Below are 161,984 nucleotides of genomic sequence, written 5' to 3' on the forward strand. Positions count from 1 at the left end.
TGGCTACACTCGCCGTGCGCCTTTTAGGAGTAGACCGCTCCTAAATGGCTTAAAACATTACGGCGGCTTCGCTCATCTTACTTGAGTTTTGCATGAAGTTAAGATATCTGTTTTTACATAACAGTGCGAACATGTTTGCGATGGCTACACTCGCCGTGCGCCTTTTAGGAGTAGACCGCTCCTAAATGGCTTAAAACATTACGGCGGCTTCGCTCATCGCTTCGAGTTTATACAAAAAGGAAAGGTCGCCCTTTTTGTATAAACTCTAAAATTCTATTCCTTTCACGGCTGGGATGCCTTCGTTGTAGTAGTGTTTTTCAGGTTCAATAACGGAGACGAGGTCCGCCAGCTCTTTAACTTCTTGCTTGGCACTTCTCCCTGTTATAACAAGGTGAACGTGTGAAGGTTTGTTTTCGATCAATTCAATCACTTCTTTAAAGGGTAAGACATCATCGATCGGAAACTTGTCAATGGCTAAAGCATTGTTTAATTCATCTAAAATAACTAAGTCATGCTCCCCGCTCATCACGGCTTCTTTTGCTTGGGGCCATGCTTTTTTTAAGGCTTCTCTATGTTCCTCTGGAGTTTTTGTCCATGTAAATCCTATCCCCAATTGAACCATTTCAACACCCAACTTTTTAAGGGCAATTTGTTCCCCATATGTCCTCTCTGGTGATTTAATAAATTGAAAGATTTTCACCTTAAACCCTCTACCAATTCCTCTTAAAGCTAACCCTAAAGCTGAAGTTGTTTTCCCTTTCCCGTTCCCAGTATATACAAGAGTTAAGCCTTGGCGTTTTTGTGATTCTTTACTCATGATAACCTCCTATTATTATAAGAGTAAGAAAGATTACTCTTTTTCTGAAATACCAGCTGAACTAAAAGTAGCCATTTCTTTTAGCATTAATGTGGCAGATTGAACAATGGGAAAGGCAATGGCTGCCCCAGTGCCTTCTCCTAATCTCAATCCTAAATTTAAAATTGGTTTCTTCCCTAATAATGTAATGGCTACCTCATGCCCTGGCTCTATTGATTGATGGCTAATGATCATATAATCAACCACTTGCTTTGAGATCGCTTTAGCAATTAATGCGGCAGTTGTACAAATAAACCCATCTACAAGAACCGGTATTCGATTCTCAGCTGCAGCAAGCATGGCACCTGTCATTCCAGCAATTTCAAGCCCTCCTACTTTGGCCAAAACATCTATAGGATCATCTGGATTTGGATCGCGCTGTTGTAATGCTTGTTTAATAACTTGAACTTTATGTATGTATTGTTCCGATGAGATACCTGTCCCATTACCAACTAATGAATTCACATCTTTGTTACTTAGTACAGCTAACACCGCACTACTAGCTGTTGTGTTTCCTATACCCATCTCACCAAGAATGAGACACTGTACTCCTCTTTTGACCATCTCTAACGCTTGAGAATAGCCTACTTCGATTGCCGCTTCTGCTTCTTCTCGACTCATGGCATCTTCCTGAGAAAAATTAGCTGTTCCGTACCGAATTTTTTTATTTACAAGACTGTTATGTTTAATGTCTGTAGTAACCCCTATGTCGATAATTTCAAGCATTGCGTCTATTTGTCTACTAAAGACATTAATAGCTGCACCACCACTTAGAAAATTGCGAACCATCTGTTCTGTAACAGCCTGCGGAAAAGCGGACACACCTTCAGCTGTAATCCCATGATCTGCAGCAAAAACGAGAACCCCTGGCTTAGTCACACTTGGAAAAACCTCATTCTTCATTTCTGCAAGTTGTATAACTAATTCTTCCAACCTTCCAAGACTTCCAACCGGTTTCGTTAAAGTGTTGATATATTCATAAACCCGTTTTCCCATATCTTTGTTTAGCTCTGGAATCCGATATTGCTTCATACTCTTTTCTCCTAATTAGCTTTATTTTCTAAACATTTTTCAATCCACTTCTCAACCATGTCTAGACACGATGCGAAATGAAAATGAGTGTAACCCGCCACTAGATTGTGTGTTACATAACCTTCCTTTTTTGACCCACGCATGCCTTTTGTTTCATAAGCATATGGGATATCTTCTTTTGCACTCTGAAAGGACGAATAATGAAATTCATGTCCTTTGGCTATCTGCTTTCCGAGTAGGTAATTATTGTTTTGTCCAGTGATCTCCCTGTAGCCGAGTGCAGCTAATTTGGATTGCATCTGTACATATCCTGGGATGACTCCTACCATTTCATGCTTCGTCTTTTCAGTCGTTTCAATGGCTTCTGTTAAATACATGAACCCCCCGCATTCAGCGAGTGTAGGCAAGCCATTTTCAATGGCAACTTTTATTGAACTTTTTGATTTAGAGCTTTTAGCTAGGTCCTGAGCAAATTCTTCAGGAAACCCTCCGCCAATATATAGCCCATCTACTTGTTCCGGTAGCGGTTCGTCGGCTAACGGAGAAAAATAAACAATTTCCACTCCATGAGCTTCCAAGATTTCTAGATTCTCAGGGTAATAGAAATTAAACGCTGCATCTTTTGCAACCGCAATCGTAACGAATGGCTTCCTCCTTCGTTCGAAAAGAGAAGAACTTTCCTTTCGTGTTATTGGCTCCGCTTTAGATAATTCAAGAAGTTTGTCCATATCAACCGTTTCAAGTATTAACTCTCCTAATTTATCAAAAAAAGGATCAAGTTCTCCTCTTTCAATAGAAGGAATGAGTCCTAGGTGACGCTCTGGGATTTCAATATCAAGTTCTCGTTTCAAGTAGCCGATGACAGGAACGTGACATTCTTGCTCTATTGCTGTCTTTACTAACTGAAAGTGACCTTCGCTACCCACTTTATTGGCGATAACCCCGACAATATTAGGCCCCTCTGCTAATAATTGAAACCCTTTTACAATAGCCGCTGCACTTCTGGCCATACTTGCACAATTTACTACTAGCAAGACCGGACTTTCCGTTATCATACTAATCTCAGCCGTACTACCTTCGTTTGTTTTTGGATTTTTTCCATCAAAAAAGCCCATAACGCCTTCTATGATGGAAATGTCAGCCCCTTGACTGCCATGAGAAAAAATGTCCAACACACTATTTTGCGAAAGCATCCAACTATCTAAGTTACGGGACGGGCGGTTCGTCACAGCTGTGTGGTAGGAAGGATCAATGTAATCTGGACCACACTTAAATCCCTGAACTATTAACCCTTGCTTTTTTAAAGCTGACATTAAACCAATTGTCAATGTTGTTTTACCAACCCCACTTCCGGTCCCCGCAATCACAATTCTTCGGTTTGATGACAAAGTCAATTCCTCCTTCTAAATTTCTTCTATTTGCAAAATCTGCATTAGTTTTTGACTCTTTCTAAATACTTTCTTATCGCTTTAAGTGTTGCATCATATACCATTTGCCCAATACCTTTTCCAACATCTGTACCAGACCCAGCATATGGTGTCTGCTTTCCATTCTGTGTTAGTGCTAACAATAGCGCATCGGTTGATGTTCCTGTAGCAATAGTATTAGAATCAGGGTCTTTTATTTGAAGTTCCTGCAAGGCCTTTACTTTTGCTTCTGTTGCAGACATATATCCATTTACAAGGGCACCGTCTGAGAAATTTGCATCGACAAAAACCATTGTATTAATTGTGCCGACTTTTGTCTTTCGGCTTTTCTTTGCTTCTGTCGTAATATCAACGGCATTTCCTACTCCAGCTGTAACGATAACTAGCATAGCAATTCCTTCTATTACTTTTTCTATCACAACCATATCCTTTAGCTTCACAGCCGTCATCATCCCAACAGCTTGTTCGTAAGGAATATCGTGAATTTCCATCCACATTCGTATATCCTGTTTAGGATTAGAGCAATCATAATTTTTCTTAACATGAAAATTACAAAAGTGGTTTACCCATTGTATACCTTCGCCTATCACACCATTTGATATCGTCCGTAGCGGCTTATCAAAACGAACATGAATGTACTGATCATTTTGCTCTATTTTATATAAATCTTTAAATAAGAAAGGTTCTTCGTGTAATGAGTGATTGGGTGTCATTAATAGCTGGGGTTTTGGTACAGTTGGGTGGGACTGCGTGTTCACCTCAACCTCATAAACTTTCTTTAATTGACCTTCTTTTCGTAATGTATTGACATCCCCGACATCAAGAAAAGCTCCATTATGAAGCAAAGCCATTCTGTCCGCGTAAAGTGAAGCTACATTTAAATCATGTAAAATAGCAAAGATTGTTAATCCCATTGATTGCTGACGCTCTTTTAAGAGATCGAGCATTTGAAACGTATGTTTAATATCTAGATGATTTGTAGGCTCATCTAAAAGTAAGAGTTCTGGTTCTTGTGCTAACGCTTTTGCTAATAAAACCCTTTGTTTTTCACCACCACTTATCATTCGAAATTGAGTTTTGCGATAATGGCTGACTTTCGTTATTTCCATTACTTCCTCAATGACTTGCCAATCCTTTTTTGATAATTGCTTTAATACCCCCTTCTGGTGCGGGTAACGGCCAAGACTGATAATCTCTTCAACTGTGAAATCAAAAGAGACATGAACTTCTTGTGATAGAACGGCTACTTTTTTTGCTTTTTCAAGCTTAGAGAGGGAGGAAATAGGTTTTCCGGATAATAGAATTTCTCCTTTTTTTATTGGCAGTTGTCCAGTTATTAATTTAAACAAGGTTGTTTTCCCACTACCATTTGGTCCGAGCAAAGCGAAAAACTCTCCCTTTTCAATCTCTAAATGTAACCCATTAATAATAGTGGTATTTGTGTAGCCTCCTACTAAATCTTCAATTTTAATCACTCCTATCCCCCCTCCCTATTCTTTCTCTGATTAATAATATTGCAAATACTGGTGCCCCTATTAGAGCTGTAATTACCCCAATTGGTAGTTCTTTTGGAGCTATTATGGTTCTAGCCACTAAGTCTGCAAGTATAAGAAATGATCCTCCTGCTAGAATGGATAACGGAAGTACATGCCTGTGATTAGGACCTGTTAAAAGACGAACTAAATGAGGGATGACAAGACCTACAAATCCTATAGATCCAGAAACGGCAACGGCTGCTCCCGTTAATAATGAAGCACCAATTAAAATATAGGTCTTTCCTTTTTTTACATCGACTCCGATGTGGTCTGCGGTGTTTTCTCCTAAAGCCAGTGCATTCAACTCCCTATAATGAATCAGCAGGATAAATGAGCCAATTAACATAAAAGGAACGATCAGTTGTACGTGGCTCCATCCCCTCATCCCAACACTGCCATATAACCAATAAATGATTTGTGTCATAGCATCTCTGTCGCCTAAGGAAATGATTAAAGAAGTAACAGCCCCAATAAAGGCACTAATAATAATTCCAGCAAGGATGATTGTTTCAATTGCCAAACCTCGGCTACTTAACCGAACGAGACCAAATACAACAAGCAATGTAACAAATCCACTGACTATTGCAACAACCGGCAAAGTAAAACTTCCTAAACCTACAATTGTCACTTGGAAGAACAAAACCGATACGGCTCCTAAAGCTGCTCCTGATGAGACACCAATTGTATATGGATCAGCAAGTGGATTACGCAAAAGCCCTTGAAAAGCTGCACCAGCTAGACCAAGTGAGGCACCTACGCAAAACGCAAGGAGAACCCTTGGCAAGCGAATATTCCAAATAATCATTTCCTCATTTCTTGGAACGTCCGCAAGCCATCCTAGATTCAAACTATTGTCTAACACAATATGTAAAATTGTGGGGATAGGAATGGTCACACTGCTTACTAATAAGCCAAGGAGGGTTGTACCAAGTACAAACCCTCCGCTTACTATATATAACCAAACAACTTTATTTCTTAAATACTTCTGGGTAAATGAGTTCTGCAAGTGTTTCCACTCCTTCGATTAAACGAGGACCAGGTCTGGTTACTGTATCATTATCAACATCAAATACTTGTTCATTTTGAACAGCAGGTACCTCAGCCCATCCATCACGTGCAAGAACGTCACCGCTAGGATTATCTACATAATAACCGTACGTAGTAATAATGACATCCGGATTTAACTGAACAATTTCTTCTTCTGTTAAACTAACCCAGCCTTCATGATCCTCCGCTGCATTCACTGCTTGGATAGACTCAAGCATCTCGTGCATAAATGTATTTTGTCCTGTTGTAAAAATATCAGGAGCTGGTGAAACTTCAACCCAAACTTTTTTCTTATCTGTAATAGATTCTTCTGCTTGTTCTTTAATAGCTTCATGACGCTCTTTCATATCAGAAATGATTTCTTCTGCTACAGTCTGACTTCCAGTTGCTGTAGCGATCATATCAATCTTGTTATATACATCCTCAAAAGATGAAGCACTTCCAACGACAACGACATTAATACCAGCTTCTTCAAATTGCTCAAGAATTTCTGGGTGCGTGTTGTAATGATAATCAGTTACGAGAGCAATATCCGGCAATAGAGTTAGAATAAGTTCTGCATTCATATCTTGAGCGCCAACTTTTTCAATGTCTAGAACTTCCGCAGGGTAATTACAATAATCAGACACTCCAATAACTTTATCTCCTAATCCTAATGCAAAAGAAACCTCTGTATTACTAGCTTGAATCGAAACAATCGTTTCAGGTTCTGATTCAATTGTTATTTCTCGGTCCGCATCATCAACAAACGTTACAGGAAAGAGCCCTTCACTCTCTTCTTCAGCCGCTTGCTCTTCTTGATCTGCATTCACCTCATCTTGAGTATTTTGCTCTGTTGTTCCACAGCCTGTAATAATAGCCATCGTAAACAATAGTACAAGACCTACAAGACCCCACTTTTTCAAAAATTCACTAATCATTTCTCTTTCCCCCTTTAATTTTGAGCACAAAAAAACGCTATTCCCAATGGAAAAAGCGTGAATGTAAAAGGCACGTATGTAGACTTCTTACTAATATATAACAGAGTAGAAACCTACTCTAATAAGTAAAATACCTGTGCTTTAAACATTCCTTTCCTCGAGGAAGCTTAATATTACAAATAGGCAGGTCTCCTGACTTACGAATCACCGTAGGTTATCCTTCCCATGTGATTACACACAGTGGATTTTAGTTAACCATCCTCATCGTTTACAGTGGCGGGACCGTGTTGGATTTACACCAACTTCCCTCTTAGTCTTGAATATCAGAAAACCTGAACATTCAAGAAACCTATTTTATCTAATATTCATTTTTTGCTCTAGAAGTTATTATAATAAAGTTCTCATGCCTTGTAAATTAATTATTTATTTTGTCGAAATTACTTCAAAGTCTTTCATTCTCTCCCCATTTATTTTGAAAAATGAGAGGATCCAAATTTTTTCTTTCTTCCCATTTTGACGTTTCAAGGATTGGTTTATCTGGATATTCATCGGTATATCCAATTGTTAAAAGTGCTATAGGATCAATATGTGGCGGAATTTCTAATATATCGCGTACATCTTGTTTTTTATAAAAACTAACCCAACCTAGTGCCAATCCTTCTACACACGCTGCTAACCACATATTTTGAATAGCACAAGCAGTAGACAGTTGATCTGTTTCAGGAATAGAATTGCGTCCTAAGACATGAGACCCTCCTCTGGTCGGGTCACACGTTACACAAATTGTTAAGGGCGATTCTTTTATCCCTTCAATTTTCAAATTTAAAAAATGAGATTGTTTCGCTTCTTGTTCTTCATAATGAATTGCAAGAGCCCGTCTTTCTTTATCTGCTGCCCAGGCAAGACGCTCTTTAACCGCTTGAGACGTAATCATAATAAAATTCCATGGTTGCATAAATCCAACTGATGGGGCATGGTGCGCCGCATTAAGAAGGTTATATATTGATTCTTCAGGAATAGGCGTTGGTTGAAATGTTCGAATATCTCGTCTTTTATAGATAACTTTATACAATGCTTTCTTTTCTTCTTCGGTAAACATTTGGCTCCTCCAGATCGTTTATTTCGTTAAAGCGCGCCTGTCTCACTGTTCAACTAGATTGTGTACCAATAACCGTGTATAAGGGTGTTTTACCTGTCGTAGATCCCAATCACTAAAAATTTCTATAATTTCACCTTGATACATAACAGCTACTCGATCACACAGCTTTTTTGTCGATTCAAGATCATGAGTAATAAATAAATACGATATCTGTTCTTTTTTTTGGATGTCCTTTAACATGTTTATTATAGATGCTTGAGATTCTCTATCTAAACTAGCAATCGATTCATCAAATATAATAAGATCAGGTTGTACTGCTAAAGCCTTTGCAATACACACGCGCTGTTTTTGTCCTCCACTTAATTGAGCTGGGTACCGTGATAAGTAAGAATGGTCAAGACCTACTAGGTTCAACAATTTTAACACTAATCTTTCCAACTCTGCTTTTTGTTCCTGAAAATAATTATGAATAGGTTCTTTCAGAATTTCTTCTACACGCATTTTTGGATGTAAGGAAGTAGATGAGTCTTGTAATACTAGTTGGATGCGTTTATAAATTGCTAAATCTGTCATCTGTTTTCCATATATAGATTGACCATCTAATAGAATTTGTCCTGTTGATACAGTTTCCAACTTCATAATTAATTTTGCTACTGTACTTTTTCCACTACCGCTTTCTCCAACAAGTGCCAGACTTTCTCCTTTATTTAAACTCAGATTAACTTCTTTAACAGCTTTAAATTTGGGATTAGCTCCAAACCACGTTTTTATATTTGCTCTAGATGGATATTCCTTTGTTACATAGCATAACTCAAGTAGACTCATGTCACAACTACTCCTTGACACATTTGTACGACTCGATCTGCGAATCTATTTACACTTTTATGATCATGTGAAATGAGTAAAATCGTCAACTCAAACTCATGCTGAATCTTCTTAAGTAAGGATAAAACTTTGTCTCTATTTATGACATCAAGAGCTGTTGTTGGTTCATCAGCAATTAAGATCTTTGGACGTAAACTTAACATCATGGCTAATAAAACCCTTTGACGCATCCCCCCGCTTAATTCAAATGGATAAGAGGATAGAATATGTTTAGGATCTGTAAATCCAACTTGACTTAAAAGATTATGTAAATAAAGCTCTATATCTTTTTTTAACCATTCCTTCTTTTGCTTTATTGTTTCTATCATCTGTTTCTTTACAGTACAGATTGGGTTTAAACCATTTAATGAATGTTGAATTAATAAAGCTATCTCTTCACGACGGAGCTGTTGCCAAGCTTTATTATCATAATGGAGGATATCTTCACCTTTGTAGACAATATGACCATTAGTTACTTTAAAATTTGTTTCCAACAAACCAACAATCGCTTGAGAAGTCAGACTTTTTCCACAGCCACTTGGACCCGTTAACGCAACCATTTCAGCTGGATACAATTGAAACGACACATCATAAATTACCGGACTACACTTACTAGCTTCATAATAGGATATTTCTAAGTTTTCAACGTTTAATAAAGGGGCTTTGTATGTAATCATCTTACACCTCTTTTCAGATTGATTCTTCCAACTTTCTATACCGATCACTGAGTAATTGACACGATAATACGAAGAACATAATGGCAAGACCTGGAAAGATCATAACATGTGGAGCAATTTGAAAATATGAGGTTGCATCGTGCAGCATTACACCCCATTCTGGAATTGGTGGCTGAGTTCCTAAACCTAAAAAAGATAGTCCTGCAATTAGCAGAACAATCCTCCCCATATCCAAAGCTCCAAAAACAAGGATTGGTGAAAGAATTTGAGGAAGGATGTAACGCTTCATAATTTGTATATGTGAATTCCCAGACATTCGGGCCGAGACAATATAATCTTCCTTAGTAATTTTTATAACTAGACTACGAATGAGACGAACATAGTCAGCCCAGCGCACCATAATGATCGCTACAACCATATTAAAAAACCCCGGTCCTAATAGACCCACAATAGCGATAATTAGTACAATGTCTGGGAACGCAAGAGTCCCATCAATCATCCTCATGAAAATATGGTCCGTACGACCACGCACATAACCAGTTAAAAGTCCTATAGGCAGACTAATCACCCCAGTGAAAATCATGATGAAAAATGATGCTGATACGGTTATTCTAATTCCATAAATAATCCGTGTTAATATACAACGCCCTAAATGATCTGTTCCAAACGGGTAATTCCAACTCGGAGGTGATAGTCTACTAGAAAGATTAATAGCCAATGGATCGTGAGGAGAAATCCACGGTGCAAAAAGACCGATTAGAATAATACTTATAAGAAATCCAATTCCAAAAAATAAGCGTAAATTTGTTTGCAGGTTCTCTTTCATTGGTTTTCCTCCTAACCGGCTCTTAAACGTGGGTCTAAGATTACATAAATCATATCGACAAGAATATGGATGGAAACAAATAAAAATGAAGCAAATATCACATACCCTTGAATGACTGGATAATCACGAAGGGAAATAGCTTCAATAATATATCTCCCTAAACCGGGCCAGGAAAAGATAGACTCTATAATGATGCTACCGCCTAACATAAAAGCAAAGCTCGTCCCTAGCATTGTTACAATGGGCAAGAAAGCATGTTTTAAAACTTGAAATAAGAGAATGCGACTCTTGGATATCCCCCTTGCCTTTGCTGCTTTTACAAAGGTTTGATTCATTAACTCAAGCATATTGGCACGTAATAAACGGGCATAGATGGTACCCATACCAAGGCCAAGTGTAATAGATGGCAAGACAAGATTCTGCCAGTTTCCCCTTCCCATAGAAGGGAACCAACCAAACTGTACAGAAAAAAAGTAAATTAATATAAAGGCTAACCAAAAGGAGGGAATGGCTGATCCTAATAAGGCCATAAATTGACCAATTCTATCAAAATATCCATTAGAATAAATTGCAGTACCAATACCTAAAATGAATGTGATAGATACCATAACAAGCAAACCAGCAATCGCTAACTCTAAGGTAGCAGGCAACCTTCTTAACAATTCATCAACCACAGGTTCTTTTGAAACATATGAGATCCCCCACTGTCCAGTAAAAACATCCATTAACCATTGAATATATTGAGTCCATAATGACTCCGTTAACCCTAGTTCTATTCGTAAGTCTGTCAAAGCTTTTTCAGTAACGGGTACATCATTCATTGAAAGTATAATAGAAGCTGGATCACCTGGGGACAACCTTAATAGAATAAAAGTAAAAGTAGATACACTAAACATGACCAATAATAATTGAAAGATCCGTTCAAAACAAAAGCGAATCATCTCAGCTTTCACCCATTATTCATTCACATCAATTTGTGAATGTATATAGTAATACTCAATAGGGTTAGGAGTAAACCCTTGTACTTCATTCTTCACACCAAAAATCGTCTTTGGATGAACGATAAATGATTGCGGAAGATCTGCATTAATCGTTTCTTGTGCTTGTACAGCTAATTGGTTTCGGCTTTCTATCTCCGTTGTCTCGTTTAATTGATCGAGCATAGTATCCAAAGAATTTGAAACATAGTGGCTAACATTTGATTGACTATCAGAACGATAGAAAACATTTAAAAAATATTGTGGGTCACCAGTATGTGCTGTTAACATGCTATACATTGATAAATCCCAATCTTCCTTACCTAAAGCATCATCAATATTTTCAACTTGACGAATGTTAACCTTAATTCCTTCAGTTGCTAATCTACTTTGTATAATTTCAGCCATTACAGAAAGTTCGGGTCGTTGCGGAAAAGATAACATCGTCACTTCAAACGGATTTCCCTCTTTTTCCCAAGTGCTATTACTATTTTTCTTCCAACCGTCTTGTGTCAGTAATTGTTCGATCGACTCCTCGCCTTCATTTCGTTCCACTTTCCCAAAAGGAAGTATATCTGAAAATGGACTGTTTGCTACTGTACCCTGTCCTAGCATGACCGAATTTACAATTTCTTCACGTGGAATAGCTTTATCAATCACTTTTCGATGATTTTCTTCCTTAAACAAAGGAGAATTCATATTATAAAGAAGCATATGCGTTCGTAGCGATGGAGCTGTTAACACTTTAATATTGTCGTCATGATCTAATAAGGAAATAGTATCAATCGGAATATCTGTTGTAGCGTCTACCTCCCCAGATTGCAACGCCATTAATCTCGTATTTCCATCAGATATATATTTGATTTTCACTTCTGATAATAGTGCTTGCTCTCCCCAGTAGTTGTCATAGCTCTCTACAAGGAGTGATTCATCTTTGTTAAATTGTTTTACCTTAAATGCCCCTGTGAGAGCAGGAAAGATATTAGCCTCTTCCATTGATGTTACATCAACAATCATAGTAGAAGGGTCAGCAAGATGAGCAATCAACGCTGAGTTAGGAATGCTAGTTACGATTTTTAATTCATCTGCTGCCAATACTTCAATTTCTTCTATTTGCAATAAATCATTTGCTCTTTGATTTTTCTCTAATGACCTTAACAATGACCCTTTAACACTATTTGCGTCCATCATATTGCCATTATGAAATCTCACTTGTTCCTCAAGCATAAATATCCATGTTGTTTCATTTTCTCGTTTCCATTCTTTTGCCAACCAAGGTGTTGGCTCTAATTGGTCGTTTAGCCTGATCAATGTTTCCCCCGTGCCTGAGCGCATTACTTCCCAACTATCACTGCCATGTGGATCAAGACTTGCCGGACTCCATGGGAAAGCAACTGTCATTGTTTTATAAGCAGCTGTATCTATAGATACATTTGACCCTGCACATCCAGTCACTCCAAAAATAAATAAAAATAGTGTTGCTATAGCTACTGTAATATGATTTTTACTACCTTTCATCCTATATCCTCCATGAAGTTAATAACACCTTACGTGATCACTATTTCGTTACAGCCATACTGTTTTTTCTTTAAAAGGTGTACGTTTTTTATTCTTTTCTTCTTCTAGCTCTTTCTTATCTGGGTAACCTATAAAGACCATCCCTATCATTTTCTTATTTTCAGGTGCACCTATAAACTTATGTAAACGGTTATCATGAACGAGACCAACTCCTCTCGTTCTCCAGACAAAGCCAAGATTTAACTCTTGTGCCGCTAGCCACATTGAATGAATAGCACAACATACGGCATATTCATTATCTTTTGAATCTGCTTCTTTCGGAAGGATGTCAGAGGTTACAGCGATCATAACGGGCGTTTGTTTCACAACTTTAATTGAACTCTCTACTAAATGAGGTTTCGTTGGAAAGCGCTCCTGTAAATATTCAAATGCTAGTTGTTCATATCTGGTTTTAGCCTCGCCTTGAATAACAAAGAAGCTCCAGGGTTCGCGCATTCGGTCATTTGGAGCCAATGTAGCCGCTTCTAGCAGCCTCTCTATTTTTTCACGCTCTACTTCTTTATTTTCATAATTTCGAATAGCTCGCCTTGATTGCAAAAGTTCAAATACGTTCATTTTTTACCACTCCTAATAAACCATTTCAATTCCTTCTTGTTTAATACGGAATAACAGCGACCGATATCGTTACATTGCCTGATTTCTTCTTAGTGAGAGAAAGAGACTCTGCCCCACTATATAAACGTGCAGCAGGTTCACTCACTCCGTAGGCTCCAGTAAATTTATACACTGTCTCTGATGGATCATCGATTTGCACACGATTTAGTTCTTCCGCTGAATAACAAGTAAAGTCCCAATTGTATTTTTGGGAAACCGCAAGTAACCCTTCCTCGTCCTTTTTCAGGTCAATCGAGCAAATGGCTTTCACACTTTTAATTGAAAAATTTAATTCATCTAGCGTTTCGTGTATAACCTGATCAACCTCCTCCATTGACGTACCTCTGTTACACCCCATACCAATCACGATTACCTTTGGACGATAGAGTACGCCATTATTTAATATTTCTTTTTCGTTATCACCCAAATTTCTATGAGTTACAACTAGAGCTGCGTTCGGTTTAGCTTCTATAGCTTCTTCAATCGTATTATATACTTTGATCGTCTCCGGGAGAGGTCGATCGTAATTCCACCATTCTTTTTCCCCAGATTCCTGAACCACAGCTACTTGTTCTTCATTTACGACTGATGCACTGACCGGAGTCAGTTTTTCTCCCGATTCCCAAACCCAACCAAATCTCTTGCCGAATAAGTCAACAGGGATTGTTTTTTGAACATCCGAAGCTGTTGTGATCACTGGTGTTGCACCGAGTAGCTGAGCGACTTCCTTTGTTAATTCATTCGCTCCACCTAGATGTCCAGACAACACACTAATCACATGCTCTCCTTTATCATCAATGACAACAACAGCAGGATCTGTTTTTTTATCTTTTAAAAGAGGGGCAATCATTCGAACAACTGCACCTAATGATACAATCATAATGATGCCTTTATAAGTCTGAAAAAGGGATGGCAAAAGAAGTCGTACATTTCCTTCAAAAAGGGTTATATTTCGGGGCTTTTCATCACCTCTTTCAAATTTGCTCATATAAAATAAATCCGTTTGATGAAAGTTCGCATGAAAGTCTCGTGCAAGCTCCACTCCATGCTTTGTAATAGCTACAACTGCATACGTACTATTTTGCTCCAGAGCAACTTGCTTTCCTTCTTCTAAAACGAGGGTCATTGTTTCACTCCTTTCCGAAATCCGTGAGTAAATTCTTTATCATAAAGTTTCGATTTAAAATCTTTTTGATGTATATCTTTATCTAGTGCCCATCCTGCTAGAATCATCGCTTGCTTTCTAATTCCATATGTACGCATATCTTCATCCAAATTCTCAAGGGTTGAACGCACGACTTTTTGATCTGGCCACGTGGCCTTATACACAACCCCAACTGGAGTTTCCTTACTCCAGCCTGCCGCCAAAAATTCTTTAACAATCTTCTTCGTTAACGTAGCACTTAAAAATAAAGCAACGGTACAATGATGTTTCGCTAAATCTCTTAGTTTTTCTCTTTCAGGTACAGGTGTACGCCCTTCTGCACGTGTTAATATCACCGTCTGAGTTAGTTCAGGAATGGTTAACTCAGCACCTAAAGCAGCGGCAGAAGCAAAAACAGAACTAACTCCTGGAATAATTTCCACATTCACGTCCCTTTTATTTAAAAGAGCGATTTGTTCCATAATCGCTCCGTAAACAGCAGGATCACCTGTGTGAACGCGAACGACTTTCTTCCCAACACTAGCACGCTCAACCATTACTTGTACCATTTCTTCAAGATGCATCCCTGCTGTTTTAATGATCTCAGATTCAGGCTTTGCTCGTTCTATTAATTCCTCGCTAACTAGTGAATCTGCATATAGGACAACATCAGCTTCTTGTAATAATTTCAAGCCTTTTACCGTAATGAGATCTGGATCTCCAGGACCTGCACCAATAATTGTAATATTCATTATTTTCTCACCACCATTAATGTTAAGTACTCCAGCTCGGCTCTTTCCAATTCTTGAATATCCCAAACAACCTCTTCATCAGACGTCACCTTAGTTACGACTGAAGCTTTATCCAGTAGATCAAGTTCACGTAATACCTTAAGCATCAATTCCATAACCTTTGCTACTTTAATAAAAACTACACATTCATGATCAATTATCGCTTTTTTCATAGCTTCATAGTCGTCTCTCGCTGGGATGATTGCAATATGGTCATCCCCTTCTGCCAGTGCAATCCCAAGTCGTGAAGCTGCACCATTTATTGACGAAATTCCTGGCACTGTCTTGATGGTAACTTCTGGATGTTTTTTTTTCATTAAGTTCATCATATGAATAAAAGTACTATATAGAAGTGGGTCACCTTCCGTCACAAAGGCAACGTCTTTACCTATTTTCAAATACTGCCAGACTTGCTCAACGGTATTGGACCATTCACGTTCTAAAATAGCTGGATCTTTTGTCATTGGGAACACAAGGCCTAACATCTCTTTTTCCCCTGGTGTTATGTATACATCAATAATACGATGAGCATAGCTTTTGCTCCCTTTTCTTTTTTTCGGATAAGCGATCACATCTGATTCTTTCAACTTACGAAAAGCTTTTATCGTCAATAGTTCTGGATCTCCTGGTCCTACTCCTAAACCATATAATGTTCCAATCATTATGACTCCCCTTCCTTATGCTTTGCTGTAATGATATAGATAGGATTTAACGCATCAAACCGTGTAAGATTTAAAATCGGTTTGCTTCTTGAAATTTGGGCAAGGGTAATATTTGTTTCAAAGCCATTGTTTTTAAACTGCTCAACTGCTTGCATTAAGTTTTCAATGGTGACAGCATTTAATACAATTCTTCCTCCCTTTTTTAACCGGGAACAACACGTTGCTATAATATCGTCCATACTACCAGCCGTTCCTCCAATAAAAATTGCATCAGGATCTGAGAACGAATCTAGATGGTCAGGAGCTTTTCCTTGGACCGCTGTGAAATCTGTTCTAAATTTCAGCTGATTTAGTCGACAATTTTCTAAATCATGTTCATTTTTTTCAATCGCAAACACTTGTCCTTCTTTAGCTATTAGACAAGCTTCAATCGCAACGGAGCCTGTGCACGTTCCAATATCCCAAACCGTACTAGTTTCACTAAGGTTTAAAGCCATTAAACTAAGTACCCTGATTTCTTTTTTTGTCAGCAAGCCTTTTTCAGGTTTTCTTTGATGAAATTCCTCATCGTCAATTCCCATACTCCACGTTTTTCCTTCAGCTTTCTTTTGAAGAATGACCACATTCAGAGAGGAGAACTCCTTTGTCTCCAGTTCCTCCAGTTCATAAAAAGCGCAACGTTCTGTTTCACTCCCGAGATTTTCGGCAACAAATACTCGGTATTCAGTCATACCAAATGAACGTAAATAACGAGCAATTGCTGCAGGATGATTCTTTTCATCCGTTAAAAGCGCTATTTTTTCACGGCCATTAATACGTTGAGCAAGTCCATTCATGCTTCTTCCATGAACGCTTGTCACATAAGCATCCTGCCAGCGTTCATTTATTCTACTAAAAGCAAGTTGAATCGAACTAAGATAAGGATAAATTTCAACATCTAACTTCTTAGCCATATAGCTTCCAACTCCATAGAACAAAGGGTCACCCGATGCTAACACCACGACTTTTTTTGTTTCTTCCTTTAAAAAGGTAACAAGATCTGATAAACGACCTTTAATGACTTTTTTCTCACCCGGATAATCCGGAAAGAAAGATAATTGCCTTTGACCACCTACTAATACTTCACTTTCATAAATCCATTTCTCATAAATGGGAAGAAGACTCTGTCTCCCCTCATCACCTATCCCAATAACCTTAATCTTTTCTATCATCAATACCTGCCTTCCCAAGAAACGCACCCTTCATTGAGTACAAACTTGTTTCAATGAAAATTCCTCCACCAACTTCTTTTAATCCTGCTCGGCAGCAATAGCTACAAAGAATCTCAAAAAATTTTTCACAACCATGTTCAAGCATTAGGTCCCCAACCTGCGATGCTGTGTTTGCATTAACAATCTTTCCAAGTAACTCCTCATCCGTTACACCCGCATCACGCGCAACACTCTCTAAGAAATTGAAATCAACTGGAGCGCTTTTAGAATGAACCATCATCACACCTTGTGCTACTTTTGAAAACTTCCCCATCATACCAACCAAGGATACTGTTTTCACACCTTGTTTCTTACATTGCTTCAAAGTAAATCCAACAAAATCCCCCATTTCGATAAAAGCTTCTTCCGGAAGGTTAGGATATTGCTGCATTCCATACTTCTCACTTCGTCCACCTGTTGATATGACGACATGGTCACAGTTGCTTGATTTTGCCACACTAATCGCTTGAACAATACTCGCCATATAAGCAGAACTAGAAAACGGGATCACTGTCCCCCTTGTCCCTAAAATAGAGATTCCGCCAATAATTCCAAGCCGCTTATTAAGTGTCTTTTCTGCTAGCTTTTCTCCCTCAGGTACAGAAATAATAATAGTAATGCCTTGTCGAATCCCATATGCATGTAGTATTTCTTTGGCCGTTTCATGAATCATTTTTCGCGGGACTGGATTGATAGCCGCCTCCCCAACCGGTACTGGAAGCCCGTCCTTTGTTACACGCCCAACTCCAATCCCTCCATCAAGTGTTATTCCAGGTTTGTCAGCCCAGCTCACCCTTGCTTTAATTAATGCACCATGAGTAGCATCCGGGTCATCACCTGCATCTTTAACCGTTCCAGCTTCCGCAAAATCAGACCCTACAATACAACTTTCCATTTCAAAGGTAGCAAATTTTCCAACCGGTAAGAAAATCTTTGCAGTAAGTTGCTCTTCACCAGTAATTAGAGCAACAAGTGCTGCCTTTGTTGTGGCAGTAGCACATGCGCCTGTTGTATAACCCGACCGCATTTGTTTTTTGTCTTTCTTTTTTGCTTTCGTGTCCATCTCTTATGCCTTTTCAGCTAAAAGTGAAATTGCGTTTAGTGCTGCAACTGTGATCGTACTACCGCCTTTTCTTCCGACATTTGTGATAAAAGGCACATCTAATTTGGCTAACTCTTCCTTTGATTCAGGAGCTGATACAAATCCAACCGGCAATCCAATTACTAAGCTTGGTTTGGCGATTCCTTCTTTAATTAAACGAATCAATTCTAGTAAGGCCGTTGGTGCATTCCCAATCGCAAAAATTCCACCCTCAAATTGTTGGATCGCTTTTCTCACGGAGATAATCGCTCGAGTCGTGTTTAAACGTTTCGCCTCTTCCATAACATCAGGGTCGGAAATATAGACATTCACACTTCCACCGTATTTTTCAATTCTTCCTTTGCTGACCCCACTTAGAATCATTTGTACGTCAGCATAAACTTGTTCGCCATTACGAATCGCTTCAATCCCTGCTTGTATTGCTTTATCATGAAACAACATACTGTGACCTAATTCAAAATCAGCTGATGCATGAACCACTCGTTGCACTACTTTGTATTCTTCTTGTGTAAAGTCGTGGTCCCCAAACTCTTCATCAATCATGTTAAAACTTTTCCCCTCAATTTCCTGAGGTTGTACCGTTAATGGTTTAAAATCCGTATGAAAATCCATTCTAACCGCCTCCATTTAACCGTTATTAGTTTTATTTGTAATAACAACTTTATTTATATACGCCAATACATCTGCAAAACTTGAATACTGATTCTCATAGTTTATTTTCGGTCTCTTGATTACAATCGTCTCAATACCAAGCTCTTTAGCCGCTTCTACCTTTTCATCAACAGACCCTACTTTTCCACTTTCCTTCGTAACCATCGTTGTCACACCATATTGATTATAAAGTGCTTTATTAAACTCCTTTGTAAAAGGACCTTGTATGGCTACGATGTCTCTTTGCGGAAATCCTAGCAACTCACATTTTTCCATATTATCTTTTCTAGGAAGCATCCGAGCAATGACACGAATATCGGGCTGATTAAGTAATTTCTCCGTAAAGACTTGAAGTGTTTTGCTTCCGGTTGTAAGCATGATTACGCCTTTTTTTTCAAAAGCCTTTTCTGCTGCTAAAGCATAACTATCAACTATCATTACTCCTTTGCCTTCATGTGTCTGTGATTCACGTTCATATCGAATATATGGAACCCTCACTTCTTTCGCCGCAGTTGATGCGTTTTTACTGGCTTCTTCTGCAAATGGATGACTCGCATCGATAACTGCCTGAAACCCCTGTTCTTTAATCATTCGGACAAAGTCTTCATTTGTAAGGCGCCCTACATACACTTTTAGTCCAGCCTTACGTAATTCCATCGCAGCATTTTCGGTGACAACGGTTGTTAGAAGCTCATGCCCAGCTTCCATAAGACTAATGGCCAAAGCTCTAGCATCACTTGTTCCTGCTAAAAATAGAATCATAGCTTTTAAACCTCGTGATGGTGGTGGTCATGGTCATGATGGTGGTGATGATCAATATGTTCCATTGCCGCAATACGATATTGACATACATCACAATTCATCTTCACGTCACCTTGTAAAGCTTCCTCAATTCGATCTTTTATTATCGTTTGTAACCTGGTGTGGAATCCAAAATAACCAGCAAGCTTGAATTCAATTCCGGGATTTTCTAGTTCAAACTCACCAACCATTGTTTCAAGACGCTTTATTAAGATACCAGTAAATAAAAAGTACGGTAAAATGACAATCTTCTTCGCACCAAGTTTAATACAGCGTTCTACCCCTTCTTTAATTAATGGATCCGTTACCCCCATAAAAGCTGGTTCCACTAACTGATAATTTAGCTTTTCCCATAATAAACGCGTTATTTTATAAAGGTCACTATTTGCATCAGGGTCACTACCGCCACGCCCTAACAAAAGAACAGCTGTATCATAGCCTGGCTCAATTAAATTTTCTCCCATATCTTCTAACCGACTTTTGCAAATTTCCATCGTTTCCTCATGGATCCCAAATGGTCTCCCATATGTGAATTGAACGTGGGGGTATTTCTTTTTCGCTTCGTCAATTGCTGCTGGAATATGAATTTTTGAATGACCAGCAGCTAGCAGCATAAGAGGAATAACATAAACGCTTGCTGCCCCCTTTTCTACACATGCTTGTATTCCTTGTTCGATCGTCGGCTTCTCAAATTCCAAAAAACAAGTTTCAACCAAAAGGGAAGAATCTAATTGGGAAGTTAATTCGTCAATCATTTTCCTTACTTGTTCATTTCCTTCAGGGTCTCTACTACCGTGTCCCACTAACAAAACAGCTTTCACTTAAATCTCCCCTAACCTAATTTAGTCTCCACATGGAGCTGGTTCAATTTCAATCTTCGGTGTCATATCCTTGTATATATAACCTTGAATACTCCCTACTCGTTTAAAATACTTAAAGAATCGTTCATTCGGATGACCCTTCTCTTTGTACTCATAGACAATTCTTTCAATGAGCTCAACAATATGATCGGGTTCAATTCCCTCTGCCACTGGCTGACCAGCATGGGCTGTTCTTCCAACCGTTTTCGCTCCTAAAAACAAATCGAACTTTCCTTTTCGGAAAATAATACCGATATCTTCATTAACCGCTCCATAACAAGCCATTCCACAGCCATTAAATCCAACTTTTAACTCTTTCGGTAGTTCAAGGCCACTTAACTTTTGATGCAACTCTTCTGCATAAGGAATGGAATCTTTTTTCTCGCCTTCACAGAAATCACATGCTTTTAACTGTGAGACATCACCAAGAGGTTCAAGAATAAATCCAGCGCTTTTTAACTTCTCAGTAATGTTTTCTGGACTAGTTGTTGGGATTCGAAGGTGAATTTGATGGTGTGTCGTATACTCCATCGTCCCTTCTCCAACCACTTCCGCAAGAGTCACCATCTGTTTAGGCGTAAATTGCTTATTTACAACACCCGGACTCACTGCTAATTCAAAAATAGAAACAACAGGATTATCTACCGTCTTCGTTCCTTTTATTTCAGTGGACCCATCTTTTACAATACTAAGAGCCTCTATAGCAAGTTCTAATGATGAAGCCTTAGGAATAACTTCTTTCTCTGCAGCAGCAGTAGCACTTGCTTCCACCTTCACAATTTCCATATCGTTTTTGCCTTGGTGCAGTGCCCAAGGTTCATTTTCATGTCGTAAACGCTCATGTGGCCTCAGCCGTTGTTCCGTTGTATTTAACGTATATTTTCGTTGATACCCCCTAGGTGTAATCATTTTTTTGTCATAAAGAAAAGTGGAGGAATTTCCAATCACAACTGTTGTAAGCATTCCGATATCGTAGTTCAACATATTTTCAAGATCTGTAATAACAATATGTTCTCTATCACGATAAGCACTTTTCACAAGACCAACTGGAGTTTTCGGTGATCGATATTCAAGCATTATTCTTTGAGCCTCCACTATCTGCCTCGTTCTCCGACCACTTTTAGGGTTATATAAACTAATCACAAAATCCGCTTGTGCCGCAGCTTCAATTCGCTTTTCAATAAGTTCCCATGGAGTTAAGTGGTCACTTAAACTAATCGTACATGCATCATGCATGATGGGAGCGCCTAGTAATGAGGCACATGAATTAATGGCGGATATACCTGGAATGACCTCAACACCTACTCCTGAATCTTCCGTCCAGCCTTTTTCTATTAATACTTCATAAACAAGTCCAGCCATACCATATACTCCTGCATCCCCACTTGAAATGACTGCAACTTTTTTTCCTTCTTCAGCAAGTCGAACCGCGGCTTGAGCTCGACTTACTTCTTCTGACATTCCTGTACTTATAATCTCTTGATCTGTTAATAGTTCTTGTATTAATTCAACATAGGTTTTATACCCAATAATACAATCGCTCTCTTGAATCGCTTCCTGTGCTCTTTTCGTCATATGTTCAAAACTTCCAGGCCCAAAACCGATAACAAGCAATTTCCCTTGCATTTTACATACCTCCCTCTATAAAGAACCTATTAGAATCTTTTCTAACATGGACAACCTATACTTTTGACTTTTCTACTTTCGAAACGCCCTTTATTCTCTCTGGAGTATCCGCACGTTTCATTTCATCATTTTCAAAGCTATAAATTAACGATTCTGCTAGGTCAACTGAAGGGTCAAGGTGATTTCTTATAATCGAACGTCCAATATCAGTTGAGGTAGCTGAGTACCAATTTCCTTCAGGGTAAACAATGACCACACATGCATCCTTACAGCGACCATTACACCGAGTCCGTGATGTATGTATATGTTGATCTAATTCCAATTCTTTTATCTCATCTCGAATGGCTAGAGTAATATCTTCCCCTTCCTTTCTCATGCAGCTAGATCCATTACAAATCAACACATGTTTTTTTGTACCTGTTAAATTCCAAGTAGTCATCTACCTATTCCCCCCATAGTCATTTATAGAAATTAAAAATGCACCCCTACCAATAGATAGAGGTGCAGAGATAAAAGACATACATAAAAGTAGAATCTATCACTACACTTCTCTACCTATGACCCGTAGGTATTGAAGCAAATTCAAACAAAAGGCAGGTCTCCTGACTTAGGTTCTTCATTTCATTGTGTCTTCCCGATTGACTCAGTGACTTTATACAATGAAATTCCCCATTACAGTGGCGGGACCGTGACGGATTTTCACCGTTCTTCCCTTTTAAGCATAACTAGTAGTTATACACCTTTGTTTACGATTGAATTTTAATATAAACCTAGTTAAGTCCTCCTTTTAAACAATAAAAATGCACCTCTATCAATAATCATTAGATAGAGGTGCGAAAAAAATAGCATACAAAAGATAAGTAGCATCTATTCCACACTTCTCTACCTATGACCCGTAGGTATTGAAGCAAATTCAAACAAGAGGCAGGTCTCCTGACTTAGGTTCTTCATTTCATTGTGTCTTCCCGATTAACCCAGTGACTTTATACAATGAAATTCCCCATTACAGTGGCGGGACCGTGACGGATTTTCACCGTTCTTCCCTTTTAAGCATAACTAGTAGTTATACACCTTTGTTTTTTTAAAAGTAAATTATCAACTTTTCGTATTTATTGTCTATTAAACTACTTCTAATAATTTTTAGCAAGTATAATTTCTTAAAAGGATTGTTAAAGTTCTTTCATTTAAACTAGTTAAACCTTACTAAACTTTGTTATTTTATCTAATTTCACATAGAAACGCATAGATGCTTTTAATAAAAAAATACTGAAACTTTACCTATAAAAATTGTAACACAGAAAATATTCGACAAAAATTAAGTCTTCTATTTACAAAGTAACAAAAGAAGGATAAAATACAAATCGTAATTATTACTATTTATCTCGAGGAATAACTCTTTTGTACCATAACTAACAATTACTGTTTAAAAGGAGAATTTATATAATGAAAAAGATTCCAGTTACTGTATTAAGTGGATATTTAGGTTCGGGAAAAACGACATTATTAAACCATATCCTAACGAATCGCGAAGGGCTAAAAGTTGCTGTTATTGTCAATGACATGAGCGAAGTGAACATTGATGCTAAGCTTGTGAAAAATAATGGATTTTCTAGAACAGAGGAAAAACTAGTAGAACTTCAAAACGGCTGTATTTGCTGTACCCTTCGTGAAGACTTAATGCAAGAAGTAGAGCGAATCGTTGATGCTGGAGACATCGATTACATCGTAATAGAATCGTCTGGAATTAGTGAGCCTGTCCCTGTAGCACAAACATTTACGTATATTGATGAGGAGCTAGGGATCGACTTAACGAAAAAATGTAAGCTTGATACAATGGTAACGGTTGTAGATGCGAATCGCTTTTGGGATGATTATGCATCAGGCGAATCACTACTTGATCGTAAAGAAGGGACAGATGAATCTGACACACGTGAAATTTCAGATCTACTAGTCGATCAAATTGAGTTTGCGGATGTAATTATTCTTAATAAGGTTGAAATGTTAAAAGAAGTCGATAAAAATGAGTTATTAGGGTTCATGAGGAAATTAAATGCAGACGCTGATATTATTCCAACCTCCTACTCTAAGGTAGAAATGTCTTCTATTTTAAATACAGGTAAATTTGACTTTGATACAGTGAGTCAATCTGCTGGATGGATTAAGGAATTAAATGAAGAACATACACCTGAAACAGAGGAATATGGTGTTTCCTCATTCGTTTATCGAAGCAGAAAACCATTCCATCCAGAGCGCTTAATGAACTGGTTGGAAAATTGGCCGGTTGATGTGGTACGAGCAAAAGGATTCATTTGGGTTGCTTCACGTAATTCTATGGCTGGATTGATTTCGCAATCAGGATCTTTAGTTACCATTCAAGGTGCTGGAGAGTGGGTTGCAGCCTATCCTGAAGAAGAAAGAAAGAAAGCCCTCCTTGAGGAACCTGAATTACAAGAAAAGTGGGACCCGGAATTTGGAGATCGAATGACCGAACTAGTTTTAATTGGTGTTGATATGAACCATAAAGAAATTCGCAACTCCCTTGACCATTGTTTACTAACAGATGGTGAGATGGATTCAGATTGGACTAAACTACACGATCCGCTTCCTCAATATGTAGAAGCATAAAAGATCATTTTATTTGAAAATAAAGCTGTTAAGAAGTTAATCTTAACAGCTTTATTTTTATTAAAATTGCACAGTACAATATATACAGTCATTGTTCGTTTCAAAAATTTCTTCAACTATACCATTTACAATTTTATAATACACTTTTTTATAATTTTTTCGAAACTTTCTTTACGATGTCCCCACTTTTTTCAACACCTAAAACTGTTCCTTTAGTTGGCTCAAACGCTCTCCCATTAAATACATGACTGACCTTGTCTTCTAATAAACTCCCTGTCATTAATGATTCAATAAATTGCGGAGCAGCGTTACTAGACATTTCCTTATACCAAATCCCATCAGGATAAGTAATTAGGACACATTTATCTTGACATCGTCCATTACAAAGCGTTCTTGATGTATGAATCATAGAATCTAAGCCTTTAGAACTTATCTCGTTTCTAATAGATTGCGTTAATTGTTCTGCTCCTTCTTTATTGCAGCTACTTCCATTGCAAATAAGAATGTGATGTTGTGTATCAGTCAAATTCCATGTAGCCATTTCTTCAGCTCCTTTTTCTTATAAGGGGATATTATTAATTTTACATAACACATCACCGATCGATAATGGTTATTATTACGATTTAAATTATATAACCTAGTACTCTTTTATTTGATTAACATCTTCGCAATCAAACCATTCTTCTTATGTCTTCCCATAATATAATTGCAACACCATGGCATATTTCAATAATTACTCCATCTTTCCCCTCAGGATTTATTACTTTCATGCTTAATTAGTTTTCCATATCAAACCTCTGATAACTTTCTCCCATTTTAAATTTCTCTTTTTCTCAAAAAAACACTTTCCAAATCACCACTAGAAGTAAGGAAGAGACAAGGGATGTTATGGCCTGCTTTATAGCAATTTGAATAGCAATAGACTTTCCTGCATCTTTCCAAATAGCAAAGAGAGTCACAATACATGATGACAACGTCGATGCCAAATATACAAGAATAAACAATTCCATTTCAGTCAACCTTAAAAGCAATTGTCCATTCCCTTCATTAAAAAGTAAAATACCATCTTTTCTAATAATAGAAAAAAGAATACCTAGACTTGCTTCTTGAGGTAAAGAGAACAAAGCGAATATAGGCCCAATCTTTTGTGAGAGAATATCAAGTATTTTATAACTATGAAAAATAGAAGCTACTACACAAATTACTAAAAAAATAGGCATAGCTTGAAAAAAGAATTGTTTGCTCGCTTCATGTACAGCTAATAAAACAGCAACAGGACTAACCTTACGAAGCGATTTGGTTTTTATTGAGTAGTCACTTTGAAGCTTATGCTGGTTGGGGTACCAAACCCTCGTATGAATCATTCCAATAACTGCTAAAACAATAACATAAGGAAAAAACATCCATGGCTTCCCTGCCACACTGAATAAAGATAAAGCCGCACCGACTTGATAACTGCATGCTGAACTAAACGAGATCATTGATAGGCACTGTTTCCTTGAACAAACTGAACATCCTTTACTTTGATAAACAGCAACAACATTGCACCCATATCCAGTAAGAACCGGAATGATATCGTTACCTGTAAGACCAATCTTTCTAAGCCAAGGATCTACCGCAACTGTTACTTGATCTTTTAGACCAATATCATTTGTTATCCCGATGGAAATACTAATAAGAACAACAACAGGAAAAGCCCAAACAAATGAATACGTACCTAACGTTAATAAACCAAATGGACCAATTACGATTTCTGCAAGTAAAGATGGAGCTTGACTAAACCATCCTTCTACTCGTTGAATAAAGTATGTCTCAATAATTGGTTCAACAAAAGTGGAAATGGCATATGCACCATACACAGGCAAGCCATAAATCACAAGAATAATTAACAGGCAACCGAACATACTCCAAACACCTAAAATAGATAGTTCTTGATTTATCTCTTCTTTGTTTGACTGTATCATCGTTTTAACAAATGCACTCATTTCCACAACATGATAAGTCATCTAAGTACATATTTGAACTCCTGTAGAACTCAAGCAACTCTTCACTAACCTCAATGCCAAGCCGATCACATAGCTCCTTTGCTACAACTGCAAAGCGTTGTCTGTATTTATAAATAAAACAAAAGATGATCGGTTCATGACGCACTTGCGGCCCAACTAAAAACAAACCTTCTGAGACCGTTGACTCATCTACCTCATTTAACTCAATTTGGTTTTCTTCATTCCAATAAAAATGTTCCAAAATTAATGAGAGACTATTTTTAAAGCCAGCTGCCAAAATGGGCTGAGTAGAGCTTTCAATGATTTCTCCATTAGTAAGATAAATCTTATAATTTTCCTCTTTCTTTTCAACCTTCATTACTTCAGCATTACCTCTTAAAACAAGTTGATCAGAATCATTCAATTCTGCTAGACGGTCACACGTAAAAGGTGATAATGAAATACTAGGATCTGGACTATAATTTGTCCAAGTCTCTTCTCTAGCAAGTACTGTTACATCTTTTCCTAAATGGCTTAAATGTATAGCAGAATCGATTCCACTTTCATAACCACCAATAATGAAAAATTCATCTCCTTTTAAATCCTCCCAAGAGTGAACTTTACTATTATGAAGACATAGTTCACCGCCTTCAAATGGTTGTAAATTAGGATACTGGAATTCTCCACCTGCCCATACAATATATGTACAACTAATGCCCCCTTTGTTTGTGTATAAACGATAACCGCTTGAAGTTTTCCTCACTTCTTTTACATCAATACCTAATTCAATAGGTAATTGAAAGTGTTTAGCAACTGCTTTAAGATACTCTGCATATTCTTCTCCGCTTAAATGCTCTGATTGAAACGTAAATCCCGGAGAAGTCTCTGGGACAATGGCATTTAAATCAAGTAGGCCAAACCCGTGACCAGGGAAAGAAGGAGTAAGTAGTCGCATTTCTTTTGGCCATCTAGTAAAAGTACTACCGACTGAATTCTTTTCAACTATGACATAATTAGTTAACCCCATCTGATTTAAAACCGTAGCAACACCTACTCCTGCCGGTCCTGCACCAACGATGACAACATCATATTCTTTTTTCATTGCTTTCTTACACCTCTTTCAAGATAAACAACATAATCGTAACGATTACGATTATCATAAATTCTATCCGCTTCCTTCTAGTTTGTCAAAGCTTTATATTCATAACAAGTTTCTTTTACGGTCTACCTTTATATCTTTATATACTCCAAAAAAAGACCACCCCTAAAAAGTCGTCTTGATTTGGTCAATCTTTTTTTCTTATAACTTTCTTAACCCCTGTTCAATCTCAACTTGATCTAAGTCTTCTCCAATAAAAACAAGTACAGGATGATAAGTCTTATCCATTTTATATCGCTCAAAAACAGGATCACCGTAAGCATAATTAAATAAAAATAGACCAGGACTTTCTTTTAAATAGATAAATCCTTTTGCTCTAATCAGTTGTCCCTTCATTCTTTCTAGCCAATGCAAAAATTGAATTCGATCAATGGCTTGATTAACAGGAAATGATACCGTTCTTAAATGTAAATGATCATGAACATGTGAGTCATGAGTGCCGTCAAGCGTTTGACTGTATTCGCCTAAATGTGGATCCTTTTTATATAAAAATAAAGAATCCCATTTTCCAAACGTAACACTCGAAATAATAGCCTGATCATTGATTTCCTTAATACTTTCTTTTACTAGACTCAGCACACTCTCTTCCACTTGATCCTTTTTATTTATAAGAACGACATCGGCATACTTAACTTGTTCTACCAAAAGCTTTTTGAGCTTATTACTCATTTTCTTTTCATACCATTGTTTTGCATTTACAACGGTTAATACTGCTTTCACATTTACTTTGCTCGCTAAAATAGGATGTGTACAAGCATCGATTATCTCTAAGGGGTGAGCAGCACCTGTTGCTTCAATGTAAATAGCATCTAACTCATGGTCTTGTATAAGAACATTCAATTGTACACTTAACTCTCCCTGAATCGTACAACAAATGCATCCATTAAGCATTTCTTTTAGAGGAGTATTACTTGGAATGATAGCCGAATCAATACTAATATCACCTAACTCATTCATTAAAACGCCCATGCGTCTGCCTTGTTTCTTTTCCAGTTGAATTAGTTCTTTCAACAACGTGCTTTTTCCACTACCTAAAAAGCCACTTAAAATAAAAATATCTACTGATTGTTTATTCATTATATTTCTACTTCAAATCCTTTCTAATTTCTCTAATTACATGTGCTAGTTCTGAACTTATTAATTTATTCATGGCTAGCTTTACAGCACCGCTTGATCCTGGCATGGCAAATACAGCCGTATGATTACTGACACCGGCAATTGCCCGGCTCAACATCGCTGCTGCTCCAATATCTTCTGTATAACTTAGCATTCTAAATAACTCTCCAAACCCAACAATCTCTTTATCTAACATTTCTTTTACCGTCTCGATTGTAACATCACGATCAGCTATACCCGTTCCACCATTCAAAAGGATTGCATCAATCTCTTTTGCTTGAATGCCTTTTTGAAGAGCATTATTAATCTCTTGTTTTTCATCTCTTACAATCTCATAATCTTCTAATACATGTCCTTGTTTAAGTAAAAATTCCTGAATTAACATTCCGCTTTTATCTGTGTCTTCCGTACGCGTATCGCTTACAGTTATTACCTTACATCTAACTTGTTTTGGTGCTTCTTTTTTATGTTCCATTACACTCATTGCTACATTCTCCTTTTAAATTATTTCTTCATTCCTTTATAAGAATCAACATCATGTAAAACTTTATCTAGCGCCTGCCAAGCCATCAAAGCACAATTATGACGTGCCTTTAGCTTATGTACCCCTTGCAATGATAAGGCATCTCCTAAGTCAATTTGATCATCAGATTGTTCACCTTGACGGATTAACTGTTCAAACTCACTCCTAATTGAGGAGACGGTTTTAATATCCTTATTTTGAATTAACTCTGTCATCATCGATGAAGACGCCATACTAATGCTGCAGCCCTCCCCTTCAAATGAAACATTTGTTAGTAACTCGTCTTGTATATGTATATAAAGAGTAATAACATCTCCGCAAGTTGGGTTCTTATAATGAATTTTACGTACTCCTTCTCCTTTTAGTCTGCCGAAATTTCGTTTATACTTTGCATGATCGATAACGAGTTTACGATATAATTGATCTAGCATTCGTCCCCTCCTTTGGTTTTATAAAATTATCAACATAGAAGGAGGTCTAAGAAATGCTTTCTAAGAACCTCCTTTAACTAACTGTTGTTGGGTACTATATTTAATTGGCATTTCACATACAAAAATTCAATTTCATTTCTTGACTATGATTGAAACTGAACAATTCTCTCTGCCCCTCTTCTCGCGCCAGAAATATTTCGCGAAACGGGTCCAATTACGAGTTCTGCAAGTGCTCCTATGACGAATAGGTTATCTCCCCACTGTAATGAGTCTTCAGAAACGATCGGATACCCACAATTTGCACAAAGCAGTTGTTCCTTTTCTATCGTACGGTTTAACCACTCTATACCTGGGGGAGTTGCATGAAAGCCTGTCGCTAATAACACTTGATTCGTATGGATGGATGTCTGCTTTAAATCTAATATAATTTCATCATTTTCAAACGATGCTGTAGGCACTTCATCAATGATCAATTCAAGACGTCCTTCTCTCTCCTCCCGTAATATCTTCATTTTTAATTCTTTGGGAATGGATCCTCTAAATCTTGCACTTGTAATGATTTTTCTTCTTTTTTCAAGACATGTAACCTTTTCGAACGATTTCATCTTTTTGGGGCCAAGCCACCCTGGATCGGAATCAAATTGATGTGTTCGAAGAGGATGTCTAGTTAAGAGTCTTACCTTCCCAGGTCGTCTTTTACTCCATTTTAAAGCAGTATGGATAGCACTAATTCCGCCTCCTACAATAACGATTTCTCCTGTGGGGTTTTCGTCTTCACTCACACTGTTTTCAAAAATATGCTGGATGTTCGCTCCCTTTTCTTGCAATTTTTTTGCCCAATCTGGTATGAACGGATGCTCACTTAATCCCATTGCTAAGACAACATTTTTACTATCTACTTGTCTTCCGTCCTTTAATGTAATTTGCCAATGTTGCTTCACCTTCTCCAGCTTAATCACCCGCCCTTGAATCCAACTTTTTTGTAACTGGATATCATCAAAAAGGACATCACAATGTTTGTTAAAAAGCGAAAGCGACGGTCGATCATAAGGTCCATAAAAGTGAGAAGACAGTTTACCACCTTCAGATTTTGCAAATTTCTCAAGGGAAAATGGGTCAATATCTAGATGATGAATAGACGGTGATCTTAAAAAAGGCATTTCAACTGTTTTCGTACACCTTTTCCAAGTAAAAAGTGGTTCAGAATGTGGATCAACGATTGCAAGATTAGAAATCGTTGTACATTTTCTTTTAATTAAATAAGTGGCCAGTGTGCATCCTTGAATGCCTCCACCAATGATTGTCCACTCTAACATTCTATTCCCCTCATTTCTATCTAAAAAATCACTTTTTAAATCGTAATTATTACGTTTTAATTTATTTTAATCGATTTTAAAAGGAGAATCAAACATAAAAAAAGAAAGTAACCCAAATCAATCTGAGCTACTTTCTTCAAGAACCATTTACTTCAAACCATTTACAAATGTTTCAACATTATGTTTCATCATTAAAATGTAAGTCTCTGCACCACTGCCGTCTTGACCAACAGCATCTGTATACACTTCACCTGCTATTTCTACTCCAGTATCACCTGATACCGACTCCATGTAACGGCGATCTACTGTTGTTTCAACGAAAATAGCTGGAATCCCTTGATCATTTACGACATCGATTACACGTGCGATTTGTCCAGGAGTACCTTCTTCATGAGAATTGATTTCCCATACTCCTTCAGTTTGAAAACCATATGCTTCACCAAAATATTTAAAAGCATTTTCACTAATAACAATCACTCGATTTTCTTCAGGAATCGCTTCTACTTCCGTTTTTATAAAAGTATCTAATTCCTCTAACTCCGCTAAATATGCATCTGCATTTTCACGATACGTACTTTCGCCTTCAGGGTCACGTTCGATTAAGTCGGCTACAACATTTTCAACGTAAAGTTTGACATTTTCTACACTCATCCATGCATGAGGATCTTCTTCCTCACCGCCTTCAAGCATAATTGGTGTAACGCCTTCGCTCACAGATACAATGGAAATATCGCCACCAACACTTTCAACCAACTTCTCAATCCACTCTTCTAAGCCAAGTCCATTGACATAAAAGACATCTGAATCACTAACTTTTTGAAAATCACTTGGTACGGGCTCATATTCGTGCGGCTCTTCGCCAATTGGAACAATGTAGTCAACTGTTCCTCTATCTCCAACAATCGTACCGATAATGTCTCCTAGGATTGAAAAACTTGTAGTAATAACAAGGCCACCTTCTTCTTCATTTGTTGCCTCTTCAGTTGAACCCTCAGACTCTGTTGTTTCCTCTTGCTGTTCATCATCCAATTCTTCTTGTTGTGTCTCTTCTGCACTACAGCCTATTAATACGAAAAACGATAGACTTAGTACAAATAAGAAAAAACCCAATTTCTTTAGCATGATTCCCTCTCCTTTTCAAAAATATCAGTTGTTCACTTCTAATTATTTTGGACAAAGGAAACTTTTTAAACAAAAAAATAATTGTTTCCCTAACGCAACAATTATATTTTTTCATACTTTGCTTTTTTTGTCTAGATATTTTTATAAATATATTACGTTTTTAGCAAAAAAATAAATGCCTAAGGCAGGTAGAATCTCTACTTCTTCCTCAGGCAAATTCTAAACATGGTCAAGGTCTACTGTTAAGACATGATCAATCTTTTTGAACATGTAATATAGGTCTGTTGTATATATATATTCTGGAGCTGAGATTGTAATCTTGATTTGTTGGTTGCCATTGTCCAGATCACGTATTTTAATATTGCGTATTTTAATATCCCCTTTTTGTCTTCCATAAAAATCATGTTCTTTCATTTCGATTGCTTGGAGCAGATCTGTCATTTTATAATTTGGTTCCATTACTATTTTTGCAAAAACATCCCTTTCCCTTAATGCGCTAGGTCCAATTAATTTGATAATGGCAGGAAGTACATTAACAGCAATAATAAAGAGAATAACTGCAACCAAAGACGCAAAATAAAGCCCTACCCCTACAGCTATACCGAGTCCAGATGCTGACCAAATCATGGCTGCACTTGTTAATCCCGAGATTACATCATTGCTTCTCCTAAGAATAACACCAGCTCCCAAAAAGCCAACACCACTTACAATCTGGGCTGTTAAACGCATCGGATCCATAGCACTAAATGTAGGCGTTGCAAATATATGAAATGCTTCAATCGAAACAATTGTAACAAGACAGCTTGCTACGCTAATCACCATGCATGTCTTTAGTCCTAGAGGCTTATGTTTTAATTGTCGGTCAATCCCAATTAACATTCCTAAAAACAATGCTAAGCTTAATTTTCCAACAATAACGAAATCTAAAAACATTCCTCTTCCCCTTTCTTCCCAATTCTTACCACTTAGCAATAACAATCGCAGCAAGAATTTACTATATGTGGAATTTAATTATCCGAACAGGCTGTAATTTAACATAAAACTCCCACCATCTTTTCTCTACATTATATGCTTTAACAATAAGATAAATTGACATAAATAGAGCATCAGAAGAAACTTCTTGAAATTTTCTTCTTGATAAAATGGTGATTTTATCCAAGGAGATACTCTAAATAAGACTAAAAGTTTTAGGTATTGAATACAATTGACTTTCCTTTTTCCTTTATAATCCCAATTATCGTTATGATTTATTTGTTGATGATATTTTTTTATCAAAAAGTGTGTTTTTTCACTTGTTCTGAAACGCGTTTCACGCTTTACGATAATTATAGATCGTAAAGGAGGGACTATTTTATGGAACTATTAACTGGAATCATTAGTTTATTCGGTTTATGTTTCATCGTTATATTATTTGCTGCAGTTACTTCTTCACCCAACCATGAAAAGAAAAGATCAATCAAATCAGAACCTTACAGTTACATTTTTCACGACCATGTAATCGAAAAAAAAGAAAAGTCCAAACACCCTTCAAAATAATACGAGAGTTCAAACTAGTAAGTTCATGCAGGAAATTATGTAAATACATCAAATAGTATCAATAAGGAAGGGGTGTATACAATGGAATATTTGTTTCCTTCATTTATTGATAACTACATTAACGAATTAGCAGCGAAAGGGCGAAAAAATTCAACTATTAAACGCTACATTTACGATTTGAATGATTTTTCATATTGGCTGCATAAGGCACGTTCAACAACAGAAGAAATAAACTGGAAGTCCATTACAAAAGAGGAGCTCGAGCTTTTCTTTCATGATTTGATGGAAGTGAGAAAGTATAATATACGAACAATTCGACGCATTCACAGTGTGTTAAGACAAGTACATCAGTACCGTAAATCCTTGGGCCAAAGTGAACTAAGTCCTATGGCCGAAATCGAGCCTCCTGAGCTTTCTTCAGATCCACTAGAAGAATCAGATTGGTTACAGCGGAAAGAACAAGCTCAATTTCTCACTTCGATATCATCAACAAATAGCCTTTCCGACCAACAACTTGAAGTATTTCATTTCTATAAGGAACGGAATGAATTTATTGTTCGACTATTTTTAAATTATGGTCTAACACTACATGAAGTCCAGCAGCTTTCGATGAGAGATATAAAATTTGAACGCAATGAATTACACATTCAAAAGGACAATAGAGTGATTGTTATGGCCGAAGATCACAAACAATTAGCCTACACATACTTTAAGAGCATCCCAGAGCCTGTTAGACCTCGTTTTTATAGTGAAGATCCATTGATAGTCTCATTTGATTTTAAGCGTAAAACGTTTCATTGGTCTTATGATGATGACAAACCAAAACGGATGTCTATGATCGCCATTCAGAAAATGGTTCGGTTGGAAGTAAAGCGCGCGCAATTACGTAAAGGAATTAGTGCTCAAACACTTCGAAACACTTTTATATTAACCACTCTTTTAAATGGGATGACATCCGATGAGTTAGTTCAGTGGATCGGCTATACGACACCATTGTCAATGAACCGTTACCTAAATACAATTCAATCAATTACAAAGGAACAGAAGCAACGTTTATTAGCGGGGTCAGCCTAATCCCGCATTTTTCTTTTGTTTCATCATTTTTTTGTTGTAATTGTGAACTCAGAAAAAAACGGTTATACAATCAATACATCAAAATAAATTGATAGAAAAGTTAATGTGGAATGATGTGACAAAAAGTTTCTATTTATTGCTTTTAATATTTGAGCAGAAATTAAAAAACAGCAAAGAATAAGAAAAAGCGCCCTTCTAGGCGCTTTTCTTATTCTTGCTCTTCTGACTTCAACTGAACGTTACGCTGCGGAGCAAATGTAGAAATAGCATGCTTATAAACAAGCTGCTGCTTCCCTTCTGTTTCTAAAATGACCGTAAAGTTATCAAAGCCTTTGATTAAGCCACGGATTTGAAATCCGTTTGTTAAAAAGACAGTGACAGAAATATTATCTTTACGTAATTGGTTTAAAAATTGATCTTGAATATTAATAGGTTGCTTCATCGGGGTGTCCTCCTCTAATTGACTCTCTCTTTATTTCGATATAAATGGTAATTTTCCTTCAACAAAAGAACAAATTTCCTGGAATGTTTTGTCTGTTAATCCATCCGACATGTCAAACCATGTCGCCTCCGTTTTATTTCGAAACCATGTTAACTGTCGTTTGGCGTAACGCCTTGAGTTTTGCTTTAACATATCAACAGCATCTTCTAATGACAAGAAACCGTTAAAATAATCATAGAGCTCTTTATATCCAATCGCTTGCACCGATTGACAATCTCTTATACCACGGTCATATAAAGACCTTGCTTCTTCTAACAATCCTTGTTCCATCATTATGTCAACACGTTTATTAATTCGTTCGTAAAGCAGTTCACGTTCCATCGTTAATCCGATAAACGCTAATGAATATGGCGACTCCTCTTTTTGCTCTTCCATTTGGTGTTCGGAGAAGGGAGTCCCTGTAGCTTGTGTTACTTCAAGTGCTCGAATGACACGTCGCACATTATTAGGGTGAATGAGTTGTGCAGCTTTTGGATCTACTTGTTTGAGACGATTATGTAATTGTTCATTTCCTATTATACTTACTAGTTGTTCTAGTTCTTCACGATAACGTTCATCCGTCGGCAGCGATTCAAAACGGTATTGTTTTGTAATTGCATTTACATATAGTCCTGTACCACCTACTAAAAGTGGGACATGGCCGGTGTTATTAATCTGTGAAATTAGAGGAATGCATCTTTCTTGAAATTCAGCAACTGAAAATGACTCTTTCGGATGCAATATATCGATTAAATGATGGCGGATCCCTTCTTGTTCTTCATCGGTCACCTTCGCCGTACCAATATCCATACCTTTATATACTTGCATCGAATCTCCACTAATAACTTCACCTTCGTATTTCTTTGCTAATTTAATACTCAATGCTGTTTTTCCAACTGCAGTTGGACCGACAATTACAATTAACTGTTCTTTCATCATCTTCTCCCTATTCCTTTAAATTCAAACGTTCGTACATGGATTATTTTGAAATCGTAATAAACCCATAATGAAACGTAGCGTGTTGCCTTTTCATTACATGAAATCCGTAACGATTAAATCGGTCACTCTCATAGTGATCTTTTAAAACAACACGTGATCTACTTACTCGTATTGCTTCATCTATTACTTGTTTTGATAAGTCATCATGACAAGCAAACTGTTTTAATGCCTTAATACCCGTTGAATTAGATAAATGCTGCTCGAACATAGGATCAAAATAAACGACATCAAACGAATGATCAGGTAGATTTTGAAGATAGTCTTTATGATGTGCATGAACCACTTCGATCCTTCTCATTGCATCAATCATCAAAGCACCACCATCCTGCCAAGATCCAAGACCATGGCGGACAATACTAGCAAGAGTTTGATTGGCCTCTAAGCCTGTTACACGACCACTTTTTCCTACAGCAATTTGTGCAACTAGACTATCTGAGGCTAAACCTAACGTACAATCAAGAAACGACATTCCTTTCGAAAGATCCGCTGAAGCTACTAACGGATCATAATTTGTTTTTTGAAATTGCTTTACCCGAAACATAGCAGAGTTCGGATGATAAAAAAAGGGCTCTCCACCATCCTTTGAATAAAGAGTTACTTTGCCCTTTCCTATTACGAGAACATCCGCTTCGTAATGTTGTATTAGGTCTTGAACAGAAGCCTCACTTCGGCGAATAAATGGAGCAGCTAATTCTAAGCTAAAGCGCAATGCTTTCTCCTCTAATACGTCTGCTCCTTTTCTTGCTGTTGTAATGATCATGGTATTATCCCCTATGTATTGTAAATGAATTGGTGTATATGACGGTTGTTCTCGTTCTTGTTCAGACAAGAAGGTTAAATAGTGTTCTTGGCTTTAATCGTGCGAACATATTTACGTTGGCTTCGAGTTCTTACAAAAAGGTAAAAAGCGACCTTCCTTTATATGTGCGTAGATCGTGTGCGTTGGCTTCACTCGCCGTGCGCCTTTTAGGAGAAGATCACAGTCTACAAAGCTTAAAAGCTTGACGGCGCTGTACTCGCTCTTACTTAATATTATAGTGTGGTATTTGTTTCTTTGCCTCAATAGTGCGAACATGGTTGCGATGGCTACGCACGCTGCGCGCCTTTTAGGAGAAACCCACTCCTAAAAAAGGCTTAAAAGCTAGCAGCGGCTCCGCTCAACGCTTCGAGTTCATAGAAAAAGGTAAAAAGCGACCTTTCCCTTTACATGTGCGTAGATCGTGTGCGTTGGCTTCACTCGCCGTGCGCCTTTTAGGAGAAACCCACTCCTAAAAAAGGCTTAAAAGCTAGCAGCGGCTTCGCTCAACGCTCCGAGTTCATAGAAAAAGGTAAAAAACGACCTTTCCCTTTACATGTGCGTAGATCGTGTGCGTTGGCTTCACTCGCCGTGCGCCTTTTAGGAGAAGATCACTCCTAAAAGGCTTAAAACATTACGGCGGCTCCGCTCAACGCTTCGAGTTCATAGAAAAAGGTAAAAAGCGACCTTTTTCTATGAACTCTCTTACATCACTCGTTTAAACATTTTTTCTAGTGCGTAGGTTGAGAAGTGGACAAGGATTGGGCGGCCGTGTGGGCAGGTAAATGGGTCGCTACTTTTTCTAAGCGATTCTAACAGGGCAAACATCTCATCTTGACGAAGGTGACGATTTGCTTTGATTGCTGCCTTACAGGACATTAAAATTGCCGCCTCTTCCCTAAGTTTGCCAAGATTCACTTTTCGATGCTCTAACAAGTAGTCAATAATTTCACGAATTGTTTCTTCTTCTTGTCCCTTTGGCAGCCACGTTGGGTGCGAGCGAATGACAAACGCTTGTGTACCAAATCGTTCTGGAAAAACTCCAACAGCATGAAGATCATCGATATGTTCGTTAATTGTAGCAAATTCCTGTGCCGTACATTCTAGTGTAATCGGAACAAGCAGTTCTTGTACGTGCTGACTCACTTCTGCCACTTTGTCTCTAAAGAACTCATACTTCACACGCTCTTGGGCTGCGTGTTGATCAATTAAATACATTCCTGTCTCATTTTGTGCAATTATATACGTCCCATGCATTTGCCCAACAGGATAAAGGACCGGCACTCGCTCTGTTACCTTTTCTTCGACTTTCGTTTCTTCTTCTCCTGAGTCCTCTTCCTGATGATCAATAGCTGTCTCAATGCTCTCATACGTACTTGCAACAGGTTGCTGTTGCTCTTGATAACGTTGTGTGATTGTTCTTTCGTACTCACTGTCCTGCGCTATATCATCAGCTAGTTCTAATGGGGAATGAGACTTTTCTTGCCACGTTTCATTTTCTTTTACTTGTAGCCCAACATTTGAGGGGGACTCCATTGGTGTTGGTTTTTCAAAATCAAATGATACTTGTTCACTTTTTATGCTTGTGAAATTCGTTCGTTGTCTCGTATCTGCCTCTGGAATTAATGTCTCGGTTTCAAATATTTGTTTGATTGATTGAGTAATTAATTGACCTAATTCCTCTTCTTTACTTAAACGTACTTCCAGTTTCGATGGATGAACATTGACGTCAATTAATTTTGGATCCATTTTTATAGAAAGTACGACAAGAGGATAGCGTCCAATAGGTAGTAATGTATGATAACCGTCTTGTATCGCTCTAGCAAGTGCATAGTTACGAATATACCTGCCATTAACGAAAATAGACATATACTGTCTAGACGCTCTTGTTAATTCCGGCAAAGCTACAAAGCCACTTATTTCATAATCTAGCGATTCACCTTCAATAGGTTTTACTTTTTTTGCTACGTTTCTTCCATAAATTGAAGCAATTACTTGACGAATATCACCATTGCCTGACGTTTTTAATACTTCTTTTCCATGATGAGAATATTCAAATGCTACATTAGGGTGCGCTAGTGCAAGACGATTAATAATATCACTTACATTCCCTGCTTCTGTATGAACAGTTTTTAAATATTTTAATCTTGCTGGCGTATTATAAAAGAGATTCGTCACCATAACCTCTGTCCCTTTTCTTGCCTTTGCAACCTTCTTATGCTTGATCACACCGCCCTCTAACATAATTTCTGTACCTGGCCCTACGCCCGTGCTAGTAGTTAGAGACACATGGGCTACAGAAGCTATACTCGGCAATGCCTCTCCCCGGAAACCTAACGTGCCGATTTGAAACAAATCGCGATCTGTCCTAATTTTGCTAGTAGCATGACGATAAAAGGCTGTCTCAACATCATCCTCGTCGATTCCATCACCATTATCCACAATCCGAATTGACGTTAGCCCACCTTCTTCAATCTCAACAACAATGTGTGTACTATTTGCATCAAGTGCATTTTCCACTAATTCTTTTACAATTGACGCAGGGCGTTCGACAACTTCACCTGCAGCAATTTTATTAGATAACGCATCATCAAGCTTTATGATTTTCGTCATCGAACCCCTCCTTCTGTTATTTTAATAATCGTTGAAGTTCATTGATGAATTGAATCGCTTCAATTGGAGTCATATGAAGCACGTCTTTTTTAACAAGCTTCTTCAAAACTTTTTCTTCTTGTCCAGAAAGTGCGACGGAAACGTTCTTTTCTTGCTGAGCCACATCTTCATCACCAAATAAAGATAATTGTTGCTCTGGAGAGGAAGCAGGGAGTGTTAATTGATTGTTTGTTTTAGGTGCTGCCGTACCATCTTCAAACTGCTTTAACAATGTCTCAGCACGCTCTGTCACCTCAGTTGGTAACTCTGCTAATTCTGCTACATAAATCCCATAACTACGATCCGCTTGTCCATCGACAACTTTATGCAAGAATACAACCGTTCCGTTTTCTTCAACTGCTGATACATGAACATTTTGTAAATCTACTAGTTCCTTATCTAGTTGTGTTAATTCATGATAATGAGTGGAGAAGAGGGTTTTTGCACGAACGATATCATGAATGTATTCAATAATGGCTTGTGCCAATGCCATTCCATCATACGTGGAAGTACCTCTCCCTATTTCATCAAGCAAGATCAAACTATTTTGTGTTGCCTTTGTAAGAGCATAACGTGTTTCGAGCATCTCAACCATAAATGTGCTCTGCCCACTAGCAAGATCATCAGCAGCACCAATCCTTGTAAATACTTGATCAAATATTGGTAATTCACACGAAGTCGCCGGAACATAACAACCAATTTGTGCCATGACAGCGAGCAAGGCTAACTGACGCATATAAGTACTTTTTCCTGCCATGTTCGGCCCTGTAATTAATAACATCTCTCGCCCTTTTGTCATGTGTACATCATTAGCAACATACTGACCTCTTTCAATCACTGTTTCAACAACAGGATGACGACCCTCGACAATCACAATGTCTCTCTTTTTCGAGAAGCTTGGCTTTACATAATGGCGTTGCTCACTTACTGTCGCAAATCCTGCTAATACATCAATTTCACTAATAGAATGAGCCAATGTTTGAATAAATTGTAAATATTGTTTTGCCTCTTCTCTTACAGCAACAAACAAATCATATTCAAGTTGTTCCATTTTTTCTTCCGCTTCTAAAATTAACGCTTCTTTTTCTTTAAGTTCAGGAGTAATGTAGCGTTCTGCATTCGTTAATGTTTGTTTGCGCTCATAACGACCCTCAGGTAATAAATGAGTATTTGCTCTTGTCACTTCAATATAATAGCCAAATACTTTATTAAAGCCGATCTTCAACGAACGAATCCCTGTTTCTTGACGCTCTTTCTGTTCAAGTTCAGCAATCCACTGTTTTCCATTTTTACTCGCATCACGATACGTATCTAATTCTTCATGAAAACCAGATCGAATCATTCCACCTTCTGTAACAGAGATTGGGGGATCCTCTACTAAGCTACGATCAAGAAGTTCTATTAATTCAACAGCTTGATCTTCTTCGTGAAACCACCGATTAAGAGAAGAAGGTGCCATTTTTCCAATTAGGTCTTTTATGATTGGTACCTTTTCTAAGGAACGCTTTAATTGAACGAGTTCACGAGCATTAACGCTACCATAGGCAATTCTTCCTGCTAACCTTTCAAGATCATACACATGCCTTAACTCATCTCGCAATTCTTCTCGCTCGAAATAGGATTCTAGAAAAGAAGTGACTAGCTCCAGGCGTTGCTCGATTCCAGATTGATCAATTAAAGGGCGCTCTAACCAATTCTTTACGAGTCTACCACCCATCGCTGTCACAGTCTGGTCAACAATCGAAAGCAGAGATCCAGCCTTCTTCTTTTCTCTAAGTGATTCCGTCAGCTCGAGATTTCTTTTCGTATGAGTATCCATCTTCATAAAAGAATCAAAATGATAATAAGTGACTTTTTGTAAATGATTTAATGCACGTTTTTGTGTTCTAATTAAATATTGTAAAAGTCTAGCGAAACTAGTTATCAGTTTTTCAGACTGTAAATCAGCACAAAGCTTACTATAGTTTTGATCAAGCTCTACCTTATCTTCATAGGAAACGGTAACCGGACACTTCTCTATAATTCGTTTCAAGATTATCTCATCAAGATCTGAAGCAACAACTAACTCTTTTGTGCCTGAACTTGCAATATCATGAATAACATCTTCAAGCGCATCACTGATTAGCGTTACAGCACATTCACCAGTTGTTAGATCCGTTCTAGCTAGTCCAAAAGTTTGATCTTCAAATGCCGTCATTGCCACTAAGTAATTGTTTTCTTTCTCCTTAATGACATTTCCGTTCATCATCGTCCCTGGTGTAAGCAGCTTTACTACTTCTCGTTTCACTACGCCTTTTGCAACTTTCGGATCTTCTACTTGTTCACACAAGGCAATTTTGTAGCCTTTCTCAATTAATCGTGACATGTATTGATCAGCAGAATGATAAGGTACACCACACATCGGTATGCGATCTTCACCTTGTCCTCTACCCGTTAACGTAATTTCTAATTCTTGGGCTGCAAGTTTTGCATCCTCATAGAACAATTCATAAAAGTCTCCAAGACGAAAAAATAAAAAGGCATCTTGGTGCTGTGCCTTTATTTCTAAGTATTGTTTCATCATAGGGGTAATTTGTGCCATAATATCCTCCACCGTACATAATTAATACGGTTTATTATATCATAGCCGCTATGAATCTCGCATTAGGGAGTCTTTTACTGTAGGGGAATTACTTACGAAAAAACAAGAGCAAACCTCGTCGGCTTGCTCCCTCGTCTTATTTATCAAATTCACTGTGTAAGAAATTTGGATCAAGACGTTCATACTCCTCATCACTCACATCATCTGCTGCTTGTGCATTAGGAAAATCTTCTAAAAGACCATCAGAATTTACAGCTACAGCAACCTTTGTCTCACCGATACACTCTACGAGAAACTCCCGCTCTACCTGTACATCAACATTCGCTCCATTTTCAGAGATTGTTGCTTCCAATGTATTTGGCTGCTGAACTGCTCTTGCAATAACGTCCATTTCATCAGATAGGATATTTTCATCCTGCATGGAAAGTGGAATTACATCAGAGTAAGTAACGGTTTGCGTTGCAACATCTGTCTTCGTATTTTTATTATACGAGAACCAAACGTTGATATCGTAGCTCCCTTGCACCACTACAGAGTCGCCCTTCTTATCTGCTGAATACTTGTGATTAATAATCCAGCAGCCTAGAATGCTTGACGGTCTGTGTGAAGGGCTAATCGTATGAGTTGCTTCTGAAAACTTACGACCTTTTCCACATACCGCTTTTGTAATAATTTCACGATAGTTAAATTTTTGAGACATGAAACAAAACCCTCCTCTTTCTCATATCATATCGAGTTGTCGGTCGCTCGTGTCGGCTCAACGTGCCAAATTTGCTCCGCCAAATGCTTCACTGTCATCCTATGCAGGGCGAATAACCAATGTGCGAAAAAAGAATGAAAGATGATAGCAAAGCGTTATCTATATCACGATATGTTGAGCTTACAAAGTTTAGTACATCAATCGAGAAAAGTTCTTTAAAAATATCTAGTTTCTTTGCCATGGCAGGTTACTACCAAAATTCCCCAACGCCAATTAATAGAAAAAAGAGCTATTAATTATTTATATAAAAAGTCAATTATTTATGACCATTTTTCTTAAAAAATAAAAAAACAGATCTATTCATCTTATCGAATAGATCTGTATAACAAACCCTATGTTATTGACAACCACCATCAAAATAAGGGTTTTTCGTCGTTGTTCCTTTTACTAAATCTCCACCCATTGAAGTAATAATTTCTTCGGTCACTGCCTTAGAAATTGTATTAGAAACCATCTGCAATAATTCATTTACTTCAATTTGGCTCGATTTGAATTCCTGTACTAATGGAATTGAATCAATTTCTTCGTGTAACGCATCAATTTTAGCTTCTACTTCTTTTAACGCTTCAGCCTTTCCATAATGCTGGAGATTTACTGCCTCTTTTTGAAGCTTTTTAATTTGCGCGATCAGCTCTTGTACCTTTAGATGTTCATTAATTTGTTTTTCAGCTCGTTTAAAGAAATCCACTTCTTCTGTTTCTGCCATCATCTTTGCTAATTCTCTAGCTTTATTACGAATATCTTCTCTTGTATATGTTGTTGTCATTACTGTTTTACCTCCGCCATCTCAACCATTTCACCATTTAACGACCATGTCTTCGCTTCTGTTACCTTCACATAAACAATCTCACCAATCACCGATTTAGGAGCAGTAAAATTCACTAAACGATTTGTTCTAGTTCTACCTGCTAAAACGTCTGGATTCTTTTTACTTTCTCCTTCAACAAGAACTTCAACAATCTGATCTTGATAATCAAGGTTTTTCTTTGCTGAAATTTCATTTACAAGTGCATTTAAACGACCTAGTCGCTCACGTTTCACTTCCATTGGTACATTATCTTTCATTTTTGCAGCTGGAGTTCCTTCACGAGGTGAGTAAATATATGTGTAGGCACTATCAAACTCAATCTCGCGTACAAGAGAAAGGGTCTCTTCAAATTGCTCCTCTGTCTCATTCGGGAATCCAACAATTAAGTCTGTTGTAAACGATGCGTTCGGAATCGCCATTTTTATTTTATGAGCAAGCTCTACATATTGCTCACGTGTATATTTTCTAGCCATTAATTTCAAAATCTCAGAGTTACCATGCTGAACTGGCAAATGAATATGCTCAACTAGGTTTCCACCTTTAGAAAGAACAGATATGAGGTGATCATCAAAGTCTCTCGGATGACTTGTTGTAAAACGAACACGTGGAATATCAATTTTATGAATTTCATCCATTAAATGCCCTAGGCCATAATTTTTCCCTTCTAAATCTTTCCCATATGCATTTACATTTTGGCCAAGTAAAGTAATTTCCTTGTAGCCTTGTCTAGCTAAATCGCGGACTTCGGCAATGATATCTTCAGGAAGTCGACTACGCTCTTTCCCACGTGTGTAAGGAACGATACAATACGTACAAAACTTATCACAGCCATACATGATATTTACCCACGCTTGTGTTTTTCCTTGACGAGCACGAGGCATGTTTTCAACAATATCTCCCTCTTTAGACCAAACTTCAACGACCATTTCTTTCCCGTAGATAGCATTTCTTAAAAGCTCCGGCAAACGATGAATGTTATGGGTACCGAAAATTAAATCAATGTGCTGATGTTTTTGCATGATACGGTTTACAACTGATTCTTCCTGTGACATACAGCCGCAAACACCAACAATCAATTCTGGTCGTTCAACTTTTAATGCTTTTAAATGACCAATTTCACCAAACACTTTGTTTTCAGCATTTTCACGAATCGCACAGGTATTTAGTAAAATGACATCCGCTTCCATTGTTTCCTCTGTTGATTCAAAGCCCATTTCCAGTAGGAGACCTGCCATATTTTCTGAATCATGTGTGTTCATCTGACAGCCATACGTACGAATCAGGAACTTCTTACCATTCCCAATCCCCTTCATCTCTTCAGGAATTAGACTGTCTGGACGTATGACTTGTACATCCTCTTTTCCTCGACGCTTTCCTTGCTTATAATCTGGTTGGTCATAAATAGAAATGTCTCGCCCTTCTATCCGGATCACCTTTTTATTATCTTCCTCTGATACTACTTTAGCATTTGAGAAATCAAAATATTTACTATAGTCTTTTTTCTTGTTTTCTTTATCTATAGGCTCATTTGTATTTCCAAAACGTCCTAAACGTTGATCTTCATTCATAGTTAAAGACTCCTTTCATCAAGCTTCTAAAAGCAAACAAATAGAAAGCTCACGATACGTGAGCGAAATTTTGCATAGTTTCCTTCATACATTATACGTGGAACTTTCAAGAAACTCAATGAATCTTGTTTGTCTATCTTTTAACAAGTCCGTAGGTAATTGGAAAAAAGAAAAAAGTCGCAGAACTCTTTTCTTTGAGATGCGACTTCTTTTATATAACAAAAGCGAACATGGGGAGAGTACTTCTCAGTTAACTGTTTTGTACAGCAGCGCGAACATGGTTGCGATGGCTTCTCTCGCCGTGCGCCTTTTAGGAGAAGATCGCTCCTAAAAGGCTTAAAACATTACGGCGGCTTCGCTCCCCCCTCCTCTGTTTTTCAAATAGAAAGGTACCTGTTTTATACGTAATACGCGAACATGGTTGCGATGGCTTCTCTCGCCGTGCGCCTTTTAGGAGAAGATCGCTCCTAAAAGGCTTAAAACATTTACGGCGGCTTCGCTCATCGCTTCGCAAAAAGACCCAAAGGGAAGATCGTCCTTTGGGTCTTTTTGCTTACATAAATTCTGCCATTAGTTTGTTGAACTTTTCTTCTGTTAGTTCTAAATTTTGGTGAGCTAGTGGTTTTTCGTCGTATGACTCGATTAACTCTTGGTATGACTTTTGTTCTTTGTTTTGGTAAATGAGACCTGTCACAAGACCGTTATGTTCCATTAGTGTTTGCATAGCAGTCATGCGATTGGACGGGTCGTAATTTTCAACATCTGAAAGCTTCGTAATATTTTCCTTAAACCAATCATACGTATTCACTTTATTAAAAGTAACACAAGGACTAAATACGTTAATAAGAGAGAAGCCTTTATGGTTAATCCCTTGTTCAATTAATGAAGTTAATTCCTTTAAGTCACTTGAGAAACTTTGTGCTACAAACGTTGCTCCAGCAGTTAATGACATTTCCATCACATTCAGAGCTGATTCAATGGAGCCGCCTGGTGTACTCTTTGTTTTAAAGCCCATGTCACTACGTGGTGATGTTTGCCCTTTCGTCAAGCCATAAATTTGGTTATCCATGACGATATACGTTACATCGATGTTACGGCGAATAGCGTGAATCGTATGTCCCATTCCAATAGCAAAGCCATCCCCGTCTCCGCCAGACGCAATAACGGTTAAATCACGGTTTGCCATTTTAACACCTTGTGCAATTGGTAGAGCGCGACCGTGAACACCATGAAAACCATATGAATTAATATAACCTGAAATACGACCTGAACAACCAATACCTGAGATTACAGCAAGGTCATCTGGCTCTAAACCAACATTTCCTGCAGCACGCTGGATTGCAGCTTGGACAGAGAAGTCCCCACAACCAGGACACCAGTTTGGCTTTACTTTGTTTCTAAAATCTTTAAATGTTGCCATTTAAACCAACTCCTTGCTTACGTCATGTAGTTCCTTACAAGTTTCATGTAATTCACCAGGTAAAAATGGGTTTCCGTCATATTTCAATACATTTTCAATTTTTACATTGCCAATATTCATTTTAATAATGTTGGCTAGTTGAGCTGTCGCATTGTTTTCTACTACAACTACTTTTTTAGCACGATCAATTAATGGCTTTAATTCATCAGTTGGAAATGGGTGTAACAAACGAATCTGCGCATGGTTCACTTTAATGCCATCTGCTTCGAGTCTTGGCATTGCCTCTGCAATTGTTCCTCGTGTAGAGTTGACCCCAATGACCAATAAATCCGATTCAGCATGCTTTGCATCTACAAAAATAGGGTTTTTAAACTGTTTTGGTAAATTCGCTACTTTTCGCATCCGCTTATCCATTTGATTCTTACGATTTTCAGGACTTTCAGACGGTTTTCCTGTTTCATCATGCTCGACACCTGTCACGTGGTGAATTCCATTTTTCATACCTGGAATCACTCGATTCGAAACACCTGATTCTGTTAATTCATAGCGTTTATAATACGCTTTATCTTCTCGCTCTGGAATCTCTTCCCCTAACTGCAACGCACCACGACGAATTTCTACTCTACTATAATCAAGCGGTTCTACAGTTTGTTTCCCTAGTGACAAGGCAAGGTCTGTCACCAAGATAACTGGGCATTGGTATTCTTCTGCTAGGTTAAAAGCTTCAACAGTATCATAGAAGGCTTCCTCTACAGTACTCGGTGTGATAACAATTTTTGGAATGTCACCATGTGTACTATAAATCATAGCCATTAGATCTGATTGCTCTTGTTTCGTAGGTAATCCCGTACTTGGACCCCCACGTTGCGTATCCATAATAACAAGTGGTTGTTCCGTCATACCAGATAGGCCAATCGCCTCGGCCATTAAAGATAAACCAGGACCAGCTGAAGCCGTAAACGAACGTACTCCGGCATAGTTCGCACCAATTGCCATTGTACATGCAGCGATTTCGTCTTCTGTTTGAATAACTGTACCACCAAATTCAGGCAATTTTTCAATCATATATTCCATAATTTCAGATGCAGGTGTAATTGGATACGCTGCCATAAAACGGCTTCCCGCTGCAACTGCTCCCATTCCGATTGCATCATTTCCGATCATAAACATTCTCTTCTTGCCGTCAGCTGGAGCCAGTTGCAATTCAGGCATGTTTGTCCCTGCTTCTTTTCGGAAGTATGCAGCTCCTTGGCGGATCGCCTCCATGTTCTTCTCAACAACACTTGTTCCTTTTTTCAAGAAAAGATCTTCAACAACATCTTGATACGTATCAGGCTCTAACCCTAGAATCGCACTTGAAGCACCGACAGCAACCATATTCTTCATTAAAGATGTACCTAGCTCTGTCGCTATCTCCGTAAAAGGTACAACAAAAAGGCGTACATCATAACCTTCCGTTACGACAGGATTAAATTTAGCATCCGCAATAATAATGCCATCTTCACGTAATTCATGAATATTAACATCAATTGTTTCTTGATCAAACGCCACTAAAATATTTAAATCATCTGAAATTGAATTTAAAGGAGACGTGCTTACACGAATCTTATTGTTTGTATGTCCACCTTTAATACGTGAAGAAAAATGACGATACCCGAATAAATAATAACCATGACGATTCAATGCAGAAGCAAAAATTTCACCTGTACTTTCAATTCCTTCCCCTTGCTGACCGCCAACTTTCCATGATAACTGCTCTCTCACACTCTCCACTCCTTGCTTGTCTATTAGACTAGAAACACGAAATATCAATTATTGTCATAATATCACATTTCCGAGTAAATTACTAGACTTACTCAACTTTTGAAATGAATATGTCTTAAACGTTCTTATAATAGTCCCAAACTTGTTAAAAAGCAAGACTTTTCAAAGATATGTAAATTGAATCTATCGTTTTTTATCACAAAACTTGAGTAACTTCAATACAAATCAATCTCAAATCATTGCTAAAGCACGCAAAATCCTACTTTCAAAATGAAAGTAGGATTTTTTGCAGACGCTATTTTCACCTTGGTTCTACGATTATTTTCATCGCTGTTCGCTCTTCTCCCTCAATTTGTATATCAGTAAAAGCCGGGATACAAACAAGGTCAATACCACTTGGGGCAACAAATCCCCTCGCAATCGCAATCGCTTTTATTGATTGATTAAGCGCTCCTGCTCCTATTGCTTGGATTTCTGCTGCTCCCCGTTCACGTATGACCCCAGCTAACGCGCCAGCAACAGAGTTGGGAGTAGATTTTGCTGAAACTTTTAAGACTTCCATTTCTTGTACCTCCTCTTTATGTGAAAAGTGGGCTGTCCATGATTACGATCGTTTTCATGCATTCAACAGTGCAATTAGCAAATGCTTGCTAATCGTACAAGATGTGAATCTAATTCATCTTATTTCAGAAAACCTATCCTTATTCCTAAAACTTTAAATTTCTTACTCGATTACGTATAAAAAGGGTGATCATCATTAATTAGGATTCGTTTCACTGACTTAGAAAGACCTGTTTTGGGGTCTATGTCAATTACGACTCCACTTAACTGTGTACGCCCCTCTGCTACTTCAAAACGTACCGGTAAATTCGTTAAAAACTTATGAAGCACTGGTTCCTTTTCAACACCGAGAATTCCATCATAAGGGCCAGTCATACCAACATCCGTTAAATAAGCAGTTCCTTTTGGTAATACACGTTCGTCTGCTGTTTGGACGTGAGTGTGAGTACCAACGACCGCAGAGACTCGACCGTCTAAATACCATCCCATTGCTTGTTTCTCACTAGTCGCTTCAGCATGAAAGTCAACGAAGATATATGGAGTTCGACCTTTAATTTCTTCTAAGATTTCATCCATTTTTGTAAATGGACAATCAATTGGCGGTAAGAATGCTCGACCCATAATATTAATTACAGCAATTTCAATATCGTTGATTTTGACAAGTGTATAACCTTTTCCCGGTACACCCGCCGGATAATTAGCTGGTCGCACTAATGCTTTTGCACGATCAATAAATTCGAAAATTTCTCGATTATCCCATGCGTGATTTCCAAGTGTCACCACCTGTGCTCCTGCATCCAAAAACCCTTTGTAGATTTTTTCTGTAATGCCCTTTCCAGAAGCTGCATTTTCACCATTAATAATCGTAATTGTTGGCTTGTACGTTTGTTTTAGCTTCATTGTATATTCCTTAATCATCTTTCGACCGGGTGCCCCAACGACATCCCCAATAAATAAAATTCTCATAATTGCTCCTTCACTTATGTACTTTACCTATATTATTAGCTACATTTCCTTCGTTAAAAACAAATAAAGTGGCGAAAATCGCCACTTTACTTTGCATACTCAACGGCACGTGTTTCACGGATAACCGTTACACGTATATGCCCTGGATAATCTAGTTCTTCTTCAATTCTCTTCGTAATATCACGAGCAAGTTTATGTGCGAGTGCATCATCAACAACATCTGGTCTAACCATTATTCGTACTTCACGTCCAGCTTGGATCGCATACGTCTTTTCTACGCCATCAAACGATTCAGAGATTTCCTCTAACTTTTCAAGACGACGAATGTAGGTTTCCAGTGTTTCTCTTCGCGCACCTGGTCTTGCAGCCGAAAGGGCATCAGCTGCTGCAACAAGTGTTGCGATAATAGAAGTTGATTCCGTGTCCCCATGATGAGATGCAATAGCATTTATGACAACTGGGTGTTCTTTATACTTCGTCGCCAGTTCTACCCCAATCTCCACATGGCTGCCTTCTACTTCATGATCAATTGCCTTACCGATATCGTGAAGCAATCCAGCTCGTTTTGCTAGTTTAACATCTTCACCTAATTCAGACGCCATCAATCCAGCTAAATGAGCCACTTCCATTGAGTGTTTCAACACATTTTGGCCATAACTTGTTCTAAATTTCAAACGACCGAGAATTTTAATTAAATCCGGGTGTAACCCATGAATTCCCATCTCAAACGTTGTTTGTTCCCCGTACTCTCTTATCGCTTCATCAACCTCGCGACGAGACTTATCGACCATTTCTTCGATACGAGCAGGATGGATACGACCATCTTGAACAAGCTTCTCAAGTGCTGTACGAGCAATTTCACGACGAATTGGATCGAAACCAGATAGAATAACTGCTTCAGGCGTATCGTCAATAATTAGATCGATTCCTGTTAACGTTTCTAACGCTCGGATATTACGCCCTTCACGACCAATGATTCTTCCTTTCATCTCATCGTTTGGCAGCGTGACTACCGAAACCGTCGTTTCTGCTACGTGGTCTGCAGAACAACGTTGAATCGCAAGTGACAATACTTCTCTCGCCTTTTTATCAGCCTCTTCTTTCGCTTGTGCCATTCGCTCTTTAACAATAAGAGCTGTTTCATGAGCAATTTCTTGTTCAACCTCACTACGAATGGTTTCACGAGCTTCTTCGCGGGAAAATCCAGAAATACGTTCAAGCTCAGCTTGCTGCTTGCTCAAGATTTCCTCCACTTTGCTATCCATCTCTTCAATTTGTCGTTGTTTTTTGGTGAGAGATTCCTCCCTTTTATCCAAAGACTCTTCTTTCTTATCTAAGGTTTCACTCTTTCGGTCAAGAATCTCTTCTTTCTGTACCAAACGATTCTCTTGTTTTTGAATCTCATTTCTTCGTTCACGAACCTCACGCTCTGCTTCTGTGCGAATTTTATGTGCCTCATCCTTCATTTCAAGGACAGCTTCTTTCTTACCCGCTTCTGCTTCACGCTTCGCATCTTCAACAATTTGTTTCGCTGCATGTTCCGCACTGGAAATTTTCGCTTCTGCAATGGATTTTCGAACAAGATATCCAACAACTGCACCAATACCTGCAGAGACAACAAGCAAAATGGAGATGATCAATATTTCCATACTCTTTCACCTCCTCTTGCTATCTAATTGTTGGTTTCAAAAATTTGTCATACGCTTCATCATTATAAAAAACAAACGCATATTACATTTGATCGCGGAAAAAATAAATATTACTAAAAACTTAACCGCATTCTATTTAATTTTATAGCTCGTTTTAGTCAATGTCAAGTGTTGTCAATTTTCGTAACTTCACTTATCCCATCTTTTATGGAAACCTCATAAGATAGATCTCCAGATTGGGCTAAATGATAATTATGAGTAATCATAATTATTTGTCGATTAAACATTGTACTAAGTGATTTTAAAAACTCATATAAATAAAGAACATAATCACCTGAGACGTGTTTTCCAGGCTCATCTAGCAATAGAGGTCCTTCTCTTCTTGGCTGAACCGTTTCAATTAATGCAACTCGCAAGGCTAAAGTAACAATATCAACGACTCCTCCCCCACGTGAGTCTTGGGGTCTCGTTTTCACTTTGACCCCTTCATATTCTGAAACCACATAGAATTCCGCGACCGCTTTGTTTCCATGCTCTTCTAGTTCAATTTGAAATGAAAATAGCGGTCCAAACACATACTGCAATGCGTTTGTTACTAATGTCTCGATTTGTTGCTTTGCTTGTTCTCTTGCATACTCTGCAGATTGTTGAAGTAAAACTCGAGCCTTCTCATACGTATCAATTGTTTCAAAATACGAATCAAGCTCTTTTATTTTTTCAGCTAACTGTTCTTCGAATAAGGTTTTTTTTGCATCAAGCCTCGTCCATTTATCTTGAGCTCTTTTAAAGCGATCCTCTAATTGTTTTAATTGATTTGATGAACTATTCATCCTCAATCAGTTCCTTTGGAATCAACTCCCACGTTTCTCTCAAAGATACCTCAATTTCTTTTTCAAGCTTTTCAATTTCTTGATCAAGCTCTTCGGGTTTTACCCCAAGCTCTTCTAGTTCAACTAAGAGTCTATTTTTCTGGTTTTCTAGTTCTTCAAGCTTTGCTTCAGCTCGATAACGCATATCCCTTGCTTTATCAATTGCTTGTTTAATTTGTCCTAATTGCTTTTCTACTGACATACTACCATTCACCTTCTTTTTATTTATTCAGCCTGTTTACAAATAGCTTGACCACAAGTTGGACATGTTCCTTCGGCTAAAAGACGTTCTTGTAGAGCTGCTTCAGCTTTTTCTTGCTCAATCTTCTGTGCTTGAATATATCTTCTACCTTCTTCTGATCTTCGCTGATACCCTTTTAATTCTCTTTGTATCGCTTTTAACTTATGACATGCATCCGTCTTCTCGGCGATCATTTCTTGTTTGTTTTTCAGTTCAGTAACATTAGGCAATCTGTCACATATGAGATGAATCTTTTTATACTGATTGCTATTTCCTTGTAATAGTTCTTGGATTTGTTGTAGCTTTTTCTGCTTCAATTGGTTAGCTGAAATCCGCTCCAATGTCTCTACACTAACAGAATCGATAAATCTTGTTTTCTTAGCTCTTTGCTTTTCTTCCCTTTCAGATCTCTCGACTATGTTTAACTGCTGTAACTTGTTATTTAATTGTTTTAGAAGGTGCAATTGATGATTTAATTTTTCATAACGGTGATTTGCTAGTTCTGTCTGCTCCGTCTTTTCTAACCATTTTTGACATATGGCAATTGTTTTGTTAACTTCTTGCCGTTGTTTTCTCTTTTGCTCATATACTGTAAATCTATGAAACATCTCCTGCAGTTGTTCTTTTTTGGTTTCCCAATGATCCACATTTTTTACAATATTTAATCTCTGTATCGTTATACTTTCTTCGGTTGTTACTTGATGTAGCATTTCTTTTAGCTTCTGGAGCTTGTCTTTTTTCTCAAGCAACTTTTTGACATGCTGAATATTGGAATCTGATTGAATCAATTGTGATTTTAATTCATCTAAATGAGCAAAAGGTTCGATATCTTCTTTCAGCCTATCAATCACTTGCTGTTCTTGTTTCATTCTTACATTTAACTGTGAAACATCTTTCGTCGTATCACGAATAGCCATATCTAGAAAATGAGCGCCACTAATCCTCCCGAGTGCTTTTGCACGAATGGAGCTTGTATTCTCTAATAAAAATGGTCCATCTAATTGCTGCGATAAATGAATCATTAACTCATTGTCATGATCAATTCGCAAGTGATCCATCCCATGCGCTTTCATTACTTCCTCAGGTACATGAATGCCAAAGCCCTCTAACACAAGCTCTTGTTCGCCTTCTTTTTTAATAATATAGCGATTTTTTGAACCTGTACGCTCACGAGTAATAACCGTTTCATTTTCAAAAGTTACGGTAACTCTAACAAAGTCACCAGAAACACGAATGAAATCCGTTCCTCTTGGCTGATTATACAACGCCCAGCGAATTCCTCTTAAGATTGCGGTTTTTCCACTATCTGATTGGCCAACAATTACATTTAAGCCATTACTAAACTCGACAAAAGTATCTAAGTGAGATTGGAAATTCTCTAACCGAACCGCTCGAATATTATTCATACTCTCCGTCCTTCCATACCTCTTCAATGACTGTCATCCTACGTAGTGCCTCTTGTTTAACTTTTTCTTCGACACTTTTTAGCGAAGCGATTTCTAAAATAATATCACTCATATTCAAAGTTTGAAATTGCGATGTTTCTTTTACTTGTTGAACAAAACTATGTAATTTTTCTTCTTGATGGACAGCTTTTTCTAAAAACGAACGATCTAAAACATCATCCCCTTTTTGTGCTCTCTTAATAGTAATTTCTCGCAATGAAATGTTTCTATCAATGATTGAACCAATAATAACTTTAGGCATTCTACTTATTTCTGACCAATGGTTATTTACACGGGCTAGGGCTCCGGGGTTACAAATAAACTTGCCATTTCGTTCCTTGATCCCAAAACCACCATGAAAATGGCCCGTTAGAATAATATCTGCCGTTGTTCCCCATATATGATCAATGATCGTATGGGGCACTCCTTTTGGTAAGGCTTTCTCGACAAGCATACTATGAACAATGTGGATAAGAACATCCGCGTTCGTTTCATTGGTTGGATAATAGTCTAATTTCGGATCACGTTGGTCTAAATCATAGTGATAAGGTTGCCCACTAATTTGGACGCGTTGCCCATTTTTTTCAATTAGAATAGGGTTACTCGGATCAATGACTGTCATTACACCAAATGAATCCATTAGTCCTAGCATCGTTCGTGAAATCGTTTCTGGATTGTGCCCAAATGTATCGTGATTTCCTGCAACCACATAAATAGGCATGTTTGCCTTCATGAAAATTTTCGCGAATTGTCCGACAACATTTGGAGATAGATCTGGGCGATCAAACACATCCCCTCCGTGCAAAAGTACATCGACCTCTTCCTTATTTGCTAGTTCAATAACTTCCTCTAACTTCTCTTTTAATGTATCAACATAAACGTCCAAGCGATTTTTAGGAGTCGTTCCACGAATATGTGTGTCTGTTACATACAAAAATTTCATCACTTGCCACCTCCTTCTAAAAATCTTAAAAGAAGGAGGTGTCCCAAAGGTTACATTTCACCTTTAGAACACCCCTTCGTCCAAATATTATTTTAAATCAAAAGGAACTTCTTCAAACTCTTCTTCTGTCGCTGCCGCCACTTCTATTTCACCATTTAAGCCATGATGCTCACGAATGAGAGTTTCAATTTGTTCTGCAATGTGCGAATTCTCTTTTAAGAACTGCTTAGAATTTTCACGCCCTTGACCGAGACGCTCCTCGTTAAATGAGTACCATGCTCCACTTTTTTGAACGATATCTAGATCTGATGCAATATCTAAAATCGAACCTTCACGAGAAATACCTTCACCGTACATGATATCAACTTCTGCTACTTTAAATGGAGGGGCCACTTTATTTTTTACAATTTTAATCTTAGTTTTGTTCCCTACCATATCATTGCCTTGCTTTAATGTTTCCGCACGACGAACTTCTAAACGAACGGAAGAATAGAACTTCAAAGCTCGACCACCAGGAGTCGTCTCTGGGTTCCCGAACATTACGCCCACTTTTTCCCTAATTTGGTTAATAAAAATCGCTATCGTCTTCGATTTGTTTATTGCTCCAGATAGCTTACGTAATGCTTGTGACATTAGACGAGCTTGCAAACCAACATGACTATCTCCCATATCTCCTTCAATCTCAGCTTTTGGTACAAGGGCAGCCACACTATCAATAACAATCATATCAACTGCGCCACTACGTACTAAAGCTTCAGCAATTTCTAAGGCTTGCTCTCCTGTATCCGGCTGTGAAAGCAATAACTCATCAATGTTAACCCCTAATTTTTGAGCATAAACTGGATCTAGCGCATGCTCTGCATCAATGAAGGCTGCTTGCCCACCTTGTCTCTGAACTTCTGCAATCGCATGTAAAGATACAGTTGTCTTACCTGAAGATTCTGGACCGTAAACTTCAATGACACGCCCCTTAGGATAGCCACCTACTCCAAGTGCAATATCAAGTGCAAGTGCGCCACTTGAGACGGTTGATACACGTTGCTCTGCTTGTTCACCAAGCTTCATAATTGACCCTTTACCAAATTGTTTTTCGATTTGACGTAGTGCCATATCAAGGGCAGCCTTACGATCACTCATTATGAATCTCTCCTCTATTATCAATAATAATGTATTTAAAATTGGAAAAGCGAATCTATGTTTCGTTCTTTACTATCATACATTTTTTTTTCGCTTTTGCCAATAGTTTTACGAACATTTATTCGTGTTAATGGTAGTAGGAAAAACATGCCAGAGGAAAGCAAGAAGGAAAAAGTGAAAGAGTCCATTAAAGAAGGTTACAAAAAGGATATAAATCGCCTTTTCAATTCCCTCCCTTAATAGAATGCTCTTTCTCATTTTCTGCGGTTAGCTACGGGTTGGAGTGCGGCGTGGTTCGCGCTTAGGGCGTGGTTTAGCTGGTTCTAAATTCACTCGTGCACCGCTAATTCGCGAATAGCGAAGAGCTTCATATACAAATGGAGCTGCTTCTTCAGGGACTTCAACAAAAGTGAAGTTTTCAAATATATCAATCTTCCCAACAGATTTTCCAGGGATACCAACAAGCTCTGAGATCGCTTCAATTAACACCTTAGGCGTCATATTTACATTTCTACCTACATTAATAAAGAAGCGAACCATGCCTTTAGCAGCACCAGTATCTCCAAAACTATAACCTGTTTCATCTGTGGATGACGCTGGAGAAAAATTCATTTTTAATAGTGCCGATACGACGTCTCGTGCTGAAAATTCTGCTAAGACTTCTTCGACGAGTGGATCAAACAATTCAGCCTCTTTTCCGCTAGTGTTGATTGTATCGGAAATTAACTTTTTCCAAGAACCTTGTTGTTTTACAACTACTTCTTCAATAGTTGGTACATCTTGCGAAGGAATACTCATTTTAATCTCTTGTTCAATCGAACGCAAGTGTTTCATCTCACGCGGTGTAACAAGAGTAAGCGCTAAGCCTTTTCGACCAGCACGTCCCGTCCGACCAATGCGATGAACATAGCTCTCGGGGTCTTGTGGAATATCATAGTTAATAACATGTGTAACATTATCAACGTCAATTCCACGAGCCGCTACATCTGTTGCAATAAGAAATTCAATCGAAGAGTCACGAAACTTCTTCATGACTGCATCACGTTGTGATTGAGTTAAATCACCATGTAAGCCATCAGCTAAATATCCACGAGCTTGAAGGGCTTCAGCTAATTCAGCAACACCTTTTTTTGTTCGACAAAACAATATTCCTAATTCAATTTCTTCACTATCAATAATGCGGCAAAGAGATTCAATTTTATTTCGTTCTAACACTTTATAATACATTTGGTCAATTAATGGTGCCGTCACTTCACCTTTGTTAATCGTCACGGTTTTTGGTGCCGTCATATACTTACGAGACAGTTTTTTAATAGCCGGCGGCATCGTCGCAGAGAAAAGCAGTGTTTGACGGTCTGTATTTACTTGGCGGAGAATCGATTCAATATCATCAACAAATCCCATATCTAGCATTTCATCTGCTTCATCAAGCACAATTGTATGAACTTGATCTAGCTTTAATGTTTGTCTACGCAAGTGATCGAGTATTCGACCTGGAGTTCCAATGACTACTTGAACACCTTGCTTTAAAGCTCGAATTTGATGCCCGATTGACTGGCCTCCATAAATTGGCAAAGTACGGATAGATTTATGGACAGATAGCTTTTGAAGTTCACCTGAAACTTGAATAGCTAATTCTCGCGTCGGTGTCAAAATCAATGCTTGAACATAACGGTCAGATGTTACCTTATCAACAACAGGGATTCCAAACGCCGCCGTCTTACCTGTTCCTGTTTGCGCCTGACCAACTACGTCTCCACCTTCCAAAATCACAGGAATAGCTTTAGCTTGAATAGGAGAAGGTTCTTCAAAGCCCATGTCTTTAATTGCTCGTTTTATCGGTTCTGAAATCTGAAAATCATTAAAGTACGTTGTCATTCTTTCATATTCCACCTTTTCATTTCTTTCAATAAATAAAAACATCCATATTTAATAGCTCGATCTGTAACAGCCTTACGATTTACGGCTAAATTCAACTCATAGTACAATGGCTCTGGGGTAAGTCCAGCAACGCCAATAAAAATCGTACCAGGTTCCTTCCCTTCTTGCTTAGACGGACCTGCTACACCTGTGAAGCTAATTGCTATATCAGATAAGCACTGTTCCTTCGCACGCTTAGCCATTTCAATAGCACATTGAGGACTGATCACACCATATTTTTTTATGACTTCATTCGACACCCCTAAAACCTTTTCCTTCACGTCTGTCGCGTAGGAAACGAATCCACCTCGGTAAATAGCCGAAGACCCCGAAAATGAAGTCAACATGCCGGAAAATTTACCTCCTGTAAAACTTTCTGCTGTAGATATCGTACAGTGTTTCTCTCGTAATTGCAAAAAGAGCTGCTCCATAAGTGACGTATCACCATAGCCGTATAAATATTGACCGACACGCTTTGTAACCTGATCTTCAGTTTCATCTAGAAGCCTTTTTTGCTCAGTAGGGTCCGCATGCTTAACAGTCAGTCGTAACGTCACTTCTCCTTCATTAGCTAATGGAGCAATAGTCGGATTTGTTTGAGCTTCTATTAAATCTAATAAATCTGTTTCTAATTGAGATTCACCGATACCGAAGAACCGAAGTACTCGTGATGTAATAGAAGTTTGTTCCCCCATCATTTTTGCCAATTGAGGTACAAATTCATTAGTAAACATTGGCTTCATTTCTTGCGGCGGACCCGGGAGCATGACAATTTTCGTGTCATTATTAGTAACAATCATCCCTGGAGCCATTCCATGGTAATTAAGCAGTACGTGACTTCCTTCAATTACAAGCGCTTGCTTACGATTATTTTCTGACATAGGGCGATTTCTCTTCAGAAAATAAGACTCAATATTATGTAATGATTCCTCATGATGCACAAGCTTTCTACTCACGAATGATGCGACCGTTTCCTTTGTTAAATCGTCCTTTGTTGGACCAAGGCCACCTGTAATAATAACCAAATCTGAACGGGAATTGGCTAACTCTAAAGCGGCTGTTAGTCTTTTCCCATTATCCCCTACTGTTGTTTGATAAAAAACATTTACGCCAAGAAGAGCTAATTCTTGAGATAGAAAGGCCGCATTAGTATTAACAATTTGTCCAAGTAATAACTCTGATCCTACAGAAATTAATTCAGCATTCATTGCATCTACCCGCCTATTATTTTGTTTTTAGGAGAATGTGTTGATTTTTTTGAAAATATTCAATTCCTGACACAATCGTTAAAAAAGTCGCTATATAAATCGCGATCATATCAAAAGGTAATGACATTGCTTGGAATGGCCAGTTGTGCAACATAAGTGCAGAGATCGCAACAATTTGAGACACGGTTTTTAACTTACCTAGTTGGCTCGCTGCAATAACCTCCCCATCAGCTGCAGCGACTAACCGAATACCTGTCACTGCAAATTCTCGGCTAATAATGACTATAGCGATCCAAGCTGGTAAAAGCTGAAGTTCAACCAACGCAATTAAAGCCGCTGTGATTAATAGCTTATCAGCAAGCGGATCTAGAAACTTCCCTAAGTTTGTCACAAGTTGGTACTTTCTAGCATAGTAGCCGTCCAGCCAATCCGTTGCAGCAGCAATAATAAAAATGATCGCTCCAATAAAATGGGCAAGAGGGATGATCGTGCCAAGAAGATGAATGTCACCAATTGAAAAAGGTACTAAGAAAAAAATCATAAATAATGGAATAAGAAATATCCGAGAGATCGTTATTTTATTTGGTAAATTCACAAAATTCCCTTCCTTCATATAACGGTGATTGCTAATGTAGTAAAGTCCATTAATCATTGTACCATAATTTCTATAAATTAATAAATCTAACCAACTTATTCCTAAACAAAAAAAAGACCTTTTCTACACGAGGGCACTAAAAAAGGTGATTTTCCCTTTTAGTGCCCTCTACACTACTCCTTTAGAAAAAGGATGAGTGTAGAGAAAAGATCCTCTTATTCTGACTCTTCAGCTATAACCGTTATATCAATCTTTTGATGAGTTATATCTAAAGGAAACTCCAATTGTTGATCATTAATAAACAATTTAACAAACTGAGAAGCACCGAAATTAAAGATAACCCGTTCTTCCCCATCTACCTCAGGAGTAATAACTTCTCCTTCTGTCGGTGTCCCAGTGTAAAAAGTTTTCCCTAGAGCATTCTTAACATCAATATATGATCGATCTCCAGTAATTTCAATTCGAACATCGGATAATTGGCCATTTTCTAATTCAAAAAACGAAGTATTTCCAGAGCTTTCAATAAAAGTAATCGACAATTCTGGTTCAGGCTCTAACTCTTCTTCTTCAGGTTCTTCTTCTGGAATTTCCTCAACTTCAGTCTCCTCCTCCTCTTCTTCAGGAGCAGTACCTACCTCTTCGGAAAAATCAGCTTCAAGATTCTCACTGTCATCTGGGGCAATCGCTCCATCATCTCCAGTACCTCCACCTTGAGCCATTAACCAAATTCCAACTACAATAATTCCAATAAACACCACCGCAATCAAAGCGGATAAGAACGACCCTTTTTTAGCTCGTTTCTTAGGCCCAACCGATGGCTTACTCCGTTCTGTACGTGACGGAAGTGTAACAGCTTCACGTTGCGGATTAGGAAGCTCATGACGATACTGATCAAACAATGGATCCGGATCTAGTCCGATTGCCTCGGCGTATGTCTTAACAAATGCTCTAGCATAAAAAATCCCAGGTAATGTATCATACCGACCTTCTTCAATGGCAATCAAATACCGCTTTTGAATTTTTGTCGTACGTTGAAGGTCATCTAATGAAATTTGTTTCTCTTCACGCGCTTCCTTTAAATACTGACCTAATTCTGACAATCCTAACACCTACCTACCTCTAACTTATATCAAAAGAGGAAAATCCTGATTCTACTACCTCGTATGTAATCTCTTCTCCCTCATCATTTCTAAGCTCAATTATACAATCAAAGTCTTCCAATTCATATTCTGTTTCACGCACAAAAATATCCGGATGCTCTACTACTTTAACTGCAGGCAATCTCATGATATCACTAACAAGCGTACGATGCTTCTCCGTTGATCTCATTGTTGTCACAATTCCATCAATAATGAAAATATGGTCTTCACTCATTTCATCATCTGCCAATTGACTCCGAACAGTTTGCCTTAATAGTGTAGATGAAATAAAAGACCATCTTTTATTAGCACACACACTTGCTGCAACAATCGATTCAGTTTTACCAACACGTGGCATCCCACGAATCCCGACTAAAAAGTGTCCTTCACGTTTAAATTGTTCAGCCATAAAATCAACTAGGAGACCAAGCTCATTGCGAATAAAACGGAATGTTTTCTTGTCATCAGCATCACGCTCAATGTAACGGCCATGACGAATCGCAAGCCGATCGCGCAGCCTAGGTTCTCTTACTTTAATAACTGAGATGTCTTCGATCGTTTCTAATATAGCTTTAAACCTAGCTACTTGATCGTCCGATGAACTACGGATTAACATACCGCGTCTCATGTTGTCTACTCCATTTATCGTTACGATATTAATTTCCAACATCCCAAGCAGAGAAGAAATATCACCAAGAAGTCCCGGTCTGTTTTTATGTATTTGATATTCTAAGTACCATTCTTTTAAACCCATTTGCTTCACCCTTTTGTACTAATTGAGACATATGTGAGGCTAATTTGAGATCTCATCTATCATAATAATTGATTTTAATAATAATTGAAAGAACTTTGTCGGAAATAATTGTCGCTTGACAAAGCTTCTATGGATAAAGTTTCTATTCTCAGTTTGCATCATATGCTTATTCATTATGTACTAGCAATTCGAGATCAGCCTGTCAGACGGATGAAAAAACGCCGCAAAATGCGGCGTCCGTAGAGTGTTCTATTATTAACTAGCCTTCATTTTGAACAAGTTTTACCATCATATTTGCAATGGCATGCTGCTCCTGCTCATCTGCTACTTTCCAAAGTTCAGCTAGAACACGCTCTTGTTCATTTTTAGGCTCAACTTGTTGCGCCAAATACTCACCAACTTGATAAGCAACATCAGACACAACATTTTGACTCATCCCTTCAGATTGAGCTTGGTTTAAACGGCTACCTAAAAAATCTTTCCATTGTTCCCAGTTGTCAAGTACAGACATATTAAGACCCCTCCTTGAAAATGTACTTCAGTAGTATTTTTTCTCATTCTAATTAGAATATTCATCTTTCAAATTGTTTTTTATGGAGGAGAACATTTGTCTTAACAATACCATGCCCCATTAATGGAAATAATTTGGCCATTTATGTAATTTGACTTGTGGGAACTTAAAAAAGACACAGCATGAGCAATATCAGCCGGTTTTCCAAAAGCATGTGCAGGGATGTCTTCTTTAAGCTCATCCATATGTTCGAGCCCATTCTTTTTAAGCATTTCTGTTTCTATTGCCCCAGGCGCAATCGCATTCACTTGAATTTGACTAGGCGCTATTTCTTTTGCCAATCCTTTTACAAAGCTATTTATTCCTCCTTTTGCTGCGGAATACACCACTTCACACGATGCACCTGTTAATCCCCAAATGGAAGAGATTACAATAATTTTCCCTTGACGAGCTTGAATCATCTTTGGTAACAAACTTCTTGTAATTTTCATCGGATTAACTAAATGAACATTCATCAACTCACTAATATCAGTATTTGTTACATCAGTAAACAAACCAAAATGACTCATACCTGCATTATGAACAATAGTATGGAACGTAATGTCTTTAGGTATACTGGCAAGCAATTGCTCATTTCCGTCATCTTTAGATAAGTCAGACTGAATAAGCTGAACCGTTGCACCTTGATCAAGACATTTGGCAGCTGTTTCCTGAACCGATTTTTCGTTTTCATTGTAGTGCAAAAAAAGAGAGCAATCAGGAGATGCCAGCTCTTTTGCAATTTGAGCGCCAATTCCTCCTGATGCTCCAGTAATTAACATAGCTTTCATGTTATTCTTTAAACTCCTCTGCTTTTACCTGACAAACCGTAAAACGGTCAAATTGAAAATGGTCTTGTAAAACTTCAGTTAGTTCATTAGGTGTAATACTTTCAAGCATCGGGACAACTTCAAATAAATTCATGTCATTAAATTGATAACGTGTAAATTGATTCGCAATATACTCAGGGGAATTGAGCGACCGTAAAAATGATCCAATTTTCTTTTTAATTGCTCGATTAACTTGATCTTCAGTTAAGTTGGATTGTTTAAACGTTTCAATCATATGTTTAATACGCTTAGCCAATTTATCTGGATATTTTGTATCTCCGCCAATAATTGTGAATCCAAAGCCTTCTTCAGCCGAATGATCAAATGAAAAAGAATCATCAATCAATCCTTCATCAAAAAGTGTTTGATAATTATCAGAGCTTTGACCAAACATTAAATCAAGTAATATATTTAACGAAAGTTCTCTCTTTAATAAGTCATCCCCCTGACGAGAGGCACCAGTTTCTTTAAAACCCATTAAACACTTTGGAGTTTGTACTGGCATCGTTATTACACTTTTCTCTTTTGCCACGACATCAGGCTCTACTTCAAAGAAACGCTTAATTTCTTCAGGAGCAGCAAATTCCTTTTTCAATTGATTTTCTCTTACTTGTTCCATAATTTTCTCTGGATCAACAGGTCCAATTACAAATAAGAGCATATTTGCCGGATGATAAAATGTCTCATAGCATGTGTATAGTAAATCTTTCGTAATGTTAGAAATCGATTCGATCGTCCCAGCAATATCAATTTTTACTGGATGATGGTAGAACATATTTTCAATCACACCAAAATAAGCTCGCCAATCTGGATTATCATCATACATTGTAATTTCTTGATTAATGATCCCTTTTTCCTTTTCAACACTTTCTTCTGTGAAGTAAGGATGCTGAACAAAATTAAGTAATGTATCCAAGTTTTTCTCTACATTATTTGTGCTCGAGAATAAGTAAGCCGTTCGTGTAAAACTCGTGAAAGCATTAGCCGACGCACCTTGCTTACTAAAGTCCTGGAAAACATCTCCTTCTTCATCTTCAAACATTTTATGTTCAAGAAAGTGCGCAATTCCATCTGGAACTGTTATGGCATCCTCTTTCCCTAAAGGGGTAAACTTTTGGTCGATAGAACCATATTTTGTTGTGAACGTTGCGAACGTTTTATTAAAACCTTTTTTCGGCAAGACATAGACGTCCAATCCGTTATCTAGCTTTTCATGATAAAGAGTTTCGTCTACTTGTTGGAATTGAACTGGCTTCATTGATTTTCCTCCTTGCCTTTTAAGAAATAGATCGTATCAAGCTTTACTTTTTGTGCAATTCGAATAATATCTTCTTTCGTCACTTCATCAATTTGCTGCATCCATTCATCAATAGAACGTTTTTTTCCACTCACAACTTGGTGATAAGACAATTCCACAATCCCTCTAGCCACATCCGCTGTTTCAAGAAGTTGATTTTTCAACATTGCTTTCGTTTGTTCTACTTCAGCCTCTGTAAACTCTCCTTGCTTCATCGCTTCAAATTGTTCTTTTATAATTTCAACAGCTCGTTCATATTTAGCGAACTCAATACCCGACATGACCATCATAATCCCTTTGTGACTCTCAAATCTTGATGCAGCGTAATAAGCCAAACTTTCTTTTTCACGCACATTAATAAAAAGTTTTGAATGAGAAAAGGCACCATAGAGACCGTTACATACTTGCATAGCAACATAGTCATCGTCAGCATATGTTGTATAAGTTCGAAAGCCCATATGCAACTTCCCTTGTTTTACATCTTGTTCATCATTAACGACATTAATCTCTTTTACTTCGGGACTAGCTATTGTCTCAAATGTATTTTTGTCACGTTCTACCAAAGCACTAAACTTTTCAGCGACACTGCTCATAGCTTGTTCTTCGTCAATAGCTCCAACCATATAGAGGTCAAACTGATTGTTTTTTAGAACTTCTTGATAATACTTATAAATAGAGTCAACTGTAATCGCATCTACGTCTTCCTCTGTTCCAAAAGCTGTAAGAGCAAATGGCTCACCTTTACACATCTCTTCCGTTACCCTGACATTTGCATAACGCATTTTATCATCATAAACCGATTGTATTCTTTGTTTAAGTGAACGTTTTTCGTTTTCTACAACCGACGAAACAAACTTGCCATCTTCTAATTGTGGTTGAAAGATCACCTCTGCAAGTAATGAAATCGCGTTGTCAAATAATGGGGTTGTATCAGATAGATAGCGTTCGTTCGCAACATCTAGACGAATAGAAATGACATGCTCTTCACCTTTCTTTTGAACATCCGTTGCAAGCATTGCCCCGTACATATCGTCTAACCGTTCACGCAATTGTTTCCTAGATGGACTTTTTGATGTGCCATTTTGCAAAATATGCGGTAACAATGCCCGCATTGCTACTGTTTCCTTCGTTAGTGGTGCTTTCAACATGAGAATTAGTGAATTGGTCTTATATTTATTCGTGTTCATGGAATGCACGGTTAAGCCTTTCAATTCATGAATACGCTCCTCTATTTGAGTCAAATCAATCATCTCCTTTTTACCAATCACGCTTAGGTTATGCTTAGAGTCTTCTTCTTACTACACAGATTATTTATAAAGCTAAGTACCTATCACTTTTTCCAATTCATTCATTAGATATAACTAAACTTACAATTAACTCTTTACCAAATTAAACATTTCGGCTAACAATTCAAACGAACGAATCCGGTGACTATAATCATGAGTAATTGTGATAATCATAACCTCATCCGTTTCGTATTTATTTGCTAATGCTTCGATTTCTTCTTTTACTTTATCTGGACCGCCAACAATCATTCGTTTACGATTTTCTCTGATTTGCATTAAATCATGTGCTGTATAAGGATAGCTTTCGGCATATTCAATTGTCGGAATTTCCATTGAGCGCTGGCCTTTTTGAAGCATAAGAAGAGATAAATCTAAACTTGCAGCTCTATTATTTGCTTCCTCGTCAGTGTCTGCACAGATGAGATGAATAGCCACATTAGCCTCTGGCTTTTCATAAAAGGCAGAAGGTTGGAATTGGGTTCGATACGCCTTAACGACGTCTTCTCCCCCATCTCCATTAATAAAGTGAGCAAATGTAAAGGCTGTACCCTTCTCAGCTGCAATTTGTGCACTACCTTCACTAGAACCTAACAACCAAAGTCGTGGCATGGTGTCCACATTTGGAGTTGCTGTTATCCCATAATAACGATGACCGCTTGAAAGGCTTGTAAAATATCCTTTCAAATCTTCAATTTGTTCAGGATAGGAACCTCTATTCCCAACTGAACTCCCTTGTAAGGCCATAGTAGCAATCGGATTCCCCCCAGCTACTCGTCCCAATCCAAGATCAATTCGATTAGGATATAGAGCTTCAAGCATCTTGAAATTTTCTGCTACCTTGTAAGAACTATAATGAGGAAGCATAACGCCACCTGAGCCAATCCGAATTTTTTTTGTTTTCTCCCCTATATGGGCCAATAATACTTCGGGTGTTGATCCGGCTACTCTTCCTGCATCGTGATGTTCAGATACCCAAAAACGATGGTAACCTAATTGTTCAGCTTTAACCGCTAATTCAGCCGTTTGCATAACCGCCGTACGTGCATCAACTCCATCTGCTATCGGTGATTGGTCTAAAATACTTAGCCTTACCAAAATGAATCCCTCCCGAAAACCATCTTCTTTATGTAAATGTTGTCATTTTGATTATCTTCTTCTTTTCTTCTTCTGTCTACTAACTCAACCTCTTTTTTGAAAAGGCTATCATTTTTTATTTCTTTAGCAATTAAAAATTGTAATCTTCCTAATTAAAAATGGAGCTGCCTTATTACTACTGGCAGCTCCGACTATTTCTTTATTAACTTCTTTTTCTCACAACATGAAACTTAAACTTATCTGCTCTAAAATAATTTAGTGAATATAACAAAGGTTGTTCTGATTGATCATAATGCATTTGCTTTAATAGCAAAAGCGAAGAACCTGGTTCACACTCTAATATTTCAGACACATGCTCGTGATATCCAATTGGCTCAATATACGTGATCGCATATGTAATTGTTTTCCCTAGGTCTTCCAAATAACGAAAAATTGATTTCGTTTCATGAATTGAATGGTTTTTCAAAAGTTCATTTGGAATTCTGTCTAAACAATAAACAACTGGTGAATCATCAGCAGTTCGCACTCGCTCAATTTCCATCATTTCAGTTAAATCATCATTTAAGAATTTTCTCCGATCATCATCGGTTGCTTCTTGAACAGCAGAAGACAAAAAAATCGTCCCAGGTTTCATCTTCGCTTTTATAATCATATCTGTAACGCTATCTAATTCTTCGATTCCTGATGAAAACAGAGGTTTTGAATGAACGAACGTCCCCACACCATGTCTGCGAATGACTACCCCTTCTTCTTCTAATAATCGTAAGGCTTCACGTAGCGTAGCACGACTTACTCCCAACAATTTAGAAAGTTCAAATTCTGAGGGTAACTTCTCGCCTTCATCATATACATTCTTCTCTATATCTTCTTTTAAGCGATCAATCACCTGTAAATATAATGGTCTGTGGTCTGCTCTAATCACATTCTCAACCCCTTCTACGAATCCCCTTTTCATTTTATGACGATGCCTCGTCTTCTCTAGGTTTCTCTATCAATACTTCCCGTGGTTTGCTTCCTTCATATGGACCAACAATTCCTCGAACTTCCATCTCGTCTATTAGTCTTGCCGCCCTTGTATAACCTATGCGGAACCTTCTTTGGAGCATGGACACCGAAGCTGTATTCATTTCAGTTACAAGATCCACCGCTGCATTATATAGCTCATCAGCTACTTCTTCCGTTACTACTTGTTCTTCAGTAGGTGTCATTTCTTCTTGATATTGTGCTTTTTGTTGGGAGATGACGAAATCAACAATTTCCTCTACCTCACCATCTGACAGAAAGGCACCTTGTATTCTTTTGGGTTTCGTTGCTCCTACTGGCATATATAGCATATCCCCACGTCCAAGGAGCTTCTCTGCTCCACCTGAATCCAAAATTGTTCTGGAGTCGGTTTGAGACGATACACCAAATGCAATTCGTGAAGGTATATTTGCTTTGATTACCCCTGTTATGACATCAACGGAAGGGCGTTGAGTTGCAATGATCATATGAATTCCAGCAGCACGAGCCATTTGAGCAAGTCTGGCAATAGAATCCTCGACATCACCAGAAGCTACCATCATTAAATCAGCAAGCTCGTCCACAATGACAACAATGTAAGGCAAAGATGGCTGCTTAGCCTCTCCTTCTTCATTTTGACGATTTACGAGATCATTATACCCCTCAATATTTCTTGTGCCACTATGTGAGAATAAATCATAGCGTCTTTCCATTTCAGCAACAACCTTCTTCAAGGCTTGAGATGCTTTTTTCGGTTCAGTTACAACCGGAGTTAACAAATGAGGAATCCCATTATAAACCGTCAGTTCTACCATTTTTGGGTCGATCATCATTAGCTTTACTTCATGTGGTTTTGCTTTAATTAAAATGCTTGTAATAATCCCATTAATACAAACACTCTTTCCACTTCCCGTTGCCCCAGCGACAAGGAGGTGAGGCATCTTATTTAAATGAGCTAGAACAGGTTCCCCAGAAATATCTCTTCCCAGTCCAACAGCTAGAACGTTCTTCTCATTACTTGACTCTGGTGAATCAAGTACTTCTCTTAATGTAACAATAGCTACTTCATGATTTGGGACTTCAATCCCAATTGCCGACTTACCTGGAATGGGCGCTTCTATTCTAATATCTTTGGCTGCAAGTGCTAAGGCTAAATCATCTGCCAAATTAACGATTTTGCTAACTTTAACCCCAACATTTGGATTCACTTCATACTTCGTTACAGCTGGCCCTAAATGTACCTTTGATACTCGTGCTTTCACTCCGAAACTTTCAAGCGTCTGTTCCAATTTCCTAGCATTGGCTGTTAATTGTTTCTTTTCATTTGTCTGGCTTGGGTTATTCGGGAGTTTCAACATGTCTACATCAGGCAATTTATAAGCTTCATTTGTTTCTTCAGCTGTCACAAGTGAAACTTGAACGTCTTCTTCTATAGCTCCATCTGTCTGCTTTGTTTCAGATGGTACAGCATGGCCTTTCTGTTTCTCTTGAGTCGGTGCACGGTAAGCTTTTTGCGAAAAGTCAACAATCTCAGGTTCTAACTCTTCTTCTTGCACCGCGTCCTGATTTGACTCTTTAGTAGCTAGTCTCTCGTTTTTCTCCTCCTCAAGTGCCTTCTTCTTCCTTTCTCGCTTCGCTTCTCTTTCTTCTTGAATTCGTTCCGTTGCTTTTTCACGTAACTGCCTTAACTCGCTAAAGAGACTACTAAATGTGTCAACGACAAATAAGTAGAAACTTCTAAAAACTTTACCTAACAATTCGGAAAGAGATTTTCCTGTCATTAAAATAAATCCAATTATAAAAAGAACAAAACAAAGAAAGTATGTACCCATCTCTGCGAATAAAAAGTGGCTTACAGCAAATGCTAGTGATCCAATCATGCCACCGCCTAAATCAGACGGAGGAGTTTCCCCTTGCATTTCCATCCAAAATAATTTCCATGTATTACGAATAACCGATTGATCTTCGAACCCTTCTCTCCCACTTAACTGATGAAAAAGACCAACATGACTAAACAATACAAATGAAAGAATAATAACATAAATACCTGATAATCTTCTCGACCAAATTTTCGGTTTTTGACGTTTGATCATAATATAGAGGGAAACGACTAAAAGTCCTATTGCTAACACGACAAACCATTCACCTAGGAAAAAACGAAAAAGTCTTACAAACGTTTCTCCAACGGTTCCTAATCGTGCAAATGTAACGACGGCAATGACTAATAGCCCGAGACCGATTAACTCAAACGAAAGCTGTGATTTCCACTCGGTTTTTCTTTTTTTCTTACGCCTTGCCATACATTTCACCCTTTACTGCTATAAATAGCCAACAATATTAAGAAGCAGCCAATATTGGCTGCTTCGACCATGCTTGGATGAAATTAATTATAGCATAATACAAACACTCTCTACATAGCTAAAGTTGAGGTTTTGCTTGAATGATAGAACCAGGTGCATATTTATCATCTAAATAGTTCATAACATTTCCACTTATTAGGCGAACTACCCGGTATTGACTGTGATTGACTTGTTCAACGACTAAATGACCAGCTTCACATGAGATTACTTGCTGTGACATATAACTCTGATCGTCTTCAGGAAATATCATCTCTTGAGGCATCATTGTATAGAGAATCATTGAACGACATCTCCTTCGGGGCTTGGTTTATTTTGGGCTATTAGTTCATTTAACTTTTTCAATGCTTGTCCAATTCCTCCAACTTCATTAATTAACCCGTATTGAACTGCATCTGTTCCAACAACATTGGTACCAATGTCACGGGTTAAGTTGCCTTTTGAAAGCATTAATTCTTTAAATTTCTCTTCGCTAATTGAAGAATTTTTTGTAACAAAACTAATAACACGCTCTTGCATTTTATCAAGGTATTCAAACGTTTGAGGAACGCCGATGACAAGACCTGTTAGTCGAACAGGGTGAATGGTCATCGTAGCAGTCTCCGCAATAAAAGAGTAATTTGCTGCAACAGCAATTGGGACTCCTATCGAATGTCCTCCACCTAACACAAGAGTCACGGAAGGCTTTGACATTGATGCTACCATTTCTGAAATGGCTAAACCCGCTTCGACATCTCCACCTACTGTATTCAGGATTAAAAGCAACCCTTCAATCTTAGGGTTTTGTTCAATTGCTACAAGCTGTGGAATAATGTGTTCATACTTGGTTGTTTTGTTTTGAGGAGGTAACTGCATATGCCCCTCTATCTGTCCAACCACTGTCATACAATGAATATTTGATTGCCCCATGTCAGGTACATTCGTCTGTCCTAACTCTTGAATCTTTTCAATAATTCCTGAGTTTTTTGGATCTTTTTTCGGTGTCTCAGGTGCTGGCTGCTGTTCGAGATTTGGATTTTCCATCGTCATCAACAAAGCCCTCCTTTAATTATTACTAGGAGTAGTATGATCCTGTTCTGGCTGTATCATCCAAAAATATTTGGCTTTAAAAAACAACGCGTTCTATTTCAAATGAAACTAAAAAAAGATGAAACATCATTGCTTCATCTTTTTTTACGTATTAAGGATTAAACTTCCATTATAATCGGCAAAATCATTGGACGTCTTTTTGTTTTTTCGAATAAGAAACGACTTAATCCTTCTCTCACATTGCTCTTAAGGGAAGACCACTCATTAACATTCTCATTAACACATTTCTTCAGAATAACGCCTACTAGTTCATTGGCATCCTCAAGTAACTTTTCGGACTCACGCACATACACAAATCCTCGTGAAATGATGTTTGGTCCTGAAACAAATTCACCTGTTTTTTTGTTAAGAGTAACTACAACAACCAAAATTCCATCTTTTGAAAGGAGGCGACGATCTCGAAGTACAATATTCCCTACGTCTCCTACACCCAGGCCATCGATTAAGACATTTCCAGAAGGAACTTTCCCTGTCTTTCTCGCTTGCCCATTCGTAAATTCGACTACCTCTCCTTTATCAACGAGGAAAATATTTTCTGCTCTCATTCCGGTTTTCAATGCTAACTCTCGATGTGCATGCTGCATCCGAAATTCACCATGAATAGGAACAAAATACTTCGGCTTCATTAAATTAAGCATAAGCATTAATTCTTCTTGACTACCATGACCTGAAGCATGAACTTTCGCTTGTCCATAAACCACTTCTGCACCAATACGATACAGCTTATCAATAATCGCTGAAACCGACTTTTCATTACCTGGAATAGCAGAAGCGGCAATAATCACAGTGTCTTCTTCTGTAATCGTAATTTGCCTGTGTGCACCTTTTGCCATTCGTGTTAACGCTGACATCGGTTCTCCTTGACTACCTGTGGTTAAAATTGCAAGTTGGTCATCACGGTATTTGCCAATTTCGTCTATATCGATAAAGAGATCTTTTGGTGCATCAATATATCCTAATTTTGTTGCTATTGTAATAACTCGAACCATACTTTTTCCAACAACAACAAGCTTTCTATTTGCCCTAATTGAAGCTTGAATCACTTGTTGAATTCGATGAACGTTTGAAGCAAAAGTCGTAACAATAATGCGCCCTTCCGTTTTTTCAAAAACTTCAGCGATTCCTTGTCCAACTTCTATTTCTGATTTCGTTGTTCCTGGTCGCTCTGCATTCGTACTGTCAGACAGAAGACAAAGCACGCCTCGTTCACCAATCGCTGCCATCTTACCAATATCAGCATGCTTACCGTCAACAGGAGTTTGATCAAATTTAAAATCTCCTGTATGAACAACTGCACCTTGAGATGTTTCAAAACAAATACCCACTGAATCAGGAATACTATGATTTGTACGGAAAAACGACACTGATGTAGATCCAATTGTTAAACGGGAATTTGCATCAATTAAATGTAATGTACTATGACGGAAGATTCCTGCTTCTTTTAACTTTTCTTCAACTAGGCCAAGGGTTAATTTGGTTCCATATACAGGAACATTAATTTTCTTTAAAACGTAAGATAAACCTCCAATATGATCTTCATGACCATGTGTTAAAAAGATCCCTTGCACTCGCTCGGCATTTTCAACAAGGTATGACACATCTGGAATAACAATATCCACACCTAACATATCGTCATCCGGAAACATTAATCCCGCATCAACGACCAAGATGTCTTCATCTACTTCAACAACGTACATATTTTTGCCTATTTCACCGACTCCACCTAAGGCAAAAACACGTACTTTTTCTATATACTCTTTTGACAATGGACTTCCTCCTACTATATATGCTCTAAAAACCGAAATGTTTTTCGTTTTATACCGTTCGCTCATCCTTGGCGTAGATGATGTGACCCGCTAAAATTACAGATGATCGTAAGTACGATCTAATCCAACCCGAACAAATCAATTATATTAAGTATACCTTAATTAGGAAATGAAAAACAAGACTGAACTTCCTACGTTGGTATGACACGACACCTCTTTAAAAAGTTAGAATATATTAAATGTTTATACAAATAAGTAATTATCTTCCATGATTTTTTACTAACAAAAAAAGCTAACCCGGTGGATTAGCTTTTTTTCTTTAATACTTTATTAACTTCTCTCATTTGTCCATGATTTAAAGGAATCAACGGAAGTCTTACGTCTCCAACCTCTAACCCCTGCAACGACAAAGCGTATTTTACACATGTTGGATTAGGTGCTAGAAACATCGCTTTCATAACAGGCAGCAATAAGCGATGACTCTTCGCTGCTTTCTCTACGTTTCCAGCTTTAAAGTTTGTAATCATCTCTCTCATCTCACTGCCAATTACATGTGCTGCTACAGAAACGACGCCATGAGCTCCTATAGCTAGAGCCGGAAGCGTATTCGCATCATCACCTGTATAAAGAGTAAAATTCTCATCAACAGCTGTGAGAATGGCTGCCATTTGTTCCAAATCCCCACTTGCTTCCTTTACAGAAACGACATTAGGAATTTTAGATAAAGCAATGGTCGTCTCTGCTTCAATCTGTACACCTGTTCTCCCTGGAACATTATAGAGCATAATAGGAAGATCGGTTGATTCAGCTATTTTTTTAAAATGCTCATACATGCCTTCTTGTGACGGTTTATTGTAATATGGAGCAACAAGCATAATACCATCGACACCTAAGTCTTGTGCTTTTTTTGTTAACTCAATCGATGCTTGCGTATTATTACTTCCAGTTCCTGCGATAATAGGAATTCTTTTATTTGCATGTTTTATACATACGTTAAAAAGCTCTAGCTTTTCATCCGTTGAAAGTGTTGGAGACTCACCTGTTGTACCAGCTACAACTAAAGCATCGCTACCATGATCAATCAGGTAATCAATTAACTCCTTTGTTCTCTCAACATCAATCAAACCTTTTTGGGTAAAAGGGGTTACCATAGCAGTAACAATATGGCCAAAGTGCATAACCTTCAGCTCCTTGATTCATATTTCTAAGAGTGTTCTTCTAGTTGTCCTGTCTGTTCAAGTTGAAACATGTGATGGAGTGCGTTAACTGCTTTAACCATATCTTTTTCTTTAACTAGTACCCAAATTGTTGTATGAGAATCAGCTGATTGTAGTATTTGAATGTTTTGTTTTGATAATGCACTTACAATCTTGGCAGTAACACCTGGAACACCGGTCATTCCGGCTCCTACAGCTGACACTTTTGCACAATTTCTTGTCACCTCAGGTTCATAACCCATTTGATGCAATACTTCAATTGCTTTGTCAGCTACATTCTCCATAACTGTATAGCAGACACCGCGAAGGTTGATATTAATAAAGTCAACACTGATTTCTGCGGTCGCCATTGCTTTAAATACTTTCTCTTGTAAATCATATTCTCCTTGTTTTGCGGATACCTTAATTTGTGCTACATTGGCTAAATTCGCAATTCCGGTAATCACGCGGTCTTTCACTTCTGTTGTAGGTTTCGCAATTTTGGCTGTAACAAGTGTTCCTATGCCATTTGAATAGGTTGATCGAATTCGAATAGGAATCCTTGCTTGCATTGCTACCTCTACAGCTCTTGGATGTATCACTTTCGCACCTTGGTATGCCATGTTACAAATTTCTTCATAAGACATAGCATCAAGCGCCCTAGCATCTTCTACTATTCTAGGATCTGCCGTCATAACTCCTTCAACATCTGTAAAGATATCAACCCATTCAGCTTGAACTGCCGCACCTAACGCTGTTGCGGACGTATCACTACCCCCTCTTCCAAGCGTCGTCGTCTGACCATCGAATGTCTGACCTTGGAAACCAGCAACAACAACAACATCACTTGTTTTCAATTGTTTTATCAACCCGTCACAATTCATATCCACAATCTTTGCATTTGAAAATTCGTTATTTGTTCTGAAGCCAGCTTGAGCACCAGTTTGTGCAGTAGCAGTAATACCCATACTCTGCAAAAGATCCGTGAATACAACAGAAGAAATTACCTCACCGCAAGACACAAGTAGATCTTGCTCACGTTTCGGTAACTGTCTTTGATTGACAAGACCGAGTAATGTGTCCGTGGCGTAAGGTTCTCCCTCACGCCCCATTGCTGATACAACGACAATGACTTTATATCCATCTTCAACAGCTTTTTTCACATGGTTCGCTGCCAAAGACCGACTTTTGTCATCTCGTACAGACGTACCACCAAATTTCTGAACAATTATTTTCATACGACACCTACTTTAATTACGATAAAAGATTTAATTTTACGAGACTTTCAGCAATTTGTACTGAATTCCACGCTGCACCTTTCAGTAGGTTATCTGAAACAATCCACATATGATAGCCATTATCACGATCAAGATCATGACGAATCCGTCCAACAAACACATCATTCTTACCTACACATTCTGAAGCAAGAGGATATACTTGATTTGCTGGATCATCTTGCAATGTTACTCCAGGAGCTGTAGCAAGAAGATCTTTTAATTCTGCAACTGTTGCTCCACCTTTTTCTGTCTCAATATAAACAGATTCAGAATGACCAGTTTCTACTGGAAGACGTACACAAGTAGCTGCTACTTCAAGTTCTGCCATTTCCATGATTTTCTTTGTTTCATTAATCATTTTCATTTCTTCAAACGTATACCCGTTTTCTTGGAAAAGGTCAATCTGTGGAATGGCATTGAATGCGATCTGATAATGCTTTTTGTCTCCGCCTACTGGCAGGATTTCAGGTGTGAATTCTTTTCCTTCTAGAATATCTTTTGTTTGTTGTTTCATTTCTTCAATCGCTTCAAGACCTGCACCAGATACAGCTTGGTATGTTGAAACAACAACTTTTTTCAGACCATACTTTTCACGAATTGGCTCAAGAGCAACAACCATTTGAATCGTTGAACAATTTGGATTAGCAATGATTCCATTATGGCTCTTTAAAGCTTCCTCATTTACTTCTGGTACAACAAGAGGCACGCTTGAATCCATTCTAAATGCACTTGTATTATCAACTACAATCGCTCCACGTTTAACTGCTTCCGGCGCTAGTGCTTTTGAAACTGATCCTCCTGCTGAAAATAGGGCAATCTGAACCCCTTCAAAAGCTTCAGGTGTTGCTTCTTCTACTGTATATTCTTTCCCCTTAAAAGAGATAACTTTCCCTGCTGAACGTTTTGAAGATAATAGTTTCAAGCTAGCAATCGGAAAATCTCTTTCCTCCAACGTTTTTAACATTTGTTGACCAACTGCGCCTGTTGCGCCCACTACAGCTACATGATAATTTGACATTTTGTGTTCGTCTCCCCTCATCTGCTTACAACGTTTAATAGTATTTTTTTCACTAAGATGGAATGATTATAGCATATCCAGCTTAGTTTGTATCTGTTGTTTTCTCTATTAAACTTTAAGGGAAATATTTCATTTGTGCAACCATGTGAATCGCTTAATCTCTGAATTTTTCTACTAGTACAGGCTGATATTGCTTACCAGCTAAGGCAGACTCAACCGTATCCACTAATGCTTCCATTCTAGCCACTAACGAGTTTGGCTTCTTAATTGGATCATCCTGACCAAACGGAATAAAATATATGTTTTTTGTAGCCATTAATTTCATAATATTTACACCGTTAAGTCCCAACGCATCGTTTGTTGATATCCCAAGAACAACTGGATTTCCACTACGTAATGTTGCTTTTGCTCCCATTAAGACAGGGCCATCTGTCATTGCATTAGCAAGTTTACTCGTTGAGTTCCCCGTAATCGGAGCAAGCACCATACAATCTAATGGTGTTTTCGGCCCAAAAGGTTCGGCTTTCACAATCGTATCGACAATCTCTTCCTCCGTTATCTCTTCAATGCGTTTTAACCAATATGCACTAGTCCCGAACTTTGTATCTGTGCTTTTTACATTACCAGAGACAAAAGGGGTCACCTTCGCACCGTGTTTAATTAATTTTTCAATTTGAGGCATAACCTCTTCATACGTGCAATGAGATGCAGATATACCAAAACCAATGTGCTTCCCTTTTAATGACATGATTCATCCCCCTCTTACTTTTTAGTCTGATTAGTTAACAACACCGCTAGGACATCAGCTAAGATTTGACCAGCTGTTTTAGGTGCTACAATACCTGGTAAACCAGGAGCTAGCAGCGCCTTCATCCCCCGCTTCTCTGCATAACGAAAATCAGTACCACCTGGCTTCGAGGCTAAATCAATAATAAGCGTGTGGAGAGGCATTTCTGCTAATACATTTGCAGTAATGACACGGGCTGGTATCGTATTAATACACAAGTCAATATCTCTCAATTCTTCCTTCATGTGATCTGTATGAAATGGTGTTAATCCCATTTCTGTAATCCGAGCTAACTGTTGTGATTCGTTTGCGCCAACTTTGACATTTGCTCCTAAGGCGCTAAATGTCCTGGCTACAGACATACCGACTCTTCCTAGACCTAACACGGCCACTTTCGCACGATGGATGGTAATGTCCGTATGCTGAATCGCCATCATCACAGTTCCTTCTGCCGTAGGAATTGAATTGTAGATCGCAACATCATCACGCTCCATTAGCTTTACTAATGAACGTTTTGAGTTTTCAACACATTTGTCAAGATACTCATTACTAATGCCCGAATAAATGACGCAATGTTCTGGTGTTTGTTGTAGATGATCGACTTTTAATACAAGAGATTCATTTGAAAAGACCGTTTCAATTTTCCCATCTGAACTCGTGCCGCTTACCGGTAATAAAATGGCATCTGCCGTCGACCATTCAATATCTTTCAACGTGTGTTTCGATGCACCAATAAAACCATCATTTAACTGATCAAACCCAATCATCGAAATTTTTGCATCAAGTGTGGATAGTTTCCTGATGATTTCTAATTGTCGTGCATCCCCTCCAATAACGACAACGTGTTTATCTGTTAACATCTGCTCTTGTTCTCCTTTCATTCATGCGAATCTCATCATCGCAGGTCGCTTAAGAAGAGCTTTACATTCAGAGTTCGAATACCTCCCTACAGAAGCGACACCAAATGCACCTGTTCCTGTTGGCAAAGGATGAACAGCAACGATTCACCATAGCATATGTACTGTATATTCAATAGGTGAATACCAATTTTAGATAGACAATCGATCTTAATAAAGGACACCAAACTACTGATTTTATAGGACAATGGCAAAAAAAGAGCAGCCTTTCATAATAAATGAAAGAACTGCTTTTCTTAGAAAACTGAAAAAGTCATTTATACGTTTCTTGCGCCCTCATTTTCCTGATATTCATTTCACGCTCACTCGTATTGATCTAAATTAATAATGATCATATCTTCACCAATTTTTTTTACTTGATTCCAGTACACTGTTACTTCACGGTCCTTCTTTCCAAATCCGAACCATTTCATTGTAGGAATAATAAATGCTTCAATCTCACCAGTTTCTTCATTTACTAACAAATCTGTTTGCCCCAAAATGCCTAGACGTTCCCCTTTTTGATAATCGATAATCTCTTTGCTGCTAATTTCACTTAGTCTCATCAGATTACCTCCTCGTCCCTCATTAGTAGTAAGCTATGATCAGAAACGTAAAAAAAGACCAGACTATCGAAAAATCTGATCTTAAGCAAAAAATTATTGAAGTGTTTTTGGTAATTTACCTGTTGAATTAATTAAGGAAACAGATGGCTTCTCTTTTAAAATGGTTGCTGCTAATTGATTCACCTGAGTGAGAGTGACACTATCGATCTCATCAACAATATCATCAAGTGACCGATGTTTTTTGAGGAGTAATTCATTTTTTCCATTACGACTCATCCGACTATTTGTACTTTCTAAACTTAGCATTAAGCTCCCTTTTAATTGTTCTTTGCCATTTTTAAGTTCTTTTTCTGTCATCCCTACATTAGCAAGTGTATAGGCTGTTTCTTGTAAAGCTTTCGTTAAATCATCTAATTGGCTATGTGCTGTAGCAGCATAAATAGTTAACATGCCACTGTCTTGATAGGAAGAGTGATATGAAAATACAGAGTAGCATAACCCTCTTTTTTCACGAATCTCTTGAAACAATCTGCTACTCATGCTACCACCAAGTAAATTATTCAACAAAACTAGAGCATATACATTTTTTTCCCCAATTGCTAAACCTGGATACCCGAGACAAAGATGTGCTTGTTCAGTTTCTTTTTTGCGAACAATGGAGTTAGGAAAAAATACAGGTTTCTCATCTTGATGTTGATACGTTGTAGGATTTACATTTGAAAATATTTCTTTCAATTGATCAATTACTTTATCGGTAATGTTCCCAGCAACAGAAATAACGACATGGTCACCGGTATAAAATCTGGACATATACTCCCTTAATGAGTCGCCATTAAACGTCTCTAATGTATCCACTGTTCCTAAAATGGGATAACCAAGAGAATGACTTTTATAACTTGCTTCGCTTAGCAAATCATGAACAATATCATCTGGTGTATCATCTACCATTTTTATTTCTTCGAATACAACATTCTTTTCTTTTTGAAGCTCAGTCTCGTCGAAAACAGAATTGAAAAACATATCTGCCAAAACGTCAACAGCATACGCAGCATGATCATCTAACACTTTTGCGTAGTAGCATGTATATTCTTTCGAAGTAAAAGCATTTACTTGCCCGCCAATGCTATCAAATGATTCAGCAATCTCAGCGGCTGTACGTGTTTTCGTTCCTTTAAAGAACATATGCTCTAAAAAATGTGAGATACCGTTTTCTTCTTTCTTTTCAAAGCGCGAACCTGTACCAATCCACACTCCAATTGAAACCGAACGTACAGATGAAATATGTTCCGCTAAAATTCGAACACCGTTGTCTAGTTCTATTCTATTAACCACTTTTAATCCCCCTTATTGTCATCAAGGGTTACACCTAACATAACTCGTTGTTCAGAGAGAACCTCAGAAACTGTACTAATCTTATACCCTTTATCTTGTATTCCAATAATTAAATCTTCTAAGCCCTTAGCTGTCGGTTCAGTTGGATGCATTAAGATCATAGCTCCATTGTGTACCTTTGATAGCACACGATTGACCATTTCAGTTGGGTTAGGCTTTCTCCAATCAACAGTATCAACTGACCATAAGACCGTTTTCATTCCATGTTTGTGAGCTTGGTCAACCACCGTTTGATTGTAGCTTCCACTTGGCGGGGCAAACCAATTAGGTGTAACTTCAATTGTTGCTTCTATAACTGAATTTGTCTTTTGTAGTTCCTCGTCAATCCGCCCAACTGTTAATGTATTCATATCAGGATGTGAGTAAGCATGATTTCCTATCTCATGGCCTTCTTCAACAAGCATCTTAGCAAGATTTGGATTACTCTTAACCCATGAACCATCTAAGAAAAACGTTGTATGTAGTTCATGTTTTTTTAATGTCTTCAACATGTCAGGCAGATATTCATTTCCCCATGCCACATTGACTAAAAACGTGACAACAGGTTTGTTTTCATTGCCTTTATAAATGGGAGATGGGGGCAGATCGTCAAGATGAACATTTGGACTTGTTTCTTTAAAAACGAGTCTGTTTTCATCAAATTCATTGAGCTTCTTCATCTTATCATATGAAGCTTCTACGTCAACCTCTAGCCCATTATAGCCAGGTACTGCTTTCCAAACTCTATCTACTCTTGCATCAATCGCAGGTTCTGTATATGAATCTGAGCGTGCGACGATTTCCTCGTATAGAGAGTCCTGTTGCTTTAATACCATTTGACTATCTTGCTTTAATTCACTGATATAATTCATAGAAAATGGATTTTGGACAGCTCCAACCGATAGGATGACAATGATACAAAACACACCTACGTGAATAATCTTTTTCTTCATCACCAGTCCCTCCTCCTCTAGTGCGATTGTATGCTAGAGTTGGACAGGTTAGAACGCAAAAGGAGACTAGGATCACTCCCCCAGTCCCCTTTTTACATTAATTATTATTTCTGTGCTTGTTGTTTACGCTCTTTCTCTTCTTTAAGGATAACCTTACGTGAAAGATTAACTCTTCCTTGGTTATCGATCTCTGTTACACGAACAAGGATTTCATCTCCAAGCTTCACAACATCCTCTACTTTTTCAACACGTTCTTCTGCTAGCTGAGAAATATGAACCAAACCATCTTTACCTTTGAACAGTTCAACAAACGCACCAAATTTCTCAATTCGTTTTACTTTCCCAAGGTAGGTTTGCCCTACTTCTACTTCGCGTACAATATCTTCAATGATTGAACGTGCTTTTTCATTCATCGACATCTCTACAGAAGAAATATATACTGTTCCATCCTGCTCAATATCAATTTTAACCCCAGTTTCTTCAATGATCTTATTGATCATTTTACCACTCGGTCCGATCACATCACGGATTTTATCTGGGTTAATCTTCATAGTCATAATTTTTGGTGCATATGTCGATAACTCTGTACGGTATTCCCCTATAGCAGATAACATATTATCTAAAATAACCATACGACCTCTTTTAGCTTGCGCTAACGCCTCTTCTAAAATCTCTCGGTTAATGCCAGAAATTTTAATATCCATTTGTAAAGCCGTAATTCCTTCACGTGTACCAGCTACTTTAAAATCCATATCACCTAACGCATCTTCCATACCTTGAATATCCGTAAGAACTGACACATGCTCTTCTTGTTTCACAAGACCCATCGCAATACCCGCTACAGGTGCTTTGATAGGTACTCCTGCATCCATCATTGCAAGGGTACTTGCACAAATACTAGCCTGAGACGTTGAACCATTAGATTCCAGTACTTCAGAAACTAGTCGAATTGTATATGGAAATTCATTCTCATTAGGGATGACTGGCTCAAGCGCTCTCTCACCTAATGCACCATGTCCAATCTCGCGACGACCAGGTCCCCGAATTGGCCCAGTTTCCCCTACACTAAATTGTGGGAAATTATAATGATGCATGAATCTCTTAGATTCTTCAATTCCAAGCCCGTCTAGAATCTGCACATCCCCTAATGCACCAAGAGTACAAATACTTAATGCTTGAGTTTGTCCTCGAGTGAAGAGACCTGACCCATGGGTACGTGGAAGAAGATCTACTTGAGAAGCAAGTGGACGAATTTCATCTACCTTACGTCCATCTGGGCGTACTTTATCAATTGTAATTAGACGACGTACTTCTTCTTTTACAATCTTATGTAGAACTTCTTTGACATCACCTAAATCTATGTCTTCTCGCTCTTCGAAAGACGCAACCGTTTTTTCTTTTATTGCATCAATTGCTTCTGCTCTTGCATGCTTCTCTTGTACTTGGACAGCTTCTTTCAATTCTGCTTCAGAAATCTGACGTACTTCTTGCTCTAGGTCAGCGTCAACTATCTTTAACTGAACTTCTGACTTTTCCTTCCCAACAGCTTTTGCAATCTCTTCTTGGAAAGAAATTAATTTCTTAATTTCATCATGACCAAACATAATCGCTTCCAACATTGCTTCTTCGGTTACTTCTGATGCACCAGCTTCAACCATGTTAATAGCTTCTTTCGTACCAGCTACAACAAGGTCAATATCGCTTTGCTCTAACTCCTCAGTTGTTGGGTTAATGACGAACTTTCCATCCATTCTACCAACAGTTACACCAGCAATTGGGCCATCAAATGGTATATCAGATACACAAAGGGCAAGTGACGAACCAATCATAGCCGCCATTTCAGATGAGGCATTTGGATCAGAACTCATTACAATACTGATCACTTGTACTTCATTTCTGAAGCCATCTGGGAATAATGGTCTAATCGGACGGTCAATTAAACGACTTGTCAAAATCGCTCTTTCACTTGGACGGCCCTCTCTTTTAATGAAACCTCCAGGAATTTTCCCTGCAGCATAGAGACGCTCCTCATAATTGACTGTTAGAGGAAAAAAGTTTAAATCTTTAGGTTCTTTAGAAGCAGTAGCTGTTGATAACACAGCTGTATCACCATATCTGATGAGCACTGCGCCATTAGCTTGTTTGGCTAATTGGCCAATTTCTACTGTAAGCTCTCGACCAGCCCACTCCATTGTAAATACTTGTTTCGTTTGATCCATTACGCGTACTCCTCTCGTACACCATTTATTAATCCAGCTTCATTTATTATTGCCAATTCTGTTAAAAAGTAAAAGAATATATAAGATTGGTTATTTTTAGTCAAATTACCAATGTTATAAGATCAAGAAAAAAGCGGGAATTTATCCCGCTTTCATCACGATTATCGGCGTAAACCAAGCTTATCAACTAGGTTACGGTAACGTGTAACATCCTTGTTACGTAGGTAAGTTAACAAGTTACGACGTTGCCCTACCATTTTAAGAAGACCACGACGTGAATGGTGATCCTTCTTATGAGTACGTAAGTGCTCATTTAATGTGTTGATTTGCTCTGTTAGGATAGCAACTTGAACCTCTGGAGAACCAGTGTCCGTGTCATGCGTTTTGAATTCAGCGATTAACTCATTCTTACGCTCTTGTGTTAAAGCCATCCTATTCACCTCCCTTTTTTCTAATCTCCTATTCCCTAGCAAACGTCGGTGACTCGATCTGCCAAGAAACGGATTCGTACCGTAGTACAAACAATACTATACCTTTTTTTTGAATGGATTGCAAGTTTTCCTGCTTATTCATAAACTTTTAATTTAAGCAATGATTGTGCCGCCTCTTTATCAAGGCTAATTTGTTCAATAAGCTGATCAATGCCCTTAAATTTCTTTTCAGACCTAATACGAGAATACCAATGTATCTCTACCTCTAGCCCATAAATATCTTCATGGAAGGAAAAGAGATGAACTTCAATGGTCGGAACTACGTCCTTTTCCTGATGGAAAGTTGGTTTATATCCAATGTTACATACACCATCGTACTGGACTTTATTTATCGTTAATCTAACGGCATAAACTCCCGTTCTTGGAATAATGTATCGTTCTTTAGGTTCAATATTTGCTGTTGGAAACCCAATAGTTCTTCCCCTTTTTTCCCCATCAACAACTGTCCCTTTAATGACGTATTCTTCCCCTAAAAGAGTTGTTACGCTATTCATATCTCCTTGTTCAAGTAGCTCTCTGATTTTAGTCGAACTTACTTTCTCATTGTTACTTTCATATTTTTCAACAGTTGTTGCTTCTAATCGATTGCGAGCATGAAATGGAAGAGTTTCCATTGTTCCTTTCCCAAGAGCGCCATAAGTAAAATCAAAACCTGCAACAGCATGTACAACATGTAACCCGATTAAATAATCATCGACAAATTCTTGAGGTGTAAGGCTAGCAAATAAAGGGGTAAATCTCACTACGTAAAGTGTATCGATCCCCAGTCTTTCAATTTTATCAATCTTATCTGGTAATGGCGTTATGTAATTCATTTCCGTTTTCCTCAACACTTCTTTTGGGTGAGGATGAAACGTCATTACTGATGCTGTTGTATCAAGCTTATTTGCAATCTCTTTTGCCTTTTTCATGACTGCTTTGTGACCAGTATGTACTCCATCAAAATAGCCTAAAGCCATCACTGTCTTTTCTGGCTTTAATGTATTTCTATCTATAGGATGTTCTAAATAAATGGTATCCATTAAGAATCCCCTTTTCACTCCTAAATTATTAAGATGGCTCGCCTGTCCAGAACATTTTTTCTGGTTTAACAAAGCCTTCTTTCGTAGGGTGGCGCTTATAAACAGCTAAACACTCCCCTTTCTCATTATATACGCAAAATCGTATTTGTTCTAACCCTTTCTTTATAGGTAGAACAGCCCCGTTTTTTATTTGTTGCTCTGTTACTGGATCTACTATGCTCTTGGGCAAATAATCAACAGCCGTCTCAAATGGGATGAGTTGAGCGAACAATTGACCATTTTCTCTAAATTCCTCTAATTGCTCAAACGTTATACTATTCTCTAAAGAATACGGACCTGACGATGTACGAACGAGATCGGACATATGTGCGGGATATCCGAGCTTATGTCCTATATCAACTGCCAATGTTCGAACGTACGTCCCTTTGCTACAATAGACACGAAACCGAAATGAGGCCGTATCTTCCTTATAAGTAATATCGGATAATCGGTCCAAGGAGTGAATCGTCACAGTTCTTTGAGGACGTTCTACTTCCTTACCAGCACGAGCATACTCATACAGTTTCTTGCCATTGACTTTGACTGCAGAATACATTGGGGGAACTTGAATAATTTCACCTTTAAAGTGATTAAGTATTTTGTCTAGTTCGGCTTCTGTCCATTTATCCGTAACAGGCTTTTTGTTAACAACATCACCGCCTTTATCTTCCGTTGTTGTCGAAAACCCTATCGTTACTTCACCCTCGTACTCTTTTGAGTATCCTGACATGTATTCCACTACTTTCGTTGCTTTCCCAATACAAATAGGCAGTACTCCATTCACATCCGGGTCTAGCGTACCTGTATGTCCAACTTTTTTCGTTTGAAATATACGCCTAACTTTCATCACACAATCGTGAGAAGTCATGCCTCTTGGTTTATGTAAAATTAAGATTCCATTTGGGTTCATTGGTTCCTCCCTTTGTTGCTATTGATTTACATGGCTTTTGTACAATATCCTGCTTTCTAACATTTATCACAAAAGGGTAGAAGAGCATTCGCCCTCCTACCCTCTAATCATCTATCGTTCATTTTTATTTATATCTTGGAGAAGCGTTTCAATACGATTACCATATTCAATCGACTCATCAAACTCAAAGAAAATATCTGGTGTTTTACGAAGACGAATTCGTTTTCCAATCTCAGAGCGAATAAATCCTTTCGCTTTAGATAATGCTTGAAGAGTTGCTTCTTTTTGTTCGTCACTTCCAAGAACTGTAATAAATACTTTTGCTTGCTGAAGGTCCCCTGTAACATCTACTCCTGTAACTGTTACAAAACTTACACGAGGATCTTTAAGCTCTCGCATAATAATATCACTGAGCTCTTTTTTCATTTGTTCACCTACACGGTGTGCACGAACATTACTCATACTATTCACCTCTGTTCTTTACATTAGAGCCATTCATAATCAGTAACTGTTCTTTCTGCTTTTGGCTCACCATCAATTAAGGAAAGTGCCTTTTGCAGTTCACGCTCACAAACAGTGCGATCATTAGAAACTGTTACTAACGCTAATTCAGCTCGCTGCCAAACATCATGATGATCTGTTTCTGCAACAGAAACGTTAAACCGTTGCTTCAATCTTGTTTGAATACTTTTTAAAACAGAGCGTTTTTCTTTCAGTGATTGAGCATCATAAATGAGGAGTTCAAGACGTACGAACCCTATAATCATTTACGCTCAATTTCCTCCATAACATACGCTTCAATGATGTCGCCTTCTTTAATATCGTTATAATTCTCAAGTGTGATTCCACACTCGTATCCAGCAGCCACTTCTTTGGCATCGTCTTTAAATCGTTTCAATGCATTGATTGACCCCTCATAAATAACAATTCCATCACGAATGAGGCGCACTGTTGAATCTCTTGTTACTTTTCCATCAGTAACATAAGCTCCAGCAATCGTACCTACTTTTGAAACTTTAAATGTTGTACGTACTTCTACTTGACCAATGACTTTTTCTTCAAATTCAGGGTCAAGCATCCCTTTCATTGCTGCCTCAATTTCATCAATAGCATTATAAATGACACGATGAAGACGAATATCAACTTTTTCAGCTTCCGCTGTACGTTTTGCATTTACATCCGGACGTACATTGAAACCAATAATAATCGCATTAGAAGCTGATGCAAGCATTACATCATACTCAGTAATGGCTCCAACACCTGTATGAATGATTTTTACTTTGACACCTTCTACGTCAATTTTTTCTAATGATCCGCGCATGGCTTCAACTGAACCTTGAACGTCCGCTTTAATGATGATATTAATATCTTTTACTTCACCTTGCTGGATTTGATTGAACAGGTCATCCAAGCTTACTTTTGAACTTTCAGCAAGATTTTCTTCACGTTGACGAGACATTCTAGCTTCCCCAATTTGACGAGCTTTCTTCTCATCTGCGAAGGCTTGGAATTGGTCTCCTGCTAATGGAACTTCGTTAAGTCCAGTAATTTCAACTGGTGTAGAAGGTCCAACTTCTTTCACACGACGACCTAGATCATTCACCATCGCACGAACACGTCCAAACGCAGACCCTACAACTATTGGATCCCCAACTTTTAACGTTCCACTTTGTACAAGCAGAGTAGCTACAGCCCCACGGCCTTTATCAAGTTCCGCTTCAATTACTGTACCTTTCGCTAATTTATCTGGATTCGCTTTTAATTCCTCTACTTCTGAAACAAGAAGAATCATTTCTAATAACTCATCAATTCCAGTTCCTGCCAGAGCAGATACATTAACAAAAATTGTATCTCCTCCCCACGCTTCAGGGACAAGTTCAAATTCTGTTAACTCTTGCATGACACGATCAGGGTTCGCAGCTTCTTTATCAATTTTATTTACAGCAACAATAATTGGTACACCTGCTGCTTTTGCATGGCTGATTGCTTCTTTTGTTTGAGGCATAACACCATCATCTGCTGCGACAACAAGAATTGTAATATCAGTGACTTGGGCACCACGAGCACGCATTGTCGTAAAGGCTGCGTGACCTGGTGTATCAAGGAATGTGACCTTCTTGCCACCTGACTCAATTTGGTACGCACCAATGTGTTGTGTAATTCCACCAGCTTCGCCTTCTGTTACTTTCGTATGACGAATGGAGTCAAGTAACGTCGTTTTACCGTGGTCTACGTGCCCCATAATGGTTACAACAGGTGGTCTCTCTTGTAAGTCTTCCTCGGAATCATCATCTACATAACTTTCAAAATCCATTTCATCAATAACAATTTCTTCCTCAACAAGAACGCCATAATCACCTGCGATGAGTTCAATTGTGTCAGTGTCTAATTCTTGGTTAATAGTTGCCATTACACCAAGACCCATTAACTTCTTAATGATTTCAGAAGGTTCTTTATGTAGTTCTTTCGCTATTTCTCCAACTGTTAGCGAACCAACATACGTAATTTTTTCTGGTAATGGTTTTGGCTTCGGTGGCTCTTGCTTGTGGCCGCCGCCTCCACGCTTATTTTGCTGTTTGTTTCCGCGGTTTTGCTGATTTTTATTATTTGAAGGCTTCGATTGATTACGTTTCCCATCGTTTTTTTGTTGCTTAGGGCGATGGTCATTTTTTTCTTGGTTCTTTGTAGCTGTTGTTACAGAGCTATTTCCACCCGTTAAAGTTTCCATCATCTTTTCATCTAAAACTGACATATGATTTGTAACGGAAAAGCCTGATTCTTTTAACTGATCAATGATGACTTTGCTTGCTACATCTTTCTCTTTTGCATATTCATATATTCGCATTTTTTTCATATATTTACCTCCAAAAATCATTGGTCGAGTAATGCGGTCATCTTTTTTGCAAATCCATCATCCATTACTCCAATGACGACTCTCTCCGCTTTTCCGATAGCCTGCCCAAGCGTAGCGCGATCAGACGTTATCCGTACCGGAATGTTGTAATGGCCGCATTTGTCCAATACCTTTTTCTTTGTTTGTTCTGCAGCATCAGAAGATAAGATGACTAACCTTACAGTTTTTCTTCTCACTTCTTTTATTACGAGCTCTTCCCCAGTAACAAGCTTCCTTGCTCGTGCTGCTAATCCTAGTAATGAGATCCATTTCTCCATCATTTACGATTCCTTTTACTTGCTTCATGGAGTTCATCATAAATTTCAGGATCAACCATAACTTGTAAATGCCGTGATAGTACATCTTTTTTCTTAGCTAATTCAAAGCTTTCATCGTTATTGCTGATATAAGCCCCACGTCCGTTCTTTTTCCCTGTTACATCGACGGATACGTCACCTTCTGGAGAGCGAACAATACGAATTAACTCTTGTTTTGGCTTCATTTCATTTGTCACAATGCATTTTCGAAGAGGAACTTTACGTTGTTTCACCGGCTCCATCTCCTTCTTTATTCTTGTTCGTCCATCTCTGGAACAAATACATCCTCTTCATTGCCTACAGGAACAAGCTCTTCCTCATCATCTAATAGACCAAGCTCCCTAGCATCCGACTCACTTTTAATGTCAATTTTCCACCCTGTAAGTTTTGCTGCTAGCCTTGCATTTTGTCCACGTTTTCCAATTGCAAGAGATAGCTGGTAATCAGGTACGATGACTTGAGTCATTTTCTCTTCTTCATTCACGTTTACTTTTAAGACCTTCGATGGGCTGAGAGCATTTGCTACGTATTCCACTGGGTCTTCTGACCAACGCACAATATCAATTTTTTCACCTTTTAACTCATTAACAATTGTTTGAACTCTTTGCCCTCTTGGACCTACACATGCTCCTACAGGATCAACTTCAGGATTGTCGACATGAACCGCAATCTTCGAACGGTCACCAGCTTCTCGAGATACTGATTTAATTTCAACTGTACCATCATAAATTTCAGGTACTTCGAGTTCAAATAATCTCTTTAAAAGACCAGGATGAGTACGTGAAATTAAGATTTGTGGGCCCTTTGTTGTTTTTTCAACTTTTGTAATGTACGCTTTAATACGGTCATTATGTTTGTAGCTTTCATTTGGCATTTGTTCACTCAAAGGTAGAAGGGCTTCCACTTTTCCAAGGTCTACATAAATAAAGCGGTGATCTTGTCTTTGTACAATCCCTGTCATAATATCTTCTTCACGATCGATAAAATCAGAATAAATAATGCCTCTTTCAGCTTCGCGAACACGTTGTGTTACAACTTGTTTCGCCGTTTGTGCAGCGATACGCCCAAAGTCTTTTGGTGTGACCTCAATTTCCACAACATCATCCACTTCATAGCTTGGATTTATTTTTTGAGCTTCATCAATGGAAATTTCAAGACGTGCATCAAATACTTCTTCAACAACTGTCTTCCTTGCAAAAACTCGAATCCTTCCATTATCTCGATTGACATCCACTCGCACATTTTGAACTTGGTTAAAGTTACGTTTATATCCTGAGATAAGCGCAGCTTCAATCGCCTCAATGATTACTTCTTTTTTAATTCCTTTTTCTCTTTCTAACGTTGCCAATGCATCCATAAAATCACTGTTCATGGATTCTATTTCCCCCTTTCAATGGTCAAGATAAGCGTTTTAGAAAATAATGGCTAACCTTGCGTTTGCTACTTTCGCGTATGGGATTGTATACACTTTTTTACGAGTTTTTATTTTCACTTCAATTTCTAAATTTTCACCATTAAAATTAATCAGTTTGCCTTCGAAAGTCTTTTCCTCGTCAACTGGTTCATATGTTGTGACGTAGACATTTTTCCCAATGGCTTTCGTTATATCTTTTTCCTTTTTTAGTGGCCTCTCTGCTCCTGGTGATGATACTTCTAGAAAATAAGCTTGTTGAATTGGATCAAGCTCATCAAGTTTTTCACTCAGCTTTTCACTTACAACACCACAGTCTTCAAGGTCTACTCCTGTATCTGAGTCAATAAAGATTCGTAAAAACCAATTCGGTCCTTCTTTTTTAAATTCTACCTCTACAAGTTCTAGGTTAAGCTCATCTAAAATGGGCGTTACTAATTCACTTGTGATTTCAGTGACTTTCTTACTCATCTGTACCCTCCTCGCTGTTCTACTATTTCATGTATGGATAGCGAACCGAATAATGATTATTGATAGTATCTTCAGTTACGCCGCTTGTTTTACTAGAAAAAAGTAGATCGAACAACGAAAGAGTGGGTTTCCCCACTCTTTTGCGTAACATATTCTAAGTATTACCATATAACACAATACCATACTATACTACGCATTGCAACAGAACTAGAACAGAGAAAGCTGATTGGAATCAGGCATTCCCTCTAAACATCCATGCTCATCTAAATGTTCTAACACCGTCTTTGTTAACTTACTTCGTTGCTGCAGATCTTCTTTAGAGAGAAATTCGCCATTCCCTCTTGCTTTTACAATATTAAGGGCCGCATTTGTCCCCACACCAGTCATTGCATTAAAAGGAGGCAAGAGCGTATTTTCCTCTACAATAAACTCAGTTGCACTAGAACGGTACAAATCAACTTTTTGGAATGAGAATCCTCTTTCACACATTTCTAACGCAAGTTCAAGAACGGTGAGAACAGATTTCTCTTTAGGAGATGCATCTAATCCTTTTGCGTTAATTTCTTGTACTTTTGCTTTTATAGCAGCTGGTCCTTTAATCATTGTATCTAAATCAAAATCATCTGCACGCACAGTAAAATAAGAAGCATAATACAAAATAGGGTGATGAACTTTAAAATAAGCAATTCGAACAGCCATTAACACGTATGCTGCTGCGTGGGCTTTCGGGAACATATATTTGATTTTCAGACATGAACCGATGTACCAATCAGGAACATCATGCTTTTTCATTTCATCAATCCACTCTGGTTGAAGACCTTTCCCTTTTCGAACAAACTCCATTATTTTAAACGCTAAAGAAGGCTCAAGTCCCTTGTATATCAAGTAAACCATTATATCGTCACGACAGCCAATCACGTCTTTTAGTTCACAAGTGCCATTATAAATAAGCTCATTCGCATTATTCAACCAAACATCCGTACCATGAGATAAACCAGAAATCTGAACTAGTTCAGAAAATGTGCTTGGTTTTGTTTCTTCAAGCATTTGACGAACAAACCTTGTACCAAACTCTGGGATACCTAGTGTCCCTGTCTTACACATAATTTGTTCTTCTGTTACTCCTAATACATCTGGTCCGCTAAAGATCTTCATTACTTCAGGATCATCGGTTGGAATTGTCTTTGGATCAATTCCACTTAAATCTTGAAGCATGCGAATAACCGTCGGGTCATCGTGCCCAAGAATATCTAATTTCAGTAAATTATCGTGAATTGAATGGAAATCAAAATGCGTTGTTCGCCATTCTGAATTTTTATCATCAGCAGGAAACTGGATAGGGGAAAAATCATGTATATCCATATAATCTGGAACAACGATGATTCCACCAGGATGTTGTCCTGTCGTTCGTTTTACTCCAGTACATCCCGAGACGAGACGATCAATTTCTGCCCCTCTCATATGAAGGTCATGATCTCCTTGATACCCTTTCACATATCCATAGGCAGTTTTCTCAGCTACAGTACCAATTGTACCTGCACGATATACATACTCTTCACCGAATAATTCCTTTGTATAATGATGAGCACGCGGCTGATACTCCCCAGAGAAGTTCAAATCAATATCAGGAACTTTGTCTCCTTTAAAGCCTAGAAACGTTTCAAACGGGATATCTTGTCCATCTTTAATATAGGCTGATCCACATTCAGGACAATCTTTATCTGGCAAATCAAACCCTGAACCGACTGAACCATCATCAAAGAAATGAGAATGGTGACAGTTTGGACAAACGTAATGCGGGGGGAGTGGGTTAACCTCAGTAATTTCTGTTAATGTAGCGACTAATGAAGACCCTACTGAACCCCGAGAACCTACTAAATAACCATCAATTAATGATTTTTTAACAAGCTTGTGTGAAATTAAATAAATAACAGCAAAGCCATGACCAATAATACTCTTGAGCTCTTTCTCGATTCGAGCTTCTACAATTTCTGGTAAATCTTCTCCATAGATACTTTTGGCCATGCTATAACTCATTTCCCTAATCTCATCATCCGCCCCTTCAATTTTAGGCGTATATAAATCATCTGGAATCGGATGAACTTCATCGATTAAATTGGCAACCTTTTGCGTATTTGTGACGACAACTTCTTTAGCCTTCTCATCACCTAAAAAAGCAAAAGCTTCCAACATTTCATCAGTCGTACGGAAATGCACCTCAGGCAATGTTTGTTTATTAAGCGGATTAGCTCCACCTTGTGACGCAATTAGAATTTTGCGGTAAATATAATCTTCTTTGTGTAAATAATGGGCATTGCCTGTTGCAACAACTGGCTTGTCTAACTTCTCTCCAAGCTTAACAATATTCGAGACAATTTCCTCTAATGCTGCATCATTTTTCACTAGTTCTTTCTCTATTAAATGTTGATACGTCGCCAGTGGCTGAATTTCAATATAGTCATAGAATTTAGCAATTTCCTCCACCTCATCCACTGACTTTTGCATCATTCCTTCAAAAACTTCACCTTTATCACAGGCTGAACCAATTAACAAACCATTACGGTGCTTTTGAAGCTGAGATCTTGGAATTCTAGGTGTCCGGAAGAAATAATCTAGGTGCGACATGGACACAAGTTGATAAAGATTTTTTAACCCTTCTTGTGTTTGCGCTAAAATTGTACAATGAGCAGGACGCTGACGATGGAAATTCCCTTGCCCCATATGTTCGTTTAATTGATCATGATACGTTATCTCACGTTCATTGGCATCTTTCACCATTTTCCATAACAAATATCCCGTTGCTTCAGCATCGTAAATGGCTCGGTGGTGGCTGACGAGTTCAATATCAAACTTTTTACAGAGCGTATTAAGTCGATGATTTTTCAATTCTGGATAAAGGAATCGCCCTAATTCTAACGTATCAATGACTGGGTTCGTCGCTTCGCCTAGACCAATTTTCTGATAACCGACGTTTAGAAAGCCCATATCAAAACTAGCATTATGAGCAACTAAAATTCCATCACCGACAAATTCTTTAAATTCACGAAGAACATCAGCAACTTCTGGCTGACCTTTAACCATATCATCTGTGATGCCTGTTAGTTCGATAATGGTATTTGTTAACGGTTCATGTGGATCTGCAAAAGATTCAAACCGGTCAATGATTTCCCCACCTTTGATTTTGACAGCAGCAAGTTCGATAATCGTGTTATAAACAGCTGATAAGCCTGTCGTTTCAACATCAAATACAATGTACTCATCTTCCATTAATAAACGGTGAGCTTCGTTATAGGCAATTGGCACACCATCATCTACCAAATTCGCTTCGATGCCATACAATACTTTAATCCCATGCTTTTTCCCCGATGAATAAGCTTCTGGAAAAGATTGTACAACCCCATGATCCGTAATTGCGACGGCCGGGTGACCCCATTTAGCCGCTTGTTCTACATATCGCCCTGCAGAAACAATGCCGTCCATTTGACTCATTGTCGTATGCAAATGAAGTTCAACTCGTTTCTCTTCCTCTGCTGCAGAATCGATTCGTTCAACAGGATTTAGTTGGTTGACATCGTTTCCGATCATCACTAAATCACGTACAAATGTATCATTTTGAATACCACCACGTACTTTTGCCCACATGCCTTTTTTTATAGCTTGTAGAAGTGGGACATCTTCCTTGTCTCTTGAAAACATTTTAACTAGGATCGAATCTGTGTAATCAGTAATTTTAAAGGTTAATAACGTTCGTCCACTTCTTAGTTCCCTAGTTTCTGCATCAAATACGTAACCTTGTACAGTGACTCGTCGTTCCTCATCTATAATTGCCTCTAGCGGCATAGGCTCGTCTTTAATCGGATAACCAATGACTAACGGCTTGCCACTAAGCTCTTTTTCAGCTTGCTGTTCGTTTTTCTTCTTCTCTAAAATTGCTTCGACCACTTTTGAATGATCTTCTTGCTCTCGCTGTTCAACAAACTTCTCAAACTCTTGTTTTGATTCATGAATATGTGTATCGATATTGACAGGCGGTAAACTCAGTTGAACAAGTGTTGTTTGAAAGGGTTCAGATAGTTTCCTCTTTAGTGCAACAGCTTCTGTCTCATTACGCACTTGGATAACAAGCCTTTTCCCATCATACTTCGGTGCTTGCTTTCTCAATAATTCACGAATCCCATCCGAGATTTGTGATAATTTTGAAATGATAAACGGCCAATAATCAATCCACTCTGACTCCTCTAACTGAAGGCGTTGATAGTGAAATGTAAAAGTAGCAGTGGCTATATGTTCAAATGTTACTTTTAATCTCTCAGCAAATAATTCATAAACTTGAGCTGGTACAACAACAGGTACTTCAATATGAAAATGCCACGCCCTTTTTTCCTTCGAGATCACTAACTTTCTAATTAGTGCATCTTGAAAATGTGTATTAACTAGTTGGTCGGGCATTTGTAATTGTTGGAGAAGCAACTGAAGTCGTTCCTTACGTATTTGTTCATCTTGTGACATCCAAACAACCTCCCCGCTCTTTAAATCTTATTTCTATTTTAATTTGATTTTTTCTACATGAAAAGAGATGGTACCTCATTGAGATGAGATACCATTTTAACATAAATATATAACTGTAGGTTATTTACTTAGCAGCTTTTTTAACGTATCAAGTAAGTCAGAGACATGGACTTCAATCATTTCCCCAGTCTTTCTTATTTTCAACTCAACAATTCCTTCAGAAGCTTTCTTACCAACACCAACTCGAATTGGTAAGCCTAGTAAATCTGAATCCTTAAACTTCACACCTGCACGCTCAGGGCGATCATCAAATAATACATCATACCGTTCCTGTTTTAAAGTTTGATAAAGCTCTTCCCCAAGATTTTTTTGATCTTCATCTTTTACATTTATCGTAACTAAATGTAGATCAAATGGAGCAACAGAGACTGGCCAAACAATTCCATTATCATCATGATGTTGTTCAACAATGGCAGCCACTGTCCTGGATACACCGATACCATAACAACCCATAATCATCGTTTGTGTTTTTCCATTTTCGTCTAAGTATGTTGCTCCGAGAGCCTCACTGTACTTTGTCCCAAGTTTAAACACATGCCCAACTTCAATTCCTTTGGCAAATTGAATCGTACCCTTACCATCTGGAGAGGGATCGCCCTCTTGAATAAGACGAAGATCTTCATAACATGCAACTTCAAAATCTCGACCTGGATTAACATTTTTATAATGCTTATCCTTTTCATTCGCTCCGCAAACACCGTTTGTAATAAATTCAACAGCACTATCAGCAATGATCTTTACTGAACTAGGTACACCAATTGGCCCAATATATCCTGTTTCGCAACCTAAAATATTAGCTGTTTGTTCTGGAGTAGCCAGTTCTACTACTGCTTTTCCAAGGGCATTGCCTACTTTAATCTCATTTACTTCATGATCTCCACGTACAAGAACAAGCACTGGTTCTTTATTCACAATAAAGAGAAGCGACTTTATTGTTTCACTCGAATTCACATGTAAAAACGATGTAAGTTCAGTAATCGTCTTTGTATTTGGTGTGTCAACCTTTTCAAGAGCTAACGGTTCTGCAGACGACTTGTCATACTTCACGAACACAGGAGCGATTTCAATGTTCGCAGCGAAATCTGATTGATCAGAATATGCAATCGTGTCTTCGCCAATTTCACTAAGAACCATAAACTCATGAGTATCCGTACCGCCAATTGCTCCTGAATCAGCCTCAACCGCACGAAAATCAAGCTCGCAACGTGAGAAGATATTTTGGTAAGCGGAATACATATCTTGATAGCTTTTATCAAGCCCTTCTTGTGATGTATCAAATGAATATGCATCCTTCATAATAAATTCACGTGAACGAAGTACACCAAATCTAGGTCTTCTTTCATCACGATATTTCGTTTGTATTTGATATAAGTTCATCGGAAGCTTTTTGTAAGATTTCACATCGTCACGAACGAGAGTTGTAATTACTTCTTCATGGGTAGCACCAAGAACGAAGTCACGCTCATGTCGGTCTTTCAACCTCATAAGCTCTGGACCATAATCACCTAAACGACCAGATTCTTCCCACAGTTCAGCAGGCTGAATAGCTGGCATAAGTACTTCTTGTCCCCCAGCTTCGTCCATTTCACTCCGAATAATTTCTTCAACTTTCCTAAGTACTTTTTTCCCTAAAGGCAAGTATGAATATATTCCAGAAGCCGTTTGGCGAATAAGTCCTGATCTTAGCATAAGCTGATGACTTTTTATTTCTGCATCAGCTGGTACATCCCGTAATGTAGGTGTTAAATAATTCCTTTGTCTCATTTTTTAAGTCCTTTCCCACTTGTCATTTCACTTACATGAAAAATTTATTAATATCGTTCCATGTTACAACAATCATTAATAGCATGAGTAAAGCAAATCCAATAAAGTGAACTAGTCCTTCTTTTTGTGGATCCATCGGCTTTCCTCTAATTGCTTCAAGCCCAATAAAGATTAAACGTCCACCGTCCATTGCAGGTATAGGGAGCAAATTAATAATTCCTAAGTTAACACTAAGTGCAGCTGCCCATTGCATTAAAACAAAGATCCCCATCGCCGCGGCTTCTCCTGTGTAATTGTAAATACCAACAGGACCGGCTACATAATCTAATGAAAAATTCCCCGTTACAATCATACCAAGTACTTCAAAAATCATTGTCATAAACATATACGTTTGCGTAAAGCCGAAAACAATCGAACCCATTAACGAGAATTCAGTTGGCCTAGCAATCCCAACAAATCCTTCTGGATCACCAAATTGTCCCACTCTTTCATCAGGTGTTACGGGAATCGTTAGCGTTTGACCGTTACGCTCTACTTCAAAAACAATGGACTCATTTGGATGTTGCTGAATAATTGCTGTCATCTCTTCCCAATTATCAATCGGTTGTCCATCTATCGAAAAAACCTGATCTCCTTCTTGTAAGCCTGCTTCAAGAGCTGCACTATCTGGTGTAACGTCACCAATACGTGCTTCATCTACAGGCATTCCTTGGAACAATGCAAAGGCAATCAAAATAGCTACAGCTAAAATGAAATTCATCATTGGTCCTGCGAAAATAGCAAGTGCACGTTGACCTACTGTCTTAGACCCAAATTGACGATGCCAAGGAGCGATTTGCGTTTCTTGCTCATCTTGTACAAGAGCTGCTTGTTCATCAACTTGATATTGGATTCTTTCCCCTTCGTCGTTATAAGCTTCAATAATAAGTTTGTGTTCTAAATCTATTTTTTCTACCTGTACGACAAGTGCTTCAGGATGCTTGGACTTGTTATTAACAATTATTTTACTAACTTTTCTTGCTGCATTAAAAACAAGACCTATTTCATAACCTGGCTTAATATCAATCATTTCAGGATCTTCGCCAGCCATTCGAACAAATCCACCTATCGGAAGCAGACGAATGGTATACACTGTTTCATTACGTTTAAAAGAAAAAATCTTAGGCCCAAACCCAATAGCAAACTCCCGACATAAGATACCTGCTCGTTTGGCAAAGTATAAATGCCCCCATTCGTGAATGAAAACAAGTAGTCCAAAAATAATTATGACTGATATTAACGTATTCATCAGTTAATCGTCCACCTTTCTTATTTGATGGTAGAGTGGATAAAGGCCCTCGTCTCGGCATCAACTTTTATTATCTCTTCTAGTGTGGGCTGGTTAATTACGGTATGTTCTTCAAGAGCTTTCTCAATTACATGCTCAATTTCTAAGAAAGATATACGTCCCTCTAAAAAGCATGCAACAGCTATCTCATTTGCAGCGTTTAAGACCGTTGGCATCGTTCCCCCAGCCTTCCCTGCTTCATAGGCAAACCTCATACAGCGAAATCTATCCATATCTAACTTTTTGAAATGTAAAGAACCGATTTCCCATAGATGTAGTCGTTCATTTGATATAGAATCAAACCGTTCTGGGTATGTTAACGCATATTGAATAGGTACACGCATATCGGGAGTTCCTAGTTGGGCAATCACACTTCCATCTATGTACTCAACCATTGAATGAATAATACTTTCTTTATGTAAGACAACATCAATTTTCTCATATGGAATATTAAATAGCCAGTGCGCTTCAATAACCTCTAACCCTTTATTCATCATTGTGGCTGAATCAATTGTAATTTTTGCCCCCATTGACCAATTAGGATGATTTAGAGCTTCCGAAACAGTAACACCTTCTAATTCATCACGTGATCTATCTCGGAAACTCCCACCAGACGCTGTTAAGATTAAGCGATCTACCTCATTAATATTTTCTCCATTTAATGCTTGAAAAATAGCCGAATGCTCACTATCCACTGGAATCAGTGAGACATTATGGCGGCTCGCAGCATCAGTAACAATGTGCCCTGCTGTTACCAATGTTTCTTTATTAGCTATAGCTATCGTTTTTCCTGCCTGAATCGCAGCAAGCGTCGGCGACAAGCCCACACTGCCGAGAACGGCATTAACGAGTATATCAGAGTCTGGTGTCGTTGCAACTTCCACTAACCCGTCTGTTCCATAAACAACCTTCGTCTCTTTAGGAACATTATGAATTAGTTTATCATAATCCTCCTTCGATTGTACTGACAAAAGTGCTGGAGCAAATTCATGAACTTGTTGTAACGCAAGATCTATATTTCTTCCCACTGACATCGACTTTACTGAAAAATGTTTTGGATGTTTACGAATCACATCTAATGTTTGTGTTCCGATTGAACCCGTAGCCCCTAACAAACTTATACGCTTCACTTTTTCACCTACTATTATAAAATCAATTTCCCTTTTTTCTATCTTAGATTAGCTGAAGCAAATGTAATATTGGCATAACATATATCAAACTGTCAAACCGATCTAAAATCCCTCCATGTCCTGGTAGAACATTGCCTGAATCCTTTACAGAATAATGCCTTTTTAACGCAGATTCAACTAAATCGCCCAATTGGCCAAATACTGAAGCAACAATAATTACGAATAGTGCCGTAATATAACTAGGGAAGATTGGAAAATAAAAATAAAAAGCAGATCCTATACTAACAGCAGCTATTATGCCACCTATTGACCCTTCAATTGTTTTCTTCGGACTGATATCTGGCCACAATTTATTTCTCCCAAACTTACGCCCGACAAAATAAGCACCTGAATCGGTTGTCCAAATGATAACCAAAACAAAAAACACAAGATACACTCCATAATCCGGTATTTCTCTTGTCATAATTAAGTAATGAAAGCCAAAACCCACATATACAGATGACAGTATGACAAAACCAACTTGATCAAATGTAAACGTATTTTTCGTTATAACTGTAAACATAAGCAAAACTAATATAACAAAAATAAAAATTTCTACTTTTGTAAAATGTGACGGAACAACTTGTTCAAACCAGTTTGTTGGAACTAATAATAACCACATCGATAAAAGACTAATGATCCCCATAATCGAAATAGGCGCGATTCTTTTCATTTTCAACAATTCAATCATAGCTACCGACGCTAAGATTGAAATAAACAAGGAGAAAATCCACCCACCAAGCAAAACCATCGTAACGAAAACAGCTCCACCTATTATTCCCGTAACAATTCTCTGTTTCATATTACTTCGCCCCTTTAAACGCCACCGTATCTCCGCGCTCTTTTTTGATAGACGGAAATGGCTTCTACTAGGTGCTGCTCGTTAAAATCTGGCCATAGAACATCTGTAAACCAAAACTCACTATACGCCACTTGCCAAAGCATAAAATTGCTAAGCCGTAGTTCTCCACTAGTACGAATTAGAAGATCTGGGTCACGCAACTCTGCAGTCATAAGGTGCTCTGTTAGAACAGACTCATCAATTTCAGAGGCTTGCAATGATCCCCTTTCAACTTGCTGTGCAATCTCTTTTACAGCATTCATAAGTTCATAACGACTTCCGTAATTAAGAGCAAAATTTAAAACCAATCCCGTGTTGTTTTCTGTATCTTTTACCGCTTTTGCAACAGCTTTCTTTGTATGTTCTGGTAATTTATCAATACTCCCCATTAAACGCACTTTCACATTTTTTTCTATTAGGGTTGGTAATTCTTTATTAAGAAAACGTTCAGGCAACTTTAATAAATAGTCAACTTCCGTCTTCGGCCGTTTCCAGTTTTCTGTTGAAAATGCGTATAATGTTAAGATTTCAATACCAAGATCGTCAGCTTTGCGAACGATTTTGTTAATGACTTTCATACCTTCTCGATGTCCAGCTATACGTGGCAAGCCTTTCTGTTTTGCCCAGCGTCCATTTCCATCCATAATAATAGCTATGTGTTTAGGGACATTTATATCATCTATATCTTTGCTTTTTTCTTGCGATGACATAGTTGATTTCCATTTTGTTAACTTTTCAAGCATGTTTGCGCCCTCCATCTATGTAAGCAGCAGGTTCATCTTCATTTAGCTTTGCCTTTTTTTCGAAGACTCATAACCACTAAGAAAGTGTAAAAAACCCCCTAGAATAAAAGAGGGTCTTTTACTATGTCTATTTTACATGGAACTTGCTTACACTTCCATGATTTCTTTTTCTTTCTTTTCTGCTACCTCATCTACTTGCGCAATATTTTTGTCTGTTAATTTTTGAACATCATCCGTGCTGCGACGAAGCTCATCTTCCGTCATTTCGCCATCTTTTTGACGTTTCTTTAAATCATCATTTGCATCACGACGAACATTACGTACAGCTACCTTTGCCTCTTCGGCTGCTTTTTTTACTAACTTAACCAGATCCTTACGGCGCTCTTCCGTTAATGGAGGGATCTGAATACGGATTACCGTTCCATCATTTGAAGGAGTCAACCCAAGATCAGCCATTTGAATTGCACGTTCGATATTTGCAATCGATGATTTATCAAATGGTTGAATAGTAAGTAATCTAGCTTCAGGAACTGAAATCGTTGCTAGTTGATTAAGTGGTGTTTCAGCACCGTAATATTCTACTGTAACACGATCAAGTAACGCTGGATTCGCGCGCCCTGCTCTTAATTTAGCTAACTCGCGGTTTAAAGATTCAATTGCTTTTGCCATGCGTTGTTCGGCATCTTTTTTTACTTCAGCTGACATTATGAGTTCCCCCTAACTAATGTACCAATTTCTTCACCTAGAACTGCTCGCTTAATATTTCCTTCTTCCATAATAGAGAAGACAATCAACGGTATGTCATTATCCATACATAATGAAGAAGCTGTTGAATCCATTACTGCTAATCCTTCTTTTAGGACATCCATATAAGAAATTTTCGTGTATTTCTTCGCATTTGCATCAACTGATGGATCTGCACTATAAACACCGTCCACTTTGTTTTTCGCCATTAAGATAACTTCAGCTTCAATTTCAGCAGCTCTTAACGCAGCTGTAGTATCTGTTGAGAAATACGGATTCCCAGTGCCCGCAGCAAAAATAACAACACGTTTCTTTTCAAGGTGGCGAATCGCCTTGCGACGAATATACGGTTCAGCTACTTGTCGCATCTCAATCGATGTTTGTACACGTGTCTCACAACCGATATCCTCTAAGCTATCTTGCAAAGCTAATGAATTCATCACCGTTGCTAGCATTCCCATATAATCTGCTGTCGCACGGTCCATGCCCTTTGCACTTCCAGCCATCCCACGCCAAATGTTACCACCGCCGACAACAACAGCCACTTCTACTTGCAGTTCAACAATTTCTTTAATTTGTTTCGCTACAGATTGAATAACAATTGGGTCAATTCCATACCCTTGTTCTCCCGCTAATGCTTCACCACTTAGCTTTAATATTACTCGTTTATATGTTTGCATGAAAACCCTCCGACATGAGTTGAAGTTGTTGTATTCTCTCTGAAAAAAGGGACACACTGTGCCCCTACTCGCAAAAATTTACTTCTTAACTTGAGACATTACTTCTTCAGCGAAGTTTTCTTCGCGTTTTTCCATGCCTTCTCCAACTTCATAACGGATAAAGCTTTTTACAGAAGCACCTTTGTTTTGAACAAATTTACCAACTTTTTGATCCCCATCTTTAACAAATGGTTGATCTAATAGACATACTTGCTCAAAATATTTAGAAAGACGACCTTCTACCATTTTTTCAACGATATTAGCTGGTTTGCCTTCATTTAATGCTTGTTGCGTTAACACTTCACGCTCACGTTCAACTTCCTCTTGTGACACTTCATCACGAGAAACATATGTTGGATTGATTGCAGCTACGTGCATTGCAATATCTTTTGCAAGTTCAGCATCAGTTGATCCACCCACTACTGAAAGGACCCCAATACGTCCACCCATATGTAGGTACTCACCAAATACGTCACCATCTTCTTTTTCTACAACTTCAAAGCGACGCAAAGAAATTTTTTCTCCAATTTTCGCAATAGAAGCATTGATGTATTCTTGAACAGATTGTCCATCTGCAAATGGTTGCTCTAGAGCTTCTTCAACAGATGCAGGAGAGTTAGAAATAAGGTGTGAAGCTAGGTCTCCAACTAGTTTTTGGAAGTTCTCGTTTTTAGCTACGAAGTCTGTTTCAGAGTTAACTTCAACGATAACTGCTTTGTTTCCTTCAGACTTTACAAGAGCAAGACCTTCAGCTGCTACACGATCAGCTTTTTTCGCAGCACTTGCAATTCCTTTTTCACGAAGAAAATCTACCGCTTTGTCCATATCACCATTAGTTTCAGTTAATGCCTTCTTACAATCCATCATTCCTGCGCCAGTTTTTTCACGCAATTCTTTTACCATACTTGCTGTTACAGCCATTCAAAACGCCTCCTTAATAGTGTCAGTATGTACACGTACATGAACGAATAAACAAAAATTACTTGCGAAAAGTAATCAAATTTACAAAAAAAGATGGCAAAAGGGTAATCCCCCTTTACCACCCTTTTTTAGTAAATGAAATTAAGCTGTTGTTGTTTCTTCAACTTCAGTTGCTTCTTCTTCACCAGAAGTAGCTTCGATTACTGCATCTGCCATTTTACCTGTTAAAAGTTTAACAGCACGAATTGCATCATCGTTTCCTGGAATTACATAATCAATTTCATCAGGGTCACAGTTTGTATCTACAATCGCAACGATTGGAATGTTCAATTTGTGAGCTTCCGCAATTGCAATGCGCTCTTTACGAGGATCAATAACAAAAAGTGCGTCAGGAATTCCTTGCATATCCTTGATACCGCCTAAGAACTTTTCTAAACGCTCCATTTCCTTTTTAAGAAGGATAACTTCTTTCTTAGGAAGAACATCGAATGTACCGTCTTCTTGCATCTTCTCAAGATTCTTAAGACGAGTAATACGCTTTTGGATTGTTTCGAAGTTCGTTAATGTACCACCTAACCAACGTTGGTTAATGAAGTACATACCACAACGCTCAGCTTCTTCTTTAACAGAATCTTGAGCTTGCTTTTTCGTACCAACGAAAAGGATTTTTCCTCCGTCAGCTGCTAAGTCACGTACAAAATTATACGCTTCCTCAACCTTTTTTACTGTTTTTTGTAAATCAATAATGTAAATACCGTTACGTTCTGTGAAGATGTAGCGATCCATCTTAGGGTTCCAACGACGAGTTTGGTGACCGAAGTGTACCCCAGCTTCTAGTAATTGCTTCATGGAAATTACTGCCACATCAAACACCTCCTTTAAAATTGGTTTTTTTTTCCTCCGCTCTCATCATCTCTATGCGACACTGAAATATCAGCACCATCACATAAATTAGAGGGCGTGTGTGATTAACACCGTTGATTAATATATCATATCAAAAGCCTTGTTGCAAGCAGAATTAGACATTAACGATAAAATTTCAACATTAACTCTACTTCACCTTTTCCTAAACCTAATTTTTTAACAATTTGTCCTTTATCTAATCCTTTTTTCGATAGTGCAATCACTTTTGCTGTATCTGACTGTTGATATATATCTGCGCCCTTTTCTTCTTTCATAATTGGAGGGATATAGTTTCTTAATCCCAACAAATATTATAGAGCAAAAAAAAGAACGTACATAACATACGCTCTATTCCCTTAATTAAACCTATTTAGCTTTTAACTTATCTAGTTCAACGAGGAACTTATCATTGAGTACTTTAATATATGTCCCCTTCATTCCTAAAGAACGAGATTCAATGACACCCGCACTTTCAAGTTTACGAAGAGCATTAACAATTACAGAACGAGTAATTCCAACTCGATCAGCGATCTTACTTGCCACAAGAAGTCCTTCTTTCCCATCTAACTCGTGGAAAATATGCTCAACAGCTTCTAGCTCACTATAAGAAAGTGAACTAATAGCCATTTGTACCACTGCCTTGCTTCTAGCTTCCTCTTCAATTTCCTGTGTTTTTTCATGAAGAATTTCCATTCCAACTACAGTAGCCCCGTACTCAGCTAGAATTAGGTCATCATCATTAAATGAATCATTTAAGCGAGCTAGGATTAATGTACCAAGACGTTGACCTCCACCTTGTATAGGTACAATTGTTGTAAGGCCGCTGCTAAATAAATCTTTATTCTCTACTGGGAAGGCAGTGTACTCACTTTCGATATCTAGGTTAGCTGATGTTTCTTCGATCTTAAATAGTCCATCAGTATACTCTTCTGGAAAGCGACGATCTTCTAACATTTTCTTCATTCGTTCGTTTTCAATTTCTTGCTTAATAGCATACCCTAACAATTTCCCACGACGACTAACTACAAAGATATTCGCACTGATCGTATCACGAAGTGTTTCAGCCATATCTTTGAAATTGACATGCTGCACGCCCGTTTTTTGTAACATTTCATTAATTTTTCTCGTTCTAGTTAATAAATCCATAATTTCTCCTCCTGCAACTTATAAAATAAATTGGCTAAGATCTCGATTTTTCGCAATAGAAGCTAATTTTTCTTCTACATACTCTGGTGTGATGACTATTTCCTCTAAATTTATATCTGGTGCTTCAAACGAAAGGTCCTCTAATAAACGCTCTAGAATCGTATGTAATCGTCTTGCACCAATGTTTTCCGTTTCTTGATTGACTTCCGTTGCAATTGTCGCAATCTTATGAACAGCTTCGTCCGAAAACGTCACTTTTATACCTTCCGTTTCAAGAAGTGCTACATATTGCTTAATTAGAGCATTGTTTGGTTCGACTAATATCCGAACAAAGTCTTCTACTGTTAAATTATTAAGCTCAACTCGAATTGGAAAACGCCCCTGTAATTCTGGTATAAGATCTGACGGTTTTGCCATGTGAAACGCCCCTGCACCGATAAATAAAATATGATCGGTTTTTACTGAGCCATGTTTCGTAACAACTGTAGATCCTTCCACAATTGGCAAAATATCACGTTGAACCCCTTCACGTGAGACATCAGCCGACTGTTGTCCTTTGCTCGCAACTTTATCGATCTCATCAATAAAGATGATTCCAAGTTGTTCCGCTCTTGAAACGGCTTCTTGAGTGGCTTCATCCATATCAATTAATTTCTGAGCCTCTTCTTCTATAAGAACTTTTCTTGCATCAGATACTGGTAAACGTCTCTTTTTCCTCTTCTTTGGAAGCATACCACCTAGCATTTCTTGCATATTCATTCCCATTTGCTCCATGCCTTGACCTTGGAACATATCCATAAAGCCTTGTGACTGTTCATCGACTTCCACTGTCACCATATGGTCTTCTAACTCGCCTAAGGCTAGCTTATGCGCCATTTGCTTACGACGCTCTGCTATATTTGTTTCTTCCATTTGGTCTGGCTCAACTTCTTGTGTTCCTTGTTGCCCGCCAAAAATCATTTCAAATGGATTTTTGTATGAAGATTGTTTTTTCGCTTTAGGAACAAGTAACTCAACAATGCGTTCGTTCGCATTCATTTCTGCCTGACCTCGTACTTGATGCGTTTTTTCTTCTTTAACGATTCTAACGCTTGTTTCTACCAGGTCTCTGATCATTGATTCGACATCACGTCCAACATAACCAACTTCTGTAAACTTTGTTGCCTCTACTTTTACAAAAGGGGCGCCAACTAGCTTTGCTAACCTTCTAGCTATTTCTGTCTTACCTACACCCGTAGGTCCGATCATTAAGATGTTCTTTGGAGTGATCTCGTCTTTCATCTTGTTATCAAGTAAACTTCGACGGTAGCGATTCCGTAATGCAATAGCCACTGACTTTTTTGCTTCTTCCTGACCTACTATAAACTGATTCAAGCGGTTAACAATCTCTCTAGGGGTTAAGTTCGATTTCACAATAGCACTCTCCAATCCCGTATCGGTTCACTATTTAAGTTCTTCAACGATAATATTCAAGTTCGTGTAAACGCAAATTTCACCAGCTGTTTCTAAGGAAGCACGTGCGATGTCTTTTGCAGATAACTCTGGAGCATGCTTTTTTAATGCCCTCCCAGCAGACAACGCATAATTTCCACCAGAGCCAATAGCCAATATACCGTCATCAGGTTCTATAACTTCACCAGTTCCAGACACAAGTAATAAATGCTCTTTATTCATGACAATCAGCATAGCTTCAAGTCTTCTGAGCACCTTATCACTTCTCCACTCTTTTGCAAGCTCTACTGCTGCCCGTTGAAGGTTACCATTGTACTCTTCTAAACGCCCTTCAAATTTTTCAAATAGCGTAAAGGCGTCTGCAACTGATCCGGCAAAACCAGCGATTACCTTACCTTGGTAAATTTTTCGAACTTTTTTTGCCGTATGCTTCATCACGACAGCATTTCCGAATGTTACTTGGCCATCACCTGCCATTGCACATTCTCCATTATGTTGAACAGCAAAAATGGTCGTCGCGTGAAAAGATTGATCCATCTCTATATCCTCCTTACACCCCAATTATGCTCTAGGATGAGAATGTTTGTATACATCTTTCAATCGGTTCTTTGTAACATGCGCATAAAGTTGAGTCGTTGAAAAATGTTCGTGTCCTAATAATTCTTGAACAACCCGTAAATCAGCTCCATTATTTAATAAATGAGCAGCAAAAGAATATCTTATATCTTGCGGACGAAGCTCTTTACTACTTGCTATATGCTTCATCCGTTTATGAACAATGGTTCGAATGCTTCTATCTGAAAGCACCCCACCACGGAAATTAAGAAACAATGATGAATGATGTTGTTTCGCTTTTTGTATAAGTACTTTACGTCCATCCTTAATATACTTTTGCAATGCCAATATTGCAAATGTATTAATCGGTGAATAACGTTCTTTTCGCCTTTTCCCTTGGATCAAAACAGTTCCTATAGAGAAGTCAATATCTTCGATTTGGATCTTGCTACATTCACTTACCTTCATTCCAGTAGCATAAAGCAATTCCAAAATCGCACGGTCTCGCTGATCAAGCGGCTTGTTTCCCGTCATTTCATAAAAAAGCTTACTCATTTCATCTTCATTTAGAAATGTCGGTATTCGCTCAGATCTTTTTGGTAAATCCACTGCAGCGAATCCATTCTCTCTTACCCGTCCCTCATTCATATGAAACTTATAAAAGCTTCTCAATGCAGATATCTTTCTAGCAATGGTCTTCTCCGAATACTTTTCAAACAATACCGACGTATATTTGTGAATATCGTTAACGGTTACATCAGAAAAGGAAGAAATCTGGGAGCTCTTCATAAAGCTTTGAAAGTCCTCTATATCATTCTTATAATTTCTCAACGTATGGACAGAGCTATTCTTTTCTAGTTGCAAGTATGTAATAAATAAATCTAGCCAGGACTGTTCTGACAAATACGGGACACCACCTAATACTCACAGAGCTACTAAATTCTATCATGATTTAGTAGCTCTGACAACGATATTTACACTTTTTTCACAAAATTCTGAATTGCGCCAAGCGCTCGGTTTGCTAACTGTTCATACCTTTCTTTTTTATCGCGAATACGTTCCTCTAATGGCGGAAGAAGTCCGAAGTTAGCATTCATAGGCTGGAAGTTCTTTTTATTTGCTGTCGTAATGTAGTTAGCCATACTGCCAATGACGGTTGTTTCAGGAAAGATAATCATTTCTTTCCCTTGCACATAATTTGCAGCATTAATACCAGCTACCAGTCCAGCTGCAGCCGATTCAACATAACCTTCTACGCCTGTAATTTGACCGGCAAAAAACAAATCATCTCGATCTTTATATTGATATGTTGGTTTAAGAAGGTTTGGAGAGTTAATAAAAGTATTTCGGTGCATGACGCCATAGCGTACAATTTCAGCATTTTCTAATCCAGGTATTAACTGCAGGACTTCTTTTTGCGGACCCCATTTTAAATGCGTTTGGAATCCAACAATATTATATAGAGTACCCGATGTATTGTCTTGCCTTAATTGAACAACAGCAAATGGTCTTTTGCCCGTTTCAGGGTGTTCAAGACCAACCGGCTTCATCGGTCCAAAAAGCATCGTTTTACGACCCCGTTTAGCCATTACTTCAATTGGCATACAGCCTTCAAAGAAAATTTCTTTTTCAAACTCTTTTAAAGGCACGGTTTCAGCTTCAATTAGGGCCTCATAAAAACGATCGAATTCTTCTTCCGTCATCGGGCAATTTAAATATGCAGCTTCTCCCTTATCATATCTTGATTTTTTATATACTTTATTCATATCAATCGATTCTGTTTCGATAATTGGTGCAGCTGCATCATAAAAATATAAATATTCTTCACCTGTTAACTCTCTCAATTGTTTTGAAAGGTGCTCAGATGTTAAAGGCCCCGTCGCTATAATTGTTGGACCTTCTGGTATTGAAGTAATTTCCTCATTGTAGACGGTCACATTTGGATGGTTTTTGACACGTTCTGTAACTGCACCTGCAAATTCGTGGCGATCTACAGCCAATGCTCCCCCTGCAGGTACAGAAGCATCATCTGCTGAACGAATGATAACTGAGTCCAAATTTCTCATTTCTTCTTTTAAAACACCAACAGCGTTTGTTAAACTATTACCCCTAAGCGAGTTGCTGCAAACTAATTCAGCAAATTTATCAGTATGGTGAGCCGGTGTTTGTTTAACCGGACGCATTTCATATAAATGGACAGTAACGCCTCTCTTTGCAAGTTGCCATGCAGCTTCACTGCCAGCAAGCCCTGCACCGATTACGTTAACATGTTGTTCTGACAAAATAATCCCTCCATCTTACAGTAGAAATGAGGGTGGCTCACAAAGATCCATCCGTCTAGTAAGCACAATTTGTGCACTAGAGGTAAGACATTTGACCTGAGCCACCCTCTCTCTTTATCATTAAACTATATTATCATAATACAGGAAACAACTTCAAGATTTTCAACTTACCTACGAGTTAATTGGAATCTTCCTTGTAATCACATGCAGAGCATTCTACATGTACACCTTTTTTCGTTTTCTTCTCAACCAGCATTTTTCCACACTTTGGACAAGGACGTGCAATCGGCTTATCCCAAGAAAGAAATTCACATTCTGGATATCGATCACAACCGTAGAAAATCCGACGTTTCTTACTTTTTCTCTCAACAATGTTTCCTTCTTTACACGATGGACACTTCACACCTATGTCTTTAACAATTGCTTTTGTGTTACGACAATCTGGAAAGTTTGAGCACGCCATAAACTTGCCGTATCTGCCCATTTTATAAACCATCTCATGACCACATTTTTCACAGTCTTCACCAGCAGGTTCATCTTTGATTTCGACTTCTTTCATTTCTTCTTCAGCGACTGTTAAACGTTTTTCAAACCCATGATAAAATTCATCGATAATTCGAATCCATTCTTGTTGCCCATCTTCAATAGAATCAAGGTCATTTTCCATTTTTGCTGTAAATTCAACATCTAGAATTTCTGGGAAGAATTCAACGATGAGCTCTAATACGATTTGTCCTAATTCCGTTGGAACAAATCGTTTGTCCTCAAGGGCAACATACCCACGTCTTTGAATCGTGTCTAACGTTGGTGCATATGTTGACGGGCGACCTATCCCGAGCTCTTCCATTGTCTTAACGAGCCTAGCTTCTGTATATCTCGGAGGAGGCTGTGTGAAATGTTGATTGGGTTCGATGTCTACCTTTTCAACCTTTTGACCTTCCTCTAAATTTGGCAAGAGACGATCTTCTTCTTTTTTTCCGTCATCGTTACCTTCGATATACACTTTCATAAAACCTGCAAATTTGACTTTTGATCCTGTTGCTCTAAATTGTACCCCGTTTTGCTCAATATCAACCGTCATCGTATCCATGATCGCAGGAGCCATTTCACTGGCAACCATTCGTTCCCAAATTAGTTTGTATAGTCTTAATTGATCTCTAGACAAATAAGCTTTAACCGTTTTTGGATCTTTGAAAACAGACGTTGGTCGAATTGCTTCATGGGCATCTTGTGCTTTTTTATCTTTTTTAGCTGCACGTTCTTCCTTCCGTGTGAACTCTTCTCCATAGTTTTCTACAATATACTGTTTTGCCTCTGCTTGAGCCGTTTCCGAAATTCGAGTAGAATCGGTACGCATATAAGTAATTAACCCAACTGCACCCTCTTTTTTATCGAGCTCAATTCCTTCGTATAATTGTTGGGCAATCATCATTGTCTTCTTAGCTCGGAAATTTAATTTTCGAGCCGCTTCTTGTTGCAATGATGAAGTAGTGAAAGGAGACACTGGATTTCGCTTTCTTTCTCTCTTTTTAACGGACGTAACATCGAATTGATTGTTACTAAGCTTTGAAAGAACAGCTTTTACTTCCTCTTCAGATTTTAACTCTTGTTTCTTTCCTTCAATCCCGTAGAATTTAGCATCAAACGTTTCAGCTTCTAGCGAAAACTGTGCAGGTATACTCCAATATTCCTCAGGAACAAAACTCTGAATTTCTTTTTCTCTTTCAATAATCATCTTTACTGCTACTGATTGAACTCGACCAGCGCTTAACCCTTTTTTTACTTTCTTCCATAATAATGGGCTAATGTTATAACCAACTAAACGATCGAGAATTCTTCTAGCTTGCTGAGCGTCAACCAAATCCATATTAATTGGACGTGGCGTTTTGAAAGCGTCCTTAATTGCCTGTTTCGTAATTTCATTAAATACGACTCTACAATCTGAATTCTCATCAATGTCGAGACTGTGAGCAAGATGCCAAGCAATCGCTTCACCTTCTCTATCGGGGTCAGCCGCGAGATAGATTCGCTTAACTTTTTTAGCAGCTGTTTTTAATTCTTTTAAAACGGGACCTTTTCCACGTATTGTAATGTACTTGGGCTCATAATTTTTTTCAACATCTACTCCCATTTGACTTTTTGGTAAGTCTCTAACATGTCCCATTGAAGCTTTTACAATAAATTTTTTCCCTAAATACTTTCCAATGGTCTTTGCTTTGGCGGGAGATTCAACGATTACTAAATAATCGGCCATGTAATTAACTCCCTCTCTCGAAGATATAATTAAAATCTTCCCTATTATTAAACAGACTTTTGCTATTTGTCAAACAAGAGATGGAAATTATTGAAACAAGCCGAGGGTGGTTTTTGTCATTTTTTGTAGAAATGACGTGTTTCTTCATTGTAATTCCTGCAAGATGTCATCTGCATTCATAACAAGTTTCGCCCCTTGTTGAATCAGAAAGTTTGTACCTTTCGATTGTGGCGAAAGAATGGAACCGGGAATAGCAAACACATCTCGACCTTGCTCTAATGCTTGATCTGCCGTAATTAACGAGCCACTTTTTTCTTTCGCTTCAATAACTAGCACAGCTTTAGATAAGCCGCTGATAATTCGATTTCGAGCAGGGAAATGCCATTTTTGTGGTGGGGTATTAGGTGGATACTCAGAAACAATTAATTGTTTTTTCGACATTTGTGAAAATAATTGAACATTTTCTTTTGGATAGATAAATGAATGGCCTGAACCCAAAACTGCAATCGTTTGACCTGTTGAATGTAGTGCTTGCCAATGAGCTAAAGAATCGATTCCTCTAGCAAAACCACTAACAATGGTCCAGCCTTGTTCTGAAAGGGGGGGAATAATAGCGGAAACGGTTTTGCTACCTATTGATGTGGGTGTTCTAGTTCCAATGACCGCGAGGCGCTTTTCTGAAAAAATAATGTCTTTTACCCCCATTCCATACAAAACAAGGGGTGGGTCATATATCTGTTTTAATATAGCTGGGTATTCTGAGTCTAAAATGGTATAAACAAATATATTCTTAGCTTGAAGGTAATTTAAGTATTGACCAGGACAAGAACGTTTTAAATAAGCGTGGATCGTTTGTGCCTTTTCATTCGACAGCTTAAAATGCGTCTGCAAGAGGGCAACGGAGGAATCATAGATTTTCAGTAATTGAGGGTCTATATTTAGCATAGCACGTATCATATTTCTAGAAACACTCGAACAACTGTGAATATGAATGAGCCGTTTTCGAAACTCAGACATTAAGAGACCAGCTCCTTTTTTTCAATAGGAAGAAAGCCCTCATAAGTTAGAGGACTTTCTTCTATTTAATTAGTTCGTTACTTTATGTGTTGTACATTTTTCTAGTAATCCCTTATCTTTAAGAACAGAGATTAACGTTTCTCCCATAACAGAAGGTGTCTCAGCTACTTTTATGCCGCAGCTTTCCATCGTTTTAATCTTTTCAGCAGCTGTACCTTTCCCTCCAGAAATAATTGCACCAGCATGCCCCATACGCTTTCCAGGAGGTGCTGTTTGACCACCGATGAAGCCAACAACAGGTTTCGTCATATTTGCTTTTACCCATTCAGCAGCTTCCTCTTCTGCAGTTCCACCAATTTCACCAATCATAATCACAGCATAAGTATCCGGGTCTTCATTGAATAGATTTAAAACATCGATGAAGTCTGTACCATTTACCGGGTCTCCTCCAATACCAACAGCTGATGATTGGCCAATACCATTTGTTGATAATTGATGTACAGCTTCATAAGTTAGAGTACCAGAGCGAGAGACAACTCCTACATGACCTTTTTTATGAATGTATCCTGGCATAATTCCAATTTTACATTCTTCCGGTGTAATAACACCAGGGCAGTTTGGTCCTACTAAGCGTGTTTTCTTTCCTTCCATATAGCGCTTCACACTAACCATATCCATTACCGGAATTCCTTCGGTAATACAAATTGCTAAATCTAGTTCAGCATCTGTTGCTTCCATAATTGCATCAGCTGCAAAAGCAGGTGGTACGTAAATAACGGATGCATTAGCACCAGTTGCTTTTACTGCTTCACTAACTGTATTAAATACTGGAATACCTTCTACCTCTGTTCCACCTTTACCAGGAGTAACACCACCAACAATATTCGTGCCGTACTCGATAGCTTGTTGTGTATGGAATAACCCTGTAGCACCTGTAATCCCTTGTACAATAACTTTTGTATCTTTGTTAATAAGGATACTCATCTTTCGTCCCGCCTTTCTATTTCACTAATGAAACGATTTTTTGTGCGCCATCAGCCATTGAATCTGCAGCTGTAATATTTAAACCTGATTCTTTAAGAATTTTCTTACCTAGGTCAACGTTCGTACCTTCTAAACGAACAACTAGAGGTATTTCAAGTCCAACTTGCTTCGTTGCTTCAACCACCCCTTCAGCAATAATGTCACACTTCATAATACCACCAAAGATGTTGACAAAAATTCCTTTAACGCTTTCATCTGAAAGGATGATCTTGAACGCTTCAGTTACCTTTTCTGCCGTTGCTCCGCCACCTACATCAAGGAAGTTAGCCGGGTCACCATTGTAATGTTTAATGATATCCATTGTTGCCATAGCAAGACCTGCACCATTAACCATACAACCAATATTCCCATCTAAAGAGATGTAACTTAGGTCGTATTTTGATGCTTCAATTTCTTTTGCATCTTCTTCTTCAAGGTCACGGTATGCTAAAATATCTTTTTGACGGTACAAAGCATTAGAATCAAAGTTTAGCTTCGCATCCAACGCCATAACTTTCCCATCGCCCGTTGTAACAAGTGGGTTAATCTCAGCAATCGAACAATCCTTTTCAACAAACACTTTATAAAGACCTAACATGAATTTCACTGCTTGCCCTACTAATTCCTTAGGCATGTTGATGTTAAAAGCAAGACGGCGAGCTTGGAATCCTTGCAAACCGACCGCTGGGTCTATTATCTCCTTAAAAATTTTCTCAGGAGTCGCTTCCGCTACTTCTTCAATTTCTGTTCCACCTTCTTCAGAAGCCATCATAACAACTTTAGAAGTGGCACGATCTAATACTAAACCGATATAATATTCTTTTTGAATATCGCATCCTTCTTCAATAAGTAAGCGCTTTACTTCTTTGCCTTCTGGTCCAGTCTGATGAGTTATTAGTGTCTTACCTAAAATCTCATCTGCATATGTACGAACTTCATCTAAATCTTTAGCAACTTTTACTCCACCGGCTTTCCCACGTCCACCTGCATGGATTTGTGCTTTAACAACATTAATTTTTGAACCTAATTCCTTTGCTGCTTCTACTGCTTCTTCAACCGAGAACGCTACCTTGCCATTCGGAACAGCAACACCGTACTGACGAAGCAACTCTTTTCCTTGATACTCGTGGATATTCATTCTCTCTCCATCCTCCTATCAATTGCATGTATTTTCATGCCATTCTAATACTTTCGAGGTTGAATGGCTGAATCCTTCTTTATTCTACCATTGTTTTCTTAAATTGGGGAGGGGGAAATCCCTCCCTAATTCAAATTAGTTAAAAAATTCGACATTTGAATCCTTTCACTAAGGAATAAATTGGAGAAATATATATGATTAAACCTCCTAATCACTTGGACTGGAATGGTCTTTAGAATTGGCTCGTTGTATTTTATCTACCGTTTTCTCCTGTTTCTTATTTTTCTTTTGATTTAAACGTTTTTTTGTCATATTACTCATCGCATCTGTCTCTTGAACAGAATGATGAATGCCGAATTCATGTGCATACTCTTCCTTATGGATTAATAAAGATTCTGACTTTCCATTAGGGATTTTTTCATTCTTCATTGCCATCCTCCTTTTATTACAATGTAAAAAAGCTAGCATTGGTAGTATGTCCAAGATTGTTCATACTACCAATGCTAGCTTCTATCCATTTCGATCAATTTTATAAACAAAAGCAAAGATCTCTGCAACTATTTCATATAGTTCAAAAGGAATTGATTGTTTCACTTCAAGCTCAGCTAACAATTCGACTAAAGAAGTATCCTCTTGTATAGATAGTGTAACTTCAAGTCGATCCGTCCATGGCAATTAAACGACTTCTGCTATTGGCTTAAAAGATTTACGGTGTTCCCTTGTAACTCCTAATTTAGATATGGCATCAAGGTGCTGTTTGGTCCCGTATCCAACATGATTACTAAATCCATAGCCAGGAAATTCACGAGCCACTTCCTCCATGTAACGATCTCTTGTTACTTTGGCCAAAACAGAGCTAGCAGCAATTGTCAGACTTTTTTGATCCCCTTTAATGATCGACGTTTGTCCGATAGGCAGATCCAGTTTCATCGCGTCAAGTAATAAATGATCCGGTTGACAATTCATTTCTTTAACTGCTCTTGACATGGCTAGTTTGGTAGATTCATAAATGTTGATCTCATCTATTTCAGCTGCATGTACCATTTGTATTGAATAAGCAATTGCTTCATTTGTGATCACGTCAAAGAACATGTCACGCTTTTCCTTTGATAATTTCTTCGAGTCAGTTAAGCCAAGTAATTTAAAGTCAGAAGGTAAAATCACAGCAGCCGCTACGACTGGACCAGCTAACGGACCGCGACCTACCTCGTCTAATCCTGCAATATGTACAAATCCTTCTTTTCGTAAATTGGATTCATATTCAGTCATTTGTAGATGCATTTGTTCTAACGCTAATTCTTTCTGTTTCATTGTTTCATAGCGTTTTAGTAACCTTTGAACTCCTTTACGCTCATCCTTTTTTAACATTTCAATCGTAGCGTCATCTATTTCTCTTCTATGTAATAATTTCTCTTCTAGCTCTTTCACGGAAACGTTCAATATATTCACCTCTAATTATTATTTCGGATCATCTCATCAACCTATACAGAAAAAAATGATCTATTGTTCTTTTCTTTCTTCATCCTACAAGCCAAATAAAAAAAGCCGATCATAAAGCCTAATTGGCTCGATCACCGGCTCACCATTATTTCTGGTTGTTCTAGCGAAATTCTCCCTAACGTACCGGAACGCATCTCTCTTAAGATGATTTCAGCAGCCTTATCATAATCTACATATCCGCCACCTAACAAGCACCCTCGCTTCTTTCCAATTTCGTCAAAAAGGGCCAAACCATCATCTGGTACATGATCTAATTTATAACGTTCTTGAACGGATGTCGGATAATGATCCTTTAAATAATTTAATATAAATAAAGCAATATCCTGAAAATCTAATAATTCATCTTTAATCGCCCCAGTTGCTGCTAAGCGATAGCCAATGATTTGATCCTCAAATTTAGGCCACAAAATTCCTGGCGTATCAAGTAGTTCTAATTCTTTCCCTACTTTTATCCATTGTTGTTTTTTTGTCACACCAGGACGATCCCCGACTTGTGCAGTTCGTTTGGAAGCTAATCGATTAATAAGTGTCGATTTCCCAACATTCGGGATCCCTAAAATCATTGCTCGAACCGCTCTTGGTTTCATTCCTTTTGAAATCATTTTATCAATGATTGGCTTTGCTAACTGCTTACACGCATTAGGTATCTTTTCTGTTCCTTTCCCTGTTTGCGCATTAACAGCAAGAACCATAGCACCTTTTTCCTCAAAGTACGCTTTCCACTTTTCCGTCACCGAATGGTCGGCTAAGTCCGCTTTGTTAAGTAAAATTAACCTTGGCTTATGTGAAACAATCTCATCAATCATCGGATTACGTGAAGCTAATGGGACTCTTGCATCAAGGAGTTCAATTACTACATCAATAAATTTTAACTTTTCGGTGACTTCTCTTCTTGCTTTGGCCATATGGCCAGGAAACCATTGAATCGTCACAACTTTCACCTTCCTATTTGGCAATGCGAATATTAGAAACAGGCCAGAACACTACATTAGCTTTCCCAATTACTTCATCAATATGAATCGTTCCAATATCGCGGCTATCTTTACTCCGACCACGGTTATCCCCAAGAACAAATAGCTCATTTTCAGGAACCGTAATTGCTTGAAAATCTCTTGTAACTCGTTCCCCAGTTGATGCTAGCTTTAATTCATCTAAATGAGGCTCATCTATTGCTTCTCCATTTACATAGAGTGTATCATTCCTATATTCAATTACATCTCCAGGCAAGCCTATGACGCGTTTTATATAATCTTTTCCAGCGGGTGCATGGAATACAATAATATCAAACCGTTCCGGAGAACCAAAAGTGTAACTTATTTTATTAACAATCATTCTATCAGTATGTTCAAGAGTTGGCATCATGGATTCTCCATCAACAATAACTGGAGCAAATAAGAAATGGCGAATAACAAATGCAAGGACAAGTGCTATAACGACCGCTTTCAGCCACTCCCATGATTCTTTCTTCTCCTTACTCATGCTAACGCCCCCATATGTAACAAATCACAATCATAAGCATTAGTTTACCACATCTACGTTTAGATGTCGTTTTTATCTATCATATTCGGAGTGAATAAGATGTCTATTTGGAAAAAGCTTGTTTCATTTAAAAAAGAGCTTAGTTTCCTAAGCTCTTTTCCTCGCTCTTTATCGAATTTCTTTAATACGAGCTTTTTTACCACGTAGGCTACGTAGGTAGTAAAGTTTAGCACGACGTACTTTACCGCGACGCTTCACTTCGATCTTAGCGATCTTTGGTGAATGTAATGGGAATGTACGCTCAACTCCTACACCGTACGAAATCTTACGCGCTGTGAAAGTTTCGCTGATTCCAGTACCACGACGCTTAATAACAACGCCTTCGAATAACTGAATACGCTCACGAGTTCCCTCAACAACTTTAACGTGGATAACTAAAGTGTCACCAGGGCGAAACGCTGGAAGATCACTACGTAGTTGCTCACTAGTAATTTCACGGATAATGTTGTTCATATAATTCCACTCCTTCCATACAGATGCTCTTGTCAGTTTTATACTACAGCGGAACATCGTAATAACAGGCCTTAAGCCACAAGATCTATATTATCATATCTGATCACTGTTCACAAGTTTTATTTACTCTTTTCTAGTAAATTCATCTAACCACTTTTGTTCCTTCTCACTCAAAGCTGTTCCTTCTAGTAGGTCAGGTCGTCTTTCCCAAGTTCTTTTAAGAGATTCACGCGAACGCCAATTCTCGATATTCTTATGATGCCCTGACAAAAGGATCTCAGGAACTTTCATTCCACGAAAGTCTGCCGGTCTAGTATAATGCGGATGCTCAAGTAAGCCAGTTGAAAATGAATCAGTAATGGCTGATTCCGCATTTCCAAGCACACCTGGTAATAACCTAGTAACACTATCTGCTATTACCATTGCCCCAAGCTCGCCACCAGTTAATACATAATCACCAATAGATACTTCATCAGTAACAAGATACTCCCTCACCCGCTCGTCATAACCTTCATAATGCCCACAAAGAAGAATGAGATGATCCTCTTTACTAAATTGTTCGGCCTTTTTTTGAGAATATCGTTCCCCCTGCGGGCAGAGTAAAACAACCCTTGGTCTCTTCTTCTCGTCTTTTATTAAGTCGTCAACAGCATCAAATAATGGTTGCGCTCGTAAGACCATTCCCGCTCCGCCGCCATACGGATAATCGTCCACTTTACGGTGCTTGTTATCAGCATAATCCCTAAAATCAACAGCCCGATATTGAACAATACCTGACTCTTGTGCATGCTTTAATATGGAGGAACCAAAAACATTCGTAAACATTTCAGGAAACAGTGTTAAAACATCTATTCTCATTCTAGTAACCCTTCTAGCACATGAACACGGATAACTTTTTTATCTACATCTATATCTTTTACAACGTCTTCAATATACGGGAGCAATATATCTTTCCCTCCACCTAATCGTTGTATTACCCAAACATCATTTGCACCAGTTGCAAAGATTTCTTTTACCTTACCAAGCTCTTCCCCTGATTCAGTTATGACGGTACAACCAATAATTTCATGATAGTAAAATTCATTTTCTTCTAGTTCCTCTAAATATTCTTCAGAAACGTATAGCGTGGAACCCTTGAACCGTTCTACATCATTAATGGAATGGAATCCTTCAAATTGAAGCAAATCAAAATTTTTATGAGGGCGGTGATGACGAACAACAACCACTTCCTGATTCCCATTTTCGTCTTTAATCATTAACTCCGTTCCAACCGTATATCGCTCCTCGGCAAAGTCCGTTGAAGAAATGACACGAACTTCTCCTCTTACACCGTGCGTGTTGACAATTTTCCCAACTTTAAACCAATCAGTCATCATTATTCCTACTTTCTCGAATTTCTTGAATAACACCATCTTTTACGATAATCTCAGGAGTTTGCTCTAAGTTTGGCCAAGAGTCTCCTTCTCTTATCTCAATAATACCTTCTGCTGTTCCATCAGGAATTTCTGTTCCAATTTCTAGTTTATCCAACTGCTCGATTTTAAAAGAGATACTCCGAGCAGTTTCTTCTCGTTTCTCTATTTCTTTCATATATCGTGCACGTATTTCTTGTTGTTCATTCTTACTAGTTGATTCTCTTATTGCTTTATGTAAAAGAAATTTCATCTGTTCGACTTCACGTTTGCATTGCGTGAATTCCTCTTGAAATTTAGTTACCATCACTGCCTTTTTTGTTTCTGTCAACACTTGTTTTATAACAATTTTACGTAATAGTTTCATCTAGCACCCCTGAAATAACGTATGATATATTGCAGGTGACTTACTATGTTAGAAAGACTTCATTTCTAAAACCTACTCTAGACAACAAGAAATACTCACTATTTCAATATTTATATAATAGAAAAAGGGAGAGGTTAATCCCTCACCCTTTCACTGCGTTACTAATCCACGATGTCTAATCGTACCCGTTGCGATGGTGCTGCGGCGTACAACACCGAACGAATCGCTTTAACGGTTCGACCTTGCTTCCCTATGACCTTCCCCATATCGTCAGGATGAACGGTTAATCGTAAGTTAAGGGTTTGTCCCTCTTCTACTTCTTCAACTTGAACAAAATCAGGCTGATCGACAAGTGCTTTTACAATGTGCTCAACTAACGCTTTCATCTAATTCTCCTTTTAATACGTCATCAAAAAGGGAGAGGCAATGGCTCTGCTCTGCAAACTTATTCAAAGCTAAGAACTTTGCAGCGGCTTCCTCATTGCTTACAATAAGAACCCAAAAGCAACAACTTTTGGGTTCCTATTTTATTACTTCTGGTTCTTTGCGTTGTGTAACTTTTCCATTAAACCTTCTTTAGAGAAAAGGTTACGAACTGTATCAGAAGGCTTTGCACCTTTTAACATCCAGTCAAGTGCTTTCTCTTCAGCAATGTCAACCTTAGCCGGTTGAGTTAATGGGTTGTACGTTCCAATCTCCTCGATGAAACGACCATCACGCGGTGCGCGAGAATCTGCTACTACTACACGATAAAATGGGGCCTTCTTAGAACCCATACGCTTTAAACGAATTTTTACTGCCATTCGTGGGACACCTCCAAAAATATTCAACACAATAGTTTATAATATCATCAATTTTTCTAGCTTTCAACTAGAAAAATGGATTTCAAGTTAAAATGGAAGTTTAAAACCTCCAAGACCTTTCCCTCTTTTCTTTCCTTTACCAGAGGTCATACCGGTCATTTGCTTCATCATTTTCTTCATATCCTCAAATTGCTTCAAAAGACGGTTCACATCTTGTATTGTTGTCCCGCTCCCTTTCGCAATCCGACGACGTCTGCTCGCGTTCATAATACTTGGGTCCTGTTTTTCTTTCTTAGTCATCGAACGAACAATCGCTTCGACTTTGCCAATTTGTTTGTCGTCAACTTTTAAATCTTTCATGCCTTTTTTGTTCATACCTGGCATCATATTAAGTAACTCATCTAGTGGACCCATATTACGAACTTGATCTAACTGCTCTAAGAAATCGTCAAATGTAAAATCCATTGTACGCATTTTCTTCTCAAGCTCACGAGCTTTTTCTTCATCGACACTCGTTTGTGCTTTTTCAATAAGCGAGAGGACATCACCCATCCCTAGAATCCTTGACGCCATGCGATCTGGATGGAATGGTTCGAGTTGGTCGATTTTCTCTCCCATACCCGCAAATTTAATTGGCGTATTCGTAACAGCTTTAACTGAAATGGCAGCACCACCACGAGTGTCACCATCAAGCTTTGTTAGAACTACCCCTGTTACATCAAGTTGTTCGTTAAAACTTTCTGCAACATTTACAGCATCTTGTCCTGTCATTGCATCGACAACAAGTAAAATCTCATCAGGTTTAGCTATTTCTTTTACTTGCCTTAACTCATCCATAAGAGTTTCGTCTATATGCAGACGACCCGCTGTATCAATTAAAACATAATCATGATGATCTTCTTTTGCCTTCTCAATTGCTTTCTTTGCAATCTCTACCGGACTTACTTGATCACCAAGTGAAAAGACAGGCATATTTAGTTGCTTTCCTAACGTCTCTAACTGCTTAATTGCAGCAGGTCGGTATATATCAGCAGCAACGAGCAGCGGCTGTCTGTTATGTTTCTTACGTAAGTGATTAGCAAGTTTTGCTGTAGTTGTTGTCTTACCAGCACCTTGAAGCCCGACCATCATAACGACCGTTGGCGACTTCGGCGCAACAGCAATTTTGCTTTGTTCTCCTCCCATTAATGCTGTTAACTCTTCGTTAACAACTTTAATGACTTGTTGTCCAGGCGTTAAACTTTTCATCACTTCTTGCCCAAGTGCTTTTTCTTTCACACTTGCAATGAATTGTTTAACAACTTTAAAGTTAACATCCGCTTCCAGTAAAGCAAGTCGAACTTCACGCATCATTTCTTTCACATCAGTCTCGCTAACTTTTCCTTTTCCACGAATTTTGGTTAACGTCCCTTGCAGTCGTTCCGCTAAACCTTCAAATGCCATGTTGTCGCCTCCTAGTCTAATTTCTCAAGAGAGTCAAGCAGTGACATGATCTCTTCAGGAGTCGCGTTTTCTTCAACTGCCGATTTCATTTGAGTTAAAAGCTCTGTACGCTTCTCGAATTTCGATAAAAGCATCAACTTCTTTTCGTAATCTTCTAACATTGCTTCTGTTCGCTTAATGTTATCATATACGGCTTGGCGACTAACTTCAAACTCCTCAGCAATCTCACCTAACGAGAAATCATCAAGATAATACAATGACATATATTTTCGTTGTTTCTGTGTTAGCAACGACTGATAGAAGTCAAAAAGATAATTCATTCTAAACGTCTTATCTAACACACAACCAACCCCTTGTTAAGTGATTTCCCTTTACGAGATATCATGTTACAACATCTAGGTTTAAGTGTCAAGTTTTTTTCTTAACATTACATTTCAATAACAAAAGCTTCTATCAGCTGTAGCCCCAGATCCCTTAAAAAATCATAGATATTTATGTTATAAAACGAGAACCGCACTTATAATTGTACGGTCTCTAGGATAACTAACTGGTTATTCTTCTACCTCTTCTGCTTCGACTAATTCACGGAATAATCCATAAACAAATTGTTCTGCATCAAACGCTTGAAGATCATCCATCTGTTCACCTAAACCAACAAACTTAACAGGAATATCTAGTTCATGACGAATCGCTAGTACAATTCCCCCCTTAGCTGTTCCGTCAAGCTTTGTCAAAACAATCCCTGAGACGTTAGTAGCTTTACCGAATGTCTTTGCTTGTGACATTGCATTTTGTCCTGTTGTTGCATCTAGAACGAGCAACACTTCATGCGGTGCTCCTGGAACCTCGCGTTCGATGACACGCTTTACCTTTTCTAATTCATTCATTAAATTCACTTTATTCTGAAGGCGCCCAGCTGTATCACATAACAGAACATCGATGTTACGTGATTTCGCGGCTTGTAAGGCATCATACATAACAGCAGCTGGATCCGATCCCTCTTGCTGCTTAATAACATCAACCCCTACACGCTCTCCCCATACTTCAAGCTGTTCAATAGCTCCTGCACGGAACGTATCACCTGCTGCCATCATAACAGATTTACCTTCCTGCTTAAGGTGATGAGCTAATTTACCTATTGATGTTGTTTTCCCTACTCCATTTACGCCTACAACCAAAATAACCGTCATCCCATTTTCTTGAATGTTTAAACTTGTATCATCGCCCTCTTTTTCTAATAACTCAGCAAGTTTCTCTGAAATGACAGGCTGAATTTCTTTTGTATCTTTAATATTTCGTAAGCGAACTTCATCTTTTAATTGATCAATTAATTCCATAACAGTCGTCACACCAACGTCGGAACTAATTAATAATTCTTCTAATTCCTCAAAAAAGTCTTCATCGACTTTACGATATTTATAAACAAGTTCATTCATGCGTCCAACAAATGAATCACGAGTTTTCTCAAGTCCTTCTTTAAACTTGTCCGTAACTTCAGTCGTTTGACTAGTGATTTTCTCTTTTAATTTTTTAAAGAAACTCATATTTTCACCTTACCTTATATATTTTTTGTATTTATAAATAAAGCTGCGTTCTTATTCTTGTGTTAACAATTCTTTTGTTTCTTCTAACCTGACTGAAACTAGACGTGATACACCTGACTCTTGCATCGTGACGCCATACAGTACGTCTGCTTCTTCCATCGTTCCTTTTCGATGAGTAATCACGATAAACTGAGTAGCTTCACTGAAGTCTTTTAAGAAATTCGCAAATCGACTAACATTTGCCTCATCAAGAGCTGCTTCCACCTCATCCAATACACAAAACGGAACAGGACGGACTTTTAATATAGCAAAAAGTAAACCAATCGCCGTAAGTGAACGCTCTCCACCAGATAAGAGGGCTAAGTTTTGCATTTTTTTCCCCGGTGGTTTTGCAAGAATTTCAACTCCTGTTTCCAACAGGTTATCAGGATCTGTTAATACTAAATCAGCTTGACCTCCACCGAACAATTCCCTAAAAACAGTTTGGAAATGAGCGCGAATTTGAACATAAGAATCATGGAACCTTTTGGTCATTTCTGTATCCATTTCTGCAATCACATCATGCAAAGTAGTTTTAGCAGTAAGTAAGTCCTTCTGTTGTTCTGTTAAAAATTCAAATCTCTCTCGAACTCGCTCATACTCTTCGATAGCACCTAAATTGACCGTTCCTAGTTCTTCGATTGCTAATTTAATTAACTTCACTTTTGTTCGCGCTTCTTCAGAAGGCATCGTAAGCTCATATTTTTCTTTTGCTGCTTGAAAAGAAAGCTCATACTCTTCACGAAGATGTGTTAACCGATTATCTAGCTCAACATCCATTCGGTTCACTTTTACCTCAATTTTACGACATTCGTCAGAGAGAGTTACATGTTCCGTTTGCTGAACTTTCAACGTGTGCTCAAGTTCAGCGTAAGCCAATTCTACTTCCTCACGCTCACTCTTCATTTTGGAAATGGCATTTGTTAAGGTTTCTTTTTGTTTACGACCTTCTTCAATTCTGGCATCAAGGCTAGTTTCTCCGTTTGAACGGTCGGACATTTCACCAACTAGTAATTCAAAATGATCCTTAAGTTCATTAAGTTCATCTTCTAACCTGGATTTTGTTAACGTCAGTTGTTTTGAGCGCGCTTCGACTGAATGAAACCTTTCTTTTGCCGTAGCTAAATCAATCTTCTCTTGAATCAATTCTTCTTGGAGATTTTCTCTTGACTTTCGCTGTTCTAATTGCTGCTGTTCAAGGTATTTTACTTGATTTTCTAATTCAGCACCTTGTTCCGATGCGATTTCAGAAGATTCCTCAAGCTCTGACAACCGGTTTTTCAGACGCTTAATCTCCTCTGAATATCCTACTTTATCTCGATCAAAACGAGAGAATTGATCTTGGGATCGTTCCACCTCTCGTTCGAGTTCACGAACTGTTGACTTTGCTTCTTGAACAGCATGTCTAGCATTTTCACCCTTCGTTCGAAGCTCTTCTAAAGCTTGCTCTTTTTGAGCACGCATTTGCTTTAATTCTCTTACTTCACCCTCAAGCTTCACCGTCACACTGTTAAGTTTTTGTAGTTTTTCTTTTAAATCTTCAAGCTCTCTTTTACGACCTAATAGCGGCGTCTGTTTTTGCTTTACTGAACCACCTGTCATTGACCCACCAGGATTAACGACATCACCTTCAAGGGTGACAATTCGTAACCTGTGTCCGGAGATCTTGGCCAATTCATTTGCTCCTTGAAGAGTACTCGCGATAATCACGTTTCCAAGTAGATTAGAAATAACTGATTCATACGTCTTTTCATAGGAAAGCAGCGAGGCTGCAACGCCGACAAATGCAGAATGTTTAGCAAGTTGATTTAGTTGAAATTCAGCGATTGCTTTAGGCTTAATTACGGGTAATGGCAAAAAGGTTGCTCGGCCAATTCGATTTTGTTTTAAAAATTGAATTGCTAGCCTTGCATCTGCCTCTGATTCCATTACGATATGCTGAGAAGCACCTCCTAACGCAATTTCAATCGCCGTTTCATATTCCTTTGGAACTTGGATCAGTTCTGCTACAGCACCTACCACACCTTTTAACTTACCGTCTCTTGCTTTTAATACTTCTTTGACACCATGAAAGAAACCGGAAAAATCTGCTTGCATTTCTTCCAACACATCGGCTCGAGATTGAATTTTCTGTGTCATTTGATACGTTTCATATAATTTTGTTTCTTTCTTCTGATATCGCTCTTTCTCTTGTTCATAGGTCCTTAGCAAACTTCGATATTCCTCACCTATTTTTTCAAGAGCTCTTTCTTCCAAAGAAGCTTCTTTCTTAGCCGATTCAAGATTTGTCAGAAGTTCCTCTCGCGTTGAGAGTAGATCTTCATTTTCTACTAATAGCCGATTCTGCCTTGCCTCTTGCATTTGTAATTGTTCTTCTAAATAACGTCTTTCATTACGAATGCTCGCCTGTTCATTTAAAACTTCAATATAATCTGCCTTAAGTTGATCAATTTCTTCTTCTACATCCGTAACCGAACGTTCGACAACTTGTTGCTTTTTTTCAACCGCCTCTTTTAATGCAGATAACTTCTGTCGTGCATCTTTTAGAGCAACCTGTTCACTTTGCCACTCAACAAGAATCTTTTCTAACTGTGATGTTTTATCATTGATCGAACGTTTGAGCTGCTCTTTGTTTTGAGAAGCATTCTTTTTCCGTTCTTTTAACACCTCTCGTTTCCCTTCACTCTTCTCAAGCTCTTCACTTGCATAGAGTAATTCCTCTTGCAACTTTGTAAATTGAGATGATAACCGACTCGTTTTCTCACGCAACGAAATTCGTAATTGTTCCATCTCTTCAAGATTTTTTTGTCGCTCCTCATATGTTAGTAAAAGATTCTGGAGCTTTTCTTTCTCAAACGTCCAAGTTTCATGCAATTCATCTATTTCATGTACTAATAAAGCAATATCCACTTCTTTTAACTCATCGCGTTTATGTAAATAATCCTTAGCAATCGAAGCTTGAATTTCTAATGGCTCTACTTGGCCTTCTAATTCATGCAAAATATCTTCTACACGGTGTAGATTTTCCTGTGTTTCGTGCAATCGCTTTTCAGCTTTCACTTTTCTTGTTTTGTATTTTAATACACCTGCTGCTTCTTCAAAAATCACACGACGATCTTCAGCTTTATTGCTTAAAATCTCTTCTACTTTTCCTTGACCAATAATCGAATAAGCTTCTCTCCCTAAACCTGAATCAAGAAATAAATCAACGATATCTTTAAGTCGGCAAGCTTGCTTATTAATCAAGTATTCACTTTCACCCGAACGATAAACTCTCCTCGTCACACTAACTTCGCTATAATCTATTGAAAGATGCTGATCTTCATTATCTAAAATAAGACTAACTTCTGCGTAGTTTAATGGCTTCCTACTATCACTACCAGCAAAAATAATATCTTCCATTTTTGATCCTCGTAATGATTTCGCAGATTGTTCACCTAGCACCCATCTGATGCTATCTGATATGTTACTTTTCCCACTTCCATTTGGTCCAACCACTGCTGTAACCCCTGGTACAAAATCAATATTGATTTGTTCAGCAAAAGATTTGAACCCAACGACTTCAAGTCGCTTGAGGAACATATTCCTTCCCCCTTACTTTAATTAACAACTTACCTATTTTACCACAGCCTGTGCCTTTATTACAGATGGACAGGACAAACAGGTAAGTCTATGATACGATACATACATAAACCATCATAGGGGTGAAATAAGTAAATGAATTTAGATGCAAACACACGCGATAATATTGAATTTATGATTGAGGAAATTAAAAACAAGTTACAAATCGTAAATGCAGCTGCCTTAAATTCCAAAAGCTTTGATACCGAACAGTACGAAGAGCTTCGCGATATTTATGAAATGATTCAAAAAAAATCTTCCTTCTCTGTCAGTGAGCTCGATGCAATTGTCACTGAATTAGGAAAACTCCGTAAATAAATTGCGCTATTTCGACTAATAGTAGAGATTTTCATCTACAAAAAAATGTCCTCTCGATTATGTTCATGAGAGGACATTTTTTTATTTTAGCTTCTCTTGCTCACTTAACTTCATTAAAGCTTGTTGAGCAGCATGTTGCTCCGCTTCTTTCTTTGAACGTCCTGTACCAATCCCAAGAGCAGATTCATTCAATTGCACTTCTGAGACAAACTCTCGATTATGCGCAGGCCCTCGTTCCTGTACAATGATGTATTGTATTTGTCCCAGGTTATCTCGTTGAATGAACTCTTGAAGCTGACTTTTGAAATCCATCATATGAGAAAAAGCACCATCATTAATTTTTGGATACATCGTATCATTCAAGAATTTGAAAACTGAATCCAATCCTTGATCAAGATAAAGAGCACCTATAAACGCTTCAAAAACATCTGCTAATAAAGCAGGTCTAGCGCGTCCGCCTGTCATTTCTTCTCCCTTGCCAAGCAAGACGATCTCGCCAAAGTGTAACTCTTGAGCAAATTGTGCAAGGGAAGGTTCGCAGACAATAGATGCACGTAACTTTGTCATATCCCCTTCACTCATCGTCTTGAATTTCTTAAATAAAAATTGCGAGACAGAAAGTTCAAGGACGGCGTCTCCAAGAAACTCTAATCGTTCATTATCTTGAAAAGAATAGATTCGGTGCTCATTCACATAGGATGAATGGGTGAAAGCTTGAATAAGTAGCTTTTTGTTTTCAAAAGTCAACTCAGTTCGTTGCATTAAATCATCAAACTTTTTTTTCTGTTCTTCAGTAAGAATCATCTTTCGATTTCCCCGTCTTCGATCATTTGAATAATGGGACTTCGACTTTCGGTGATATTTCGAAGATTGTGGCATAGCTACCTCCAACATCATTAATTAGCAACCAACGCTTGACTGTATGAGACAATTCATTGGCCATGTAATAAATTGAAAAGCAAGTCCCACATGGCAAAAGCATATGGGACTCTCTTCTTACTGACGGCTGTTTATGTAATCAACTACATCAGCTACAGTTGAAATTTTCTCCGCTTCCTCATCAGAGATTTCTAGATCAAACTCATCTTCAAGTTCCATAACTAGTTCAACAACATCTAATGAATCAGCCCCTAAATCATCCTTAAAAGAAGCTTCTGGTTTCACTTCTGCTTCTTCCACACCTAGACGATCAACAACGATTTTCGTAACACGTGATAATGTATCTGCCATGTTTCGTTCACCTCCTCTCAAAAATTAACCTAACTTAAAATGTTTAAGCTAGTGTTGAAGGCTAGGAAAAGTTTACCGATGAACTCCCTTTCTGTCAACCTGAAATTTATAAGTTTGTTATAAAATAAGGAGAGTACTCTTGCCTTGAGTTTTTTCAAGAGGAAAACTATCCTTACCCGTAACCGTGCGAACACGTTTGCGATGGCTTCTCTCGCCGTGCGCCTTTTAGGAGAAACCCACTCCTAAAGGCTAAAACATTACGGCGGCTTGAATCATTGCTTCATGTTTACAAAAGGGAAAAGCTCCCTTTAAACTTATTCGTGCGATCATGCTTGCGATGGCTCCACTCGCCGTGCGCCTTTAGGAGAAACCCGCTCCTAAAGGCTTAAAACATTACGGCGGCTTGACCATTGCTTCGAGTTTAAATAAAAAGGGTAAATTCGCCCTTTTTATTTAAACTCTACATCACCATTCCTCCATCTACATGGAGGGTTTGGCCTGTCATGTAGTCGGCATCTGGGCTTGCTAGGAAACGAATGACGTTGGCGATACTTTCCGGCTTCCCTAAAGTTGCAAGAGGAATTTGTGAAAGAAGTTGACCTTTCATGTCTTCGCCAAGCTCATCTGTCATATCGGTTTCAATAAAACCAGGTGCAACTGCATTCACATGAATATTGCGGTTGGCAAGTTCTCTTGCCATTGTTTTTGTAAGACCAATGACACCCGCTTTGGCTGCCACATAATTGGCTTGTCCTGCATTTCCAAGAACTCCGACAACTGATGCTACATTAATAATACGACCATAGCGCTGTTTCATCATTTGTCTTGTAACAGCCTTTCCACAATTAAAGACGCCTTTTAAGTTCGTATTAATAACCGCATCCCATTCGTCTTCTTTCATTCTCATGATCAAATTATCTTTTGTGATCCCTGCATTGTTAACGAGAATATCAACACGCCCAAATGCATCAATCGTTTCCTTCACCATTGCTTGCACTTGTTCAGCATTGGCAACATCAGCCTGAACAGCTAGTGCGTCTACTCCAAATGCTTTTATTTCAGCAACGACTTGCTCAGCTCGTTCCTGACTACCTGCATAATTGACAACTACATTGGCCCCGTTACGACCTAATTCAATAGCAGTTGCTCGTCCGATTCCACGAGAAGCCCCCGTAACGATAGCCGTTTTCCCTTGTAACATCATTCTGTCACCCCTTCTAACATTTCTTTCACTTTTAACACTCCTTCTCGGTTACTCACAGCAACCACCTTGGCTCTTCTTTCTACTTTACGGACAAGACCTGATAAGACGTTACCAGATCCCACTTCTACAAACAAATCTACTCCTTCTGCAAGAAGCGTCCGAATTGTATCTTCCCAAAGGACTGGAGAATACACTTGTTCAATTAAATTTTCTCTTATTTGCGTTGCATCTTGCACCCCTTTAGCTGATACATTAGCAATAACAGGAATGGAAGCGTCTGTAACCGTTAGTTGTCCAAGAATCGTTTGTAGTTTCTCAGCTGCTGGCTTCATTAAACTCGAATGAAACGGTCCACTAACTTGAAGTGGAATCACTCTTTTTGCTCCAGCTTCTTTTGCTTTTTCTGAAGCAAGCTCTACTCCTTTTGCTGATCCGGAAATGACAATTTGACCTGGACAGTTTAAGTTTGCAAGTTCAGCAGTTTCTGATGTTTCAAGGTTTACACTAGAGCAAACTTCACCAAGAACGCTACTTTCTAATCCAAGAACGGCAGCCATAGCTCCTTCTCCGAAAGGAACAGCTTCCTCCATAAATAAACCACGATTCCTTACAGCAAATACAGCATCTTCAAATGACATCGCACCTGCTGCAACCAATGCACTATATTCACCTAAACTATGCCCAGCTACAAAATCAGGCTTAATGTTCTCTTTATGTAAGAGCTCAAGTACCGCCGTACTCATTGTTACTAATGCTGGCTGCGTGTTCTCCGTACGTTTTAGCGTTTCTTCAGGCCCATTAAGCATAATCTCAGATAATGAGTATCCTAATTTTTGATCAGCACGTTCAAATATCGCTTGACTTACTTGTTCCTCATTAATTAATTCTTGCCCCATTCCAACAGCTTGAGACCCTTGTCCTGGAAATAAAAAAGCTATTTTTGGCACAGGTCATCCCTCCTCTAAACTTTCTCTTCGACTTTGGCTACTTCATTTTTAATAATTGTAACGACTTGATGCTCCACCATCTCTTTAGCTTGCCTAATAGCATGAAAGACAGCTGTAGCGTCAGATGAACCGTGAGCTTTAATGACAGGTGCCCTAAGACCGTATAATCCAGCTCCGCCATATTCTGAATAACTCAGTTGACTCTTTATCCCTCTAAGGCTAGGCTTTAGAACACCTGCTGCAAGCTTATTAACAAATGAACTCGTTAACTCTTTCTTCAACAAAGAAAACAAAGTTCCTGCAGTTCCTTCAACCGATTTTAGAACAAGGTTCCCCGAGAAACCGTCGCAAACGACAACATCCGCTACACCCGACAATAAATCGCGTGCCTCAACGTTCCCAATAAAATTTATGTCACTTGATTTTAGAAGAGGAAAAGCTGCTTTTGTAAGTTCGTTTCCTTTCCCATCTTCGGTACCGACATTTAATAAACCTACACGAGGATTGTTCACATTACGTACCATTTCCATGTAGGTCTTGCCAATAATTGCATATTGTTGAAGGTGTTCCGGCTTTGCATCCATGTTTGCACCTACGTCTAACAATAAGAAACCTTTTCCATCTAATGTTGGCAGCATAGGAGACAATGCAGGTCGATCAATTCCTTTAATCCGACCAACATGCAGCAAGCCTGCTGTCATTAACGCTCCTGTATTTCCTGCAGAAATACAAGCATCGGCACGACCTTCTTTTACTTCCCTTACGGATAAAACCATCGAAGAATCTTTCTTTCTGCGAACGGCCGTCGTGGGCTGATCTGTATCTTCAATTTTTTCCGTTGTATGTAAAATGGTGATTCGTTTGTCATTTGTTATATGTTTTTTTATTTCTTCTTCATTCCCTACTAACGTAATGTTTAGTTCAGGAAACGACTTAATCGCATTTTGAGCAGCTTCAACTTGAGCTTTGGGCGAATGATCTCCTCCCATAGCATCGATGGATATATTCATTAGGACTCTCTCCTTCTTGACTCTCTTTCATTTGTCCGGAACATGACGAACTCTCCTGAAAAAACAAGCTCCTGTTCAACATAACTTCGTACGTCAACAGTCGTCTTTTCTTTTTCAGTACCAGTTACCTTCGCTTTAGCGATCACTCTTTCTCCCGCTTGTACTTGTCTAGTAAACCGAATCGTAGCCTTTCTAGTAAGGGCCATTTCATCATTTATAATAGCTACTGCTAGCGAATTAGCCTGGGCAAATAAGTGGTGTCCTCGCGCAATACCTGATCTCGCAAAAACATGTTCTTTTCGGACATCTAATATCGATATCGCACGTTCATCAAGCTGAAGATCCACAATTTCTCCAATTACTTCCTCGGGAGAAAGAGCTTTTACATCATCAAGTTGTTTTTTTGCGACACCTTTAATTCTTTCACGCAATTCAGGAATTGCTAATTCTAATCGATCAAGGCGGATTGTTTGAATACTCACAGAAAATCGATCAGCAAGATCTTCATCGGTCATAAAAGGATTTTCTTCTAATGTCTCTTTCAAGAGTTCCTGTCTTTCCTTTTTTTTTCGTTTCATGGCTTACACCGCCCACTTTTGCTCATTGAATATATGACTAGGTCCTAAGAGTAGTATATAATTGCTTTTCACTGATTTCAATAGTCAATCAATTTTTTGACCATTTAACACACCTTGTTCTTCAATATAATGTCGCAAGCCTTCATAGCATTTATTTTCCCAAAACTCATTAGAATGAATTAATTTTACTGCATCTTGTCTTGCCACCTCTAACGCCCTATAATCATGTACAACATCTGCCACCTTGAAATCAGGTAACCCACTTTGCTTTGAACCAAAAAAATCTCCAGGCCCTCTAAGCTCCAAATCACGTTCAGAAAGGACAAACCCATCGTTCGTTTCGGTCATAATTTTCATTCTTTCTTTACCAACTTCTGATTTAGGGTCTGCTAATAAGATACAATACGATTGAGCCTCACCTCTTCCAACCCTTCCTCTCAGTTGGTGTAGCTGAGCTAACCCGAATCTCTCGGCATCATAAATAACCATAATCGTAGCATTAGGTACGTTAACCCCAACCTCCACAACAGTTGTTGATACTAATATTTGTGTTTCATTTTTACTAAACGATTCCATGACAGCGTCTTTTTCTGTAGGATGCAAACGCCCATGCATTAAACCAACTTTCCACTTTCCTTTGAAATGCTGCTCAAGAATCATATGGACATCAATCGCATTTTGTACATCAAGCTTTTCAGACTCCTCAATTAAAGGACATATAACATAAGCTTGCCTACCAGCCTGAAGTTCTTTTTCAATGAAGTCAAGCACTCTCTCCAGCATATCGGGTTTAGCCCAATACGTTTCAATTTGCTTCCTTCCAGCTGGCATTTCATCAATGATAGACACATCCATATCTCCAAACACTGAAATTGCTAATGTACGAGGGATTGGGGTTGCCGTCATAAAAAGAACATCAGGATTTTCCCCCTTGTCACGCAAAACTCGCCTTTGTTCCACTCCAAATCGATGTTGTTCATCTGTGATGACCAATCCTAAATTATTAAATTTAACATCGTCTTGAATTAACGCATGTGTCCCGACAACTAATGATAACTCTCCGCTTTCTAGCATCGCCAGACGTTCAGTCCTCTTCTTTCCTTTTACTGATCCTGACAAGAGCTCCACCTGAATATCAAATGGTTCTAACAAAGCTTTTAGTGATTGAACATGCTGTTCAGCTAATATTTCTGTCGGCACCATTAATGCCGCTTGATAGCCTGCTCGAATAACTGCATACATGCATACTGCCGCAACAACCGTTTTCCCAGAACCAACATCCCCTTGCAATAAGCGATTCATCCGATAGCTTGATTGAATATCTCCTATTATTTCATTAACAACACGTTTTTGTGCACCTGTCAGCGGAAATGGTAACTGCTTAATAAACTGCTCTATTTCCCCCTTTGGAACATGAAGGGCACGTCCATTTGTTCGATCTCTATTCTCCTTACGAAAAGCTTGCATTTTTAACTGGAATAACAGAAATTCCTCATAGACCATTCTTCTCCTTGCATGTTTCATTGATTCAGCATTTGGGGGGAAATGCAACCTAGAAAGAGCTTCCTTTTTAGTTGGTAGCCTATATTGTTGTAACAGGTCCGATGGCAGAATGTCATAAATATCTCCACCAAATTGATTCATTGCTTGGTAGATAAACTTTCGCAGTGCTTTTGTCGTTAATTTTCCTGAAACTGAATAGATAGGAGAAATTGTCTGTTCTCTTTCTTCACATCCTTTCTTCATTTCACTACCAGTGATTGTCATCCTGTGTTGATCCCACTTCCCCGTAATGGTTAGTTCCGAACCTACTGCAATCTGACTTTTTAAAAAGGCACGGTTAAAAAACGTTACCGTAATGAGGATCTGATTAACTAGAAACCGGAAAGATAATCGGTTTTTCTTCCTTCCAAAATACCTAACTGATGGTTCACTTTGAACAATTCCACTTACAGTCACTCGCTCCTCATGCTTCACATCATGAAGATCTTTTAATTGATAGTCCTCATAACGAAACGGGAAGTGTTCTAATAAATCACCAACTGTAAAAATACGCAATCCTTGTAGTTGCTTAGCTGTCTCCTCGCCAATTCCATTCACATCTATAACTGGTCTATTCATTGCTTCATTCATTTTTTATCTAGCGACACCCCGTATATCTTTGCCTCAAGTTCACGCCCTGTCGGTGTCGCTGCTAACCCTCCTTGTGCCGTTTCTCGTAATGCTTCAGGCATCGTCTGACCTATTTTATACATAGCGTCAATTACTTCATCACAAGGAATTCGACTTGTAATTCCGGCAAGAGCCATATCAGCAGCAACAACTGCAATGGACGCACCAATAGCATTTCGCTTCACGCAAGGAACTTCAACAAGCCCTGCAACAGGATCACAGACTAGCCCCAACATATTTTTCAAAGCTATAGCCATCGCTTCTGCAGACTGACTCGGTGTTCCCCCTGCTAACTCTACTAATGCAGCAGCTGCCATGCCTGTAGCTGAACCGACTTCAGCTTGACACCCCCCAGCTGCACCGGAAATCGATGCATTATTTGCAACGACAAAGCCAAATGCCCCAGCTACAAATAAGTAGTTGACCATTTGTTCATCGGTCGGTTTTAATTTCTTTGTCATCCCAAATAAAACACCTGGAACTACTCCTGCTGAGCCTGCAGTAGGAGTTGCACAAATCGTCCCCATCGCAGCATTTACTTCGTTTGTTGCTACAGCTTTACTAACCGCATCTAATACTGTCTCACTTGATAAATATTGCCCTTTTTTAATGTATTCTTGTAGAAGTACAGCATCTCCGCCCGTTAATCCTGAGACCGAACGAACCTTCTCAGTAATGCCACGCTCGACAGCTGCTTTCATGACATTCAGATTTTTTAGCATTTGGTCTTTTATTTCTTCACGTGTTCGTCCTGTTACTTCCATCTCTTGTTCAATCATTACTTCTGAAATAGATTTGCTTGTTGATTCTGCTATCTCAACTAATTCAGCTACATTTTTAAACATGAAAAGCTACCTCCAAATTCATAGTTTTTATATTAATCATGAATTTTCGTTACCTTCATGATGTTCGGTAATTTTTCTAACTCAACTAGTAGCGAATCTTCAACGTTTTGATCTACTTCAATCACCATTAATGCTTCTTTCCCTCGTTCTTTTCGCGATACTTCCATATGACCAATATTTATTTCATATTTCGCAAGAACATTTGAAACACTAGCAATAACACCGTACCGATCGTTGTGTACAACTAAAATCGCTGGATGATTCCCTGATAATCGAAGGACAAAACCGTTTAATTCAATAATTTCTATTTTCCCACCGCCAATTGAAATTCCAACAAGCTCTATCTTGTCTTCCCCATTAGTTAGAACAACTCTTGCTGTATTAGGGTGATCAGTAATGGCTTCTTCTTCATAGAATTTCACTTGAATCATTTCTTCTTTTGCAATAGTCAAAGCTTGTGTAATACGAGAATCAAACGTATCAAAATCTAAAATTCCACCTACGATAGCAACATCTGTACCGTGTCCTCTATAAGTCTTAGCAAACGAACCATAAAAATAAATATCTGCCTGTTCAGGTTTTTGTCCAAATAATGTGCGTGCTACTCTGCCAATCCTAGCTGCTCCCGCTGTATGCGAGCTAGATGGACCAATCATCACAGGCCCGATAATATCAAAGACCGTACGATACTTCATATGATAACCTCCTGTTATCCTACTTTCGCTATTTAAAATAAAAAATAAAAGGTGACCCAGGGAGAGTCAACGACTAGCGAAAACAATAAAAACAACAAAAATACGTCGCATTTCGTCATCTATTGCACACTAGAGGTCAGACATCTTTACATGAGTCACCCTCATATTATCAATTTATCAAGCTTTTGTCATAACAATCGAAACCGTCCCCGGCCCTACATGTGCCCCTATAACAGCTCCTATTGACGTAATTACATCACTTTCTACAACAAACTCCGCTTTAATCCTCTCAACCATTTCCTCAGCAAGTGTTTCGTTAACTGCATGAGAGATCCCAACATGAACAGGAGCAGATCCATACTTTTCTTTTAAAATCTCAATAATTCGGTTCATCGCCTTCTTTTGTCCACGTGCTTTTTCGAACGGGTACACTTCCCCTTCATCGGTTAGAGATAAAATCGGTTTAATTTTTAGCATAGAACCAAGCACAGCAGACGCTTTTCCAATTCGTCCATTTTTTTGTAGATATTCGAGTGTATCTACCATAAAAAACAAATTTGTATCATGTAATAATTCATCTAACCTTGCTTGACATTGCTCTAACGAATGTCCCTCTTTTGCCAATTTAGCAATCTCAATGACAATTATTCCAATTCCATAGGATGCACGCTTAGAATCAATAACATGAATCGCTTCATCTTCTTCCATCGACTGTTTCGCAATCGTTGCTGCTTGATACGTCCCACTCATTTTGGATGATATGTGAATGGAAATAATCTTGCTTTCGCCATCATTTAATAGTGAACGATACACTTCCTCAAACTGATAAGGCGTAGGTTGAGAAGTAGATGGAATCGTGTTAGACGCTTTTACCTTTTTGTAAAATTCGTCAGCTTTAAGTGTGACTCCATCTTCGTACGATTCCGTTTCAGAGAAGATTACATTCAATGGGACAACTGTAATTCCTAGCTGTTCGGCTAAATCAGCCGGTATATCTGCTGTACTATCTGTTACAATTTTAACATTTGGCACACGAAACCCTCCTTCACTCTACCTTTACTCAACTGAGATGATATATGAGTAAAGGGGCTGATTACCTAAGTGCACATCCACTTCTACATCCGGAAACTCTTCTTCTAAAAATTGGACAAGTGTAGTTGTTTGTTCATCAGATGCATCTTCACCTTGCAAAATTGTAACAATTTCGCTTTCATTATCAATCATTTGCTTAAATAATTGGTTAGTAACCTCTAAGATATCTGGACCCGAACTTACGATTTTCTTCTCAGCAATACCCATGAAATCATCTTTTTTAATATCTACACCGTCAATGTTCGTATCTCGTACGGCAAATGTCACTTGACCTGATTTAACGGTTGACAACGCATCTTTCATCATTCCTGCATTTACTTCTAAGCCTTGGGTAGGATTAAAAGATAAAAGAGCTGCAAGTCCTTGAGGAACCGTTTTCGATGGTACAACTACCGCTTTCTCCCCAACGACTTGAGCTGCTTGTTCCGCGGCCATGATAATATTTCCGTTATTTGGTAAGATAATTACTTTTTCTGCATGAACTTCTTCGATGGCATTAACAATATCCTCCGTACTAGGGTTCATTGTTTGTCCACCCTCGATGACAACTCCTGCACCTAAGCCCTTAAAGAGATTGGCAATCCCATCTCCCATTGCGACCGTGACAATACCAAATTCACTTTTTTCCTTTTCCTTATTAGGTAGATCAGTACTAGCTCCTTGACCATACGCTTCTTTCGTTTCGTCTAAAAGATGAGTATGTTGTTCACGCATGTTTTCAATTTTTATATTAATTAATTCTCCATACCTTTGTGCTTTTGTTAATACTTCACCTGGTTGTTCAGCGTGGATATGTACTTTGATTAAATCGTCATCTGAAACAACAAGAAGCGAATCACCTAGCTGGCTTAATTCTTCTCTAAATTCTGTTTCAACAAATGGGTTTTTGCTTGTTTTTTCTGCCTGAATTCGAACCATCACTTCCGTACAAAAACCAAACTCAATATCCTCAGTTGCCATATGACTTTGAGCATTGTGATGTTCAATCTTCACAAGATTATCCATTGAGATTTCTTCTGCTGTTGATACCTCAGAAAGCTCTTCTCCCTTTAAAACCGCTAAGAAGCCTTCGTAAATGTAAACCAATCCTTGGCCACCTGAGTCAACAACCCCAACTTCCTTTAAAACAGGTAGTAAATCCGGTGTGCGTTTCAAAGAGGTTTTCGCTTCATTCACTGTTTCTTCCATGACATAAACGACATCATCATGCTTTTTGGCAGTTTTAACTGCATGTTTCGCAGCATCCTTTGCAACAGTTAAGATCGTTCCTTCAACAGGTTTCATAACAGCTTTATATGCGGTTTCAACTCCACGCTCAAACGCTTCAGCTAAATCATTTGCTGTAATTTCCGCTTTGCCTTCAACCTGTTTAGAAAATCCTCTAAACAATTGTGAAAGAATAACCCCCGAATTTCCTCTTGCCCCCATTAATAATCCTTTTGCAAATGCAGCTGCTACTTTACTCGAGTCATTTTGAATATTTTGTTTTACTTCTTTTACTCCTGAAGTTATAGATAGATTCATATTTGTACCTGTATCGCCATCTGGAACAGGAAATACATTTAATGCATCCACCACTTTCACATGTCTCGATAAATTTGCTGCACCTTCAATATACATGTAGGCAAGCTTCGTACCTTCAATTTGTTTTGCCACGAACTTTTTCCTCCTAACTAAGCGCTTACGGGTTCGTGACGCGGACACCTTGAACAAAGATGTTCACGGAATCAACATCAAGCCCTAACATTTGTTCTAGTTGATATTTAACTTTTGTTTGTACGTTATAAGCCACCTCAGAAATTTTTGTTCCATAGCTGACAATGATGTACATATCAATATGGATTTGTTCTTCGTCTTCACGAATGACGACTCCCCGACGAAAATTTTCTTTCCCTAGTAGATCGGTAAGGCCATCTTTCAGTTGCTTTTGAGAAGCCATTCCAACGATTCCATAACAATCAATAGCTGCTCCACCAGCAATTGTTGCAACAACATCCTTTGAAACATCTACAACACCTAGTTGAGTTTTCATTTCAATTGACATTCCCATTCCTCCCTCTCGAAGACAAACTTGATTCACTAAAGCCATTTTACTATAATATACCTCAATTTAAAAGCGCATTCGAATCTAAGCAACTTTCACAAGTGTCAAGCAAGATTACTTGATAAAGTTTCTAGGAAGCTATTGCATTATACCAAGGGCTGTGCTACTATATTCAAGTATGATTTCAAGTGTCTGTATTGGGAATAAGGAGGTGCATATCATGGCACGTAAATGTTATATTACAGGTAGACAAGCTCGTAGCGGAAACAAACGCTCTCACGCACTTAATAAAACGAAACGCCGTTGGGGTGCAAACGTTCAAAAGGTACGTATTTTAGTAGACGGTAAACCAAAACGTGTGTACGTTTCTACTCGCGCACTTAAGTCTGGTAAAGTAGAACGCGTATAAGTTGTGAATTTCATTCACAACTCTAACAAAAAAGCACCGATATACGGTGCTTTTTTGTTTTACCCTTTTTTTAATGAGTTCAATACTGCCTTGACAAACCCACCTAAAAACTTAGGTAGCTTGATCGTGTAGAATTTCATAGCTCCTCCTCCTCAACGTGAATAGCCACACCACGGGGATAATGTTAAAGAAACTTGACTCACGACCTAGGACGTGAAGCAAAGTGCCCCTATCCATCAAGCCATTTTGTTTAGACAAGAATCAATGATAAGGATAAAAATAATTGCTCCTTTTAAACTTATATATCTAGATACGACAAACTATTCCTATTTTTTTATGATGTCATACCTACGTTATACCCTAGCTTGAGCAAATTATCCTTGTCTCTTTATCATTATGCATATGCCCTATACCTCAATATATGTCTGTTGAAAAAGAATGTTCTTCTTCATTAAAAATAATCAAACATGTACATAATGGAGCGACTAAAACAAAACGATATCTACTTCTTTTCAATTGCTTAGTCAATGGACTTAGACGTACGATTTAGTCGATGCACTTAAATAAGTTAGCTTTCCTTTTTTAAAATTTTCTTTATTCGCTTTGCTCGGCTGCTTAAAAAAAGAAGCAACATGCTCTACTTTTTGAGCATGTTGCTTTTGTTATCCTCTAATTTCAGATATGGCTAAAGCACGGTTTTCTTGATTGTAAATGGCTGATCCTGCAACTAATACATTTGCTCCTGCTTCAACACATTTCCTTGCGGTTTTCGGATTTACTCCTCCATCAACTTCAATTTCAACGTGTAAGCCTCGGCTTTGAACCATTTGAGAAACCTTTTCAATCTTCGATAAAACAGAATCTATAAATCTTTGTCCTCCAAACCCTGGGTTAACCGTCATCAATAGAACTAAATCAACTTCATCTAATATTGGTTCAATTAGTTCTGCTGGAGTTGCAGGATTTAATACGATCCCAGCTTTCACACCTTGTTCCTTTATTAGATGAATCGTTCTATGTAAATGCGGAGTTGCTTCAACATGAACGGAAATGATATCAGCACCAGCTTTTGCGAACTGCGGAATATAGGCATCAGGATTTTCAATCATTAAATGAACATCTAACGGTAAATCAGTAATAGGACGAATCGCCTCAACAACAAGTGGACCAATTGTAATATTCGGAACAAAATGTCCATCCATAACATCAACATGAATATAATCTGCTCCAGCTTGCTCGACATCTTTTATATCTTCAGCTAAGTTAGCAAAATTAGCTGATAAGATTGAAGGTGCAATCTTAATCATCAGTCATATCTCCTTTTTTGGCTTTTTATCTCATCTAAAAACTGTAAATAATGTTTCATTCTTGTCGAACTGATTTCCCCTTGGTCGTAAGCTGCTTTAACTGCACACTTCGGTTCAGATGTATGAGTACAGCCTCTAAATTTACAATTTGCAGCTCGTTCCTCCATCTCAGGGAAGCAATTTGATAAATCATCTGCTTCTAAATCAATAAAATCAAGCGAACTAAACCCTGGTGTATCAGCAACCAACCCATCACCTATAGAAAGCAATTCAACGTGTCTTGTTGTATGCTTCCCCCTTCCAAGATGGGAAGATATTTCATTTGTTTCAATATTTAATTCTGGTTTTAAACTATTTAACAGAGAAGATTTTCCTACACCTGATTGCCCTGCTACCACACTTACCCGCCCATTAAGATACGGCAGAATTTTATCTATTCCGTTGTTATGCAAAGTAGAAGTCAATAAGACGGTATAGCCAATTTCTTCGTACTCTTTTTTGAATGCTTCGATTCTTGTCAGTGATGAATCATCAAGGAGATCTACTTTACTGATAATGATAACTGGAATTAAATTGTTCGCTTCAATATGTACAAGAAAACGGTCTAGAAGCAATGGACTAAAGTCAGGTTCTAACGCAGAAAAAACAAGTAATGCTTGATCAACATTGGCAATAGGGGGACGAACGAGTTCATTTTTGCGCTCAAACACATCAAGAATGTAACCGTCTGTAACATTCTCTGCTTCAAACTCTACTTGATCTCCAACTAAAGGTTTAATTTGACGTTTACGAAAATTTCCCCTTCCACGACATTGAAAAACACCGTCTTCAGATTGAACATAATAAAAACCACTTAATGCTTTAACAATCATTCCAGTTGCCATGCAGAACCTCCTAATTTAATAACCAATGACAAGAGGCAAGGTATTTTCATACCCCTTGTCATTTCTTAATTTAACGCCTACGAAACTCATAAGGACCTAAATCTTTTTCAAGCTTCCCATCAATATAAATTTCAATATATCCATTTTGTGATGGGGATGTCACTAACGGAATTGAATATAGTTTAGTGTCAGTAATTGTCTCATCTTCAAACACTCTTTCTTGCCCTCCAGTAGTATGATCACGATAAAGAATTCGAATATCAAATGATTCTCCCGCCTCACGTTCCTCAGCAGACATTTGAATTTCTTGACGAACTTCGTAATTATAAACTGGATCTTCTTCTGGCTCTGGTGCTGGTTCGGGTCCCCTCGATATCGTAAGGTTTACTGTTTGACCTTTTTTTAACTCCGTATTAGGAGCAGGTGATTGTCTTAGAACCCTGCCAGATTCAATCGTATTTGAATGTTCATAACTTATATTATGATTAAGACCAGCTTCAGTTAAATAGCTAACCGCTTCAGACTCTCTTACATTCTCAAGATCTCGCAAGCGAATAACTTGTGCAACACTATACGTTAGATGAATCGTTGTTTCATCCACAATAACCAGAGTTCCTGGTTCAGGGTCCTGTACGGTCACATATCCAGGAGAGTGCTGATCTGTTTCTTGCTCGGATGTTTCAACCGTAAATCCTTGTCCTCTTAATTGACTTGCAGCCCTATCAATATGCATGCCAATAACATCATCTAGTTCCATTTCTTCCCTACCTTGACTCACAAAAAGCCGTACGGTAGAACCTTCTTTTACCATTGATCCTGGAACTGGATTTTGTCTAACAACATGCCCCTCCGCGATGTCATCATCTTTTATTACCTCCCTTACAACAAGAAGCTTCAGGGCCGTTAACTCCTCTTCTGCTTCTTCGAAAGGAAGTTCTACCACACTTGGAACTTCAACTTCTCCTACTTGAAAAATTGTTGGCAATAATGCAAAGGCTGCAATCGCTCCACTAAGCATCAGTAAGGCGATACCAACTAAGATAGTAAGCCACCTTTTCCCTTTCTTTTTCGGTTTTGGCTTTGCTTCTGGTTCCTTTTTAATAGGTTCTACTGGCTTACTATGTGTTATTGTTGGAGGAACTTCCACTGTCTTATCAAGATCCGTCGTTTCATGTTCACGAATAATCGGGATCGCTTTTGTTGCTTCTTCATCCTCGGCCTCCACTACAAAAATGGCTTCATTCACTCTTTCAGGAGCTAATACAGTAAGGACATCTTCTTCCATTTCTTGAACCGTAGCGTACCGCTTAAGAGGATCCTTGACTGTTGCCTTGCGTATGACATTTTCAATACTTTGTGGGAGCGATGGAACTTTTTCCTTTACAGATGGAACTTCGTTTTGTAAATGTTTAATCGCTATAGAGACAGCTGTGTCCCCTTGAAAAGGTAATTCTCCAGTTACCATCTCATATAAAACAATACCTAATGAATAAATATCTGATTTATACGTGACATGACCACCACGAGCCTGTTCGGGAGAAAGATAATGTACTGATCCCATAACTGAATTCGTATGGGTAATCGTCGCAGCTGAAATAGCACGAGCAATTCCAAAGTCTGTAACCTTCACAACACCATCATTACTTATTAGAATATTATGCGGCTTAATGTCGCGATGAATAAGGTGGTTTGCATGAGAATGCTCGAGTGCCGAAAGCATCTGTTCCATATAATCGATTGCTTCTTCGACAGGGATCGGTCCACGTGATTGAATTAATTCCTTTAACGTTGGACCTTCAACATATTCCATAACTATGTAATACGTATTGCCTTCCTCCCCAACATCATAAATATTTACAATGTTAGGATGTGCTAAACTGGTAGCCGATTGTGCCTCACGTCTAAAGCGCTGGATAAATTGCTCATCATCAGAAAATTGGGGTTGTAATACCTTCACAGCAACATGGCGGTCAAGAATGACGTCGAGCGCTTTATAAACATTTGCCATTCCTCCGCCACCAATGGTCTCGAGAATTTGATAGCGACCACTTATGCGCTGCCCAATCATTGCTGTTTGCTCCGCTCGTCCGATTTGTCTTTAAAATCGATAATTGCCACTGTTATGTTATCTTCCCCACCGCGCTCATTTGCAAGGTTTATTAATTTATCTGCTATTGATGGCAATTCATCAAATCCTTCAAGGTGCGCTTTCAATTCATCATTACTAACTTTATTCGTTAATCCGTCTGAACACAATAAGATCTGTTGCTCTTCCTCAACTTGCAACGTTGTCACATCAATTTTTATTTCACTTTCTGTTCCCAAAGCACGCAAGAGAACATTTCTTCTTGGATGATGTTCTGCTTCTTCTTCTGAAATTTGCCCATTCCTAACAAGTTCTTGTACTAGAGAATGATCTGACGTTTTTAATTGAAATCCAAATTCATTATAGACATAGGCACGACTATCGCCAATGTGCGCAATTGAAATAAATTCTTCCATACATAATGCAACAACGAGAGTCGTTCCCATTCCACGGCATTCTGGGTGTTCTTCAGCGTGCGAGTAAAGTTGTTCATTAATACGTTCAAACTGCTCTATTAACCATTTCTCTGCATCTACAACAGAAGCAATTTCTTTGACTTCTTTCCACACATCACGTAAATAACTGGTAGTCATCGCACTAGCTACATCCCCAGCACGATGTCCCCCCATTCCATCAGCTACTACAGCAAGGACACCTATATCATTTTTAAATACTCCACCACTGTCCTCATTATGTGCGCGAACTTTCCCTACGTCTGTTCGAAAAGTAAACTCCATCTCCTAGATTCACCTCGTCTCCTCTTTTCGCTCCTTTGCTCGAAGCTGACCACAAGCGGCATCAATATCATGACCTTGCTCTCTCCTAATCGTTACATTGACACCACGTTTTTTCAACACTTTTTCAAACGCAAAAATCTGGTCTCTCGGCGTGCGAACATAGTCCCGTTCTAAAACATAGTTTACAGGAATTAGATTCACATGGCATTTAATCCCCTTAATTAAATCAGCCAGAAGTTCTGCATGTTCTTCTTGATCATTTACGCCTCCAAACAATCCATACTCAAACGTAACACGTCTGCCAGTCGTTTCAATATAATAACGAATCGAATCCATTAGTTTTTCCAGCGGCCATGCTCTATTAACTGGCATTAGCTTACTACGAATTTCTGTTGTTGGCGCATGTAGGGAAATAGCAAAATTTATTTGCATTTTCTCATCAGCAAATTTATAAATTTTCGGAACGACACCACTTGTTGAAACTGTAATATGACGTGCACCGATGTTTAGCCCTTTTTCATGATTTATTGTTTTTAAGAAAGGAACAAGCTCATCGTAGTTATCAAATGGCTCACCAATTCCCATAACAACAACTGAACTTACTCGCTCTTCCACTTCGTCCATTGCTCTTTGAGATTCCAGCACTTGTGCAACGATTTCTCCTGCTTCCAAATTTCTCTTTAACCCACCAAGAGTTGATGCACAGAATGTACAACCTAGTCTGCATCCCACTTGAGTAGTTACACAAACACTATTTCCATAGTCATGTCTCATAACAACTGTTTCAATGGAATAGCCATCATGCAATTCAAATAAAAATTTCACTGTTCCGTCAGATGAAACTTGTCTTGTCACAATTTTCAATGTAGTGATAGTAAAGGAATTTGCAAGCTTTTCACGCAAATCCTTTGACAGGTTTGACATCTCCCCAAAACTCGTAACACGCTTTTGATATAACCATTCAAAAATTTGTGTAGCACGGAACTTTGGCTCATCTTGCTCCTTAAGCCAGTCTTGTAAGTCTTCAAATTTAAGTGAATAAACGGACCGAAGCTGTCCACTTTCTGGTATTTTGACTGTCTTTTTTAATTCTTCCATCGTCGCACACCTTTCGCCTGTTAATTATTGTTTGATAAGACTTGCTATAAAAAAGCCGTCTGTTTGAAAATCTTGAGGAAGAATGGTAACCATTCCTTCTACATATCGGCCTAGCGCTTTCTCAGGAAGTCTATCTTTTAACGTTTTATCTAGTTGGAAATCTGGATGCTCAGCTAAGAAATTCGCGACACTTTCTTCATTCTCATCTTTGTCTACTGTACAAGTACTATAAATAAGTGTTCCACCTTGTTTTACGAACGGGGCTACAGCTTGTAAAATCTCTTGCTGAATATTCTTTATCGCCTTAATATCTTTTTCTCTTTTCGACCATTTAATATCAGGCTTTCTTCTAATAACCCCAAAACCACTACAAGGTGCATCGACTAACACACGATCAAATTGCTCCTTCACCTTTTCGTGAATTTTTCTCGTATCCATTGCTTCAGCCTGAATACATGATAAACCAAGTCTCTTTGTTTGATCATGGATCAACTTCACTTTGTGGTCATGTAAATCAAATGACAAAACCGTTCCCGTGTCGTCCATTTGTTCAGCAATATGAGTTGATTTTCCTCCTGGTGCAGCACATGTATCTGCTACTGTCATTCCAGGTTTTGCCCCCACAGCTCGTCCAACTAGCATCGAACTTTCATCTTGCGCTGTTACATAGCCTTTTTTGTACGTATTCGTTTGAAAAACATTTCCTTTTTCTACAATGATTGCATCAGGTGATAAATCTCCATGCTTAACTTGTAATCCTTCTTGCTCTAAAAGCAAGAGTGCTTCTTCTACCGACGCTTTCACTTGATTCACACGAACCGTTACATTTGGCGGTTCTAAGCTTGATTGACACATTTCCCTTGTTTCGTCTAATCCATATTGACCAACCCAACGCTTTACTAGCCAAACTGGGTAGCTATATTCAAGGGCAATTCTTTCTGTCTCATCTTTTATTTGTGCTAGGGAGGGGAGTCCTTCTCTTTGAATAGAACGGAGCACACCATTTACCATCCCACTTATTCCTTTATGTCCACGTTTTTTGGCGATGGCCACAGCTTCATGAATTACAGCCCGTTCTGGGACACGATCTAAATAAGCTATTTGATACACGGATAAGCGTAATAATACCTTTACCCAGTCCTGCAGGGAAGGGACTCCTTTTTTTACAAATGACTGTAAATAATAATCGAGCGTATCTCTGCGCTGAATCGTCCCATACACAATCTCTGTCAATAAACCGACATCTCTTGGATCTAACTTTGTTCGATTTACAGTTTGGTTTAAAAGGAGGTTGCTATAGGCTTGACTTTTCTCAATTTGAAGCAAAATTTCTAAGGCTACCTCACGAACTGGTTTACTCATTTGATTCTCCTAGCTTCATTCCTTTTTTTAAATGGGAGCCTGCCCCCCGAATAAAAGAGGTCGCATCCATTTTCTTTTTACCTGAAGGTTGAAGTTCTGTAATTTTTATTGCCATGTTTGATCCTGTTGCTACAATAATTCCATCTTGTTCAATACGTTCAATCGTTCCAGGTGGGACTGATTGGTTTGACTGTACCTTCTCACCCCACCATACTTTTAACGGCTTGCCATCTAAATTTGTATACGCAACAGGCCATGGATGTAGTCCTCTTATTTGATTATATAAGTCTTCCCCTGAACGACTCCAGTTAAGCAATTCCATCTCACGTGAAATGTTTCGAGCAAAAGTTACATCAGTTTCATCTTGTGTTTTAGCTGTCAGGTTTCCTTTAATGAGTTCGGGGATCGTATCAATTAGGAGTTTGGCACCAGCTAAACTTAATTTATCATGCATTGTCCCTACATGATCTTTTTCTTCAATAGGGACACGCACTTGTGAAATCATATCACCTGCGTCTAATTTCTCAACCATATACATAATTGTTACACCAGATTCTTTCTGACCATCTATAATTGCTTGATGAATAGGAGCACCGCCACGGTATTTTGGAAGAAGAGAAGCGTGAACATTAATGCAGCCATGTTTTGGATAATCTAGAAGTTCTTTCGGCAAGATCTGTCCAAATGCTGCTGTGACAATCAAATCTGGTTCATATGAAAATACTTTCTCTAACTCATTTTTTTCACGAATTTTTTCTGGTTGCAGTACATCTATATGATGTTTCTCAGCTTCTATTTTTACAGGGGGTGGAGTCAAGATACGTTTTCTACCTACAGGCCGATCTGGTTGTGTCACGACAGCAGCAATATCGTATCCTTCATTTATTAAGTTTCTTAACACGGGGACGGAGAAATCAGGTGTTCCCATAAAAACAATTTTCATTTAATCGACCGCCTTTCATGCAGTCACTTTTTTTTCAGTGTATCTGCTACGTAATTATGTATAAAATTGGGCAAAGCCCTCTTTTTCGTGTATAAATTATTTTTCCTTCAATTAGATAAATGCGAACATGTTGCGTTGGCTTCTCTCGCCGTACGCCTTTTAGAAGAAAACCACTCCTTAAAGGCTTAAAACTTTACGGCGGCTTCGCTCATCGCTTCGAGTTTAAACCAAAAGGGAAAGGCACCCTTTTGGTTTAAACTCTATGTAAACATATAAGGATGCATATCTATCGAGACTTGTAGTTGGCCTTGGTTAATATCACGGATGAAATGTTGTTGTACTTCACGCAATGTTTCAAGTAATCTCGGCTCGTTTCTGTATTTTATCATGCATTGATATCGATATCTATCTTTTATACGTGCAAGTGGAGATGCGACCGGTCCTAGAACTATCGTAGATTCTTGAAGCTCTCTTTTTAGAAAAGCGGCAATTTTTTCAGAAACGGTTATGACTTTCGTTAATTCAGGATGAGAAATATTAATTAAAACCATAAAGACATATGGTGGATATAGACCTATCTTCCTTTGTGCCATTTCCATTTGAAAAAATTGTTCATAATCATGACTTTTTACAAGCTCAATACTATAATGATCGGGTGTGTAAGATTGGATAATCACTTTTCCTTCAAGTTCATGTCTACCGGCTCGTCCACTTACTTGTTCCATTAACTGAAACGTACGCTCAGCTGATCTGAAATCAGGAATATGGAGCATCGAGTCTGCTGCTAGTACACCAACGAGAGTAATTTTAGGAAAATCTAGCCCTTTAGCGATCATTTGAGTTCCAAGCAAAATATTTGCTTCCCCTCGTCCAAACGCAGAAAGAAGCCTTTCATGAGACCCTTTTCGTCTTGTTGTATCAATATCCATACGTATGACTTTTGCTGTTGGTAACACACGAGTCAGTTCTTCTTCAACCTTTTGCGTTCCCGACCCGAAAAAGCGAATATGATCACTTCCACAAGACTCACATGTGTTTGGCATCTTTTCTTCATGACCACAATAATGACATTTTAATGAATGCTGTGTACGATGATAGGTGAGAGAAATGTCACAATGTTCACATGTTGCTACATATCCGCAGTCTCGACACATTACAAAAGTTGAATACCCTCTTCGGTTTAAAAATAGAACAGATTGCTCCCCTTTATCTATCCTATCTTTTAACATTTCTAATAATGAAAAAGAAAACATTGAACGGTTCCCATTTCGTAACTCTTCACGCATATCAACCACTTCTACTGCTGGCATTGACCGTTGATTCACTCTCGTCGTTAAAGGTAGCAATTGATAGACTTGTTTCTTCGCCCGGGCGTATGATTCAAGTGAAGGTGTGGCGCTTCCTAAGATCACTGGACACTGGTGATAACCACCTCGAAAAATTGCTACATCTCTAGCATGATACTTTGGATTTTCTTCTTGCTTATAACTCGTTTCGTGCTCTTCATCAATAATGATAATTCCAACATTAGTAAATGGGGCAAAGATTGCAGACCGGGCACCAACAACAACCTCGACTTCTTTTCTTAAAATCTTTCTCCATTCATCGTACTTCTCTCCCATCGATAATCCTGAATGAAGTACTGCTACTTTCGAACCAAATCTGCCTTTAAATCTTTGAACCATTTGCGGTGTTAATGAAATTTCTGGTACAAGAACAATAGCTTCTCTTCCCATCTGAAGAGCCTTATCAATTGATTGTAAGTAGACCTCCGTTTTGCCGCTTCCTGTTACACCGTGCAGCAAAAACGTGTCATGCTCTTTACTCTCAAGTGAATTCAAAATTGGTGTGATTACTTCTTGTTGCTGTGCAGTAAGAGAAAGAGGCATTGTACGCTCATAGTGAACCCCAGCTAACGGATCACGATAAACTTCCTGGGCAAACTCTTGAATATATCCTTTTTTTACTAACGTCGTTACGACTTGCCTAGTCGTTTCCAATCTTTTTAATAAAGCCTGTACAGAAATCGGCTCAGCTATCTCTTTTAAAAAGGTAATGATTTCTTTTTGTTTTTGCGCTCGAGCTGGAAGTTTTTCTAGTTGAACACTAGAATCAACTAGCTTGATATATCGTTCTGTCTTCTTTTTCCCTTTTTCTTCTACTTGATAACGAACTTCAAGAACTCCATCTTTAACTAGTTCCTGGACAATTTTTAAATTTTGTTTTTCAATTAAAACATCTGACCATAACGTCTTGTCTCCAGATTGAAAGAACTTTTGCAATGAAGCAGGTAATTGATTGCTATCCGATCGTAACACTATTTCTTTTTTTACCTTTGTCCGCATAGCAGCTGGAATCATTAGTTGATAGGCGGATAACTTAAAGCTCAGCGTCTGCTCCGATAACCACTCTCCAAGTTGAAGCAATTCTTTCGTTAAAACAGGAACAACGTCTAATACATCTTCAATTGGCTTTATTTTTTCTAAAGGCGATTCTTGCTCTAGGTCAATGACAAAACCTTGAATTTTTCTTGGTCCAAAAGGGACAACAACTCTAATACCTGGTTGTATGACATTTTCCCATTCTTTCGGAATCTCATAATCAAACAAACGATCCGTTTGGGAAGTTGGAACGTCGACTATCACTTTCGCAATCATAAACGATGATGCCTTTCCATATAGGAAATGATGTCAGAAATAATGAATTGAGCAACTTCTCTTTTCGCTAAGACAGGATACTCCTTTTTATCACCATCCTTCGTAAAGGTTGTAACAATATTCGTATCCCCTTTAAAGCCGGCCCCTTCTTGCAGGATATTATTTGCGATGATTAAATCTAGGTTCTTGGAATGTAATTTTTTCATTGCATATTCTTCAACATGTTCCGATTCAGCAGCAAATCCAACAAGAATTTGGTCTACTTTTTGGTTACCTAAAGTTTGTAATATATCCGTCGTTCTCTCCATCTCAATGAACCACGTTCCTGGCTGCTTTTTTCGTTTTTGCTCGAACGTATCTTTTGGTCTGTAATCTGCAACTGCAGCAGACTTGATCACGATATCAGCTTTTTCATAATATCGCATGGAAGCCTCAAACATCTCTTTCGCCGAGACAACATGAATGACTTCCACCTCTTCTGGTGGTTCGATTTGTGTAGGCCCGGAAATTAACACAACTTTGGCTCCTTGCAAGCGAGCTGCCTCAGCAATAGCATAGCCCATTTTTCCTGATGAGTGATTTGTGAAATAGCGGACAGGATCAATCCTCTCTTGAGTTGGTCCTGCTGTTATGACTACCGTCTTCCCCTTAAGTTGTCCAGCACAAGTTACAAAGTGACGTTCAAGAATAGCAAGTAGATCCTCAGGTTCAGCCATTCGCCCCTTTCCAGTCCACCCACAAGCTAGGTAGCCTTCCGCTCCATCTATGAAACGGTATCCATCTTTTGATAATGTGGATACATTACGTTGAACAGCTGCTTTGTTATACATATTGACATTCATTGCAGGTGCAAGATAAATTGGAGCCGTTGTCGCAAGCAAGGTTGTTGTTAACATATCATCAGCTAGTCCATTTGCAAGCTTTGCTAGTACATTCGCTGTAGTAGGGGCGACCAAAACAACGTCTGCCCAATCAGCCACATCAATATGAGCAATTTTTGTTGGATCAGGTTCAATAAATGTATTATCATAAACCGGTTGACGTGATAGGGCCTGAAACGTTAAGGGGGTCACAAACTCCTTTGCTGATTCAGTCATAATCACTTTCACGTTTGCTCCGGCTTGTACTAGCTTACTTGTTAGAGCTGCAGCTTTAAATGCTGCAATCCCTCCGCATACTCCAAGGATAATATTTTTTCCTTTTAGCATTGTTTTCACCCATTCCCTATTGTTTTTCTACTCATAGAAAAAAGGCTGACTCAAAAGGTCAAACCCCTAAAACAATAATTACTACCATGCTTCGTTGGGGTTTGAAGCTAATGAATTGAGTCAGCCTCTAGCTTTCTTATTCCTCATCGTCTAACGGGTTAATTCGTTTAAAATGTAAGTGATCATCAATAATTTCTTCGAGTGCAACCCCAACCGGCTTATGAGAAACAGGTCGATTAACCATAGGACCACGGGATAAATCTTCACGAATTTCACGCGCTCGTTTCGCCGATACCGTAACGAGTGTATACTTTGAATCTAGTTTTGTTAAAAGCGAATCAATCGAAGGATATAGCATTAGTCTACCTCCACCAGTTCTTTATATTTTTCTATTAATCGTTCACGTTTACAGTGTTCTGCTGTTACAATCGATTTTATCCGCTCAACAGCAAGGTGAACTTCATCATTTTCTACAACATAATCATACTTTTTCATCATTTCAATCTCGTCTTTTGCTACAGTCATCCGTTTGTTAATAATATCTTCTGTTTCCGTACCACGTCCAACAATCCGGCTTCTTAGCTCTGCTAAACTTGGTGGCATTAAGAAAATGAATACACCTTCTGGAAAACGTTCGCGTACTTTAAGAGCACCTTGTACTTCAATCTCAAGAATAATATCTTGCCCACTATTAATTGTTTCTCTTACATATTCAATTGGTGTACCGTAATAGTTGCCTACATACTCTGCCCACTCTAACAACTGATCTTGTTCAATCATTTTTTCAAATTGCTCTCTTGTTTTAAAAAAATAATTGACCCCATCCTGCTCTCCTTCTCTTGGAGAACGAGTCGTAGCAGAAACAGAATACTGAACGGATGTATTTTCTTGACGTAATGCCGAACATACTGTCCCTTTACCAACACCTGCCGGCCCCGATAATACAAGTAATAGACCTTTATCTTTCTTCATGGAAACCTCCTACACACTTCATGCATTCATGCTTATGTATCCTAACATATTCTTGATTAGTCTTCACCTGTATCGTCTTTGCTAGTCAACCTTTGTGCTACTGTTTCAGGTTGAACCGCACTTAAGATCACGTGATCACTATCAGCAATAATAACTGCTCGCGTCCTGCGACCATATGTTGCATCAATTAACATATTACGATCTCTTGCATCTTGAATAATTCGTTTAATTGGTGCTGACTCTGGACTTACGATGGAAATAATTCGATTAGCTGAAACAATATTTCCAAAACCGATGTTAATTAATTTAATGTTCATTTCTTTTACCCCCACTTTAGGAGAGCCGCATCCACTCTCAACATTGTTATCCAAACTAATCTAACTATATACGAAACTCTTGGCGAATTCTAGCTCCTATTCAACATTTTGTACTTGTTCTTTTAATTTTTCAAGGAAACCTTTCATCTCAACAACATGTTGTCTAATGATGGAATCTGCGGCCTTCGATCCAATTGTATTTACTTCTCTATTCATTTCTTGTAATAAGAAGTCAAGCCTTCTTCCAATAGCGTCATCCTGATTCAAGTAATGTTTATACTGGTTTACATGCGCTCTCATGCGAACTAACTCTTCACTTATGTCCATTTTTTCAGTAAGAATAGCTATTTCAGTTATAATTCTCACATCATCAATTTCTGAATCCCCATCTGTATAATCCCTAATTCTTCCTTCTACTTTTTCACGGTAACGCTCAATTAACTTAGGGGCTAATAGTTCTATGTCCTTACAGCACTCCAATAATTTTTGCAGCCACTTCTTCATATCCTGCTGTAAATATTGCCCCTCTGCCACTCTCATCGAATTAAAGGATAAAAGAGCTTCTATTACACCCTTTTGAATTGATTCTTCTTCTTCATTCCAATTGCCACTGCTAACTTCTTCCACTTGAACAATGTGACGATCTAGCAAAATGCTACTTAGATCAAGAGGTGAATCGGAGCCTAGCTTTTCTTTAATCACATCTGCAGCTTCTTTATATTGGGCTAGCAATTGTTCGTCCAACGTTAACACGCGCTTAGTACTCGCTGCTTCTTCTACATGAATCACAATATCAATTTTCCCGCGTTGCGCAATGTCTTTTACTTGCTTCCGTATCTTATCTTCCATAAATAAAAGAGCGTGGGGTACCTTGACTTGTAATTCTAAAAATCGATGGTTTACAGATTTCACTTCAATCGTTACTTCACCATTGTAGCACTTCACAACGGCTGAACCATACCCTGTCATACTTTTCATATTTATCACATCCAACTTTTATTTTACAGAAAAACATTATACTCAACAAGCAAAACCAAAAAGAGAGGTTAACGATGAAGGTATTGGACTTAGTCCAACAAGTCTTCATACGTTAACCTCTTAAGCTTATTTTCGTTTTATAAGTTGAAAGCCTCCAAGTACAACAGTCGGAATCGATGCCATACCTAGAACTAATAACCACTCATGACCTGTTAATGCTACAGTATGGAAGACAGTTTGTAACGGTGGATAATAAATAACTGCTAGCATTAATAACGTTGAGATAATCACAGCACCAACTAAATAACGATTTTCAAATGGATTACGGTGGTATACTGAATACTCACTGCGACAATCGAATACATGAATCAATTGTGCCATAACTAGAGTAACAAACGCAACAGTTTGCGCCTTCGTTAAATCACTTGGATCTGCTTGTAACGTAAGCCAAAACGCAACAAGAGTTACGACCCCAATCATAAAACCTCGACTTAAAATCTTCCAAGTCAATCCACGAGCGAATACCCCCTCATTTGGATTTCTAGGTGCCCGTTTCATGACATCTCCTTCCGCTTGGTCCATCCCTAAGGCCATAGCTGGAAGTCCATCTGTGACAAGGTTAATCCAAAGAATTTGAATGGCCACAAGTGGAAGCGGCATACCTAACATCATAGCAAACAGCATGACCAAAATTTCTCCGACATTTGAGGCCATCATATAACGAATAAATTTACGAATATTCTCGTAAATGTTTCTTCCTTCTTTAATCGCAGCTTTAATTGTAGCAAAATTATCGTCACTTAATATTAAAGAGGATGCCTCTTTGGCCACATCGGTTCCAGTGATTCCCATTGCAATCCCAATGTTTGCAGCCTTAATAGCAGGCGCATCATTCACACCATCCCCCGTCATCGCAACAATATGACCTTTTGCTTGTAGAGCTTTAACAATTTTCAATTTATGTTCTGGCGAAACTCGTGCATAGACATCAACATCATCTACGATCTCTTCTAATTGGGCTACACTAAGCTTTGAAAGCATTTGACCGTCTAGTACTTTTCCCTTTTTAGATAAGATGCCTAATTGTGTTGCTATTGCTGATGCCGTTACTTTATGATCTCCAGTGATCATAACAGTTTTAATTCCAGCTTGGCGGCATTCAGCAATGGAGTCCTTCACTTCTGGTCTTGGAGGGTCAATCATCCCTTGTAAACCAATAAATGTTAATCCACGTTCTGCTTCAAACGGTTGCTTGCACGTTTCTGATGCCCCTAATGGACGATAAGCAATCGCAATCGTTCGAAGGGCATTACCTGCTAATTGTTCAACAGCTCCTTCAACCTCTAATTTCCGCTTAGAAGTTAGAGCTTCTTCATTGGCCCCATAAGCTATCTTTGTACATTGACCTAAAACAACATCTGGCGCACCCTTCGTAATGACAAAAGACCTTCCTTTTGCATCTTTGACAACGACAGACATCATTTTTCTTGCTGAGTCAAAAGGAAATTCTAAAACTCTTGAAAAGTGCTTTTCTAATCCTTGTTTTGAATAGCCAGCCTTCATAGCAGCAACCACAAGAGCCCCTTCTGTTGGATCTCCATCCATCACATACTCTGTAACTTGTTTTCTAAGCATTCCTTGCTTAACTGTCTTCTCTAACAAATTAGCATTATTGCATAACCACCCATAGCTTAATAGTTGTTGAAGTTTCCTTTCTTTACTAGGCTCAATCTTCTTCCCATTTTGACTAAAGATTCCATGCGGTTCATACCCGCCACCAGAAATGTTCCATAGCTTTCCTTCACTCCATGCATGCGTGACCGTCATTTTATTTTGCGTAAGTGTCCCTGTCTTATCTGAACAAATAACCGAAGCACACCCCAACGTTTCAACAGCAGGGAGCTTTCGAACGATTGCTTTTCGTTTTATCATTCGTTGAACTCCAAGCGCTAATGCAACGGTAACAATCGCAGGAAGTCCTTCTGGGATCGCAGCTACTGCTAATGATACCCCTGATAAGATCATCGTATAGACGTCATGTCCTTGCAAAACGCCGATTATTACAACAAGTGCAGTTAATACAAGTGCGACAGCAATTAATATTTTTCCCAATTGCTCTAATCGACGTTGAAGTGGTGTAATCAGTGTTGTTGTCGATTGAAGTAAGTGGGCTATCTTCCCCATTTCGGTCTTCATTCCTGTCCCAACAACAACTCCGATGCCACTTCCTTGTGTGACAAGCGTACCCATAAATGCCATATTTGATTGATCACCAAGTTCAATTTCTGATCCTTCCAATGAATGATGTTGCTTCTGAACAGGAACCGACTCTCCTGTTAAAGAAGACTCTTCAATTCGTAATCCATTCGTTTGTACTAGACGTAAGTCTGCTCCAATTCGATCACCACTAGCAACCTTGACGATATCACCAGGGACGACTTGTGCAGATAAAACTTTTTTCCATTCCCCTTTTCTTAGCACCTGCATTTGCGGTGCTGATAATTCCTTTAATGCATCAAGTGATTTCTCTGCTTTCCTCTCTTGAACAAACCCTAATATTCCATTTAATAATACAATGATCATAATTGTGATGGCATCAATGTATTCTCCAAGCATTCCAGAGATAAAGGTAGCAGCTAAAAGAACGAGGACCATGAAATCTTTAAATTGTCCAAGAAAAACAAATAAAGCAGATGGCCTCTTTCCTTCATCAAGTTTATTGGGTCCATATTTCTTCAACCGCTTTTCTACTTCTTTTTCCGATAATCCCTTTTCATAATCCGTTCCGACAGATGAGGCTACTTCATGATCCTCTAACTTGTACCATTTCATCTCGACACACCCCACATGATATTCTCTTTTCACATATATTTGTTGAAGGCTTATCCAATTGTTTATACAAGCCATCATATTCAGTGAACGAGGAAAACATGCTATACTCATAAGAGCATTCTTAAAAAAACAACAATTGTTGCTGCAGTTTGAATAACAGCTCTAGCAAGTATGGTAAGAAGGAAAGGATGATCGAGCCATGTCATTTGATGGATTTATGACAAGGGCGATGACACACGAGCTTGAAACGTTGTTAACGTCAGGAAGAATATCAAAAATTTATCAACCATATAAGACAGAATTAGTATTTACGATTAGAGCAAAAGGCAAGAACCACCATTTGCTCCTATCAGCAAATGCTAATTTTGCGAGAATACACATCACAAAAGAAAAGTACGATAACCCTTCTACACCACCAATGTTTTGTATGTTGCTCAGAAAGCATTTAGAAGGAAGTATTATTGAAAAGATTGAACAACTTGATATGGAACGTGTTATTATTTTTCATATTAAAAATAAAGATGAACTCGGTGATGAAACTTTTAAGAAGCTATATGTTGAAATTATGGGTCGTCACAGTAATATTAGCTTGGTTGACAAAAAAACAGGAGTAATCCTCGATAGCATTAAACATATTAGTCCTGCTCAAAGCAGCTATCGCACGGTGATGCCAGGTCAAGTTTATAAATTGCCTCCTGAGCAACATAAAGCGAATCCGTTTGAATTAGATGATGACGGATTGTTAAAATTGATTGATTTTAATGCCGGAAAGATTGATAGGCAATTAGTAGGCCAAGTTGCTGGTCTCTCTCCACAACTAGCTAGTGAGATTACGTTTCAAACAGGCTCTTTTGTTAACAGGAATACACTACCACCTGCTTATTCAGTCATTATCAATCGGCTAAGAGAACATAATTATCAGCCTGAAATGCTTATTACATCAGATGGAAAAGAATTGTTTTCTATCATCCCACTAGAACACCTAAAAGGTGAACGAAAAGCTTTTCAATCTGTTAGCGAATTGCTTGATCGATTCTATTACGGAAAAGCAGAACGAGATCGCGTCAAACAACAAGCACATGATTTAGAGCGTTTTTTAAAAAACGAATGGCAAAAGAACAAAAAGAAAATCAAGAAATTAGAACAGACGTTACATAAAGCCGAACGAGCTAAGGAATACCAAAAACTCGGCGAGCTTCTAACCGCTAACTTACATATGGTAAAACGCGGAGACACCCAAGTGGAAGTAATTGATTATTATGATGAAGAAGGTGGTACAGCACTTATTAAGCTTGATCCACAAAAAAGTCCATCTGATAATGCACAAGCCTATTTTAAAAAGTACAACAAAGCAAAAAATTCAGTAGCTGTCGTAGAAGAACAAATAGTAAAAGCGAAAGAAGAAGTTCAATACTTTGACCAGCTAATTCAACAGATGGAAAGTGCAGCTCCTAAAGATATTGAAGAAATTCGTGAGGAATTAATGGAAGAAGGCTATATCCGTAGACGAGTGAAACAGCATAAAAAGAAAAAAGACACAAAGCCACAGCTTGAGCAATATATCTCAACAAGTGGAGTTGAATTTTTTGTTGGTAAGAATAATAAGCAAAACGATTATGTAACAAATAAATTTGCAAGGCAAGATGAAATTTGGCTGCATACTAAGGATATTCCTGGGTCCCATGTTGTTATTAGAAGTACAGATCCTGATGATAACACATTACTTGAAGCTGCTACAGTGGCCGCTTTTTATAGCAAAGCGAAACAATCAAGTTCTGTCCCCGTTGATTACACGAAAATCCGCCATGTAAAAAAACCAAATGGAGCTAAGCCTGGATACGTCATATACGACAATCAGACAACCATTTTTGTTACTCCTAATGAAGATGTCGTTCGTTCATTAAGAAAATAAAAAAGTAAGCGAGGTTGCTTGGTCATCCTCGCTTTTCACAATGCTCTTTTAACCTTAAAATCTATTTTCAGCCACTGTAATTGTTGCTAAACCATCTAATACATGAGTATGACGAATGTTTTTCAAACCAAGATCCATCAATAGTCCATTAAGCTCTTCATCAGAGTAACGATGTCTTTTCGTCGAAACGTTGGACCAAGCAAGAAGAGATTCTCGTTCAAATCCGCTCATTTTTACCAGATTAGCATAACTAGCAGCTTCACCTGGTGACATCTTCGGTGATGGATTTAACATCGCAACAACCCCGGCTGGTTTTACGACTCGTACCATTTCATTTAGACCTTTTTGCGGCTCGGGAAGAAGGAACATTACACATGTTGAAACAGCAATATCTACCTGTTTTTCTCTAAGAGGCAGCGAATATGCATCACCAACAAGTAATCTTGTTTTGGCTCTACCACCTTCTAGTACCGAACAGCTTTTCTCAACCATCTCATGTGAGAGATCAATGCCTATTAATTCCCGAGCCTCTTCTTTCCCACGTTCTAGCAATCTTCCTGTTCCACAGCCAATATCGAGTATCGTTTTATTCCTCCACCTTCCTGAAAGATCTTTTAATTGATCATGAATCGTACTAAGCCAGTTCGTTTGCGCCATCTTATCAAAGAAATCAACAAGATCATCAAAGTCTGTTCCGCTCATTTTCCTCATTAACGTCACCCTTTCTTTCCCTTATCTTAGCACGAAAAGTGAATTTATAATGTAATTGCTCCTTTTGAGAAAACCCTTCATAATGACTTATGAGCTGTGTTTGGGGCTTCCTCTCTCTAATGAGGAACTTTTCTTCGCTCCGCTTTCTCCATTTGTGACTACATCTTCCTTATGAGTGTCTTTTGCTTCATTTGTGCGAACATGCTTGCGACGGCTTCACTCGCCGTGCGCTTATTGAGAAGTTCGCTCAAAAAGCTTAAAACATAACGGCGGCTTCGCTCATCGCAAAGAAGGAACTGAAAAAGGGATAGTTCGCCCTTTTTGGGTCAAAGTTGCGATGGCTCCACTCGCCATGCGCTTTTTGAGAAGTTCGCTCAAAAAGCTTAAAACATAACGGCGGCTTCGCTCATCGCAAAGAAGGAACTGAAAATGGGATAGTTCGCCCTTTTTGGGTCAAAGTTGCGATGGCTCCACTCGCCGTGCGCTTTTTGAGAAGTTCACTCAAAAAGCTTAAAACATAACGGCGGCTTCGCTCATCGCAAAGAAGGAACTGAAAAAGGGATAGTTCGCCCTTTTT

153 protein-coding genes and 3 riboswitches are annotated in these 161,984 nt (G+C 38.4%); of the genes, 6 read left to right on the forward strand and 147 right to left on the reverse strand.

The features are described from left to right. Positions 1–265 precede the first annotated feature (265 nt). The 23 genes from cobO to SAY88_RS07210 form a co-directional block, all read right to left on the reverse strand. Complete coding sequence (gene cobO / locus SAY88_RS07100) at positions 266–817, reverse strand: cob(I)yrinic acid a,c-diamide adenosyltransferase (RefSeq protein WP_332630524.1); 552 nt, start codon at positions 815–817, stop codon at positions 266–268. 33 nt (positions 818–850) lie between these two features. Then, positions 851–1,888 carry a nicotinate-nucleotide--dimethylbenzimidazole phosphoribosyltransferase gene (gene cobT, locus SAY88_RS07105; RefSeq protein WP_332630525.1) on the reverse strand — a complete coding sequence of 346 codons (1,038 nt, stop codon included), beginning with the start codon at positions 1,886–1,888 and terminating at the stop codon, positions 851–853. Positions 1,889–1,899: 11 nt separating this feature from the next. After that, complete coding sequence (locus SAY88_RS07110) at positions 1,900–3,276, reverse strand: cobyrinic acid a,c-diamide synthase CobB (protein WP_332630526.1); 1,377 nt, start codon at positions 3,274–3,276, stop codon at positions 1,900–1,902. A gap of 44 nt (positions 3,277–3,320) precedes the next feature. After that, the gene (locus SAY88_RS07115; protein WP_332630527.1) at positions 3,321–4,790 is read right to left on the reverse strand and encodes an adenosylcobinamide amidohydrolase; all 1,470 of its coding nucleotides are present in this window, start codon (positions 4,788–4,790) and stop codon (positions 3,321–3,323) included. Next, positions 4,783–5,856, reverse strand: coding sequence for a FecCD family ABC transporter permease (locus tag SAY88_RS07120; RefSeq protein WP_332630528.1), 1,074 nt, complete (start codon positions 5,854–5,856; stop codon positions 4,783–4,785). Before SAY88_RS07120 ends, SAY88_RS07115 begins: the two co-directional genes overlap by 8 nt. After that, a complete protein-coding gene (locus SAY88_RS07125; RefSeq protein WP_332630529.1) occupies positions 5,819–6,817 on the reverse strand; it encodes an ABC transporter substrate-binding protein in 999 nt (332 codons plus the stop codon). Before SAY88_RS07125 ends, SAY88_RS07120 begins: the two co-directional genes overlap by 38 nt. A gap of 165 nt (positions 6,818–6,982) precedes the next feature. Next, a riboswitch (cobalamin riboswitch) is annotated at positions 6,983–7,180 on the reverse strand. Between the two features lie 79 nt (positions 7,181–7,259). Further along, positions 7,260–7,916 (reverse strand): 5,6-dimethylbenzimidazole synthase, encoded by a 657-nt coding sequence (gene bluB / locus SAY88_RS07130; protein ID WP_332630531.1) that lies wholly within the window; start codon positions 7,914–7,916, stop codon positions 7,260–7,262. A gap of 42 nt (positions 7,917–7,958) precedes the next feature. Beyond that, the gene (locus SAY88_RS07135) at positions 7,959–8,741 is read right to left on the reverse strand and encodes an ABC transporter ATP-binding protein (RefSeq protein ID WP_332630533.1); all 783 of its coding nucleotides are present in this window, start codon (positions 8,739–8,741) and stop codon (positions 7,959–7,961) included. Beyond that, positions 8,738–9,457 (reverse strand): ABC transporter ATP-binding protein, encoded by a 720-nt coding sequence (locus tag SAY88_RS07140; RefSeq protein ID WP_332630535.1) that lies wholly within the window; start codon positions 9,455–9,457, stop codon positions 8,738–8,740. Before SAY88_RS07140 ends, SAY88_RS07135 begins: the two co-directional genes overlap by 4 nt. Before the next feature lie 13 nt (positions 9,458–9,470). Continuing rightward, positions 9,471–10,283: a nickel transporter permease gene (gene nikC / locus SAY88_RS07145; protein ID WP_332630537.1), complete on the reverse strand. Its 813-nt coding sequence runs from the start codon at positions 10,281–10,283 to the stop codon at positions 9,471–9,473. Between the two features lie 11 nt (positions 10,284–10,294). Then, positions 10,295–11,224: a nickel ABC transporter permease gene (gene nikB, locus SAY88_RS07150; RefSeq protein WP_332630539.1), complete on the reverse strand. Its 930-nt coding sequence runs from the start codon at positions 11,222–11,224 to the stop codon at positions 10,295–10,297. Between the two features lie 15 nt (positions 11,225–11,239). Next, positions 11,240–12,778: an ABC transporter substrate-binding protein gene (locus SAY88_RS07155; protein ID WP_332630541.1), complete on the reverse strand. Its 1,539-nt coding sequence runs from the start codon at positions 12,776–12,778 to the stop codon at positions 11,240–11,242. A 48-nt stretch (positions 12,779–12,826) separates the two neighbouring features. After that, positions 12,827–13,393: a nitroreductase family protein gene (locus tag SAY88_RS07160; RefSeq protein ID WP_332630543.1), complete on the reverse strand. Its 567-nt coding sequence runs from the start codon at positions 13,391–13,393 to the stop codon at positions 12,827–12,829. A 40-nt stretch (positions 13,394–13,433) separates the two neighbouring features. Beyond that, a complete protein-coding gene (locus SAY88_RS07165) occupies positions 13,434–14,558 on the reverse strand; it encodes a cobalt-precorrin 5A hydrolase (protein WP_332630544.1) in 1,125 nt (374 codons plus the stop codon). Next, entirely contained in the window at positions 14,555–15,328 is a 774-nt protein-coding gene (gene cobM / locus SAY88_RS07170) for a precorrin-4 C(11)-methyltransferase (RefSeq protein WP_332630545.1), read from the reverse strand. Before cobM ends, SAY88_RS07165 begins: the two co-directional genes overlap by 4 nt. Then, the gene (cobI, locus tag SAY88_RS07175; protein ID WP_332630546.1) at positions 15,328–16,029 is read right to left on the reverse strand and encodes a precorrin-2 C(20)-methyltransferase; all 702 of its coding nucleotides are present in this window, start codon (positions 16,027–16,029) and stop codon (positions 15,328–15,330) included. Before cobI ends, cobM begins: the two co-directional genes overlap by 1 nt. Then, the gene (gene cbiE / locus SAY88_RS07180) at positions 16,029–17,240 is read right to left on the reverse strand and encodes a precorrin-6y C5,15-methyltransferase (decarboxylating) subunit CbiE (RefSeq protein ID WP_332630549.1); all 1,212 of its coding nucleotides are present in this window, start codon (positions 17,238–17,240) and stop codon (positions 16,029–16,031) included. The genes cobI and cbiE overlap by 1 nt, the downstream gene beginning before the upstream one ends. Further along, complete coding sequence (locus SAY88_RS07185) at positions 17,224–18,342, reverse strand: cobalt-precorrin-5B (C(1))-methyltransferase (protein WP_332630551.1); 1,119 nt, start codon at positions 18,340–18,342, stop codon at positions 17,224–17,226. The genes cbiE and SAY88_RS07185 overlap by 17 nt, the downstream gene beginning before the upstream one ends. A 3-nt stretch (positions 18,343–18,345) precedes the next feature. Next, positions 18,346–18,993, reverse strand: a complete 648-nt coding sequence (locus tag SAY88_RS07190) for a precorrin-8X methylmutase (RefSeq protein ID WP_332630553.1) — start codon at positions 18,991–18,993, stop codon at positions 18,346–18,348. Between the two features lie 15 nt (positions 18,994–19,008). Continuing rightward, the gene (gene cobK, locus SAY88_RS07195) at positions 19,009–19,794 is read right to left on the reverse strand and encodes a precorrin-6A reductase (protein ID WP_332630554.1); all 786 of its coding nucleotides are present in this window, start codon (positions 19,792–19,794) and stop codon (positions 19,009–19,011) included. A 5-nt stretch (positions 19,795–19,799) separates the two neighbouring features. After that, the gene (locus tag SAY88_RS07200) at positions 19,800–20,654 is read right to left on the reverse strand and encodes a sirohydrochlorin chelatase (RefSeq protein ID WP_332630555.1); all 855 of its coding nucleotides are present in this window, start codon (positions 20,652–20,654) and stop codon (positions 19,800–19,802) included. 21 nt (positions 20,655–20,675) lie between these two features. Beyond that, positions 20,676–22,319 carry a precorrin-3B C(17)-methyltransferase gene (gene cobJ, locus SAY88_RS07205; RefSeq protein WP_332630557.1) on the reverse strand — a complete coding sequence of 548 codons (1,644 nt, stop codon included), beginning with the start codon at positions 22,317–22,319 and terminating at the stop codon, positions 20,676–20,678. 55 nt (positions 22,320–22,374) lie between these two features. Continuing rightward, a complete protein-coding gene (locus SAY88_RS07210) occupies positions 22,375–22,758 on the reverse strand; it encodes a (2Fe-2S) ferredoxin domain-containing protein (RefSeq protein ID WP_332630559.1) in 384 nt (127 codons plus the stop codon). Between the two features lie 136 nt (positions 22,759–22,894). Then, positions 22,895–23,076, reverse strand: a riboswitch (cobalamin riboswitch). 149 nt (positions 23,077–23,225) lie between these two features. Next, positions 23,226–23,409: riboswitch (cobalamin riboswitch) on the reverse strand. Between the two features lie 353 nt (positions 23,410–23,762). On the opposite strand from SAY88_RS07210, the gene SAY88_RS07215 reads away from it, so the two are divergent. Beyond that, positions 23,763–24,944 carry a GTP-binding protein gene (locus SAY88_RS07215; protein ID WP_332630560.1) on the forward strand — a complete coding sequence of 394 codons (1,182 nt, stop codon included), beginning with the start codon at positions 23,763–23,765 and terminating at the stop codon, positions 24,942–24,944. A 148-nt stretch (positions 24,945–25,092) separates the two neighbouring features. On the opposite strand, the gene SAY88_RS07220 is transcribed toward SAY88_RS07215, so the two are convergent. The 9 genes from SAY88_RS07220 to SAY88_RS07260 form a co-directional block, all read right to left on the reverse strand. Then, positions 25,093–25,485 carry a (2Fe-2S) ferredoxin domain-containing protein gene (locus SAY88_RS07220; protein ID WP_332630561.1) on the reverse strand — a complete coding sequence of 131 codons (393 nt, stop codon included), beginning with the start codon at positions 25,483–25,485 and terminating at the stop codon, positions 25,093–25,095. A gap of 292 nt (positions 25,486–25,777) precedes the next feature. Continuing rightward, positions 25,778–26,929, reverse strand: a complete 1,152-nt coding sequence (locus tag SAY88_RS07225) for a nucleoside recognition domain-containing protein (protein ID WP_332630562.1) — start codon at positions 26,927–26,929, stop codon at positions 25,778–25,780. Continuing rightward, positions 26,913–28,031, reverse strand: a complete 1,119-nt coding sequence (locus tag SAY88_RS07230) for an NAD(P)/FAD-dependent oxidoreductase (RefSeq protein WP_332630563.1) — start codon at positions 28,029–28,031, stop codon at positions 26,913–26,915. Before SAY88_RS07230 ends, SAY88_RS07225 begins: the two co-directional genes overlap by 17 nt. A gap of 198 nt (positions 28,032–28,229) precedes the next feature. After that, positions 28,230–29,165, reverse strand: a complete 936-nt coding sequence (locus tag SAY88_RS07235) for a CobW family GTP-binding protein (RefSeq protein WP_332630565.1) — start codon at positions 29,163–29,165, stop codon at positions 28,230–28,232. Positions 29,166–29,172: 7 nt separating this feature from the next. Then, a complete protein-coding gene (locus tag SAY88_RS07240) occupies positions 29,173–29,688 on the reverse strand; it encodes a MogA/MoaB family molybdenum cofactor biosynthesis protein (RefSeq protein ID WP_332630567.1) in 516 nt (171 codons plus the stop codon). 20 nt (positions 29,689–29,708) lie between these two features. Continuing rightward, complete coding sequence (gene sufU, locus SAY88_RS07245) at positions 29,709–30,158, reverse strand: Fe-S cluster assembly sulfur transfer protein SufU (RefSeq protein WP_332630569.1); 450 nt, start codon at positions 30,156–30,158, stop codon at positions 29,709–29,711. Between the two features lie 143 nt (positions 30,159–30,301). Further along, a complete protein-coding gene (locus SAY88_RS07250; RefSeq protein WP_332630571.1) occupies positions 30,302–31,474 on the reverse strand; it encodes an FAD/NAD(P)-binding protein in 1,173 nt (390 codons plus the stop codon). A gap of 147 nt (positions 31,475–31,621) precedes the next feature. Next, positions 31,622–32,596: a metal ABC transporter substrate-binding protein gene (locus SAY88_RS07255; protein ID WP_332630572.1), complete on the reverse strand. Its 975-nt coding sequence runs from the start codon at positions 32,594–32,596 to the stop codon at positions 31,622–31,624. A gap of 219 nt (positions 32,597–32,815) precedes the next feature. Continuing rightward, positions 32,816–33,529, reverse strand: a complete 714-nt coding sequence (locus SAY88_RS07260; RefSeq protein WP_332630574.1) for an MgtC/SapB family protein — start codon at positions 33,527–33,529, stop codon at positions 32,816–32,818. Positions 33,530–33,949: 420 nt separating this feature from the next. Here SAY88_RS07260 and SAY88_RS07265 point away from each other — a divergent pair, with 420 nt between their 5' ends. Next, the gene (locus SAY88_RS07265; RefSeq protein WP_332630576.1) at positions 33,950–34,132 is read left to right on the forward strand and encodes a hypothetical protein; all 183 of its coding nucleotides are present in this window, start codon (positions 33,950–33,952) and stop codon (positions 34,130–34,132) included. Between the two features lie 81 nt (positions 34,133–34,213). After that, positions 34,214–35,206, forward strand: a complete 993-nt coding sequence (locus tag SAY88_RS07270; protein ID WP_332630577.1) for a tyrosine-type recombinase/integrase — start codon at positions 34,214–34,216, stop codon at positions 35,204–35,206. 208 nt (positions 35,207–35,414) lie between these two features. Here the strand turns inward: SAY88_RS07270 and hfq are convergent, their stop codons facing one another. From hfq to smc, 87 genes are all read right to left on the reverse strand, one after another. Beyond that, on the reverse strand, positions 35,415–35,648 hold the full coding sequence (gene hfq, locus SAY88_RS07275) for an RNA chaperone Hfq (protein WP_034632138.1): 234 nt from the start codon (positions 35,646–35,648) through the stop codon (positions 35,415–35,417). 30 nt (positions 35,649–35,678) lie between these two features. Further along, positions 35,679–36,623, reverse strand: coding sequence for a tRNA (adenosine(37)-N6)-dimethylallyltransferase MiaA (gene miaA / locus SAY88_RS07280; protein ID WP_332630731.1), 945 nt, complete (start codon positions 36,621–36,623; stop codon positions 35,679–35,681). 43 nt (positions 36,624–36,666) lie between these two features. Further along, positions 36,667–37,446 carry a class I SAM-dependent methyltransferase gene (locus SAY88_RS07285; protein WP_332630579.1) on the reverse strand — a complete coding sequence of 260 codons (780 nt, stop codon included), beginning with the start codon at positions 37,444–37,446 and terminating at the stop codon, positions 36,667–36,669. A 741-nt stretch (positions 37,447–38,187) separates the two neighbouring features. Next, on the reverse strand, positions 38,188–40,095 hold the full coding sequence (gene mutL, locus SAY88_RS07290; protein ID WP_332630581.1) for a DNA mismatch repair endonuclease MutL: 1,908 nt from the start codon (positions 40,093–40,095) through the stop codon (positions 38,188–38,190). A 16-nt stretch (positions 40,096–40,111) separates the two neighbouring features. Further along, positions 40,112–42,715, reverse strand: a complete 2,604-nt coding sequence (mutS, locus tag SAY88_RS07295) for a DNA mismatch repair protein MutS (RefSeq protein WP_332630583.1) — start codon at positions 42,713–42,715, stop codon at positions 40,112–40,114. 136 nt (positions 42,716–42,851) lie between these two features. Next, the gene (locus SAY88_RS07300) at positions 42,852–43,415 is read right to left on the reverse strand and encodes an outer spore coat protein CotE (RefSeq protein WP_332630585.1); all 564 of its coding nucleotides are present in this window, start codon (positions 43,413–43,415) and stop codon (positions 42,852–42,854) included. A 397-nt stretch (positions 43,416–43,812) separates the two neighbouring features. Then, on the reverse strand, positions 43,813–44,241 hold the full coding sequence (locus tag SAY88_RS07305; protein ID WP_250095462.1) for a YlbF/YmcA family competence regulator: 429 nt from the start codon (positions 44,239–44,241) through the stop codon (positions 43,813–43,815). Next, positions 44,241–45,851, reverse strand: coding sequence for a tRNA (N6-isopentenyl adenosine(37)-C2)-methylthiotransferase MiaB (gene miaB, locus SAY88_RS07310; protein ID WP_332630588.1), 1,611 nt, complete (start codon positions 45,849–45,851; stop codon positions 44,241–44,243). Before miaB ends, SAY88_RS07305 begins: the two co-directional genes overlap by 1 nt. 553 nt (positions 45,852–46,404) lie before the next feature. After that, the gene (locus SAY88_RS07315; RefSeq protein WP_332630589.1) at positions 46,405–47,271 is read right to left on the reverse strand and encodes a 2-oxoacid:ferredoxin oxidoreductase subunit beta; all 867 of its coding nucleotides are present in this window, start codon (positions 47,269–47,271) and stop codon (positions 46,405–46,407) included. Next, on the reverse strand, positions 47,272–49,035 hold the full coding sequence (locus tag SAY88_RS07320) for a 2-oxoacid:acceptor oxidoreductase subunit alpha (protein WP_332630590.1): 1,764 nt from the start codon (positions 49,033–49,035) through the stop codon (positions 47,272–47,274). Positions 49,036–49,336: 301 nt separating this feature from the next. Further along, complete coding sequence (locus SAY88_RS07325) at positions 49,337–49,597, reverse strand: stage V sporulation protein S (protein WP_034632153.1); 261 nt, start codon at positions 49,595–49,597, stop codon at positions 49,337–49,339. Positions 49,598–49,767: 170 nt separating this feature from the next. Continuing rightward, the gene (locus tag SAY88_RS07330) at positions 49,768–50,562 is read right to left on the reverse strand and encodes a TIGR00282 family metallophosphoesterase (protein ID WP_332630592.1); all 795 of its coding nucleotides are present in this window, start codon (positions 50,560–50,562) and stop codon (positions 49,768–49,770) included. 86 nt (positions 50,563–50,648) lie between these two features. Beyond that, positions 50,649–52,211, reverse strand: coding sequence for a ribonuclease Y (rny, locus tag SAY88_RS07335; protein ID WP_332630594.1), 1,563 nt, complete (start codon positions 52,209–52,211; stop codon positions 50,649–50,651). Positions 52,212–52,375: 164 nt separating this feature from the next. Then, positions 52,376–53,041: an OLD family protein gene (locus tag SAY88_RS07340; RefSeq protein WP_332630596.1), complete on the reverse strand. Its 666-nt coding sequence runs from the start codon at positions 53,039–53,041 to the stop codon at positions 52,376–52,378. Next, positions 53,034–53,282 (reverse strand): hypothetical protein, encoded by a 249-nt coding sequence (locus SAY88_RS07345; RefSeq protein ID WP_332630598.1) that lies wholly within the window; start codon positions 53,280–53,282, stop codon positions 53,034–53,036. The genes SAY88_RS07340 and SAY88_RS07345 overlap by 8 nt, the downstream gene beginning before the upstream one ends. Before the next feature lie 23 nt (positions 53,283–53,305). Then, on the reverse strand, positions 53,306–54,727 hold the full coding sequence (locus SAY88_RS07350; protein WP_332630600.1) for an AAA family ATPase: 1,422 nt from the start codon (positions 54,725–54,727) through the stop codon (positions 53,306–53,308). Beyond that, complete coding sequence (locus SAY88_RS07355) at positions 54,720–55,709, reverse strand: exonuclease SbcCD subunit D (RefSeq protein WP_332630602.1); 990 nt, start codon at positions 55,707–55,709, stop codon at positions 54,720–54,722. Before SAY88_RS07355 ends, SAY88_RS07350 begins: the two co-directional genes overlap by 8 nt. A gap of 87 nt (positions 55,710–55,796) precedes the next feature. Next, positions 55,797–56,846, reverse strand: a complete 1,050-nt coding sequence (recA, locus tag SAY88_RS07360; protein ID WP_332630604.1) for a recombinase RecA — start codon at positions 56,844–56,846, stop codon at positions 55,797–55,799. 267 nt (positions 56,847–57,113) lie between these two features. Then, a complete protein-coding gene (locus SAY88_RS07365; protein WP_332630605.1) occupies positions 57,114–58,724 on the reverse strand; it encodes a DEAD/DEAH box helicase in 1,611 nt (536 codons plus the stop codon). After that, complete coding sequence (locus tag SAY88_RS07370) at positions 58,721–59,974, reverse strand: competence/damage-inducible protein A (RefSeq protein WP_332630606.1); 1,254 nt, start codon at positions 59,972–59,974, stop codon at positions 58,721–58,723. The genes SAY88_RS07365 and SAY88_RS07370 overlap by 4 nt, the downstream gene beginning before the upstream one ends. Positions 59,975–59,990: 16 nt before the next feature. After that, positions 59,991–60,569, reverse strand: coding sequence for a CDP-diacylglycerol--glycerol-3-phosphate 3-phosphatidyltransferase (gene pgsA, locus SAY88_RS07375; protein ID WP_332630607.1), 579 nt, complete (start codon positions 60,567–60,569; stop codon positions 59,991–59,993). Positions 60,570–60,784: 215 nt separating this feature from the next. Continuing rightward, a complete protein-coding gene (locus tag SAY88_RS07380) occupies positions 60,785–61,678 on the reverse strand; it encodes a helix-turn-helix domain-containing protein (protein WP_332630608.1) in 894 nt (297 codons plus the stop codon). A 10-nt stretch (positions 61,679–61,688) separates the two neighbouring features. Next, positions 61,689–62,462 (reverse strand): DUF3388 domain-containing protein, encoded by a 774-nt coding sequence (locus tag SAY88_RS07385; protein WP_332630610.1) that lies wholly within the window; start codon positions 62,460–62,462, stop codon positions 61,689–61,691. Between the two features lie 259 nt (positions 62,463–62,721). Continuing rightward, on the reverse strand, positions 62,722–62,973 hold the full coding sequence (locus SAY88_RS07390) for a DUF3243 domain-containing protein (RefSeq protein WP_332630612.1): 252 nt from the start codon (positions 62,971–62,973) through the stop codon (positions 62,722–62,724). Between the two features lie 101 nt (positions 62,974–63,074). Next, the gene (ymfI, locus tag SAY88_RS07395) at positions 63,075–63,803 is read right to left on the reverse strand and encodes an elongation factor P 5-aminopentanone reductase (RefSeq protein WP_332630613.1); all 729 of its coding nucleotides are present in this window, start codon (positions 63,801–63,803) and stop codon (positions 63,075–63,077) included. Position 63,804: 1 nt separating this feature from the next. Then, a complete protein-coding gene (gene yfmH, locus SAY88_RS07400; protein ID WP_332630615.1) occupies positions 63,805–65,100 on the reverse strand; it encodes an EF-P 5-aminopentanol modification-associated protein YfmH in 1,296 nt (431 codons plus the stop codon). Then, complete coding sequence (gene yfmF / locus SAY88_RS07405; RefSeq protein WP_332630733.1) at positions 65,097–66,326, reverse strand: EF-P 5-aminopentanol modification-associated protein YfmF; 1,230 nt, start codon at positions 66,324–66,326, stop codon at positions 65,097–65,099. Before yfmF ends, yfmH begins: the two co-directional genes overlap by 4 nt. 186 nt (positions 66,327–66,512) lie before the next feature. Beyond that, positions 66,513–67,520, reverse strand: a complete 1,008-nt coding sequence (locus SAY88_RS07410; RefSeq protein WP_332630616.1) for an LLM class flavin-dependent oxidoreductase — start codon at positions 67,518–67,520, stop codon at positions 66,513–66,515. Between the two features lie 202 nt (positions 67,521–67,722). Further along, positions 67,723–68,442, reverse strand: a complete 720-nt coding sequence (locus tag SAY88_RS07415; protein ID WP_332630617.1) for a GntR family transcriptional regulator — start codon at positions 68,440–68,442, stop codon at positions 67,723–67,725. A gap of 34 nt (positions 68,443–68,476) precedes the next feature. Further along, positions 68,477–70,822, reverse strand: coding sequence for a DNA translocase FtsK (locus tag SAY88_RS07420; RefSeq protein ID WP_332630619.1), 2,346 nt, complete (start codon positions 70,820–70,822; stop codon positions 68,477–68,479). 118 nt (positions 70,823–70,940) lie between these two features. Next, a complete protein-coding gene (locus SAY88_RS07425; RefSeq protein ID WP_332630621.1) occupies positions 70,941–71,162 on the reverse strand; it encodes a YlzJ-like family protein in 222 nt (73 codons plus the stop codon). Beyond that, a complete protein-coding gene (locus SAY88_RS07430) occupies positions 71,159–71,902 on the reverse strand; it encodes a ClpP family protease (RefSeq protein ID WP_332630736.1) in 744 nt (247 codons plus the stop codon). Before SAY88_RS07430 ends, SAY88_RS07425 begins: the two co-directional genes overlap by 4 nt. Before the next feature lie 164 nt (positions 71,903–72,066). Beyond that, on the reverse strand, positions 72,067–73,734 hold the full coding sequence (locus SAY88_RS07435; RefSeq protein WP_332630622.1) for a ribonuclease J: 1,668 nt from the start codon (positions 73,732–73,734) through the stop codon (positions 72,067–72,069). A gap of 305 nt (positions 73,735–74,039) precedes the next feature. Then, positions 74,040–74,912 carry a 4-hydroxy-tetrahydrodipicolinate synthase gene (gene dapA, locus SAY88_RS07440; RefSeq protein ID WP_332630625.1) on the reverse strand — a complete coding sequence of 291 codons (873 nt, stop codon included), beginning with the start codon at positions 74,910–74,912 and terminating at the stop codon, positions 74,040–74,042. 26 nt (positions 74,913–74,938) lie between these two features. Beyond that, positions 74,939–76,168 (reverse strand): aspartate kinase, encoded by a 1,230-nt coding sequence (gene dapG / locus SAY88_RS07445; RefSeq protein ID WP_332630627.1) that lies wholly within the window; start codon positions 76,166–76,168, stop codon positions 74,939–74,941. Positions 76,169–76,184: 16 nt separating this feature from the next. Then, positions 76,185–77,225 carry an aspartate-semialdehyde dehydrogenase gene (asd, locus tag SAY88_RS07450; RefSeq protein WP_332630628.1) on the reverse strand — a complete coding sequence of 347 codons (1,041 nt, stop codon included), beginning with the start codon at positions 77,223–77,225 and terminating at the stop codon, positions 76,185–76,187. A 154-nt stretch (positions 77,226–77,379) separates the two neighbouring features. Then, positions 77,380–77,973 (reverse strand): dipicolinate synthase subunit B, encoded by a 594-nt coding sequence (locus SAY88_RS07455; protein ID WP_250095435.1) that lies wholly within the window; start codon positions 77,971–77,973, stop codon positions 77,380–77,382. A gap of 14 nt (positions 77,974–77,987) precedes the next feature. Then, on the reverse strand, positions 77,988–78,872 hold the full coding sequence (dpaA, locus tag SAY88_RS07460) for a dipicolinic acid synthetase subunit A (protein WP_332630738.1): 885 nt from the start codon (positions 78,870–78,872) through the stop codon (positions 77,988–77,990). A 359-nt stretch (positions 78,873–79,231) separates the two neighbouring features. Then, a complete protein-coding gene (locus SAY88_RS07465) occupies positions 79,232–79,474 on the reverse strand; it encodes a YlmC/YmxH family sporulation protein (protein WP_250095434.1) in 243 nt (80 codons plus the stop codon). 93 nt (positions 79,475–79,567) lie between these two features. After that, entirely contained in the window at positions 79,568–80,806 is a 1,239-nt protein-coding gene (locus tag SAY88_RS07470; protein ID WP_332630631.1) for a M16 family metallopeptidase, read from the reverse strand. A 2-nt stretch (positions 80,807–80,808) separates the two neighbouring features. Continuing rightward, entirely contained in the window at positions 80,809–81,798 is a 990-nt protein-coding gene (locus SAY88_RS07475) for a polysaccharide deacetylase family protein (RefSeq protein ID WP_332630633.1), read from the reverse strand. Positions 81,799–81,902: 104 nt separating this feature from the next. Continuing rightward, positions 81,903–84,017 (reverse strand): polyribonucleotide nucleotidyltransferase, encoded by a 2,115-nt coding sequence (gene pnp, locus SAY88_RS07480; protein ID WP_332630635.1) that lies wholly within the window; start codon positions 84,015–84,017, stop codon positions 81,903–81,905. Positions 84,018–84,178: 161 nt separating this feature from the next. After that, positions 84,179–84,448, reverse strand: a complete 270-nt coding sequence (rpsO, locus tag SAY88_RS07485; RefSeq protein WP_012959342.1) for a 30S ribosomal protein S15 — start codon at positions 84,446–84,448, stop codon at positions 84,179–84,181. Positions 84,449–84,582: 134 nt separating this feature from the next. After that, a complete protein-coding gene (gene ribF / locus SAY88_RS07490; protein WP_332630641.1) occupies positions 84,583–85,530 on the reverse strand; it encodes a bifunctional riboflavin kinase/FAD synthetase in 948 nt (315 codons plus the stop codon). 28 nt (positions 85,531–85,558) lie between these two features. Next, a complete protein-coding gene (truB, locus tag SAY88_RS07495) occupies positions 85,559–86,479 on the reverse strand; it encodes a tRNA pseudouridine(55) synthase TruB (RefSeq protein WP_332630643.1) in 921 nt (306 codons plus the stop codon). 111 nt (positions 86,480–86,590) lie between these two features. Further along, positions 86,591–86,941 (reverse strand): 30S ribosome-binding factor RbfA, encoded by a 351-nt coding sequence (rbfA, locus tag SAY88_RS07500; protein WP_034629559.1) that lies wholly within the window; start codon positions 86,939–86,941, stop codon positions 86,591–86,593. 23 nt (positions 86,942–86,964) lie between these two features. After that, positions 86,965–87,246 carry a DUF503 domain-containing protein gene (locus SAY88_RS07505; protein ID WP_250095428.1) on the reverse strand — a complete coding sequence of 94 codons (282 nt, stop codon included), beginning with the start codon at positions 87,244–87,246 and terminating at the stop codon, positions 86,965–86,967. Continuing rightward, on the reverse strand, positions 87,243–89,333 hold the full coding sequence (infB, locus tag SAY88_RS07510) for a translation initiation factor IF-2 (RefSeq protein ID WP_332630646.1): 2,091 nt from the start codon (positions 89,331–89,333) through the stop codon (positions 87,243–87,245). The genes SAY88_RS07505 and infB overlap by 4 nt, the downstream gene beginning before the upstream one ends. Before the next feature lie 17 nt (positions 89,334–89,350). Continuing rightward, positions 89,351–89,653: a YlxQ family RNA-binding protein gene (locus tag SAY88_RS07515; RefSeq protein ID WP_250095426.1), complete on the reverse strand. Its 303-nt coding sequence runs from the start codon at positions 89,651–89,653 to the stop codon at positions 89,351–89,353. After that, complete coding sequence (rnpM, locus tag SAY88_RS07520) at positions 89,650–89,922, reverse strand: RNase P modulator RnpM (protein ID WP_332630648.1); 273 nt, start codon at positions 89,920–89,922, stop codon at positions 89,650–89,652. Before rnpM ends, SAY88_RS07515 begins: the two co-directional genes overlap by 4 nt. 17 nt (positions 89,923–89,939) lie before the next feature. After that, entirely contained in the window at positions 89,940–91,061 is a 1,122-nt protein-coding gene (gene nusA, locus SAY88_RS07525; protein WP_332630650.1) for a transcription termination factor NusA, read from the reverse strand. A 39-nt stretch (positions 91,062–91,100) separates the two neighbouring features. After that, complete coding sequence (rimP, locus tag SAY88_RS07530) at positions 91,101–91,571, reverse strand: ribosome maturation factor RimP (protein WP_332630652.1); 471 nt, start codon at positions 91,569–91,571, stop codon at positions 91,101–91,103. A 207-nt stretch (positions 91,572–91,778) separates the two neighbouring features. Further along, positions 91,779–96,080 carry a PolC-type DNA polymerase III gene (locus SAY88_RS07535; protein WP_332630654.1) on the reverse strand — a complete coding sequence of 1,434 codons (4,302 nt, stop codon included), beginning with the start codon at positions 96,078–96,080 and terminating at the stop codon, positions 91,779–91,781. A 120-nt stretch (positions 96,081–96,200) separates the two neighbouring features. Next, the gene (locus SAY88_RS07540; protein ID WP_332630655.1) at positions 96,201–97,904 is read right to left on the reverse strand and encodes a proline--tRNA ligase; all 1,704 of its coding nucleotides are present in this window, start codon (positions 97,902–97,904) and stop codon (positions 96,201–96,203) included. A gap of 31 nt (positions 97,905–97,935) precedes the next feature. After that, a complete protein-coding gene (gene rseP, locus SAY88_RS07545; protein ID WP_332630656.1) occupies positions 97,936–99,192 on the reverse strand; it encodes an RIP metalloprotease RseP in 1,257 nt (418 codons plus the stop codon). A 20-nt stretch (positions 99,193–99,212) separates the two neighbouring features. Next, a complete protein-coding gene (locus SAY88_RS07550; RefSeq protein ID WP_332630657.1) occupies positions 99,213–100,361 on the reverse strand; it encodes a 1-deoxy-D-xylulose-5-phosphate reductoisomerase in 1,149 nt (382 codons plus the stop codon). Positions 100,362–100,404: 43 nt separating this feature from the next. Further along, on the reverse strand, positions 100,405–101,202 hold the full coding sequence (locus SAY88_RS07555) for a phosphatidate cytidylyltransferase (RefSeq protein WP_332630658.1): 798 nt from the start codon (positions 101,200–101,202) through the stop codon (positions 100,405–100,407). A 14-nt stretch (positions 101,203–101,216) separates the two neighbouring features. Further along, positions 101,217–101,984: an undecaprenyl pyrophosphate synthase gene (uppS, locus tag SAY88_RS07560; protein ID WP_332630660.1), complete on the reverse strand. Its 768-nt coding sequence runs from the start codon at positions 101,982–101,984 to the stop codon at positions 101,217–101,219. A gap of 147 nt (positions 101,985–102,131) precedes the next feature. Then, entirely contained in the window at positions 102,132–102,689 is a 558-nt protein-coding gene (gene frr / locus SAY88_RS07565; protein ID WP_332630662.1) for a ribosome recycling factor, read from the reverse strand. Then, positions 102,689–103,408, reverse strand: coding sequence for a UMP kinase (gene pyrH / locus SAY88_RS07570; protein WP_034629591.1), 720 nt, complete (start codon positions 103,406–103,408; stop codon positions 102,689–102,691). The genes frr and pyrH overlap by 1 nt, the downstream gene beginning before the upstream one ends. Before the next feature lie 78 nt (positions 103,409–103,486). After that, positions 103,487–104,368 carry a translation elongation factor Ts gene (gene tsf / locus SAY88_RS07575; RefSeq protein ID WP_332630664.1) on the reverse strand — a complete coding sequence of 294 codons (882 nt, stop codon included), beginning with the start codon at positions 104,366–104,368 and terminating at the stop codon, positions 103,487–103,489. A gap of 141 nt (positions 104,369–104,509) precedes the next feature. Then, a complete protein-coding gene (rpsB, locus tag SAY88_RS07580; RefSeq protein WP_250095414.1) occupies positions 104,510–105,232 on the reverse strand; it encodes a 30S ribosomal protein S2 in 723 nt (240 codons plus the stop codon). Between the two features lie 161 nt (positions 105,233–105,393). Then, entirely contained in the window at positions 105,394–105,576 is a 183-nt protein-coding gene (locus SAY88_RS07585) for a DUF6115 domain-containing protein (RefSeq protein WP_332630666.1), read from the reverse strand. A gap of 61 nt (positions 105,577–105,637) precedes the next feature. Next, positions 105,638–106,417: a GTP-sensing pleiotropic transcriptional regulator CodY gene (gene codY, locus SAY88_RS07590; protein ID WP_250095382.1), complete on the reverse strand. Its 780-nt coding sequence runs from the start codon at positions 106,415–106,417 to the stop codon at positions 105,638–105,640. 18 nt (positions 106,418–106,435) lie between these two features. After that, complete coding sequence (hslU, locus tag SAY88_RS07595; RefSeq protein ID WP_332630739.1) at positions 106,436–107,833, reverse strand: ATP-dependent protease ATPase subunit HslU; 1,398 nt, start codon at positions 107,831–107,833, stop codon at positions 106,436–106,438. Positions 107,834–107,860: 27 nt separating this feature from the next. Then, entirely contained in the window at positions 107,861–108,406 is a 546-nt protein-coding gene (gene hslV, locus SAY88_RS07600) for an ATP-dependent protease subunit HslV (protein WP_332630668.1), read from the reverse strand. Positions 108,407–108,430: 24 nt separating this feature from the next. Next, positions 108,431–109,327: a tyrosine-type recombinase/integrase gene (locus tag SAY88_RS07605; protein ID WP_332630669.1), complete on the reverse strand. Its 897-nt coding sequence runs from the start codon at positions 109,325–109,327 to the stop codon at positions 108,431–108,433. 71 nt (positions 109,328–109,398) lie between these two features. Next, the gene (gene trmFO / locus SAY88_RS07610) at positions 109,399–110,706 is read right to left on the reverse strand and encodes an FADH(2)-oxidizing methylenetetrahydrofolate--tRNA-(uracil(54)-C(5))-methyltransferase TrmFO (RefSeq protein ID WP_332630671.1); all 1,308 of its coding nucleotides are present in this window, start codon (positions 110,704–110,706) and stop codon (positions 109,399–109,401) included. A 178-nt stretch (positions 110,707–110,884) separates the two neighbouring features. Further along, positions 110,885–112,960: a type I DNA topoisomerase gene (gene topA / locus SAY88_RS07615; RefSeq protein WP_332630673.1), complete on the reverse strand. Its 2,076-nt coding sequence runs from the start codon at positions 112,958–112,960 to the stop codon at positions 110,885–110,887. A gap of 144 nt (positions 112,961–113,104) precedes the next feature. After that, positions 113,105–113,977, reverse strand: a complete 873-nt coding sequence (gene dprA / locus SAY88_RS07620) for a DNA-processing protein DprA (protein ID WP_332630675.1) — start codon at positions 113,975–113,977, stop codon at positions 113,105–113,107. Between the two features lie 69 nt (positions 113,978–114,046). Continuing rightward, on the reverse strand, positions 114,047–114,961 hold the full coding sequence (sucD, locus tag SAY88_RS07625; protein WP_332630676.1) for a succinate--CoA ligase subunit alpha: 915 nt from the start codon (positions 114,959–114,961) through the stop codon (positions 114,047–114,049). A gap of 16 nt (positions 114,962–114,977) precedes the next feature. After that, positions 114,978–116,138, reverse strand: coding sequence for an ADP-forming succinate--CoA ligase subunit beta (gene sucC / locus SAY88_RS07630; RefSeq protein WP_332630678.1), 1,161 nt, complete (start codon positions 116,136–116,138; stop codon positions 114,978–114,980). A 207-nt stretch (positions 116,139–116,345) separates the two neighbouring features. Next, positions 116,346–116,567, reverse strand: a complete 222-nt coding sequence (locus SAY88_RS07635; RefSeq protein WP_332630679.1) for a hypothetical protein — start codon at positions 116,565–116,567, stop codon at positions 116,346–116,348. 81 nt (positions 116,568–116,648) lie between these two features. Continuing rightward, a complete protein-coding gene (locus SAY88_RS07640; RefSeq protein WP_332630680.1) occupies positions 116,649–116,813 on the reverse strand; it encodes an EscU/YscU/HrcU family type III secretion system export apparatus switch protein in 165 nt (54 codons plus the stop codon). Next, a complete protein-coding gene (rnhB, locus tag SAY88_RS07645) occupies positions 116,814–117,581 on the reverse strand; it encodes a ribonuclease HII (RefSeq protein ID WP_431308846.1) in 768 nt (255 codons plus the stop codon). Positions 117,582–117,709: 128 nt separating this feature from the next. Beyond that, positions 117,710–118,570: a ribosome biogenesis GTPase YlqF gene (gene ylqF / locus SAY88_RS07650; RefSeq protein WP_332630683.1), complete on the reverse strand. Its 861-nt coding sequence runs from the start codon at positions 118,568–118,570 to the stop codon at positions 117,710–117,712. Between the two features lie 13 nt (positions 118,571–118,583). After that, positions 118,584–119,117, reverse strand: coding sequence for a signal peptidase I (gene lepB, locus SAY88_RS07655; protein ID WP_332630684.1), 534 nt, complete (start codon positions 119,115–119,117; stop codon positions 118,584–118,586). A 168-nt stretch (positions 119,118–119,285) separates the two neighbouring features. Further along, complete coding sequence (gene rplS / locus SAY88_RS07660) at positions 119,286–119,630, reverse strand: 50S ribosomal protein L19 (RefSeq protein ID WP_034629686.1); 345 nt, start codon at positions 119,628–119,630, stop codon at positions 119,286–119,288. Between the two features lie 123 nt (positions 119,631–119,753). Next, positions 119,754–120,488, reverse strand: a complete 735-nt coding sequence (gene trmD / locus SAY88_RS07665) for a tRNA (guanosine(37)-N1)-methyltransferase TrmD (protein WP_332630686.1) — start codon at positions 120,486–120,488, stop codon at positions 119,754–119,756. Beyond that, positions 120,485–121,003: a ribosome maturation factor RimM gene (gene rimM / locus SAY88_RS07670; protein ID WP_332630742.1), complete on the reverse strand. Its 519-nt coding sequence runs from the start codon at positions 121,001–121,003 to the stop codon at positions 120,485–120,487. The genes trmD and rimM overlap by 4 nt, the downstream gene beginning before the upstream one ends. Continuing rightward, a complete protein-coding gene (locus SAY88_RS07675; protein ID WP_332630687.1) occupies positions 120,996–121,409 on the reverse strand; it encodes a YlqD family protein in 414 nt (137 codons plus the stop codon). Before SAY88_RS07675 ends, rimM begins: the two co-directional genes overlap by 8 nt. Before the next feature lie 161 nt (positions 121,410–121,570). After that, on the reverse strand, positions 121,571–121,795 hold the full coding sequence (locus SAY88_RS07680; protein ID WP_332630689.1) for a KH domain-containing protein: 225 nt from the start codon (positions 121,793–121,795) through the stop codon (positions 121,571–121,573). Between the two features lie 144 nt (positions 121,796–121,939). Further along, positions 121,940–122,212 (reverse strand): 30S ribosomal protein S16, encoded by a 273-nt coding sequence (gene rpsP / locus SAY88_RS07685; RefSeq protein WP_034629696.1) that lies wholly within the window; start codon positions 122,210–122,212, stop codon positions 121,940–121,942. 87 nt (positions 122,213–122,299) lie between these two features. Continuing rightward, complete coding sequence (ffh, locus tag SAY88_RS07690) at positions 122,300–123,655, reverse strand: signal recognition particle protein (protein WP_332630691.1); 1,356 nt, start codon at positions 123,653–123,655, stop codon at positions 122,300–122,302. An 11-nt stretch (positions 123,656–123,666) separates the two neighbouring features. Further along, the gene (locus SAY88_RS07695; protein WP_420842480.1) at positions 123,667–123,975 is read right to left on the reverse strand and encodes a putative DNA-binding protein; all 309 of its coding nucleotides are present in this window, start codon (positions 123,973–123,975) and stop codon (positions 123,667–123,669) included. Between the two features lie 231 nt (positions 123,976–124,206). Beyond that, positions 124,207–125,199 carry a signal recognition particle-docking protein FtsY gene (ftsY, locus tag SAY88_RS07700; RefSeq protein WP_250095362.1) on the reverse strand — a complete coding sequence of 331 codons (993 nt, stop codon included), beginning with the start codon at positions 125,197–125,199 and terminating at the stop codon, positions 124,207–124,209. 51 nt (positions 125,200–125,250) lie between these two features. Next, on the reverse strand, positions 125,251–128,820 hold the full coding sequence (smc, locus tag SAY88_RS07705) for a chromosome segregation protein SMC (protein WP_332630693.1): 3,570 nt from the start codon (positions 128,818–128,820) through the stop codon (positions 125,251–125,253). A gap of 135 nt (positions 128,821–128,955) precedes the next feature. Here smc and SAY88_RS07710 point away from each other — a divergent pair, with 135 nt between their 5' ends. Continuing rightward, positions 128,956–129,177, forward strand: coding sequence for a DUF1128 domain-containing protein (locus SAY88_RS07710; protein WP_250095360.1), 222 nt, complete (start codon positions 128,956–128,958; stop codon positions 129,175–129,177). Positions 129,178–129,258: 81 nt separating this feature from the next. Here the strand turns inward: SAY88_RS07710 and rnc are convergent, their stop codons facing one another. From rnc to SAY88_RS07770, 12 genes are all read right to left on the reverse strand, one after another. Beyond that, on the reverse strand, positions 129,259–129,981 hold the full coding sequence (rnc, locus tag SAY88_RS07715; RefSeq protein WP_250095584.1) for a ribonuclease III: 723 nt from the start codon (positions 129,979–129,981) through the stop codon (positions 129,259–129,261). 192 nt (positions 129,982–130,173) lie between these two features. Next, a complete protein-coding gene (acpP, locus tag SAY88_RS07720) occupies positions 130,174–130,407 on the reverse strand; it encodes an acyl carrier protein (RefSeq protein ID WP_034740877.1) in 234 nt (77 codons plus the stop codon). Between the two features lie 460 nt (positions 130,408–130,867). Further along, entirely contained in the window at positions 130,868–131,608 is a 741-nt protein-coding gene (gene fabG / locus SAY88_RS07725; protein WP_332630743.1) for a 3-oxoacyl-[acyl-carrier-protein] reductase, read from the reverse strand. Then, positions 131,608–132,558, reverse strand: coding sequence for an ACP S-malonyltransferase (gene fabD, locus SAY88_RS07730; RefSeq protein ID WP_332630696.1), 951 nt, complete (start codon positions 132,556–132,558; stop codon positions 131,608–131,610). Before fabD ends, fabG begins: the two co-directional genes overlap by 1 nt. A 14-nt stretch (positions 132,559–132,572) precedes the next feature. Beyond that, a complete protein-coding gene (plsX, locus tag SAY88_RS07735) occupies positions 132,573–133,568 on the reverse strand; it encodes a phosphate acyltransferase PlsX (RefSeq protein WP_332630697.1) in 996 nt (331 codons plus the stop codon). Then, positions 133,568–134,146: a transcription factor FapR gene (gene fapR, locus SAY88_RS07740; protein WP_332630700.1), complete on the reverse strand. Its 579-nt coding sequence runs from the start codon at positions 134,144–134,146 to the stop codon at positions 133,568–133,570. The genes plsX and fapR overlap by 1 nt, the downstream gene beginning before the upstream one ends. 84 nt (positions 134,147–134,230) lie before the next feature. After that, positions 134,231–136,279, reverse strand: a complete 2,049-nt coding sequence (gene recG, locus SAY88_RS07745) for an ATP-dependent DNA helicase RecG (protein ID WP_332630701.1) — start codon at positions 136,277–136,279, stop codon at positions 134,231–134,233. After that, complete coding sequence (sdaAA, locus tag SAY88_RS07750) at positions 136,276–137,163, reverse strand: L-serine ammonia-lyase, iron-sulfur-dependent, subunit alpha (protein WP_332630702.1); 888 nt, start codon at positions 137,161–137,163, stop codon at positions 136,276–136,278. The genes recG and sdaAA overlap by 4 nt, the downstream gene beginning before the upstream one ends. Positions 137,164–137,195: 32 nt before the next feature. Then, positions 137,196–137,858 (reverse strand): L-serine ammonia-lyase, iron-sulfur-dependent subunit beta, encoded by a 663-nt coding sequence (sdaAB, locus tag SAY88_RS07755; RefSeq protein WP_332630704.1) that lies wholly within the window; start codon positions 137,856–137,858, stop codon positions 137,196–137,198. A gap of 177 nt (positions 137,859–138,035) precedes the next feature. Then, entirely contained in the window at positions 138,036–138,890 is an 855-nt protein-coding gene (locus tag SAY88_RS07760; protein WP_332630706.1) for a DegV family protein, read from the reverse strand. A gap of 24 nt (positions 138,891–138,914) precedes the next feature. Continuing rightward, positions 138,915–140,570, reverse strand: a complete 1,656-nt coding sequence (locus SAY88_RS07765) for a DAK2 domain-containing protein (protein WP_332630745.1) — start codon at positions 140,568–140,570, stop codon at positions 138,915–138,917. Positions 140,571–140,631: 61 nt separating this feature from the next. Beyond that, a complete protein-coding gene (locus SAY88_RS07770) occupies positions 140,632–140,994 on the reverse strand; it encodes an Asp23/Gls24 family envelope stress response protein (protein WP_034629730.1) in 363 nt (120 codons plus the stop codon). Between the two features lie 220 nt (positions 140,995–141,214). On the opposite strand from SAY88_RS07770, the gene rpmB reads away from it, so the two are divergent. After that, entirely contained in the window at positions 141,215–141,403 is a 189-nt protein-coding gene (gene rpmB / locus SAY88_RS07775) for a 50S ribosomal protein L28 (protein ID WP_332630708.1), read from the forward strand. Positions 141,404–141,462: 59 nt separating this feature from the next. Here the strand turns inward: rpmB and spoVM are convergent, their stop codons facing one another. The 15 genes from spoVM to SAY88_RS07850 all read right to left on the reverse strand — a co-directional run bounded on the left by spoVM (position 141,463) and on the right by SAY88_RS07850 (position 158,784). Continuing rightward, the gene (gene spoVM / locus SAY88_RS07780; RefSeq protein WP_034629734.1) at positions 141,463–141,543 is read right to left on the reverse strand and encodes a stage V sporulation protein SpoVM; all 81 of its coding nucleotides are present in this window, start codon (positions 141,541–141,543) and stop codon (positions 141,463–141,465) included. Between the two features lie 522 nt (positions 141,544–142,065). Then, complete coding sequence (gene rpe / locus SAY88_RS07785) at positions 142,066–142,710, reverse strand: ribulose-phosphate 3-epimerase (protein WP_332630710.1); 645 nt, start codon at positions 142,708–142,710, stop codon at positions 142,066–142,068. Beyond that, positions 142,710–143,594 (reverse strand): ribosome small subunit-dependent GTPase A, encoded by an 885-nt coding sequence (rsgA, locus tag SAY88_RS07790; protein WP_332630711.1) that lies wholly within the window; start codon positions 143,592–143,594, stop codon positions 142,710–142,712. Before rsgA ends, rpe begins: the two co-directional genes overlap by 1 nt. A 70-nt stretch (positions 143,595–143,664) precedes the next feature. Further along, the gene (gene pknB, locus SAY88_RS07795; protein WP_332630713.1) at positions 143,665–145,662 is read right to left on the reverse strand and encodes a Stk1 family PASTA domain-containing Ser/Thr kinase; all 1,998 of its coding nucleotides are present in this window, start codon (positions 145,660–145,662) and stop codon (positions 143,665–143,667) included. Further along, positions 145,659–146,417, reverse strand: coding sequence for a Stp1/IreP family PP2C-type Ser/Thr phosphatase (locus SAY88_RS07800; RefSeq protein ID WP_332630715.1), 759 nt, complete (start codon positions 146,415–146,417; stop codon positions 145,659–145,661). The genes pknB and SAY88_RS07800 overlap by 4 nt, the downstream gene beginning before the upstream one ends. 9 nt (positions 146,418–146,426) lie before the next feature. After that, complete coding sequence (gene rlmN / locus SAY88_RS07805) at positions 146,427–147,515, reverse strand: dual-specificity RNA methyltransferase RlmN (protein WP_332630716.1); 1,089 nt, start codon at positions 147,513–147,515, stop codon at positions 146,427–146,429. Positions 147,516–147,539: 24 nt separating this feature from the next. Beyond that, complete coding sequence (gene rsmB, locus SAY88_RS07810; RefSeq protein WP_332630717.1) at positions 147,540–148,877, reverse strand: 16S rRNA (cytosine(967)-C(5))-methyltransferase RsmB; 1,338 nt, start codon at positions 148,875–148,877, stop codon at positions 147,540–147,542. Continuing rightward, positions 148,870–149,820, reverse strand: coding sequence for a methionyl-tRNA formyltransferase (gene fmt, locus SAY88_RS07815; RefSeq protein ID WP_332630718.1), 951 nt, complete (start codon positions 149,818–149,820; stop codon positions 148,870–148,872). The genes rsmB and fmt overlap by 8 nt, the downstream gene beginning before the upstream one ends. 260 nt (positions 149,821–150,080) lie before the next feature. Further along, complete coding sequence (gene priA / locus SAY88_RS07820; RefSeq protein ID WP_332630719.1) at positions 150,081–152,477, reverse strand: primosomal protein N'; 2,397 nt, start codon at positions 152,475–152,477, stop codon at positions 150,081–150,083. Next, positions 152,474–153,685 (reverse strand): bifunctional phosphopantothenoylcysteine decarboxylase/phosphopantothenate--cysteine ligase CoaBC, encoded by a 1,212-nt coding sequence (coaBC, locus tag SAY88_RS07825; RefSeq protein WP_332630721.1) that lies wholly within the window; start codon positions 153,683–153,685, stop codon positions 152,474–152,476. Before coaBC ends, priA begins: the two co-directional genes overlap by 4 nt. 136 nt (positions 153,686–153,821) lie before the next feature. After that, positions 153,822–154,043 carry a DNA-directed RNA polymerase subunit omega gene (gene rpoZ / locus SAY88_RS07830; protein ID WP_250095341.1) on the reverse strand — a complete coding sequence of 74 codons (222 nt, stop codon included), beginning with the start codon at positions 154,041–154,043 and terminating at the stop codon, positions 153,822–153,824. Continuing rightward, positions 154,043–154,657 (reverse strand): guanylate kinase, encoded by a 615-nt coding sequence (gene gmk / locus SAY88_RS07835; protein ID WP_332630723.1) that lies wholly within the window; start codon positions 154,655–154,657, stop codon positions 154,043–154,045. The genes rpoZ and gmk overlap by 1 nt, the downstream gene beginning before the upstream one ends. 56 nt (positions 154,658–154,713) lie before the next feature. Continuing rightward, a complete protein-coding gene (remA, locus tag SAY88_RS07840) occupies positions 154,714–154,974 on the reverse strand; it encodes an extracellular matrix/biofilm regulator RemA (protein ID WP_034629754.1) in 261 nt (86 codons plus the stop codon). Positions 154,975–155,070: 96 nt separating this feature from the next. Then, on the reverse strand, positions 155,071–155,952 hold the full coding sequence (locus SAY88_RS07845; RefSeq protein WP_332630725.1) for a YicC/YloC family endoribonuclease: 882 nt from the start codon (positions 155,950–155,952) through the stop codon (positions 155,071–155,073). Between the two features lie 126 nt (positions 155,953–156,078). Beyond that, complete coding sequence (locus tag SAY88_RS07850; RefSeq protein WP_332630726.1) at positions 156,079–158,784, reverse strand: calcium-translocating P-type ATPase, SERCA-type; 2,706 nt, start codon at positions 158,782–158,784, stop codon at positions 156,079–156,081. Between the two features lie 199 nt (positions 158,785–158,983). On the opposite strand from SAY88_RS07850, the gene SAY88_RS07855 reads away from it, so the two are divergent. Then, positions 158,984–160,696: an Rqc2 family fibronectin-binding protein gene (locus SAY88_RS07855; RefSeq protein ID WP_332630727.1), complete on the forward strand. Its 1,713-nt coding sequence runs from the start codon at positions 158,984–158,986 to the stop codon at positions 160,694–160,696. 54 nt (positions 160,697–160,750) lie between these two features. On the opposite strand, the gene SAY88_RS07860 is transcribed toward SAY88_RS07855, so the two are convergent. Continuing rightward, positions 160,751–161,407 (reverse strand): class I SAM-dependent methyltransferase, encoded by a 657-nt coding sequence (locus tag SAY88_RS07860; RefSeq protein ID WP_332630729.1) that lies wholly within the window; start codon positions 161,405–161,407, stop codon positions 160,751–160,753. Between the last annotated feature and the right edge of the window lie 577 nt (positions 161,408–161,984).

The sequence above is a fragment of the Halalkalibacter flavus genome (genome assembly GCF_036663575.1).
Taxonomy (GTDB): Bacteria; Bacillota; Bacilli; order Bacillales; family Bacillaceae_D; genus Halalkalibacter; species Halalkalibacter flavus.

What these genes read in the sequence shown, in the direction of transcription:
- cobO (WP_332630524.1), bottom strand. Translation starts at nt 817, where the DNA reads ATGAGTAAAGAATCACAAAAACGCCAAGGCTTAACTCTTGTATATACT.
- cobT (WP_332630525.1), bottom strand. Translation starts at nt 1,888, where the DNA reads ATGAAGCAATATCGGATTCCAGAGCTAAACAAAGATATGGGAAAACGG.
- SAY88_RS07125 (WP_332630529.1), bottom strand. Translation starts at nt 6,817, where the DNA reads ATGATTAGTGAATTTTTGAAAAAGTGGGGTCTTGTAGGTCTTGTACTA.
- bluB (WP_332630531.1), bottom strand. Translation starts at nt 7,916, where the DNA reads ATGTTTACCGAAGAAGAAAAGAAAGCATTGTATAAAGTTATCTATAAA.
- SAY88_RS07135 (WP_332630533.1), bottom strand. Translation starts at nt 8,741, where the DNA reads ATGAGTCTACTTGAGTTATGCTATGTAACAAAGGAATATCCATCTAGA.
- SAY88_RS07140 (WP_332630535.1), bottom strand. Translation starts at nt 9,457, where the DNA reads ATGATTACATACAAAGCCCCTTTATTAAACGTTGAAAACTTAGAAATA.
- nikC (WP_332630537.1), bottom strand. Translation starts at nt 10,283, where the DNA reads ATGAAAGAGAACCTGCAAACAAATTTACGCTTATTTTTTGGAATTGGA.
- nikB (WP_332630539.1), bottom strand. Translation starts at nt 11,224, where the DNA reads ATGATTCGCTTTTGTTTTGAACGGATCTTTCAATTATTATTGGTCATG.
- SAY88_RS07155 (WP_332630541.1), bottom strand. Translation starts at nt 12,778, where the DNA reads ATGAAAGGTAGTAAAAATCATATTACAGTAGCTATAGCAACACTATTT.
- SAY88_RS07160 (WP_332630543.1), bottom strand. Translation starts at nt 13,393, where the DNA reads ATGAACGTATTTGAACTTTTGCAATCAAGGCGAGCTATTCGAAATTAT.
- SAY88_RS07165 (WP_332630544.1), bottom strand. Translation starts at nt 14,558, where the DNA reads ATGACCCTCGTTTTAGAAGAAGGAAAGCAAGTTGCTCTGGAGCAAAAT.
- cobM (WP_332630545.1), bottom strand. Translation starts at nt 15,328, where the DNA reads ATGAATATTACAATTATTGGTGCAGGTCCTGGAGATCCAGATCTCATT.
- cobI (WP_332630546.1), bottom strand. Translation starts at nt 16,029, where the DNA reads ATGATTGGAACATTATATGGTTTAGGAGTAGGACCAGGAGATCCAGAA.
- cbiE (WP_332630549.1), bottom strand. Translation starts at nt 17,240, where the DNA reads ATGATAGAAAAGATTAAGGTTATTGGGATAGGTGATGAGGGGAGACAG.
- SAY88_RS07185 (WP_332630551.1), bottom strand. Translation starts at nt 18,342, where the DNA reads ATGGACACGAAAGCAAAAAAGAAAGACAAAAAACAAATGCGGTCGGGT.
- SAY88_RS07190 (WP_332630553.1), bottom strand. Translation starts at nt 18,993, where the DNA reads ATGGATTTTCATACGGATTTTAAACCATTAACGGTACAACCTCAGGAA.
- cobK (WP_332630554.1), bottom strand. Translation starts at nt 19,794, where the DNA reads ATGATTCTATTTTTAGCAGGAACAAGTGATGCTAGAGCTTTGGCCATT.
- cobJ (WP_332630557.1), bottom strand. Translation starts at nt 22,319, where the DNA reads ATGCAAGGGAAATTGCTTGTTATCGGTTTTGGGCCTGGAAGTTTTGAA.
- SAY88_RS07210 (WP_332630559.1), bottom strand. Translation starts at nt 22,758, where the DNA reads ATGACTACTTGGAATTTAACAGGTACAAAAAAACATGTGTTGATTTGT.
- SAY88_RS07215 (WP_332630560.1), top strand. Translation starts at nt 23,763, where the DNA reads ATGAAAAAGATTCCAGTTACTGTATTAAGTGGATATTTAGGTTCGGGA.
- SAY88_RS07220 (WP_332630561.1), bottom strand. Translation starts at nt 25,485, where the DNA reads ATGGCTACATGGAATTTGACTGATACACAACATCACATTCTTATTTGC.
- SAY88_RS07225 (WP_332630562.1), bottom strand. Translation starts at nt 26,929, where the DNA reads ATGAGTGCATTTGTTAAAACGATGATACAGTCAAACAAAGAAGAGATA.
- SAY88_RS07230 (WP_332630563.1), bottom strand. Translation starts at nt 28,031, where the DNA reads ATGAAAAAAGAATATGATGTTGTCATCGTTGGTGCAGGACCGGCAGGA.
- SAY88_RS07235 (WP_332630565.1), bottom strand. Translation starts at nt 29,165, where the DNA reads ATGAATAAACAATCAGTAGATATTTTTATTTTAAGTGGCTTTTTAGGT.
- SAY88_RS07240 (WP_332630567.1), bottom strand. Translation starts at nt 29,688, where the DNA reads ATGAGTGTAATGGAACATAAAAAAGAAGCACCAAAACAAGTTAGATGT.
- sufU (WP_332630569.1), bottom strand. Translation starts at nt 30,158, where the DNA reads ATGCTAGATCAATTATATCGTAAACTCGTTATCGATCATGCAAAGTAT.
- SAY88_RS07250 (WP_332630571.1), bottom strand. Translation starts at nt 31,474, where the DNA reads ATGTTAGAGTGGACAATCATTGGTGGAGGCATTCAAGGATGCACACTG.
- SAY88_RS07255 (WP_332630572.1), bottom strand. Translation starts at nt 32,596, where the DNA reads ATGCTAAAGAAATTGGGTTTTTTCTTATTTGTACTAAGTCTATCGTTT.
- SAY88_RS07260 (WP_332630574.1), bottom strand. Translation starts at nt 33,529, where the DNA reads ATGTTTTTAGATTTCGTTATTGTTGGAAAATTAAGCTTAGCATTGTTT.
- SAY88_RS07265 (WP_332630576.1), top strand. Translation starts at nt 33,950, where the DNA reads ATGGAACTATTAACTGGAATCATTAGTTTATTCGGTTTATGTTTCATC.
- SAY88_RS07270 (WP_332630577.1), top strand. Translation starts at nt 34,214, where the DNA reads ATGGAATATTTGTTTCCTTCATTTATTGATAACTACATTAACGAATTA.
- hfq (WP_034632138.1), bottom strand. Translation starts at nt 35,648, where the DNA reads ATGAAGCAACCTATTAATATTCAAGATCAATTTTTAAACCAATTACGT.
- miaA (WP_332630731.1), bottom strand. Translation starts at nt 36,623, where the DNA reads ATGAAAGAACAGTTAATTGTAATTGTCGGTCCAACTGCAGTTGGAAAA.
- SAY88_RS07285 (WP_332630579.1), bottom strand. Translation starts at nt 37,446, where the DNA reads ATGATCATTACAACAGCAAGAAAAGGAGCAGACGTATTAGAGGAGAAA.
- mutL (WP_332630581.1), bottom strand. Translation starts at nt 40,095, where the DNA reads ATGACGAAAATCATAAAGCTTGATGATGCGTTATCTAATAAAATTGCT.
- mutS (WP_332630583.1), bottom strand. Translation starts at nt 42,715, where the DNA reads ATGGCACAAATTACCCCTATGATGAAACAATACTTAGAAATAAAGGCA.
- SAY88_RS07300 (WP_332630585.1), bottom strand. Translation starts at nt 43,415, where the DNA reads ATGTCTCAAAAATTTAACTATCGTGAAATTATTACAAAAGCGGTATGT.
- SAY88_RS07305 (WP_250095462.1), bottom strand. Translation starts at nt 44,241, where the DNA reads ATGACAACAACATATACAAGAGAAGATATTCGTAATAAAGCTAGAGAA.
- miaB (WP_332630588.1), bottom strand. Translation starts at nt 45,851, where the DNA reads ATGAATGAAGATCAACGTTTAGGACGTTTTGGAAATACAAATGAGCCT.
- SAY88_RS07315 (WP_332630589.1), bottom strand. Translation starts at nt 47,271, where the DNA reads ATGGCAACATTTAAAGATTTTAGAAACAAAGTAAAGCCAAACTGGTGT.
- SAY88_RS07325 (WP_034632153.1), bottom strand. Translation starts at nt 49,597, where the DNA reads ATGGAAGTCTTAAAAGTTTCAGCAAAATCTACTCCCAACTCTGTTGCT.
- SAY88_RS07330 (WP_332630592.1), bottom strand. Translation starts at nt 50,562, where the DNA reads ATGAGAATTTTATTTATTGGGGATGTCGTTGGGGCACCCGGTCGAAAG.
- rny (WP_332630594.1), bottom strand. Translation starts at nt 52,211, where the DNA reads ATGGAAATATTGATCATCTCCATTTTGCTTGTTGTCTCTGCAGGTATT.
- SAY88_RS07340 (WP_332630596.1), bottom strand. Translation starts at nt 53,041, where the DNA reads ATGAATAGTTCATCAAATCAATTAAAACAATTAGAGGATCGCTTTAAA.
- SAY88_RS07345 (WP_332630598.1), bottom strand. Translation starts at nt 53,282, where the DNA reads ATGTCAGTAGAAAAGCAATTAGGACAAATTAAACAAGCAATTGATAAA.
- SAY88_RS07350 (WP_332630600.1), bottom strand. Translation starts at nt 54,727, where the DNA reads ATGAATAATATTCGAGCGGTTCGGTTAGAGAATTTCCAATCTCACTTA.
- SAY88_RS07355 (WP_332630602.1), bottom strand. Translation starts at nt 55,709, where the DNA reads ATGAAATTTTTGTATGTAACAGACACACATATTCGTGGAACGACTCCT.
- recA (WP_332630604.1), bottom strand. Translation starts at nt 56,846, where the DNA reads ATGAGTGATCGTAAGGCTGCCCTTGATATGGCACTACGTCAAATCGAA.
- SAY88_RS07365 (WP_332630605.1), bottom strand. Translation starts at nt 58,724, where the DNA reads ATGACAACGTACTTTAATGATTTTCAGATTTCAGAACCGATAAAACGA.
- SAY88_RS07370 (WP_332630606.1), bottom strand. Translation starts at nt 59,974, where the DNA reads ATGAATGCTGAATTAATTTCTGTAGGATCAGAGTTATTACTTGGACAA.
- SAY88_RS07385 (WP_332630610.1), bottom strand. Translation starts at nt 62,462, where the DNA reads ATGGGTTTAAAAGAATGGTACTTAGAATATCAAATACATAAAAACAGA.
- SAY88_RS07390 (WP_332630612.1), bottom strand. Translation starts at nt 62,973, where the DNA reads ATGTCTGTACTTGACAACTGGGAACAATGGAAAGATTTTTTAGGTAGC.
- ymfI (WP_332630613.1), bottom strand. Translation starts at nt 63,803, where the DNA reads ATGAAAGCTATGTTAATTACTGGAGCATCAGGAGGAATTGGCGCTCAA.
- yfmH (WP_332630615.1), bottom strand. Translation starts at nt 65,100, where the DNA reads ATGAAGCCAGTTCAATTCCAACAAGTAGACGAAACTCTTTATCATGAA.
- yfmF (WP_332630733.1), bottom strand. Translation starts at nt 66,326, where the DNA reads ATGAACACGAATAAATATAAGACCAATTCACTAATTCTCATGTTGAAA.
- SAY88_RS07420 (WP_332630619.1), bottom strand. Translation starts at nt 70,822, where the DNA reads ATGGCAAGGCGTAAGAAAAAAAGAAAAACCGAGTGGAAATCACAGCTT.
- SAY88_RS07425 (WP_332630621.1), bottom strand. Translation starts at nt 71,162, where the DNA reads ATGATTCTCTATACAATGATGCCTCAAGAGATGATATTTCCTGAAGAC.
- SAY88_RS07430 (WP_332630736.1), bottom strand. Translation starts at nt 71,902, where the DNA reads ATGGAAAATCCAAATCTCGAACAGCAGCCAGCACCTGAGACACCGAAA.
- dapA (WP_332630625.1), bottom strand. Translation starts at nt 74,912, where the DNA reads ATGCACTTTGGCCATATTGTTACTGCTATGGTAACCCCTTTTACCCAA.
- dapG (WP_332630627.1), bottom strand. Translation starts at nt 76,168, where the DNA reads ATGAAAATAATTGTTCAGAAATTTGGTGGTACGTCTGTACGAGATGAC.
- asd (WP_332630628.1), bottom strand. Translation starts at nt 77,225, where the DNA reads ATGTCAAATTATCATGTAGCTGTAGTGGGCGCAACAGGCGCAGTTGGT.
- SAY88_RS07455 (WP_250095435.1), bottom strand. Translation starts at nt 77,973, where the DNA reads ATGTCATTAAAAGGGAAGCACATTGGTTTTGGTATATCTGCATCTCAT.
- dpaA (WP_332630738.1), bottom strand. Translation starts at nt 78,872, where the DNA reads ATGTTAACAGATAAACACGTTGTCGTTATTGGAGGGGATGCACGACAA.
- SAY88_RS07465 (WP_250095434.1), bottom strand. Translation starts at nt 79,474, where the DNA reads ATGAGACTAAGTGAAATTAGCAGCAAAGAGATTATCGATTATCAAAAA.
- SAY88_RS07475 (WP_332630633.1), bottom strand. Translation starts at nt 81,798, where the DNA reads ATGAAGAAAAAGATTATTCACGTAGGTGTGTTTTGTATCATTGTCATC.
- pnp (WP_332630635.1), bottom strand. Translation starts at nt 84,017, where the DNA reads ATGGATCAAACGAAACAAGTATTTACAATGGAGTGGGCTGGTCGAGAG.
- rpsO (WP_012959342.1), bottom strand. Translation starts at nt 84,448, where the DNA reads ATGGCTTTAACACAAGAGCGTAAGAATGAGTTAATCGCTGAATTCAAA.
- ribF (WP_332630641.1), bottom strand. Translation starts at nt 85,530, where the DNA reads ATGGATACCATTTATTTAGAACATCCTATAGATAGAAATACATTAAAG.
- truB (WP_332630643.1), bottom strand. Translation starts at nt 86,479, where the DNA reads ATGAACCCAAATGGAATCTTAATTTTACATAAACCAAGAGGCATGACT.
- rbfA (WP_034629559.1), bottom strand. Translation starts at nt 86,941, where the DNA reads ATGAGTAATGTTCGTGCACACCGTGTAGGTGAACAAATGAAAAAAGAG.
- SAY88_RS07505 (WP_250095428.1), bottom strand. Translation starts at nt 87,246, where the DNA reads ATGATTATAGGGTTCGTACGTCTTGAACTCCTCATTTATGATGCTCAA.
- infB (WP_332630646.1), bottom strand. Translation starts at nt 89,333, where the DNA reads ATGAAAAAAATGCGAATATATGAATATGCAAAAGAGAAAGATGTAGCA.
- SAY88_RS07515 (WP_250095426.1), bottom strand. Translation starts at nt 89,653, where the DNA reads ATGATGGAGAAATGGATCTCATTACTAGGATTAGCAGCACGAGCAAGG.
- nusA (WP_332630650.1), bottom strand. Translation starts at nt 91,061, where the DNA reads ATGAACAGTGATTTTATGGATGCATTGGCAACGTTAGAAAGAGAAAAA.
- rimP (WP_332630652.1), bottom strand. Translation starts at nt 91,571, where the DNA reads ATGAGTAAGAAAGTCACTGAAATCACAAGTGAATTAGTAACGCCCATT.
- SAY88_RS07535 (WP_332630654.1), bottom strand. Translation starts at nt 96,080, where the DNA reads ATGTCACAAGATGAACAAATACGTAAGGAACGACTTCAGTTGCTTCTC.
- SAY88_RS07540 (WP_332630655.1), bottom strand. Translation starts at nt 97,904, where the DNA reads ATGAGACAAAGGAATTATTTAACACCTACATTACGGGATGTACCAGCT.
- rseP (WP_332630656.1), bottom strand. Translation starts at nt 99,192, where the DNA reads ATGAATACGTTAATATCAGTCATAATTATTTTTGGACTACTTGTTTTC.
- SAY88_RS07555 (WP_332630658.1), bottom strand. Translation starts at nt 101,202, where the DNA reads ATGAAACAGAGAATTGTTACGGGAATAATAGGTGGAGCTGTTTTCGTT.
- uppS (WP_332630660.1), bottom strand. Translation starts at nt 101,984, where the DNA reads ATGCTTGAAAAGTTAACAAAATGGAAATCAACTATGTCATCGCAAGAA.
- frr (WP_332630662.1), bottom strand. Translation starts at nt 102,689, where the DNA reads ATGTCAGCTGAAGTAAAAAAAGATGCCGAACAACGCATGGCAAAAGCA.
- pyrH (WP_034629591.1), bottom strand. Translation starts at nt 103,408, where the DNA reads ATGCAAACATATAAACGAGTAATATTAAAGCTAAGTGGTGAAGCATTA.
- tsf (WP_332630664.1), bottom strand. Translation starts at nt 104,368, where the DNA reads ATGGCTGTAACAGCAAGTATGGTAAAAGAATTGCGTGAAAAAACTGGC.
- codY (WP_250095382.1), bottom strand. Translation starts at nt 106,417, where the DNA reads ATGGATTTATTAACTAGAACGAGAAAAATTAATGAAATGTTACAAAAA.
- hslV (WP_332630668.1), bottom strand. Translation starts at nt 108,406, where the DNA reads ATGGATCAATCTTTTCACGCGACGACCATTTTTGCTGTTCAACATAAT.
- topA (WP_332630673.1), bottom strand. Translation starts at nt 112,960, where the DNA reads ATGGCCGATTATTTAGTAATCGTTGAATCTCCCGCCAAAGCAAAGACC.
- dprA (WP_332630675.1), bottom strand. Translation starts at nt 113,977, where the DNA reads ATGTCTGAGTTTCGAAAACGGCTCATTCATATTCACAGTTGTTCGAGT.
- sucD (WP_332630676.1), bottom strand. Translation starts at nt 114,961, where the DNA reads ATGAGTATCCTTATTAACAAAGATACAAAAGTTATTGTACAAGGGATT.
- sucC (WP_332630678.1), bottom strand. Translation starts at nt 116,138, where the DNA reads ATGAATATCCACGAGTATCAAGGAAAAGAGTTGCTTCGTCAGTACGGT.
- SAY88_RS07635 (WP_332630679.1), bottom strand. Translation starts at nt 116,567, where the DNA reads ATGAAGAATGAAAAAATCCCTAATGGAAAGTCAGAATCTTTATTAATC.
- lepB (WP_332630684.1), bottom strand. Translation starts at nt 119,117, where the DNA reads ATGAGTAAGGAGAAGAAAGAATCATGGGAGTGGCTGAAAGCGGTCGTT.
- rplS (WP_034629686.1), bottom strand. Translation starts at nt 119,630, where the DNA reads ATGAACAACATTATCCGTGAAATTACTAGTGAGCAACTACGTAGTGAT.
- trmD (WP_332630686.1), bottom strand. Translation starts at nt 120,488, where the DNA reads ATGAGAATAGATGTTTTAACACTGTTTCCTGAAATGTTTACGAATGTT.
- rimM (WP_332630742.1), bottom strand. Translation starts at nt 121,003, where the DNA reads ATGACTGATTGGTTTAAAGTTGGGAAAATTGTCAACACGCACGGTGTA.
- SAY88_RS07675 (WP_332630687.1), bottom strand. Translation starts at nt 121,409, where the DNA reads ATGAAACTATTACGTAAAATTGTTATAAAACAAGTGTTGACAGAAACA.
- SAY88_RS07680 (WP_332630689.1), bottom strand. Translation starts at nt 121,795, where the DNA reads ATGAAAGCGTTAGTTGAGCACATTGTAAAAGCACTTGTCGATCAGCCT.
- rpsP (WP_034629696.1), bottom strand. Translation starts at nt 122,212, where the DNA reads ATGGCAGTAAAAATTCGTTTAAAGCGTATGGGTTCTAAGAAGGCCCCA.
- ffh (WP_332630691.1), bottom strand. Translation starts at nt 123,655, where the DNA reads ATGGCATTTGAAGGTTTAGCGGAACGACTGCAAGGGACGTTAACCAAA.
- SAY88_RS07695 (WP_420842480.1), bottom strand. Translation starts at nt 123,975, where the DNA reads ATGAATTATCTTTTTGACTTCTATCAGTCGTTGCTAACACAGAAACAA.
- ftsY (WP_250095362.1), bottom strand. Translation starts at nt 125,199, where the DNA reads ATGAGTTTCTTTAAAAAATTAAAAGAGAAAATCACTAGTCAAACGACT.
- smc (WP_332630693.1), bottom strand. Translation starts at nt 128,820, where the DNA reads ATGTTCCTCAAGCGACTTGAAGTCGTTGGGTTCAAATCTTTTGCTGAA.
- SAY88_RS07710 (WP_250095360.1), top strand. Translation starts at nt 128,956, where the DNA reads ATGAATTTAGATGCAAACACACGCGATAATATTGAATTTATGATTGAG.
- rnc (WP_250095584.1), bottom strand. Translation starts at nt 129,981, where the DNA reads ATGATTCTTACTGAAGAACAGAAAAAAAAGTTTGATGATTTAATGCAA.
- acpP (WP_034740877.1), bottom strand. Translation starts at nt 130,407, where the DNA reads ATGGCAGATACATTATCACGTGTTACGAAAATCGTTGTTGATCGTCTA.
- fabG (WP_332630743.1), bottom strand. Translation starts at nt 131,608, where the DNA reads ATGTTACAAGGGAAAACGGCTATCGTTACGGGGGCTTCTCGTGGAATC.
- plsX (WP_332630697.1), bottom strand. Translation starts at nt 133,568, where the DNA reads ATGAATATATCCATCGATGCTATGGGAGGAGATCATTCGCCCAAAGCT.
- fapR (WP_332630700.1), bottom strand. Translation starts at nt 134,146, where the DNA reads ATGAAACGAAAAAAAAAGGAAAGACAGGAACTCTTGAAAGAGACATTA.
- recG (WP_332630701.1), bottom strand. Translation starts at nt 136,279, where the DNA reads ATGAATGAAGCAATGAATAGACCAGTTATAGATGTGAATGGAATTGGC.
- sdaAA (WP_332630702.1), bottom strand. Translation starts at nt 137,163, where the DNA reads ATGTTTAAAAATGTAGCTGAATTAGTTGAGATAGCAGAATCAACAAGC.
- sdaAB (WP_332630704.1), bottom strand. Translation starts at nt 137,858, where the DNA reads ATGAAGTATCGTACGGTCTTTGATATTATCGGGCCTGTGATGATTGGT.
- SAY88_RS07765 (WP_332630745.1), bottom strand. Translation starts at nt 140,570, where the DNA reads ATGTATATTGAAGGTGCAGCAAATTTATCGAGACATGTGAAAGTGGTG.
- SAY88_RS07770 (WP_034629730.1), bottom strand. Translation starts at nt 140,994, where the DNA reads ATGTCAATTGAAATGAAAACTCAACTAGGTGTTGTAGATGTTTCAAAG.
- rpmB (WP_332630708.1), top strand. Translation starts at nt 141,215, where the DNA reads ATGGCACGTAAATGTTATATTACAGGTAGACAAGCTCGTAGCGGAAAC.
- spoVM (WP_034629734.1), bottom strand. Translation starts at nt 141,543, where the DNA reads ATGAAATTCTACACGATCAAGCTACCTAAGTTTTTAGGTGGGTTTGTC.
- rpe (WP_332630710.1), bottom strand. Translation starts at nt 142,710, where the DNA reads ATGATTAAGATTGCACCTTCAATCTTATCAGCTAATTTTGCTAACTTA.
- rsgA (WP_332630711.1), bottom strand. Translation starts at nt 143,594, where the DNA reads ATGGCAACTGGAATGATTGTTAAAGCATTAAGTGGTTTTTATTATGTT.
- pknB (WP_332630713.1), bottom strand. Translation starts at nt 145,662, where the DNA reads ATGATTGGGCAGCGCATAAGTGGTCGCTATCAAATTCTCGAGACCATT.
- SAY88_RS07800 (WP_332630715.1), bottom strand. Translation starts at nt 146,417, where the DNA reads ATGGAGTTTACTTTTCGAACAGACGTAGGGAAAGTTCGCGCACATAAT.
- rlmN (WP_332630716.1), bottom strand. Translation starts at nt 147,515, where the DNA reads ATGGAAGAATTAAAAAAGACAGTCAAAATACCAGAAAGTGGACAGCTT.
- rsmB (WP_332630717.1), bottom strand. Translation starts at nt 148,877, where the DNA reads ATGAGTAAACCAGTTCGTGAGGTAGCCTTAGAAATTTTGCTTCAAATT.
- fmt (WP_332630718.1), bottom strand. Translation starts at nt 149,820, where the DNA reads ATGAAAATTGTTTTTATGGGAACACCTGATTTCTCCGTCCCCGTGTTA.
- priA (WP_332630719.1), bottom strand. Translation starts at nt 152,477, where the DNA reads ATGATTGCGAAAGTGATAGTCGACGTTCCAACTTCCCAAACGGATCGT.
- coaBC (WP_332630721.1), bottom strand. Translation starts at nt 153,685, where the DNA reads ATGCTAAAAGGAAAAAATATTATCCTTGGAGTATGCGGAGGGATTGCA.
- rpoZ (WP_250095341.1), bottom strand. Translation starts at nt 154,043, where the DNA reads ATGCTATATCCTTCGATTGATTCGCTTTTAACAAAACTAGATTCAAAG.
- gmk (WP_332630723.1), bottom strand. Translation starts at nt 154,657, where the DNA reads ATGAAGAAAGATAAAGGTCTATTACTTGTATTATCGGGGCCGGCAGGT.
- remA (WP_034629754.1), bottom strand. Translation starts at nt 154,974, where the DNA reads ATGAACATTAAATTAATTAACATCGGTTTTGGAAATATTGTTTCAGCT.
- SAY88_RS07845 (WP_332630725.1), bottom strand. Translation starts at nt 155,952, where the DNA reads ATGAAAAGTATGACAGGGTATGGTTCAGCCGTTGTGAAGTGCTACAAT.
- SAY88_RS07850 (WP_332630726.1), bottom strand. Translation starts at nt 158,784, where the DNA reads ATGAAATGGTACAAGTTAGAGGATCATGAAGTAGCCTCATCTGTCGGA.
- SAY88_RS07855 (WP_332630727.1), top strand. Translation starts at nt 158,984, where the DNA reads ATGTCATTTGATGGATTTATGACAAGGGCGATGACACACGAGCTTGAA.
- SAY88_RS07860 (WP_332630729.1), bottom strand. Translation starts at nt 161,407, where the DNA reads ATGAGGAAAATGAGCGGAACAGACTTTGATGATCTTGTTGATTTCTTT.